A 230,686-nucleotide genomic window follows, 5' to 3' on the forward strand; every position below is an offset into this window, starting at 1 on the left:
ACCCATCCCCCCCTACCTTTTCGTGGCGCGTTGTTCCTCTTCTGCCCCCTTCTCCCCCCCCCCCCCCCCCCCCCCCCCCCCCGCGGCCCGGGCACCACACACGCAAGGGAGTCGCAGCATGAGTGCGCAGCCGGTCGAGCCGGACAGGTCGACAGTCACGTACGACGAGCTCCGTGACCTTGCTGACGCCTTCGTGGATGAGGCGGATCGGCTTGGCAATCGGGTACGGGCAGACATCGATGAGCAGGGGATCCGCGTCCACATGATGAGTCCGTCCAACCCCCACGGGATGATCGTCCTCGAGGTCGGCTTCCAGATCCGGACCCAGGACGACGGCGCTGTCGCCGCCGCCGAGAGCCGTGTGCACCATCCAGGACTCGGACTGTGCCGTACGGCGGACCTGCTCGCAGCCACCACGGAGGCGTACGAGAAGCAGGACGACGACTTCGCCTTCTTCGCCCCCGACGTTTCCGTCGCCGTAGAGGCCGTCTCCCCCTCGGACCCCGGCAACGACTACATCACCAAGCTCCGCGACTACCCCCGCATGGGCGTCCCCGAGTACGTGATCGTCGACCCCAGGGACGGCACGGTCACCGTGCACTCCGGCCCGGACACGGTCAGTGGCGAGCCCAGGTACGCCGACACCCCCCGCCGGTACAAGTTCGGCGACGCCGTCCCCATGGGCGCGTGGACCATCGAAACGGCCAAGTTTCCCCGGTACCGCGCCTGACCCCGGCGGGCTAGGACACCCCGTGCCGTGAGGAGTCCACGGCGTCGACGCCCCAGCTCGCCAGGAGGCGCAGGCCCTCCGCCGAGGGGGAGCCGGGCTCCGCGTGGTACGTCACCAAGGACTGTTCCGTGTCGTCCGTGAGGCGCATCGTCTCGAAGGAGAGGGTCAGCTCCCCGACCAGGGGATGGCGCAGGCGCTTCACGCCGTGGCCCTTCTCCCGGACGTCGTGCGTGGCCCACAGGCGCCTGAACTCCTCGCTCTTCACGGAGAGTTCGCCGACCAGGGCGGACAGGAGCGGGTCGTTCGGGTAGCAGCCCGCGTCCATGCGCAGGAAGCTGACGATGTCCGACGCCTTCTGGGCCCAGGTGTCGGAGAACAGCTCCCGCATGTGCTCGTCGAGGAAGACGAGCCGTGCCCAGTTCCGCTCCTCGGCCGGAAGGCGGCCCCAGTCGCCGAACAGCGCGGCCGCCATCCGGTTCCAGCCGAGGATGTCGGAGCGCCGCCCCACCACGTACGCGGGCACACCGTCCATCGCGTCCATCAGCTGCCCCACCGCGGGCCGCATCGCCTGCGTGCGCGGGACCCGCTTCTTCTTGTGCGCGGCGGGCTTCGCGAGGTGCATGAGGTGCGCGTGCTCGGCGTCGGTCAGGTGCAGGGCGCGCGCGATGGCGTCCAGGACCTCCGCGGACACGTTCCGCCCGTTGCCCTGTTCGAGCCGGGTGTAGTACGCCACGGACACCCCGGCGAGCTGGGCCAGCTCCTCGCGGCGCAGGCCGGGCACCCTGCGGTGCCTGCCGTAGCTGGGCAGGCCCACGTCGTGCGGCTGGAGGCGGGCCCTGCGGGTGCGCAGGAACTCGCTCAGCTCGGCACGGCGGTCCAGACCCTCCGGGGGCGGCGTGCCCTGCGGGGCGTTCTCGTCCATGCACTCCAGTATTCAGGGTCGTACGCCCCTGAGCCTGATACCAGTGGTGGTAGGACCGCCCCGCGTAGGCACAACGGAGGGCTGGGTGGTCCTTTCCGCAGGTGGCAGCGTCGAGGACATGACCGCACAGACCATGAACGTCCCCGCTTACGCAGCCCCCTCGGCCAAGGCCCCGCTGGCCCGCACCACCATCGAGCGCCGCCTCGTCGGCGCCTCGGACGTCCTGATCGACGTCAAGTACGCCGGTATCTGCCACTCCGACATCCACCAGGCCCGCGACGGCTGGGGCGAGGGCATCTTCCCGATGGTGCCCGGCCACGAGATCGCCGGTGTGGTGGCGGAGGTCGGCGCCGACGTCACCAAGTTCAAGGTCGGCGACCGCGTCGGCGTCGGCTGCATGGTCGACTCCTGCCGCGAGTGCGAGAACTGCGAGGCCGGCCTGGAGCAGTACTGCGCCAAGGGCAACATCCAGACGTACAACGCCCTCGACAAGGAGGGCCGGCCCACCTACGGCGGCTACTCCACCCGCATCGTCGTCGACGAGGCCTTCACCCTCCGCATCCCCGACGGCCTCTCCCTGGACGTGGCCGCGCCGCTGCTGTGCGCGGGCATCACCACGTACTCCCCGCTGGCCCACTGGAACGCGGGCCCCGGCAAGAAGGTCGCCGTCGTCGGCCTCGGCGGTCTCGGCCACATGGCCGTCAAGATCGCGCACGCCATGGGCGCCGAGGTGACCGTCCTCTCGCAGTCCCTGCGCAAGAAGGACGACGGGCTGCGCCTGGGCGCCGACCACTACTACGCGACCAGCGACGACGCCACCTTCGAGCAGCTCGCGGGCAGCCTCGACCTGATCGTCTCCACGGTGTCGGCGCCGCTGCCCCTGGACAAGTACCTCGGCCTCCTGAAGACGGACGGCGCGTTCGTGAACGTGGGCGCCCCCGAGGAGCCCGTGTCCCTCAACCTCTTCTCCCTGATCATGGGCCGCAAGAGCCTCGCGGGCTCCGGCATCGGCGGCATCCAGGAGACCCAGGAGATGCTGGACTTCTGCGCCGAGCACGGCCTGGGCGCGGACATCGAGCTGATCCGGGCGGAGCAGATCAACGAGGCGTACGAGCGGGTGCTCGCCAGCGATGTGCGGTACCGGTTCGTGATCGACGCCGCGACGATCTGACCTGGCCTGCGGCGACGGTCTGGCCTGGCCTGACCCGGCCGGACGGCCCGCCTGGTCCCGGGCCCGGTCTCCGTGACCGGATTTCGCCTGGGACCAGGGGCCTAGGGCGCAATGCGCAGGGTGTGCCGACCCGCTGACCGATGTCGGCCCGGACGCCCGTACGTAACGTGGTCGATGTCAGGCACACAGGTCATACACCGCAAGGCCTATGAGGAGGTCCGCACGATGACCATCGAGCTGAACCACACGATTGTCGCGGCCACGGACAAGAAGGCGTCCGCGCAGTTCCTCGCCGACATCCTGGGGCTCGAAGTCAGCCCGCAGTACGGCCCGTTCATCCCCGTGGAGATCCCCAACGGCGTCACGCTCGACTACTACGAGGGCGACGGCGGCCCGTCGGTGCCGCAGCACTACGCGTTCCTGGTCTCCGAGGACGAGTTCGACGCGATCTTCGGCCGCATCAAGGAGCGGGGCCTGACCTACTGGGCGGACCCGTACCACCAGCGGCAGAACGAGATCAACACGAACGACGGCGGCCGGGGGGTGTACTGGGACGACCCGGACGGGCACAAGCTGGAGATCATTACGCGGGCGTACGGGTCCGGGGCGTAGCTATTGGGGGGCGGCGCGCAGGGGCTTCACGCCCAGCCGTCGCCTCGCGCCCCGGGCGTCGCCTCACGCCCCGCCGTCGCGCAGGAACCCGAGGACCAGAGGCGTGGCCACCTCCGCGAACTCCTCGAAGTAGGCGTGCCGCGCGCCCGGGACGAGCCGCATCCGGGCGTCCGGCAGGCGCCCGGTGAGCAGCGGCGCGTTGGCGGTGGGGTTGAAGGTGTCGTCGTCGCCGTGCACGACGAGGGTCGGCGCCTTGATCCGGACGAGGGCGTCCCAGGCGTCGTGCCGGGCGCTGGCGCGCAGATGGCGGCGGCGGGCGTGGGCGGGCATGGTCGGATCTCCGAGGGTGCCGAACTCCCGCCGCCCGCTCGCCTCCTGGGCGGCGATCCAGCCGGGCGTGTACATCAGCTCAAGGAGCACCCGCCGTGCGGCGGCAGGGTCGCCCTGCGCGAGCGCCCGCCGCACCTCGGCCCCCCGCTCGACCCCGTGCGGCGCCCCCGGCGACGTACACCCGAGCACGAGCCGCTCCACCCGCTCCGGGAACTCCGCGGCGAACCACTGCGCGACCCGCCCGCCCATCGACGTCCCGTACACATGGGCCCGCCCGATCCCCGCGTCATCGAGCACGGCGACGACATCGTCGGCGAACCCCCGCGTGCTGTAGGAGTCGGTGTCGGGCCGGTCACTGTCCCCCGTCCCGCGCCAGTCCAGCGTGACGGTGGTGAACACGGCGGCGAAGTCCTCGACCACCGGATCCCACCAGTGCCGACTGTTCGACTGCCCGCTCAACAGCACCAACGGCTCACCGGAGCCCCGGAGTTCATAGTGCAGGGCGGTGCCGTCGGGGGCGTAGGCGTGGGGCATGGGGGTCCTTGGCGGCGGGGGCTGTCGGTTACTTGTCCGCCGCCTCGGGCGCCGGAGCGATCCCCGTCGGGCAGGACACGCCCCAGTTCGTCTCGAAGGGGTCGCCCAGCTTCACGCCCGTGCCGCCGATGCCGCAGTAGCCGTCGGGGTTCTTGTCCAGGTACTGCTGGTGGTAGGCCTCGGCGGGCCAGAAGGCGCGGTCGGCCGCAGGGAGGACCGTGGTGGTGATCTGGCCGTGGCCCGCTGCGGTGAGGACCTGCTGGTAGGCGTCGCGGGAGGCCGTGGCGGTGGTCTCCTGGGCGGGGGTGTGGGTGTAGATCGCGGAGCGGTACTGGGTGCCCACGTCGTTGCCCTGGCGGAAGCCCTGGGTGGGGTTGTGGGACTCCCAGAAGAGCTTGAGCAGCTCGGCGTAGGTGACCTTCGTGGGGTCGAAGACGACGCGCACGACCTCCGTGTGGCCGGTCAGGCCGGAGCAGACCTCTTCGTAGGACGGGTTCGGGGTGTAGCCGCCCTGGTAGCCGACGAGGGTCGTCCAGACGCCGTCGGTCTGCCAGAACTTGCGCTCCGCGCCCCAGAAGCAGCCGAGGCCGAAGTCCGCGACCTCCAGGCCCTCGGGGTAGGGGCCGAGCAGGGCGTTGCCGAGCACCGTGTGCCGGGAGGGGACCTCGAACTCGGGCGTCTCGCGGCCCTTCAGGGCCTCCTCGGGGGTGGGGAGGACGGGCGTGCGACCGAAGATCATGGGGTTTCACTCCTTGTGGCGGGCCGGGCGGCGGCAAGTCACTAGAACGCCGGGGCGGGGCCCGGCATTCCTGCCGGTCAGTGGGGCAGCGTGGCGGGGCTGCCGCCGTTGGCCTCGTAGCCCGCGACGGCCAGGGCGCGGTAGACCGCGTAGTCCGCGGCCGGGTCGGGCGACAGGGTCCAGGGGAGGGCGCCGACGTGGCCGTCGACGTGGACCAGCTGGTCCATGGCCTCGCCCCAGCGCTCGCAGCGCACCAGGAAGAAGACCAGGAGATGGCGGACGTGGGCCAGCATCGGGTCGTCCGGGCGGGCGGAGTGCACCGCGAACTTGGCGCCCTCGATCGCCTTGGTGACGACCTCGCTCTGGTAGAACCCGCGGACCAGGTTCACCTCGGGCAGGTGCTCGTACACCGCGAACAGGGGCAGCGCGGAGAGCAGGGAGCCCTTGGGGGCGCGGGCCGCCGCCGCCTCCGCGAAGGAGTACGCCTCCTCGCGGGTGCCGTGCCACTTCTCGCACCAGTAGTGCAGCGCCGCCAGATGCGCCCCCATGTGGGCCGGGGCGCGGTCCAGGATCTTCAGCCACAGCTGCTCGAAGTCCGCGCGCGGATAGGCCATGCCGCGGGCGATCGACAGCTCGACGATGTACGGGATCGGGTCGCCGGGGGACAGGAGCGCGGCCTGGCCGCAGGCCTCCTTCGCCTCCTCCAGGATGATGCGGAACTCGTCCGTCCCGGCCGTCGAGGAGCGCCAGGCCTGCTGCACCAGGAACTCCGCGTGCACGGCCGCGCCGCCCGCGTCCTTCGGGGCCTCGGCCCGCCACACCCGCAGCCACTGCCCGCCCGGGGTGTCGCTGACCCCGCCCGGCCGCTGCGCCAGCTCCAAGGAAGCCGCGCCCGCGAAGGCCTGCACACGCTGCCACCGCTGCTCACCGTGCACCTCCGTCCCGGCGAGCAGCTGCGAAGCGGCACGCCAGTCCTGCGTGCGCTGCACCAGGTCGAGGACCTCGATCAGGTCCGCGTCCGGTCCGGGCATGCGGATGTCCAGCTCCTCCTGGCGCGCGAAGCCGTAGTTCGCCGGGTCCGCCGCGTCCGGGGCGCCCGGGTGCACCTGGCGGATTCCGCCGCGCCTGCGCAGCAGGACCGGCCCGAGAACCGCCCCGATCATGACCACTGCCATCAGGACCCAGAGAATCTCCATACGTACAAGCGAACCAGACGCCTGTGACAATTGGCCAACCTGGCCGTCCCCGCCGGTCAACCTGTCCCGCGGGACCCGGGCCACCGGCCGCCCCGCCCGGCCCCGGAGCCCGCGCCGCATTACGCTCAGGCCGCATGAGTGACTCGCACAGCAGCCAGAATTTCGAGACCGTCGCCATTCACGCGGGCAACACCGCCGACCCGCTCACCGGCGCCGTCGTCCCGCCCATCTACCAGGTGTCCACGTACAAGCAGGACGGAGTCGGCGGACTCCGCGGCGGCTACGAGTACAGCCGCAGCGCCAACCCGACGCGCACCGCCCTGGAGGAGAACCTCGCCGCCCTCGAAGGCGGCCGCCGCGGCCTCGCCTTCGCCTCCGGCCTCGCCGCCGAGGACTGCCTGTTGCGTACGCTGCTCGGCCCCGGCGACCACGTCGTCATCCCCAATGACGCGTACGGCGGTACGTTCCGCCTGTTCGCCAAGGTCGTCTCGCGCTGGGGCGTGGAGTGGTCGGTCGCCGACACCTCCGACCCGGCGTCGGTGCGGGCCGCGCTCACGCCGCGCACGAAGGCCGTGTGGGTGGAGACCCCCTCCAACCCGCTGCTCGGCATCACCGACATCGAGGCCACGGCCCAGATCGCCCGGGAGGCGGGCGCGCGGCTCGTCGTCGACAACACCTTCGCGAGCCCCTACCTCCAGCAGCCGCTCGCTCTCGGCGCGGACGTCGTCGTGCACTCCATGACGAAGTACATGGGCGGGCACTCCGACGTCGTCGGCGGTGCGCTCGTCGTCAACGACGCCGAGCTGGGGGAGGAGTTGGCGTTCCACCAGAACGCGATGGGTGCCGTCGCCGGGCCCTTCGACTCCTGGCTGGTCCTGCGGGGCATCAAGACGCTGGCCGTCCGCATGGACCGGCACAGCGAGAACGCCGAGCGCGTCGTCGACATGCTCACGCGGCACGCGCGCGTGACGAAGGTGCTGTACCCGGGGCTCGCCTCGCACCCCGGCCACGAGATCGCCGCCAAGCAGATGAAGTCCTTCGGCGGGATGGTGTCCTTCCAGGTCGAGGGCGGCGAGGAGGCGGCCGTCGCCGTCTGCGACCGGGCCAAGCTGTTCACCCTCGGCGAGTCCCTCGGCGGCGTCGAGTCGCTCATCGAGCACCCCGGCCGCATGACCCACGCCTCCGTCGCGGGCTCCGCCCTGGAGGTCCCGGCCGACCTGGTCCGCCTCTCCGTAGGCATCGAGTCGGCCGACGACCTGCTGGCGGATCTGCAGCAGGCGCTGGGCTAGGCGCGCGGGCACTCAGGGGGGCGGCCGGGGGCGATCCCGGCCGCCCCGGGTCACCAGCTGGTCAGGGGCGGGGTGCGGCTCGACGGGGGCTCCACCCACGGCTGGGCCTCCGCCGCCCAGACCGCGAACGCCACGACGGCGACCAGCAGGAGCAGCCACACCAGTCGCCGCACGACCGTGCGGCGCCGCAGCATCCGGGCCCCGCGCCGCACGGCGTCCGCGTGCAGTTCCGGCGGCACCGACGCCGGCCCCCCGGCGTCGAGCATCCCCCGCACCACGGCCTCCCGCCGCTCCTGCTGGCTCATGGCGAGGCCGCCTTCCCGAGGGGCGCACCGGGCGGCATCCCCGGCGCGGCGGGCGTGGTGGGCGCGGGCCCGCGCGGCGGATGGAGCACGGTGGCGACGGCCCGGGCGGACAGCGTCCGCACCCGCTCCACGCCGAGCCCGAGCAGCGCCGCCGTCTGCTCCTCGGCCACACCCTCGTACAACCGGAGAACGAGGACGAGCCGCTCCTGCGGGGACAGCCGGGCGAGCACCCCGCCGCGCCCGCGGGAGCGCCGCCAGGCGCCCCGCGCGAAGCGGACGACGAGGACGGTGCGGGTGCGGTCGTACGGATCCTCGCCGCGCAGCCTGTCCCAGGAGGCGTACGTGGACGCGAGCGCGGCCGTGAGCAGCGCACGCGCGCGCGGGTTGGCGTCCGGCCGCTCACCGGTGAGCAGCGTGGCGGCATGCAGGAGACGCCCTGCCGCGCCCGCGACGAACGCCTGGAACTCCCGGGCACGGCGGGCCTGTTGGGCGGCCTGCCGCTCTCGCACCGTGCCTCCCGCCGTCCGGCGTAGGGGGACTCGGTTTCATCTGAGGCCAGGCACGGTGCCCAGGTCAAGAGCCCTGCGCGAGCGGACCCTGCCGCCCTGCGCCCGGCCGCGGTGGTCGGCGTACCGCGGCCGGGGGCTCAGGAGTCGGTCGGAGCGACGGAGTCCGGTACGGCCTGGGACGACTGCCGTGCCGAGAGCGCGGTGTTGAAGCGGGTGAGGAGCGCGGTGAAGCTCTCGCGTTCCGCCGGAGCCCAGTCCTGCGTGAGCTCCGCCATCAGCTCGCGCCGCGAGGAGCGCACCTCGTCGAGGCGGGCCTGCCCGCGCGGGGACAGCTGGAGGACGACGGCACGGCCGTCCTCGGGGTGGGAGGTGCGCTTGACCAGGCCGGTGTCGACCAGGGGCGCGACCTGCCGGGTCACGGTCGACGAGTCGATGCCCATGCTCGCCGCGAGCGCCTTGACGCCCATGGGACCTTCCTTGTCGAGGCGGTTGAGCAGCAGGTACGCGGCGCGGTCCATGGAGTTGCGGACCTGTCCGACGCCGCCGAGGCGGGTCTGCTCCGCACGCCGTGCGAACACCGCAACCTGGTGCTGCAGCGTATCGAGGAGGCCGGGATCGCTGGCGGTCGTCATGTCCGGAGTTGTGGGCATGGCCGGGGGCTCACTTCATGGGAAGGGTGGTGGGTTGGGGGACAGGGTACGCGGCCCGGGCGCTACCCGTACCGGCGCTGCGCAAACCCGTCTCGCCGCTTGGTCACGCAGGGAGGGGACGGGCGTGAACTGCGAGACTGCAGTCATGAGCTACCGCACGACTCGCTCCTTTCCCGCCGTCACGCTCGACGACGTACGGGGCGCCCAGAAGATGCTCGTCGGCGTCTCCAGGGTCACGCCCATGGAAGGCAGCAGGCACCTGTCGCGGTTGGTCGGCGCGCCGGTGCACCTGAAGTGCGAGAACCTCCAGCGGACCGGCTCGTTCAAGCTCCGCGGCGCCTATGTGCGCATCTCCGGGCTGCTGCCCGAGGAGCGCGCCGCCGGGGTCGTCGCGGCCAGCGCCGGGAACCACGCGCAGGGCGTGGCCCTCGCCTCGTCCCTGCTCGGCGTCCGCGCCACGGTGTTCATGCCGGTCGGGGCCCCGCTGCCGAAGGTCGCGGCGACCCGCGACTACGGAGCGGAGGTCCGTCTCCGGGGCAACGTCGTAGACGAGACGCTGGCCGCCGCGCAGGACTACGCGCGCGAGACGGGCGCGGTCTTCATCCACCCCTTCGACCACCCGGACATCGTCGCCGGTCAGGGCACGGTGGGCCTGGAGATCCTGGAGCAGTGCCCGGAGCTGCGCACGCTCGTCGTCGGCGTGGGCGGCGGCGGCCTCGCCGCGGGCATCGCGGTCGCGGTCAAGTCGCTGCGCCCCGACGTACGCCTGGTCGGGGTGCAGGCGGCGGGTGCGGCGGCGTACCCGCCCTCGCTGGCCGCGGGGCGCCCGACGTCGATCGACAACCCTGTGACCATGGCGGACGGCATCAAGGTGGGCCGCCCCGGGGACGTGCCGTTCCGGCTCGTCGAGGACCTGGTGGACGACGTCGTCACGGTCTCCGAGGACGATTTGTCGAGTGCCTTGCTGCTGTGCCTGGAGCGGGCCAAGATGGTCGTCGAACCTGCGGGCGCGAGCCCGGTGGCGGCGCTCCTGAGTGACCCGCGTGCCTTCAGGGGCCCGGTCGTCGCGCTGCTCTCCGGCGGCAACGTGGACCCGCTGCTGATGCAGCGCATCCTGCGCCACGGCATGGCGGCGGCGGGCCGCTATCTGTCGCTGCGGCTGCGTCTGACGGACCGGCCGGGCGCCCTGGCGACCCTGCTCGGGGTGCTGTCGGCGGTGGACGCCAATGTCCTCGACGTGAGCCATGTGCGGACCGACCCCCGGCTCGGGCTCACGGAGGCGGAGGTGGAGCTGCATCTGGAGACCAAGGGGCCCGAGCACTGCGCGGAGGTCGCGGTGGCGTTGCGGGACGCCGGGTACACGGTCATCGGCTGACGTCGGGGCACGCTGATCGGCCGATGCCGGGGCACGGTCATCGGCTGACGTCGGGCACGTCGATCGGCTGATGCCGGGTACGTCGCGTACGCCGTAGGGGGCGCGCGGGCGACGAGGGGGGCGCGCGAGGGATCCCGCGCCCCACTGGTTTCTGCAAGGTTCATGGAATGCGTTGAGTAACGCGATGTATCGCGTTAGTGTTTGTGATGCACGCCACTAAGCGTCGGGCGATCGGAACCCGGCGATTCTAAGCTTTTCGCTAGGAAACCACCCAAAACATGGGAGACCCCCTATGCCAGGCGCCATCTACGCCGAAGGTCTGGTGAAGACCTTCGGTGACGTAAGGGCTCTGGACGGCGTCGATCTCGATGTCCCGGAAGGCACCGTCCTCGGCCTCCTCGGGCCGAACGGCGCGGGAAAGACGACGGCGGTGCGCTGTCTGACCACGCTGCTCACCCCCGACAGCGGCAAGGCGTTCGTCGCCGGGATCGACGTCCTGAAGCATCCGAACGAAGTGCGGCGCTCGATCGGCCTCTCCGGCCAATTCGCCGCCGTGGACGAGTATCTGACGGGCCGTGAGAATCTCCAGATGGTCGGCCAGCTGTACGAGATGCGGGCCAAGGAGGCCAAGGAGCGGGCGGGCGAGCTCCTTGAGCGCTTCAACCTCGCGGACGCGGCGGACCGCCCCTCCAAGACGTACTCGGGCGGTATGCGCCGCCGCCTCGACCTCGCCGCCGCCCTGGTCGTGTCGCCGCCGGTGATGTTCATGGACGAGCCGACGACCGGTCTGGACCCGCGCAACCGCCAGGGGCTGTGGGAGGTCATCCAGGAGCTCGTCGCGGGCGGCACCACCCTCCTGCTGACCACGCAGTATCTGGAGGAGGCCGACCACCTGGCGCACGACATCTGCGTCGTCGACCACGGCCGCGTCATCGCCCGCGGCACCGCCGACCAGCTCAAGGCCCAGATCGGCGGCGAGCGCGTCGAGGTCGTGGTGCACGAGCGGGACCACATCACGACCGCCGCCGAGGTCCTCACCGGCTTCGGCAAGGGCGAGGCCGCCGTCGACCGGCACACCCGCAAGCTGACCGTCCCCGTCACCGGCGGCGCGAAGCTGCTCGCCGAGGTCATCCGTGAGCTCGACACCCGCGGCATCGAGATCGACGACATCGGCCTGCGCCGCCCCACCCTCGACGACGTGTTCATCTCCCTGACGGGCCACACGGCCGAGGTCAAGGACGAAGAGAACGGCGCGAACGGCGCGAACGGCGCGAACGGCGCGAACGGCGCGAACGGCGCGAACGGCGCGGACGGCGGCACGGACGCCAAGAGCGCGGCCGTCGCCAAGGACAAGCACAAGAAGGAGGCCGCTCCGTGAGTGCCGTCACGCGTACCGCTCCCGCCCCCAGGCCCGCCGGTGGCATCGGCAAGTCCGTCCGCGACTCCCTGGTCATCGCCCGCCGGAATCTGATCAGAATGTCCCGGATTCCCGAGATGGTGCTGTTCGGCCTGATCCAGCCGGTGATGTTCGTGGTCCTGTTCACGTACGTCTTCGGCGGCTCCATCCAGGTCGGCGGCTCGCTCTCGTCGCAGGACTACCGCGAGTTCCTGATGGCCGGAATCTTCGCCCAGACGGTCACCTTCGCCACGGCAGGCGCGGGCGCCGGTATCGCGGACGACATGCACAAGGGCCTCATCGACCGCTTCCGCTCGCTGCCCATGGCGCGCGGCGCCGTCCTCACCGGCCGCACCGTGGCGGACCTGGTGCAGACCGCGCTGACCCTGGTCGTGCTCGCCCTGGTCGCGCTGCTCATCGGCTGGCGCACCCATGAGAACTTCGGCAAGATCCTCGCGGGCTTCGCCCTGCTGCTCCTGCTCGGGTACGCCTTCTCGTGGATCGGAGCCCTGATCGGCCTGTCGGTGCGCACACCGGAGGCCGCGACGTCCGGCGGGCTCATCTGGCTCTTCCCGCTGACGTTCATCTCGAACGCCTTCGTGGACTCCAACAACCTGCCGACGTTCTTCCGGCACATCGCCGAGTGGAACCCGTTCAGCACCACCGTGCAGGCGTGCCGCGAGCTGTTCGGCAATCTGCCGCCCGGCTTCAAGACGCCGGACGCCTGGCCCATGCAGCACCCGGTCCTGGCCTCGGTGCTGTGGTCGGTGCTGATCCTGGTGGTCTTCCGCACGCTCGCGGTGCGCAAGTACCGCTCGGCGGCCGCCTGACGCCCGGCCGCGCGGCACTCCGGCCGCCCGCACCCAGGCCGACCGCGGCCGTCCGACCCTGCGGCCGCGGTCACCCGCAGGCGGCGTGCACCCGGTCGCCCGCGGGGGCCCGCCGCCCGGTGAGCCCCGCCTGCCAGGCGACGCGGGCCACCTGCAGCCGACCCCGGATGCCGAGCTTGCCGCAGATGCTGCCCACGTGGTCCTTGGCGGTGTCGGAGCTGATGGTGAGGGCCGCGGCGATCTGGGGGTTGGACAGGCCGTCGCCGACGAGTTCGAGGACTTCCAGCTCGCGCGTGGACAGGGTGGCGAGGAGGGCCCGTGCCTCGTCCCGCGCCGACGGGGCGCAGCCGGGGCACGGACAGGCTCCGGCCACCACGTCGACCAGCTCGGGGCCGAGGACCGGCCCGCCCGCGGCCGCCGCGCCGACCGCCCACGGCAGATGGGCGGCCGCCGTGGCCCGGTGCAGGACGCCCGCCGGACGGCAGGACAGGATCCGGCGCAGGCCGCCGCAGGTGAACCGGCCGGCGAGCAGCAGGACGGCCACCGGCGCGGGCGCGGCGGCGAGCCGGTGCAGGGCGGTGACCGCCGACTCCTCGTCGCCCTGGCTGACCACGAGCACCCGGGGCCGGGCGCGGCGCACGAGCGCCACCTCCCGGCCCGGCTCGTCCTCGTCGGCGACCAGATGCCGCCCCTCCGCCTCCAGGGCGGCACGCAGCTCCGCCCGTTCCGGTCCGCCGCGCGCGATGACACCGACCGAAATCACAGTTGACCCCCGTGTCTCACTGCTTCCCCGTGCCCAAGATGGTGCGACGCGGAAGGTGAACTGCGAGTGGCATGAACATGAATAGTCCGCCGGGTGTGGCGCAAAAGATCCCCTGGGCGGGGGGTACTGCCGGGGTGCGCGGGGCTGGAGGCTACAGACGCCGAGAACGTCCGGGTGGCGCGCCCCGGCCGGTCCGGCCGACCGACGTACAGCCAACGAGGGGAAGTCCATGCCGAAGGTGCGGATGAGCGCGGCCGCGGCCGTGATGGCGGCCGGAATGGTGATGGGGGCGGCGTCGCAGTCGTCGGCCGCGGCCCAGGAGCTTGAGCTGATCGCGTACACCCCGAAGGTCCAGAACGGCAAGATCTGGGGCAACGGGTTCTACGAGGGCTACAAGAAGGTCTGCGTCTCGCTGCTCGGGCAGACGCTGTCGGGCTGGGTGCAGCTCACCAACAAGTGCCAGAACGTGTCGCCCAGCTCGCTGGGCAGCATCAACACGTCCGTGAAGTGCCCCACCCGGGGCGCCTTCAAGACCTTCCTGTCGGGCACAAGGACCAACAACAAGGTGGATGTGAAGCAGTCCGGCGGCATCTACCTCGAATGCAGGTAGGACCGGGAACGTGCGAGACCCCCGGCGCGGATCGCGCCGGGGGTCTTCGGTGTCCTGGGGGGCTCAGCCCTGGTACGGCTTGGCCTCGAGGATCTTGACGGAGGCCAGCTTGCCGTTCGGCAGCTCGTACTGCGCGTTCTCGCCGACCTTCTTGCCGTTGACGCCGCTGCCGAGCGGGGACTGCGGCGAGTACGTCTCGATGTCGTCGCTGGCGTACTCCCGGGAGGCGAGCAGGAAGGTCACCGTGTCGTCCTCGTCGCCGTCGAACGCGATGGTGACGACCATGCCGGGGGCGGCGACGCCCGACTCGGCGGGCGCCTCACCGACCTTCGCGTGTTCCAGGAGCTGCGTCAGCTGGCGGACGCGGAGCTCCTGCTTGCCCTGCTCCTCCTTGGCCGCGTGGTACCCGCCGTTCTCGCGCAGGTCGCCCTCCTCACGCGCTGCCGCGATCTTGGTTGCGATCTCGGTGCGCGCAGGACCAGACAGGTACTCAAGCTCGGACCGGAGCTTGTCGTACGCCTCCTGGGTCAGCCAGGTGACGTTGTCGCTGGTCTGGGTCACAGGTGCTCCTCGTAGGTACTGGGAATACAAAGCATCGCCCTACCCAGAAGGATGTTCCCTAACGGGTGGGCGAAACCACGAGCCTAACAATTTCGGTGCCGGAGGGGGAGGACATAAGCCATCAGAAATGTGTTAGCGCAGGTGAAGGCGTGGGTGCCCGGAGCAGCGTGGCGTGTCGTGGGCGGCGTCGCGCGGGGGCGGGCGGCGGCGGGCAGTGATCAGTCGGCGTGGCAGCCGACGAGCTCCGCGCTGGTGGCGCGCCCGGTCGTGCGCAGCGTGACGGTCTTGTCGACGCGCCCCTTGTCCTGATCGAAGCGGAAGTCGGCGCGGCCCACCTCGGAGCCGTCCTCGGCCTGGGAGCGGAGCGTGCAGTAGCCGTTCGCATCCGCGTCCTTGCGCACTTCCAGGTGCACCTCGACGGCCTTGTCCGAGACCACGTCGAACTTGATCAACTCGCCGCTGAGCTTGGACCCGGCGATCGAGTCGTACCCGAACCAGCCGATCACACCGAGCAGCACCACACCGAGGACGGAACCGACGATCTTGAGCTTGCGGTCCGCACGCTCGTCCGCCGACCTGCCGTAGCGGTCCTCGGGGACCCGCGTGGCCAGGCCGCCGCTGTCGCCGCCGCTCACCGCGGTCATGATCGTCCTCCATGCGGGCAGGGAATGCCGGAATTTTCCGCCCCCCGGTTCCGTCACTATAGAAGCCCCGTACAACGCCTGATGACCGAGGGCGCCACAAGCACGCACCGGCGCCGGACACCTGAGGATCGAGTCTTGACTGAGCAGCTTCGACTGATGGCCGTTCACGCCCACCCCGACGACGAGTCGAGCAAGGGCGCGGCCACCATGGCCAAGTACGTGTCCGAAGGGGTGGACGTGCTCGTCGTGACCTGCACGGGCGGAGAGCGCGGCGACATCCTCAACCCCAAGCTCCAGGGCGACACGTACATCCAGGAGCACATCCACGAGGTGCGCAAGAAGGAGATGGACGAGGCCCGGGAGATCCTCGGCGTCAAGCAGGAGTGGCTCGGCTTCGTCGACTCGGGCCTGCCCGAGGGCGACCCGCTGCCGCCGCTGCCCGAGGGCTGCTTCGCCCTGGAGGACGTCGACAAGGCGGCCGGTGAGCTGGTGCGCCAGATCCGTTCGTTCCGCCCGCAGGTGATCACGACGTACGACGAGAACGGCGGGTATCCGCACCCGGATCACATCATGACCCACAAGATCTCGATGGTGGCCTTCGAGGGCGCGGCGGACGCGGAGAAGTACCCGGAGAGCGAGTTCGGCCCCGTCTTCACGCCGCAGAAGCTGTACTACAACCAGGGCTTCAACCGGCCGCGCACCGAGGCACTGCACCAGGCCATGCTGGACCGCGGCCTGGAGTCGCCCTACGGGGAGTGGCTGAAGCGCTGGGACGAGTTCGAGCGGGTCGAGCGCACGCTGACCACGCACGTTCCGTGCGCCGACTTCTACGAGATCCGCGACAAGGCGCTGATCGCGCACGCCACGCAGATCGACCCCGACGGCGGCTGGTTCCGGGTCCCGATGGACATCCAGCGGGAGGTCTGGCCGACCGAGGAGTACGAGCTCGCGAAGTCTCTGGTCGATACCTCCCTCCCCGAGGACGACCTCTTCGCGGGCATCCGCGACAATGCCTGACATGAGCGGAAGCGCAAGCCTGGCAGTGACGCACCTCGTCCCCCTCGCCAAGGAGGTCGACGAGAACAAGGTGACCCCCGGGGTCCTGGGGTTCATCGTGTTCGCGGTGATGGCGCTCGCGGTGTGGCGACTGATGAAGTCCATGAACCGGCACATGGGGAAGGTGGACTTCAAGGAGGCGCCTGGCCCCTCGGCCTCCTCGGACTCCTCGGGTGGCTCCGAGAGGGCTGAGCCTGCGGCCTCCGGCGCGGGGTCTGCCTCCGGCGCGGCGGGGGACAAGGGTGACAAGGGCGCCAACGGGGTCTGAGGTTTCTGGTGGGGCGCCCGGGCAGGCTTGTCCGGCGCGCCCCTCTCGGGGGCTCCGCCCCCGGACCCCCGTTGTCGGCGCTCCGCGCCTCGTCCTCAAACGCCGGACGGGCTGAAACCAGCCCCTCCGCGCCTTGTGCTCGGACGCCGGACGGGCTGAAACCAGCCCCTCCGCGCCTTGTGCTCGGACGCCGGGCGGGCTGAACCAGCCCCTCCACTGGGATGCTCACCGCGAGTGGTCCGCCAGTGACAGCAGCAGGTGTGCCGACTCCGGGCGCAGGTGGTCGGAGTGGGAGCCTGCCGGGCCACGGCCGTGGACGAAGACTTCGCCCGCGTCGACGCTGACGAAGCGGTGGTCGAGGGCGTCGTGCGGGTACGGCTCTGCGGTGCTTCGCATGCGGATGCCCGAGACGGGTGCGGGTGCCGTGCCGATCCCCGCGTACCCGATGCCCGCCCGCTTCTCGGCCCGCAGGTGCCAGAAGCCGGTGGCACGGTCGTGTTGCGAGTACGTCGCCACCACCGGCCCGCGCAGCGGCGCCCCCGCGAGCGCGGTGAACGTGGCCGCGAAGGCGTCCCGTGCCGCCGCCATCTGCAACAGCAGCATCGAGTCGACGGTGAACGGCCGCCCGGGCGGCGCGGGCGTGCTCCACCCCAGCGTCCCGCCCGGCGGCGCCGCGGCCCACTGCACCGCCTCGCACAGCAGCCGGCAGCCGAAAGAGTGCCCGACGAGGTGCAGGTACTGGCCGCCGCGGTTGGCGAGGACGGGCGCGGCGCGCGGGTCGCCCCTGTGGGCGTCCAGATAGCCCAGGAGCTGCGCGATCACGCGGGCCGCGTGGCCCTCGGTGCCCATCGCGTGGGCGCGGTCGCGGATGCGGCGGTAGCCGCCGAGCGAGGGCAGCGAGCGCGACGGCCACCGGACCAGGACCGGCCACGGGGCGAAGTCCCGGTGCCCGGGTGCGCCCCGCCGGAGCCGCGGATACAGCTCCGCCCGCTCGCCCCGCTGCCGCTCCACGAGGCCCATCAGCGTCCGCAGCGCCCCCAGCGCCGACGCCTGCGAGGTCTGCCACCCGTGGACGTACACGACGATGTCCGTCGCCCAGGACGGCGGCCTCAGCCGCTGCGCGAGGTGGGCGTCGAGGCCGGGCGGCGGCACGGGGCGCGGACCGTCACGGGTGGACCGCACCGGCCAGCCACTCGCATCGAGGTCGACAACAGCGACCTCCCCGTCCCCGTACGCCTCGTCCATCCCCGTCCCTTCGTTCATGCCGTCGTGCGTTCCAAGCGGCTGTCCATTCCGCTGTGCAGGGCGTAGGCGAAGCCCAGTGGGTTGTGGCAGGTGTCGGCGAAGTGCCGGGAGAGGGTGTGGGCGATGTCGCCCGCTGTCTCTCTGCCCGTCAGGTAGCGGGTGACGAAGGCGAGGGCGTACTCGGCGGCGAAGCGTTGGGGCATCTCGATCTGGGGGCCGAGGATGCCGCTTGCGCCCGCGTCGAACAGGGCTCTGCCGAGGTAGGCCAGGTCGGCGTTGCCGGGGAGCCCCGCGTAGCAGGCGTTGAGCAGGACGAAGGGGCGGAACGGCACGCAGGAGTGCGGGGGCGGGCGGTGGGCGCGCAGGCTGTGCGCGTCGATGGCCCGTTGGTCGGTCAACTTCAGGACGAGGTACGGGGGTTCGTCGCCGGACGCGGTGAAGTGGCCGTGGCACCAGAAGTACATCAGCTGCTCGTCGAGGAGCGTGTCGCCGAGGGCGCGTTCCAGTTCGTCGCGGGTGGTGCGTTCGACGAGGTCCCCGCCGTCGGCGAGGGCGGTGGCGACGTCGGCCGCCCGGGTCAGCCCCTCCGCGTCGACACCCGTGTCGTGGTTGAGGCTGACGGCGGGCGCCGAGCGCGGTGGCGGGTCGCGGTCGTCGGCGACGCGGGCGTAGGCGTTGCCGCCGGTGTGTTCGAGCTGGTGGCGATAGCCGAGGAAGCGCCCGAACAGGCCCTCGGGGCCCGGCTCCGGTGCCACCTCCGGGGCGGCGGGCAGGCACAGCATCGGCCACGGCAGGTACAGGTCCGAGTGGAAGCGGACGCGCAGGGGCCGGTCGCTGCCGAGGGCGTCCGTCAGGAAGCCGCGGAAGAGCTTCAGCTCCTCGGACTCGCCGCCGAGGAGGACGTCGTAGAGCAACTGGGTGCCGTCCAGGGCCAGCCGGGCGAGCGCCGCGCGCAGTTCGGCCGGGGGCCGCGCGGTCAGGTCGACGAGGGAGGCGTACGGGAGCGGGGTGCGGCCGAGGGCGGGGCGGCCGGTCGCGTCCAGCGGCTGGAGCGCCACGAACTCGTCCTTCCACACCTGCCGCAGCCGCGCCGCCACCGAACGCACCTCGCGCGGGCGGACGTTGAGCGTCACCGTGTGCTCCGCGCCGCTGAGCGAGGGGACGGCGGGCCCGTACATCCGGGCCTGCACGGGCTCGTCCTCGCGGCGCGCGTCGAGGCCGACGACGAGGTCGGGGTGGCGGATCACATGCCGGGGGAGCCGGGTGAAGCCGAGGCTGGGGTCGTGCGTGACGCGCGTCGGGAGTTCGTGGGCCATGTGTCCTAGGCCCTCCGCAGCGCTTCGGGCGACAGCGCGTCCCGCGGGCCGCTCTCGCCGTCGGTGACGTCGATGAACGTCTCGACCTGCTGGAGGACCGTCGCCGTCGCGGAGTCCTCCACCGTGAAGAGGAGCCGGTGGCGGCCCGCCCGGCGCGGCGTGAACAGGAACTCGGCGCCGTCCTGGTCGTGGGGAGAGGGCTTGAGCGTCAGGGCGTGCGCGGGTTCGACGTCGGCGGCGGTGAGCGGCGTGGCGCGGGCGGTCAGCCAGGGGAGGTCGGGTGCGGGGGCGGACCAGGGGTGCTCCGGACCGGGGTCGACGTGGAGGGTGATGCGGGACGCGGCGCCGGGGGTGGAGTCGTCGTCGAGGAGGGTGAGGCGGATGTGGGAGAGGGTGGTGGGGAAGGGGGTGGTGCCGGGGTCGGGGGCGCCCGGCTCGAGGATGAGGTGGCGGGCGGTCAGGGGGGTGTGCTCCGGGCGGTGGCTCCGGTCGAAGGCGTTGGCGCGCAGCGACATGGCCCACCTCTGACCGTGGGCGTCACCGATGGCCTCGAACCGGCGCTCGGCGTCGCGGTACAGCCCCGCCGCCGCCGACGAACTCCCCCTCTCCCGCCGCCACAGCCGCGCCAGCTCCAGGGTGTTCCAAGCCTGGCCGTGGAGGCAGCCGGACCGTTGGAAGCGCTCCATCGCCGACCGGAGCTGCGTCTCCGCCCTCGGCGAGGTCGTACGACCGGCGAACGGCAGGAGCGCGCGGCAGTGCTCTGCCCAGGCGTGGCCCAGTTGGTCGGGGACCTCGCGCAACTCCCGTTCCGCCGTGCGGACCAGGGGCGTGGCCCCCTCCCGGTCGCCGGAGGCCTCGTGGGCCAGGGCGAGATACAGATACGTCCACCCCGCGCCCCGCATGTCGCCGTTCGACAGGTGCAGGCCGAGCGCCTTGCGCAGCTGGTGGAGCGCCTCCGTGTGGCTCCCGAACAGCACCTGGTTCCTGCCGAGTTCGGTCTCCGTCCAGGCCCGGCCCTGGCGGTCGCCCAGCTCCGCGAACAGGTGCCGGGCGGCCTCCAGACGCTTCTGCGCCTCCTCCAGATCGCCCCGCACCATCCGCAGTCGCCCGTAGTGGTGAACGGCCCAGGCCTCGCCGCGTACGTCCCCCCGCACCTGGTGGGCCTCCACGGCGCTGCGCAACAGCCGGTCGGCCCCCCGGAGTTCACCCATGTCGCACCGGACGGCCGCGCGGGTGTGCAGCGCCCAGCCGTCCGGCGGTACGGCGTCGGGGAGGGCGTCGAGCGTGGCCGCGGCCTCGCGCAGCAGGCCCGCGTGGCGCTCGGCGATCGCCTTGTGGACGGCGGCGCGCGGGGAGCCGAGCTTGGCCAGGGCTTCCATGGCGGGCCGGGTTCGGCCGAGGTCCCTGGCGGAGGTGGCAGCCACGAGCTTCAGCGGCTCCCAGTGGCCCGTCGCGTGCCAGTGGGTCTGCTTGACCCGCAGCAGCCTGAACAGGCCCTGCCGTCCCATCAGTTGGGGTTCGAGCCGGTCGAGCAGGGCGGCGGCCGTCTCCGTCGACCCGGCGCGGGTGAGGCGTGCCGCGAGGTCGACGTACGCGTCCGCGCCGTCGCGCGGGTCGGCGGAGCCGTCGAGCACCGCCTTGGCGAGGTCGAGGTCCAGGCGGGGGAGGGCCCCTGGGCGAGGGGCCGGGCGCAGTCGGTACCACTCGTGCCGCGTGGCCTGGAGCAACCCCTTCGCGTACAGGTCCCGCAACGCCCTGCGGACCTGGTCGACGGGCTGTGGCCGCGCCCACCGCAGCGTGGCCGCCACCGGTGCGTTGACCTCGTCGCCCTGCCAGAGTTCGAGCGACTTCAACAGCATCCGGGTCAGTGGGCCGACTTCGGCCTCATGGCTCTCGGGGCCGTCCGTCACCTCGTAGGCGGCGGGCGGCGCCTCCGGCACCTCGTGTGCGGCCGCGGAAAGGGCCAGGACCCGGGAGTCCGTGCCCTCGACGAGCCAGTGGGCCATGCGCAGCAGCTCGGCTCCGGGCTCCCCGGCGGGCAGTCCGTCGAGCACCACCAGATGGCGCCCCTGCAGGAGCACATCGCGGCACGGCCAGGCCAGCGCCTCCTCCAGCCCGGAGGGCTCGGCAAGGACCAGGTCGTACAGGGAACGCGGCGGGCGGCCGTCGAGCAACTGCTCAAGGAGTGGCAGCAGGACGAGGTCGGGCGTGGTGCCCCCGGCGCCGAGCGGCACCCAGCAGGGCGTGAACCGCGCCCCTTCCCCCGTGTCCCGGGCCAGGTGGGCAAGCCGGACCGCCAGGGAGTACGTCCCGGCCCCCGGTGGCCCGTACAGCTCAAGGACCGCGGGGCTCTCGTCGTCGGGCTCCGGCCGCAGGAACGCGCGCAGCGCGGACGGCAGATCCGCCACCTCGCGGGGCCCGTCGTACGGCGCCAGATCGTCCGGCAGCCACCCCTCCACGTACCCCACCCCCCGCCCTTCGGCCGCTCAACTCCCCACTATGGCGGCCCGATCAAGGCGCGGTCACCGAAACCCCCATGATCTCCCTGGCGTGCCGGTCCGGCGTCATCCCGAGGCGCCACGCCTGCCACCCCGCGTCCAGCTCGGCGCCCCGCTCCAGGAGCAGCAGATACGCCTCGACGTACTGGTCGAGCTTCCCGTCGCGCGAAGGGTGGACGGCGCGGGCCAGTTGGACCAGCTCCTCCTGGGCGACGGCCGTGCCGATCTCCCAGCCGCCGGGGGAGGCATAGGGCAGGAGCGTGGCGCGCAGGAAGTGGGCCCAGTCCTCGCCGCGCCGGTCGCCGTAGGAGGCGAAGAGGGCGATGGCCTCGTCGCAGAGGGAGAGCGCGGCCTGGGTGCGGGCGTTCCCGGCGTCGACGACGGCAAGCTCCAGGCACGTCCAGGCCTCGCCGTGGGCGACCCCGATGCGCTGGAAGTCGGCGCGGGCGTCCATCAGGAGCTGGCGGGCGAAGCCGGAGTTGCGCAGCGAGCCGGTCTGCGCGGCGCGCTGGTCGCGGGTGACGCGCGCCGAGTGGTGGCGGGCGCAGGCGAGGCCGTACACGTCGCGCATGCGGGAGAACATCGTGCGGGCCCGCTCCAGGTCGCGTACGGCCTGTTCGAGGTTGCCGGTCTCCTCCAGGGCCTGGCCGAGGTAGTACAGGGACCAGGCCTCTCCGCGCGCGTCCTCGTTGTCGCGGTGGCGCGAGACGGCCTGGCGCAGGCCGTCGACGGCGGGCGCCGGGTCGCCCGCGACGAGTCGGGCGCGGGAGAGCTGGGTGAGGGCCCACGCCTCGCCGCGGGCGTCGCGCGTGCTGCCGTACAGGTCGAGGGCGCGCCGCAGCTCCTCCTCCGCGCGCGGCACATCGCCCCGGCGCAGGCACACCTGGCCGAGCTGGAAGTGGGCCCAGGCCTCGCCGTGCACGGACTCGCTCTCGCGGTGCAGGACCAGGGCGGTGCGCAGCATCTCCTCGGCCTCGCCGAGGCGGGAGCGGTCGCGTTCGACGGCGGCCAGGGCGTGCAGGGTCCAGGCGCGGTCGCCCGCGAGCTGCTCGGACACCTGGAGGTCGAGCGCCTCGCGGAGCCGGGCGGCGGCCTCGGACAGATTGCCCTGGTGGTGCAGGGTGATGCCGAGCGAGCCGAGGGCACGGGCCGCGCCCGCGTCCTGGTGGGCCTCGAAGTACAGGTCGACGACGGACGACAGGGTGGAGCGTGCCTGGTCGAGGTCGCCGATCTGGCGGGCCGCTATGCCGGTGCGCCACTGCACGCTGCGCTCCATCCGGCCCCGCCCCGCCGCCCCGGTGGCCGCCGCGCCCTGCTCCAGCTTCTCCAGGGACTGCGCGAACTCGCTGATCTCGCCGAGGCGGTAGAGGTCGCCGCGCAGCAGGCAGTAGTCGCACAGGGCGCCGAGCAGATTGAGGACGGCCTGCGGGTCGACGCCCTCGGCGTGCCGCAGCGCCGCCGTGATGAAGCTCGACTCGTCGTCGAGCCAGCGCAGCGCGGAGTCCAGGGACGTGAAGCCGTGCTGCCCGAAGTGGTCGGCGCGGGTGGACGTCTTGCCGTCGACGAGACGGATCACGGAGTCGGCCAGCTCGCCGTAGCTGACGATGAGACGTTCCTGCGCGGCGGTGCGCTCGCCGGGCTCCTCCTCGTCGGCCAGCCGGGCCTGGGCGAAGGAGCGCACGAGGTCGTGCAGCCGGTAGCGGTCGCTGCGGACGTGGTCGACGAGGCCCGCCCGGGACAGCGCGGTGAGCTGGCGGCCCGCCTCGGCCTCGTCGGTGGCGAGCAGCGCGGCGGCCGCGGCCGCGCCGAGCGAGGCGCGCCCGGCCAGCGCGAGCCGCCGCAGCAGGCGGCGTGCGGGCTCGGCCTGGTCGGCGTAGCGCAGCGACAGGGCACGCTCGACGGGGGCGAAGGCGTGCGGAGGCCCGTACGCGGAGAGGTCGTTGACCAGCTCAAGGGGGGTGCGCGGTCCGAGCGAGGACCCGGCGGTGCGCAGCGCGAGCGGGAGGCCGCCGCACAGGTCCCGCACGGTCTCCAGGGACGCCGCGTCGTAGGGCCCGGTCAGCTCCTCCGCCGAGCTGCGCAGCAACTGTTCGGCGCCCGCCGCGTCCAGCTCCTCCACCGGCAGCTGATGCACCCACGCGGGCAGGTCCTCGGGCAGGTCGAGGGGTTTGCGGGCGGTGACGAGGACGAGGCTGTCGGAGCGCTCGGGGATGAGGGTGCGCACCTGGTCCGGGTCGCAGGCGTCGTCGAGCACGACGACCACCTCAAGGCCCGTCAGATGCTGGTGGTAGATCTCGCTGAGCCGTCTGACCTGCTGTTCCTGCGTGGAGCGCTCGCGGAACAGAAGCTGTTCGCGGGGTGCGCCGAGGCGGTTGAGGAGGTGCAGGAGCGCGTCGCGGGTCGACAGGGGCGGGGTGTCGGGGCTCTCGCCGCGCAGGTCCACCAGACAGGCCCCGCGGAACTGGTCCTTCACGTCGTGCGCCGCCCGCACGGCGAGCGCGGAGCGGCCCGCCCCCGGCGACCCGTGCAGCACCACGACCGTCGGCCTGGTCTGGGTGCTGGCGCGCGCCGCGTGCACCCACTGCGCGATCCGCCCCAGCTCCGCCCGGCGTCCCGCGAACGTGCCGTGGGGCTGCGGCAGTTGGGCGAAGGACTGCTCCAGGACGGTGCGCCGCCGGGCCGCCGCGCTCTTGTCGGTGCGGCGCAGCTGCGGGGCCGCCTTCTTCTGGCCGCCGCTGCCGCCGGTCACCCCGCCGCCGCTCGCCGCGTTGAGGACCCGCTGCTGGTCGAGGAACGGCCGGATCCCGCGCACCTCCAGGGCCGTCAGCCACTGGAGCCGCAGTTGCTCGGGCCCGCCCGGCTGGCTCACCGCGCCCGCGTGCCGCTGCGCCGCAGGCACGTGCGACGCCGTCACCTTCACCACCGTCGCGGCGGCGCCCGCCACCGCGACCGCCGCGCCCGCGCCGAGCGCCGTGCCGCCGCCCGTGCCGAGCGCGAGGTCGGCGGCGGTGGCCGCGACGGCGGCGACGGCCACGACGAGCAGCGGCGTGCCCGCGCCCTCCTTCGCGTACCGCTGGGCGAAGGTGAGCTGTCCGGCCGCCGCCTCGTCCAGGGCCCGCGTGTACGCCTCGTACTCCTCGGCCGCCGTCTGCGCCATGGCGTCCAGGGCGCCGCGCGCCCGCGACAGGAGCACCCCGCCGTCCGTGCGCCCGCCGGTGCGCCGGACCTCCTCCTCGACGGCTCGTGCCAACAGCCGCTCGGCCTCGGCCCGATGGCTGTCCCGCATGTGGTCCCCCTCCGAGAGCGGCACGTGCCGTCGACACGTGTCCGTGCGTGTGCCCCGTGCAGGGGTACGTCTGCCCCGTACCTCTACATGTACGTGTCAGTGTCCTGCGTACGTGGCGTCGGCGCGAGGGAGTCGGCGGATCAGGGGCCGGTGTGCGCGAGGATGGGGCCATGCCGAACCGACTGGCCCATGAGACGTCCCCCTACCTTCTCCAGCACGCCGACAACCCCGTCGACTGGTGGCCCTGGTCGGCCGAAGCGTTCGCCGCCGCGCGGGAGCGCGGGGTGCCGGTGCTGCTCTCCGTCGGCTATTCGAGCTGCCACTGGTGTCATGTGATGGCGCACGAGTCCTTCGAGGACGGGACGACGGCGGCGCTCATGAACGAGCACTTCGTGAACATCAAGGTCGACCGCGAGGAGCGCCCCGACGTCGACGCCGTCTACATGGAGGCCGTCCAGGCCGCGACCGGGCAGGGCGGCTGGCCCATGACGGTCTTCCTCACCGCCGACGCCGAACCCTTCTACTTCGGCACCTACTTCCCGCCCGAGCCCCGCCACGGCATGCCGTCCTTCCCGCAGGTCCTCGACGGCGTGCGGCGGGCGTGGACGGACCGGCGCGACGAGGTCGGCGAGGTCGCCGCGAAGATCACCCAGGACCTGTCGGAGCGTCAACTGGCCGTCGGCGACGGCGGCCGCCCCGGCGAGGAGGTGCTGTCCCAGGCGCTGCTCGGCCTGACCCGGGACTACGACGTCCTGCACGGCGGCTTCGGCGGCGCCCCCAAGTTCCCGCCGTCCATGGTCGTGGAGTTCCTGTTGCGCACCCACGCCCGCACCGGCTCCGACGGCGCCCTGGAGATGGCCGCCGACACCTGCGAGCACATGGCCCGCGGCGGCATCTACGACCAGCTCGGCGGCGGCTTCGCCCGCTACTCCGTCGACCGCGAGTGGGTCGTGCCGCACTTCGAGAAGATGCTGTACGACAACGCGCTGCTGTGCCGTGCGTACGCCCACCTGTGGCGGGCCACGGGATCGGACCTGGCGCGCCGCGTCGCCCTGGAGACGGCCGACTTCATGGTCCGTGAACTGCGCACCGGCGAGGGCGGGTTCGCCTCCGCCCTGGACGCCGACAGCGAGGACGCCACGGGCAGGCTCGTCGAGGGCGCGTACTACGTCTGGACGCCCGCGCAGCTCCGCGAGGTCCTGGGCGAGGCCGACGGCGACCTCGCCGCCGCGTACTTCGGCGTGACCGAGGAGGGCACCTTCGAGGAGGGCGCGTCCGTGCTCCAACTCCCCCGGGGAGCGGACGGAGCGGTTGTCGACGCCGACCGGATCGCCGCCATCCGCGAACGGCTCCTCGCCGCCCGCGCCGAGCGGCCCGCGCCCGCCCGCGACGACAAGGTGGTCGCCGCCTGGAACGGCCTCGCCATCGCCGCGCTCGCCGAGACGGGCGCCCTCTTCGACCGGCCCGACCTGGTCGCGGCGGCCGTCGCGGCGGGCGACCTGCTCGTCCGCCTCCACCTCGACGACCGCGCCCGGCTCGCCCGCACCTCCAAGGACGGGCACGTCGGCGCCAACGCCGGGGTCCTTGAGGACTACGCCGACGTCGCCGAGGGCTTCCTCGCGCTTGCCTCCGTGACCGGCGAGGGCGTGTGGCTGGAGTTCGCCGGGTTCCTGCTCGACCACGTCCTCGCGCAGTTCGTCGACGCGGAGTCCGGCGCGCTGTACGACACGGCGGCGGACGGCGAGCAGCTCATCCGGCGCCCGCAGGACCCCACCGACAACGCGGCGCCCTCCGGGTGGACCGCGGCGGCGGGCGCGCTCCTGTCGTACGCGGCACAGACCGGGGCGAGCCCCCACCGGGAGGCGGCCGAGCGGGCGCTCGGCGTGGTCACGGCCCTTGCGCCGCGCGCGCCCAGGTTCATCGGGCACGGCCTCGCCGTGGCGGAGGCCGCCCTCGACGGTCCGCGCGAAGTGGCCGTCGCCGGGGCGGTCGGCGGCCCCCTGCACCGCGTCGCGCTCCTGGCGACCGCCCCCGGCGCCGTCGTCGCCGCCGGCCGGCCGGACGGCGAACTCCCGCTGCTCGCGGGGCGGCCCCTCGTGGACGGCGAGGAGACGGCGTACGTGTGCCGGGGCTTCGTCTGCGACCGCCCGACGACGGACGCGGAGGAACTGGCGCGGGCACTGGGGGTTCTCCGGTAGCGGCCTCCGGGGGGCGCGCCCCGGTCCGTCCCGGGCCGTGATCCGTCAGCGGCCCGTCAGCGGCCCCCGGCGAGGATCGACTGCCAACGGCACCCTTTGATGGAGGTTCCATGGCAGTCAGTCGGCGCAATCTGCTGCGGTCCGCCGCGGCCGTCGTACCGGTGCTCGCGGTCGGGGGCGCGCTGTCCGGCGTGGCCTCGGCGGCGGGTGCGGCGCAGGGGCGGTGGCAGGTCTTCCCGGTCGACGGGTCGAGGGGCGGCTACGCGTTCAACCGGCTCGGCTTCGCGCCGGGCGGTGGCGCCACCGCGCTCGCCACGTACGTCTCCTTCGACGGGAACAGCGTCCAGCAGGACCCGGCCGCCCTCCAGTTCGACGGCAAGGACTGGCAGCCGTCCGGGTTCCACAGCTTCCCCGACGGGACCAGACCCCTGAACGGCCTGGCGGTCCAGGCGGACGGGGCCTGGGGCGTGGGCCTGAGGTGGAACAGGCAGACGATGCGGGACGACGCCCAGATCCTGTACTGGGACGGCAGGACGTGGGCCGACCGGACGGCGGGCGCCGACATCGGCGAGCCCTTCGAGGCCGACGGGACCGGGAACGACGTCTGGGTGGTCGGCGGCGCCAGGCACCCGGCTCCCGGGGCGGTCGCGCTGCGCCGCAGCGGCTCGGGCTGGGCCTCGGTCGGCCTGCCGTCCGGGCTCGGCGCCGGTGCCCGGCTGCTGACCGTGCGGGTCGTGGCCGCCGACGACGTCTGGGTGGGGGGCTTCACGGCCACGGAGGCCTTCGGGACGCGGACGCCCCTGGTGCTGCACTGGAACGGGTCGTCGTGGAAGCGGCTGCCCAACCCGTTCGGCACGGCCAACGGGCAGGTGTCCGCGCTCCTCCCGCACGACGGCGTGCTCTGGGCCGGGGGCTACTCCGGGACCGGCATCGGCGGCGGGAGCGGCGACCGCGCCGCCGTGGCCGCCTGGAACGGCAGCGCGTGGTCGCCGCGGACCCCGGCGGGCCTGGCGGCCTCCGAGGCCACGCAGTTGGCGGTGTACGGGACGGAGGTGTGGGCCGCGGGCCGGGGCACGCCGCTGCAGCGCTGGACCGGCGGCTCCTGGTCCCCGGCGGCCGGACCCGAGCCGGAGCCGCTGACCGTGGGCGCCCTGGCCACGGCTCCGGACGGGTCGCTGTGGCTGGGCGGCAGCACGGAGCGCGGGAACTCGACCTTCTTCGCGCGGCTTCCGGCGGCTTCTTGACGGGCGGGGGCCTGGGGCCTTCGCGGGGTGCCCCAGTCCCGCCCCTTCACCGGTCCTGGGGCTCCGCCCCAGACGAGGCGCGAAGCGCCGATTCTGCGGGGCCCAGGGGCGGCAGCTCCCCGGGCCGGGGGATCGACCAGGTCACCCTGGCGGCAGCCCGACCGTGCCCTCCGACGCGGCGACGGCCTGCCGGACGATGGACTGGAGCCGTTCGTGGTGGGCGCCCCGCCAGTACACGCGGGCGCAGTCACCGCACTCCGCGAACACGTCGTACGTCCCCCGGGTGCCGCCCTCAAGGCGCTCCGCCACGTCCTCCTTGGTGGCGGCCCGCAGCGTTCCGTTGCAGGCCGTGCAGCGTGTCCACGGCCGCAGCGGCGGCGCGAACCGCTCCAGGATGTCGCTGAGCTGGTCCTCGGGCCGGTCGCTGTAGACGTACGCGCCCGCCCACAGCTCACGGCGGCGCAGCAGTCCCCGGTCCCGGCTCAGGAGCACGCGGCGCTCGGCGGCGGACCGGGCGGCGAGCGCGGGGTCGCCGATGTCCGTGCTCTCGTACGCGGTGTCGACACCGAGCAGCCGCAGGCGCCGGGCGAGGGTGCCGAGGTGTACGTCCAGGAGGAAGCGCAGCGGCTCCTCGGGGGGCTGCTCGTCGGGCCGCACCCGCTGGGGCCGCGGCACGCACCGCACTTCGACGCGCTGCCCGGCGGCGGGCACATGGCCCGCCGGGACCTCGTGGCCGTCCACGACGAGCGCGCCGACCTCGGTGAGGGGGACGCCTAGCGACTCCACGACGTGCCCCAGCGAGGACGCGCCGTCGGTGACGGCGGTGGTGGTGCGGCCGCGCCGCTCGTGCGGGACGAACAGGGCCAGGTCTGGGGCGAAGTCGATGAGGATCTCCGGACCGTTCATCCGGTCAGGATATGGCCCGCGTCACCTCAGGCGTGCTGGTACGCCACCATCGAGATCCCCACGTAGTGCACCGCGAACGCCGCCAAGGTGAACGAGTGGAAGACCTCGTGGAAGCCGAACCAGCGGGGGGAGGGGTTGGGGCGTTTGAAGCCGTAGACCACGCCGCCGACGCTGTAGAGGAGGCCGCCCACGACCACCAGGACCAGGACGGCGATGCCGCCCGTGCGCAGGAAGTCGGGGAGGAAGAAGACGGCTGCCCAGCCCATGGCCAGGTAGCAGGGGGTGTAGAGCCAGCGGGGGGCGCCGACCCAGAACACGCGGAAGACGATGCCCGCGGCGGCGGCCGCCCAGATGCCCCACATCAGCCACTGGCCCTTGGCGTCGGGCAGGAGCAGGAGGGTCAGCGGGGTGTACGTGCCCGCGATGATCAGGAAGATGTTGGCGTGGTCGAGGCGGCGCAGGACGCCGTCCGCGCGGGGGGACCAGTCGCCCCGGTGGTAGAGCGCGCTGACGCCGAACAGCAGGCAGGCCGTGAGGACGTAGATCCCGCACGCTATGCGGCCGCGGGTGGAGTCGGCGAGGGCGGTCAGGAACAGACCGGAGACCAGCACCGCGGGGAACATCCCGGCGTGCAGCCAGCCGCGCAGCTTGGGCTTCACCGGATGGACGGGCGCGGACGGGTCGGCCGTGGCCGTGTCGGGGCCGCCTGCGGGGGAGTTCACGAGCGCGTCGGGGACGGGTGAAGTCATGGGCGGCATCGTACCTACGCAACCGTAAGTTAGGTGTCAAAAGTGACGCGGGCAGAGCCTACTAGTGGTGAGGCTCACGGTCACGGGGTGCGGAGTGGCAATGCTCACGCCGCTCAGTTGTGAGGCACTCTGGACAGATGCGCATATGCGTCGGATGATCAAATGAGTGCGGTCGGCACCGGATGAGCGCCAGGAAGATCGAAGCAGTGAAGCATCCGGGTCGCAGCCCCCACGGGGCCCCAACCACAAAAACCCTCGTATAGGAGCAATCGTGGCGCGCGATATCGCGGCTCCCCCGTCAGTGACGTCCCCGGGCACCGTCCCCACCGACCACCAGGCACTCGTGTCCTGGGTGAACGAGATCGCCGAACTGACCCAGCCGGACAGCGTGGTCTGGTGTGACGGCTCCGAGGCCGAGTACGAGCGCCTGTGCGAGGAGCTCGTGGCCAAGGGCACCTTCAAGAAGCTGGACCCGATCAAGCGGCCCAACTCCTACTACGCGGCCTCCGACCCGACGGACGTCGCGCGCGTCGAGGACCGCACGTTCATCTGCTCCGAGAAGGAAGCGGACGCGGGGCCGACGAACCACTGGAAGGACCCGGCGGAGATGCGCGACATCTTCGCGGGGGAGAAGGGCGTCTTCCGGGGCTCCATGCGCGGCCGCACGATGTACGTCGTGCCGTTCTGCATGGGCCCGCTCGGCTCGCCGCTGTCCGCGATCGGCGTCGAGATCACCGACTCCGCGTACGTCGCCGTGTCCATGCGCACCATGACCCGCATGGGGCAGCCGGTCCTGGACGAGCTGGGCTCCGACGGCTTCTTCGTGAAGGCCGTGCACACCCTCGGCGCCCCGCTGGAGCCCGGCCAGGCGGACGTGCCGTGGCCCTGCAACTCCACGAAGTACATCTCGCACTTCCCGGAGTCCCGCGAGATCTGGTCGTACGGCTCCGGCTACGGCGGCAACGCCCTGCTCGGCAAGAAGTGCTACGCCCTGCGCATCGCCTCCGTCATGGCGCGCGACGAGGGCTGGCTCGCCGAGCACATGCTGATCCTCAAGCTGACGCCGCCGACCGGTGAGTCCAAGTACGTCGCCGCCGCCTTCCCGTCCGCCTGCGGCAAGACCAACCTGGCCATGCTGGAGCCCACGATCTCCGGCTGGACCGTGGAGACCATCGGCGACGACATCGCCTGGATGCGCTTCGGCGCGGACGGCCGCCTCTACGCGATCAACCCCGAGGCCGGCTTCTTCGGCGTCGCGCCCGGCACCGGCGAGCACACCAACGCCAACGCGATGAAGACGCTGTGGGGCAACTCCGTCTTCACCAACGTCGCGCTGACGGACGACGGTGACGTCTGGTGGGAGGGCATGACGGAGGAGACTCCGAAGCACCTCACCGACTGGAAGGGCAACGACTGGACCCCCGAGTCCGGCGTCCCCGCCGCGCACCCGAACGCCCGCTTCACCACGCCCGCCTCGCAGTGCCCGATCATCGCGCCCGAGTGGGAGGACCCCAAGGGCGTGCCGATCTCGGCGATCCTCTTCGGCGGCCGCCGCGCCTCCGCGGTGCCGCTGGTCACCGAGTCGCTCAGCTGGAACCACGGTGTCTTCCTGGGCGCGAACGTCGCCTCCGAGAAGACCGCCGCGGCCGAGGGCAAGGTCGGCGAGCTGCGCCGCGACCCGTTCGCCATGCTGCCGTTCTGCGGCTACAACATGGGCGACTACATGGCCCACTGGGTGGACGTGGCCAAGGACAAGGACCAGTCCAAGCTGCCGAAGATCTACTACGTGAACTGGTTCCGCAAGAACGCGGACGGCAAGTTCGTGTGGCCCGGCTTCGGTGAGAACTCCCGTGTCCTGAAGTGGATCGTCGACCGCCTCGACGGGCGCGCCGAGGGCGTGGAGACCCCCATCGGCGTCCTGCCGACGCCCGCGTCCCTGGACACCAAGGGCCTCGAACTGCCCGCCGCCGACCTGGAGTTCCTGCTCACGGTCGACAAGGAGGTCTGGCGCGAGGAGGCCGCGCTGGTCCCCGAGCACCTGAACACGTTCGGGGACCACACCCCGAAGGAGCTGTGGGACGAGTACCGCGCGCTGGTCGCCCGTCTGGGCTGACCCCGTCGGCGGATGACACCCGGGCCGCACGCCGCCGAGGCGCGCGGCCCGGGGTCGTTCAGGCGGCGCCCACGAGGTGGGCGGCGGCCGCGTGCGCGTCCATGCGCTCGGCGGCCAGGATCGCCGCGCCGGTGTCGGCGCGGGACGCTGCCACGACCAGGGCGCGGCCCGCGAGGGCGTGCGCGCGCTGGTGCAGGCCGGACACGTGCGGCTCGTGGATGGCGGCGACCACGCCCGCGCGGACCGGCGGCAGCCCGCCGCGCAGGCGGGCCACCTGGGCCGCCAGCTGCTCGGCGGCGGCGTCGAGGCCGGGGGAGGGGGCGAGCGCGCGCAGCTCGTCGGTGACGGCGAGCAGTGCGGCGAGGTGTCCGGCGAGCTGGATGTCCAGCTCCTCCTCGCGGGAGCGGTGCGGGAAGTCGCCCGGGTCGGCCATGGCGTGGACCGACTTGGTGCGGATCGGCTCGTACATGAGAGGGCCTCCAGGCGGTTGCTTGAAAGCCATCCTAGCTTAGATTCTGTCTAAAGTTGAGTCGATCCTGGAAGGCGGGACCAAGGGTGGCCGCGGGGCGGGTCAGGGCTGGCTGTAGCCGTCCAGGAAGCTGCCGATCCGGGTCACCGCGTCCGCCAGGTCCGGCGCCGTCGGCAGGGTGACCACGCGGAAGTGGTCGGGCTCGGGCCAGTTGAAGCCGGTGCCGTGGACGACCATGATCTTCTCGGCGCGGAGCAGGTCGAGGACGAGCTGACGGTCGTCCTTGACCTTGAAGACCTTCGGGTCGAGGCGCGGGAAGAGGTACAGGGAGCCCTTCGGCTTCACGCAGGTCACGCCCGGGATCTGGGTCAGCAGGTCGTACGCCGTGTCGCGCTGCTCCAGGAGGCGTCCGCCCGGGAGCACCAGGTCGTTGATCGTCTGCCGTCCGCCGAGCGCGGCGACCACGCCGTGCTGGCCCGGCATGTTCGCGCACAGGCGCATGTTCGCCAGGATCGTCAGGCCCTCGATGTACGAGGCGGCGTGGGCCTTCGGCCCGGAGACCGACATCCAGCCGACGCGGTAACCGGCCACGCGGTACGCCTTCGACATGCCGTTGAACGTGAGCGTCAGCAGGTCCGGGGCGACCGCGGCGGTCGGCGTGTGCGTGGCGCCGTCGTAGAGGATCTTGTCGTAGATCTCGTCCGAGCAGACCAGGAGGTTGTGGCGGCGCGCGATGTCGGTGAGCGCGCGGACCATCGCCTCGTCGTAGACCGCCCCGGTCGGGTTGTTCGGGTTGATGATCACGATCGCCTTGGTGCGGTCGGTGATCTTGCGCTCGATGTCGGCGAGGTCGGGCATCCAGTCCGCCTGCTCGTCGCAGCGGTAGTGCACGGCGGTGCCGCCGGAGAGGGAGACCGCGGCGGTCCACAGGGGGTAGTCGGGCGCGGGGACCAGGACCTCGTCGCCGTCGTCGAGGAGGCCCTGCATGGCCATCACGATCAGCTCGGAGACGCCGTTGCCGATGAAGACGTGCTCGACGTCGGTCTCGATGCCGAGGGTCTGGTTGTGCATCACCACGGCGCGGCGCGCCGCCAGCAGGCCCTTCGCGTCGCCGTATCCGTGGGCGTCGCCGACGTTGCGGAGGATGTCCTCCAGGATCTCCGGGGGGCACTCGAAGCCGAAGGCCGCGGGGTTGCCGGTGTTGAGCTTGAGGATGCGGTGGCCTGCGGCTTCCAGGCGCATCGCCTCATCGAGCACCGGGCCCCGGATCTCGTAACAGACGTTGGCGAGCTTGGTCGACTGGATCACCTGCATTCCCCGAGGGTATCTGGCGGGGGCGCCTTGGGCGGGGAGAGCTCGGTCACTGGGGGGCGGTGGGCGGGTGCGGGTGCGTGGGGGTTGCTCGCGCAGTTCCCCGCGCCCCTGGCCGTACATCCCTCGGGTCGGACATGGCTGTACGCGGTCTTGTGGTGGCGTCCGCGGGACCCAACAATGCGCATGACAAACCGGAGGGCTCAAGAGGCCCTCGGTCACACAGGCATCAGAGGGGACCCCCACATGAACAAGCCTCTCGTCGGAGCCGCACTCACCGCCGTACTCCTCGGCGCGGCGAGTGTGCCCGCGGCGGCCGTCAGCAATGACGCGCCGTCGTCCGACAAGCGGACGGCGGCCGCCGTCAAGGCACCGGCCGCCAAGGCCGTGAGCTTCGCCGGCACCGTGGCGCTCAGCAACTGCTCCGGCTCCGTCGTCCGCGTACCGTCGTCGCAGCCGACCGACCCCGCGCTCGTGATGTCCAACGGGCACTGTCTGGAGACCGGCTTCCCGGCCCCCGGCCAGGTCATCGTCGACCGCGCCTCGTCCCGCAGCTTCACGCTCCTGAACGCGAGCGGCGGGAACGCGGGCACCGTGCGCGCCAGCAAGATCGCGTACGGCACGATGACCGACACGGACGTCTCGCTCTACCAGCTGACCAGCACGTACAAGGACATAGAGACCCGGTACGGCATCAAGGCGCTGGAGCTGGACTCCGCGCGTCCGGCGCAGGGCAAGGCCATCACGGTCGTGTCCGGCTACTGGAAGCGGATGTACAAGTGCAACGTCGACGGCTTCGCGTACCAGCTGAAGGAGGGGCGCTGGACCTGGAAGGACTCGGTCCGTTACACCTCGGCGTGCCAGACGATCGGCGGCACGTCGGGCTCTCCGGTGGTCGACGACGCGTCCGGCAAGGTCGTCGCCGTCAACAACACCGGCAATGAGAACGGCGAGCGCTGCACGGACAACAACCCGTGCGAGGTCGACCAGAACGGCAAGGTGACCGTCCGCCAGGGCATCAACTACGGCCAGCAGACGTACACGATCGTCCCCTGCGTCGGGGCCGGTAACAAGATCGACCTGAACCGTCCGGGCTGCACGCTGCCCAAGCCCTGACCCTCCCGGGGATCAGGTTCCGGTCCGGCGCACGGCACGTCCCGCGAGGACGTCCGTGCGCCGGCCGTCCTCGATCACGAACCTGCCGTCGATGAGGACGTGCGGGATGCCCACCGGCAGGGTGCGCGGCGCCTCGAACGTCGAGCCCGCCGCGACCGTGTCCGGGTCGAAGAGGACCAGGTCGGCGCGGTAGCCCTCGCGGACCAGGCCCCGGTCGGGCAGGCGGAGGCGGGCCGCCGGGCGCGAGGTGAGGTGCGCGACGCACTCCTCCAGGGACAGCACCCCCAACTCCCTCACGTACCTGCCCAGATACTGCGGGAACGTGCCGTACGCCCGCGGGTGCGGCTTGAAGCCCTGCAGGATGCCGTCGCTGCCGCCCGTGTGCACCGGGTGGCGCATGATCGCCCGGACGTTCTCCTCGTGGCCCACGTGCTGGAGGATCGTCGAGCCCAGGCGGTCGTTGATCAGCAGCCGTCGGGCCGTCACCCACGGCTCCTCGCCGCGCATGTCGGCCGACTGCTGGATCGTTTTGCCCACGCACGAGGCGAGCCCGGGGTCGGAGACGCCCGAGATCTCGATCGTGTCCCACTCGATGGGCACGCCGTGGCAGCCGTCCGCGCCGATGACCTCCATGTGGTGGCGGATCCGCGCGGCCGTGGCGTCGTCCCGCAGCCGGGCGAGGATCGCGTCCGGGCCGCCCTCGCTCGCCCAGCTCGGCAGCATCGCCACGAGCGTCGTGCAGCCGGGCGTGTACGGGTACGTGTCCAGGGTGATGTCCGCCCCGGCCGCGAGCGCGTCGTCCAGGAGCGCGAGGAGGTCCGGGGCCCTGCCCTTGTTCACGCCGAAGTTCATGGTGGCGTGGGCGAGATGGAGGGGGCAGTCCGCGGAGCGCGTCAGCTCCACCATCTCCTGGTACGCCTCCAGGGCGCCCGCGCCGTAACTGCGGTGGTGCGGGCAGTAGTAGCCGTCGTACGCCGCCACCACCCGGCACAGCTCGGTGAGTTCGGCGTCCTTCGCGTACATACCCGGGGTGTACGTCAGGCCCGACGACATGCCGACGGCGCCCTGCTCCATGCCCTCGGCCACCAGCCGCTTCATCCGCTCCAGCTCGGCCGGGGTGGCCTCGCGGTCCTCCCAGCCCACCGCGTACATCCGGACCGTGCCCTGCGGGATCAGATACGCGGCGTTCACCGCGATGCCCCGGCCGTCGTGCGACCTGTCCAGGCGGTCCAGGTACTCGCCGACCGTGCGCCAGTCGAAGTCGATGGACGTATCCCCGGGCGCACCCCCGTTCCAGCCCGTGATCGCCTGGCGGACCTGGGTGAGGGTGCGGTCGTCCACCGGGGCGTACGACAGGCCGTCCTGGCCGATGACTTCCAGGGTGACGCCCTGGGCCGCCTTCGCGCTGTGGTCGGGGTCGCGGAGGAGGGCGAGGTCGCTGTGGGCGTGCATGTCGATGAAGCCGGGGGCCAGGGCGAGGCCGTCCGCCTCCACGGTTCTCGTGCCCGCCGTGGGTGTCGGGCGGGGGCCCGTGCCCTCCTGGCGGATCTCGGTGATGCGGCCGTCTTCTACGGCCACGTCGGCGGTGTACGAGGCGTCGCCCGTGCCGTCGATCAGGCGGGCTCCGCGGATGAGGAGGTCCATGGTGGGGTGCCTTTCTGGGTGCGGGTGGTGGTGGCCTCGCGGGGCGCCCCGGTCCCGCCCCTTCTCCGAAACCGGGGCTCCGCCCCTGGACCCCGGGGGTGGGTGTTCCATTGCCGTGGGACGGTCCGCCGCCGATCGGCGCTTCGCGCCTCGTCCTCAATCGCCGGACGGGCTGGGATGTGCCGGGCTGTTGGTCGGACGGTGCAAGTTCGGGCGGGTGGGTGGGAGAGCCCGTCCGGCGTCTGAGGACGAGCGCGGAGCGCGATTCGGGGGTGCCCCCGGACGGGCGGTCAGAAGTAGGTGCGGATGTAGTCCGTGACCGTTCCGTCCGCCTCGACCAGAGGGATCAGCTGCCACTTGTCGAAGGACGTGCAGGGGTGCGAGAGGCCAAGACCGACCCAGTCGCCGACCTCCAGCCGAGCGCCGGAGGCGGTCCGCAGCCACCCGTGCTGGTCGGAGAGCCCGGTCACGGTGACCCCGTCGGCGGCGGCCTCGGTCCCGTCGCCGCGCCGGACGACCTGCGCGGCGGGCAGGTCCAGGTCGTACGCCGCGTCCCGCTTACCGGCGTTGACGAAGGCCTGCTCGGCCGTGGGCCGCGACACGACCTGCGCCCACAGCCGGAAGGCGGGCTGGAGGGCCCCCTCCTCGGGGACGCGGTTGAAGGGGGTGAGATGCGCGTAGTGCCCGTCGTCGTGGGAGACGTACGCCCCGGACCGGAGCAGCTTGAGGACGGGCAGGGAAAGCCGCGGGACGGAGGAGAACTCGTCGGCCACCGCGTCGAACCACGCGGACCCCCCGGCGCTGACGACGATCTCGTCGAGCCCGCCGGACTTGAACCGCCCCGCCACGTCGAACTCCTCGGCGAGCGCGACGAGCCGCCGCAGCCAGGCGTGCACCCGCTCGGGCGTGGCGTCCGGCACCTCCCCCTCGTACCCGGCGACGCCGACGAGCCGCAGCGTCCCGACGGCGGCGACGGCGTCGGCGACGGCCGCGCAGTCCGCCTCGGTGCGCGCGCCGGTGCGGGCACCGTCGCCGGCGGCGAGTTCCACGACGACGTCGACGGGGCGGCGCGCGCCCGCCGAGCGGAGGGCCGCGTCCATCAGTTCCACGCCGCGTACCGAGTCGACGTAGCAGATGAAGCGGAAGCCGGGGTCGGCGTCGAGTTCGGCGGCGAGCCAGCGCAGCGCGGCCGCGTCGACGAGTTCGTTGGCGAGGAAGATCCGCTCGACGCCGAACTCGCGGGCCACGCGCACCTGGTGGGGGACGGCGAGGGTGATGCCCCAGGCGCCGTGGGCGAGTTGGCGCTCGAAGAGCTGGGGGGCCATGGACGTCTTGCCGTGCGGCGCGAAGGCGAGGGCGTGCCGGGTGGCGTACTCCTCCATGAGCGCGAGGTTGTGCTCCAGGCGCTCGGCGGAGAGCGCGAGCACGGGGGTGGTGAAGCCGCCGGTGAAGAGGTTGCGCCGCTCCGCGGCCAGCTCGCCGACGGTCAGCCCGTCGGCGTCCGGCGGCAGCGCCTTGAAGCGGTGGTCGATCCGCTCGTCGGCGAGGCGCGCGACGGCGTGCGCGCGGCGGTCGGCGGGGGCGGGCTTGTCGGCGGCCATGGGGCGCCTCCTCGGCTCTTCGGGCCCGTCAGCCTTGCGCTGCCCGAGCTCGTCGGTGTGGCTTCACAACGCCCCCATCGTGGGCGTTGCACAATATGCAACGTTCATTGCGTATGTCGCTTACTGCTGTCTAACATCCGAGCCAACGCCGGGTCAACGGATCCGGCGGGCGAGAGAAGCGAGCGAGAGGCTGACACCGACGTGACCCGAGCAGGCGCCGCCGGAGACACGAACTCCCTGGACACCGACGTGGTGGCGGTGGGCGAGTCCATGGTGACGTTCCTGCCGTCGCGCCCGGGACGGCTCGCCGACGTACCGTCGTTCGAGCGCGGCATCGGCGGCGCCGAGTCGAACGTCGCCTGCGCCCTGGCCGCCGCGGGCCACCGCACCCGCTGGGTCAGCCGCGTCGGCGCCGACGGATTCGGCGACCACCTGGTCGAGACGATCGGGCAGTACGGCGTCGACACCTCCGCCGTCGGCCGCGACCCGCACCGCCCCACCGGCATCTACTTCCGCACCGCCGACGACCGGGGCACCGACGCCCACGAGGTCGTCTACTACCGCGCGGGCTCCGCCGCCTCCGCGATGTCGCCCGCGACCGTGCCGCACGACGCCCTGTGGTCGGGCCGCGTCCTGCACCTCTCCGGCATCACCGCCGCCCTCTCCGCCGACTGCCTCGCCCTCGTCCGCGACCTGTGCGACCGCAAGCCAGGACGCCGCTCCCTGGTCTCCTTCGACGTCAACCACCGCCCCGGCCTGTGGCGCGCGCACGACGGCGCCGAGGTCCTGCTCGACCTCGCCCGCGGCGCCGACCTCGTCTTCGTCGGCGAGGACGAGGCCGCCGCGGCCTGGGACGTCACCGGCGGCCCGGCCGCGATCCGCGCCGCGCTGCCCGAGCCCGCCGTGCTCGTCGTCAAGCAGGGCGCCCGCGGCGCGACCGTCTTCGCCGCCGACCACGCCACCGGGTGCGACACCATCACCTTCGTCCCCGCCCTGCGCGTCGACGTCGTCGCACCCGTCGGCGCCGGGGACGCCTTCGCCGCCGGTTTCCTCTCCGCGACCCTGCGCGGCCTGCCCGCCGAGCGCCGCCTGCGCCACGGCCACCTGATGGCCGCCGCCGCCCTCACCGTCCCCGGCGACCTCGCGACCCCGCCGTCGCGCGGCCACGCCGACACCCTCGCCGCCCTGGACCCCGCCGACTGGGAGACTCTGCGTCTCCGCCCCGGCTGGACGGCGGCCGACCCGACCAGGGCCACCGCCGTGGCCGACGAGGAGGTACGTACGACATGAGCCAGACCGTCGACCGCGCCCTGTCCATCCTGCCGCTGCTCGCCGAGGGCCCCGCCGACCTCGGCCGGGTCGCCGACCGCCTCGGCGTGCACAAGTCCACGGCCCTGCGCCTGCTGCGCACCCTGCACGAACACGGCCTGGTCTTCCGCCAGTCCGACCAGCGCTACCGCCTCGGCGCCCGGCTCTTCGCGCTCGCCCAGGAGGCCGTGGAGAACCTCGACGTGCGCGAGATCGCGCACCCCCACCTCCTCGCCCTGAACGAGAAGTGCGGCCACACCGTCCACCTCGCCGTGTACGAGGAGCAGGAGGTCCTCTACATCGACAAGGTCGAGAGCCGCTACCCGGTCCGGATGTACTCGCGCATCGGCAAGCCCGTCGCCATCACCGTCGCCGCCGTCGCCAAGCTGCTGCTGTCCGACTTCCCCGAGGCCGAGCGCCGCGCCTTCGCGGAGAAGCTCGACTATCCCGCGTACACCTCCCGCTCGACGCCCAACGCCGCCGCCTTCCTCAAGGAGCTGGCGCAGGTGCGCGAACAGGGCTGGGCCACCGACCTCGGCGGCCACGAGGAGTCCATCAACTGCGTCGGCGCCCCCATCCGCGGCGCCGACGGCCGGGTCGTCGCCGCCATGTCGGTGTCCGCCCCGAACGTCGTCGTCACCGCCGAGGAACTCCTGCGGCTGCTGCCGCTGGTACGGCGTACGGCGGAGGCCATCAGCAGGGAGTACTCGGGGCACGCCCCGGAGAAGTAGTACTCCTGAGCAACACCTCGACGTAGCCAAGTGGCGACGCAACGAAGCAACACCCCTACGAAGAAGGCAAGTCCATGAGCGAGAAGACCGCCATCACCCCCGCCACCCACACCGCCCCGCCCGCGAAGTTCTCGCACGGCGTCAAGAAGGGCAACATCCTCCAGGTCGCAGGCCAGGTCGGCTTCCTGCCCGCCGAGGAGGGCAAGGCCCCCACCCCCGCGGGCCCCACCCTGCGCGAGCAGACCCTCCAGACCTTCGCCAACGTCAAGGCGATCCTCGAAGAGGGCGGCGCCACCTGGGACGACGTGATGATGATGCGCGTCTACCTCACGGACGTGGACCACTTCGCGGAGATGAACGAGATCTACAACCAGTACTTCGAGGAGCAGGGCCTCAAGGCCCCGGCGTCCGCCCGCACCACCGTGTACGTCGGCCTGCCCAAGGGCCTGCTCATCGAGATCGACGCGCTGGCCGTGCTCGGCTGACCGTCGCAGCGGGCGAGGGCCGCACCGGTCACCACCCCTGACCGCGGCCCGTCGCCGCACCCCCCACCCGCAAGCCGCACGTCGTCACGGCGCGGTGCTCCCTCCCCCAAGCTCTCGGCTTCGCTCGAGCAGGGAGGACCCCCATCCCGGGGCGCCGCGCCGCGATCCCCCCTGCCCAAGAAAGCCCCATGCACTTACGAGGTCAACGATGTCCCCGTCCTCCCCCCTGTCCGCGACGCTCGCGGCCACCGCCCCCGCACAAGAGACCCCACCGCACACCGGCGGCCTGATGGCCCTGATCGACGGCACGGCGGGCCTTTTGACCGTCGCGGCCCTCGGCATCCTGCTGCTCCTCTTCCTGATCATCAAGGTCAGGCTCCAGCCGTTCGTGGCCCTCCTGGCGGTCTCCATAGCCGTCGGCCTGGCAGCGGGCCTGTCGGTCACCGAACTCTTCGGCACCGTCCAGAAGTCGGACGCGGTCTCCCTCATCGAGTCCGGCATGGGCGGCATCCTCGGCCATGTCGCGATCATCATCGGCCTCGGCACCATGCTCGGCGCGATCCTCGAAGTCTCCGGCGGGGCCGAGGTGCTGTCCCGGCGCCTCCTCGACCTCTTCGGCGAGAAGCGCGCCCCCGTGGCCATGGGCCTGACCGGCCTCATCTTCGGCATCCCGGTCTTCTTCGACGTCGGCATCTTCGTCCTCGCGCCGATCGTGTACGCCGCCGCCAAGCGCAGCGGCAAGTCGATCCTCCTGTACTGCCTGCCGCTGCTCGCGGGCCTGTCCATGACGCACGCCTTCCTGCCCCCGCACCCCGGGCCCGTGGCGGCGGCCGGACTGCTGAAGGTGGACCTCGGCTGGGTCATCCTCATGGGCATCGTCTGCGGCGTCCCCGCCGTGCTGGCGGCCTGGGTGTTCTCCGCCTGGATCGGCAAGCGGATCTTCGTCCCCGTACCGCAGGACATGCTGGAGGCCTCCGAGGAGGCGAAGGCGGCCGTCGCCGACGAGCAGCGCGCGCAGGGCCTGACCCCGACGGAGGAGCCGGTCGCGCTGAGCACCGTCTTCCTGATCATCGGCACCCCGCTGCTGCTCATCCTGCTCGCGACGTTCTCCTCCATCGCCTTCGACCCGTCCACGCTCCGCAGCGTGATCGAGTTCTTCGGCCACCCCTTCGTCGCCCTGACGATCGCGCTCCTGATGGCGTACTACCTGCTTGGCATCCGCCGCGGCTGGTCCCGCAAGTCCCTGGAGACGGTGTCGACGGCGTCCCTCAAGCCCGTCGGCAACATCCTCCTCGTCGTCGGTGCGGGCGGGGTCTTCGGCGCCGTGCTCAAGGGCAGCGGTGTCGCGGGCGCCCTCGCCGACACCTTCAACGACGTGGGTCTGCCGGTCATCGTCCTCGCGTACCTCATCTCCCTGGTCCTGCGCGTGGCCCAGGGGTCGGCGACGGTCGCGATCGTCACCACGGCGGGCATCGTCGCACCGCTGCTCGCCGAGGGCGACTACTCCAACGCCTTCACGGCCCTCGTCATCATGGCCATCTCCGCGGGCTCCATCTTCGCCTCGCACGTCAACGACGGCGGCTTCTGGATCGTGGCGAAGTACTTCGGCATCTCCGAACGCGACACCCTCAAGACCTGGACCGTCCTGGAGTCGGTGCTCTCGGTGGCGGGGTTCGCGGTGGCGGCGGTGGTGAGTCTGTTCGTGTAGCCGTACGTCCGCCGTCCGGCGGCATGTGAACGGGGATGCGCGGCGATCCGGCCGCGCATCCCCGTTCCCGTACCGCCCGAGGGAAGCCCCTCGGCCTCAGTACGGCTGCTTCTTGCTGACCGCGTGGGCCACGCTGTAGGCGCCGACCATGGCCACGGCCAGGCCCGCGAGGGCGATGCCGCCGTTGAGGCGCTCCCACCAGAACTTGTGCGGAGACATGGGCTCGTGGTCGAGCATCGCCTCGAGGAGGTCGGTGCCGCCGATGTCGAGCAGGGTGAACACATAGCCGTTCGCGACGCCGAGGTACGCGCCGAGGGCGGCCAGGATCGCCGCCCAGATGTGCGGTCCGGCGGCGCGGCCGCCCGTGCGGCCGGTCACCACGCCCACGACCACCGCGAGCACCGCGGCACAGGCCAGATAGGTGGCCTGGAGCCCCACCCGCGACAGGTCCTTGTGGCTGGCGACCAGCAGGCCCGCGTAGGCAAGGCCGATGCCCAGCGAGACGAGCAGTCCGAGGAAGAAGGCCCTGCCCGGCTGCGCGCGGCCGCCGGGGGGCGGGAAGCCGGGTGCGTAGGGGTAGCCGTGCGGCGCCGGCTGCTGGGGAGGGTAGGGGGCCATGTTCTGGCCCGGGCCCGGATAGCCGTATCCCGGCTGCTGAGGCGGCTGGCCGTACTGCGGTGGCTGGCCGTACTGCGGTGGCTGCGGCTGCCAGTTGCTCATGAGTCCCCCGATGGTGGATGTCTTCCCTGCACATGGGTGCGAGCGGTCAAGGTACCAAGGGGTCCGTGCGGCCACGGAGCCCGCGACGGAGGGCGGTGCCGTACGGCCTGCGAGCCCGTCGGGGCGGGCTACAGGATGGGTACGGGTCGGCAACGGGAGTGCTACGCGTGCCGACGCCGACGGATTTCCGGGAGCGACCGGGTAGCCTGCCCGGGGCTCCACGCCTTTCAATCACCTGTTCGCACCGTCCGCTCTGTGTGAACTTCTGTGTGAACCGTCGGAAAAATTCAGTACTCGGGGGATCAGTACATGCGTGTCCGTCGCGCCGTCGGCGCCGCCGCTCTCGCTCTCACCGCCGTCGCCGTGCTCTCCGGTTGCACCGACAACCCGGAGGACAAGGCCTTCGGCGGCGGTGACGCGCCCGCGCCACCGACCATGCCGACCATGCCGAATCCCTCGCTGTCGCCGAACCCCAGCGGGCTGCCCGACACCCCGGGCACGTCGTCGGGCGGCTCCAGCGATTCCGGCGGGCTCAGCTCCGGCGGCTCCAGCGGCTCGGGCGGGCTCACCTCCGGCGGGTCCACCGGCTCGGGCGGGCTCAGCTCCGGCAGCAGCAGCCAGCCGACGTACGACTCGAACGCCATCGGCGAGGTGATCGGCCAGAACTGCAGCTACGAGCGCACCAACGGCCGGATCACCTACGACGTCGACATCCAGAACTCCTCCTCCGACCAGGCCTTCCGGTACTCCTTCTCGGTGGTGTTCAAGGTCGGCCAGTCATCCAGCTCCGCCGTCGCGAGCAGGACCCTCGCCTACCGGAGCGACACGGTGACCGTCTCCTCGGGCGGCGACCGGACCGTCGAGATGCACGCGCCGTACAGCACCAACGACCGCCTCGTCTACTCCTGCCAGGTGACCTCGGCCCGCAAGTACCCGGCGACGTAGAAACGGCCGCGCGGAACAGACCGCCGTCCGACCCGGATCCGACCCCGAACCGCCCCGCCGCGACCCGTTCCCGACCGGTGCCTCGTGTGCAATGGAAGGCCGGGGGGAGCCGGGTGGGCGGGGCTTGTGGCGGGTGTGACGCGGTGCGATCCTTGCCGCCATGCCGGTCACTCCCCGTCCACCCGATCACGGATCGGTTCTCGCGGAGGTGAGGAGAGTGCGGCGTGCCGGACTCCTCAGGCTGCGCGAGCTCGATACACCCGAACTGATCCGCATAGCCCGCGAGTTACCGTCGGCGGCGCCCTCCCCGACGGACAGCGGAGCCGTGGAACGGCTGCTGCGGACCGCCGTCTCCGCCGTCGGCGGCGGCTCGCTCCAGGAGGCCGCCGAATTCACCCTCGGGCTCGCCCAGGGCACCCGGGACTGGCCCGCCTCCTCCCGGCGCAGGCGCGCCGCACAGGTCTACGGCGTCAGCGTCGAACGCTTCCGCAAACACCATGAGCTGATGGTGCTCGGGCAGATCGCGGAGCGGATCGTGGACATCGCGGCCCCGCGGCCGCAGCCCCAGTCGCAGCCGTCCCCGGAGGCGGTGGTCGGGGCGGTGGGGGGTGTGGGGGCGCCGGAGCGTGTCCGGCCCGGTGCCGAAGCCCCCGTGGCCGCCGGACGGTTGACCCTGCCGCCCGCCCACCGCACCGTCCCCGTCCGCCTCGCTAGCCGCACCGTCCCCGTCACCGTGCACGTCCACTCCGTGGACCTCCTGCGCGACGTCGACGTCGTCCTGTCGCCGTCCAACACCTACTTCTCGCTCCCCGCCGCCTACAAGTCGTCCGTCGCGGCGACCCTGCGCCGGGCCGGGGCCCGCAGGGACGCCTCAGGGGGACTCGTCGAGGACCGCGTCCACGACGAGCTGGCGGGGTGGGCCGCCCGGCACGCGGCGCCGGGGCGCGAGGCGCTGCCCGGCACGGTCGCCGCCACCTCGGCGGGCGCGCTCGCCGAGCAGGGCATCCGGCGCATCTACCACGTGGCCGTGGCCGTGCCCCGGCCCGGCACCAACGACTACGACGTCCAGCCCGCCGACCTGACCCGCGGCGTCGCCCGCGCCCTCGCGCTCCTCGCGGCCGAGAACGCGCACGCCGAACCACCGCTCACCTCCGTCTGCCTGCCGCTCCTCGGCGCGGGCCGCGGCGGCCTTTCACCGCTGGAGAGCTTCTCCGCGCTGTGGGCGGCCGTCGAGGCGGAACTCGTCCGCGGCGCCGACCTCGACGTGCACTTCGTCGTCCGCAGACACGCCCGCGGCGACCTCGTCGAACGGCTCCTCGCCGGACTCGGCGGAGCGGACGGCCCCTGAGGCCCGGGGCGCGGCGGCATCGACGAACGCCCATGAAGGCCGGGCCCACCCGGCACCGACGAACGGGAGAAGGCCAGTGAATCCGTACGTCGTACTGGGCGCCGCCGCGGCCGCCTGGGACCGCGTCGCCGCCCGGCTCGCGGGCCCGCCCCGCGACCGGCTCGCCGAGCTGCTCGCCGTCGTACGCCGTCGGGGCGCGGCCGAGACCGAACGGCGGGAGGCGGCCGAGCGGGCCGCGGAGCTGCTGCGGCTCCGGTTCCCGGAGGAGTTCGGCGCCGGGCCGGACGCGCGCCTCGCGGGCGGCCTCCTCGACGTCGCCGCCGACACCGAGCACCCCGCCTACCAGGGCTACTCGGCCGAGGACTTCGCCGTCCTGGTGATGGACGGGCACCGCATGGTGGGGCCGGTGCTCGGGCCCGTGCGCGACCGGCTGCTCGCCGAGCCCGCGTGGGACGCCGACGCGCTGGCCCGGCGGGGCGGCGACCCGGAACTGCCCACGCTCATCAGGCTCCCCGGCGAGGGCGGCCGACGGCGACTGCCCCGCTTCCAGTTCGACGGCGACGAGGCGGCGCCCCGCCCGGTCGTCCTGGAGGTCAACGCGCACCTCGCGGCCGACCGGGACCCCTGGGGCGCCGCCGACTGGTGGCTGTCGGACAACGCCTGGCTCGGCGAGCGCCCCGCCCGGCTCCTCGGCACCGGCAGGGAGCGGCAACTGGCCGACACCGCACGGCTGTTGATGGAGGAGGGGTAGACGTGCCGAACTACCGCCCCCCGGCCGAGCCACAGGGCACGCCCGCCAAGGTGACCCTCCCGCGCGGCACCACCCTGTACCGCGTGCACTCCGGCCACCGCGACGCCGCCGCCTTCAACCCGCGCCCCTCCCACTGCCTGTACGGCGGCGGCCGGTTCGACGGCACGTCCTGCGATCCGTACGCCTACCTCTACGCGGGCATCGGCACGGCCGCCGCCGTCTGCGAGACCCTGCTGCGCTCCCTGCCCTTCGACCCGGACGGCGGGCCCCGCCTGCTGCCCCGCGTGAGCGTCGAGCACCGGCGCCTGAGCACCCTGCGGCTCGCCGCCGACACCGACGTCGTCTCCCTGACCACCGCACGCGACCTCGCCGCCGTGCACCAGGACAGCTGGCTGGTGCACACCGAGGCGAGCGAGTACGCGTACACCCGTGACTGGGCGCACTGGATCCGCGACCACACCGGCCCCTGGGCCCGGGGCCTGCTCTGGGCCTCCAAGCGGGAGCCGGGCGACCGCGCGGTGGTCCTCTTCGGCGACCGCTGCCCGCCGGGGACCGTCGAGGTCGTCGAGGACGGCGTCGTGGACTTCGGCACGGACGAGGGCCAGGAGTGGCTCAACTCCCTCCTTGAGCCGTACTTCGTCCGGATCGCGCCCTGAGCCCCGCTCCTTCCCGCCCGCCGCGGGCCCCGCCCGTCGCCGTCCGCCGCGGGCCCACCCCGCCCCTTCCCCGCCGTGCGGGCCCGCCCCGCTCCTCTCACCCCGTGGAGGCCCCCGTGACCACCGAAGACGCCACAGCCCCCGCCGGTGCCGACGGCCTCCGCGCCCAGCGCGACGAACTCCTCGACATGCTCTCCGGGCTTGCCCCCGACGACCCGGACGCGCCCGAACTGCACGCCCGCGCCGGGTTCCTCGGCTTCCTCGCGTTCATGGAGGACTGGCGCCCGGACGACCTGAACCAGGCGGCCACGGCGTTCGACGCGGCCTTCCTCGCCCCCGGCGACTCGGCCGACTGGAGCCTGTGGCGGGCCTCGTACGCCCACGTCGTCGCGTTCCGCTACGAGGCCGACCCGGGGCCCGAACTCCTCGACGAGGCACTGCGCCGCTACGAGGAGGCGGTCCGCTGCGAGGGCCTCGACGACGCCGTCGTCCTCGGCATCCGCGCCAACCAGGGCCACCTGTACCTCCAGCGCAAGCTGCGGCACGGCGGCACCGCCGCCGACGCCGAGGCGTCCGCCGCGCACTACGGGGCGGTCCTCGACGCGGGTCATCCGTCCAGCGACCTGCAGGAGGTGCGGTACGGCCTGGGGGTCGCGCTGGCGGAGCTGGCGTTCGCGTCCGGGAGCCTCGTGGCAAGGACGGTCGAGCGGGCCCGACTAGAGGAGGCCGCGGCGGAGTTGGACCGCGCGCTCAGCGAGGTGCGGCAGCGCCCGGGGGACGAACCGCCCTGGGTGCGGGACGCGGTGCTCCGCTCCGTCTACGTCCGCAGCGCGGTCTGGAGCGCCTGGCCCGATCCGCAGCAGGCCGAGGCCCTTGAGGGGAAGGTGCTCGACCTGCTCGACGACCCGGGGTACGAGGCGCTGCTCGGTCCGGGCCACTTCGACGGCTTCGGGAAGATCCTCTACGAGCGGGCGACACACCGTGGTGACGCCGCGGGCCGTGACCGGGCCATCGACCTGATCCGGCGCGCGATCGCGGTATGGCGGCCCGAGCGGGACGGCGGCGTCGCCAGGACGGCGCTGTGCCTGGCCCAGTTCCTCCAGGCGCGCTACTACGACGACAAGGACATACGCCGCGTCCAGGAAGTCGCCGAGGTCGCGGAGCTGGTCCTCGCCGAGGGCCGGGCCGAGGACCGGGTGTCCCGCGTCGTGCACGCGGGCGGGCAGATGATGGCCGGCTGGGCCCGGTTCGTCCTCCACGAACGCGGCCTCGTCCCGGACTCCGGCGACGCCATGTCCGCGGCCATCCAAGGGGTGATGGACGCGGTGGAGGAGGGGTCGCTCTACTTCGACCACAGCGGCGGCGTCGAGGGCATGCCGGGCTGGTCGTCCGGCGCCACGCCGTCGGACGAGCTCGTCCCCCGCCTCGACCGGGCGTTCGCCGCCTGGAGCAGGGAGGAGTCCGAGGAGCACCGCGCGGAGGCGGCCCTCGAAATGCTGCGGTACATGCCGCACATGCCGATGTTCTTCGACCGGGCGAAGGAGAAGGACGCGCTGGTCGCCTGCGTCCTCGCGTTCCGCCCGGACGACCCCGACTGGCAGCGGCAGGCCCACGCCGCGGTCGGCAACGTACGGCTTCGGGACTCCGTGGCAGGACTCGACAACCGGTTCGACGACATCGTCGACCACTTCATACGGGCCGGAGCCCGCCCGGCCACGGGAGCACCGGGAGCCTCCGGGGACGCGGACGAAGCCGGTGCCGTGACGGACGCGGAACAGCAGCACCAGCACGCCGCGGAGATCGGCTACCTCCAGGCCCTCGGCGCGCGCTCGGAGCACGCAGCGACCGGCGACGACCGGGACGCCGCCCGGGCGATGTGGGCGCGCCTGCGCCACAGCCCGCAGATCACCGAGCACAACCGCCGCCTCCTGGACGCCAAGTACGCCGCGGCCGACACCCTGGACGCCGTGGCGCGCGGCGACGTGGCCGAGGCCGACCGGCACATCCGCGTCGCCGCCGAGGCCCGCGACGGGCTCGCGGACGACCACCCGGCACGCGCCGAACTCGGCACGGTCCTGGAGGACCTGCTCCACGCCCGCGACCGGCTCGCCCGCACCCTCGGGCTTCCGCCCGCACCGCCCCTCGCCGACCGGCTCAGCGCGGCCCGGATGCGCGTCGAGGCCCGCCGCCTGCCGCGCGACCGCCGGGCCAGGGTCCTCGGCGACAGCGGCGCCGCGCGCCTGGGGCGCGCCGCCGACCCCTGGGACCCGGCCGCGTTGCGGGAGGCCATGGAGCTGCTGCAGGACGGGTACGACCTGGCCGAGCAGGGCAGCGACGACAGCCTGCGGTACGCCACGGGTCTCGGCGGAGGCCACTGCACCCTCGCCGAGGCGGAGCGCGACCCCGACGCCCGCGCCCGTTCCCTCGCGACCGGCATCGACCTCCTGGAGACGGCGCTGCGCGGCTGCGGCGGCCCCGAGCACCGCCTCTACGCCCACACCGGCCGCACGCTCGCCCACGCCCTGCGCCTGCGCGGCGACCTCGACACCGCACGCCGCACCGGCCTCGACGCGCTCCGCGGCCACACCTGGGCGGCGCTCCTGCAGTCCGGCACCGGCCACGCCGCGCAGGCCGCCGCCCAGGCCACCGACGCCGCGCTCGAAGTCGCCGCCTGGTGCCTGCGCGACAACGCCCTGGAGGAGGCCGTGCAGGCGCTCGACGCCTGCCGCGGCCTGGTCCTGCACGCGGCCACCACGTCGAGCACCGTGCCCGAACGCCTCGTCGCCGCCGGCCACGAGGAACTGGCCCGGGAGTGGCGGGAGTCCGGCGCGGAGGCCGCGCTCGACCCGGCCGCCGCCGCGCCGACCCTGCCCAGCTCGCTGCGCCGCCGCGTGCTCGCCGCCCTCACCGGCTCCGCCGGCGCCCAGGACCGGCTCCTCGACCCGCCCACGACGACCGAGATCGCGGCGGCCCTGCGCACCCAGGGCAAGGACGCGCTGGTCTACCTGGTGCCCGCGTCCGACGACATCGGCGGCACCGCCGCCGTCGTCACGTCGAGCGGCGACGCGACGTGCGTACCGCTGCCGCTCCTGACCCGGGACGCGGCGCCGCTGCGGGAGTACGCTCCCGCGGCCACCACCACCCCTGTAGCCGCCGCCGCCCCCGCAGCCGCCGCCCCCGCAGCAGCTGCCACCGCCGCCGCCCCCACAGCCCCTGCCGCCGCAGCCGCAGCCACCGCCGCAGTCACCGCCACCGATGCCGCAGCCACCGCCGCCCGCGACCTGGGCCCGGTGCCGGGCGCCGCGCCCGGCCGCCGCCCGCGGCTGCCCCTGCGTGCCCGGCTCGACAGGCTCTGCGGCTGGGCCTGGTCCGCCGGGGTCAAGCCGCTCCTCGACACCTTCGCCGCCCCCGCGGGGCGCGGCCCGCGCCTGGTCCTCGTACCGATGGACACCCTCGGCCAGGTGCCCTGGCACGCCGCGTGGACCGAGGGGCCCGACGGCCGCCGCCGGTACGCGCTCGCCGACGCGGAGATCTCCTACGCCGCGTCGGCGCGGCTGCTCTGCGAGGTGGCCGCCCGCCCCGCCGTCCCGCACACGGGTGCCGCCCTGGTCGTCGGCGACCCCACCGGCGACCTGCGGTACGCGGGCGAGGAGGCCGACGCCGTGCAGCGCGTCTTCTACCCGCGCGGCCAGTTCCTCGGGCGCCGCGCGGCCGGGGGCGGCGCCGGTCCGGGGACGCCGCACGAGGTGGTGTCCTGGCTGACGCGCGACGGCGGCGACGACGGCGCCGTCCTGCACCTCGCCTGCCACGCCGCCGTCACCCCCAGCGCCCGGCGCAGCTCCCACCTGAGCCTGTACGGCGGCGAGTTGTCGGCTGAGGAGCTCACCGAGGCGGTCGGCGCGGGCCGCCGGGGACGGCTCGGCCTCGTCCTCCTCGCCGCCTGCCGCAGCCATGTCTCCGGACACGGCCACAACGAGGCGTACAGTCTCGCGACCGCGTTCCTCGTGGCTGGCGCGCGGTCCGTCGTGGGCTCGCTCTGGCCGGTGCCCGACGACGCCACGTCGGTCCTGATGTTCATGGCCCACCACTACCTCAGGGCCGAGGGCGAGCCGCCCGCACGGGCCCTGCGCCGCGCCCAGCTGTGGATGGTCAACCCGGACCGGGTCCTGCCACCCACACTCCCCGCGTCACTCGCGTTCCGGGCCCGCCGCGTCGACCCGGACGACCTGAGCGCGTGGGCGGGCTTCACACACCTGGGTCAGTAGGCGTCAGCAGGCGTCCGGCGGGTCAGCAGGCGTCCGGCACGACGGTACGCAGGCTGATCGTCCGGGCGGTCCAGCGGCCGGGCGGCCCGGAGCTGACGCCGCCGAGGTCACGGCCGACCGCTTCGGGCGGGTCGAGCCGCAGCGCCCCCGTACCGAAGTCGACGACGGCGTCCCGCGCCCCCGAACGGTCCGCGTCCCACGCGGGCAGGTGGAACGGCAACGTGTTCAACTCGCCCTCGGCGACGACGAGCTTCAACCAGTCGCGCGCGAACGCCCCCGGCACGGCCGCCCGGGACGCGGGCAGCGACAACTGCACCGGCTCCCCGTCCAACGCGTGTCCCGTGCGGCCCGGCCCGATGAAGTGGCCCGGAAACAGCGCGGAATGACTCCCGAAGCTGTCGGTGAGATCGAGCAGCAGACACCACAGCGTGCGCCCGGGCGACCGGTTGTGCAGCCGGATCGACACCCACGGCTCCCGCGGCTCCGCCCCCTCAGGCCCGTACGCACAGACGATCTCACCGCTCCCGTCCGGCACCAGCACCTGTCCTGGCGGGGCGCCCCAGGGCGCGATCTCCACCTGGACCAGGTTGTCGAGCACCGAGGGCCGCGGCGCCAGATCGCGGATCTGATGCCAACGGGTGAGGTGCGACAGGCAGCTCACGAGCCGCGGTACGTCGCCGGGCCCGGCGAGGGGGAGCGGCGCGGTGAAGGGGGTGTCGTCGCGCCGGAGGATGTGGGCGAGGCCGTCTCGGGGGGATATGCGGAAGTGGAGGTCGGCGGGGGCGGAGGGGGTGGCGGTGGCGTCCGTGTCGGCGGGGGTGGGGGCGTCGGCTCCGGGGGCGGCGGAGGTCAGGCGGAGCAGGGGGGAGGGGCCGCTGTCCGGGCCGGAGGTCGCCAGGGCGTGCTGGAAGTCGGCCTCGAAGGCCGGGGGTTGAGCACCGACAGGTTCAGTCGCACATGGCCCGCCCGAAGGCGTCACGAAGCTCACCGTGGCGGGCGCCAGAGCCAAGGCCGACAGGGCCACCGCGTACACCCGCCCGGCGTCGGGCTCCCACCCCAGCGGGTCCACGAGGGTCCGGTCGGCGTACACCTCGCGCGCCCGCAGCTCCCGGACCCGGGGTTCCTGCGCCTGAGGTCCCCGGCCCTGCGCGGACCCCTCAGCCACGCCCCCGACCACCCGCTCGCCCCCGACCCCCCGTTCGGCGCCCCCGGCACCCTCGTCCCCCACAACCCGGAACTCCGTCCCCGAAGCCCCCGCCCCATCCCCAAGCCCATGCCCCGTCCCGCAGTCGACCTCCCACCCCCGCGCGCCGAACCGCAGCAGATACGGCCCCGGCACCCGGGCCACGGCCCCACCCAGGAACGGCAGATCGGCGACGCCCCCCGGAGCAGCCGGAAACAGCACCGGTTGCTGCCCGACGCCACCGCGCTGCACGCGCGCGTCCGCCGCCGCGAGAAGATTCCGGTACGTCACGTCGGGCCCCGCGTCCCGGACGGCGCCGAGGAGGGCGTACGTGAACGCGCCGTGCGGTCGACCGCCGAACTCCCCCTCGTACGAGAGCTGGTCGAGCCGACTGGCGGCGAGCAGTACGTGCTGCGCGGCGTCCTCGCGTACAGGCACGTCCCGGGCCTCGGCTGTGCGGGAGGCACGCGGGTGCGACGGCTCCGAGGCGGGCGCGGGCGCGAACCGGGCGATGAGCCCCTCCGGCTCCCGGGTCGCACCGCCGGAGAAACAGCAGTCGAGGACGGCGGCGACGTGCGCGCCGCGTGCGGCGACGGCGTCGAGCAGCGCACCGAGGCGCTTGTCGGACAGCGGCCCGTCCGCGCACAACAGGGCCTGGTTCCGGCCGGTCGCCTCGACGAGCAGATCGGCACCCGCGGCCCAGGTGTGCGTGCCGTGCCCGGAGAACCAGAACAGCGCCGTGTCACCGGGCCCCGCCGCACCGAGAAAGCGCCGGATGCCGTCCTCCACCACGTCCACGGTCGCCTCGCCGTCACACACCAAGGCGGTCCTGGCGGAACCGTTCGTACGCCGGGTAAGCAGCTCACGGGCGGCGGTGACGTCGTTGACGCAGCCGCGCAGGGGCCTGGCGAGCCGCGGATCGTAGGCGTTGACGGCAGCGAGGAAGGCGAAGATCGATCCCATGCCGGGAGTCTGACAGCAGACCGGCACCGACGAAATGCTTCAACTGGGCGTCAGCAGGCTGTATTTGGGGCCGGATCGGGTCCCTCCGGAGATCAGGAGGCATCCTCTGGAGGGGTTGGCCCGCCGTGCCCGCTTCGATGCGGCGGTGGATGAAGTCGCGGGTTGCCCCTGGCGGCAGTGCGACGCTATGGCTGGTCCGAGCTGCCCGCCGCTTCGCGGACAGCCGCGACCGAGTGGTTGCGGTGGTCGCGGATTTCCGATGGCCCAGCGGGTGGGAGTGTCGCGGAAACAGGTGGAACGGTGGGTCGGCGATGCCGAGTTGACCCCGCACGCAAGAAGTTGACCCCGCACGCAAGAAATCGTGAGGACGCCGCGCGGGCGTTGGGAGTGGATGAAGAGATGCTGTGGCCGCAGACCGTAAAGGACCGCATCAAGACCGGCGCCGACCGCGAGATCATCCACAGCTACCCGTATCGCTCGGCCTGCCCTTCGACGGTGTGGTCCGATCTCGTCGAGGGCGCCGAGTCCGAAGTCTTCCTGGCCGGATACACGAACTACTTCTTCCGGACGCAGATCCCGCGGTTCGCCGACATCGTGCGCCGCAAGGCCGAAGCGGGCGTGAAGGTGCGCTTTCTCGTCGGCGATCCGGAGGGGGAGGTGACGCGGCAACGTGAGGTCATCGAAGACGTCGCCCTGAGCGTGTCCACTCGGATCCGGATCACGCTTGAGCACCTTGAGCGACTGGGGTCCCTCCCCGGCCTGGAAGCGCGTCGCGTCAGTGCGGAAGACGCCGTGAACCATGTGTCCCTGTCGGTGTTCCGCTTCGACGACGACGCATTGGTGACGCCTCACCTGGCCCGGCTCGTGGGGCACGATTCACCGCTGCTGCATCTGCGCCGACAGGGCGACTCGGGCATGTTCGCGCGCTTCGCTGAGCATGCGGAAGAACTATGGGGCCGGGCGGTACCCCACCTCGGGGCTCCTTCCGGCTCCTGAGGCCACGGGCTCCAGCGGCCGGACTGCGAGCCGCAGGGCGGGCCCCGCTGCTACTGCCGAGACGCGCCGTCCGGGGCAACGCGCGTGCTTTGGCTGGTACGGCGCGGTCTTCGGCGCGGGGTGCTCCGCGAGCAGGGCCGGACAGGGCAAGGTGCCGTGCGACGGAGTCGGCGGGTCGGCCTCGTGGACCTCGTGATGGCTGGAACTGACGCCATGGGTGATCATCTGAATACGGACTGTCGTACCCCGTGGCTAGAGTTGCTCAGTAGTTCGCGATAGCTATGTGATCTGGCTGTGGTCGTTCGGGGGTGGACTGATGCTGTCAGGCTCGGGTGGTGCGACGCCGTCAGGGCGGTCGGGCGCCGCGTCGTGGATGCCGGACGTGCTCGGCGGCGTACGGGACGCCGCCGCTGATGTGGCCACGGAGTTCTCGTCCTTCGTCACGTTCAAGCAGCGCGTCGACGAGTTGATCCGTGACCTCAAGGGATCCCCGGCAGGCCCGGGCAAAGTGGGGCAGGAGCCGCTCGCGCGCGCCCAGTTCGGCGGCGGGGACGGGGCCTGGGCCGAGGCATCCGGCGTCTTCGGCGCGTACGAAACCGTGATCACCGAACTCGAGACCCTGTCCAAGCTCCTCTCCGACTCCATAGAGGGCATGGGCATCGCCGTCCTCGCCTCGCACAAGGGCTATCGGAACGTCGACGACGACATTCGCGATCGCATGGCGGAGATCAGCGCGGGGATCGCGGAGCGGTACGAGTCCGGTGGTGCGGGGGGCGCGGGGGGCGCCGGTGGCGGGGAGGGGCCGGGCCGGGCGGACCGGGGTCCGGCGGATCAGGGCCCGGCGGACCCCGGTCCGGCGGATCGGGCGGGCGACGCGGGAGGGACGATCTGATGGGCGGCAAGGGGAGCGGGGGCGGCGGTACGTCTTTCGAGTCCATGAGCCACGAGCAGATGCTGGCCTGGCTGGACCAGGCGAACAGCGGTCACGTCCAGGCGGCCGCCGACCGGCTCGTCGCCGCGGCCGCGGAGATCCGCAAGATCGCGGACGAGCTGAAGGTGCGGCCGCAGTGGGTGCGGTGGAAGGGCGAGGGCGCGACGGCGTTCCGTACGTGGAGCGGCGACCTGGCCAACTCCACGCACCGTCTGGGCGACTTCAGCGAGGAGTCCGCGAAGTGGCTCGCCCGGGCATCGGAGGCGATCGCCACGGCCCAGGCCTCGATCCCCCGCGACAAGGGCGCCGCGAAGGGGAACTTGGAGGCGGCCCGGGCCAACCCCAACGACCCGGACGCGCGGGCGGTCGGCGCCAAGTCGGCGGACGAGTTGGAGCGGATCGCGGCGGCCAAGGAGAAGGTCCGGCTGGAGGCTGCGGCGGAGATGCGGAAGCTGGGGCAGGCGTATCAGTTGTCGGCGTCGCAGTTGAGGGGGTTGGAGAGGCCTCGGTTTCGGCCGTTGCCGGTGGAGTTGAGGCCCGCGCCGTCGAGGAGCCTCCGCGATGTGGTTCCTGGTGGAGGTGGCGGGGTCGCGCCACCCGCCGGGGGGCCTGGGAGCGGCGCACCGGGTGTGGCGCCCGACCGTGAAGGACCTCAACCGCCACCTGCGGTCCCGGGACCCGGTGGGTCGGGACCAGGCCCTGACCATCCGCCGGGGACGGTGCCGCGACCGGTGCCCCAAGTCCCGGACCCGGTAGGCGTCCAGGTCGACGGTGCGGGCTCACTTCCTGATGCCCCGCCAGCACCGCAGTCGTCCCCTCCGGGGGCTCCGCCAGCCCCGGTCCGGCCTGATGGAACGACGCAACCCATAGGCCTGTTTCCGCCACCTTCGGGACGGCGGCCGAGTCCGCCCGTGAATCCCGTGGATCCGCCGGGTCCAGGGCCCGTGGGACCTGGCGGTCGTTCACTCCTGCCGCCTCGTGGCGGGCCGGTCGGACCTCCTCCCGGACGCCCTACGGGTGGTGGGCCGGTAGCACCTTCTCCCGGGCGTGCGGGCGGCGGGCTGGTAGGGCCGTCCCCTGGACGCACGACCGGTGGTGGACCGGTGGGACCGGCTCCTGGGCGTACGCCCAGCGGGGGACCGGCCCTGCCGCCCCCGCGGCCGACAGGCCCGGCACAGCCAGTGGTCGGTGGCACCCCCAGGGTTCCAACCGCGAGCCCACCTGCCGGACGTGAGCCGGGAGGCACGGGCATCATCGGTGGCCGTCCCACGCCGTCAGCCCCTGGCGGGCCGACTGGAGGGTTGCCCCGAGGGGCGGTCGCCGGGGGCACACCTGTCGGGGCGGGCCCGGGCGGGTCAGGCGCAGGGCGAGGGGCAGCGGCGGGGCAGCGGCCCATGGGTGCCACCAACGGCGTCGTAGGAGGGCAGCCCCGGCGACAGGGGCCGACGCGTGGCGCCATGCCGCCGAACAATGCTCAACCCTCACGTTCACGACGCGACGAGGAGCGGGACGCCAGACCGGACTACCTCACCGAGGATCCGGAGACCTGGCGTCCCGACGGTCGCCGGGTTGTACCGCCTGTCGTCGACTGAATTCCGCTGGCCCTCGGCCGCCCCCACCCACTGATCCCCCACCCAGAAACCATGAGGTCATGAGAGAGCAGATGGCTGCCAGGACACTGCACAACGGACGGAGGCGGAGCGTCGTCTCAGGTGCTGTGGGCATCCTGCTGGCAGGCGTCGTGGCCACGCCCGCTCACGCGGAGCCCGTGCGCGAGAAGCAGTGGCACCTCAGCGCCATGCAGGCCGAGAAGATCTGGCGGAGCAGCACGGGGAAGGGCGTCACCGTCGCTGTCATCGACACAGGCGTCAACTCCGACCTGCCAGATCTACGGGGACGGGTGCTATCGGGCAAAGACCTGGCGCCGACGAGGCCGGGTGACGAACGCACCGACCCGCAAGGTCATGGAACCTACATGGCACTCCTCATCGCGGGAACAGGCAAGGGTGATGGCGGAAACGGCACCTTCGGCCTCGCGCCGGGCGTCAAGCTTCTCCCTGTCCGGATCGCGGAGTACGGGCTGGATTCCAATCAGCACCTCGGCGAGGGCAACAGAGTGTTCAGCCAGGGCATCCGATACGCGGCCGACCGCGGAGCGAAGGTCATCAACATCTCGATGGGAATGACCAAGGGGTCCCCAGAGCTCACAGCGGCGGTGCGGTACGCCCTGGACAAGGGCTCGCTAGTTTTTGCGGGAGTCGGCAACGAGGGGATCTCGGAGCTTCGCTATCCGGCGGGCACACCAGGCGTGGTCGGCGTCGGAGCCGTCGGCAAGAACCTTCGTAAGACGAAGGAGTCCCAATACGGCCGACAGGTGGACCTCGCCGCACCAGGAGAAAAGATCTTCACGGCCTGCCCGAAAGGCGGAGGCGTCTGCGAAGGACACGGCACCAGCGACGCCACCGCCCTCGCCTCCGCCAGCGCCGCCCTCATCTGGTCCAAGCATCCGAACTGGACCAACAACCAGGTCCTCCGCGTCATGCTCAACACCATCGGCGCCCCCACGGACGGCGCCAAGCGCAACGACTCCATCGGGTACGGCATCGTCCGCCCCCGCGTCGCCCTGCAGAACCCCGGCGACCCAGGTCCGGCGGACGAATACCCCCTGCCGGACCTGAAGCAGTCCACGTCCACGTCACCCGCCCCCGCGCAGTCCAAGGCGGCGAAGCCTGACGACGGAGGCAGCCCCGCCGCAGCCCCCGAGACCGCCGACAGCGAAGGCGGCGGCACCGGCGCAACACCCTGGATCGTAACGGGCGTTGGGGCCACGGCGTTGATCGGTGGGGCGCTCGCCGCCCTGGCGGTCCGCAAGCGGCGGGCCGCGGGGCCGGTGCACGGGAGGCAATGAGATGGCGTGGGAAGAGTGGGAGCAGCTGAAAGCCGAGTCCGCGCGGAAACTCGCGGCGCGCACCCGCCTGAACAGCGTGGACCCCGCCACCGCTCAGCCCGTGGACGGCGACCTCGTCGTCCACGACGCCGAGCTGGGCCGTCTCGGCGGCATCGCCCACCGCCTCCGCGACCGCCTCCGCAAGGACTCCGACCACGCCCGCGAGGCAACCTTCGGCGCCGCCGTGGAACTGTGCAACGACGGACTTGGCATGGGCGCCGCCCTCACCACGCTCCACGACGCCTGGAACTCCAAGTCGAGGGCCCTCGTGGACGCGTGCGGCCACATCTCCAACCACCTCGACTTCACCCGCGCACAGCACAAGAAGGACGACGACAAGGTCGCCACGTCCGTCTCGGCATCAGTCATCAACAAGTACATGAAGTGACGGAGCCAGAGCGGGAGTTGAAGACAGAGGTAGAGGTAGAGGTAGAGACGGTGACGGGGCGAGGGGCATGCTGACCGTTCAGGACCTTCTCGGGCTGAGACTGGGCAAGCTGGCGTCCGCCGTCGACGACTGGGAGGCGATGGCGCGGCGCCTGAGCGACCTGGCCACCGGCGGAGGCGGCGCCGAAAGCGCGGTCCTGCTGAAGCACAAGGCGGAACTGGCCGACTGGAAGGGCGTCAACGCCACGGTGGGCAAGGCGTTCGTGGTGAAGACGGCATCCGAGTTCGACGACGCCGTCACCTCGGCGCAGAGCGTCCTCGCGGTCCTTCAGGGCGCGCTGAAGGCGTTCGCCCAGCACAAGGACGAGATGGAGCGCGTCGCGGACGGTGCCGCGAAGCGCAACATCCGCATCACCCCGGCGGGCGGCGCGGAGGCCCGCTCGCCGCGGGACGCCGCCAAGGACGGCACTCCCACGCAGGCGGACCTCGTCGCGGTCATGCTGGACGCGACCCGCGTCCTGCGCGAGGCGGACGAGACGGACCACATCGCCGAACGCGCCCTACGCGCACTGGCACACGGCAAGCACGACTTCTCCGACGTCCGCGTGAACAGCCTCGACCACGCGAAGGACCTCCAGGGCCGGGCGGACGCGGACCGCTGGGCGAAGGAGATCGCCAAGGGCGACGTCGCGCGGTGGAGCGACGAGAAGCTGAGGCGCTTCAACGACGACCTCGCCCGCTACCGCGACACCCCCGCCTTCGGCGAACGCTTCGCCACCGAGCTGGGCGCCGAGGACACCCTCCGCTTCTGGCGCGACCTCGCCGTCCCCGCCGGGACGATGGGCGTGGTGGGGCCCGAACGTGCGGAGATCCTCGGCGGTGTCCAGGAGAACCTGAGCCTCACGCTCGCCGGGGCCACCAAGGTCGACAGCCCGGCGATGGACGCGTGGAAGAAGGACATCATCGAGGCCGGCGGCCAGCGGCTTCCCGCCGCTCCAGGCATGAGTGGAGGCACCCCGCCGTACGGCTTCGACGTCATGTCGAGCCTGATGCAGAAGGGGAAGTTCGACACCAAGTTCCTCCAGGACTACGGCGGCAGACTCCTGGACCACGAGAAGGGTCTCCCCCTCTTCGAGTCCCGGGCCTCCGCGGACCAGCTCAACCACCTCCCTGGCGATGCCCCCAACGACGCGGTCTCCGGCTTCATGGAGTCCCTCGGCCACAACCCAGAGGCCTCCCTCCAGTTCTTCCACAGCGGCCCCGACGCCAAGAGCAACTGGGACTACCTCGTCGGCCACGGAGAGGGCTCCCGCAACAGCCTGTACGACGCCGTGAAGCCGCTGGGAATTGGCAGCGGCCCGCGCGACCAGTACGAGACGAGCCTCGGCCACGCCCTGGAATCGGCGGCCAACCAGACCCCCCACGACGCAGACGGCTCCCGAAAGCCCCACTCGGACGCAAGCGCATCCTTCGTCAACCGCCTCGTGGACTACTACGGCAACAACCCGGAAATCCTCGAGGACTCGAAGCTGCGGGGCAGCATGGGGAACATCACGGCGGAGTACATGCGGGACTTCCAGGACGGACTCAACGGCGAGAGGCCGCTGCCGACAAACGGCAGTAACGCGAGCCTCGGCGGCCTCAGCGAGACCAGCGTGGAGAATTTCCTCGGAGCGGTGGGCACAGACCCCGGAGCCTACGGTGCCATTCTCAATGCCCAGCAGTCCGTCACGACGCAACTCGTAGACGAGACTCTCCAGAACCCCCACGGTCTTTCAAGGGACACGGTCAACGACGACGTTAACAACAAGGTCGCCCCGGGCTCCGAGATCGCCGGAATCATGGCCGAAGCTCGCACACGATCCGTCTACGACGAAAGAATCGCGTCCGACGAGGAATTCAACACGGGCATCAGCACGGCGGGCAAGTGGGCGGAGCGTGCTGTCAGCCTCGGAGTGAGCGGGATCCCTTACGTCGGCGATGTCGTTGGATGGATCGCCGAGGATGCGCGTGAGAGTGTCGTTGAGCGGTACAGCAGGGATTCCAGCGAAGATGCGGAACAGGAAAGGCAGGAGTTCCTGAAGGAGCAGCGGCGGCAATCTAGCGGTAGCACATTTGACGCCGTGTACAGCGCGGCCAGGCAGCATGGGTACAGCCATGATGAGGCAGTGGTTGTAGCAGACACTGCGCAACGAAGCACGAAACTGCACTATGAGATCGCCCGCCAGGACGAAGGCAGAGCAGGTTGATGACCGGGACCGCGGCGCCGAAGCGCAAGAGGAACTTCTGGGTGGCCCTCTCGGTGGCCCTGGTTTCTGCAGTTGGTCTGGCCGTTTGGCAATTTTGGCCCGCCAGTGCACCCGCCGTCTCGGTACCGGACCAGGTGTGCGGACGTACACTACCGGGGAAGCTCGCGGCCGACCTTCTGCCGAAGAAGGGGAGCAAGTATTGGGAGAACTTCGGGCCGGGGGAAGAGTTCGGTGTTCCCTATACCGGGCAAACTCCTGATTGCACTATCGCGGCCGGTGATCGAGAAATCTCGGTGGAGTATTTCCCATACGCGGATCTGGGAAATATCAAGACCATCGACGACGCGATGGAGAAGGTTCAACGGGAAGCCGAGCAGCCAGGGGCCGCCCCGCTGCAACTCGGTGAAGCCCGAGGGTATGCCTCGAAGCGTGCCGCCGTCCTGCTCCTGAAGTGCCCGACCAAGGACTACCCACGCGTCATTGAGGCCAGCGTCTACGACATCGACCGCTCCCCGTCAGCCGGAACAAGCGCCAAGGCCTTCGCCGAACTGACCGCCGAAACCCTCCGCCTGGCCGCCCAGAAGGTCTACAAGTGCGGCACCAGCCAGCACCTCCCCTCCGGCTCACCGAGCCTCGGCCGGCCGAGGAGCGAGTGACGACTGCCGAGTACCGAGTACCGAGTGACAGCAGGAGCACGGCGAGAGGCCTCAAGGAGACACCCTCGCCGTGCCCGCGTAACCCTGACTGCCGTCCGTCGGCTGCCGTGAGCCGCCGTCAACTACCGGAGCAGTACTGCTGCTCCTTCCCAATGGACCGATACATGCAATCCGCGTTCTCCAGAAGCTGGAGCACAGCGTCCCGGTTCCGGGACGTCTCGCGTTCGATGACCTCGTCGGGCGGGTAGAAGCCCCCGCCGCCCGAGCGCGGGTACATCTCGAAGGTGTAGCTGAAGATCTTCTGGTTGCCCCACAGCCAGTCGTCGATGGAGCCGTCGGTGATGTAGAGGTCGCTGGCCTGTTCGGGGGTGTAGCCGTTGCTCGCGGCCATCTTGCGGCCGACGGCCGCGTGCGCGTCGCGGTCGTCCTGGGTGAGGCCGGGGGCCGTGTCGGCGGTGGTGTAGCCGTAGGGCCACAGGATCAGTTCGCTGTACGTGTGGAAGTCGATGCCGGCCTTGATCTGCTGCTTGCCGCCGACGACCCGGCTGCGTACGAAGTCCGCGACGACCTTGACCTCGGGGGCGGACTCGGCGCGCGGTCCGCGGTAGGTCTCGGAGCCGGTGGAGCCGGAGGAACCACCGCAGCAGCCCCACTTGAAGTTCCAGTTGCGGTTCATGTCGGTGCCGACGTTGGCCGAACCGGCGTTGGGCTGGCGGTTCTTGCGCCAACTGCGGTAGGAGCCACTGGCGATGTCGTACTCGCCGCCGTCGGGGTTGAGGTCCGGCACGATCCAGATCTCGCGGGAGTCGACGACCTTCTTGACGCGGGCGTCGGTGGAGTAGCCGGCGCCCAGTTCGCGCATCAGGTAGAGGGCCATCTCCACCGTGAGGTGCTCACGGGCGTGCTGGTGGTGGGTGAAGAGGACCTCGGGCTCGGCCTCGTCCGTGCCGACGTTGTCGCTGATCTTGATGGCGACGATGTCGCGGCCCTGGTGGGTCTTGCCGATGACGCGCTTGCTCATCAGGTTCGGGTACTGCTGGAGCCGCTGGTCGATCTCCGCGTTCATCTCGGCGTAGTTGTGGTAGCGGGAGTCGGCGGGCGGGAAGTCCCGCACCTCGACGCGCTTGCCGTCGGTGCGGGCGGGCGGCGCGGGCAGCACCTTCAGCTTGTACCCGAGGGCGCGCAGCTTCTTGGCCTGGGCGGCGTCCGCGGTGACGACGACCGCGTGGTCGTCGGCCTCGTCGATGGACACGCCGGTGGCGGCGACCGCCGTGCGCGCGGCGGGGGTCGAGGGACCCGGGATGGAGTACTGGCGGACGTCCTCGTCGGCCGCGGTGGCGGCGGCCGCCTTCTTGGCCGAGGGGGACGAGGAGTCGGACGCGTTGGCGCTGAGGGGCGCCGCGACCGCGAGGGCCAGCATGGCCGCGAGGGCCGCTGATCTCTTTCCGCGTATGCGAAGTCGCATGAATGCTCCTGTGGGGGTGGGGGGTTGTGCCGTGCGGCGTGCGGCTTGCGAGGAGGAGCGGGGTGCGCGGCGTACGCCGAGTGCGGCGCGTACGTCCGGTGGTACGGCCGTGCGGGCCCATGGTCGTGGCATGGCATGCTCCGGTCAATGGCGCCTTTGAGCCGTCCCTGCGCACCTCTTGTGCACCAGGAGTCTTTGCGCTTTCTTGATCGCATGGCTGAAATCACGGGTGGCGAGGTCGGTGAGAACGGCGGAGCGGGTGCGGGCGGGGGCAAGGTGCCGCTGCGCAAACCCAGCTGGAAGTACGTGGGCCCGGGCATCGTCGTCGCCGCGACCGGCGTCGGAGCGGGCGACCTCGTCGCCACCCTGATCGCGGGCAGCAAGTTCGGCTACACCCTCCTCTGGGCCGCGATCATCGGCTGTCTGGTCAAGATCTCCCTCGCGGAGGCCACCGGCCGCTGGCATCTGGCCACCGGCCGCACCCTCTTCGAGGGCTGGCGCAGCCTCGGCAACTGGACGACGTACTACTTCGGCGTCTACGTCGTCGTGTGGGGCTTCGTGTACGGCGCCACGGCGATGTCGTCCAGCGCGCTGCCGCTCGTCGCGCTCTTCCCGGACGGGCCCGGCCTGAAGACGTGGGCGGTCATCTGCGGGCTGCTCGGCCTCGCCTTCGTGTGGTTCAACCGGTACGCCGTCTTCGAGAAGGTCATGACGGTCGTGATCGGGATGAAGTTCCTGGTCGTCGTGTACGTCGCGATCAGGGTCGCCCCCGACCTCGGCAACGCGTTCGCGGGCCTCGCCCCGGTCCTGCCGGACGGCTCCATCCTCTACACCCTCGGCCTGATCGGCGGCGTCGGCGGCACGATCACGATGGCGGCGTACGGGTACTGGGTGAACTCCAAGGGCTGGACCGACATCACCTGGATCCGGGTGATGCGCCTGGACAACCGCGTCGCGTACATCACCACCGGCGTCTTCGTCGTCGCCATGCTCATCATCGGCGCGGAGCTCCTGCACTCCTCGCACATCGCGCTCACCTCGGGCGACAAGGGCCTGATCCAGCTCGGCGACGTCCTGGAGGACCGCTTCGGCGCGGTCACGGCGAACCTGTTCCTCATCGGCTTCTTCGCGACGTCGTTCGGCGCGCTGATGGGCGTGTGGCACGGGGTGAGCCTGATGTTCGCGGACTTCGTGGAGCGGTTCCTGCGGGAGCGGGGGGCCGGGGACGGAGCCGCGGTGTCCGAGGGCGCCGAGGGGGCGGCCGTCAGCGCCGACACGGGCTCGGACCCCGCCCCGGGGGTCGCTGCCGAGAGCGACATGGTCAAGGAGGTCGCCGCGGGCAGGCGCGAGAAGTCCCTGCCCTTCCGTGTCTACCTCCTCTGGCTCACCTTCCCGCCCATGGGCCTGCTCTTCCTCGACGAGCCCTTCGGCCTGGTCGTGGCGTACGGCGTGCTCGGCGCGTTCTTCATGCCCTTCCTCGCCCTCACCCTGCTCTGGCTCCTCAACACCTCGCGCACACCCGCCCCGTGGCGCAACAGCTGGTTGAGCAACGGCATGCTGACGATCGCGGGCCTGCTGTTCCTGGTGCTGTGCGTCAAGCAGGTCATCGACGTGGACTGGGAGCGCCTGTTCTAGTGCGTGCGGCAGCGCCGCCGGGGGAGCGGCGGCGCTGCGGACAGAGGGTGACCCCGGACGGTACGGCTACGGAAGCCCGTGTACGTGCGGACCCACGGCGTTGGACCACGCGTTGCCGTTGGCCGCGTCCCAGTTGGTCGACCAGGTCATCGCGCCCCGGATGCCGGGGTAGGTCCTGGACGGCTTGAAGGAGCCGCAGTTGGTGCCCTTGGCCAGGCAGTTGAGGGCGTTGTTGACGACGGACGGGGCGACGTAGCCCGATCCGGCGCCGCGCGTCGACGCGGGGGTGCCGATGCCGACCTGGGACGGCGCGAGCCCGCCCTCCAGCTGGATGCAGGCGAGGGCGGTCAGGAAGTCCACGGACCCCTGGCTGTACACCTTGCCGTCGCACCCGAGCATGGAACCGCTGTTGTAGTACTGCATGTTGACGACCGTGAGGAAGTCCTTCACGTTCAGAGCCGTCTTGAAGTACTCGTTGTTCTTGTTCTGCATGTCGATGGTCTGCGGCGCCATCGTCAGGACGAACCCGGGACCGGCCTTCTGCCGCAGCGACTTCAGCGCCTGCGTCATGTAGGTGGAGTTGAGCCCGTTCTCCAGGTCGATGTCGACGCCGTCGAACCCGTACTGCTGCATGAGGGAGTGGACGGAGTTGGCGAAGTTCGTCGCGGCGGCGGAACTGTTCACCGCGACCGCACCCCGCTCACCGCCCACCGAGATGACGACGGACTTGCCCGCCGCCTTCTTCGCCTTGATGTCGGCCTTGAACTGATCGACGGTGTACCCGCCGAGCCCGGCCGAGTCCAGCTTGAAGGTCACCTGCCCAGGCGTCCCGGTGGCATCGGCGAAGGCCACGGCGATGATGTCGTACTGGTCCTGCACCTGGCTGAGCTTCTGCACGGTGGCGCCGTTGTTGAAGTTCTGCCAGTAGCCGGTGAGGGCGTGCTTGGGCACGGCGTTGGCCTGCGCGGCCGCCTTGGCCTGCGCCGGCCGCCGCGTATCGGCGTCCGCCGTCGGTGCACCGGCGGTGAAGAGTCCGGTCAGGGCCAGCCCGAGTGCGGCCAGCGCGCCGGCGAGGGCACCGGCCCGGCCGCGTGGGCGTATGTGTGCGCGGTCCACTTCTGCCTCCGTGGGGGGAGTTGTGGGGGGAGCGGCCCACTGAGGGCCGGGAGGAAACGGTGGCCACCGCTGCTTACTTGGTCGTACAAGGTGGTCCAGACCAATGGGGTTGTCAAGGGTTTTGGCGGGGGTGGGGGCGTGATGGTGCGTCAGGTGGGGTGGTGGGGCGGGACTACGTGCAGTAACCGCGCCGCTTCCTTCGTGGCCGTATCTGCTCGGTCGTGACTGGCGGGCAACTGGGGCGAGGGCGTCGCTCCGGCAAACCTTGTCGGCGTTCAAACCGCCATTGCTCCACGCTCCGGCGAATGGCGTGAACGCGTCGCCCGCGCACATTGATGGCTACGCTACGTAGTAGTGGCGCGTCAGGGGCCTCAGATGGAACCTCAAGTTCCGTTCCCCTGTGGCTCATTAAGGTCGCGTCATTGCTCAATCTTGTGCCGCAATTCACCTTGACTTGGGGAACTTGCCCCGCGTTAACTCACTCCGCCTGCAAACTGTGAAGCTTTCGTGACTCTGGGGTGGGGACTGTGGGGTTGAGGTGGGGGCGTAGCCATGCCCGGGTGCGTGAGAGATCACGCCGCGCAACGGGGGGAGTGTTGGCGGCGGCCGTGCTCCTCTCCTTGCTGCCCGGGGTCGCGTTCGCCGTTCCCGATGGCGAGGCACAAGCCTCGACGTCGGGCTCCGCGCGGACGGAGCAGACGGCTTCGGAACGGGCGGCGGCGACCGGTGAGCCCGTCGAAGTCACCGCGGAGCGCACCGAGTACACGACGACCACGGCCAACCCCGACGGCAGCTTCGTGCTGACCCAGTCCACGGAGCCGCAGCGCGCCCGGGACGGGAGCGGGGCCTGGAAGGACATCGACGTCACGCTGGAGAAGCGTGCGGATGGCACCGTCGGGCCGAAGTCGGCCGTGGTGGATCTCGCCTTCTCGGGTGGTGGTAGCGGCGCGGGGCTGCTGAGCCTCGGAGCGGGTGAGCAGCGGCTCAGGCTCGGCTGGCCGACCTCCCTTCCCGAGCCGTCACTCGACGGCGCCACCGCCACGTACGCGAACGTGCCCGTCAACGGCGTGGACCTGCAACTGACCGCGACGGCCGAGGGCTACCGCGAAGTGCTCGTGGTCAAGTCCGCCGACGCCGCCGCGAGTCCGGCGTTGGAGAAGGTCAGGCTCACCGCGCGCGGCGAAGGCCTGAGCGTGACACCCGGCGAGGGTGGAGGGCTGCGTGCGGTGGACGCCGACGGGAACGCCGTCTTCCGCGGGCCATCCGGTCAGATGTGGGACTCGGCGGGTGATGCCGCGCCCGCGTCTCGCAAGGGGCTGCGGTCGGCCGCCGCGGGAGCGCGGCCGACCGAGAACGGAGCCCCTGAGGACCCGGCGCAGCCCGGAGCGGGCGACGCGACGGCCGACCTGCCCGTGTCCGTCGTGGACGGCGCGGTGTCGGTGACCCCCGACCTTGATCTGCTGCGCGGAAAGAAGACCGTCTACCCGGTCTTCATCGACCCGTCGGTGGGCCTGGGCAAATCCGAGTGGACGAAGCTGTCGTCGGACGGCGACAAGTTCTGGAAGTTCAGCGAGCCCGAGGGGGTGGGGCGCTGCGGCATCGCTGACGACTACTACTGCGACCGGAACGGCTACACCGACCGGATGTACTTCGAGTTCGGCCCGTCGAAGCTGGCAGGCAAGCACGTCCTGGACGCCACTTTCCGGGCGTACGAGACCTGGTCGTACAACTGCTCGCCGCACTGGGTCGACCTGGAGCGCACCGACAACATTTCCGAGGGCACACGGTGGCCAGGGCCGAAGCAGCTGAACCAGATGGGAGACCGTTACGTCTCGGCGGGCCGCGGCACCCTGTGCACGCCTGAACAGCCGAACTCCTGGATCGAGTTCAACGACAACCCCGCCGAGAAGGACGAGAACCTCACCTCGACGGTGCGGGCGCTCGCGGGCGGCAAGATGTCCCGGCTCACGCTGATGCTCCGCGCCAAGGACGAGGGGGAGCCGCGGGCGTGGAAGCGGTTCGACAACAACGCCGAACTCAAGGTCCGGTACGTGCACAAGCCGGGGGTGCCGACGTCGGTCGGGGCGATTCCCGGGACGGGCAACAAGGCGCAGTGCCGGCCCGCGAAGGACCCCTTGACGGTGACGGTGGACACCCCGACAGTCCAGGCTCGCGTTCAGACCAAGGTCGAGCAGCACCAGGGTGATGAAGAAGGCTCTCTGCAGGCCGAGTTCGTGATGCAGCGCTCCAGCACGGATACGACGTCTGGCTCGTGGGCGAACGTGTGGACGGACTACAAGCCCGACAAGGGATGGGTCCCGGACGGCACCACGGAGACGGCGACCACGACCAAGCGCGCCGATGGCGGGCTGTATCGCTTCAGGGCGCGGACCCAGTCGCACTGGGCCTACGGCGGCAAGGACGGCGACCTCTTCTCCCCGTACTCGAAGTGGTGCTATCTGCGGATCGACTCGACGGCACCGAAGGAGCCGACGATCGTGTCGCACATGCCGTTCACGGAGTGCGTGGCCAACGACTGCGTGGCCAATGGACGCCCCGGGACGAACGGCGCCTTCACCTTCAAGCCGAACCGGGCCGACAAGGACGTGAAGCAGTACCGGTGGCGGCTCCTGACGTCGGAGGCGGACGCCACGCAGACGAGGCCCGCTCGGCCCGACGGCACGGCCCCCGTCGCCGTCAGACCGGGACTCGCAGGCACCCAGACGCTCTCGGTGGAGGCCAGTGACCTGCAGAAGGACAAGGAGGGCCGGGTGCGCTGGGGCCCGCCCGCGGAGTTCGTCTTCAAGGTCGGCGCCGCCGAAGGATCCACGGGGCGCTGGCGGTTCGACGACGCCGGCCCGGGGTCGAGCAAGCTGACCGCCGATGACACCGGCCAGGTCGGTGCACGCCACGACGTCATCCTGCGCGAAGAGGCGGCGACCGGCTGGTCGACGATGGGCCGCCGGGGTGCCGGGGACTACTCGCTGCGCCTCAACGACAACCTCAGCGACGAGGACAAGCAGGTCGGATACGCCTCCACCGACGGCGTCCCGGTCAACTCGCAGGACTCCTTCACGGTGTCCGCGTGGACGTACCTGACCGATGCCTCCGCCAACCGCGCGGTCCTGTCCGCCCCGGGCGAGCACGGCTCGGCCTTCACGCTCTACTACTCGTCCGCTGCCAAGAAGTGGGTGTTCAACCGCACCGACCAGGACAAGAACGGTCCTGTCTACATCCGGTCCCTGGCCGACGCGGAGAACCCGCCCCTGAAGGTGTGGACGCATCTCGTCGGCGTCTTCGACACACAGGGCGACGCGGACAAGAGCAACGACACGATCCAGCTCTACGTCAACGGACGCCCGCAGGGGAAGCCGGTGGTCCTCGCGGACGAGGCCGCCACGTACACACCGTGGACGGCCGACCGGAACATGATGGTCGGGCGCTCCAAGGTCGGCGGCGGCTACGGCGAGTACTTCCTGGGGCGCCTCGACGAGATCGCCACATGGCAGCGTCCGCTGGAGCCCGACGAGATCCGCGAGGAGAGCCGTCTGGAACGCAAGGGCGCGCCCACCAACGAACTGGTGGGGCACTGGGACGCCACCATCTCCTCCGGCGGCAAGGTCACGGAGAGCCCGGAGGACCCGGACGATCCGTCCAGCACGGCCTTCCCCTACCGCAGAGGCGCGATGGACCTGTCGGACTCGGGTGCCCGCCTCACGGGCGAGGACGCGACGGCGCTCGTCCTGGACGGCAAGAGCGGGTACGCCTCGGCGGCGGGACCCGTCGTCGATGAGACCGGGTCGTTCACGGTGTCGGCACGGGTGCGGTTGACCAAGTCCGAACTCGCGGGCAAGCAGGTCGGCTACCGAGGGCTCGTGGCCGGGCAGGCCACGCCGGTGGGCAAGGAGTCGTCGTGGGCGCTGTGGGTGGAGAAGACCGGGGACGACACCTATCGGTGGAAGTTCGGGCGGACCGCGGTCAGCGCCACCGGAAAGGTCGCCGGTAGCGCGGTCGTCGAGGCGGAGGACCCGATCGGCCCCGAGGAGTGGGACACCTGGGTCGACGTCACCGGAGTCTTCGACGCGGGTCTCGACTTCACGGACGACGAGGGCGACCAGCGCTTCGGCGTGGCCCGGCTCTACGTCGGGCAGTTCGTCCAGCAGGGCGAGGACGACGCCGGATTCGCACGGCCCCAGCAGGGCGACGGCGCCCTGACAGCGGGGCGCGGGGCGATGAACGGGACGACCGGCCACTACCTGCCGGGGGACCTCGCGAAGCTGCGCGTATGGGCCGGCGCGATGAACCGGGAGCAGGTCCGCGACCAGATCGCGGAGCCCTCGACGTAGGCGCGCTGCGGTTGCGGCTCAGAACCGCCCTTCCTCTGTCCTTTCTCTGCCTTTCGAACGCGTGGGGTCGTCGTTCGGCGACCCCACGCAAGGAGACACGTCATGAAACAGCTCGGCCTCGGGCTGCCCGGAACAAGTAGCTCCGTCAGACGCCGATGGAGTCTGCGGATCGCCGCCGTCACCGGCTTCGCCCTTCTGCCCGGCCTCCTGTCGCCGGTGGCGTTCACGGACACGGCGTCCGCGGCCACCGATCCGCTGGGCCGCCCCAAGCTGGACGCGCCACGCTCGGCGAAGGTGACGCCGTTCACAGCCAGGACGAACGACAAGAACGCCGCCGTCGTGCGGAAGTCCGTCGACGAGGGCCGGAAGGCGGTCGCGCGGGCGCGGGCCGACCAGCGCCGCACCGTGACCTGGCCCAAGAGCGGCACGGCGACCCTGGAAGTAGCCGGGTCCGGAGCCGCGAAGGCGGCTCCCGGAGCGCTGCCGCTCACCCTTTCGGAGCCCAAGGCCGCGAAGGGCGCACCCCTGCGGACCGCCGAGCAGCTCAAGGTCGAGGTCCTGGACCAGAGGGAAGCGAGCAGGCTCGGCGTCAAGGGCGTCGTGCTCACGGCCACCGGGCCCAAGGACGGCGGCAAGGCACGCCTTGGCATCGACTACTCGGCGTTCGCCTCGGCGTACGGCGGTGACTGGGCCGGCCGTCTTCAGGTCCTGAGCCTGCCGGACTGCGCCCTCGACACCCCCGGCAAGGCTGACTGCCGTACCCGAGAACCGGTCGAGTTCACCAACGACCGGCGTGACGAGCGGCTGAACGCGGCGCTGTCCTTCCCCGCCGCCAAGGCCGGTGCGGACGCGGGTCGGACGATGGTCCTCGCTCTGGCCGCCGGTCCCAAGTCGGGCGCCGGCGACTACAAGGCGACCCCGCTCGCGGCCTCCTCGACCTGGGAGGCGGGCGGTTCCTCGGGCTCCTTCACCTGGTCCTACCCGCTGCGGACACCCCCGTCCGCGGCAGGCCCGAAGCCCGACCTGTCGATTTCGTACGACTCCGGCAGCGTGGACGGCCGCACCGCGTCCACGAACAACCAGGGCACGGTCATCGGCGAGGGCTTCGACCTCACCTCCTCCTACATCGAGCGCAAGTACGGCTCCTGCGAGGACGACGGCCACGACAAGAAGTACGACCTGTGCTGGAAGTACGACAACGCGTCGCTCGTCCTCAACGGCAAGGCCACCGAGCTGGTCAAGGACGACAAGAGCGGTCAGTGGCGGCTGAAGAACGACGACGCCTCGACGGTCAAGCACCACACCGGCGCCACCAACGGTGACGACAACGGCGAGTACTGGACCGTCACGACCGGCGACGGCACGACGTACACCTTCGGCCTCAACAAGCTGGAGGGCGCGGGCACGGACGACCGCACCGACTCGGTGTGGACGGTGCCGGTCTTCGGTGACGACGAGGGCGAGTTCGGCTACGAGGACGGCTCCAGCTTCTCCGACCGGGACAGGAAGCAGGCATGGCGCTGGAACCTCGACCTGGTCCAGGACACCCGCGACAACGCCATGACGTACTGGTACGAGGCCGAGCACAACAACTACGACAAGCTCGGTGACGACAACACCGGCACCGACTACACGCGCGGCGGCTACCTCAAGGAGATCCGCTACGGCCAGCGCGCCGACGCGCTGTTCTCCGCCACCCCCGCGGCCTCCCACAAGGTCACTTTCACCTACGCCGAACGCTGCCTGGCCTCCGGCACCGGCTGCGACGAGCTGACCGAGGACAATCGGGACAACTGGCCCGACGTGCCGTTCGACGCGGTCTGCAAGGACGACAAGAAGTGCACGGGCAACGTCGGCCCGGCCTTCTTCACCCGCAAGCGCATGACCGGCATCAACACGTACGCGTGGAACGCCTCTCTGTCCAAGCCCGCCTACTGGGGGATCGACGGCTGGGGGCTCAAGCACCACTACCCCGACCCGGGGGACACCGGAGACAGCTCCGACCAGGCGCTGTGGCTCCAGGAGCTTCAGCACACCGGCAAGCGCGGCGCCGACGACATCGCCCTTGAACCGGTGAAGTTCACGCATGAATTCCACCCCAACCGCGTCGACGGCGACTCCGACAACATCATCTCCCTCGACAAGCCCCGTCTGAAGACGGTCACCTCGGAGACGGGCGCGCAGACGATCGTCTCGTACAAGCCCGCCGAGTGCGTGGCCGGGCAGACCATGCCCAAGCCGGACGAGAACACCCGGCGCTGCTACCCGGTGTACTGGTCCCCCAACGGCGAGCAGACCCCGAAGCTGGACTGGTTCCAGAAGTACCCGGTCCACGCGGTCTCCACGACCGACCCGCGCGGCGGCTCGGAAGCCGTCCAGCACACGTACGAGTATTCCGGTGGCGGTGCCTGGCACTACAACGACGACCCGATGACGCCCGCCAAGGAGCGCACCTGGTCGGTCTGGCGCGGCTACGAGAAGGTCACCCACTACACCGGTGACAAGGACACCGACCGGCTGAAGACGGTCAACGTCTACATGCGCGGCATGAACGGTGACCGCGTCGCGAAGCCGGACGACGAGAAGACGCCCCACCCCGACAGACGCAGGACGGCCGAGACCGAGGGGATCAAGGCCGCCAAGATCACCGACTCCGAGCAGTACGCCGGTTTCGCCCGCGAGACGGTGACGTACGACGGCGACACCGAGGTCTCCGCGACCGTCAACGACCCCTGGTCCAAGCGGACGGCCACGCAGCACAAGTCGTACGCCGACACCGAGGCACACTACGTCCGCACCGGCGCCACCCATGGGCGCACCCGCGTGACCAGCGGTTCCGAGCCCCGCGACCGGGTCCGCTCAACCAAGACCACATACGACGACTACGGCATGGCCGAGACCGTCGAGGACCGGGGTGACGACGACGTCGCGGGCGACGAGACGTGCACCCGCACCTGGTACGCCCGCAACGACAAAAGTGGCCTCAACTCCCTTGTGTCACGCACCCGCACGGTCGCGAAGTCGTGTGGCACCTCGGACGCGGACCTCGACCTGCCCGCCGACTCCAAGAAGCCCGGTGACGTGGTCTCCGACACGGCGACCGTCTACGACGACCCCGCCGCCACGACCTGGTCGGCCTCCCAGACGCCGACCAAGGGACAGGCCACCTGGAGCGGCCGCGCGAAGTCGTACAGCACCGACAACGCCCCTGCCTGGCAGAAGACCGCGACGACGACGTACGACACGCTCGGCCGTCCCTTGGAGGTCAAGGACACCAACGGTCTGGCGACCGCCACCACGACCTACGAGCCCAAGGCGTCGGGTCCGCTCACGTCCAGCAGTGTGACCAACGCCAAGCAGCACAGGACCACCACAGAGCTGGACTTCGGCACCGGCGCTCCCGTGAAGGTCACGGACCCGAACGGCAAGATCACCGAGACGGCGTACGACGCCCTCGGCCGCACCACCCAGGTGTGGCTGCCCAACCGCCTCAGGGTCGACAAGACCCCCAACTACGTCTACGACTACAAGGTCCACAGCAAGGACATGTCCTGGGTGTCCACCAGCACCCTCAAGGGCGACGGCTCCGGCTACAACACCTCGTACGAGTTCTACGACTCCCTGCTGCGCCCGAGGCAGACCCAGACCCCGACCCCTGTCGGCGGACGCCTGATCGGCATCACCCTCTACGACGCGCGCGGGCTGGCCGTCAGCACGCAGGGCGACACCTGGGACGAGAAGGTCGCGCCGGAGGGCAAACCGGCGCAGACCGAGGGCAGCCAGGCTCCGGTGCAGACCGACACCACCTACGACGCGGCGGGCCGTCCCACGAAGGCCGTCACGAAGAACTTCGGCGTGACGCGCTGGTCGACCACCACGGCGTACACCGGTGACACGGTGACCACGACCGCTCCCGAGGGAGGCCAGGCGACCGCCGAGGTCACCGATGCCCGCGGCCAGGTCACACTGCGCCGCGAGTACGGCGGCCCGAAGCCGACCGGCACCGACTTCACGTCCACGCGGTACACGTACACGCCCGGTGGGCAGCAGGAGACGATCACGGGCCCGGACAAGGCCAAGTGGTCCTACGGCTACGACCTGTTCGGTCGGCAGGTCAGTGCCGACGACCCGGACAAGGGCGTCACGACCACCTCGTACGACAGCCTCGACCGGGCCCTGAGCACCACGGACGTCGAGAAGCGGAAGCTGCTGTACGGCTACGACGACCTCGGCCGCAGGACCGGGTTGTGGCAGACCGAGAAGACGGACGCCAACAAGCTCGCCGCCTGGACCTTCGACGGCCTCGCCAAGGGCCAGCAGGACACGGCGGTGCGGTACGAGGGCGGCCCGGCCGGGAAGGCGTACACCCAGAAGGTCACCAACTACACGAGCCTCTACGAGGTCAGGGGCAGCGAACTCACCCTGCCCGAAGACGACCCGCTGGTCGCGGCGGGTGTCCCGAAGAAGCTGTCCTTCACCACCGGATACCGCTTCGACGGCACCGTCAGCCAGTCATCCCAGCCCGCTGTGGCCGGGCTCGAATCCGAGACGGTCGGCTACGAGTACAACGCCACCGGCCAGCAGACCGGACTGGACGGCATCACCGGCTACCTGCACGGAGCCGCCTTCTCCCCACAGGGCGACCTGCGCCAGCTCACGCTCGGCATGAGCGGGATGAGCTCCGAGAAGAAGGCCTACCTCAACTATGACTACGAGGCCGGCACCCGCCGCCTCACCCGCTCCTACGTCACCGACGACGTACACGGCTACATGCCGCAGGAGCTGAAGTTCAAGCAGGACGACGCCGGGAACGTCACGTCGATCTTCGACGCGACGACGCAGGGCGGCACGAAGAAGGCCGACTTCCAGTGCTTCGACTACGACGGCTACGGCCGCCTGACCGAGGCCTGGACCCCGAAGACGGCGGACTGCGCCGCCGCGAAGCGCACGAAGTCCAACATCGACGGAGCGGCTCCGTACTGGACGTCGTACACGTACAACGAGGCGGGCCAGCGCAAGACGGAGACCCAGCACACGACGTCTGCCGACGAGACCACGGCATACGACTACGGCACGCCCGAGGGCCAGCCGCACCCGCTCACCAAGACCACGGGCGCGCGGGCGGCCACGTACGAGTACGACAAGACCGGCAACACGACGAAGCGCCCCGGGCCGAAGGCCCAGCAGTCCCTCACGTGGAACACGGAGGGCAAGCTGGCCAAGACGCTCGAAGCCTCGGCGGAGACGGGCTACTTGTACGACGCGGACGGCGAACTCCTCGTCCGCCGCGCCAAGGGGGACGGCGACACGGTCCTCTACCTCGGCGCCACGGAAGTCCGCCTGACGGCGAAGGGCACGAGGAAGACCCTCTCCGGCACCCGCTACTACACGGCCAACGACCAGACGATCGCGGTCCGCACAGCCACCGACGGCGCCACGGAATCACAGCTGAGCTTCCTCGCGGCCGACCACCACGGCACGTCGAGCGTGGCGCTGGACGCGACGACGTACGCGGTGACGAAGCGGTACACGTCGCCGTTCGGGGCGCCGCGCGGAGAGAAGAGCCCCAACTGGCCGGACGACAAGGGCTTCTTGGGGAAGCCGGTCGACAAGGGGACTGGTCTGACGCATGTCGGTGCGCGCGAGTACGACCCGGTCAGTGGCCAGTTCATCAGCGTCGATCCACTCCTTGAGCATCAAAAGCCCGGCAGCCTCAACGGCTACAGCTACGCGGAGAACAACCCCGTCACAGCATCCGACCCGTCGGGTCTGGGCAGCTCCTTCACGTGCAAGGGCAGTGGCTGTGGTGGCGGAGCGGCCGACTTCGTGGAATCCCACGCCTCACCGGACTTCTCCTCCGGCCAGACGTGGTCCGACAAGTACCCGAACTTCCCCACGAACTCCGGCTACGGCAGCGCGAGGGACTCATATCAGTGCGGGTACGTCGGTTGCGGCGGCCGGGGGCTGACGGGCTATGGGCCGCGTATCGACAGGCTGCACGCGCTCAAGAAGGGTCCGAGTGACAGCGGCAATTGGTTCACCAAAGCCGTTGGCGTCATAGTCGGCGTCATCGCGCCCGACTTCGCCGCGTGGCAGCGCTGCTCGAAGGAACTGAGTGCGGGCTGCGGCGTGCTTCTGCTGGATACCCCGGTGGGCAAGCCCTTCAAGATAGGGAAGGGCGTCCTCAAGCTGGCCAAGAGGGGCGAGAAGGGCGCGGACAAGGCGAAGAAGGGGGGAGTGCCCTCCAACTGCAAGTGCTTCCTGGCCGGAACCGATGTCCTCATGGCGGACGGCAAGACCAAGGACATCGAAGACGTCAGGCTCGGCGACAGAGTCCTTGCCACGGACCCGAAGACCGGCAGAACAGCACCGAAGAAGGTCACGCGCCTCATCGTCACGGAGAGCGACAAGCACTTCAACAAGCTCTCCATCGCGACGGACGACGGCATCGCGACCCTCACGGCGACCCATGAGCACCCCTTCTGGTCACCGTCCGAGCACCGGTGGGTAGAGGCAAAGAACCTCGAACCAGGCATGACGCTCAGGACCAACGACGGCGACACCGTCATCGTGACCCACAACCACGCCTTCTCGAAGCACGCTCGGACGTACAACCTCACTGTCGAGGACATCCACACGTACTATGTGCTGGCGGGTTCGGTGCCAGTGCTGGTTCACAATTCCAATTGTGACGGCATAGGCCGTTCGCTGATCGGTGACGAGAGGTCGGATCACATTCTTGATGGCCACCGGTACCCGGGGGCACCTGGAAAAGATGCCTTCCCGAAGGGCTGGTCCGATGATCAGATCCTTGATGCCGTGGCTGATGTGACGACGAGCCCGAGTAGTCAAAGGAGCTGGTACAAGGGGTCTGCTCGGCACGCTGAGAGAACTCTGCGGACCAGGGCGGGAGACCCCGCTGTGCAGAATGTGGTCGGAACAGTGGGAGGCGTGAGAATTCTGGTGCGCTACGAACCCCTCACCGGGAAGGTGCTCACGGCCTTTCCGAAGTGAAGCGGAAACCTGCGCAGGATGCGAACTGGAATGGAGTGACTGGTGAGGGTATGGGGAATCTTCTAGAGTTCCTGCAGCGGCTGGACAGTGCCGAGTGGCTCGAATTTCCATCCGACTACAACAGGGCAGAAGCTGCCGACGTGTTCGATCGTCTGGCTTCCCGGATCTGTTCTGAATTCTCCAGCCGTTGTGAGGTCGACCAGGAAATCCAAGACTCCGCTCAGTATGGACGTCTTGAGGTGGCTGCGGAATCAACGGTTTGCGGGACAAGGATCGTTGTCCTGGTGAGTAAATTCAAACCCTTAGCCATGATTGCCGCGGATAATCCTGGCGCTTTCCTCGGTACTGAAGATGCGACTGCGGAGGGCGAACTCGACGCCGGCGACCTTGAGAAGGTAGAGCGCGCTCTCGCGGAGCTGGGGTTCGTGGCGGTGCCGGAAGAGCTTCTCGCTAGACGCTACGACGGCGTCGCACGCCTGCGATTCCACGGTTCTGGGCCCCCTAGTTGGTGGGACCGATTCTTCGGCTCCTTCTAAGCGCGTGGAACGTCCCACCCCTTCAGAGTGCTCCGGGGCCTCTGTGTGGAGCGTTCTCGCCGGTGGCTTGAATTGTGCGGCGAGGTGCAGCATTCCTGGCTTTCTGTCCGGTTCGCGCTCCACCTCCTCGCTGGAGAACCGCCTCGCCGAGCGTGCTGCCCGGCCAGCACCCATCGAGAGGTTCGTTTCGTGCAGAGGGTTCTCTGGACCGAACCCATAGGTGAACAGTGGGAAGTTGGGTGTTGAGGTGGCCCCTGCCTGGATATGGTGCTCAGACAGTAGGTCTAGTACGGCAGGACGACAGCAGGCCCAGGACGACAAGGTGGGCGTGAGGACCGGGACCGGGGGTGTGCGCATGCCGACCGCGATAGCCGTCACCAGCCCCGGGCTGGTGCTGCCCTCGCCCGACCGGCACACCCCGACCGCCGCCGTCCTGCAGAGCGCCGTGCAGGCCGCGTGGGTGCACGCGGGCAAGGGGCACGCCGCCAAGTCGGCGGTCGCCAAGGCCTCCGCCGGGAGGGCGAACGCGCAGGCGTCCCAGGCGCAGTCCCTGGACCAGGCGCTCACCGAGATGCACACCCTCATCGAGCACCACGGCTACGTGATCGTGCTCTGCCCGTCCTCCGCCCCGCCCGCCGTACTGCATCGGCTGCACGCCATCCGGTCGGTCCTCGAGAGCGACCGGATCGCCCTCGTGCGCAGTGACCTGCCGCCGCTCGGGCTCTCCGTCCTCGCCCTCCAGCTGCGGCAGTTGTCGATATGCGACTTCAGCCCGGGCGTGCTCGCCTGCGCCGCCCGGCTGCTCAGCCACTACATCTACGCGGGCGCCCTCCTCGGCTCCGTCGCCAAGCTCGACCGCGTGCCGGTGACGCTGCGGTCGCACACCAAGTCATGGGTTCCGGGAGCGCAGTTCGCGGTACTCGCCGCGCCGCGGCCCGAGCTGGTGAAGGTGGGCGGCGACGGGCTCCCGGCCGGGCCCGGGTTCAGTACGAAGCTGCTGTACGCGGCCGGACAGCTCGCCCCCGAGTGGGTCGTGGACACGCTCGCGCCCGCGTGGAACGTCCAGGGCTGCGCCGACGCGGAGCTGCCCGCGGAATCGCCCCGCTGGTGGGCCACCGGCAAGCTCGTCGAGTTCGCCGCCGCCATCCCGGACATCTCCGTGCTCTACCAACTGGTGTCGTCCGTGCGGAGGGAGGACTGCCACTGGTGCGGCCTCGAACTCATCGGTGACCGCTGCGCCTTCTGCGCCGCCCCGATGCCGTCCGCAGCGCCCGATCCGGCCGTGCACGCCCTGCCCCGCGGCGGGACCTAACGCCGAACCCGCCCGCGTACCCACGCGTCCGACACCCACGCACCACCCCGCTCACTGTCCGTAGCCACACGCACTCGCTGCACGAACGAGGTAGGTAGTCCGGTCCATGAACTCACGCCAGCGCCGAGGTGTCATCCTGCTGGTCCTGTCGGTCCTGTGCGCGCTCGGCGCGTTCGCCGGGGTGCTCTCGGTGATCCGCGACGTGAACTCCAAGGTCGGGCCCGAGGTCGAGGCGTACGAGCTGAAGAGGGACATCGCGCCGTACAAGGAACTGGCGCCGGACCAGTTCAAGAAGGTCGAGATGCCCGAGCGGTGGCTGTCCGACAACGCCGTGACCAACCTGCGGGAGATCCGCGGGAAGATCGCCGTCACGCAGCTGCGGAAGGGCTCGCTGCTTCAGACCGACATGATCGTGAAGCGGCCCCAACTGGAGCCGGGACAGCAGGAGATCGCGATCATGATCGACGCTGCCACGGGCGTGGCGGGCAAGATCACACCCGGTTCCACCGTCAACATCTACGCCACCTTCAAGGCCGAGACCGACCGCGGCAAGGACCAGTCGAAGGTCATCGTGGAGGGCGCCAAGGTCATCGACGTCGGGAAGCTGACCGCCCTCGACAGCGACCGTGACGACCGCAGCCGCCGCCGCGACGACGAAGCCGTGCCCATCACGTTCGCCCTCGACACACGGGACGCCCAACGCGTCGCGTACGCCGAGTCGTTCGCCTCCCATGTGCGGCTCGCCCTGGTCGGGCAGGGGGGCGAGGCCGATGTGCCGCGCGGGGACCGTACGTACACCCTGGACGAGGACAAGTAAGGGGAGCAGGCCTATGTACGTGCCCTCTCGTCGCACCCGCCGGGTCAGGACCCGGGGAGGCCGCGCGTGACCACCCGCATCCTGCCCGCCGTCGGTGACGTGGACGCCGCCCGCGCCCTCACCGGCCTCGCCGCGCAGCTCCCCGACGCCGAACCCGCCGCGCCCGTCACCGACTCCACGGCGCTCCTCGACACCCTGGCCCGGCTCGCCGCGGCCTCCCTCGACGAGCTGCCCGAGGTCGTCCTCGTCCACGAACGCATCGCGCCCGTGCCCGCGCTCGACCTGATCCGCGACCTGGTCCTGCGCTTCCCGGCGGTGGGCGTCGTGCTGGTCACGGCCGACACCAGCCCGGCGCTGCTCACCGCCGCGATGGACAGCGGTGCCCGGGGCATCGTCACGTTCCCGCTCGCCTACGACGCCCTCGCCGAGCGGGTGCAGGCAGCCGCGGCCTGGTCGAGCGGGATGCGGCGGCATCTGGGCAGCACCGCCGTGGAGTTGTACGGCGGCGGCCCGGGCGCGGCCGTCCCCGGCGGCGGCCAGGTAGTGGCCGTCACCGGCGCGAAGGGCGGCGTCGGCACCACCCTCGCCGCCGTCCAGCTCGCCCTCGCCGCGCAGGCCTCCGGCCGCAGCACCGCGCTGCTCGACCTGGACCTCCAGTCCGGCGACGTCGCCTCGTACCTCGACGTGCAGTTCCGCCGCTCCGTCGCCGACCTCGCCGCCATCAGCGACATCTCGCCGCGCGTGGTCCAGGACGCGGTGTACGCCCACGAGTCCGGCGTCGGCCTGCTCCTCGCCCCGGCCGACGGCGAGCGCGGCGAGGAGATCACCGACCGGGTCGCCCGGCAGACGGTCAACGCGCTGCGCGGGCGGTACGACGTCGTGGTCGTCGACTGCGGTACGTACGTCACGACCGCCACCGCCACCGCCGTGGAGATGGCCGACCAGGCCGTCCTCCTGGTGACCCCCGACGTGGTCGCCGTGCGCGCCGCCAAGCGCATGGTGCGGCTCTGGGACCGGCTCCAGATCCGCAAGGCCGAGGAGACGGTCACGGTCGTCAACCGCGCCGCCCGCGGTGCGGAGATCCAGCCGTCCCTCGTCTCCCGCGTCACCGGCACCCGCGCCGCCCGCGCCACCGTCCCCGACGCCCCCAAGGAACTCCAGGCCCCCGTCGACGCCGGCCGCCTCCAGGACCTCGACAGCAAGTCGACGGTCAAGCAGGCACTGTGGGGGCTCGCGGGCGAACTCGGCCTGGTGGAGCCGGAGTCCGCTGGACACGGGCGCAAGGGCGGGCGCGGGACGCGGCGGCTCGGGAAGTCGGAGCGGGGGCGGGGGGACGGGGCCGGGAGCGGTGCCGGGGGCGGGGGTGGGGGTGGCGGCGGCGTCGGCAAGGACGGGCTGCGGTCCGACCGGGGTGCCGTCACGCTCGAATTCGCCGGGATGTTCCCGCTCCTGCTCACCGTGATCGGGCTGCTCTGGCAGTGCGCCCTGTACGGCTACTCGTACTCGCTCGCCGGGAACGCCGCCGACGAGGCGGCCCGGGCCGCGACGGCCGCGGCGGCGGTGCACGGTGACGCCGAGGGCGCCTGCCAGGCCGCGGGCAAGAAGCACCTGCCCGGCGCCTGGCAGGACGCCGACATCGGCTGCGCGCCGGAGGGCGACGTGTGGAAGGCCCACGTGGACGTGGAGGTCCCGCTGTTCTTCCCGGGCGTCGACGCCGGGTGGACCGTGAACGCGGAGGCGGGGGCGGCTCGCGAGGGGGACTCGCCGTGAGGCGCGGGGTGCGGTGGCCGGGGGCGGTCCTCGGCGTGCGCCGGGCCCGGGTCGCCCGCCGCCGGAACCGCCCCCGCCGCCCCTACGACGACGCGGGCGTCTCCATCCTCGAATTCGCCGGCTTCCTCCCCATCCTCCTCGTCGTCGGCCTCGCCGCGATCCAGCTCGGCCTGGTCGGCTACGCCGCGAACCAGGCGGGTTCCGGCGCGCGGGCCGCTGCCCGGGTGGCCTCGCAGGGGGAGGGCGGCGGGCAGGCGGCCGGGTACGCCGCCATGCACGACGGACTCGGCGCCGAGGTGAACGTCGAGGAGGGCGGCGACACGTCGACGGCGACCGTCACCGTCGAGGTCCCCACGCTCCTCCCCTTCGTGGACACCGACTGGACCGTCGAGAAGTCCGTGACGATGCCCAACGACGACCCCGAGGCCGGAGGCTGACCCGGATGAGCCTGAGAGCCCGTATCGCCTCGCCCGCCGACGCGGTCACGCCCGACCGCGACGAGGGCCTCGTGGCGACGTACCGCGCGAAGCTCCTCGAAGAGATAGACCTGGCCGAGATGTCGTCGCTCGCGGCGGCCGACCGGCGGCTGCGCCTGGAGCGCGTGCTCAACCACATCATCAGCCGCGAGGGCCCGGTCCTCTCCTCCTCCGAACGCGCCCACCTGGTCCGCCGCGTCGTCGACGAGGCCCTGGGCCTCGGCGTGCTCGAACCGCTCCTCGCGGACGCCTCCATCACGGAGATCATGGTCAACGGCCCCGACTCGATCTTCGTGGAGCGCGCGGGCCGCGTCGAACAGCTCCCGCTGCGCTTCGCGTCGAACGACCAGCTCATGCAGACCATCGAACGCATCGTGTCGACCGTCAACCGCCGCGTCGACGAGTCGAACCCGATGGTCGACGCCCGCCTGCCCACCGGCGAACGCGTCAACGTCATCATCCCGCCACTGGCCCTGACCGGCGCGACCCTCACCATCCGCCGCTTCCCGCGCGCGTACACGCTCCCCGAACTCATCGGCCTCGGCTCGCTCGACGAGCAGATGCTGATGCTGCTCGCCGCGTTCGTACGGGCCCGCTTCAACATCATCGTCAGCGGTGGCACGGGCTCCGGCAAGACGACTCTCCTGAACGCCCTCTCCGGCCTGCTGCCCGCCCACGAACGCATCATCACCATCGAGGACTCCGCGGAGCTCCAGCTCCAGCAGGACCACGTCATCCGCCTGGAGTCGAGGCCCCCCAACGTCGAGGGCAAGGGCCAGATCACCATCCGCGACCTCGTACGCAACTCCCTGCGCATGCGCCCCGACCGCATCATCGTCGGCGAGGTCCGCGGCGGCGAGACCCTGGACATGCTCCAGGCGATGTCCACGGGCCACGACGGCTCCCTGGCGACCGTCCACGCGAACACCGCGGAGGACGCCCTGATGCGGCTGCAGACCCTCGGCTCCATGTCCGAGGTGCAGATCCCCTTCGAGGCGCTGAAGGACCAGATCAACTCGGCCGTCGACGTCGTCGTCCAGCTCGCCCGGCACGCCGACGGCTCCCGCAAGGTCGCCGAGATCGTCCTCCTCGTCTCGCACGGCCGCGAGCACTTCCGCATCGCCCCCGTCACCCGCTTCGTGGCCCACCCGGTCGGCCCGGACCGCATCGTCCACGGCTACTTCGAGCATCTGCCGCTGCCGCGTCCCGTGGCGGAGAAGCTGTACGTGGCGGGCGAGCCGGTGCCGCCCGCGTACGGCGTGGCCGAGGCCATCGACGTACTGAACACCCGGGAGGCGATCGGCTGATGGACACGAACACGAGAGAAGCGATCGGCTGATGAACAACCCCACGCTGCTGGCCCTCGGCGCCACGCTCCTCACCGGCACGCTCGCCGTCGCCGGACTCCAGACGTACGCGTCCGGGCGCGCCCAGCGCCAGGCCCTGGAGGACCGTCTGGCGGGCGAGGGCTCGCGTCCTGCCCTGGAGGGCGGCGGCCGCGTCCGCCGCTTCACGGCCGTGGACCGCCGCCTGCGGCGCACCCGCGTCGGCCGCGAACTCCAACTCCGCCTGTCCGCCACGGGCCTGGACCTGACCCCCGGCGAGTTCTTCACGTACGTCATGGCGGTCGTCGCCGCCCTCTGGCTGATAGCGGCCGCGTCCCTGGCCCCCTTCTTCGGCCCCATCGCCGGGATCGTGGCCGTCTGGAGCGCGGTCATCTTCCTCAACTGGCAACGCCAGAAACGCATCGAGGCCTTCATCAACCAGCTCCCCGACGTGGCCCGCATCCTCGCCAACGCGACGGCGGCGGGCCTGGCCCTGCGCACGTCCCTGGCGATGGCCGCGGAGGAGCTTGAGGCCCCCGCGGGCGAGGAACTCTCCCACGTGGCGCACCAGCTCACCCTCGGCCGCTCGATCGACGACACCCTGGAGGAACTGGCCCAACGCCTCCCCTCCCGCGAACTGATAGTCCTCGTCACCACCCTGGTCCTCTCCAACAAGGCGGGCGGGTCAGTGGTGAACTCGTTGCGGAATCTGACCCAGACCCTGGAGGACCGCAAGGAGACCCGGCGCGAGGTCCGCACGATGCTCTCGGAGGTCCACGCGACGGCGTTCACGGTCCCACTCCTGGGCCTGGGATCGTTGTTGCTGATCAACTCGTCGAACGAGGGCGCCCTTGAGCGCGTGACCGGCTCCCCCCTCGGCCAGACCCTGATCCTGATCTCCCTCGGCCTCTACGCCGTCGGCTTCTTCGTGATCAGGCGCCTCGGAAAGATCGAGGTGTGAGGGTGGACGCCACACGCGTACGAGGGGAGCTGGGGCCCCGATGACCGCACTGCTCCTCGCCGCCCTCATGGGCCTGGCCGTGGCCGGCGCCGCCCAGGGCATCCGCATGTACCGCGCGGAGGCCAAACTCCCGGCCGACCTCGCCGTCGCCCTGGAGGTGGGCGCGTCCCGCGTCTCGGTGGCAGGCGGCGCGGTCGACCGCCTGGGCATGCGTTTCGCGCCACTCGTCCTCCGCCTCATGGGCCCGAAGCGCGTCACCGCCAAACGCCGCCGCATCGACATGGCGGGCAACCCCGGCGGCCTCACGATCGACCGCTATGCGGCGCGGAGGGCGGTGTATGGGGTGTTCGGGGCGGTGCTCGGCCTTGTGTTCCTCACCAACGGCCAGCCCCTCTTCGCGGCCCTGACCTTCGTCTTCGGCGCGGTGGCCGCGGACGCCCTGATCTGGCAGGCCGTACGCGAACGCCGCGAGGTCATCGACCGCACGCTCCCCGACTTCCTGGACGTCCTCGCGGTGGTCGTCTCCGCGGGCCTCGGCTTCCGCCAGGCCCTGGACCGCGTAGCCGAGAAATACGAGGGCCCCTGGGCGGACGAACTCCGCATCACCCTCCGCCAGATGGACATGGGCGTGAGCCGCCGCCAGGCCTTCGACGAACTACGCAAACGCAACTCCTCCGAACAGGTCGCCCAGTTCGTCTCCGCCCTCCAACAGGGCGAGGAACTCGGCTCCCCCATCGCCGAAACCCTCATCCAACTAGCCACCGACATGCGCCGCACCGACGCTCAGAACTCCCGCCGCCGCGCCGCGAAGACGATCCCGAAGGCGACGATGGTGACGCTCGTCTTCATGCTTCCGGCGACGATGATCCTGATCGCGGCGGGAATGTTTCTGGGGTCGGGGTCGGACTTCGGGTCGATTTTGGGACGGTGAGAGTGGTCAATGTCTTCCCTGAAGCAACGCGTGAAGGGCGTGGCGGAGAAGTGTGCGCGCCGCCTCACCGCACATCGGCGAATACGCCAACCTGCTGTGTGCGGGGGCGCAAGCCGGTTGCGCGGACGGCCTCTTGGGGCAGTTGTTGTGTCGTACGGTGCGCGCGAGCATGTGCGCGTGATCGGCCAGTTCGGCCGGTTCGGTCAAGTTGTCGGTATCGGGTGGGAAAGAAGGGTCGTCCGTCATGCTGAAGGATCGCGTGCTGGGAGCGTGGATGACGTGGACGCTGACGGTGGCTTCCCGGGTTCGGGGGATGCGGGGGAGCGAGCGGGATCGGGGGGCGGGGTTCGTGGAATACGCGGGGTTGATGATTCTGATCGCCGGGATCTTCGTCCTCATCGACGGCCTCGGCCTGGACGGACAGATCTCCGGAGCCATTCAGGACGCCGTGTCCGACGTCATCGGCGGCTGAGGCGGGCCCGACTCCGCAGTGACGCGGGCTCGACTCTGCCCCTCTACATCTGGCTGACGGGAGTCATCCTTTTCGTCGCACTCGCGTTCTTCGCCTTCGCCCAGGCCGCTTCGGCGCGCAATGGAGCCCAATCCGCAGCGGACGCGGCGGCGTTGGCGGCCGCGCAGGACACCCGCGACGAACTGGTCGAGGGACTGGGCGAGGCGATTGCCGCGGGGGAAGAGGACGAATGGCTGGACTGGCTCGGGGGCGACATGGCCGCCGGTGAGGGTGCGCAGGGAGCGGCGGACGCCCTGGCTGCGGAAAACGACGCGTACGTGAGCGATTTCGGAGGGACCGAGGTCGAGGGCTACCCGGGCTACGACGTGGAGGTGACCACCAACTACACCGTCGGGGACTCGATCATTCCGGGGACGGAGAGCCAGAACGCGAAGGCCGACGCGACCGCCGTAATCAAGCCCCGTTGCGATGTGGCCGAGTCAGCCGATCCGGAGAAGGCTGTGGAGTTCGTCTGCGACGGTGATGATGTCCCCATCGAGATCGACCCGGACGACTTCGACCCGGACGACCTCCCGGACGCCTCGACGCTCTTCTCCGTACATCTGGCCAACTGACAAGCGAGCAGAGAGAAAAGGAAGCCGTAGCGATGAAACTTCGGCGCACCATGAAGACCCGCAGGGCAATGACCGCGGTGGCGATCACGACTGGGCTGGTCCTCGCGGTGGCCGGCTGCGGCGGAGGTGACGGCGGGGACGACGACTCGAAGAACCCGTCGTCCGAGGCCCCCAAGAACGACCAGAACGGTGACGAGACACCGAAGGAGGAGCAGCCGCAGTCCTCCGACGAGGTGCTGGCCGAGGTCAAGGGCGAGGAGAGCATCACGCTGACGGTCAAGTCGGCGGTGCGGGACGAGGGCGGCTTCGTCACGGTCTCCGGCACCGTCACGAACAACGGCAGCCGCTTCTTCGCGGCGGCCAACTGGCGTGGCGAGGAGCGCGAGCTGAACAAGAACGGCTCGTCCGTGGCCGGCGCGAACCTCGTCGACGGCAAGGGCAAGAAGCGGTATCTCGTGCTGCGTGACACCTCGGGCCGCTGCCTGTGCACGAAGTTCACCGGCGGCGTCAAGCCCGGGCAGACCAGCGACTGGTACGCACAGTTCCCCGCCCCGCCGGAGGGGACCAGCGACATGACCTTCCAGGTCGGCGCGATGCCCCCCGCCCCCATCGAAATCTCCGAGGGCGAGTAGCCATGACCCGCTCCCGATCCCTGGCCACCGCCACCACCCTCACCGCCTTCCTCCTCCTAGCCCCCGCCCCCGCCGCCTGGGCCGACGACGAGGACCCCAGCGCGCCCCCCGGCAGCTCCAGCACCTCGCCACCCCCCAAGGTCGACTCGAACAGCCCCGGCCTGAAGCTCGCCGACGGCGCCACCCTCGCCCCCGCCAAAGTCCTCGACATCAAGTCCGTCGTGGAGGACATGGGCGGGGAGGAGCGCCGCGAGGACACCAACACGGACGTGAAGTTCGCGCTTCAGGCGGAGGTGCTCTTCCCGAAGGACAGCCCCAAGCTGAACCCGGAAGCGGCGGCGCGCATCAAGGCGATCGCCGAGGAAGCCAAGGCTCAGAAGGCCACGGACGTCCGCGTCTTCGGGTTCACGGACAACCTCGGCTCCTACGGCCACGGCAAGAAGCTCTCCAAGGACCGCGCCGAGGCGGTCCACGACGAGCTGGCGACCCACCTGGGCCCGGAGGTCACGTACGCCGTGCGCGGCTACAGCGAGGACTATCCGATCGCGGACAACGGGTCGGAGGAGGGGCGCAAGAAGAACCGGCGGGTGGAGGTGTCGTTCCCGCGGGGCGCCGCGAGCGGTCCCTCGGCGGAGGGCGGCAGCTGATGCAGGGACCCCCGGTCGGAGCTTCCACCCTCTCGGGTGGCGGGCATTCGTCGGGCGTCTCGCCGTACACGGCGCAACCTGGCCAGCTCCTCCGGGGGCACCCGCGGAGCATGGAGCCCGTGCCTCCCGGACGGGCGCTCAGCGCCTCGTCTCGTACCTGGTCAGGATCACGCCCCCGGGAAGCGTCCGCGTCTCCACCAGGTTCAGGTTCACCCAGCTGTCCAGCGCGGTGAAGAACGGCGTGCCGCCGCCCACCAGGACCGGCGCGGTGGCCAGCACGTACTCGTCGATCAGCCCGGCCCGCATGGCCGCCCCGGCGAGCGTCGCGCCGCCGATGTCCATCGGGCCGCCGTCCTCGGCCTTGAGCCGGGTGATCTCGGCGACCGCGTCACCGGTGACCAGGCGGGTGTTCCAGTCGACCTTGTCGACCGTCGAGGAGAACACCACCTTCGACATGTCCCGCCAGCGGCGCGCGAACTCGATCTCCGCCGGGGTGGCGCCCGGCTGCTGGTCGCCGGTCGGCCAGTAGGAGCTCATCGTCTGCCACAGCTTGCGCCCGTACAGCGTCAGTTCGGTCGCCTGCAACTGGTCCGACCAGAACTGGAACATCTCGTCGCTCGGCACGCCCCAGCCGATGTCGTCGCCGGGCGCGGCGATGTAGCCGTCCAGGGACAGGTTCATGCCGTAGCTCAATCTCCGCATGGCGCCAGCTTTCCGTGAGTCAGTCCCACGCGTACAGACCGACGCGGCGCGGGAAGCTCATCGGTGCGCGATCTGAGCTCGCATGCATTCCTCGCGCTCGGTGCCTCAGCCGCGGACTCATCGCTCCGCCGAGGAAATGGCATCGATCCAGGCCGATGGCTTCCGCGTCGTAGGGAGCCTCTTCTTCCTCGGACGTGTGCGCCGTGATGCCGCGCCATGCGGTGGCGGAATCAAGCCCCTTCTCTCCCAGCCGCGTTGCGTCTGCAATGTGGTGTGGGAGAGTATGTTCGATGCGCTACGTGGCGTGAGTGTCGGGTGGGCGTGGAGTGACGTTGCTGGGCTGGTCAACTGCTTGTTGGTCGGTGAGGGTTCGAGTGGGGGCGGCTTGTGAAGTTCGATGTGGGTGGGATGGACGAGGCGTTCGGTACGGGTGTGCAGGAGCAGTCGGACAACGCGCACAAGAACATGGGTGCGGCGAACTTCCAGGCGGCGCGCTTCTCCGGCTGACCGGCACGGTTCGGCAGCGCCGTTGTTCAGCGGGGCCCGGTGCTGGCCTTGCCCATTAACGTGCAACGTCACTTCGGCACGCTTCAACACGGGGAGTTCTTCGTCATGGCTGGGAATCAGGATCGGCGTTCGTACGACACGGGTGCGTCTGCGGATGTGCAGGGGGGTTTGCACATCATTATCGGGCAGTTGGAGCGGGTGCTCGGTGATCGTGACCGGGCGGTGAAGGCGGCGATGGCCGACTATCAGGCCGATGGTGTGTCGGATGAGTACCACGGCAAGGAAGTGCGCTGGAACAGGGCGGCGAACGAGGTGCGGGAGATCATCCGGCTGGTGCGGTCGACGTTGGAGGAGAACGACGGGACGGCGCAGACCACGTTGTCGCGGGCTCGGGCAGCGGTCAACAACATCGGCTGAACGCCCGGCCGCGGAGGGCGTGGGTGCGTTTACGGGGAATCACAGGGGGGTTGAGGCATGCCGAAGTGGGACGTCACTCCGGCCGGAGTGGGGCTGGTCGCTTCACAGATGGGCGAGGTGCTGGGCGCCTTGAGCAAGGCCGTCACCGCGTACGGGGAGGACATGGGGGGCGCGGCGATCTCGTCCGGCACCGTTGCCGAGGGCGGGTCGGGCGGCAAGGGCGGGTCGGGCGGTGGCGGGCTGGTCGCGGCGGCGCTGGCGCAGTTCGCGCAGGGGACCACGGCCGAGGTGCGGTTCATTTCGGCGCGGGCGATCAAGTCGGTGGACGGGGCGCTGCTGGCGACGGCGGCCTACGAGGCGGGGGACGTACAGATGGCGACGGAGGCGCAGCGCAACGCGGCCGCCGTGGACGAACCGGACATGCCGCACGGGTGGAGGCGGGGCAGCCTGTGATCAAGCCGGAGGACATACCCCAGTTCACCGGCGACCTGGACGCGCTGCAGCGGCACATCACCGGGCTGCGCCGGGACGCGGACGGCATCCGGCAGGCCGGGGGCGCCGCGCACACGCAGTTCCAGGCCATGTCGGCGTTCTACAAAGCTCCGGAGGCCGAGGACCTGTTCGCGTCCACCATGCCCGTGCGCGACAAGGCGGACGCGTTCGCGGAGAAGGTGGAGACGGTCGCGGGTGCGCTGGATGACTACGCCCAGGCGGTCGGGCCGATCGCGGAGCGGCTCAAGCACCTGAAGAGCAAGGCGACCACGTTCATCGCGGGCCTGGACACCGACGGGGGCGCGTTCGGCACGGACTGGACCAAGGACCAGGACAAGGTCGATCAGCATGAGGCGCTGTGGGCCGAACTCGCCCAGGCCAGGGCTGATTTCTATGCCGCGGAGATCGCCGCCGCCAACAAGATCACGGCGTTGGTGGACGGCGGTACTCAGTACGTGGCGGACACCGGCGGGAACATGTTCATCCCGCGTGGCGTGACCACGTACGGCTTCACCGCTGATGCGCTGGAGAACGCCGAGAAGCTTCCCTGGGGTACTCCTGCGGAGCGGACGCACCACGCGTGGGACCTCGGCTACCACGGCAAGCAGTTGCTGTGGGACGGCCTTGTCATCGACGGAATCGTCGGCTCGCTCAAGGGCGCCGCCGCGCTGGTGGGGCTGCGGGGCCCCGGTGAGGCGCGTGCTGCCTGGGAGGGGCTGACCCGCTCGCTGGTCGGAACGTCCGTGTACGCCACGGAGATGGGCGGGAGCAAGCCTGGCGGCAGCTTCTGGAACAGCGACTTCGTGCAGGGCAGCAAGCCGTACGCGAAGGGGTTGGCCAAGGGGCTCGTGGCCTGGGACCAGTGGAAGGAGAACCCCGGCCGCGCCGCGGGCACGACGATCTTCAACTTCGGCACCCTGGCCGCCGGCCCGGTGAAGGCGGGCACGGCGGGGCGGACAGGGGCGATGGCCAAGGCGGCCAACGCGGCGGCGAAGGCGGGCGAGGCGATCGACCCGGTCGTGGCTGCGGCCAGGACTGCCGGGACGGTCCCCAGGGTGGGGGACATCGCCGCCGGAATGCGCGCTGGGGCGCGCGGAGCGTCGGAGGTGCCGCGTCGCACGTACACGGAGCTGGAATTTGCCGGGGGATACGGAGTCCGGGTCGAGGACGGCGAGTTCATCGTCAGGGACGGGAGCGGAAATCCCAGTACTGCCCCAGTCCCCCGAGAGCCTGCTGTGCACGAACGAACGGCTGCGAAGGAGCACGCCCGGCAGTACGAACTCGTCGGTGCAGGCGCGCGGGCGCCCGAAGGGGGCGTCGACGGCAGTGAGAGTCTGGCACCGCATGCCAGTGCCAGGCAGGATCTGTCGGCCGGCCACGGTGCAGCCCACTCCCCGCACGGTCAGGGGCATGACCAGACTGGTGGCGCGGCCGGAGCCCGGAACGCCGACGGTTCCAGTCAGAACGGATCCGTCGACTCCTCTCCCGGCAGTGGGCGTCCCGGCGGTGGCGCGGGCACCGGCGCCGGCGACGGTGCCGGAACAGGCCCCGACGCTTCAACTGGCTCGGGTGGTGACACTCCAGGTCGGCCCGGCGGAGCTGGGCGCCCCAGTTTCATGCGCGAGGGCGACAACCCTTACGGAGACCGTGGCTCACTCACCCGTGAGCAGATCGAGGAGATCCAGGTCTACCGCGCCAACCATGAACCCGGGTACTTCAACAAGTACTACAAGGGCGGTGAGCACCTCGGCGACCGCAAGAGCCTGGAACTCACAGACGAGAGCGGATTCACTCCGCCTCAGCTGACCCGGCTTTCGGATGACGGCCCGCTGATCCGCGCCAAGGATTCTCCTGAGCCCCCCAAACCTCATTTCATTGACGCTGATTACATCAGCGTCAGAGCGGACAGCGTCACGAGCGCTCCCAGGCTCAAGATTTTGAACGAGGCCGCACAGAAGCGTCACTTCGCCATCCAGTGGGACCATCTCGTCGATAAATTGAAGACGGAGACAGGAAAGGCCCACAAAGCTCAGGGTACCCTCGAATCAGGTGGGCTCTGGGGAGAGGCCAAGGGAGCCTACAAGGAATCCCACACCGTGATGGGCGACGCGGCCGAGGAATTCGGCGAGGCGGCAGCCAGGCACCATTATGTCGCCGAGCGGTACCCGGACTTTGAAGAGCAGACGCTTCTTGGCCCGAAGAATGGCAACGATCAGTTCGATCAGGTGTGGAAGCACGAGGACGGGCGAGTGGTCGTCGTCGAAGCCAAGAGTAGCCCTGGCACCCGTCTCGGGAGGCGTACCCTCCCCGGTGGTAAGCAAGTTTCCCAGGGAAGCAGAGAGTACTTCTTCGATATAGTAGATGCCATGAAGAAACGCGGTGAATTTGGCCGAGTGCGGGATCTCCAGAAGGCGCTCAAAGAGGGCAAGTTGGAATACGTCGTGGTCAAGGGCGAGAAGAATGCTGGCGCGTACACTGGCTACCAGTATCGCCGGTTCGACATCAGCAAGGGGACTCTTCCGTGACCGAACATATCGCCCGGCATGGACTGTCGGCAGGACCCGAGGCCCAGCAGTTCGCGGAGCAGGTGACCCAACACCTGACCGAGGAGATCGACGATCTCGAGGAGTCGACAGCCGTCATCGACTCGACATTCGGCACCGCGGTCATGGCGCTGCGAGCCCAGTGTGTCATCGATCCACGTGCCGCAGCGGTAGAGACGTGGTACGCCGCGGTCAATGCGATGCAGCTGGGCTCGGCGTTGTTTGCCGTGACCGGGGTGAGTGAAGGGGTCGTCGAGTGTCGTATCAATCGGAAGGTGCGGGCCCTTCCTGCCGTCGGTCCGTTGCCGACTGCCGATGCGGGGACTTGGCTGAACGCGTTCTGGCTGGCCGTCATCTGCCGTGAGCAGCAGCGGATGACGGACCTGTGTGAGATCCCGCTGGAGCGGCTGCGGGCCCCGGAGGGGCAGTACGACGAGTACATCTACCACTGGGTGGACACGCTGCAGACGTTCTGGCTGCGGCGCCCGGGACTGGTGGAAAAGCTCAGCGACGCGTTGCGGATGTCCGATCCCGCGGTGGCGCAGGTCGCGCCGCTGGACCTGTTGCAGTGTGTGCTCTATCCGCCGATCAACCTCTTCTACCACTTCGTGACCAGGGACGAGGCAGGCTTCGGCCCGGCGCTGGAGGAGGCCCTGAAGCTGCACAAGGTGTACTGGACCCTGAACGAGGACCGGGAAGCCGACATTGACGGCAGCATTGCCCTGGGCCCGTTGGCCATAGCCTGCCTGGCCTACGACGGGGAGTTTCCGATCGAGGTCGAGTCGGACTACCTCCCCAAGCATCTCCTCCAGCACGGCTGGCTCGGCGAGTTCCCCACCTGAGCCGCCAGGAGCACACAACGGCACGCTCCGACGTCTCGACGGCGCGAGGCCTCCTCGGATACCTAGGAAATCGACTTTCGCGTGACCAAAGACGTCATAGCCCTCACCCCCACCATGCCCGACACCAAGACCGTGCTGGCCGGGCTGTTCGCAGGCGGCCCCGACCTGGAGGTCCGGACGTCGGCCGACGGCGCGGTCGTGCAGTTGTGCGCGCCGGACGGGCGGGTACTGGTGTCGGTCGAGGCACCGTTCCTCGTACACACTTCGGGCGAGGCCCAGCGGCTGCTCGGCCCTGATGCCGCGGCCCCCGACGCCCCGTTCTGGTGGACCGAGGCGCGTGCCGCCACCGACGTGGAGGAGGCCGACCGGCTCGCCGGTTCCTTCGCGGGGCGGCTGGCCGCCGTGCTGGGCGGCAGCGTCTGGCCCCCGCAGGCCGCGCACACCGACGTCGTACCCGTGGCCCCGGACGAATCCGGAGGAGCCCCGGCGACCACACCCCCGGCGATCGATGCCCTCACCGACAAAGCGGCCGTCGTCATCCAGGACCGCCCCGTCGTCCCCATGACGACCTGGCTCTCCGACGCCCTGCGCGAGGCCACCGCCACCGACCGCGCCCTGCAGATCGTCACACCGCCCCACACCACGCTCACGCTCCCCACCCGCATCGCCCTGCACGGCCACCCCAACCGCTGGGTCGTCCAACTCCCCGGCTCCGGCTACTACGACGGCCTCTCCGGCGCCGAACTCCACTGGGAGGGCGGCGCCTTCGCACCCGTCCGTGACGCGGACGGCGCCACCCGCGTCGCCGAGTCCTTCCGGCCCGCCCCGGACACGGGCGAGCGCCAGCTCATCCTCAACATCCGCACCACACACGAACCCGACGAACGTCTCGTTCTCGGCGGCGCCCTGGAAACCGCCTTCCGCCACCTCACCGGCGCACCCCCGGCCGGCTGGAGCACCGCCGAACCGGTCAGCCTCCCGTGGTCCACCCGCCAGCTGACCGCCCTCGCCCGCAGCCGCGCGCCGCAGCCCACCTGGCTCGTCACCGTCGGCCCGCCCGGCCGTCCGGCCATGGCGACCGTCCACGTCACCCGCACCACCGCCGGGGTCGAGGAGGACATCACCCTCACCCTGGGCTACGGCCCGGACGAGGCCGCCCCTCTCGACGCCATCGCAACCCTGGCCGAGGCCCTGGCCGCCGAGCACCGCCTGACGTCGATGCTCACCTCGCTCCGCGCCGCCCGGCGCGACCTCACCGTGCCCCCGCGCTTCGAAGCCCCGCCCGCCCCGGTCGCCTTCACCCTCGGCCCGGACGCGGTACGCGGCATCGGCCTCGCACACGCCGCGCACCCGCCGCTCGACACCGCCCCCGTGCGCCTCGGGGCCGTCGCCGGGCCCTCCCTGCACTATCCGCTGGGGGACGGCGGCGACTCCTCCGCATGGGAGCGCCTGCAGCGACTCATGGACCACCTCAAGGCGGCGTGAGCGGGGGACGGTGGCTCACAGCAGGTGGTCGGCCTTGCCTGCCTTGATGTCCCGGATGAGGGTGGCCAGGGCTTCACGCGTGTCCGTGAGGTACGTGTGCTCTGCGCCGGCGAGGGCTATGTAGGCGTTGCCTTCGTCGTCGGTGCCGAGCCGGAAGCAGTTGTTGCCTTCGGCGCAGAACGGTGCTTCCCAGGTGATCTCGGGCATGATGTCGTCCCTCAGAGCTCGTGGGCGATGGTGCGGATCAGATCCCGCGATTCCGGTTGCCCGAGTGTTTTCTCGTGCCACCAGTCCATATGGGCACGGTACTTGGCGAGCTGCGCCTCGGCGTGAGTGAACTCTCCGCCGTGTGCGGAGTCCAACTGGACGGTGTCCAATTGCGGGACAGCACCGTCCGCGTACAGGACCGCGTGACCGGCACCAGGGAACGCGCCTGTCTCGGCGGTGAGGACGCGTACCGTCACGTTCTCGCGCTCGGAAACCTCGCACAGGTACTGCAGCTGCTCCCGCATCGTGCGCCGTCCACCGAAGTGCATGCGCAACGCCAGCTCGTGTACGTACGCCACGTACTCCACGGGCTCGTCGAGTTCCAGGACTTGCTGACGCCGCATGCGCTGTGCCACCCGCAGTTCGACCTCCGACTTCGGTAGCGGAGGCAGCGCGGAGTCGAAGATGGCGCGTGCGTACCCGCTCAGCTGGAGAAGTCCCGGTACGTGCACGGTTTGCAGCGTGCGCAGCCGCTTGGCGAACCACTCCAACTCGGCTACGTCCAGCAGGCCTTGAGGGAGGTTTCCTCGGTACTGCTCCCACCAGCCGCGCTTGCGGAACTCGGCCATGTCCACCAGCGCTTCCACGTAAGCGGCATCGCCGCACTCGTAGTTGCTGGCCAGTATCTGCACACGCTCGGCAGAGGTGGCGCGGACCCCTGACTCCATGTTGGAGAGCTTTGTGCGGTCGAGCCCGAGCAGCCCTGCCGCGTATTCCGTGGTCCGGCCCGCCGCCAGGCGCATCCTGCGCAGCTCCGCTCCCAGGCGCTTCTGGCGCTCCGTCGGTGTGGTTCGTGTGGGCACTGGCACCTTCCTCCCCGCGTGCTGCGCGCCAGTCTGCCCTCTGCCCCGGAGGTCGGTCCAACTCGGTGGGGGCAATGCTGGCGAATTTGTGGCACATGTGCCCCCTCATGCCCTACGGTGAGTGACGCATCGCTTACTGATTGCCGCAGCCGGAAGCGCATCGCGCGAGCCTGCCCGGAAGCCTCCTCCCCTGGGAGGGGCGGGCCCGCGCCAGGGAGACAGGCCACCGGCGGCGCGACGCCCAACGCACCGACCCTCACCGGAGATTGACCATGCCGATGGTCGTAGCGACCACGTGCCCCGACAGCCGCACGCTGGACGACGTACACGCGCACGGAGCGGGTCACCCGCGAACGCCGACCCCCGACGACCTCACGTACAGCCTCACGCTGCCCGCGTCCGCGACCAGTCCGGCGGTCGCGCGCCGCGCGGTGGCGGCCATCCTCCGGGCGCACGGTCTGGGTTACGTGACGGAGGCGGCGCTCCAGGTCACGGCCGAACTGACGACCTGCGCGTGCCGGTTCACGCCCGCCGAGGAGGTGTACCTGCGCCTACGGCACCGCGACGGAGCCCTCCGGGTGATCGCGTACGACGGTCACCCGCGCCACACGAACCCGCGCCTCGCCGCGATCTGCGACGAGCGCCGCCGTGCGTCCCTGAACCTGATGGCGTGCGTGGTGCGGGCGTGCGCAGGGGACTGGGGTTTTGGTGACGCGCGGGAGCCGGGCGGCGGGACGCGGATGTGGGCGGTGCTGCCGGGGGAGGGGGCGCGGGCGTACGGCATGGTGTGAACGGTCGGATGGGCAAGTGGAAACCTCGGTGCGGCGTCGTCCCAATCGCACAGTTCTGGCCAGAGTGGCATCCGGTGGCGGGAAGTGGGGGATGCGCGTTTCTGCGCGCTAGCGCTGCCTCACTATTCCGCGCCATGGCCGGATGGGCATGCTGACCAAGTGGGATGCGCCAAGGGTGAGGGGTTCCGGGGGCCGTGGCTGGACTGGGCGGACTCTCCCGACCTGTGGCGAGATCGTGTGGCCTCACTCTCAACTGCGTTGCGCCTGCAATGCAGTGTGGGACATTATGTTCGATGCGCTACGTGGCGTGAGTGCCTGGTGCGCATGGAGTGATGTCGTTGCGCCGGTCAACTACCGGTTGGTCGGTGGGGGTTCGAGCGGGGGTGGCTTGTGAAGTTCGATATGGGTGAGACGACGCTTGCTGTGTTGGGGAGGCAGACGTCGGGGTCGAGTGATGATCTGGGGTCGTTGATCCGGGCGTTGGTGTCGGCTGCGGAGCCGTTGGAGGGGAAGTTCAACGGTGCGGGTAAGGCGACGTTTGATTCGTTCAAGTTGCGGGCGGATGAGATCACGGCTGCGCTGAACGGGTCGTTGTCGTCGATTCTGGGTGGTCAGGCGGGGATGGACGAGGCGTTCGGTACGGGTGTGCAGGAGCAGTCGGACAACGCGCACAAGAACATGGGCGCGGCCAATTTCCAGGCGGCGCGCTTCTCCGGCTGAGTTTGCGTTCAGCGGGGCCCGGGGGTGGCTCCGTCCATCAACTTCGCTTCAATCCATTGCGCTTCGCTCCGACATGGGGAGTTTTGTTATGGCTGGGAATCAGGATCGGCGTTCGTACGACACGGGTGCGTCCGCGGATGTGCAGGGGGGTTTGCACATCATCATCGGGCAGTTGGAGCGGGTGCTCGGTGACCGTGATCGGGCGGTGAAGGCGGCGATGGCCGACTATCAGGCCGACGGGGTCTCGGATGAGTACCACGGCAAGGAAGTGCGCTGGAACAAGGCGGCGAACGAGGTGCGGGAGATCATCCGGCTGGTGCGTTCCACGCTGGAGGAGAACGACGGGACGGCGCAGACCACGCTCTCCCGCGCGCGGGCCGCGGTCAACAACATCGGCTGAACGCGCACCATGTCCTATCCGGCCCCTCCCACCCCGCCTGGCGGAGACGCTGGTTTCGGTCCCGGCCAGGGACTGCCCACCTACCCGCAGGCAACGTCTCCTCAGCCGTATCCCGGGCAGGCGCATCAGTATGGAGGGCAGGCACCTCCATGCGGTCTGCCCCAGTATGCCGCGCAGGCCCAGCCCGTTCTGCCGCCGTCCTATCCCTACGCCTCGTACCACGGCCCTGTGGGCCCTGCGCTCGCGGACCGGGGTTCCCGCTTCGGGGCACGCCTGCTCGACCTGGTCTTCTGGTTCCTGGGCTACTTCACGCTGGGTGCTCCGATCATGGTGTGGATCGACGAGTCCGGCGGTGGACTGTCGCAGCTGTTGCTGATCGGTTGGCTGGTCACTTCGCTCGTTCTGTACTTCCCGGCGTGCATCGCCCGATTCGGCTCGACGCTGGGCAAGCGGATCTGTGGAGTGCGGATCGTGCGGTGTTCGACCGGAGGGCCGGTCGGCTTCTGGCGTGCTGCGGGACGGGAGGCCTTCTCGTTGCTCGGGATGGCCGTACCGATCCTGAGCCTGCTGGACCCGCTGTGGTGCTGCTGGGACAAGCCGCTGCAGCAGTGCCTGCACGACAAGACGGCGGACACCGTCGCCGTGGAGCGCTGAGTGAGGGTCAGGGAGTCCGGGGCTCTTGTTGCCGCCCCAGTGTGCGGGGGGTTGGCATTGCTTGATCGAGACTCGAACGGAACCAGAGTTATGGGGGGCGTGTGATGACGGCGTGGGACATCGAACCCGGTGGCGTCCGGGGAGTACTCCAGCGGGCCGGTACAGCCGCCGAGACCATGGCGACCGCCGGCAAGCAGATGCAGAAGACGCTGCCGCAGGCGGCGAAGCACGCGGGGACCATCACAGAGGGCGGGCACGAGGGGCAGGGCACTCAGGGGCCGGTGGGATCCGCCCTTGGTGTGTTCTTCAACCAGTGGTCGAAGAGCCTCACATACATCGCGAAGAGGACCGGCAGTTCGCTGAACGGCGCCAACCTGGCCACCCAGGAGTACATCAAGGGTGACTTGGACATGGCTGCGACGAAGCAGGGCAAGGCGCTCGCCGAGATGCCGGTGCCCGACATGCCCGGTGTCGGTGGTGGTGCGCGGGGTGGTGGCAGATGAGCAGCGAGCTCATTGACCCCAATGGCATACCGCAGTTCACGGGCGACCTGGAGCAGCTTGAGCGGGACGCCACGGACCTCAGCATGGAGGCATCGCTGTTCCGCCTCAGCGGCGGCCAGGTGCATTCCACTTTCCAAGGCCTCTCGGCGTTCTACGAGGCTCCTGAGGCGGAGGATCTGTTTGCGACGACCAAGCCGGTGGCCACGCGATCGGATGCCTTCGCGGGCCAATTGGAGAAGGTCGCCCAGGCCTTGAGCGACTACGCGTCCGAAGTGCGGCCGCTGGCGAAGAAGCTCAAGCAACTGCAGATCGAGGCCAGTGCCTTCGTCATCGACGACGTCTCGACCGACGACGAATGGCGCAAGGACCAGGACAAGGTCGACCACAACAACCGGCTGGTGGACGACGTCAAGGCCGCCGCGCAGGCCTTCCGTGCGGCCGAGACCGCCTGCCACAACACGATCACCAAGCTGGTCGACGGCATTCAGCTGAAGCCCAGCAGCGACGGCAGCACCAGCTGCGGAACGTATGGCTACACCGATGAGGTTCTCGACCAGGCCGAGGAACTTCCCTGGGGCGCCAAGGCGGAGCGGGACTACGACGGTGTCGACTGGTTCGTCCACCAGGCGAAGGAGGTCGGCAAGGGCTTCTTCGTGGATGGTGTGGTCGGCACGGCCAAGGCACTCGGCACGCTGGCGGGCAAGGACGGCTGGGGCGCAGCCGGCGAGGCGTGGACCAACCTGGCCAAGCTGAGCACCGGTCTGACGCTGACCATGACCCCCCTCGGCGGAGCTTTCTGGATGGCCAAGGACGACCAACTGCCCGGCTGGCTTCGGGATTCCCGCCAGGCCGTGGTCGCCACGGGCAAAGGGCTGATCGCCTACGACCAGTGGAGCAGGAACCCGGCGCGGGCCGGAGGACTGGTCGGCTTCAACGCGGTCACCATCGTGGCGACGCGCGGCGCGGGGGCGGCGGCCAAGGGCGGGGCCATGGCGAAGGTGGTCTCGGCGACCGGCAGAGTGGGCCGGGCGGTCGATCCGTTCACGTACGCCGCGAAGGGCGTGAAGTTCGCGACGGTCAAGGTCGGGGACTTGGTGGCGCCGCTGAAGAACTCCCGCCCGGGTGCGTACGCGGACATGGCCGAGAACGGTTTTCGGCTGCCGGAACGCGGCGCGGATGTACCCGTGCGTCCTGCGGCTGTGCCGGACAATGCGCTGCGGTACGTCGACGGCAAGGGCAGATCGGTCTACCTCACCAAGGAGGGGGCTGTCCTCGACGGGAACGGCAAGGTGCTGCAGAAGGCGGAGGACGCCCGGCCGGAGCCGTCCGCTGCGGACCGTGCTGCCCCGGTGGCGAAGGAGGAGGCTCCGCCTGCCCTTCGTGCGCCGGATCGTCAGCCTGTGCTCGCTGGTGGGCATGCGGGTGAGGGTGTGGCTGGTGCCGCGGGCCGGGTCGGTGATGATCTGCAGGCCGGCGGGCGCCCACCGGGTGGCAGGGCCCATGAGGCGGGTCACGGCCCGTCCGCTCATCACGAGCCTCCTGCAGGGCCGCCACGCGACGGTTCCTCGTCTGGTGCGGGCCACGGGTCCAGCGGCGGGCACCACGGTCCTGACGGGGCTCATCACAGCGGCGAATCGCCACCCAACGGCCACCCTGGGAATGGCCATACAGCAGACTCATCCAGTACCGGGCACGACATTCCGGGCCACGCGGATGCTCCCCATAGCTCTGGTAACTCCGTAGGCCACTCGCCTGGTTCTGGTCCGTCAGGGCCGTTGCAGTTGGGCGGGGATGCCGAACATCGGCTGCGGGAAGCGATCAAGGGCATCCCCAAGAACACCATGAAACCCAAGGTTCTCGAGCGAGCGATCAGCCGCCTGGCGGAACATCCGTACGGCCGCGAAGTCGCGGAGGTCATCAGCTCTGGAAAGTTCTCCCATGCGACCGGATTTCGGGACCTCGTTTCCCAGTTGGGCTCGGGAGTGGCCGGGCAGCACATCCGCGCCATCGACCAGATCAGGTTTGGCGATCAATTGCACGCGAGTGGCCTGCGGAACATTGAGTTCGAGATCAAGAACTCGGCGCACAAGGCGGATCTTGATGTCAAGGTGACGGACGATGCCGGGAACTCCTACGGCTATCAGATGAAGCGGCTCAACAACCCCAAGGACCCATTTGAGCAGATCGCACGGGCCGACTATCTGGGGCAGCTGTCCAAGTCGCAGGCGGACGTCAGAGTCATGCTGGTGGACGGTCAAGGGACCGTGGCGGACTGGACGAGCAGGGGCATTCCAGACGAGTTGCTGCGAGTACATCGCGGCGAGCACGCGCTCAAGAGTGAAAAAGGTCGTGGCATTCTGTTCGTGCTCCGACTCGATGACGGGACGATCGTGATCCCGCCGGGCGCCAAGGTCGATCCGCGAGGTGTTTTGTGATTACGACGATTCCCGTCGGTAGCTGGTACTGGGAGACCAAGACACAGGGTGGCGGTGACGATCTCGCCGGTCGCAGTGTCCGGGACCTCCTCGGAGTGTGGGGCGCCATGACCGATGTCGGTCTCGCCCGGGGGGACGCTCGGGCGGACATCAGTGTGCAGGATGGCGTCGATGACGCCGTCGTGTTCATCAAGCGGGATGTGCGGGTGGCGGCCGGGACCGAGGCCGCCGAATCGGATCTGCTCCTGACGTTGAGGTCTGTAGCCCAGAAGCAGAGTGCGGGGCTTGTGACGATCGACCTTTCCGTCCCGGGTGTCTGCCTGCGGGGAGGTGAGAGTGTCCAGGTCCAGAAGCTCTTCCTGATCTCGGTCGACGCCTGGCCCAGCGGGGCGGGGACCGTGGCGCTGCACGCCTACTCCGATGTGTGGATGACCCATGACCTGCGAGGGCGAAAGCACCCTGATGTTCAGAGGGAGAATGCCCCTCTGCTGGCGGCTGCTCTGGCTGGGATCGCCAGGTTCTTGGGAGCTGAGGTCATCCCTGGGGATGCCACCTCATACGGAGTGCCGTCGGCGACCGGGTTCGAAGACCTCCCGGACGAGGATCCGGACCTGCTGGATTCCTGGTACATGTTTGAAGTTCCCCGAAGGGCTGAAGCGCTTCAGGCTCGACTGCCCTCGGAGGCGCCGCAGTTCGCGACGGACACCGAATTGCCCGTCAGCTTTGTGGAGATTGCGATGGAAGGCAGAACCATCGGCTACTTGTGGGTGGCCGACGGCGACAGCGCTGCTGGGTACGAGCCGTACACCCCTGCTGGCGACATTTCGGTCGAAGCCGGTGTGCGTTGGCTGGAGCGGTTGAGCGATGCTAAAGCGCGGGGTGCGGCTCCGTCTTACGCGCTGCGCTTGCTGGCGTCGGAAGCCGACGAATCGACGTCTGGGATGATCGTTCCGGGATCCCAGGGAGTAGCCGAATCGCTGGAGGATCTGCAGGAACTATCCGGGCGCGAGGACTGTTCTTCCCGCGGCATCTAGTGACGAATGGGTACCTGTGGCGGCTCAGGACTATGACAGTCAGTTGTTGGAATCAGTGGCCGTTCGGCGGCGGCGGCTGCGTGATGCCGTTGTGTTCGGTGGGGAGCGGCAGCGGCGGGGTTGGGACGAGCGGTTGGGGAAGTTGGTCGGGGGGATTGTGATCGGGGCTGTGTTGTGTGCGGGGTGTGTGGGGTGGTCATTCGTTTCGCATCGGGTGATGAAGGACAAGCCCGGGGGAGTTTCCTCCGTGCCCGGTTCCGGTTCCTCGGTTTCGCCTTCGAGTGGTGTGTCTAAAACGCCCTCTGTGTCCGCTTCTTCTCGGTGATAGGTTCGAACTTGTGATATCTGCGGGGGCAATGAGCCGTAGCCAGGGGCGAGTGGCGTTGAGCCGGGTGACCTTGGTGGGGGAGCGGCGGCGAGTCGATCTCGTACTGCCTTCTCAGGAGCCGGTCGGGCTGTTGCTGCCCGAGGTGATGCGGCTGCTTGACGATCGGGCGGGAGTTCGGCCCGAGTTGCGGTATCTCGTGGCTGCTGATGGGTCCGCGCTGGCGCAGGACAGCACCTTGGAGTCGGCCGGTGTCGCCGATGGGGCCGTGTTGCGGCTCGTGCGCGCCGAGGACGCGCCCTCCGCGCCCGTCGTGCATGACGTCACCGATGAGGCCGCCGGTGATCTGGATGTGCGGGCCTGGCGGTGGGGCGCGGGTTCCCGGCGTGTGGTGTGCGGTGTTGCTGTGGGGGCGTGGGCTCTCGTAGCCGCGGTGCTGGCCCGGGGGGAGTTCGACGACTCCCGGGTGGGGGCCGGGCTGCTCGGGGTCAGTGCGGTGGCCGCCGTGTGCGGTGCGCTGCTCGGGCGGGCGCGGCGGCGCGGTCTTGCTGCCACGCTCATCGGGGCCGCGGGTGCGCTCGGGCCTTTTGGGGCTTGGACGCTGGGGGGCGCGAGCGGCTGGTCCGGGGGCGCGCTGTTGGCGAGTGTCGTCTGCGTGCTGGTTGTTGCGCTGTTGCTGCTCGGGTGGTTCACGCCGTTGGGGCGTGGTGGGCTCGTCGGCGGTGGCGCGGTCGCCGGGTGCGCCGTGGTGTGGGAGGGCGTACTCGGGATTCAGGGCGGTGGGCACGTCGACCGCGTGGGCGCCGTGCTCGCCGTGGTGTCGGTCGTCGCCCTCGGCGTGCTGCCGCGGCTCGCCCTGATGGCCTCGGGGCTCTCCGGGCTCGACGACCGGCGGTCGGGCGGGGCCTCCGTCAGTCGGTACGACGTGGGGAGCGCCCTTGCCGCCACCCACCGCGGGCTCGCGCTCGCCACGGTGGCGTTCGCCGTGTCCGCGGGGGCTGCCGGAGTGCTCGCCCTGCGTGACGTGTCCGTGTGGTCGGTGCTCCTCGCGGGGGCGGTCGCCCTGGTTCTTGCCCTGCGCGCACGGGCGTTTCCGCTCATCGTCGAGGTGGTCGCCCTGCTCGCGGCCGCGGCGGCCGTCGTGGGGCGGCTCGCGTGGGTGTGGCTCGGCGAGTCCGGGGCCGCGGGCGGGCCGTTGACGCTGCTCGTCGTGCTCGCGCTGGCCCCGCTCCTCGTACTCGCCGTGCGGCCCGCCGAGCATGTGCGGGTGCGGCTGCGCCGGGTCGGGGACGCGCTGGAGTCGCTGGGCGTCATCGCCCTGATTCCGCTGGCGCTCGGGGTGTTCGGTGTGTACGGGCGACTGCTCGACACCTTCGCGTGAGAGTCCGGGACGACATGGCTGAGGCGAGGGACTGGCAGCGGGATTTGCTGCGGGAGCTGGGTGCGGGTGCGGGTGCGGCTACCGGTGGCGGCGGGAGGTCGACCCCGACGTCCGCGCCCGCCGTTGCGCCGACGCCCGCACCCACCACGGTTACGCCCGCGCCTGACATGCCCGCACCCGCCGCCGTCACCACCGCGAGTGCGCCGACCACACCCGGACCCACGGCTCCCGCGCCCCCAAGCAGCCCCGCCCCCCGACGCGGAGCGCCCCCCACCCCCGAATCCATCCCCACAGCCGACCCCCGCCTGGCCCTCGCCCTGGGGCGCCCCCAGCACGGCGACTCCCTGCCCCGGCGCACCAGCCGCTCCCTGCGCAAGCTCGTCAGCTCCGCTTCGCAGGACGTGGCGGAGGAGAGCCGGATGGCCCGCGAGGTGCAGCAGCCGGTCACCACCGGCCGGGTCGTCGCGGTGACGTCGATCCGGGGCGGCGTCGGCAAGACCACCGTCTCGGCGCTGCTGAGCCGGACGTTCCAGCACTACCGGCACGACCCGGTCCTCGCTCTGGAGGCCGATGCCGCGCTCGGCACCCTGCCGGTGCGGCTCGGCGCCGATTCGGTGCGCTGGTCCTGCGCGGACCTCGCGCGGATCCTGACGCCGGCCATGCAGCTGACGGACATCACCGGCTACTTGGTGCCCGTGCCGGACGGCGGCTGGCTGCTGCCCGCCAGCCAGGGCCGCGTCGGCGCCCCCCTCGACGTACCCACGTACCGCACCGTGACCCTCGCCCTGCGCCGCTACTTCGCGGTGACCGTCGTCGACTGCGAGACGCTGCCCGGCGAGGTGGCCCGCACCGCCATGGACACCGCCCACGCCCGCGTCGTGGTCGCCCCCATGACCGTGGAGGGCGTGCACGGCACCCGGCTGGTCCTGGACTGGCTGGCCCAGCTGCCGCACTCCGCCCTCGCTACCACCGTCGTCGCTCTCACCGCCAACTCGCCCGACATGACCCTCGACCTGAAGACCGCCGCCGCACACCTGCGGGAGACCGGCGTGGCCGTGGTGCCCGTCCCGTACGACCGCCATCTCGCCCAGGGCGGCCCCATCCGCGGTCCCCAGCTCGGCCAGGCCGCTCGCGACGCCGCCGTCCAACTCGCCGCCGAGGCGATGCGGCGCGCGGTACGCGTGCGATGAGCGGCACGACCACCACCGCCGGGACGACCACCGGCGAGGCGACCACCGCCCAGGCAGTAGAGGCCGTCCAGGTGACCGAGGCCGACACCACACACATGAGGACGCGATGACCCACCGCCTCGTACACCGCCCGGCCCGCTCCACCCGCCCCCCGTCCGCCACCGCCCAACGCACCATCGAACCGCCCCCGAACCTCCCCGAGGGCAAGATGGGCAACGCCGCGACCGCGCTGCTGCCGATGGCCGGTGTCATGGGCTCCGTCGTGATGATGACCGTCATCCGCAACAGCCAGTTCGCCGCCCTCGGGGCCATCGTGCTGGTCTTCGCGCTGCTCGGCGGTGTCGCCCTGTTCTGGTCGCAGCGCGGCAAGGCGCAGCGCACCCGGCGTACGCAGCGGGAGCGGTATCTGGAGTACGTGGAGGAGCAGCGCGACGAACTCGGCGCCGGGGAGAGGGAGTTGCGGCAGCGGGCGCGGCTGCTGAACCCGCCGCCGCAGGCGCTCTACGACCTCGTATGGGACCCGGCCCGGCTGTGGGAGCGGCGCCGCGCCGACGCGGACTTCCTCGCCGTGCGGGTGGGCTGTGGCGACGTACCCGTACAGGAAGTGGTGATCGGGCAGCACGGCGGCAGCGGGGTGCTCACGCCGCCGGACCCGTTCATGCTCAACGAGGCACGCGCCCTGCAGGCGCGGTTCGCCGTCGCGCCGGACTTCCCGCTGGCCGTGCCGCTCGACCGGGCGGGGAACGTAAGTGTCGTCGGCGACCGCGAGGGGGTGCTACGCGTCGCCCGTGCCCTGCTGGTCCAGGCCGCCGTGACGCACGCGCCGGACGATCTGGCGATCGCGCTCGGCGTGCCGGGGGAGTGCCTCGCGGAGTGGGAGTGGGCGAAGTGGCTGCCGCACGTGCAGGACGCGACGGCCGACCCGGAGGCGTACGACGGGCCGGTCGCCGCCCGGCGCATCGCACCGGACGTGGCGCAGCTCGCTCGGCTGTGCGGCGCCGACCTGCGCCGCCGCTCCTCGTACGCGGCCGAGGTGCGGCGCGGCCTGTCCGGCAGGAACGCGCTGCGGCTCACCGATCGGCTCCTCGTGGTCAGTGACACCCACGGCGGGACCGCCGCGGAACTGCCCCGCCCGGACACGGCGGTCGGGCTCGCCGACATGGGCGTGACCGTGCTGCACCTCCTCGAGCGGCAGATCCACGAGCCGGACGAGGTGAGCGTGCGGATCACCGTCGAGGGCGATCAGGTCGTCGTCGAGGATCTGCGTGCGCCGGGGGCGGGCGGCGCCCAGCCGGGCGGCGCGCAGCCGACCACCGGGCAGCCCGCCGTCGCCCACGGCCTCGCTGACGACCTCAGCCTCGCCGGCGCCGAAGGACTCGCCCGCATGCTGGCATCGCTGCGCCTGTCCGCCGAGTCCGCCGCCGAGGGCACCCCGGTGTCCGGCCCCGTCGACTTCCCCGCGCTGCTCGGCATCGACGACCCGGCCGCGGTGGACCTGGACCGGCTGTGGGCGCCGCGCACCGAGCGGGACTTCCTGCGCGTGCCGATCGGGCTCGACGACCGGCACGAGCCGGTGTTGCTCGACCTGAAGGAGTCCGCCGAGCTGGGCATGGGCCCGCACGGGCTGTGCGTGGGCGCGACCGGCTCGGGCAAGAGCGAGCTGCTGCGGACCCTCGTCCTGGCGCTCACCGCCACGCACTCGCCCGAGGACCTCGCGATGGTCCTCGTCGACTACAAGGGCGGCGCGACGTTCGCCCCGTTCACGGGCCTGCCGCATGTGGCCGGTGTCATCACGAACCTGGAGAACCAGGCCGACCTCGTCGAGCGCGTCCACACCAGCCTCGCGGGCGAGATCAAGCGCCGCCAGCAGGTCCTGAAGGACGCCGGGAACATCGCCGACATCGGGCACTACGCCGCCCTGCGGGCGAAGGAGCCGGGCCGGGGTCTCGAGCCACTGCCGCACCTGTTCGTCGTCATCGACGAGTTCGGCGAACTCATCACCACCAAGCCGGACTTCATCGACCTGTTCCTGTCCATCGGCCGCATCGGCCGGTCCATCGGCGTACATCTGCTGCTGTCCAGCCAGCGCATCGAGAGCGGCAAGCTGAAGGGTCTGGAGACGTATCTGTCCTACCGGCTCGGGCTTCGCACGTTCTCCGCCGACGAATCCAGGACAGTGCTTGACCGGGTCGATGCCTTCGAGCTGCCACCACTGCCCGGCTTCGGCTATCTGAAGGTGGACACGTCCACGTACACGCGCTTCAAGGCGGGGTACGTCTCCGGGGCCCATCACGGCCCCACGGCGGGCGAGCCCGCGGACGAGGCGCCGCGGGCCTGGACGTACCCGGCGTTCAACGCACCCGCACGGGGCGCGGACGGACCGTCGGAGGAGACCGCTGCACGTGAGCGCGAGACCGGGCCGACCGTGATGTCCACGATGGTCGGCCAACTCGCCGTCGCCGCCGCCCCGGTCCGTCGTATCTGGCTGCCGCCGCTGCCCGACGCCGTCACCCTGGACGCGGTGGCGGGCCCCCTCCACGTCTCCGAGCATGGCCTGCGGCTGTCCCGCGGTGATGGCCACCTGCGCGTTCCCCTCGGTGTGCTCGACGACCCGGCCCGGCAGTGGCAAGGGCAGTGGCTGCTCGACCTGAACGTCGCGGGCGGCCATGCGGCGGTCATCGGAGGCCCTCAGTCGGGCAAGACCACCCTGCTGCGCACCCTCGCCCTCTCCCTGGCTCTGACCCACACGCCCGCCGAAGTCGCCGTCTACGGCCTGGACCTGGTGGGCGGCGGGCTCACCGCGCTGGCCGGGCTGCCCCACGTGGGCGGCATCGCCACCCGCGCCGACCCCGAGCGCGCCGCCCGCACCGTCGCCGAGGTGGGAGCCCAACTGGCCCTGCGCGAGGAACTGTTCCGCGAGCACGGCATCGACTCCCTCGACCAGCTGCGCCGCATACGCGCCAAGGGCGGGCTTCCCGAGCTCGGCTCCACCGACATCGTGCTGCTCGTCGACGGCTTCGGCGCGCTGCGCGAGGAGTTCGACGAGCTGGACGACCGCATCGCCGAACTCCTCAAGCGCGGCGGCGGCTACGGCATCCACGTCGTCGCCGGAATGCTGCGCTGGAACGACGTGCGCATCGCCACCCAGTCCATGTTCGGCACGCGGGTCGAGCTGCGCCTGAACGACCCGTCCGACTCCACGGTCGACCGCAAGCTCGCCGAGACGTTCACCGCGGGCACCCCGGGACGCGTCCTCACCGACGGAAAGCTCTTCGCGCAGACCGCGCTGCCGCGTACCGACGGCCTGCCGAACGCCGAAGACCTGGGCGCCGCCCTCGACGACGCGGCGCGCACCATCGCCGCCACCTGGCACGGCGAACTCGCCCCACCCGTACGCGTCCTGCCGACCCGGCTGCCCGCCACCGGCCTGCCCTCCGCCCACGCCGAACCGCACCGGGTGCCGCTCGGCGTCGACCAGGACACCCTCGGCCCGGTGCTGCTCGACCTGTTCGGCCAGGACCAGCACCTGCTGATCCTCGGCGACAACGAGTGCGGCAAGACCAACCTGCTGACCCTGATCGCCGACCAGCTCATCGCCCGCCACGGCGACGACGCACTCGTCTTCGCCGTCTTCGACCCGCGCCGCGGCCTGCGCGGCGTCGTCCCCGAGCCCTACCGCGGCGGCTACGCCCACAACGCCAAGCTCGCCGCGGCCCTCGCCACCGGCATCGCGGGCGAGCTCGACAAACGCCTCCCGGAGACCGCCGACCCCGACGCGACCGGCCTCGAACCCGCCTTCACCGGCCCGCGCATCGTCATCCTCGTCGACGACTACGACATCCTCACCACCGCGGGCCAGCAGCCCCTGGCCGCCTTCCTGCCCTACATCTCCTCCGCCCAGGACATCGGCCTGCACTTCGTTGTCGCCCGCCGCACAGCGGGATCCGCCCGCGCCCTGTACGAGCCGTTCCTCACCACCCTCCGCGAGACCGGCACCACCACCCTCCTCATGAGCGGCGACCGCGCCGAGGGACAGCTCTTCCCCGGCCTGTACGCCTCCTCGCAACCCCCCGGCCGAGGCACCCTCGTCCGCCGCGGGCACCCCCACCGGCTGATCCAGACGGCCCTCGCCCACGAGACCGAAGCCCCTGACGACGAACCGGAAGCGACGAAGCACCTGTGACCAAGGACGTCATCGCCCTCACGCCCACGATGCCCGACGCCATGGCCCTGCTGGCCGGTCTGCACGCGGGCGGGCCCGACCTCGGCGTCCACTCCCTGGCCGACGGGGCCGTCGTCCAGTTGCGTACGCGGGACGGTCGGCCCCTGGTCTCCGTCGAGGCACCCGTCCTCGTCCAGACGCCCGGGGAGGCCCAGCGTCTGCTCGGCTCCCACGTCGCGGCGCCCGACGTGCCGTACTGGTGGACGGAGGTCCGCGCGTCCACCGCCGTCGCCGAGGCGGTAGACCTCGCCGGATCGTTCTGCGGCCGCCTCACGCTGCTGCTCGGCGGCACCACGTGGCCGCCGGAGGCCGCGACCGTCGGTGTCGTCCACGTGCCCGACGGCCCGACCGGCGAGGAGGCCGTTCCCGAGCCCGACGGCGCCCTGCCCGCCGTCGACGTCCTCACCGACTCCACCGCCGTCGTCCTCGCCGACCGCCCGGTCGTCGCCCTGACGGCCTGGCTCTCCGAAGTCCTGCGTGCCACGGCGGACTCGGGCAGAGCACTGCACATCGTCACCCCGTCCCACTCCCGCCTGAGCCTGTCCCTGCGCACCGCCCTGACCGGCCCGCCGAACCGATGGGTGGTGCAGGCTCCCGAAGGCGGCTACTACGACGGCCTGTCCGGCGCCGTACTGCGGTGGCGGGACGGCACCTTCACTCCTGCTCTCGACAACGACGGCGAGACCGTGGCGGCCAAGGGCTTCACGCCGCCCGAGCAACCGTCCGAACAGCAGCTCACCGTCTCCGTGCGCTCCCACCACACCCCCGACGCCGACCTCGTCCTCGGCCGCGCCCTCGAAACCGCCTGGCACCACCTCACCGGCGCGGCCCCGGCGGGCTGGGGCACCGCCGAACCCGTCAACCTGCCCTGGTCGCCCCGCCGGCTGACCGCACTGGCCCGCGACCGAGCCCCGGCCCCGAGCCACCTCCTGGCCGTCGGCCATCCAGACCGCCCCGCGATCGGGAGCCTCCGGGTGACCCGCACGAAGTCCGGAGTCGCGGAGGAGGCCGCGCTCACGCTCGGATACACGGCCGACGAGCCCCCGCCCCTGGACGCCCTGGAGACGCTGGCCGAAGCCCTCGCGGCCGAGCCCGGCCTGAGCGCCGTGCTCACCACCCTGCGCCGGGCCCGCCACGACCTCACGGTCCCGGCCCGCCTCGAAGGCCCGCCCATCCCCGTCTCGCTCACGCTGGGCCCCACGGACGTACAAGCCGTCGGCCTCGACCACGCCCGCCGCCCACCCCTGCCCCGACACCCCACCCCGCTCGGCCCCACCACTGCCCCGGCCCTGCACTACCGCCTGAGCGACGGCACGAGCCCGGACGCCTGGACCGACCTCGACGCGCTCACCCGACACCTCAGAAACACATAGCCCGCCCGGCACCCCCGTGCCTACGATCACCCCCATGCCCGCATCGCCCGCATCACCCGCACCGCCCACCTTCGACCAGCTCGTTGCCGAAGCCGAATCCGCGCCCACCGAAGGCTGGGACTTCTCCTGGTTCGAGGGGCGGGCCACCGAGGCGCGGCCGTCGTGGGGGTATGCGCGGGCCATGGGGGAGCGGCTCGGGCGGGTCGGGGCCGCGCTCGATATTCAGACCGGTGGTGGGGAGGTCCTCGCCGCCGTGCCCGCGCTGCCCCCGCTCGCCGTCGCCACGGAGGGGTGGCCGCCCAACGTCGCCAAGGCCGCCGCGCTGCTGCACCCGCGCGGTGTGGTGGTCGTGGCCTCGCCCGAGGACGCGCCGCTGCCGTTCGCGGACGGGGTGTTCGACCTCGTCACCAGCCGGCACCCGGTGACCCCGCACTTCGACGAGATCGCTCGCGTGCTGCGGCCCGGCGGGACGTACTTCGCCCAGCACGTGGGGCCGAGCAGCGTGTTCGAGCTGGTGGAGTACTTCCTGGGGGAGCAGCCCGCGGAGGTCAGGGGCGCGCGGGACCCGGAGGGGGAGCGGCGGGAGGCCGAGGCCGCCGGGCTCGACGTCGGCACGCTGCGCGCCGAGCGGTTGCGGATGGAGTTCCACGACATCGGGGCCGTCGTCCACTTCCTGCGCAAGGTCGTGTGGATGGTGCCCGGGTTCACCGTCGAGGCCTACCGGCCGCGCCTGCGCGAACTGCACGAGCGGATCCGCGAGGAGGGGCCCTTCGTCGCCCACAGCACCCGTCATCTGTTCGACGCGGTCAAGCGATAGTCGGCGGTATCCGGCGATAGTCAGCGGCTCGGCGGCAGTCGGCGGCAGTCGGCGGTAGCCAGCGGCTCGGCGGCAGTCAGCGGCAGTCGTCCCGACGCGGTCCAGCAGCAGTCACCCGTTCGGCGGTACTGTCGCTTCAGTAAGTGACTCGGCGGAGCCGTTACGTGGACGAGGAGTTGGCATGGCGCATCGCAAGGGACCGTACCTCTGCGGCCTGGACGCGGCCGTCGATGTCGTCGGCGGCAAGTGGAAGCCCCTGATCCTGTGGGCGCTGTACGCGGGCCGGACGCTCCGCTTCGGTGAGCTGCGGCGGCACGTGCCCGGCGTCAGCGAGAAGATGCTGATCCAGCAGCTCCGCGAGATGGAGGCCGACGGCATCGTGCACCGCGAGGTCTACCGCGAGGTGCCGCCCAAGGTCGAGTACTCCCTCACCGAGCTGGGCCAGACCCTGAACACGGCCCTCGCGCCCCTCGGCGCCTGGGGCGACCAGCACATGGAGCGGCTGGTGGAGCGGCACGCCGAGAAGACCGGCGGTGAGAGTGTTGCAAATTAGGGCAAATCGGCAACGTCCCGGCAGCGCCCCGCCAGTTGATTCCGCATCGTTATGTGAACTGGCTCGATTCCGCCCCGCCCCTACCGTAAGTTCAGACCAACGCTAATTCGCGTGAGCAAAGCTGCGCGAGCGGTGCCGCGCAGTGGAGGGGGCTGCGCGGCACCGCGCACTCCTCGAAGCCCGGCTTCTCCCCGGCTTCTCCCCGGTTCCTTCCGGGCCTCCGGCCACCCGGCTCCGCCGTCGCCCCGGCCCCCGCCCCGCCGCCGTCAAGCCCGCGCCCCTCGCCCGCGTCACCCTTCGGGAGTACCCGCGCCCGGCGACCGGATCCCGCCGGGAGGGCCGAAATCCGGTGGGAGAACAGGCTCAGCCAGTTGTCGGGCGATTTCGGAGCGTAGTTGTGGCACGCCGATGCACCCCGAACCACTTACGAAGGGTTATGGTGGAAACCCCCCCTCGGGCCGGTCCGTCTCCCCCCCCACGGACCGGCCCGTTTTTTGTGCCCGCGCCACGCCTCCCGGCGCCGGGGCAAGCGTGCCTCGTAGGAGCGCCGAGGGAAGCGTGCCCCGTAGGGGCGGGCCCGGGCCTCAGCCCCGGCCGGCCCAGATGTTCGTCCCCGGCGTGGACACCGCGAACGTGTCGATCTCCGCGAGCTCCGCATCCGTCAGCTTCGGGCCCGAGAGCGCCGCCACGTTCTCCTCCAGCTGCTTCACGCTGGAGGCCCCGATGAGCGCGGACGTCATGCGCTCGTCGCGCAGGACCCAGTTCAGCGCCAGTTGCGCGAGCGACTGGCCGCGCCGGGAGGCGATGTCGTTCAGGCCATTGAGGCGGCGTACGACCTCGTCGTTGAGCAGCTCCGGGTCCAGGGACTTGCCCTGGGTGGCGCGGGAGCCCTCGGGGATGCCCTTCAGGTACTTGTTCGTGAGCAGGCCCTGGGCGAGCGGCACGAAGGAGATGCAGCCCATGCCGGCCGCCTCCAGGGTGTCGAGCAGCCCGTCGTCCTCGGTCCAGCGGTTGATCATCGAGTACGACGGCTGGTGGATGAGGGGACGTACGCCCATCTCGCGCAGCAGCCGCGCCGCCTCCGCGGTCTGCTCGCTGTTGTACGAGGAGACACCGACGTACAGCGCCTTGCCCTGCTGGACGGCCGAGGCCAGCGCGCCCATCGTCTCTTCCAGCGGGGTGTCCGGGTCGAAGCGGTGCGAGTAGAAGATGTCGACGTAGTCGAGGCCCATGCGCTCCAGCGAGGCGTCGAGCGAGGACAGCAGGTACTTGCGGGAACCCCACTCGCCGTACGGGCCGGGGTTCATGAGGTAGCCCGCCTTGGTCGAGACGATCAGCTCGTCCCGGTAGGGGGCGAAGTCCTGGGCGAAGAGCTTGCCGAAGTTCAGCTCCGCGCTGCCGGGCGGCGGGCCGTAGTTGTTCGCCAGGTCGAAGTGGGTGACGCCCAGGTCGAAGGCGCGGCGCAGGATCGCGCGCTGGGAGTCCAGGGCGCGGTCGTCGCCGAAGTTGTGCCAGAGGCCGAGGGAGACGGCGGGCAGCTTCAGGCCGCTGCGACCGCTGCGCCGGTACTCCATGGAGTCGTAACGGTCCGCTGCCGCGCGGTATTCGGAGGTGTCGTTCATGAGGACGAAGCTACTTCAGGGAACCGGGACGTGGCCCGCATGCGTGTACTCACAAGGCCCGGGCCGGAAACGGAAGGCGGGCCGCACCCCGGATCGGGAGGCGTCCGCGCAGCGGTACGCTTTCGCCTTCGGGGACTGCCGTCTGTATGGAGGGGCTGACAAAGGTGAAGCTGCGCGACCTGGTGTACGGACTCTACGCACGCCGGGTGGAAGGCCGCCTCGACCACGACCAGGTGCCCAAGCACATCGGCGTCATCCTCGACGGCAACCGCCGCTGGGCGAAGGCCTCCGGCGGCACCACCGCCCAGGGCCACCAGGCGGGCGCGTACAAGATCGAGGAGTTCCTCGGCTGGTGCGCCGAGACGGACGTCGAGGTCGTCACGCTGTGGATGCTCTCCACGGACAACTTCGACCGCCCCGAGGAGGAGCTGGGCCCGCTCCTCGGCATCATCGAGGACACCGTCCGGAGCCTCGTCGACGACGGCCGCTGGCGCGTGCACCACGTCGGCGCCCTCGACCTGCTCCCGGCCCGCACCCAGGGCGTCCTGAAGGAGGCCGAGCAGGCCACCCACACCCGAAGCGGAATACTCGTCAACGTCGCCGTGGGCTACGGCGGCCGCCAGGAGATCGCCGACGCCGTCCGCTCCCTGCTGCTCGACCACGCCGAGCGCGGCACCTCCATCGAGGACATCGCCGAGAGCGTCGACGTCGAACAGATCTCCAAGCACCTCTACACGAGCGGCCAGCCCGACCCCGATCTGGTGATCCGGACGAGTGGAGAACAGCGTCTGTCGGGCTTCATGCTCTGGCAGTCCGCTCACTCCGAGTACTACTTCTGCGAAGTCTTCTGGCCGGCGTTCCGGAAGGTCGACTTCCTGCGTGCGCTGCGCGATTACGCCGCGCGCCACCGTCGTTACGGCGGATGACGCAAGCACCCCGATGAGGTCTCGGTAACCAGGAGTTAACCAACGCGCCGTCATATGCCATGGCATGGCTGCGCTTGTTCGAGGGAATACCACTTGCAGGTCGGCGTCCGATTCACGGACGCCGGATCTCAGCGGACGGCACGGGGCCGTCCGCCCGGGAGGCCCTTTGCACCAGGACGACCGCGCGCCGAGCGCGGACGACAGGGAGGGCCGGTGCTCGGCCCGCGCAGGGTGGCCAGTCACCGGCCCAGTTCCCTCCGTCGCTCCCCGACCTCATCCGAGGGGGTACGTCCTTCCGTGGTGACCAGCACAAAGCGCCAGCAAGGCCGGCGCACCTATGTTCTTGACACCAGCGTTCTGCTCGCCGACCCGAACGCCCTGTCCCGCTTCGACGAGCACGAAGTAGTGCTGCCGATCGTCGTCGTGACGGAGCTGGAGGCCAAGCGGCACCATCCCGAGCTCGGCTACTTCGCCCGGCAGGCGCTGCGCCTGCTCGACGACTGCCGGATCCGCTTCGGGCGCCTGGACGCGCCGATCCCGATCGGCGACCTGGGCGGCACGCTGCGCGTCGAGCTCAACCACTCCGACCCCGGCGTGCTCCCGGCGGGCTACCGCCTGGGCGACAACGACTCACGGATCCTCGCGGTGGCACGCAACCTCCAGGCGGAGGGGTACGAGGTCACGGTCGTCTCCAAGGACCTGCCGCTCAGAATCAAGGCATCGTCCGTCGGCCTCCTCGCCGAGGAGTACCGCGCGGAGCTCGCCATCACGGACGCCTCCGGCTGGACCGGGATGTCCGAGCTGACCCTCTCGGGGGAGCAGGTCGACCTTCTCTTCGAGACGGAGAGCCTGTACGTCCCCGAGGCCGCCGACCTGCCCGTGCACACGGGCCTGACCATCCAGTCCGAGCGGGGCAAGGCACTCGGCCGGGTCTCGCCCGAGGGCAACGTCCGTCTCGTACGCGGCGATCGCGAGGCCTTCGGCATCAAGGGCCGCAGCGCGGAGCAGCGCATCGCGCTCGACCTCCTGCTCGATCAGGACATCGGCATCATGTCGATGGGCGGCCGCGCGGGCACCGGCAAGTCGGCGCTCGCCCTCTGCGCGGGCCTGGAGGCCGTCCTGGAGCGCCGCCAGCACCAGAAGGTGATGGTGTTCCGGCCGCTGTACGCGGTGGGCGGGCAGGAGCTCGGCTATCTGCCGGGCACCGAGGCCGAGAAGATGGGGCCCTGGGCGCAGGCCGTCTTCGACACCCTCGGGTCCGTCGCGGGCAAGGAGGTCATCGAGGAGGTCTCGGCGCGCGGCATGCTGGAGGTGCTGCCGCTGACCCACATCCGGGGCCGCTCGCTGCACGACGCCTTCGTCATCGTGGACGAGGCCCAATCCCTGGAGCGGAACGTCCTCTTGACCGTTCTGTCCAGGATCGGGGCGAATTCACGTGTCGTACTGACCCATGACGTCGCCCAGCGCGACAACCTCCGGGTCGGCCGGTACGACGGAGTCGTGGCCGTCATCGAGAAACTGAAGGGGCATCCGCTCTTCGCGCATGTCACCCTCACCCGGTCCGAGAGGTCGCAGATCGCGGCACTTGTGACCGAAATGCTGGAGGATGTTCAGATCTGACACCGCCTGACGCATGCGGACCGAGAGGTCCGCTGGATCTGGGGCATCTGTCCAAGTTCGGTTCCCCTATGGGGTAGTTGGCGCCGCCCGGCGAAGCGAGTGAGCCTAGCCGGGCGGCGTCTTGATGTGCGGGTGTTTCCGCAAAACTCCTGGGGCAAACGGGGTGTGAGCTTTCACACGCAACGCGGAATTGCCTCGCGGCGTCTCGCTACGGCAGAGTCTGGGTCCTGTCAGGCCCCGCATACGGCACTCCTGTACCCCCAGCGGTACGGAACAACAGAACTTCATAGTGGTAGCCGTATGCCGCCCGAGCACCAAGCGGCGCTCCTGTCCCAGGAGTTGTCCACCGGGCCCGCGCCTCCCGTGACCGATGTACCCAGCGGAGGCCAGCGCCAGGGGCACGATTGCGTCCGCGGGGTCACCTATGCGGGCGATGCTGGAAGGAAACCGTGTGAGCCGGATCTCGGTCCGGGGATTCGCGGTGGCTTCGGCCACTGCGGTCACCACCGTCGGCGCCGTCGTGGGAGTCGCCTCGGGCGACACCCAGTCCTCGAAGTCCAACGACCTCGAGACGACGGCAAGCGACGCGACTCTCCTCGCAGACATACCCGCGGGTCAGCACGCCCAGGTGCAGACCACCTCCGTGGCGCAGCAGGCCGACGCCCAGGCGATGGCCGCCGACACGGCCGCGAAGAAGTCCGCCGCCGAAGCCGCGCGCAAGCAGGCCGCCAAGGACGCCGTGGCCAAGCAGCAGGCGGCCGAGAAGGCGGAGAAGGCCGAGAAGGAAGCCGCCGCGAAGAAGGCCGCGGAGAAGAAGGAGCGTGAGAAGGCCGCCGAGTCCAAGGCGAGCCGCTCCTCCGGACGCGACGCCTCCAGCTTCGCGCCGCAGGGCTCCTACTCCGTCGCGCAGGTCCAGGCGATGGCCCGGCAGATGGTCCCGGCCGGTCAGTTCCAGTGCTTCAGCAACATCGTGAACCACGAGTCGACCTGGAACTACAAGGCCACCAACGCCTCCTCCGGCGCGTACGGCCTGGTCCAGGCGCTCCCCGGCTCCAAGATGTCCTCCGCGGGAGCCGACTGGCGCACCAACCCGGCCACCCAGATCAAGTGGGGCCTCAACTACATGAACGACCGCTACGGCAGCCCGTGCGGTGCCTGGGACTTCTGGCAGAACAACAACTGGTACTGAGGTGTGCGACCGGCGCTGACCAGCAGTGAACAGCGCCGAGATCGCTCTCAACCTTCAGGGACCCCTCACCGTCCTACGGTGAGGGGTCCCGCCCGTGTACGGTCGGTCCGGCAGTCCCCCGAGAGAAACCCGGGGGACTTGGTACGTGGTGGGGCAAGACGGGGGTAGAGGACGGATCATGGCGCGAGTTCCAGGGTGGCGCGGCCGCGTGGGCGGCGCGCTGACCAGGATGGGAGAACGCCTGGGCGGCTCCAAGGAGCAGTCGGCGGCGGGCGCGGGCGCGGCGGCGGATGAGTCCGGCGCCGGGGCGCGGGACGTACCGGCCGACGCGACGCCGGTCGGCGTGGCCGCGGGTGTCGGTTCTTCCTCCGGCGCGGGTGCCGACTCCGCCTCCGGCGCGGGTGCCGCCGCCGTGCGCGCCTCCGGCAGCGCACCGGCCAACGGTGTCACCGCCGACGGCGCCCACGGGAAGCTGTCGCTGCGCAAGCGGTACGCGGACCGGGTGCGGGCCGCCGCTGCCGCCGAGGACGAGCTGGACCGCCTCGACGGGCTGTCCGACGACGACACGTCGGGTGAGACCGGCGCGGGCGGGTCCGGCTCCGCCGAGCAGGTCCCCGCGCCGCCCGCCTACGCGCCCGACATAGGGGCGCGGCCCGACCCCGTCGCCGCCGTGCCCTGGGGCGTGCGGGTCGCCGCCGAGGCCGGCTGGCGGCTGCTCGTCCTCGCCGGGACCGTCTGGGTCCTGATGAAGGTCATCAGCGCCGTCCAGCTCGTCGTGTTCGCGTTCGTCGCCGCGCTGCTCATCACCGCGCTGCTCCAGCCCACCGTGGCCCGCCTCAAGCGGCTCGGGCTGCCGCGGGGGCTCGCCACCGTGTGCACCGCCGTGCTCGGCTTCGTGGTCATGGGGCTCGTCGGCTGGTTCGTGGTCTGGCAGGTCATGGAGAACGTGGACACGCTCTCCAGCCAAGTCCAGGACGGCATCGAGGACTTGCGGAAGTGGCTGCTCAACAGCCCCTTCCATGTCACCGAGGACCAGATCAACGACATCGCCAAGTCCCTGCGCGAGGCGGTCGGGGCCAACTCCGAGGAGATCACCTCCGCCGGGCTCGAGGGCGTCACCGTCATCGTCGAGGCGATGACCGGGATCCTCCTCGCCATGTTCTCCACGCTCTTCCTGCTGTACGACGGGCCGCGCATCTGGAAGTGGTTCCTGAAGCTGGTGCCCGCCGCTGCCCGGCCGGGGGTCGCGGGCGCGGGGCCGCGGGCGTGGCGGACGCTCACCGCGTATGTGCGGGGCACGGTGATAGTGGCTCTCATCGACGCCGTGTTCATCGGCGTCGGCATCTACTTCCTCGGCGTGCCCATGGCCGTGCCGCTGGCCGTCTTCATCTTCCTGTTCGCGTTCATCCCGCTCGTGGGCGCTGTGGTGTCCGGGGCGCTCGCCGTGGTCGTCGCGCTTGTCACGCAGGGCGTGTTCACGGCGGTGATGGCGCTGATCGTGGTGCTCGCCGTGCAGCAGATCGAGGGCCACATTCTGCAGCCGTTCATCCTGGGGCGTGCTGTGGCCGTGCATCCGCTGGCCGTGGTGCTCTCCGTGGCCGCCGGGGGGATGGTCGCCGGGATCGGTGGGGCTGTGGTGGCGGTGCCGTTGGTCGCTGTGACGAATACGGTCGTCGGCTACCTCCGTGCGTACGCTCGCGAGGCCGCGCTCAAGCAGGCCCCCCAGCCCCGTGGCGCCACAGCCTCCGAACTGGCCCCCACCCCCACGAAACCGGACGCTTGAGCGGTCGGGCCGGGGGCCTTGTGCGGGGCCGGGGGCCTTGTGTGGGGTCGGGTGCCTTGTGCGGGGCGGGGTGCCCTGTGTGTGCGGGCGGTGGTCCCGTGCGGGTGGGACGGGCCTCCGCCGATCGCGCTGCGCGCTCGTCCTCAAGCGCCGGACGGGCTGATTTCCCCGCCCGCCCACCCCAACTCGCCCGGAGGGCGCATCGCCGGACGGCCCGGGTTTACTGGGTGTCCCGTGCGGGTGGGACGGGCCTCCGCCGATCGGCGCTCCGCGCCTCGTCCTCAAGCGCCGGACGGGCTGGTGGTGCCCGTCGGAGAACAGTCCCCGCTCGCAGAGCGAAACCCACTCGTCGCCCCTCTCGCCCGGAGGGCCAACCGCCGCCCGCCCAGGCCCCCGCCCGGAGGGCGAACCATTGCCCACCCCCCGGCCCGGAGGGCTAACCGCTTCCCACCCACCCCCGCCCGGTAATGACGCCCCACCCACCCCCCGCCCGGAGGGCGAGAAGGGTGGGTGGGTGGGGGAAAGCCTGTCCGGCGATTGAGGACGAGGTGTGGGGCGCCGGTTGGGGGTGAGGGACGCGTAGGGCCCCGCTCGATGTGAGCGGGGCCCTACGTGTGTGTACGGGAGGTGGTGGCGGGTCAGCCGGCCAGGTGGGTCTCGGAGTCCAGGGTGACGCCGACCGCCTGGAGGACGGCGGCGATCTTGACGGCTTCCTGGATGGTCTCGCGGTCGACGCCGGCCTTGCGGAGCACCTGCTCGTGCGAGTCGAGGCACTGCCCACAGCCGTTGATCGCGGACACCGCGAGGGACCAGAGCTCGAAGTCGACCTTCTCCACGCCCGGGTTGCCGATGACGTTCATCCGCAGACCGGCGCGCAGCGTGCCGTACTCCGGGTCGGAGAGCAGGTGCCGCGTGCGGTAGAAGACGTTGTTCATCGCCATGACGGCGGCAGCCGACTTGGCGGCGGTGTACGCCTCGGGGGAGAGGTTCGCCTTCGCCTCGGGCTCCAGCTCACGCAGCACGCGCGGCGAGCGCGAGGCGATCGCGCAGGCGAGCACGGTGCCCCAGAGCTGCTGCTGCGGCAGGTCGCTGTTGCCGATGACCGAGCCCAGGTTCAGGCGCAGGTCCTTGGCGTAGTCCGGTACGGCGGACTTGAGTTCGTCGAGAGCCATGAGATCAGCGCTCCGTCACTCGCCGGAGAGCAGCGCGACCGGGTCCAGGGTCTCGTCGCCCTTGCTCCAGTTGCACGGGCAGAGCTCGTCCGTCTGGAGGGCGTCGAGGACCCGCAGGACCTCCTTGGGGTTACGGCCGACGGAACCGGCGGTCACCATCGTGAACTGGATCTCGTTGTTCTGGTCCACGATGAAGACGGCGCGCTGCGCGAAGCCGTCCTCGCCCTCGATGCCGAGGTCGCGCATGAGCTCGTGCTTGGAGTCGGCCAGCATCGGGAAGGGCAGGTCGGTCAGGTCCGGGTGGTCCTTGCGCCAGGCGTGGTGCACGAACTCGGAGTCGCCGGAGAAGCCGAGGACCTGGGCGTCACGGTCGGCGAACTCGTCGTTCAGCTTGCCGAAGGCGGCGATCTCGGTCGGGCACACGAAGGTGAAGTCCTTGGGCCACGCGAAGACGATCTTCCACTTGCCTTCGTAGGTCTTGTGGTTGATCTGCTCGAACTCCTTGCCCGCCTCCAGCGAGACACAGGCAGTCAGGTCGAACTCGGGGAACTTGTCACCGACAGTGAGCACGCGCTCTCCTTGCAGCGTAGGAGCCCGGTAAGGGGCTCCAGGGGGTTGGACTGCTGTCGATCGTGGCACAGAGTGCATTGATTAGGGAAATAGCTACACTCGGTCGTGTTGATCGGAGGTAGTTATCAGTGCGAGCCATAAATAGGGGCAAGCAACCCAGCCTGGCGCAGCTGCGCGCGTTCGCGGCCGTGGCCGAGCATCTGCACTTCAGGGACGCGGCGGCAGCAATCGGGATGAGTCAGCCCGCGCTGTCCGGCGCGGTGTCCGCCCTGGAGGAGGCACTGGGTGTCCAGCTCCTGGAGCGCACCACCCGCAAGGTGCTGCTGTCCCCGGCGGGGGAGCGGCTCGCGGTGCGCGCCAAGGCGGTGCTCGACGAGGTCGAGGCGCTGATGGAGGAGGCGGACGCGGTGAAGGCGCCGTTCACCGGCGCGCTGCGGCTCGGGGTGATCCCGACGGTGGCGCCGTACCTGCTGCCGACGGTGCTCGCCCTCGTCCACGAGAAGTACCCGGACCTGGACCTCCAGGTCCACGAGGAGCAGACGTCCTCGTTGCTGGAGGGCCTCGCGGCGGGCCGCCTCGACCTGCTCCTGCTCGCCGTACCCCTCGGCGTACCGGGCATCACCGAACTCCCCCTCTTCGACGAGGACTTCGTCCTGGTCACACCGCTGGACCACTGGCTGGGCGGCCGCGAGGGCATTCCGCGCGAGGCGCTGCGCGAGCTGAACCTGCTGCTGCTCGACGAGGGCCACTGCCTTCGGGACCAGGCCCTGGACATCTGCCGCGAGGCGGGCCGTGGCGACGCCCCCGTCACCACGACCGCCGCCGGGCTCTCCACGCTCGTCCAACTCGTCGCGGGCGGCCTCGGCGTGACCCTGCTGCCGCGCACGGCGGTCCGCGTGGAGACGAGCCGCAGCAGCCAACTCCTGACGGGCTACTTCGCCGACCCGGCCCCGACGCGAAGGGTGGCCCTCGCGATGCGCACGGGCGCGGCGCGATCGGCGGAGTACGAGGAGCTGGCGGACGCCTTGAGGGAGGCACTGCGGCCGCTGCCGGTACGGCTGTTGTGAAGAGCGCCCCCGGGGGGCGCTCTTCACGGGCGGGCCGACAGCCGGGGGCACTCCGGGGACAAGGTTCACGGGCGGGCGGGTGCGAGCAGCCGCCGCGCCGCGGCCATCACTCCGTGCGGAGCCCATCCGGCCGCATCATCCGCCACAGCGCCGGCAGACTCAGCAGCGTCACCACCGCGACCAGCGCCGCACCCGCCGCGCACAGCGGCAGGAACACCAGCCAGTCGGTGACGGACTTGTCCACCATCCGGCACATCACGGCCCCGAGGGCCAGGCCGCCGGTGATGGCGAGGCCGAGGCCGAGCACCACCGGGATGGCCGTCTGCCACAGCACCGACCAGGCCATCGACGAGCGCCGGGTGCCGAAGGCGGTCAGGGCCGCCAGGAGCCGCTTGCGCTCGCGCAGTTGCTCGAGGGTGGAGACGAGCATGGACGCGGCGATCAGCAGCATGGTGGCGATCGCGCCCGCCTGGAGCCCCTTCTGCACCGAGGCGTACTGCTTGTCGCGCTCGATCATGCGGATCGTGTACACGCGGATCAGCGGATCGATCTGCGTGGCCGCGTTGCGTACGTACTCCTCGGCGTCCGTGACCTTGGGGTCGATCTGCACCAGGGCCTGGGTGCTCGCGCCCGACAGCTTCGCCACGTCGATCGCGCCGGGCGTCACGAAGATGCCGTTGTAGCGGTCGCCCACCGGGTCGGGGCGCGAGGTGATCGTGCGGGTCGACTTCGGCAGCGTCCAGGGGACGTGCTTCCCGCGCGGTTCGCTCGCGTAGTCGCCCCAGCTCTCGCTGTTGAGGTCCAGCTTCTTGCCGGGCCGTGCCGTCTGGTCCACCCACTGGTCGAGTTCGCGGTCCCCGTTGTGCACGACGAAGGTGTCGCCGTCCTTGCAGGAGCTGACCCGCGCAAGCTCGCGCAGGGTCGCGCAGGTGCCGACGGACAGCTCCGTGGTGGGCCGCATGTCGTCGGCGTTCTTCAGCTTGCCCGGCTTGACCACGTACGACGAGACCTGGCCGATGACGCCCTTGACGCCCTTCGCGGCGCGGAAGTCGTCGATCATCCGCTGGGCGAGGGGACCGCTGGCCTCCGGCGAGCTGACGTTGAGCTGGGCGCGCCGCGGGTCCTGGTCGGTGGTGGTGTTGAAGTCGTCGTGCATGGACGCGAACAGCATCTGCAGGGCGACCGCGCCCGCCACCGCGACCGTGATGCCGCTGACCGCGCGGGCCGCCGTGCCGCTGCTCAACTGCAGCCGCCGGGTGGCGAGCTGCCAGGGCACGGGCCCGCCGCGCAGCCGGGCCACGGCCGCCTCGACCAGCCAGGGCATCAGCGTCGCGAGGCCCACCAGGACGAGGGTGGCGCCCAGGGCGATGGAGTACACCTGCACGTCCTCGCCGGCGCTGCGGGTCACCTGGTCCTGGTTGAGCAGGATCACCAGCCCGGCGACGGGCAGCAGCAGCCGCCACCACAGCCTCCGCTTGCGTGCCGTCGTGCTGCGTACGACACCGAGGGGCTCGATGGCGACGGCGCGCAGCGAGACCAGCGTGACGAGCACGGACGAGACCGGCACGGCCACCGCGATCAGCGCGGCGAGCCCGGGCAGCGGCACCATGTCGGAGGGGAACGCGCTGACCTTCCAGATGTCGACGACGCCCACCAACTGCCGTACGCCAAGGAAGAACACGGCACCGAGCGCGAGACCGAGCAGCGCCCCGAAGAGCGCCTCGCCCGCCGCGATCCGGCGCACCGCGCGCCGGTCCGCGCCGACCAGCCGCAGCGCCGCGAGGCGCTGGTCGCGCCGCTCGCCGCCGAAGCGCACCGCGGTGCCGATGAAGATGAGCACCGGGGTGAGAAGGACGACGCAGATCAGGACGACGAGCACGACCAGGAGCGGGTCGAGCGGCTCGGCCGGGTTCTTGTAGCCGAACTCCTTGACCCGGTGGGCGCCCTGCGCCTTGGTGAGGGTGTCGGAACCCGTGTAGTAGTACAGCTCCTTGGGGCTCATCAGGCCCGCTTCACCGATGGTGCCCGTGACGCGGTAGTCCTTGAAGCGCTCCTTGAGGAGCTTGCCCTCGGAGCTGTTCATCAGGTCGCGCAGGGCGGGCGAGACCAGCATCTCGCCGCCCTTCGGCAGCTCGCTCACGCCGGGCGGGAGCACCGGGTCGCGGCCGTCGGCGCGCACCGAGCGGCCGCCGATCTCGGAGTCGCGGAAGTCGGTGCCCGCGTCGACGATCAGGATCGTCGACTCGGTGCGTTCGATCGTCTTGGCGGCCATGGTGTCGGCGGGATGGCGTGCCGTCGCGCGGGCGTCGCGGTTGGCGAGCAGGTCCGGCACGGAGGCGGCGCCGAGCAGCAGCGCGACACCCAGGCCCACGCCGACGGCGGTGAGTACGGTGCGCACCCAGCCCTCCCGGCCGCCGCCGACCGCGAAGCGGATGCCCATGACGAGGTCGCGGAGCCAGGCGCGGGCGCCGGTGGGTCCGGTGGGCCGGTCCGTGGCGACGGGCGGCGCCACCGGCTTCGTACGGGTCGTGCTCATACCAGGCGCTCCATGTCCCGGGACTTGCCGTCGCGCACGACGACCTCGCGGTCGGAGTAGGCGGCGACCCGGGTCTCGTGGGTGACGAGGACGACGGCCGCGTTGGTGGAGCGGGCGGCGTCGGTGAGCAGTTCCATCACGCGCTCGCCGTTGAGGGAGTCGAGTGCGCCGGTGGGCTCGTCGGCGAACAGCACGCGCGGGTTGGTGACGAGGGAGCGGGCCACGGCGACGCGCTGGCCCTGGCCGCCGGAGGCCTGACCGGGACGCTTGTCGCGTACGTCGTCGACCTCCAGGCGCTCCATCCAGGACAGGGCGGTCCGCTCGGCGTCGCGGCGCTTGGCGCCGTTGAGCCGGAGCGGCAGCGCCACGTTCTCCAGGCACGTCAGCTCCGGGACGAGCTGTCCGAACTGGAACACGAACCCGAACTCGCTGCGGCGCAGCGCGCTGAGCGCGGTGTCGCTCATCCCGGCCAGGCTCTGGCCGTTGTACGTGATCTGGCCCGCGTCCGGCCGCACGATCCCCGCGAGGCAGTGCAGCAGCGTGGACTTGCCGGAGCCGGAGGGGCCCATCACGGCGACGATCTCGCCGGGGTGGATGGAGAATTCGGCGCCGTCGAGCGCGGTCGTCGGACCGTACGTCTTGCGCAGTCCGTCGGCGGTGAGCAGGGAACCCGCGGGAGTCATCCGGGGAGCACCTCCTTGGCGAGCTTGCCCAGTCGGGCGGAGGTGAGCTCCAGCCAGCGCAGGTCGGCTTCGAGATGGAACAGGGCGTGGTCGCAGATGAGCTGATCGGCGAGATCGCCCTTCCGCTTGCGGTCGGTGAGGATCCGCATCAGGCGCAGATGCTCCGCGCGCTGGGTGTCGAGGATGTCGGCGGCGTCGCGGTGGGTGAGCAGCGCGAGGACGACCTTGGTGTAGAGCGTCGACTGGAGGTACGGCTCGGGCTTCTCCGGCGTCGCGAGCCACCGCTGGACATCGGTGATGCCAGCCTCGGTGATGGCGTACCGCTTCCGCTCGGGACCGCCGCCCGCCTCCACCCCGTCGACCTCGACGAGGCCGTTCTTCAGGAGCCGGGACATGGTCGAGTAGACCTGGCCGTAGTGCAGCGGCTTGTCGTGCCCGAACTTCTCGTCGAAGGCGCGCTTGAGGTCGTAGCCGTGGCGGGGCCCTGATTCGAGGAGCCCGAGGAGGGTGTGACCGATGGACATGCGGAGCACTATACACAGCACGTATACGTGGTGTGTATACGCGCAGTGTCTAGGTCGGCGGGCGACTGTGTGTTCGGCTCGCGGGCAACCGTCGGTGGCCCTGGTGAGTCGATTTGGGTGGGACAGCACTGGTTCCCCTGTGCCGGGTGCTGATTGTCACGTCCGGAAAAGGCCGGATCGTGGGGCGTTTGTCCACTGGCGCGGTGTTAGCTTCATGAGCTGACCTGAGGTGTCGGTGGAACCCGGCGCCAGGAACCCGAGCACGACGCAGACACGCAGTACGCGGTACGAAGACGACGAGACGAAGCGGAGCGCCACAGTCATGGGCCGAGCGGAAGAGCGAAAAGCGCGGCAGCGCGGTGCGCGCCGAGCAGCGCGCCCCCGCCCGTCCGGCGGCGCCCCCGCCACCGGCAGTCCCTCCGTCGGCGGCCCCGCCGGGAACGGACCGGCCGGCGCCGACCCCGTCGGCGAGGACACCTCCCGCGAGGGCATATCCGGCCCGGACGAGTCCGGTGAGGGCGGCGGCCGCCGCGCCGCCCGCCGCGCCCGCCCGGCCAAGCCCAAGAAGACCGGCATCCGCCGCTTCTTCACCTGGAAGAAGCTCCTCGGCGCGTTCTTCTCCTTCATCCTGCTGCTGATGCTCGGCTTCGTCGTGCTGTACCTGGTCGTGGACATCCCCAAGGGCAACGCCGCCGCGCGGCTGCAGAGCAACGTCTACAAGTACAGCGACGGCTCGCTCCTCGCCCGCGACGGCGACGGGGACGTGAACCGCGAGATCATCGACCTGGACAAGATCCCGAAGCCGGTGCAGCGCACGTTCGTCGCCGCCGAGAACAAGTCCTTCTACAAGGACTCGGGCGTCGACCTGAAGGGCACCGCCCGAGGTGTCCTGAACACGCTGGCCGGCAAGGGCAAGCAGGGCGGCTCGACGATCACCCAGCAGTACGTGAAGAACTACTACCTCACGCAGGACCAGACCGTCTCGCGCAAGCTCAAGGAACTGGTCATCTCGCTGAAGGTCGACCGCGAGAAGAGCAAGGACGACATCCTCGCGGGCTATCTCAACACCGTGTACTACGGCCGCGGCGCCTACGGCATCCAGGCCGCCGCCCAGGCCTACTACGGCGTCGACGCCGAGAAGCTGAACGTCGCCCAGGGCGCCTACCTCGCCGCGCTCCTGCAGGCCCCCAGCTCCTACGACTGGGCGACGGCCACGCCCACCGGCAAGAAGCTGGTCAGGGAGCGCTGGGACTACGTACTGAACAACATGGTCGAGCAGGGCTGGCTCGACTCCGCCGAGCGCGACCGCCTGACGTTCCCCAAGCCGCACGAGCCGAAGCCCGACCCCGAGATGAAGGGGCAGACCGGCTATCTGGTCCGGGCCGCCAACGAGGCCATCGAGGCGCAGCTCGTCAAGGAGGGCTACACCAAGTCCGAGGCGGAGGCGCAGCTCAAGGCGGGCGGCTACACCATCACGCTCAACATCGACCCCAAGAAGCAGCGCCAGCTGGAGAAGGCGGTCGACAACAAGCTCAACGACCATCTGGAGCCGGGCAAGAGCAAGGCCGACGCGCGCGTGCAGGCCGGTGCGGTGTCCGTCGACCCGAAGACCGGCGGGATCGTCGCGATGTACGGCGGCCGGGACTATCTGAAGCACTTCACGAACAACGCCACCCGCGCCGACTACCAGCCCGCCTCCACCTTCAAGCCGCTGATCCTCGCCGCCGCCCTGGAGCAGGGCGCCCAGACGCAGGACGGCAAGCCGATCACGGCGGACACCATCTACAGCGGCCGCAGCAAGCGCCCCGTCAAGGGCAGCGACATCGGCTTCGCGCCGCCCAACGAGGACGGCCGCTCCTACGGCCCCGTCACGGTCCAGACGGCGATGAACAAGTCCGTCAACTCCGTGTTCGCGCAGATGGGCGTGGACGTGGACATGGACAAGGTCCTGGAGACCGCGGGCAAGCTCGGCATGGACGTCAAGGGCCTGCCCGCCGTGCCCGCGCAGACCCTCGGCTCGATGGGCGCGAGCCCGCTGGAGATGGCGGGCGTGTACGCGACGCTCGACAACCACGGCAAGAAGGTCACGCCGCAGCTCGTGAAGTCGGTCGAGCACAAGGACCGCTCCGTCGACCTGCCGGACGCGATCGGCGACGAGGTCATCAGCCGCGGCGCCGCGGACTCCGTCACGTCCGTCCTGACCGGCGTGGTCGACGACGGCACGGCGCGGGCCTCGGTGCGCGACGCGAGCAACCGCAAGGGCCAGTCGGTCGCGGGCAAGACCGGTACGTCCGACGACAACAAGTCGGCCTGGTTCGTGGGCTACACGCCGAAGCTGGTCACCTCCGTCGGCCTGTTCGGCGAGCAGCCCAAGGACGACGGCAAGTTCAAGCGCGGCCAGCAGGTGTCCATGCGGGGCGCGGGCGGCAAGCCCCGCGTCGACGGCGGCAGCTTCCCCGCCGAGGTCTGGGCGGCGTACACGTTCAACGCGACGGGCTCGCGCACCAAGTTCAACCTGAAGACGGACATGGGCTCCGGCGTCGAGGCGCCGCCCGAGCCGACGACGCAGGCCCCGCGCACCCCGACGGCGCCGCCCACCGAGACGGACGACGAGGACAAGGACAAGCCGACGACCCAGCCGCCGTCGACGAAGCCCCCGTCGACCAAGCCGCCGACGACCCCGTCGACGAAGCCGCCCACGACCCCGACGACGCCGACGAACCCGCCGACGACTCCGACGACGCCACCACCGACGTGGGGCATCCCGGACGACCCGGACGACAGGGCGGACCGCTCGGACCGGGCCGACTGACCGCGCGGACCGCCCGGGCAGGGGTGCCTGCCCGGGCGGTACCGGGGTGACCGGACGGGCGGTTACGCCCCGCCGCCGTTGACCTTCGCCGCGACCTTGTCGCCCAGCTCCTTGTCCACGTTGCGCCAGTACGCGAACGCCCGGTCGAGGACGGGCCGGGAGACGCCGTCGAGGAGGTGGCCGCTGATGTTCGACACGAGCCGCTCGCGCTGCGCGTCGTCGAGCACCTGCCGCACCTGCGTGCCCGCCTGACCGAAGTCGTCGTCCTCGCGGTGCGCCTTGTACGCCTCGCGGACCATCTCGCCCGCCGTCCGCCAGCCCGCCGGGTCCACGGACTCCTGGACGGGGGCGGCAGGGCCGCCGTAGGAGTTGGGCGCGTACGGCCGTGCCACGTCGGCCGCCTCGTACCGCATCGGGCCGTCCTTCGCGTACGAGGCGACGGCCGTGTGCGGGCGGTTCGGCGGCAGCTGGGCGTAGTTGGGGCCGATGCGGTAGCGGTGTGTGTCGGGGTACGAGAACAGCCGTCCGAGCAGCATCTTGTCCGGGGACGGGCCGATGCCGGGCACCATGCTCGAGGGCTCGAACGCGGCCTGCTCGATGTGGATGTGGAAGTCCTCGGGGTTCTTGTCGAGGCGCATCCGGCCGACCTCGATCAGCGGGTAGTCGCCGTGCGGCCACACCTTCGTCAGGTCGAACGGGTTGAAGCGGTAGTCCGGGGCGTCCTCGAACGGCATGATCTGGACCTTGAGCGTCCAGCTCGGGTGCTCGCCCCGCGCGATCGACTCGAACAGGTCCCGCCGGTGCGCGTCCCCGTCCGTCCCGGCGAGTTCGTCGGCCTCGGCCTGGGTGAGGAAGTCGATGCCCTGGTCGGTCTTGAAGTGGTACTTCACCCAGAACTTCTCGCCGCCGCCGTTGATCCACATATACGTGTGCGAGGAGTAGCCGTTCATGTGGCGGTACGTCTTCGGGATGCCGCGGTCGCCCATCAGCCACGTCACCATGTGCGCGGACTCGGGGGACAGCGTCCAGAAGTCCCACTGCATGTCGTGGTCGCGCAGACCGCTGGCGGGGGTGCGCTTCTGGGAGCGGATGAAGTCCTGGAACTTGATCGGGTCCCGGACGAAGAAGATCGGCGTGTTGTTGCCCACCAGGTCGTAATTGCCGTGCTCGGTGTAGAACTTCAGCGCGAAGCCGCGGGGGTCGCGCCAGGTGTCGGGCGAACCCTGCTCACCCGCGACGGTCGAGAAGCGCGCCAGCATCTCGGTGCGCCTGCCGGGCTGGAAGAGATCGGCCTTGGTGAACTGGCTGACGTCATTGGTGACCTCGAAGGTCCCGTACGCCCCTGATCCCTTGGCGTGCACCACCCGCTCGGGGACCCGTTCCCGGTTGAACTGGGCCATCTTCTCGATGAGGTAGTGGTCCTGGAGCAGGATCGGTCCTTCGGACCCCACGGTCAGCGAGTGTTCGTCGCTCTCCACCGGGATCCCGGCGTTGTTCGTCGTGTACGTCATGAGCGTCCTCCCATCGGACGAGGCTCGGGCACACAGGCCAGTGAACTCCGCCGACTGGGTGTCGGCAACATTTGGACGGGGTCCAATTCCGGTCCGGCTCCGGTTCAAGTCCGGCCGGGGGTCGGCCAGGGGTCGTCCGCGCCCCCGGACGACCCCCTCAGCCGTTCTGGTTCAGCTCGAACCAGACCACCTTTCCCGTGCTCAGCCGCGTGGCACCCCAGCGCCGCGCCAGCCTGTTGACCAGGTAGAGCCCGCGTCCGCCCTCGTCCGTCGCACGGGCCTGGCGCAGCCGCGGGAGCTGCGGCACGTCGTCGCCGACCTCGCAGCGCAGCACGTCCGTGCGAAGGAGACGCAGCGTGATCGGCCGCGTGGCGTACCGCACGGCGTTCGTGACGACCTCGCTGACGAGCAGTTCCACGGCGTCGTTCAGCTCGGTCAGACCCCAGCGCTCCAGGGCGCTGCGGGCCAGCCTGCGGGCGCGCGACGGGGTGGCGTCCTCCGGTTCCAGGAACCAGTACGCCACGTCGCTCGGCGCGATCCCGTCGAAGCGGGCGGCGAGCAGGGCGATGTCGTCGTCGCGGTCGCCGGGGCCGAGCATGTCGAGGACCTCGTCGCACAGGGCTTCCAGCGGCGGCGGGTGGTCCGGGCCGGTGAGCTGGGCGGTCGCGGCGAGCCGCTCGCGCAGCTGCTCTATGCCCGTCCAGACGTCACGGAGGCGGGACTCGACCAGACCGTCCGTGTACAGGAGCAGCGTGGCGCCCGCGGGCGCGTCCAGCTCGACGGCCTCGAAGTCGACGCCGCCCACGCCGATGGGCGCGCCCGGCGGTACGCGCAGGACCTCGGCGCGGCCGCCCAGGTGCAGCAGGACGGGCGGCGGGTGGCCCGCGTTGGCGATGGTGATGCGGTGCGATACGGGGTCGTACACCGCGTACAGGCAGGTCGCCATGCGGTCGGAGCCGAGGCGCTGGGCCTGCTCGTCGAGGTGGTGCAGGACCTCCTGGGGCGGCAGGTCGAGACCGGCGAGGGTCTGCGCGGTCGTCCGGAGCTGGCCCATGATCGCGGCGGACGTCATGGAGTGCCCCATCACGTCACCGACGACCAGGGCGACGCGGCTGCCGGGCAGCGGGATCGCGTCGTACCAGTCGCCGCCGACGCGGGCGGTCTCGGCGGCCGGGAGGTAGCGCGAGGCCAGGCGCACGCCGGTGGCGCGCGGCAGGGTCTCGGGGAGCATCGTGCGCTGCAGCTCGTCGGCGATGTACGCCTCGCGGCCGTACAGGACGGCCTTGTCGATGCCGAGGGCGCTGTGCGTGGCGAGCTGGGCGGCGACCAGGAGGTCGTCGGCCTCGAACGGGTGCCGGTCCGGGCGGCGCAGGAAGACCGCCGCGCCGATGACCCGACGCCGCCCCCGCAGCGGCGCCAGGATCGCGCGCTGTCCGCCGGGCACCGTGCGCCCCTCGCCGAGCAGCTCGGGCAGCGCGCCGAACGCCGTCGCGGCGTCCGCGAACACCGGCCGCACCCCGCGCAGGACCTCGGCGAGCGCGCTGCCCACGCGGACCTCGCACAGCTCGGCGGCCGACGACAGGTCGGACTGGACCTGGAGGGCGGGCAGCGTGCCGCCGTCGGTGTCCTGGTCCTCCGGGATCCGGTCGGTGCGGCGCAGCCGGAGCAGCAGCGGTCCCGTGGGGCGCTCGTCGCCCACCGGCAGCGGATCGCGCAGATAGACGAGGATCGCGTCCGAGAACGTCGGCACCGTGGCCCGGCACAGGCCCATCACGATCTCGTCGAGGTCGATGCCGCGGGCGATGCGCCGGGTGGCGGCGCCCACGAACCGCAGCCGGTCCCCGTCGCGCCGCATCGCAGCCGGACCCGGCGGGCGCGGGCGACCAGAGCGGCGCTCGGCGCCACCGGGGGCGCCCGGCACGTCACTCACGCCGGGGAGGACCGCCGGGCCCTCGGTGCCCGGCCTGGCCGCGTCGGGGCCTGGGTGCGGCTGGGTCGGTACGCCCTCGGGGGCCGGGCGCGGGCGGTGGCTGCCGGGGCCTTCCGTGGCGGGCGTGGACGACTGGGCGTGCTCGCTGCCCGTGCCCGCGTCCTGTTCACCCGTGCGTGCCTGCGCGGGCAGGGCGTTCACGCCCCCGGAGCCGAACGTTTCCGTCTCCGGGGCACGCAGCAGCGCCCCGCGGGGATCCGCGGGGGCGGTCGGCCGGGCAACTGGTGCCTTGCGGCCCTCGTAGGGGCTGAGGTGCTCCGTCACGCGTTTCGAATCCGTCCGTCCGGGGCTGCGCGCCGCGCGCGCCGTCCAAGCGTTGCTCAGCCGCGTCGGCAGTGCAGGAATAACTGGTGCTCGGGTGGTGCATCGATCCTCGCCGGGGCGTACGAGTACGACTCCTCGTGGGCGATGTCGAAGCCGGCGTCCCGCACGACCTGCCGCAGTTCGTCCCGCAGGTAACCGGATACCCGGATTGTGTGCCCCAGGAACGGAATTGCCGCGTCGTCAAGGTCGGCCTCGACCATGGACAGTCCCAGCAGACCGCCGGGCCTGAGCAGGGACCGCAGCAGTCGAAGAGCCGACGGTATCTCCTTCCGGGGCAGCATCAACAGCGCGAAGAAACAGGCAATTCCGTCGAACTGCCCCACAGTGCCCGGCCCTTCACCCGAGGGGCGCAGATCCGCCAGATCCACCCGTCGGAACTCGGCCATCGGCGGCGGCACGTTCGCCCGGGCCAGCTCCAGCATGCCCGCCGACAGGTCGACGCCGAGCACCGAGTGGCCCGCCTCGGCCAGTTGCCGGGTCGTCGGCAGGCCCGTGCCGCAGCCCACATCCAGGATCCGGGAGCCCGCGGGCAGTTCCTCGGCGAGGCGGCGGCCCGCCGCGAGTTGCCCCGCCTTGTGCGGGAACGCGACGTCGTAGGCCGAGCCGATGGCGTCGAACGCCTCGGCCTGGCCCGTGCGGTCGTGGCCGCCAGGCGCGCGGTATGCCTCGCTCACGTTCAGCCGCTCCTTGATGACATCCTGTCAGGCGCTCTGGGGGCACGAGGAGTTGTTGCTGTGCGCCCTTGCGGAGGACGATCCTACGTTTGAACCACGGGGGCGCATCAAGGGTCTCATGAGGACACGTGCGCGGGCGTACGGTCCCAGTCCTGGGGGAGGGCGGGAATCCGCCAGGACGGGTCCGGGCGCCAGCTCGGCCAGTCGTCCCCGAAAGGGGGTCCCCAGGCGCGGATGACGTCCACGGCCGCGTGACCCGCCTCCCGTACGGCCGCCGCCTTCCGCTCCGTCATCAGGCCCGCCCGCTGGGCCTGGGCGAACTCGTCCTCGTCGTGCCAGCGCCAACTTCCGTCCGGGTGTACGGAGATGTCCAGGAAGTGGTCCTCGGAGTCCACGCCACCGTGCCAGCGGGTCCGTGGCTCCTCCAGGTTCACGTACCAGTTCTTGAACCGCCAGCCCGGCTCCCAGAACAGCCACACCGACCACGGCTCGTCCGGCCGCGCCAGCTTCAGCACGCCCGTCCCCGACCAGTGGTCCCTGCGGGTCGTCCTCGGCTTCGTGTACCGCGTGGCCAGCGGTTCCCTGTGCACCGGCGTCCCGTCCTCCAGCACCGGCTTCACGCACTCCGTGCCCGGGGCCATCCAGACGGCCAGCAGGTCGTCCTCGTCCCGCACGACGGTGACGGGCCGACAGATGTGGAACCCCTCACCGGCGTTCTCCCGATACCGCCACAGAACCTGCGCCCCCGGCTCCCACCGAGCCGCCCTCACCGCGCCGTCGTCGTCTGTCATGAACAGATATTAGGGTCTGCGGCCCTGTTCCCTGCCGGGGGCTCCCCAACCCCGCCCCTTCCCGAACCCGGGGCTCCGCCCCGGACCCCGTATCGGCGCTTCGCGCCTCGTCCTCAAACGCCGGACGGGCTAGATCAGGTGCTGCTGTTGTATTTCAGCCCCTCCGGCGTTTGAGGAGCTGGGTCCGGGGCGGAGCCCCGGGTTCGGGAAAGGGGTGGGACTGGGGCGCCCCGCGCAGGCCTACGGCCGCGTCATCCGCAGGACGTCCAGTGCGGCGTCGAGCTGTGCGAGCGTCAGGTCGCCCCGGTCGACGTACCCCGCGTCGAGGACGACCTCGCGGATGGTCCGGCGCTCCGCCAGGGCCCGCTTGGCGACCTTCGCCGCCTCCTCGTACCCGATGTACTTGTTGAGCGGCGTCACGACGGAGGGCGAGGACTCGGCGTACTCACGGGCCCGCTCGCGATGGGCGACGATCCCGTCGACCGTCCGGTCGGCGAGCAGCCGCGCCGCGTTGGCGAGCAACCGCACGGATTCCAGGACGTTCTTGGCGATGACGGGCAGCATGACGTTGAGCTCGAAGTTCCCGGACGCCCCGGCGACGGCGACGGTGGTGTCGTTGCCGGTGACCTGCGCGGCGACCATGAGGACGGCCTCGGGAATGACGGGGTTCACCTTGCCGGGCATGATCGAGGACCCGGGCTGCAGATCGGGGAGGCTGATCTCGGCGAGCCCGGTCCGCGGCCCGGAGGCCATCCACCGCAGATCGTTGGAGATCTTGGTGAGGCCGACGGCGATGGTCCGCAGCTGCCCGGAGGTCTCGACGACCCCGTCGCGCGCCCCCTGCGCCTCGAAGTGATCGCGCGCCTCGGTCAGCGGCAGCCCGGTGGCCCGGGCGACCTCGGCGATGACGGCGGCGGAGAACCCGGGCGGGGTGTTGATGCCGGTGCCCACGGCGGTCCCGCCGAGCGGCAGTTCGGCGAGCCGCGGCAGCGAGGCCCGCAGCCGCTCGACCCCGTACCGCACCTGCGCCGCATACCCCCCGAACTCCTGCCCGAGGGTGACGGGCGTGGCGTCCATCAGATGCGTACGCCCGGACTTGACGACGTCGGCGAACTCCTCGGCCTTGCGCGACAGGGCGGCGGCGAGGTGGTCGAGGGCGGGGACCAGATCGCCGGTGACGGCGGCGGTGGCCGCGATGTGGAGGGAGGAGGGGAAGACGTCGTTGGAGGACTGCGAGGCGTTGACGTGGTCGTTGGGGTGGACGTCCCGGCCGAGCCGCTCGGTGGCGAGGGTGGCGATGACCTCGTTGGTGTTCATGTTGGACGAGGTACCGGAGCCGGTCTGGAACACGTCGACGGGGAAGTGCGCGTCCCAGCGTCCCTCGGCGACCTCACGCGCGGCGGACACGATGGCGTCGGCGATGTCCTGGTCGAGCACGCCGAGCTCGGCGTTGACCTTCGCGGCGGCCGCCTTGATCTCGGCGAGGGCCGCGATGTGGGCGCGCTCCAGGCGCTGCCCGGAGATGGGGAAGTTCTCCACGGCGCGCTGGGTCTGGGCCCGCCACTTGGCGTCGGCCGGCACCCGCACCTCGCCCATGGAGTCGTGTTCGACGCGGTATCCGCCCTGGTCAACGCCATTGTCTCGGCCCTGCTCGCCGCTGTCGCCGCCGCTCATGTCCGCTGGTCCTTCCGTGCTGCCGGGTACGCAACTGCCTCAAAAAGTTGAGCACTTGTCTTGTTCGGAGTATTCCCAAGCCCCCTACCCACCAGTAAAAACCGTGGGTAACACCAAACCGGGGAGGCGCAATGAAGCGCGTTCAACGCGTCAGACGTGCCGGCGCGAGCCGACTGCGCGGCACACTCACGGCGGCCGCTGCCGTCACGGTCCTGATCGGCGGGGCCGCCACGGCCGTCCCGGCCCGGGCGGCGGACCCGAAGGGCCCCGCCACCGCGGCGACGCCCCTGCCGCCGGAGCTGGAGAAGATCCGCGCCGCCGAGGCCACCAAGCTGTACGGCGACCCCGCCGAGCGCCCGCTCGCCGACCGCAAGACCGGCCTGATCTCCCTCGGCGACAGCGAGATCAGCGGCGAGGGCGTCGGGACGTACGAGCCGGGCACCAACGGCCCCGACAACTGGTGCCACCGCTCGCCGGACGCCGCCATCCACCGCACCGGCATCCCCGCCGACGTCACGTACAACGTGGCCTGCTCGGGCGCGCAGACCGCCAACATCAGGATCGGCGGCCAGAAGCAGTACGCGGACGAGCTGGTGCAGAGCGACAACCTCGCCGTCAAGGCCCGCAACACCCGGATCAAGACGATCCTGCTCGTCATCGGCGCCAACGACGACCTGCAGTTCTCGCCGGTCATGACCGACTGCGTGACCCGCTATCTCACCCTCCAGGGCCCGTGCGCGCCCAAGTACAAGGACGGCTGGCAGGCCCGCGTCGACGCGCTGGTGCCCAAGGTCGAGCAGTCCGTACGCGATCTGCGCACCGTCATGGACCAGGCGGGCTACGCGGGCGACGACTACAAGCTCGTCGTCATGGGCTACCCGAGCCCGATCGGCCCCGACTTCCGCGACAACCCGAAGTTCCCCGGCAAGCTGGCCTGCGGCGGCCTCGGGTACGACTCCGACACCGAGTGGGGCCGCAACGAGGCCGTGCCCGCCTTCGAACGCGGCATGCGCAGGGCAGCGAAGAACTCCGGCGCCCTCTACCTCGACAACTCCCGGCTCTTCCACGGCCACGAGGTCTGCATGGAGGACACCTGGGCCCGCGGCCTGTACGTGGACCTGACCAACCCGTTCCCGCCGGACTCCAACTCGGTGCGCCAGTCCTTCCACCCCAACGCCCGCGGCCACGGCGCCTTCGCCTCCTGCCTCACCCAGCTCCACAACTCCGGCTGGCGCGAGGGCAGCTGCGCCGACCCGGCGTCCACGGGCAGCCCGAAGCTGTACGAGGGCGGCTGGGACGACGCGTACAAGCCCCTCACGAACGAGGCCACGAAGACCTGCGTGGACGCGGACGCCTCAAGCAGCCGCAACGGCACCAAGGTCCAGGGCTGGGACTGCACCGGCAACCGCAACCAGACCTGGTGGTACGACTCCGGCCAGCGCTCCCTGCACACCGGGCTGACGCAGGACCGCTGCCTGGACGTCCCCGAGGGTGCCTACAAGGAGGGCACAGCCGTCACCCTGTGGAACTGCCACGGAGGCAGCAACCAGAAGTTCATCCGTGACGCAGGCACCCTGCGCCCCACCGCGAACACCACCCTGTGCCTGACCCTCGCGGGCCCCAAGGAGCCCCTGCGCCTCCAGAAGTGCACAGGCACACCGAACCAGAAGTTCGCGTAGCGAACAAAGCCCGTCCGGTGTTTGAGGACGAGGCGCGAAGCGCCAAAAAAAGGGGGGCCAGGGGGCGAAGCCCCCGTACGGGACGGGTAGGGGCGGCGGGGGCGAAATCAACCCCCCCCCCCCCCCACCGGCACTACGCCAGCCCGGGCCCCCGCACCGGAATGGACGTGAACGTCGGTTCAGGAGCCGGATTCTGGAAGAAGTCGTTGCCCTTGTCGTCGACGACGACAAACGCGGGAAAGTCCTCGACCTCGATCTTCCAGACGGCCTCCATCCCGAGCTCCTCGTACTCGACGACCTCGACCTTCTTGATGCAGTCCTGCGCGAGCCGCGCGGCAGGCCCACCGATCGACCCCAGGTAGAAGCCGCCGTGCGCGCCACACGCGTCAGTGACCTGCTGAGAACGGTTGCCCTTGGCCAGCATCACCTTGGAGCCACCGGCGGCCTGGAACTGCTCCACGTAGGAGTCCATGCGCCCGGCCGTCGTCGGCCCGAAGGACCCGGAGGCGTACCCCTCGGGGGTCTTGGCCGGACCGGCGTAGTACACCGGGTGGTCCTTCAGGTACTGCGGCATCTCCTCGCCCGCGTCGAGCCGCTCCTTGATCTTGGCGTGCGCGATGTCGCGCGCCACGACCAGCGGCCCCGTCAGCGAGAGCCGGGTCTTCACCGGGTGCTTGGTCAGCTCGGCGAGGATGTCGTCCATCGGCTGGTTGAGGTCGATGCGGACGACGTCACCGGACTCCTCCAGGTGGGAGTCCTCGGTCTCCGGCAGGAACCGCGCCGGGTCGGTCTCCAGCTGCTCCAGGAACACGCCCTCGGCGGTGATCTTCGCGGTGGCCTGGCGGTCGGCCGAGCAGGAGACGGCGATGGCGACGGGCAGCGAGGCGCCGTGCCGCGGCAGACGCACCACGCGCACGTCGTGGCAGAAGTACTTGCCGCCGAACTGCGCGCCGATGCCGATCTTCTGCGTCAGCTCGAAGACCTTCTCCTCAAGCTCCTTGTCGCGGAAGCCGTGGCCGGTCGCGGAGCCCTCGGCGGGCAGCTCGTCCAGGTAGTGCGCGGAGGCGTACTTCGCGGTCTTCAGGGCGAACTCGGCGGAGGTGCCGCCGACGACGATCGCCAGGTGGTACGGCGGGCAGGCCGCCGTGCCGAGCGAACGGATCTTCTCCTCCAGGAACTTCATCATGGAGGCCTCGTTCAGGACCGCCTTGGTCTCCTGGTAGAGGAACGACTTGTTGGCGGAGCCGCCGCCCTTGGCCATGAAGAGGAACTTGTAGGCGCCGCCGTCGGTCGCGTACAGCTCGATCTGCGCCGGGAGGTTGGAGCCGGTGTTCTTCTCCTCCCACATGGTCAGCGGGGCCATCTGCGAGTAGCGCAGGTTCAGCTTCGTGTACGCGTCGTAGATGCCGCGCGACAGGGCTTCCTCGTCGCCGCCCTCGGTGAGGACGTTCTGGCCGCGCTTGCCCATGACGATGGCCGTGCCGGTGTCCTGGCACATCGGGAGCACGCCCGCGGCGGCGATGTTCGCGTTCTTCAGCAGGTCCAGGGCGACGAACTTGTCGTTGCCCGAGGCCTCCGGGTCGTCCACGATGCGTCGCAGCTGCGCCAGGTGGGCCGGGCGCAGATAGTGCTGGATGTCGTGGATCGCCTCGGCGGCGAGCTTGCGCAGCGCCTCCGGCTCGACCTTGAGGAACGTGCGCCCGTCGGCCTCGAAGGTGGACACACCCTCGGAGGTCACCAGCCGGTACGGGGTGGTGTCCTCTCCCAGCGGGAGCAGATCGGAGTACGCAAACTCTGGCATGACGCCCAATTCCTCACTCGGCAGACAGCGGCGCGACCTCCATTGGTGGCGCCCGACCAGCGTAGAGCGCCCGGGGAGCGCCGGTCTGGTGAGGTAAGGCTCACTTGACGGCGGCGGCCGGGTCGGGCGGACCCGCGCGCCGGTCGCCGCGCCGCGCGCGACCGGACCGCCCCTCGTGGGGTCTAGTCGCGATCTATCGCGTTTGGGTACGCTGACGGGCGTGGACCTAGAGAAGCGTTCCCAGACCCCTGCCGCCAAGGCGCCCGCGCGGCTGCGCGCTTCGGACGCCGACCGAGACCGCGCCGCCGACATCCTCGCCGAGGCGCTCGCCACGGGCCGGATCGACCCGGAGGAGCACGGCGAGCGGATCGACGGGGTCTACAACGCCAAGACCGTCGCCGAGCTCGAACCCTTCGTCGAGGACCTGCCCGCCCCCGGCGACAAGGGCCCCTCGTTCGAGAAGGCGCCCGCCCGGCCCTCGCCCGGCGAGGTCCCCGAGTCCGCCGACGAGACCCTGCACGCGGTCTTCGGCGACGCCGTCCGCAAGGGGCGCTGGCGCGTCGGCCGCCGCACGCACGCGTACGCCGTGTTCAGCGACGTCGTGATCGACCTCAGCGAGGCCGTCTTCGAGCACCGGCAGATCGTGATCAAGGGTTTCGCGCTGTTCGGCGACGTGAAGATCCGTGTTCCGGAGAACATCTCGCTGCGCGGCCGGGGCACGGGCGTCTTCGGCACCGTCGAAGTGGACACCCTGGACGCCGAGGAGAAGGACGCGCCGGTCGTCTTCGTCGAGGGCTTCGCCGTCTTCGGCGACGTCAAGGCCCGCCCCAAGCGCGGCAAGCTCATCCGTGACCTGCGCGGATATCTGCGCAAGCGGCTGGAGGGCTGAGCGCGCCGCCCGCCGCCGCGGCGCCCCGGCACCCGCTCGACGACGACACGTTCCGGCCACCCGCGCCGCACGGCAGGAACCGGAGCTTCCGTACACCGGAACCCAGTGCATAGGCCCGCACACAGCGGGTAGAGCTTCGGGCATCGTCTCTCGCTCGCGAAGCCGTCGTCAGGAGTAGACCGTGCTGCAACCGACGCATCAGTCCCTGCAGGTCGCCGTACCGGCGGAGGGGGCCTCCCCTGCACGAGCGCAGTCGAGCGCTTGGGGAAGGGTGCCAGCGCGCGAGCGGGACCAGGACAACCCATGGCACTCCGACGCGGTGTGCCGCCGGGACGAGGCCGGTCTCTTCTTCGCCCCGTCCAAGGAGCCCACCGCGGCCCGGCTCTCCCGCGAGGAGGCCGCGAAGCGCGTCTGCGCCCGCTGTCCCGTGATGGTGGAGTGCCGCGAGCACGCCCTGCTCCAGCCCGAGCCGTACGGCGTCTGGGGCGGCCTGACCGCCGCCGAGCGCCGCGTGGTCCTCGCCCGGCGCCGCCGCCGCGACCTGGAGCTCCAGAAGGCCACCCGCACCGCCGCGGGCCCCATCGCCGCCGCGGGCTGAGCCGCCGCGAACTCCGGGGCGGACTCCGGGGCCGCTGCGATCCCCGGGGGCCGGTGAGGGGCGGCGCGCGCGAGGGCTCGTCCTCGTACGACGACGGGGGCGCTCCCCGCACGGAGCGCCCCCGTCGTCGTATGCCGCGGGCCCGCGGCCCCGCCTACTTGGCGCGGTCGAAGTCGATGGCGCTGTACGCGCGCAGCTTCGAGAGCCGGTGGTCGGAGTCGATCTTCCGGATGGTGCCGGACTTGGAGCGCATCACGAGCGAGGACGTCGAGGCGTTCTCGGCGCGGTAGCGCACGCCGCGGAGCAGCTCGCCGTCGGTGATGCCGGTCGCGACGAAGAACACATTCTCGCCGCTGACCAGGTCGTTCGTGGAGAGCGTGCGGTCCAGGTCGTGCCCGGCGTCGATCGCGCGCTGCTTCTCCTCGTCGTCCTTCGGCCACAGCTTGCCCTGGATGACACCGCCCAGGCACTTGATCGCGCAGGCGCTGATGATGCCCTCGGGGGTGCCGCCGACGCCCATGAGCAGGTCGACGCCGGTGCCCTCGCGGACCGCCATCACCGAACCGGCCACGTCGCCGTCCGAGATGAACTTGATGCGGGCGCCGGTCTCGCGGATCTCCTTGACGATGCCCTCGTGCCGGGGCCGGTCCAGGATCATCACGGTGACGTCCTCGGGCGAGGACTTCTTGGCCTTCGCGACGCGGCGGATGTTGACCGCCGCGGGCGCGTTGATGTCCACGTAGTCGGCGGCCTCGGGGCCGGTGACCAGCTTGTCCATGTAGAACACCGCGGACGGGTCGAACATGGTGCCGCGGTCGGCGGCGGCCAGGACGGCGATGGCGTTCGGCATGCCCTTGGCGGTCAGGGTGGTGCCGTCGATCGGGTCGACGGCGATGTCGACCTCGGCGCCGGTGCCGTCGCCGATGCGCTCACCGTTGAAGAGCATCGGCGCCTCGTCCTTCTCGCCCTCCCCGATGACGACGACGCCGTTCATCGAGACGGTGTGGACGAGGGTCCGCATGGCCCTGACGGCGGCACCGTCCGCGCCGTTCTTGTCGCCGCGGCCGACCCAGCGGCCCGCGGCCATGGCGGCGGCTTCGGTGACCCGGACGAGCTCCAGGGCGAGGTTGCGGTCGGGAGCCTCCGGGGAGACCACGAGTTCGGACGGCAGCGAATGATGCTCGGTCATCGAGGCGCACCTTTCTGATACGGAACAAAAACTGCGCCCGGAGGGTGTCCCTGCAAGGGCGGGGGCGGGAGACGGGCGGGCGGCCGGATGAGGGATATGCCTTGACTCTATCCGCAGGTCGAAAGAATGAGCAGAGGGCCCTACACCTGAGCGCGGGTGGGGGTGCGGCCCGGGGTGCCGACGGGACCTGCGACGATGGAGGGCGTGGCAGGCAGAAATGGCAAGCAGACCGTGCGGAACATGCTGCTCTCGATGGCCGTCATCGGCATCGTGGTCGCGGTGATCTACGTCTTCGTCCCGCACGACGATTCCGAAGAACCGGTCGAGCGGGTCGACTACCGCGTCGAACTCCTGACCGCACGGCGGGCCGCGGCCTACCCGGTGGCGGCGCCCCAGGGCCTCCCCAAGTCGTGGAAGCCGACGTCGGTGCGGTTCAACGGCGCCGACCACGACAGCTGGCACCTGGGCTTCCTCGACCCGGCCGGGGAGTACGTGACGGTCAAGCAGTCCACGGCCAAGCCGTCCCAGTTCATCGACTCGGCCACGCAGAAGGCCCGCAAGACGGACCGGACCCAGAAGATCGCGGGCAAGACCTGGCACCGCTACAAGGGCTCGCGCTACGACGCGCTCGTCCTCCAGGACAAGGGCGCCACGACGGTGGTCGCGGGGACGGCCTCGTTCGGTCAGCTGACGGCGATGGCGGAGTCCCTGGAGATGAAGCGGACGCCGGTCGAGACCAGCGTGTAGCGGTTCGCGCGCGGCGGTTAGCGGTACGAGGAGAGGCCCCCGGCGGTTGCCGGGGGCCTCTCCTCGTACGGGGTGGGACTCAGACGGTCGTGATGACGTCCTCGTACTCCAGGCGCGGGGAGCGCGGGAACCAGGCGTCGTCGCCCGGCTTGCCGATGTTGACGACCATCAGCGGGGTGTGGTCGTCGTCCAGGAACTCCTTCTGGACGCCGGCGAAGTCGAAGCCGGTCATCGGGCCCGCGGCGAGGCCGGCGGCACGGATGCCGACGATGAAGTACGCGGCCTGCAGCGCGGCGTTCAGACCGGCGGCCTGCTCACGGACCGGGCGCTCGGAGAAGAACGCGTCCTTGGCCTGCGGGAAGTGCGGGAAGAGGGCCGGGAGCTCCTCGTGGAACTCGTTGTCCGCGGCCAGGATCGCGACGAGCGGCGCCGTGGCGGTCTTCGGGCGGTTGCCCTCGGCCATGTGCTGGACCAGGCGCTCGCGGGCCTCGGGGGAGCGGACCAGGGTCACCCGCAGGGGGGACTGGTTGAACGCGGTGGGGCCGTACTTGACCAGGTCGTAGATGGCCTGGACCTGCTCCTCGGTGACGGGCTCGTCGGTGAAGGTGTTCGCGGTGCGGGCCTCGCGGAAGAGCAGGTCCTGGGCGGCGGGGTCAAGAACGAGGGACATCTTTACAACCTTCTCGATGCGTGGCTGAGGGCTCAGGCGGCGGCTCTCGCGCACTTGGGAGGTGCTGGAGTGCCTGCCGGTGAGATCGACAGTACGACAGCGAGGTTCAATGTTCAACTAAAACCGGGGCGTGGTGATCCGCTTCACAGGGACGGGCCCCGCGCTTCCTGGGCGTCCGGCGTGTCCTGCGTGTTCTGCGTGCCCTAGTCGTCCTCGGCGTCCGAGTCGTCCTCGGCGTCCGGGGCCGCGAGAGCCGCGTCGAGCCGGGCGCGGGCCCCGTCCAGCCAGCGGCGGCACGCGGCGGCCAGCTCCTCGCCGCGCTCCCACAGGGCGAGCGACTCCTCCAGGGTCGTGCCCCCGGCCTCCAGGCGGCGCACCACCTCGATCAGCTCGTCCCTGGCCTGCTCGTAGCCGAGCGACGCCGCTTCCGTATCCGTCCTGCTGGTCATGCGCCCACCCTAGATGTCGACTCGTACCGTGAATTCGCCGTCGGCGACCCGGGCCCGCAGCTCCTCGCCGGAGGCCACCTCGTCGGCCGCCCGGACCACCGCGCCGCCGCCCCCGTCCGCCGTCCTCTTCTGCAGCACCGCGTACCCCCGCTGGAGGGTGGCGGCGGGGGAGAGGGCGACCACGCGCGCGTGCGTGTGGGTCAGCTCCGACTCCGCGCGGTCCAGGAGGTGGCCGAGCGTGCGGCGTGCCCGGTCCGCGTACGCCGTGATCTGCTCCTCGCGGTCCTCGACCATGCGGTGCGGGTGCTCCATGCAGGGGCGGGCCAGGGCGTGCGCCAGGCCGCGCTCCTCGCGGTCGAGGAACGCCTCGACGCTGCGGCGCGCGCGGTCCCGCAGGAACGCCACGCGCTCGTACTCCTCGCCGACGTCCGGCACGACCTTCTTCGCCGCGTCCGTGGGGGTCGAGGCGCGCAGGTCGGCCACGTAGTCGAGGAGGGGGGTGTCGGGTTCGTGACCGATCGCGGACACCACGGGCGTACGGCACGAGGCCACCGTGCGCACCAGCTGCTCGTCGGAGAACGGCAGCAGGTCCTCCACGCTGCCGCCGCCGCGCGCGACGACGATCACGTCGACCTCGTCGAGCGCGTCCAGCTCCTTCACCGCCTGCACCACCTGGGGGACGGCGTGCACGCCCTGCACCGGGACGTTGCGCACCTCGAAGCGGACGGCCGGCCAGCGGTGCCGGGCGTTCTCCAGGACGTCCCGCTCCGCGGCCGAGGCGCGGCCGCAGACCAGGCCGATGAGCTGCGGCAGGAACGGCAGCGGCTTCTTGCGGTCCGGCGCGAACAGGCCCTCGGCGGCGAGCGACTTCTTCAGCTGCTCCAGGCGGGCGAGCAGCTCCCCGACGCCGACCGGCTTGATCTCGGCCGCCCGCAGGGACAGCTGGCCCCGCGGCGCGTACCACTCCGGCTTGGCGTGCACCACGACGCGGGCGCCCTCCGACACGACGTCCGCGATCGCGTCGAACACCTGGCGGTAGCACGTGACGCTCACGGAGATGTCGTGCGACGGGTCGCGCAGCGTCATGAACACCACGCCCGCCCCCGGGCGCCGCGACAACTGCGTGATCTGCCCCTCGACCCAGATCGCTCCGAGCCGGTCGATCCAGCCCCCGATGAGCCGGGACACCTCACCCACGGGCAGCGGCGCGTCAGCGGACGTATTGAGACCCATGAGCCGAGCGTATCGGCCCCCACCGACAGCGCCCCCTACGGAACCGGCGGCTTGCCCCGAGCCCCCTGGGCAGCCAGCACCACCAGGCCCACCCCCAGCCAGATCGCGCCCACCACCTGCGCCGAGCCGGACGCCTCCACGATGACGGCGACGACGATCGCCGCACCGAGCACGGGCACGAGGATGTGCCGCCACCAGCTCACCTCGCCGCCCCGCCGCCGTACCGCGAACCACCCGACCACGCTCGCGTGCAGCAGGAAGAAGGCCGTCAGCGCCCCGATGTCGACCACCGACACCAGATGGTCCATGCCGTCGTCCCGCCGGGCCGCCCACACGGCGGCCACGAGCGTGACGACGGCGGCGCACAGGAGCGCGACCCGCGGCGTACCCGACTCCGTCTTCGACAGCAGCCGCGGCAACCGCCGTTCCCGCGCCATCGCGAACAGCAGCCGCCCCGCGGCCGCCTGCCCGGCGAGCGCCGCGAACGCCGCCCCGATCGCCTTGCTGACGGCCACCAGGTCGTGCAGCCAGTCCCCGACGGCCGCGTCCACGGAGGAGTAGAAGGCGGACCCCTGGTCACCGGGGTTGGCGGCGAGGTCGGCCGAGGAGACCGGGGACAGCAGCGCCACCAGATACGTCTGCAGGACGAACAGCACGCCCGTGAGGGCCAGGCAGAACAGCACGGCCCGCGCCACCTTCGCCGAGCCGCCCGTCACCTCCTCCGCGAACGAGGCGATCGCGTCGAAGCCGAGATAGGACAGGACGGCCACGGACACGGCCCCGACCACCGCCGACAACGCGAACGCCCCTTGCGTGCCGTCACCCGTCAGCGGCGAGAGCCACCCCCGCTCCGCCCCGTCCCGCGCGAGCACCACGACGGCCGACACCACGAACACCAGCAGGACGACGATCTCCAGGGCGAGCACCGCGAACCCGACCCGCGCCGCGGGCCGCACGCCCCACAGGTTCAGGGCCGTCGTCAGGGCCACCGCGATCGCCGTCCACACCCACCGGGACACCGACGGCACCAGCTCGTGCATGGCGATCCCGGAGAAGAGATACGCGACGGCCGGGATCAGCAGGTAGTCCAGCATCGCCATCCAGCCCGCGATGAACCCGGGGCCGTTGCCGAGCCCCACGCGCGCGTAGGCGAACACGGAACCCGCCTGGGGGACCACCTTCACCATCTGGGCGTAGCTGAAGGCGGTGAACGCCATGGCGATCGTCGCGATGACGTACACCAGTGCCACCGCGCCGTGCGACTTCGCGTCGAGCGTCCCGAAGACGCCGACCGGGGCCATCGGGGCGATGAACAGCAGACCGTAGACGACCAGGTCCCGGAAGCCGAGGCTCCGTCTCAGGCCCTCGCCGTCGGCCGGGGGTTCCCCGTCGGGCGGCAGGGGCGCATTCGTCGTATGGGCGGACATCGAGCCTCCGGGTGCCTCCGCTGGTCACGCAGTGGCTCCCAGTCTCCCCACTGAGGCGATCTTTGACCTGTCGTACGCGGCCTTACGATGGTCCGTATGACTGCAACGCCTGGCTCCCGCCGTGTCCTGCTCGCCGCTCCCCGTGGCTACTGCGCGGGTGTGGACCGTGCCGTGATCGCCGTCGAGAAGGCCCTGGAGCAGTACGGGGCCCCGATCTACGTCCGCCACGAGATCGTCCACAACAAGTACGTCGTGCAGACCCTGGAGAAGAAGGGCGCCATCTTCGTCGACCAGGTGGAGGAGGTGCCGGAGGGCTCCATCGTGATGTTCTCCGCGCACGGCGTGGCGCCGACCGTCCACACGGAGGCCGCCGAGCGCAGCCTCGCCACGATCGACGCGACCTGCCCGCTGGTCACCAAGGTCCACAAGGAAGCGGTGCGGTTCGCCAAGGAGGACTTCGACATCCTCCTGATCGGCCACGAGGGGCACGAGGAGGTCATCGGCACGTCCGGTGAGGCCCCCGACCACATCACGCTCGTCGACGGCCCCGAGGACGTCGCCAACGTCGAGGTCCGCGACCCGGACAAGGTCGTCTGGCTCTCCCAGACCACGCTCTCCGTGGACGAGACGATGGAGACGGTCGACGCCCTGAAGGGCAAGTTCCCGAACCTCCTCTCGCCGCCGAGCGACGACATCTGCTACGCCACGCAGAATCGCCAGACCGCGGTGAAGAAGCTCGCGGAGGACGCCGAGCTGGTCATCGTCGTCGGCTCCAAGAACTCCTCGAACTCCATCCGCATGGTCGAGGTCGCCCTGGAGGCGGGCGTGCCCGCGTCGCACCTGGTGGACAACGCCGCGGAGATCGACGAGGCCTGGCTCGACGGCGTCACCACGGTCGGCCTGACCTCGGGCGCGTCCGTCCCGGACGTGCTGGTGGACGGCGTCCTGGAGTGGCTGGCCGAGCGGGGGTACGCGGACGTGGAGACGGTGAAGACGGCCGACGAGTCGATCACCTTCTCGCTGCCCAAGGAGCTGCGCCGCGATCTGCGCGCCGAGGCTGCGGAGCTGTCCGCGAAGAAGTAGCCCGTGGGGCGACCGGTCCAACCGGGGCGTGACTGTCGGTCCGGCATCGTAACGTGGGGTCCATGCAGATCTTCGGTGTGGACATCGGCGGATCCGGGATCAAGGGGGCACCCGTCGACCTGGAGCGCGGGGACCTGGCCCAGGAGCGGCACAAGGTGCTGACGCCGCAGCCCGCCACGCCCGAGGGCGTGGTCGAGGGCGTGCGCGAGGTCGTCGAGCACTTCGGCTGGACCGGCCCGGTCGGCGCCACGTTCCCGGGCGTGATCATGGACGGCATGGCGCGCACGGCGGCGAACGTCGACAAGAGCTGGATCGGCACGGACATCCGGAGCCTGATCTCCGGGCGCGTCGGCGGCTCCCCGGTGACCGTCCTGAACGACGCGGACGCGGCGGGCGTAGCCGAGATGCACTTCGGCGCGGGCCGCGGCCGCACGGGCACGGTCATCACGCTCACCCTCGGCACGGGCATCGGCAGCGCCGTCTTCACCGGCGGCCACCTCGTGCCGAACACCGAGCTGGGCCACCTGGAGCTGCACGGCCACGACGCGGAGAAGAAGGCCTCCTCCAAGGCCCGCGAGGACGAGGACCTGACCTGGGAGCACTGGGCGCACCGCGTCCAGAAGTATCTGGCGCACGTCGAGATGCTGTTCTCGCCCGAGCTGTTCATCATCGGCGGCGGCGTGAGCCGCAAGGCCCACAAGTTCCTGCCCCTGATCGAGGGCATCGAGGCCGAGATCGTCCCGGCGGAGCTGCAGAACAACGCGGGCATCGTGGGCGCGGCGATGGCGGCGCGGGCGGACGGGCAGGGGGCGTAGCCCGCGGGCCCGCACCCCGCGCGGCCGACCAGGCCTCCTAGGAGGCGGGCACCCGCCGCTGCGGCGGCCGCACCTGCCCGCCCCGGCGCTGCTGCTGTTCCTTCCACTGCCGCTGCTGGCGCCGCCGGTTCATGAGCTTGACCTTGCGCACGGTCACGATGACACCGGCGACCAGCGTCCCGCCGTACAGCCAGCCCGCGTGCAGCGCGAGCGATGTCAGCAGCCCCATGAACTGACCGCCGAAGCCGTCGGTGCCGCCGGAGATCGGCAGCACCCCGGCCGCGAACGCGATCGGCACCGCGACGGGCGCGGTGACCAGGTCGGCGGGCCGCACCCACAGCGCGGTCAGGGCGCTCACGGGCAGGAACAGCACGCCGTACGCGACGAGCGAGCTGCCGAAGAGCAGCCGGAGCAGGCACGCGAGCACGAACATCATGGCCGCGGCGAAGAGCCCGCTGCCGAGCCCGGTCAGCCGCGGATTGGGCATCCGGCGCAGCTTCCGGTACAGCGGCATCCGGCTGACCCTGCGGTACACCGGCGTTCTGCGCAGGACGCGGACGAGCGGCGATGCGGGCCTGCGGGGGCCCGGCGGGGTACGGGGAACGGGGGGCTCCGCGGGGCTGCCTTGTTCGGGCAGCGGCGCGGTGCGGCGCGGCCTTGCGCCCGGGGGACGGGTCCTGTGTTGCTCCACCGGTCCAACCTAGGTCGGCCCGGGTGGTCATACCGTATTGGGACACGCGTTTTGGCCGAGCTTGGCGATGCGTTCGACAGGGCGGCGGTACGGGGCGGGGGTGCGGGTGCCCCGGAGCGGGGCCCGACGGCGGCTCCGGGCGGGTACGGGGGCGGGGCGCGACACGCCGTAGACTGGTGGATCGCCAGACTGGTGGATCGCCCCGGACGACGAGGACAGCGCGCAGCACCGCCGACCCTCCCGGGAGGCCAGCCAGCCCCTGTCACCCCAGCCAGTCCCTGACAGAGCCCTCTGCCAGTCCTCCAGTCCTCACGTACGGGAAGTCGCAACGTGTCGCTCACGATCGGAATCGTCGGTCTGCCCAACGTCGGCAAGTCGACCCTGTTCAACGCCCTGACCAAGAACGACGTCCTTGCGGCCAACTACCCGTTCGCGACGATCGAGCCGAACGTGGGCGTCGTCGGCGTCCCCGACCCGCGCCTCACCAAGCTCGCCGAGATCTTCAGCTCCCAGAAGATCCTCCCCGCGACCGTCGACTTCGTCGACATCGCGGGCATCGTGCGCGGCGCGAGCGAGGGCGAGGGCCTGGGCAACAAGTTCCTCGCGAACATCCGCGAGTCCGACGCGATCTGCCAGGTCATCCGCGCCTTCAAGGACGAGAACGTCGTGCACGTCGACGGCAAGGTCTCGCCCAAGGACGACATCGAGACGATCAACACCGAGCTGATCCTCGCGGACCTCCAGACCATCGAGAAGGTCCTGCCGCGCCTCCAGAAGGAGTCGCGCATCAAGAAGGACATCGCCCCGAAGGTGGCGGCGGTCGAGGCGGCCAAGGAGATCCTGGAGAAGGGCGACACCCTCTTCTCGCAGGGCATCGTCCAGGGCTCGGAGCGCGCGGAGCTCCTGCACGACCTGCACCTCCTCACCACCAAGCCCTTCCTCTACGTCTTCAACGTCGACGAGGACGAGCTGACCGACGACGACTTCAAGGCCGAGCAGCGCGCCCTGGTCGCCCCGGCCGAGGCGATCTTCCTCAACGCCAAGCTGGAGGCGGACCTCGCCGAGCTGGACGACGAGGAGGCCCTCGAACTCCTCCAGTCCGTCGGCCAGGAGGAGCCCGGCCTCGCCACCCTCGCCCACGTCGGCTTCCGCACCCTCGGCCTCCAGACCTACCTCACGGCAGGCCCCAAGGAGTCCCGCGCCTGGACCATCAAGCAGGGCGCGACGGCCCCCGAGGCAGCCGGCGTCATCCACACCGACTTCCAGAAGGGCTTCATCAAGGCCGAGGTCATCTCCTTCGCCGACCTGGTGGAAACCGGCTCGGTCGCCGACGCCCGCTCGGCGGGCAAGGCGCGCATGGAGGGCAAGGAGTATGTGATGCAGGACGGGGATGTGGTGGAGTTCCGCTTCAACGTGTGATCGGCACATCACTGCGAGCTGGGCGCTTCGTCAAGTTCGCAGGCGGCAAGGGGTCGGCTTCCCGGGGAGCCGACCCCTTGCTGTTTCCCGTGCCGAGATTCCCGATCTTGCGTCAGGCATCCACTCTGCCCAGGAGCGGATGCAGTGGTACGTTATTCGGTACCGCTAGTGGGAAGGGTCTGGTCATGTCCATAACTGCGAGCGAAGCCCGCAAGGCTCTCTTTCCGCTGATCAAGAAGGTCAACGACAACCACGAGGCCATCGAGATCGTCTCCAAGCACGGCAACGCGGTGCTCGTCTCGGCCGAGGACTATGCGGCGCTACGCGAAGGCTCATACCTTCTGCGCTCTCCGGCGAACGCTCGCCGTTTGCTCAAGGCGTACGAGAATGCCCTGGCCAACATCAATGTGTCCGAGCGGGAGCTGATCGATCCTGACTCGCCGGATGCGGCACGTGAGGGTGCCGCGTGAGGCTCGTCTTCGAGGATCAGGGCTGGGAGGACTACACCTCTTGGCTCAAGAACGACCGGAAGATGCTCGCTCGGATCAACAAGCTCATCGAGGACGTCAAGCGCGACCCCTTCGCGGGGATCGGCAAGCCCGAGCCACTGAAGTACCACTTGCCCGGGGCATGGTCGCGGCGGATCGACGATGAGCACCGCCTTGTCTACCTGGTCACGGACAAGGAAATCGTCATTCTTGCGGCTCGCTATCACTACTGATCTCCGGAACGTTCTCTTGTGGGGCGTGGCCCATGCGATACACGTTGGCAACGGAAGGTGCTACTAGGGGCGCAGCCAGAGAGTTGTGTCGCCTATGACTTGCTGCGGTCGGGCGTCGAATCTTGAGTGGGCTGGGGTGCCCGGAAGCGAGTCAACCCGCCGGGTACCACCGGTCAGTCGGAACTCAACTTGGCCTCGACCTGGGTGACCAGGTCGCGGCACTTCGTGGTGTTCTTGAAGAGCGGCGCGAGATAGTTGTTCGAGTAGGTGCTCTCGATGGCTTCGGTCAGGTGGTCGAGAGCGATGCCGGTCACCTTGTGGACCCGCTTGATCTCCTTGTTCCAGTCATATTTCGCATCGTTGACCTTGTCCAGTTTGAGTTGGTTGAAGACCAGCTGCAGCACGAGCCGGTTCCCGTGCGCGGCCACGGCGAACTCCCTGTCGACGAGGCTCCTCCGGCGATCGGCCAAGTCTGCCTCGACCGCACGCATCACCTGAACGCAACGCCACACCCGGTGCGCGCTGGTCCCGTTGTTGAATAGGTTTGTGTACGGCGCTCGTTCGGTGTTTTCGGACAGCCGGCCAACCGCGCTCTTCGCCAGAACCGTGTAGTACGGATTGTTGTGGGCGCAGGCGAGGGCAACAATTGCGTCTTCGACTGTGCACCCGTCACTCTCGGCGGGCACGTTTTCTCCGCGCTTGACGGAGTACTGCTTGTGCAGTGACAGAAGCATATCCCGGCGAATACGTTCCTGCTGTTGATCAAGTGCGACGAAGTCCCGGCTCTCGACGCTGTTCTGTGTGTTCGTCGCCCGGGTCACATCCGTGGCAAAATCGGGGGGGCACCCCTCGAGCGAGATGAATCGAACCCATACGCGAGCCTCTTCGAGAGATTTCTCCTCCTTCTTTGCGGCCCGGTGGATGCTTGCCACGGTCTGCGCCCCGTTGACCACGCTCACGCCCTCGATCGTGAAGTCGCCGTACGCGTGAGTAGAGCCACCGCGAGGTGTCTTCTTGATAGACTCGCAGAGTGCGGTGATTCCGTTGTTGAAGTACCAGAAGTTCTCACCTTGAGTGAGTAGCGTGTGGGTCAAGCCCTCGTTTACCTCGGTATTTCCGAGCGACTTACGCAGATTCTGCGAGAAGAGTCGATCGCCGTGCTGTTCGAACCATGAGGCGATTTCTGTCGCCTGAACAAGTCCGTAGTATGCCTGATAAGGAAGGTCGACCTTGCCCCACTGCTCGATGGGCACGGTCAACTCTATCCGTGGTCCTGCTGTTCCCTCGACCACCATGGAATGGAATTCTCGTAGACCAAGTACTTCCAGGGTGACCACTGGGTCATTTTCGTTGGCTTCTGCCAGGAAGTCGTCGAACACGTACTGGGCCTCCGCTGGCAGGGTGCTTCGGCCCGTGGTGGCGACAACCACGATGAAGGTGACCGCGGCATCACTCAAAGCTGCAGTGATTTCTGTGCGACGCGCTTGGAGTGAGACGGAGAAGCGGTCGAACTTCATGTTGAAGAGGTCGCTGCAGCCGCTCCGAATCTTGAGGGCATCGGCTTGGGAGAGCCCAGAGTCCCCTGAACTGTCTAGTTTCGACTGGACGATGACGATCCGGCGGGTTTCATCATCGATGGCCAGAGCGTCGATCCCGTTGTCGTGGAACCCGTCGGTCACGGCGGCTGCGGCCTCGCCTAGGGTGCAGCCCGTGTAACGCTGTACGGCGCGAGCTGCCAATGCCCTGCTGAGGAAGATTGTGTCGGATTGGGCGCGCTGGCTGCCCGTCAGATCGCTCAAGTCGATCAGGCCGGTGAAGTCCCGGCTGAGAGAGTCCTTGACGTGGTGAACATGCAGCGTGCGCACGGAGGTCCCGCCCCTCGTCGTCCTGCGAACCAAGAAAATTCAGCTTAGTCCTTGGTAGTGGTCCGGCCTCGGCCTTTTCGGCGGGGGTGGCGCAGCTACCAGGTTCTCGATCGGATCGGGATGTGGACTGCGGCAGCGGTGGCGGCGCCGAGGACGACAGGCCCGTGCTGCGCATGCACCTGGGCAGTCGATGTCGGGGTCCGAGTTGACACTCCATCGGCGTTGGCCAGGACCTCGACGTGCTGGAGCAGCTGGGATGGAGCCCCGTGCTGGGACCGTGCCGGGGCGACGTCCGCCCTATCTTCGCAGGTGAGGGCTCTGCAGCACACGTTCCGCTTCAACGTGTACCGCTGTAGGGGGTCAGGTGGGGCCGGGTACGGAAGCGCCCGGCCTCGTTGCGTTTCCGGTTCCGCTTTCCTTGCTGGCGGGGGCAGTTGAGGGGGTGGGGTTGGTTCTTGATTGACTTGCGGGGATTTTCGGGGGGCGGTGTTCTGCTGTGTCCCCGCACGGTGAGCCTGGGGGAAGAATGACTCGTTCTGAGGAGCCTGTTCTGCGTCGGCGTGCGCTGCTTGGTGGGAGCGCGGCCGTCGGGGCCGGGGTGGTGTTGTCGGCCGGTGTCGCCTCGGCCGACGCCGGTAGCGGTGCTGGTGTCGGTGTCGGACGGTGGCATGGGGGTGTCGGTCAGGCCGCCGTTGATGCCGTCGTCGCTCGGCTCGGCGAGAATCTGGTCGCGTTGCGGCGGGACTTCCACCGGTATCCCGAGGTGGCCGGGGCGGAGGAGGGCACCTCCCGGATCGTGGCCCATCTGCTGCGCGCCGCCGGGCTGAAGGTGACGACCGACGTCGGGGGGTTCGGGGTCGTCGCCGTGCTGAAGGGGGCGCGGCCCGGGCGTACCGTGGCCTATCGCGCTGACATGGATGCCGTACCGGAGAACGGGATCATCCCCAAGGGTGCCAAGCCCGCCCATGCCTGTGGGCATGACATCCACACCGCCGTCGGCGTGGGCGTCGCGCAGACCCTCGCCCAGCTGCGGGACCGGCTCAGCGGCACCGTGGTCTTCCTCTTCCAGCCGGGGGAGGAGGCGCTGAAGGGCGCCAAGGCGATGATCGCGGCCGGTGTGCTCGACGACCACCGGCCCGAGGAGATTCACGCGCTGCACTGCGGGCCCTTCCCGGTGGGGCAGTTCGCCGTGACGCCCGGGAGCGGCCTTCCGGGGCAGGACGGGGCCCTGGTCGAGATGAGCGGTCCGGACGCGTTCGCTTCGGCGGAGCGGCTCGCCGCCGAGATCAAGAAGCTCTCCACGATGGCCTTTCCGGAGACGCCCGCCGACCTGGAGAAGATGGTCGCCGACGTGCAGACGGCTGAGGGGCCGCTGGCCAGGTTCGTCGTCGTCAGGGCGGGGGCTGTGCGGGACCCGGGGACGCGGAAGGTCACCGTCCCCGTCTCGTACCGCTGCTGGCCCGAGGAGCGGTACACCGAGGTGCGTGCGGCGATCCGGCGCCTCGCGAAGGCGTACGAGGGTGCCGTCGTGACGTTCGACAAGGACCCGTTCCCCGCCATGGTCTGTCCGGAGCGGGACGCCCGGGAGCTGGGGCGGCACCTGCGGCGCAGGCTCGGGTCGGACGCGGTGACCGTGATGCACGCCGCGTTCCCCTTCAACGGCGAGGACTTCGCGCTCTTCCTGGACAGGATCCCCGGTACGTACACCTTCCTCGGCGTACGGCCTCCGGGAGCCGTCATCACGAAGGGCTACCCGCACTACGGCGCCTTCGACCCCGATGAGCGGGCCATCGGGATGGGTGTGCGTGCGATGGCCGGGTGGCTCGCGGAGCGTGCCAAGGGGTGACGGGAGCTTTCGGCCGCGGCCCCCGCCCTGGTGGGCGGGGGCCGCGGTGTTTCCGGTGGGCGGGGTGTCAGCTGAGGATCAGCAGCGTCGTGATGCCCGGGCCGAAGGCGCCGCCCAGTTGGTAGCTGAGGGCGAAGAGGCCTATCGCTGTGGGGCGTTGGGCGGGGGTGGTGGCGGAGGCCGCGTGGACCGAGAGGGTGGCGTTGGCGCCGGTCGCGGTGAAGGCCGCTGCGCCTGCCGCCAGCAGGAGCAGGGGGCCCGAGCTGGTGAAGGTCGCTGTCACCACGGCCGTCGCGCCGACGGTGACGAGGATCGTGCGCACCGCTGTCCGGCCCAGGCGCGCCGAGCTCGCCGCAAGGAGCCAGGACAGGGCCGACGCGGTCAGCAGGGTGATCAGCTGGCCCGTTCCGATCGCGCCCTTCGACCAGCCCGCCCGGTCCTGGAGCAGGCTCGGCACCGTGAACAGGAGCGTGAAGTACGTGGTGGAGAGGGTGACGCCGAGGGCCGCTGAGATGAGGAAGAGGGGGGAGCGCAGGAGCGTCGCGGGGACGAAGCCCTCCGGGCGGCGGCGGACGTGCAGGGCCAGGAGTACGGCGGTCAGCAGGGCCGCCGCCACGGCCGGGAGCGGAGTCGTCGGCAGCAGGATCAGGGACGTCGCGAGGGCGATGAGCAGCGCCGCCCCGCGTGCGTCGAAGCGGCCCTCGCCGGGCGGCGTGCTGCGGGCGTAGCGCGCCACCGCGGGCACGGCGAGCAGCGCGATCGCCGACACCGCGAACGCCAGACGCCACGACACCGCGTCCGTGAGCGTCGCCCCCAGGAGCGGTCCCGCCGCTCCCATGACGCCGAAGCCGGAGCTGATCACGCCCATCCGGCGCGCGCTGCCCGCCAGGTTCATCGCCGCCGCCACCAGGCCCGCCCCGCCGAGCGACTGGCCGACACGGCCCGCGAGGGCCACCGGCAGCCAGGGCGCGACCGCGACCAGGGCGGTGCCGCCGAGCACCAGGGCCGTGCTCAGGCGCAGCAGGGGCTTGAGGCCGCGGCGGCGCAGCAGCGCCGCCAGCAGCGGGGTGCCCGCCGCCATCGCCCAGGCGAACGCCGTCACCATCCACGTCGCCGTCGCGGTCGCGACGCCCAGGGAGCGCGCCATGTCCGGCAGGATCAGGACGGGGGCGTTGGCCCCGGCGGCCACGGGGGCGGCCAGCAACGCCAGCCAGAAGGCGGGGACTTGGCGGGGGGTGGGGCTGGTGGAGGGTTTGGTGCCAGTGCCAGTGCCAGTGCCGGTGCCGGTGCCAGTGCTGGTGCTGGTGCTGGTGTCTGGGCGGGTGCGTGATCTCCGGGTACGAGACGCGTGGGGCGCGGGCGCTGTGACGGTGGCGGTGGATGCGGTGGCGGACACGCTGGTGCTGGACACGGAGACCCCCTGGAGCGGAACGGAACGGAACGATTAGGAACGGAATGATTCGGAACGGAACGATTTGGGACGGATCAGACCGTCGTTACGACGTCCTCGTACGCCAGCCGCGGGGAGCGCGGGAACCAGGCGTCGTCGCCCGGCTTGCCGATGTTGACCACCATCAGCGGCTCGTGGTCGTCGTCCAGGAACTCCGCCCGGAGCCCCTCGGCGTCGTAGCCCGTCATGGGCCCCGCGGCGAGGCCCGCCGCGCGGACGCCGACGATGAAGTACGCGGCCTGGAGCGTGCCGTTGACGAGGGCGGACTGTTCGCGGACGGAGCGCTCGGAGAAGTACACGTCGCCGATCCCCGGGGCGTGCGGCACCAGCTGGGGCAGCTCCTCGTGGAACTCGTGGTCCGTGGCGAGGATCGCGACCAGCGGGGCCGTCTCGGTCTTGGCGCGGTTGCCCTCGGCCATGTGCTTGACCAGGCGCTCGCGGCCCTCGGGGGTGCGGACGAGTATGACGCGCAGGGGGGACTGGTTGAAGGCGGTGGGGCCGTACTTGACCAGGTCGTAGATGGCCTGGATCTGCGCCTCGGTGACGGGCTCGGCGGTGAAGGTGTTGGCCGTGCGGGCCTCGCGGAAGAGCAGGTCCTGGGCGGCGGGGGCGAGGGCGAGCTCGGACATGATGGGGCTCCTTCGTTGTCTCTGTGTTCGTCTTCTCAAGACTGAAAGTTTCAACGTTGAGATAAAAGCACGGGGATTCTTTCAGCGTCAAGTGTCTTAACATTGAGAAGATGCTCGTTGAGGGAAGACGGGCGCAGCCGAAGGAGAGGGGACGTCATGGGTGACGCCGTGGACGCGATCGTCGGGCAGTGGCAGCGGGAGCGGCCCGACCTGGGGGACGACCTCTGGCCGGTGCAGCTGATCGCGAGGGTCCAGCGGATGAACCGCGTCCTGGACCGCGGGGCCAAGGAGTTCTGCGCCAAGCACGGCGTGGAGTGGGGCGAGTTCGACGTCCTGACGACGCTGCGCCGCTCCGGGCCGCCGTACGCCCTGACCGCGGGCGCCTTCCTCAAGGCGGCCATGGTGACCTCGGGCGCGATCACCAACCGGATCGACAAGATGGAGGCCAAGGGCCTGGTCGAGCGGGTCAGGGACGGCGCCGACCGCCGCACCGTACGGATCAGGCTCACCGAGCACGGCAAGCAGCTCACGGACGTCCTGATGGCCGACCACCTGAGCCGCTACACCCGCCTCCTCGGCGACCTCGACCGCGCGGAGGTCGACGCCGCCGCCGCGCTCCTCCGCAAGTTCCTGGAGGCGCAGGGCGACACGTCGATCACGTAGCCGCGGCCGGGCGGGTGGCGCATTGAAGCCCCTCCGGCGGCGCCGCGGCCGAGGCGACCCCCTGTGTCACCCCCGCCCACCCCGTCCCGGGGAAATCGATGGTGGCTGAAATCCCGCCAACAGCGCGCCCCCGCCCCCTCCGCCTCGCGGAAGTCGCAGTCCGGCAGTGCCACCCCGTCCCACGTGCCACTCCACTGTTACGGGGGGAATGCACGGATTATTGCTGCCATGTCATGGCCGGGGCGTGGCAGTCGTGTTACGTCCGAACACCGCCCTTGTGGGTTTCCTATGGATCCGCCAATCTTTCGTCGGCGACAGAGAGTTGAACATTGATCAACTCGGCGTGAACATGTCGGCCAAACATTGTCATGCCCTTGTCGCATCCCCCACCAGCGCACCACCGATTGAGGAGGACCCCTCAGATGGCAGTGATGCGTCACCCCCGCCGAAGACTGGCCGGTACGGGCACCCTCGCCCTGACCGCCGCCACCGCCGTCGCCCTCGGTGTCGTCGCCGCGCTCCCCGCGAGCGCGCAGCCGAAGGCAGCGGAAGGCCGGATCCAGTACGCGGACGCCCCCGGCTCGATCGCGAACAGCTACATCGTCACCCTCGACGCGGATGCCCCGAAGGCGGACTCGCCCGCCGGCAAGGCGCTCGCGAAGAAGCACGGCGCCGAGATCGAGCGGACGTACAAGAAGGTCCTGAACGGCTACGAGGTGCAGGCGTCCGAGGCCGAGGCGAAGAAGTTCGCCGCCGACCCGGCCGTCGCCTCCGTCGTGCAGAACCGCACGTACACGGTCGCCGCGACCCAGCCCAACCCGCCGTCGTGGGGTTTGGACCGCATCGACCAGCGCAACCTCCCGCTGGACCAGAAGTACACCTACCCGGACAAGGCCGGTGAGGGCGCCACCGTCTACATCATCGACACCGGTGTCCGTAAGACGCACCAGGACTTCGGTGGCCGCGCGGTCGACGGCTACGACGCCATCGACAACGACAACACCGCGCAGGACGGCCACGGCCACGGCACGCACGTCGCCGGAACCGTCGGCGGCATCGCGCACGGCGTCGCCAAGAAGGCCAAGATCGTCGGCGTCCGCGTGCTCAACAACTCGGGCTCCGGCACCACCGCCCAGGTCGTCGCGGGCATCGACTGGGTGACGCGCAACGCCACCAAGCCGGCCGTCGCCAACATGAGCCTCGGCGGCCCGGCCGACAGCGCGCTCGACACCGCCGTCCGCAACTCCATAGCCGCCGGCATCACCTACGCCGTCGCCGCGGGCAACGAGACCACCAACGCCAACACGCGCTCGCCCGCACGCGTCACCGAGGCCATCACCGTCGGCGCCACCACCAACACCGACGCCAAGGCGAGCTACTCCAACTTCGGCACGGTCCTCGACCTGTTCGCCCCCGGCTCCAGCATCACGTCGACGTGGAACACCAACGACACGGCGACCAACACGATCTCCGGTACGTCGATGGCGTCCCCGCACGTCGCGGGCGCCGCCGCCCTGTACGTCGCCGAGAACCCGTCGGCCACCCCGGCGCAGGTCTCCACGGCCCTGACGACCGCCGCCACGCCGAACGTCGTCGGCAGCCCCGGCACCGGCTCGCCCAACCGCCTGCTGTACGTGGGCACGGGCGGCACCAACCCGCCCGGACCGAAGTTCGAGAACGGCGCGGACTTCGCGATCACCGACAACTCCACCGTCGAGTCGCCGGTGACCGTCACCGGTGTCCCCGGCAACGCCCCCTCGGCGCTCAGCGTCCCGGTGGCCATCAAGCACACCTACGTCGGTGACCTGAAGGTCGAACTCGTCGCCCCCGACGGCTCCGCCTACGTCCTCAAGGACTTCGGCGCGGGCGGCAGCTCGGACGACATCAACACCTCGTACACCGTCAACGCCTCCTCGGAGACGGCCAACGGCACCTGGAAGCTCCGGGTCAGCGACAACGCCGCCCAGGACATCGGCACCCTCGACTCCTGGGGCCTGCAGTTCTGACGCCGGTCCTCTGACGCCCTCAGGGCAGGCGATTCCGGCGCCGGCCCCCTGATGACCGTCGGAACCGGGTGATCAACTCGCTTCACCGCTTCACCGCTTCACCGCTTCACCGCTTCACCGCTTCACCGCTCCACCTCTTCGTCCTCGTCCTCGCGGAACGGCTCCGGGTCCCTGACCCAGCCGGCCGCGAGGACGAGGCGCGTCCGGCGGTGCACGGCCAGGAACCCGAAGGGCCGGTCGAAGGTGGCGTCGATCTCCGTGACGGAGTAGCGCAGCCTCGGGACCCCGCCGCCGACCGCGGTGACGAGGGTGGCGGCCGCCGCCCGGAAGCCCAGCTCCCCGAAGGTCGCGGTGGCCGCCTGGGCGGCCTTGGCCACCGCGATCGGCTCGACGGCGACCCCGGGGAAGTGGCCGGAGCCGTCATCCGTGGCGGTGGTCAGGCCGAACAGGTCGCTCCGCGCGAGCAGGTCGTGCTCGGCGGTGACGGTGAACGGCACGGTCGTGAGGTGCAGTTGCGGGGGCAGCGGGCTCCAGTGGCGCTCCCTGCGGACGGTCAGGCCGGGTCCCGGTTCGCCGTACGGCAGGTGGGTGCCCGGCACGCGCGGCCAGTCGCGGCCGAGAATGCCCACGCCTCCGGCGAGCACCTGCCCCGGGGTCATCGACTCCTCACTGAGCAGCAGATGTACGTCGACGCCGGTGTCGCCGAGGACGCGCGCCTCGGTGACCGCCCCCGCGGGCGTGACGGCGACGCCCACGCGGTCGGGCAGGCTGCTGACCCGGCGCAGCGCGGCCAGGTCACGGCCGTACCAGGGGCCGGAGCCGACCTCCATGCCGCCCCTGACGAAGGGGCGCAGCCACGTCGTGCGCAGGGCGAGGGCACCCGCCAGGGCCAGCTCGGAGTTCTTGGCCACGCCGTCCGGCATCCGCTCGATCTGGCCGTCGGTGTGCTTCGCGATCCAGGCGTCGAGCGCGGCCTGGTCGTGGGCGACGTTCCCGGTCAGCACGCCCCGGGCGCCCGGGGGCAGGCCATCGGCCCACCTCTCGCGCAGTGTCAGGGTCCGAGTGGTCCAGAGCCCGACGGCGGCGCCGACACCGGGGATCGCGTCGAGGGCGGCCAGCAACTCCCGCGCCGCCTCCGCCGCCTGCTCCGGCGGCAGGCCGATCGCCTCGCCGAGCTCCGCGCGCGCGGGGCCGCCCGCCCCGTCCGCCAGGAACGCGAGGAGCGGCCAGACCCCGGCCGCGGAGAACACCGTGTCGCCCCGCACGTCCTGCGCCCACCGCGAGGTGAGCCTGTTGACCGCCCGCACCGTCGTCTCTGTCACGCGCATCCGGGGAACGTAGCGCCGGGGTCCGTCAGCCTCCCGCGCGGGTTCCCCTTTCGTGCGCCGGAGCGGCAGCCGGCGTGAGCGGGGTGGCGACCGGCGTGCGCCGGTGGCTCAAGCGCCGTATGTGATCAGTTAGTTGATTGCTATAACGCTCGAAAGGCCCTGCGTAAAGACCTGCGGGCCAGGAAATCATCACTTCGAGTGATTCGTTGGCCTAGGGTTGCGGCCAACAACCGACGGTTGCCAGGCTGTTGCTGTCTGTCAACCTGATGGGAGTGGCCAGTGACATTCGGTGAGCAGCCGGCCTATCTGCGCGTCGCGGGTGATCTCCGTAAGAAGATCACCGATGGTTCGCTGCCCCCGCACACCCGGCTCCCCTCGCAGGCCAGAATCCGCGAGGAGTACGGGGTATCGGACACGGTCGCTCTCGAGGCCCGCAAGGTGCTCATGGCCGAGGGCCTGGTCGAGGGGCGCTCGGGCTCAGGCACCTATGTGCGCGAGCGCCCCGACCCGCGCCGCGTCGCGCGCACCGGCTTCCGCGGCCCCGGCACCTCCACCCCCTTCCGCCAGGAGCAGGCCGCCGAGAACGCCCGCGGCACCTGGGAGTCCCGCAGCGAGCAGACCGACGCGACCGAAGCGGTCGCCGAGCGCCTCGCCATCCGCCCCGGGGACCGGGTGATGTGCACGCGCTATGTCTTCCGGGACGCGGGCGAGGCGATGATGATCTCCACGTCCTGGGAGCCTCTCGCCGTCACGGGCCGCACCCCCGTGATGCTCCCGGAGGAGGGCCCCCTCGGCGGCTGCGGCGTCGTGGACCGCATGGCCGCCATCGACGTGATCGTGGACAACGTCGCGGAGGAGGTCGGCGCCCGCCCGGGCCTCGCCGAGGAGCTGCTCGCCCTCGGCGGTGTCCCCGGCCACGTGGTGCTCTCCATCCAGCGGACGTACTACGCCTCGGGACGCCCCGTCGAGACGGCCGACATCGTCGTGCCCGCCGACCGCTATCGCATCGCATACCACCTGCCGGTGCGCTGACCGGGCGCCCGCCGGCCCGGGCCGATCGCCGCCCCGGCCGCCCGGAATGCGAACGGCCCCGTCCGTCCCGCGTGATCGCGAGTTAACGCCCGCCCGGGTTCCGTAACCCCCGGGCAACGACGCCCTGCGGTGGATCGTCACGCACGGCTCCTAACTTCCCCCTCCGTACCCGCAGTCCGGTCGGAAGTCAGGAGCCCTCATGACGGAAACGGTCACGCGCGACGACGCGAGCCCGGTGGGCGGGGCGGCCCCGGCCGACGGGCCCCCGGCGGGCGGCCCGCCGGGGCGCAGCTACGCCAGGCTCGCCGCCGACGAGAGCCGCGAGGACTACTCGCTGCGCTACGCCCCGCACTCCTTCCGCCGCTGGTCGCCGACCATGGTCGCGTCCACGGCGCTCGGCGGCATCGCCTACCTCGCGGACTTCGCGATCGGCGCGTCCATCGTCTTCACCTACGGCTTCACCAGCGGCTTCGCGTCCATCCTGTGCGCGGCGACGATCATCTTCGTCACGGGCGTGCCGATCGCCCGGGCCTGCGCGAAGTACGGCCTGGACATGGACCTGGTCACACGCGGCGCGGGCTTCGGCTACTTCGGCTCCACCCTCACGTCGCTCATCTACGCCTCGTTCACCTTCATCTTCTTCGCCCTCGAAGGCTCGATCATGGCCCAGGCCATGCACCAGGCGGTCGGGCTCCCGGTGGAGATCGGCTACTTGGTGACGACGCTGATCGTCATCCCGATCGTCTTCCGCGGCATGGGCGCGCTCGCCAAGGTGCAGGCGTGGACCCAGCCGATCTGGCTCATCGGCATGGTCCTGCCGTTCCTGGTGCTCGCCTTCGAGGCGCCGGACGCCTGGGGCGCCTTCGGTTCGTTCGAGGGCACCGAGGGCGCGGGCCAGGGCTTCTCCTGGATCGGCTTCGGGCTCGGCACCGGCGTCGCGCTCTCCCTCATCGCCCAGATCGGTGAACAGGCCGACTACTTGCGCTTCATGCCGGCCAAGACCGAGGCGAACAGGAGGCGATGGAATCTGGCCGTTCTCGCGGCCGGACCCGGCTGGGTGATCATCGGCGCCGCCAAGCAGCTCGGTGGCGCGTTCCTGGCGTTCGTGGCCCTGGAGGCGGTCGGCAAGACGCATGCCCTGGAGCCGATCGCCCCGCAGATCGAGGCGCTGCGCCCCTGGCTCGGCTCCTTCGCGCTGCCCGCCGCCGCGGTCTTCGTGATCGTCTCCCAGATCAAGATCAACGTGACCAACGCCTACAGTGGTTCGCTGTCCTGGTCGAACTTCTTCTCCCGCGTCACCCACCGGCACCCGGGCCGGGTCTGGTACATCTTCCTCAACCTCGCCATCGCGCTGACGCTGATGGAGATGAACATGTTCGCGGCCCTCAACAAGCTCCTCGGCTTCTACGCCAACGTGGGCATCGCCTGGATCGTGGCCGTCGCGGCCGACCTGGTCATCAACAAGCGGGTCGGCTGGAGTCCGCCGTACATCGAGTTCAAGCGGGCCTATCTGTACGCGGTGAACCCGGCCGGATTCGGTGCGATGGTGATCGCCTCGACGGTCTCCATCCTCGCGTTCTTCGGCATGTTCGGCCGGTACGCCGAGGCCTTCTCGACCTTCATCGCCGCCGGACTCGCCCTGCTCCTGTGCCCGTTGATCGCCTGGGCCACCCGCGGCAAGTACTACCTGGCGCGGCCGAACCCGGTGAACGGCCCGCACGTCGAGGTCCCCGACATCACGGCCACCCACACCTGCGCGGTGTGCGAGACGGCGTACGAACTCCCCGACATCGCCGACTGTCCCGTCCAGTCGGGGCCGATCTGCTCGCTGTGCTGCTCCCTCGACGCCGCGTGCGGGGACGTCTGCCGTACGTCGCCCGCGAGCGGCCCGGTGCTGATGCCGGTGCCGACCGTGCCGACTGTGCCCGCGGCTTCCGCGCCCGCGCCGACCCGAGCCCCCTAGGTCGGGGCGCACGCGGGCGCGTCATTCGTCAACGAACCGTAAAGGGGGCCGAGTTCGGGCTTGCCGCGCCCGTCGGCGGCCCGCACAGGGGGCGCGTCCGCCCGGACGCGCCCCCTCCATGCTGGCCGATTGCGTATCTCTTTGTGCAAAGTCGTATCCGCTGCGTAAAGGTCGGGCGTAAGCTCGGGCATATGCGGATTGCGGTTTCCTTACTGATCGAGGCGTGGGGTGCGCCGGGGGCGGGGAGCGGAGGGACGGCATGAACGACGGGACGGTCATACTGCCCTGGCTCGTGATACGTCAGGACGACAACGGCAACCGCTACCGCGTCGGAAGGTATGCGACCAAGGCCGAGGCGCAGAAGATCGTGGACAGCCTCGACGACCGCGGCAAGGAGCAGCTCTACTGGGTGGAGCGGCTGAACCAGAACGGCGCCAGGTGAAGGTCGTAAGCTCCCGCGCATGACCGATCGGATCGTGGTGGTGGGTGCCGCCCTGTACGACGACGGACGGCTGCTCGCCGCCCGGCGCAGCGCGCCCGAGGAACTCGCCGGGCGCTGGGAGCTGCCCGGGGGAAAGGTCGAGCCCGGCGAGCGCGGCGAGGACGCGCTGGTGCGCGAGCTGCGCGAGGAGCTGGGGGTCGAGGCGGAGCCGCTCGCGCGGGTGCCCGGGGAGTTCGACCTCGGGCGCGGCTATGTGATGCGGGTGTGGCGGGCCCGGCTGCTCGCGGGGGAGCCGAAGCCGCTTCAGGACCACGACGAGCTGCGCTGGCTCGGCCCCGGCGAGCTGTGGACCGTGGACTGGCTCCCCGGCGATGTCCCGGCGATCCACGCCCTGACGGAATCCTGACGGGCGGCCCCCGGACTTTCCCGGCGGCCCGCTCGCGCGCCGCGCTACCGTCGACGCCTCGGTACACCCCGTCTGACGGACCCTCCGTCACCCCCTCCGACCTGCCGGAACACCCCACCGGGGCCGAGAGGGCCGACCGCCCGTGCGACCCTGCGGCGGTCGGGACACAGGGGCGCGCGAGGTGAGGGCGGGACAGGCCGTACGCCCCTCTACGCCGTTCGTGCCACAACGACACCTTGAACGCGGTACTTCCGCCTGGATATCGGGTATGTGCCCATTAACCCCATGAAACCGGACATAGGTCCGCCGCTGGGCCGGGAAGTGATCGGCGTGATCGACACCGAAGGCGAGTGCGCCGAGTGGGACTTTCCCGCGGACCCGGGCGCCGTCCGCACGGCCCGCGCCGTCGTCCGCGCGCAGCTCGGCGCGTGGGGGCTCGGCGCCCTCGGCGATGTCACCGTGCTGCTCGTCAGCGAGCTGGTGACCAATTCCCTGCGGTACGCCTCGGGCCCCATCGGCGTCCGCCTGGTGCGCCCCGCCGATCCCTTTGGCACGCTGCTCGTCGAGGTCTCCGACCCGCTGCCGGACCCGCCCCGGGAGCGGGCCGCCGCACCCGACGACGAGGGCGGCCGCGGCATTCAGCTGGTTGCCCGGTCGTCCCGGCGCTGGGGCACCCGTCCGGGGCGTACGGGCACGGCGGGGAAGACGGTGTGGTTCGAGCTGGCGTTGCCCGGATAGAAGACAGAGGGCGCCGGTACGTACAAGTGCACGGGACGAGCACAAGGCGGACACGGGCCAAAAAGCGTTTAGTCCGTGCTGTGATCGTGAACGGCGTGTGGCTCGGCACCGTAGTGCTGGATACTGCGGGCAGCCACATCCGGTGACCGGTACCGGACGCGGTGAGCTGGAGGGGACGGTTCGCGTGAGCGAGATACCAGCGAAGGCGACGGGTTCTGCGCGGCCTGTGGCGCGGTCGGGCGGGGCGCTCCCCGCACGTCCGGTGCCGGGAGCCGGGGGCGGACCCCTCTCGTCGGCGCCGACGGGGACCACGGACGTCGTGACGGGTGCGCCGGGTGCGGCGGACGCGGCCGCGGGCGGCACGCGAGCCACCGCCGGTGACGGCACCGGCCCCGGACCGGCCGACCCCGCGGGCGAGGACGCGCCCGGACCCGCGGACAACGGCCCCGGCGACGACCGCGCCGCGGCCGACGGCCCGGCGGCCGGGGGCCCCGCGCGTGACGTAGTCTCCGGCGCGCCCGAAACCGTAGGCCCCCGTGGGCCGCATGGCGTAGCCGGGGCTTTCGGGGACGCCGACGCGCGTCACCGCGGCGCCGGCCGGGGGCCCGGCCGCGTCGACGGCCCGCCCCTCACGACGGACGACGTCATCTGGCAGAGCAGCCCGCCCGGGTCCATCTACGACTACATCAAGGTGGCCTCCTTCTCGATCGGCCCCGACGGCCTGGTCGACCAGTGGAGCGCCCGCGCCGAGCGGCTGTTCGGCGTGGCCGCGCGGGACGCCGTCGGCAAGGACCCCATCGACGCGTTCATCGCGCCCGAGCTGCGCCCCGCGGGGCGGCGCAAGATGGCCGAGATCCTCGACGGGCGGGAGTGGACCGGGTCCGTCCCGTTCCGGGTGCCGGAGTCCGACGTCCGGGTGCCGGAGTCCGGACCGGGCGCCCCGGTCGCCGGACCGGGCGCCGGGCCCGCCCCGGCCGCCGCCGGGCTCGAAGGCATCGCCGAGGTCTATGTGATGCCCGCCCGGACGCCGGAGGGCGAGCGCTCCGCCGTCTGTATCGTCGTGGACGTCCGCGCGCTCCGCCGGATCGAGACCGACCTCGCCGCCTCGCAGGCCATTTTCGGCCAATCTCCCTTCGGCTTCCTGCTGTTCGGCACCGACCTGAAGGTGCAGCGCGCCAACCGCCGGTTCGCCGCCGTCTTCGGCGGCGCCGTCGACGACCACCGCGGCCGCACGGTCCACGACTATCTGCCCCGCCACGAGGCCGACCGCATGCAGGACGCCATGCGCCGCGTCCTGGAGACCGGCGAGGCCGTCACGGACATGCAGATCGTCGGCCCCGCCCCGGGCAGCAACGAACGCCGCCACTGGTCGATCAACCTCTACCGCGTGCACAGCGGTTCGGGCCGCCCCATCGGCGTCGCGGGCCTCGGCAACGACGTCACCAACCGGCACGCCGCCGCCCGCGAGGCCGCCCACGCCCGCCGCAACCTCGCCCTCCTCAACGAGGCCGGCGCCCGCATCGGCAACTCCCTGGACCTGGAGACCACCGCCCGCGAACTCCTCGACGTCAGCGTCCCCGGCTTCTGCGACCTCGCCTCCGTCGACCTCTACCAAGGCCTCCTGGACGGGGACGAGGCCGCCCACATCCGCCAGAGCCTCGCCGAGGGCAGCGCCGAGCTGCGCCGCGTCGCCTTCGCAAGCGCCGTCGCCGACGCGCCCTTCCCCGACGGCACCGGCCCCGTCGACGTCGGCTCCGTGCACCGCTTCGCCTTCAACTCGCCCTGCGCGGAGGCCCTGCGCACCGCCCGCCCGCGCCTGGTCGCCGCCGACGACGACTGCGGGCCCGCCCGCCGCCTCACCAGCGGACTCATCCAGTCCACCCTCGCCGTGCCGATGGTCGCGCACGACACCGTCGTGGGCCTCGCGCAGTTCTCCCGTACGAAGGGCAGCGAACCCTTCGGCGAACGCGACCGGGCGCTCGCCGTCGAACTCGCCTCGCGCGCCGCCGTCTGCATCGACAACGCCCGCCTCTACCGCCGCGAGCACGAGCGCGCGCTGATACTGCAACGGTCCCTGCTCCCGCCCGGCGACCCCGAGGCAGCCGGACTCGACATCGCCTGCCGCTATCTGCCCGGCAACGCCGCCACCGAGGTCGGCGGCGACTGGTTCGACGTCATCGAACTGCCGGGCCACCGCACCGCCCTGGTCGTCGGCGACGTCATGGGCCGCGGCCTGCGCGCCGCCGTCGCCATGGGCGAACTGCGCTCCGCCGTACGCACCCTCGCGCTGCTCGACCTGGAGCCCGCCGAGGTCCTCTCCGCGCTCGACGAGATCGCCCGCGGCCTCGGCAACCCGCAGGGCAAGGAGCACGCCCGCCGCGGCACCCCCGCCCGGACCCGCGACCGCGACACCGACGACCTCGCCGAGGTCTACCTGGCGACCTGCGTGTACGCGGTGTACGACGCCGTCACCCGCCGCGTCACCTTCGCCAACGCCGGACATCTGCCGCCGGTCCTCGTCGAGCCCGGCGAGTCCGCGCTCATGCTCGACGTGCCCCCGGGCATGCCGCTCGGCGTCGGCGGCGAACCCTTCGAGGAGGTCGACGTCGACCTGCCCGAGGGCGCGCTGCTCGCCCTCTACACCGACGGCCTCGTCGAGTCCCGCGACCACCCCCTGGACGAGGGCCTGAACGCCTTCGTGGGTGCCCTCGACGACCCCGCGCAGGCCCTGGAGGACATCTGCGACCACGTCCTGAACACGCTCGACACCCACCACGGCGAGGACGACATCGCGCTCCTGATGGCGCGGGTGCAGGGCCTGCCCGCCGAGCACGTCGGCGACTGGACGCTGCCGCGCGAGCCGCAGTCCGTGGGCCGCGCCCGCGAGCTGGCCTGCCAGCGGCTGCGCGAATGGGACCTCGAAGCGCTCGTCGACACCGCCGAACTCCTCGTCAGCGAGCTGGTCACCAACGCCCTGCGCTACGGCGAGGGCGAGATCCGGCTGCGCCTGCTGCTCGACCGCACCCTGGTCTGCGAGGTCTGGGACGCCGGGCTCGTCCAGCCGCGCCGCCGCCGCGCCCGCGACACCGACGAGGGCGGGCGCGGCCTGCAACTGGTCGGCCTCCTGAGCGCGGCCTGGGGCTCACGCCGGACCCCGCGCGGCAAGACGGTCTGGTTCGAACTGGCGCTGCCGGACGGGGACTCGCAGCCGATGGACGCGGCCGAGGCGTTGATGAGTTTGTTCTGAGGGTGTGACAGGGGGCGCCGGGGCGGGTGGGTGGGAAAAGCGCCGTCCTGCTCAAGGCGCCGCCGCCAGCCCAAGGCGCCCCGCCAGCTCACGTCGTCGCTTTGAGCGCCGCGAGCCGTGCCTCCACCTCCGCCGTGTCGCTCAAGCTGTCCAACTGCTCGAACTGCGCGTCCAGCGAGGAGGCGGCCAGCTCCTCCTTGCCGAGGGCCCGCGCCTCCTCGCGGCGCACCTTCTCCTCGAACCGGCTCAGCTCGCTCGTCGGATCGAGGACGTCGATGCTGTGGGCCGCGTCCAGCATCTGGTTCTGGGCCTGCGCGGACTTCGCGCGGGCCACCAACTGGTCCCGCTTCGACTGCAGCTCGGTCAGCTTGATCTTCATCGAGTCCAGGCCGTCCTTCAGCCTGCCGACGACCTCGGACTGCGAGGCGATCGTCGGCTCGGCGTCCTTCGCCTCCTTCTCGGAGCGCAGCTGCCGCCCGAGCGCCACCTTGGCGAGCCCGTCGAACCGGTCGGCCTCGTCGGCGTTCCCCGCCATCCGCAGCGCGTCCGCCTTCCTGCTGGCCGCCAGCGCCTTGGCACCCCACTCGTCGGCGGCCGCCACGTCCTCCTTGTGGTCCGCCTCCAACAGCCGCAGATTCCCGATCGTGGCGGCGACGGCCTGCTCGGCCTCCCGGATGTTCTCCGCGTAGTCGCGGATCAGCTGGTCCAGCATCTTCTGCGGGTCCTCGGCCTGGTCGAGGAGGGCGTTGACGTTGGCCTTCGCCAACTGCGCCACGCGCCCGAGGATCGTCTGCTTGGCCATGGGGGCTGTCTCCTTGCGTACGGGGTGTGGGTCGCGGTGTGTCCATGGGATGCGCGTACGAGTCTCAGAACCGTCCGCCTCCGCCCCTGCGGCCCCGGGTCCCGCCCCCGCCGAAGCTCCCGGGCCCGCCCCCGCCGAAGCCGCCCCCGCCCGTCCCCCCGAAGCCGCCCCCGCGCCCGAGGCCGCCGAGGACCTGCCCGAGGACGATCCCACCGAGGACGGCACCGCCCGTCCCGCCCGCGCCACGGCCCCCGCCGCCGTACGGATTGCCGTAGGCCCGGACGTCCCGCTCGGCGAGCGCCTGGGCCTCACGGGCGAGGGAGTCGGCACGCCGGGCCTCGGCGAGCGCGACGGAAGCCTGACCGCCACCTCCGGCTTCGCCGCCGCCCCCACGCCAGGCCACAGCAGCCGTACCGCCAACCCCCACCCCACCCCCCATCCCCTCAGCCCTCTCCAAATGCCTCTGCGCCTCCGCCAGCCGCGTCCGGGACGCGCTGCCCACCGCGCCGCGGTGTGTCGTGACGTAGTCCGCGGCGGCGGCGACGGCGCTGCGGGCGGTGAGGAGGGCCTGGTCGAGGAGGGCGCGGGCGCGGGTTTCGGCGTGGTCGCGGGTGCGGGCGTCGGAGAGGGCGGTGTCGAGTGCGGCGTCGGCCTCCTCCACCCGGCGCAGGGCGTCGATCGGGTCGTGGGGCCCGGAGGCGAGGGCCCGCCGGACCTCGCCGGTGACGGCCTCGACGCGGGCGACGCGTCCGCGCAGGTCGGCGTCGGGCGCCCCACCCGCGCCGGTGAGCCGCCCGCGTGCCTCCGCGAGGTCGGCCTCCGCCTCGCTCAGGGCGCCCGGCAACCGGCCCGTGGCCCGGGCGAGTTCACCGGCGAGCCGCTCGACGGCCGTGAGGAACGTGTCGGCCTGGTCGACGGCGCCCTCGGCCGCGCGGAGATGGACGGCGGCCGTGCCGTTGTCGGCGCCGTCGACGGCCGTCCGGGCCTGGTGCAGCTGGGTGGTGGCGAACACGAGCCGGTCCTTGGCCTGTTCGACGTTGCCGACAACCGCTTCGCTCGCGCCGGGGGAGTAGCGGGCGCGCAGGTCCTTCAGGGTGCTCTCGGCGTCGAGGGTGCGGGCGCTGACCTGCTGGAACACCGTCTCGGCGTGGTCGAGGGCGGCGGGCGCGGCGCGTTCGAGGGCGCGCAGCTGGTCGAAGGCCGCGGCCTCGGCGTCCAGGCGGCGGCCCGCCTCGGCGCAGCGGGCGACGATCTCGTCGAGCATGCGGCGCCGGGTCGCGTCGTCCTCCGGGTAGGCGTCGTCGAGCTCCTGTCGCAACCGGAAGGCGGCCGTCAGCTCGTCGCGCGCGGCGGCCACGGCGGCCGTGAAGGGCCGCGCGGCCTCCTCCCCGAACTGGGCGGTGGCGAAGCCGAGTTCCTCGGCGCTGGTGCGCACCGCGTCGTCGGTCCCGACGAGCAGGGCCCTGGCGCGGGCGTCGAGGGCGGGCAGCGGCTCGGGTCCGGCGCCGGTGCCCCCGCCGGGTGTCGTACGGGAGGTGAGGCGCCGCCGCCGACGCCGGTACGCGACCAGGGCGAAGCCGCCCGCCGCGCAGGCCGCGACCACCGGAAGCACCAGGTCACCCGCCACCCCGTCGTCCTCGCCGCCCACGGCGCCCCCGCCCGGGTCCGCCTCGCCCGGGGTGATCGTCGGCGCCACCACCCGCTGCCCGTCGAGCACCGCCGCGTACCCGTTCGCCGCGCCGACGGCGGCTCCCGCCCAGTCGTGGCGCCGCAGGGCGGGCTCGACGGCGGTGGCGGCGACGTCCCGCAGCGGGCCGTCGGTGAGCCGGGCGGCCGCGTCGACGGAGTAGGCGTACTGCCGGTCGTGGGTGGCGACGGCGAGCAGCACGTCGTCGGCGCCGAGCCCGTTGCGGTCGGCGGTGGTGTCGGCCCAGCTCTGCGCGGACCGCCCGGAGAAGTCGCGTACGTACACGACGAACAGCTGGATCCGCTGCTCCTCGTAGAGCCGGTCGAGCGCGGTGGCCACGGCCGCGCGGCGGTCGCCGAGCGCGTCGGTGCGGTCGGTGATCTGGCCGTCGCGGTCGAGGCGGACCGGGTCGTCGGCGGGTGCGGCGGGCGCATGGAGTGCGACGGGCACGCGGGGCGCGGCGGGCTGGGCGGGCGCCGCGCCCGCCGGGGGCGCCGACAGCACGAGCCAGCACCAGAGCAGCAGCACGGCGGCCGCCGCCCGCGCGGATATGTGCGACGGGGCGCGGGAGGACGGCGTCACATGTGGCAGCGTATGACCGCCCATGGGGTCACGCGACCGGGGCGGGGCGGCACCCCCGTCGCCGCCCCGCCCCGCACGCCCCGACCCCGCGAGCCCCCTACGGCTCCACGAACCGGACCTCCGGGTGGCGCGGCGAAGGCCCGTCAAGGAGGTGGTCGTCGCGCCCGCCGAGCCAGCGGTCGAAGAACGAGGCCACGTACGCGCGCTGGGCGGCCGTGGCGCGCGCCGGATCGACGGTGCCGATGTTCGCCTCGACCACGGCGCGCCCCACTCCGGCCTGCGGCAGGACCGACGCGAGGTCGGTGTACGTCTGGTGCTTGGAGCCGCGCAGGTTCAGGTCCCGCTTCCAGCCGGTGCCGTGCTTCCAGAAGGAGCCCCAGGACGGCTCGGTGGTGTGGTCGCTGCCGTCGCGGCCCATCAGCAGGAACGGCCGGTGGTCCAGGCCGTGCCGGGCGACGGGCGTGAGGTTGGTCCCCTTGGGTTCCGCGTTGTGCTCCAGGGTGCCGTCCAGATCGACGCCCGCCTTGACGCGCTTGTCCTCGTACATCGTCTCGGCGGCGGCCATCCCGCCCGCGGAGTGCCCGAACATGCCGACGCGGTCCCGGTCGATCGCCGTGCCCACGCCGTGCGGCAGCGCGCCGAGCCGGTCGAGCACGAACTTGTCGTCGGCGACGCGGGCGTCGAGCACCTTCTTCATGAGCTGGGGCAGCTTCTCCTGCGGGGTCTGCGCGAGCGCGTCCCGCAGCGGCTTGTCGGTCTTCACCGAGCCGTCGGGGAAGGCGACGCCCGGGGACTCGTAGGTGTGGTCGACGGTCACCACGACGTAGCCGCGGCTCGCCATCTCCTCGACGAGGGCGGTGCCCCAGGTGCGGGGGTCGTTGGCACCGGCGCTGTACACGAGCACGGGCAACCGCCGGTCGCCCGTGGCCGGGCGCTTCAGGGGCGCGCCCTCCCGTGCGTGCGTCCGCATGCCCGCCCAGTCCACGGCGTCCTTCGGTATCCCGTGCGGCGCGGCCGCGTTCCAGCGCGCGGCGGCGCCCTTCGCCATGTACGGCGCGATGCGGTGCCCGCCGGTGGCCCGCGCCGGGTACCAGACGCTCACCATCAGCTCCCGGTACGGCTGCGAGGCGACCCACGGGTCGTGCCGCGAGCGGTCGACCAGGCGGGTCGAGAACGTACCGACGGCGTGCGGACCGGTGGGCGCGGGCAGCTCGGCCCGTACGCCGTGCGCCGCCGGGGCCTTGCCCGGGCCCAGTGCCGACACCGGCGCGGCCGCCCCGGCGGCGAGCACGGTGGCCACGGCGAGCCCCAGGGCGAGCGCGCCCCTGCGGGTACGGGAACGGGACGGGCGAAGATCGCGAAAGTTCATGCCTCCATGCTGGTCCCGCCCCGCGCCCGCCACCATGGAGGAAACCGGAGAATCCGAGCTGGGGGATTACCCCCACCTCGGATTCCTCGGTCGCGCCGGTGCCGGGGGATCGATCCGGCGGTCCCTACGCCGTCGGCCGCCGCCGGATCTTGTTGCCGAGCCAGACCAGCGGGTCGTACTTGCGGTCGACGGCCCGCTCCTTCAGCGGGATCAGCGCGTTGTCGGTGATGTGGATGCCCTCGGGGCACACCTCCGTGCAGCACTTGGTGATGTTGCAGTAGCCGAGGCCGTGCTCCTCCTGGGCGGTCGCCTTGCGGTCGAGGCCGGTGGCGGCGGCCGCGTCCAGGGGGTGCATGTCGAGTTCGGCGACGCGCATGAGGAAGCGGGGCCCGGCGAAGGCCGCCTTGTTCTCCTCGTGGTCACGCACCACATGGCAGGTGTCCTGGCACAGGAAGCACTCGATGCACTTGCGGAACTCCTGGGAGCGGTCCACGTCCTCCTGCATCATGCGGTACTCGCCCGGGCCGAGCTCCTTCGGCGGTACGAACGCCGGGACCTCCCTGGCCTTCGTGTAGTTGAAGCCCACGTCCGTCACCAGGTCCCGCACCACAGGGAAGGCGCGCAGCGGCGTCACCGTGATGACCTCGTCGCGCTCGAAGACCGACATGCGGGTCATGCACATCAGGCGCGGCCTGCCGTTGATCTCCGCCGAGCACGAACCGCACTTGCCCGCCTTGCAGTTCCACCGCACGGCGAGGTCGGGGGCCTGGGTGGCCTGGAGCCGGTGGATGATGTCGAGGACCACCTCGCCGTCGTTGACCTGGACGGTGAAGTCCTTCAGGTCACCGCCGTCGACGTCACCGCGCCACACCCGGAAGCGCGCGTCGTACGCCCCCGAGCCCTCGCCGCCGCCCCCGTCCGCGGCCGCGCCGGAACCCGTGCCGGAAGTCGTCCTCGTACTCACTCGTAGAGCTCCTCTTCGGCGAGGTACTTGACCAGCTCCTCCTTGTCGAAGAGGGCGAGCAGGTCGGGGCGGATGGGGTCGGTCGTGACCCGGGTGAGGTCGATCTGGCCGCGGGCCGGGTCGCTCACCGCGAGGACGCCCGTCGGGTCGGCGAGGGCGCACAGCAGGTTCACGCGGCGCCAGTCGCGGCTCATGCCCGGGTGGTCCTCGCGGGTGTGCCCGCCGCGGCTCTCCGTGCGCTCCAGGGCCGCCCGCGCCACGCACTCGCTGACCAGGAGCATGTTGCGCAGGTCGAGCGCCAGGTGCCAGCCCGGGTTGAACTGGCGGTGCCCCTCGACCCCGGCCCTGCGGGCGCGCTGGCGCAGCTCCGCGAGCTTCTCCAGGGCCTGTGCCATCTCGCCCTCGCGGCGGATGATGCCGACCAGGTCGTTCATCGTCTGCTGGAGCTCCTGGTGCAGGGTGTACGGGTTCTCGGGCGCCGTGCCCGCCTCCGGGCCCTCGGCGCTGAACGGGCGCAGCGCCTCGGCGGCCGCCGCGTCCACCTGGGCGTCGTCCACGACCGGGGCGGTGGCGAGGCCGTCCGCGTACCGCGCCGCGTACAGACCCGCCCGGCGCCCGAACACCAGCAGGTCGGAAAGGGAGTTGCCGCCGAGCCGGTTGGAGCCGTGCATGCCGCCCGCGACCTCACCGGCCGCGAACAGGCCGGGCACACCGCGCGCCGCCGCCGTGTCCGACTCGACCGCGATGCCGCCCATCACGTAGTGACAGGTCGGCCCGACCTCCATCGCCTCGGCCGTGATGTCGACGTCCGCCAGCTCCTTGAACTGGTGGTACATGGACGGCAGTCGGCGCCGGATGACCTCGGCGGGCATGCGCGTCGACACGTCCAGGAACACCCCGCCGTGCGGGGAGCCGCGGCCCGCCTTCACCTCGGAGTTGATGGCGCGGGCCACCTCGTCGCGGGGGAGCAGCTCGGGCGGGCGGCGGTTGTGGTCCGGGTCGTCGTACCAGCGGTCGCCCTCCTCCTCGGACTCCGCGTACTTCTCCTTGAAGACGTCCGGGATGTAGTCGAACATGAAGCGCTTGCCGTCGGAATTGCGCAGCACACCGCCGTCGCCGCGCACGGACTCGGTGACGAGGATGCCCTTCACCGACGGCGGCCAGACCATTCCGGTCGGATGGAACTGCACGAATTCCATGTTCAGGAGCGGAGCCCCGGCGAGCAGCGCGAGGGCGTGCCCGTCACCGGTGTACTCCCACGAATTCGACGTCACCTTGAAGGACTTGCCGATACCGCCGGTGGCGAGCACCACGCTCGGCGCCTCGACGACGAAGAAACGCCCGCTCTCGCGCTCGTAGCAGAAAGCGCCCGAAACCCGCTCGCCGCCCTTCAGGCCTTGTTCTTTCAAGATGCGGGTGACCGTGCACTCCTGGAAGACCTTCAACCGGGCCTCGTAGTCGCCGAATTCGCGCTCGTCCTCCTGTTGCAGGGCGACGATCTTCTGCTGGAGCGTGCGGATGAGTTCGAGGCCCGTGCGGTCGCCGACGTGTGCGAGCCGCGGATACTCGTGCCCGCCGAAGTTCCGCTGCGAGATCCGGCCGTCCTTCGTACGGTCGAAGAGCGCGCCCCACGTCTCCAGCTCCCACACCCGGTCGGGCGCCTCGCGGGCGTGCAGCTCCGCCATCCGCCACTGGTTGAGGAACTTCCCGCCGCGCAGGGTGTCGCGGAAGTGCACCTGCCAGTTGTCGCCGGAGTTCACATTGCCCATGGACGCCGCGATGCCGCCCTCGGCCATCACCGTATGGGCCTTGCCGAACAGCGACTTGCAGATCACGGCCGTACGGGCGCCCTGCTCCCGCGCCTCGATGGCGGCCCGCAGCCCGGCGCCGCCCGCGCCCACGACGACGACATCCCACTGCTGCCGCTCTACTTGAGACATCTAGAAGAACCTCGGATCGTCGAAAGCGCCGGAAGCGATCAGATACACATAGAAATCGGCGAGCGCGACGCTGATCAACGACGCCCAGGCGAGCAGCATGTGACGGCCGTTCAGCCAGCCGACCCAGCGCCACATCCGATAGCGCACCGGATGCTTGGAGAAGTGCTTGAGCTTGCCGCCGACGATGTGCCGGCAGGAATGGCAGGAGAGCGTGTACGCCCAGATGAGGCTGATGTTCACGAGAAAGACGAGGGTGCCGAGCCCGGCGTGCCCCCACTCGTAGTCCTCGTCGCGGAACGAGAGGACGGTGTCGTACGTGAGAATGCCCGCGACCGGCACCGCCGCGTAGAAGAAGTACCGGTGGATGTTCTGCAGGATCAGCGGGAAACGCGTCTCACCCGTGTACTTCGCGTGCGGTTCCGCCACCGCGCAGGCGGGCGGTGACGCCCAGAAGCCGCGGTAGTAGGCCTTGCGGTAGTAGTAGCAGGTGAGGCGGAAACCCAGCGGGAAGATGAGAATGAGCAGCGCCGGGGAGAGCCCCCACCAGCTGCCGAAGATCTCCCAGTTGGGCCCGTTCCGCATCGGTTCGCAGTTCTCCGCTATGCACGGAGAGTAGAACGGCGAGACGTAGGGCGCCTCGTAGTAGTCGGCGTTCGCGAACGCCCGCCACGTCGAGTACACGACGAAGGCGAACAGTCCGGCGGCGGTCGCGGCGGGCTGGAGCCACCAGCGGTCCGTCCGCAAATGGGCAGCGGTGATGGCGGCGCGCGTGCCGTGCCGTACGCCGCCGGGGCCCGTGCCCTTCTTCAGATGGGGTTCCGTGCCAGTGGCCAACGAGGCTCCACTCCTTCGTCGACAGGTCCGGTCGCTAGGGCGCGCGGCGGTCGCGGGCGCCCAGGCCCTCGTCGTCCGAGTCCGTCCACAGGGACCGGTCGTACGGCGTGTCCGGGATGGTGACCAGCTCGGGGCGGGCCTTCGGGGATGTGGGTGGGACTTGTGGTGCCGCGGCGGAGGTGGCGGCCGCGCGCAACAGGGCGACGCTCTCGCGCAGGTGCTCGGTGTCCATGCGGACGCGGCGGAAGTCGACGCCCGCGAGCTGGGCGTCCGCGTGCTGCTCGACCTTGCCCACGGTGCGGACCAGGTCGTCGACGCAGCGCTGAATGGCCGTCAGATCGTCGTGCAGAGCCATGACTTGCCCTCACTTCACAGGTGCGGTGGCAACGCTCATGCGCCTGAGAGTGTCGCTCCTCACATCCCGTGTTGGGAACCCACGTGCGTGGATTCGACCCCTCCGTGTCAGATCTCTGGCGTGGGCGCCGGGTCGGGGTGCTCTCGCCGTGCGCCGGGGGCAACCCCGGCCCAGGGTCGGAGACACGTCGGGCCGGGCCGGTGGGACAGCCGCGGCCGCAGGCATGTTGCGCCGCATGGGTGGCTTCCCCGGCCCGCCCCGCCGTGTCGGCGCCCCCGCCAGAACTCCGTCCCCTTCAGTGGATGCCATACGTGTGATCAACTCCATATTTCCCCCGCGATACCGCCAAACGTGCACCCCGCACGGGCAACCCCCGGAGGTACCCGTCATGCCCCTCGACCGCTCCAGGCGATCCGCCGTCTTCCTCGCCGCCGGAGTCCTCGCGCTGCCCGCCCTCACCGGGTGCGGCTCGGGCGAGGAGTCGAGCGCCCCGACGGCCGGGCAGGACATCGCCCCCGCGGCCCGGGACCAGGTCGCCGACGGGGGTTCGGTGAAGTGGGCCGTCGACGCCCTCCCCGAGACCTTCAACTCCTTCCAGTCCGACGCGGACGAGGCCACCGCCCGTGTCGCGGGCGCCGTGCTCCCCTCCATGTACCGCCTCGACTCCCGCGGCAGACCCCAGCCCAACGCCGACTTCCTGGAGTCCGCGAAGGTCGTCGAGCGCGAGCCCCAGCAGGTCGTGCTCTACAAGCTGAACCAGCAGGCGGTGTGGAGCGACGGCCGCGAGATCGGCGCCGACGACTTCGCCGCCCAGTGGCGCGCCCTCTCCGGCAAGGACAGCGCGTACTGGACCGCCCGCAACGCCGGCTACGACCGCATCGGCAAGATCGAACGCGGCGCCAACAACCTGGAGGTGCGCGTCACCTTCGACAAGCCCTACGCGGACTGGCGCTCCCTGTTCTCGCCGCTGTACCCGAAGGACGTCATGGGCACCCCGGACTCCTTCAACGACGGCGCCCGCGCCAAGCTCAAGGTCACCGCGGGCCCCTTCGCCCTGAAGGACGTCGACCGCGCCGCGGGCGAGCTCACCCTGCGCCGCAGCCCCCGCTGGTGGGGCAGCCCCGCCAAGCTCGACAAGCTGGTCCTGCGCGCCGTCCCCCGCGACAAGCGCGCCGCCGCCCTCGCCGAGGGCAGGGTCGACCTCGCCGAGATCGACGCCGACGAGGCCAGCCGCATCGCCCTCGCCGCCCGCGACAAGGGCGCCGGGGGCCCGCTCGCCCACGGCCCCGGCGCCGCCCTCACCCCGGCCGCGGCACTGCGCTCCTGGGCCCGCGCCCACGGCTCCGACGAGGAGGCCGCGGACACCGAGCAGGAGGCCCGCAAGAAGACCCGCAAGGCCGTCGAGCGGTACGCCGAGGAACAGTCGGGCCTGCGCGGCTACGTGGTCCGCAAGTCCCTCGAACCCGCCTACACCCAGCTCGCCCTCAACGGCTCCGAGGGCCCCCTCGCCGACGACCGGGTCCGGCGCGCCGTCGCCCGCGCCCTGAACCGCGACGAACTCGCGGAAACGGTTCTGAAGCCCCTCGGCCTGCCCGCCGAGCCCGTCGGCAGCCACCTCGCCCTCGCCGGACAGGACGCGTACGCCGACAACAGCGGCGCCCTCGGCGACCAGGACACGGCGGAGGCCTCCGCCCTCCTCGCCGACGCGGGCTGGACCCCCGGCGGCCCCCTGAAGGAGAAGGGCAAGGAGAAGGGGGAGGGCAAGAAGAAGGACGGCGACGGGGGTGACGCCGGGTCGGAGGCCTCCGAGAACGACACGGACTCCGGCTCGGGCTCCGGCTCGGGCTCCGGCTCCGAGTCCGACGACGGCACCTACATCGTCGGCGAGGACGACCAGAAGCCCGGCGACCCCCGCACCGCCCTCCTCAGCCCCGCCCGCGCCGCCGCCTACCAGCAGTCCGTCCTGATGCGCCAGGCCGACGCCCTCACCGCGCGCCGCGAGGCCGACAAGGAGCAGAAGAAGGACCCCGGCGGCCACGCCAAGCAGCACGCGAAGAAGCAGGCCCAGGGTGGCGCCCCGGGAGCGTACGCCCCCAAGGGCACCGCCGCCCCCAAGGCCGCCAAGGGCGCCGCCGCGGGGCCGCTGGCCAAGGACGGCAAGGCGCTCACGCTGCGCTTCGTGCTCCCCTCCGGGGCGGGCTCGGAGTCGCTGCGCGGGGTGGCCGACCGGATCTCGCGGATGCTGCAGCGCATCGGGGTGCGCACGGAGATCGCCAAGGTCGCCGACGACAGCTACTTCAAGGACCACATCGCGTCCGGCCAGTACGACCTGGCGCTGTACTCCTGGCCCGCCTCCGCGTTCCCCGCGACCGACGCCCGCCCGATCTTCGCCAAGCCGGTGCCCGCCGCGGACGGCTCCCTGAACGTCGAGCAGAACTACACCCGCGTCGGCACCGACCACATCGACCAGCTCTTCGACCAGGCGGTGAGCGAGCTGGACGAGTCCGAGAACCGCTCCCTGGTGAAGAAGGCCGACGCCCGCATCTGGGCGGCGGCGGGCTCCGTCCCCCTCTACCAGCGCCCCCAGCTGGTGGCGGCCCGCACCAATCTGGCCAACGCGGGTGCCTTCGGCTTCGAGACCCCGACGTACCAGGACATGGGCTTCCTGAAGCCGGGAGCGAAGGCGGTCAAGAAGCCGTAGCGGGAGCCCGACAAGCCGCTCCCGGCGAGGCCACGTAGGATGGGGTAAGGCCGTGGCACGTCTGCCCGGCAGGGCACGCGTACGAAATGGACGTACGCGCCGCCGTCCAAGCCTCCCGGGAGAAGCGCACCTCGCATGCCCACGCGCCACGACATTCGTAACGTCGCCATCGTCGCCCACGTCGACCACGGCAAGACGACCATCGTCGACGCCATGCTCAAGCAGGCGGGCGCCTTCGCCGCGCACGCCGCTGAGTCCCTCGACGACCGCATGATGGACAGCAACGACCTGGAGCGTGAGAAGGGCATCACGATCCTGGCCAAGAACACGGCCGTCAAGTACCACCCGAAGGATGGCGGCGACGTCATCACCATCAACATCATCGACACCCCCGGCCACGCCGACTTCGGCGGCGAGGTCGAGCGCGGTCTGTCGATGGTGGACGCGGTCGTCCTCCTCGTCGACGCCTCCGAGGGCCCGCTGCCGCAGACCCGCTTCGTGCTCCGCAAGGCGCTCCAGCAGCGGCTGCCGGTCATCCTCTGCATCAACAAGACGGACCGTCCGGACTCGCGCATCGACGAGGTCGTGAACGAGACGTACGACCTCTTCCTCGACCTGGACGCCGACGAGGACCAGATCGAGTTCCCGATCGTCTACGCCTGCGGCCGTGACGGCGTGGCCTCGCTGACCAAGCCGGAGGACGGCACCGTCCCGGCGGACAGCACCAACCTGGAGCCGTTCTTCACCACGCTGCTCCAGCACGTCCCGGCCCCCGAGTACGACGAGACCGCGCCGCTCCAGGCCCACGTCACCAACCTGGACGCCGACAACTTCCTCGGCCGTATCGCGCTGCTCCGCGTCGAGCAGGGCGAGCTGCGCAAGGGCCAGACCGTGGCCTGGATCAAGCGCGACGGCACGATCGCCAACGTCCGCATCACCGAGCTGATGATGACCGAGGCGCTCACCCGCAAGCCCGCGGAGGTCGCGGGCCCCGGCGACATCTGCGCCGTCGCCGGCATCCCGGACATCATGATCGGCGAGACCCTCGCCGACCCCGAGAACCCGATCGCGCTCCCGCTGATCACGGTCGACGAGCCCGCGATCTCCATGACCATCGGTACGAACACCTCGCCGCTGGTCGGCCGCGGCGGCACCGGCAAGGGCGCGGACGCCAAGGCGGCCGTCAAGGACCGCAAGGTGACCGCCCGCCAGGTCAAGGACCGTCTGGACCGCGAGCTCATCGGCAACGTCTCGCTGCGTGTCCTCGACACCGCGCGCCCCGACGCCTGGGAGGTGCAGGGCCGCGGCGAGCTGGCGCTCGCCATCCTGGTCGAGCAGATGCGCCGCGAGGGCTTCGAGATGACCATCGGCAAGCCGCAGGTGGTCACCAAGCAGGTCGAGGGCAAGACGTACGAGCCCGTCGAGCGCATGACCATCGACGTGCCCGAGGAGCACATGGGCGCGGTCACGCAGCTCATGGGCGTCCGCAAGGGCCGCATGGACAACATGTCGAACCACGGCTCCGGCTGGGTCCGCCTGGAGTTCGTCGTCCCGTCCCGCGGCCTCATCGGCTTCCGTACGGAGTTCCTGACCCAGACCCGCGGCACGGGCATCGCGCACTCCATCCACGAGGGCCACGAGCCGTGGTTCGGCGAGCTGAAGACCCGTAACAACGGCTCCCTGGTCGCCGACCGCGCCGGCGCCGTCACCGCGTTCGCGATGACGAACCTCCAGGAGCGCGGCGTGCTGTTCACCGACCCCGGCACCGAGGTGTACGAGGGCATGATCGTCGGCGAGAACTCGCGCTCCGACGACATGGACGTGAACATCACCAAGGAGAAGAAGCTCACCAACATGCGCTCCTCCTCGGCCGACTCCTTCGAGGCGATCGTCCCGCCGCGCAAGCTCTCCCTGGAGCAGTCCCTGGAGTTCTGCCGCGACGACGAGTGCGTCGAGGTGACCCCGGAGGCCGTGCGCATCCGCAAGGTCGTCCTGGACCAGAAGGAGCGCGGCCGCACGGCCTCGCGCGCCAAGCACGGCTGACGCGACCCGCTGAGACCGTCCTGAGGCCGGTTTCGCGCACTCCCCGGAGTGCGCGAAACCGGCCTCTCGCGTTGCGGCGGGCGATACGGTGACGATGTGACGCGCGTCGACCCCGGGGGCCGTCGACGGCCCGCCTGGCAACCGGTTTTCGCTCGCGATCTGTCCGGTATGCGGACCCACTTGACCGTTAGATGTGTAACACGTCCGTTTCGCAACCATCTATCTGGGATCGGTTTGTCCGGATTTTGGAAGTTGTACGTGCCAGGTGTGATTGAACCGAGACCAAAAGGGTGTGGTCGGGCCGTACCTCATGGCTAATAGTTGACCGCGTATAGCTCGGGTCAATGGGTCACGCGCTGTGGGGAGCGCCGACTCACGAGCACACTGGGGTACTCGATCTTCGCCGTCAGGGGTGTCGGCGTTGCTCTGCGTACCCCCTCTTGTAGTGAACAAGTGGACTCATGAGGAGGAACCCCATGCGTGGTGCCAAGAGCGCCAAGTGGGTCGCCATAGCCGGCGTTGTGGCGCTTACCGCTACTGCCTGTGGTGGAGGCGACGACAAGAAGAGCAGCGGCAAGGTCGACCCCAAGGGGATCGTCAGCTACGCCAACGGTGAGCCGCAGAACCCCCTGCAGCCTTCCAACACCATGGAGGCGTACGGCAGCGTCGTCATCGACGCGCTCTTCACGGGTCTTGTCCACTACGACAAGCAGGGCAACATCACCTACGAGAACGCCGAGTCGGTCACGCCCGACAAGGCGAACAAGGTGTGGACCGTCAAGCTGAAGCCGGGCTGGAAGTTCCACGACAACACGCCGGTCACGGCCAAGTCGTACGTGGACGCCTGGAACTGGGCCGCCGACCCGGCCAATGGCCAGCAGAACAGCTCCTGGTACCGCGACATCGTGGGCTACGACAAGGTGCACCCCGAGAAGGGGAAGGCCAAGGCGAAGACCATGTCCGGCCTGAAGGTCGTCGATGAGAACACCTTCACCATCACGCTGAACTCGGGCATCCCGTACTACGCCTACAAGCTGGTCTACAAGCCCTTCTTCCCGCTGCCCGCGGCCGCGCTGAAGGACCCGAAGAAGTACGGCGAGGCGCCGGTCGGCAACGGCCCGTACAAGTTCAAGAGCTGGCAGCACAAGAAGTCGATCCAGGTCACGGCCTGGTCCGGCTACAAGGGCGAGGACAAGCCCAAGAACGGCGGCATCAACTTCAAGGCGTACACGACGCCGACCGCGGCCTACCAGGACCTGCGCTCGGACAACGTGGACACCATGCCGCTGATCCCGGACAGTGAGCTCTCCAACTACAAGAACGACTTCGGTGACCGCGCGATCACCTCGGACTTCTCGGCGATCAACACGATCAACCCCGCCTTCTACACCAAGCAGTGGAAGGACATCGACGTCAAGGTCATCCAGGGCCTGTCGATGGCGATCGACCGCGAAACCATCGCCAAGACCACGTTCTACGGCACCCGCAAGTCGGCCTCCGGCTGGGTCGCCAGGGGCGTGAAGGGCTACAAGGCCGGCGCCTGTGGCGAGTTCTGCAAGTTCGACCCGAAGAAGGCCAAGCAGTCCATCAAGGACGGTGGCGGCGTTCCGGGCAACAAGATCTCGATCCAGTACAACGCCGACCAGCCGCACAAGGGCTGGGTCACCGCGGTGTGCAACGACATCCAGAAGAACACCGGCGTCAAGTGCGTCGGTGACCCGGTGACCGACTTCCAGGCCGACACGGAGATCCGCGACCAGAAGAAGGTCAAGTCGATCTACCGCTCCGGCTGGGTGCTCGACTACCCGTTCAACGGCAACTTCCTCGGCGACCTCTACGGCACCGGCGTCGACGGCAACAAGGGCGGCTTCTCGGACCCGAAGTTCGACAAGCTGGTCAAGAAGGCCGACGCCGCCAAGACCATCGAAGAGTCGGCCGACCTGTACAACCAGGCCGAGGCCGAGCTGAAGAACAGCTTCCCGGGCATCCCGCTCTGGTACAACACGACGAACTCCGCGTACTCCAACAACGTGAAGAACGTCGAGTTCGACCAGGCCGGTGACCCGATCCTCTCCGAGGTTCAGGTCTTCGAGAAGTAGCAGTCGCCGGAGTTCCGTTCACGTGAAGCGACGCCCGGTGATCCCGGGCGTCGCTTGCGAACGGCTCCGCAATGGACGGAGGCACCACCATGGGGCGCTACGTCGCGAGGCGACTGCTCCAGATGATCCCGGTCTTCATCGGGACAACCCTGCTGATCTTCCTGATGGTCAACGTCCTCCCCGGCGACCCCGTACGGGCGCTGTGGGGAGACAAGCCGCCGGACCCGGCGCAGGTGGCGCAGATCAAGCACGACCGCGGCCTGGACCTGCCGCTGTGGGAGCAGTATCTGCACTACATGAAGGGCCTGCTCCAAGGGGACTTCGGCAACACCATCGCGGGCAACAGGCCCATTCTTGACGAGATCACGCAGGCATTCCCGGTCTCGGCGCGCCTCGCCGCCATGGCGTGGACGTTCGAGCTCGTCGTCGGCATCACCCTGGGCGTGTTCGCCGGTATCCGCCGCGGCCGCATCGTGGACAACACGGTGACGCTGTTCACGCTCCTTGTGATCTCCGTGCCGATCTTCGTGGTCGGTCTGCTCTTCCAGCTCTACCTGGGCAACGAGTGGGAATGGATCACACCGACGGTGCAGGACTCCGAGGACATGGGGCAGTTGCTGGTCCCGGCACTCGTGCTCGGCATGGTCGGTCTCGCCTATGTCGCCCGACTGACCAGAACCTCCATCGCGGAGAACCGCTCGGCGGACTACATGCGCACCGCGGTGGCCAAGGGCCTGCCCAAGCAGCGCATCGTCACCCGGCACCTGCTGCGCAACTCGCTGATCCCGGTGGTCACCTACCTGGGCACCGACATCGGCACCCTCATGGGCGGCGCGGTCATCACCGAGGGCATCTTCAACGTCACGGGCGTCGGCAACCTGCTCTTCACCTCGCTGGCCCGCCGTGAGGGCGCGGTCATCGTCGGCATCGTGACCGTCCTGGTGCTCGTGTACCTCCTCGCCAGCCTGCTCGTCGACCTGCTTTACGCGGTCCTGGACCCGAGGATCCGTTATGCCTGACCTGACCAAGACCTCGACCGCGGACCGGGCGGCAGCGGCACAGGACGAGGTGGTGGCCGGGGCCGTGGTCTCCGCGACCCCCGCGCCGGGCAAGCCCCGCAGCCTCTGGGGCGACGCCTGGCGGGATCTGCGCCGCAACCCGCTGTTCGTGATCTCGGCTCTCCTGATCGTGCTCCTCGTCGTGGTGTCGCTCTTCCCGGGCATGTTCACCGACGCGAACCCGGAGACCGGTGACCAGGCCAAGCACTTCCTGGGCAAGCCCGAGCTGAGCCACTTCTTCCAGGCCGACTGGTTCGGTTACGACGGCACGGGGCGCAGCATCTACGCACGTGTCCTGTTCGGCGCCCGGAACTCCATCGTGGTCGGCGTCGGCGTGACCCTCCTGGTCACCTTCTTCGGCGGCCTGGTCGGCATGCTCGCCGGATACTTCGGCGGCTTCTGGGACAGCCTGCTCTCCCGCGTCACCGACGTGTTCTTCGGCATCCCGTTCCTGCTCGGCTCCATGGTCGTGCTCAACGGCTTCACCAGCCGCACCGTCTGGGTGGTGATGGGTGCCCTGGCCTTCCTGGGCTGGACGCAGATCGCCCGCGTGATGCGCGGTGCGGTCATCACGACCAAGCACGCGGACTACGTGGTGGCGGCACGAGCGCTCGGCGCCGGGACCAAGCGGATCCTGTTCCGGCACATCCTGCCCAATGCCATCGCTCCGGTGATCGTCGTGGCGACCATCGCGCTCGGCACGTACATCGTCGCCGAGTCGACGCTCTCCTACCTGGGCCTCGGTCTCGGAGAGGGCGCCATCTCCTGGGGCGGTGACATCTCCGACGGCACCCAGTTCATCCGGAACAACCCGCATGTGCTGCTGTTCCCCGCCGGAATGCTCAGCATGACCGTGCTGGCGTTCATCATGATGGGTGACGCCGTACGCGAAGCCCTCGACCCGAAGCTGCGCTGAGGGAGGCGTACGTGACGATCACAGAGAAAACCGCGGACGTCCCCGCCCCCCGCTCGGGCGAGGAGAAGAGCGGCCGACTGCTCGACGTGAAGGACCTGCACGTCGAGTTCCACACCCGCGACGGCGTGGTCAAGGCCGTCAACGGCGTCAACTACAGCGTGGACGCGGGCGAGACGCTCGCCGTGCTCGGCGAGTCCGGCTCGGGCAAGTCGGTCACCGCGCAGGCGATCATGGGCATCCTCGACATGCCGCCCGGAAAGATCCCGCAGGGCGAGATCCTCTTCCGCGGCCAGGACATGCTGAAGATGTCCAACGAGGAGCGCCGGAAGATCCGCGGCCGCAAGATCGCGATGATCTTCCAGGACGCGCTGTCGTCCCTGAACCCGGTGCTCTCCGTCGGCTACCAGCTCGGCGAGATGTTCCGGGTGCACGACGGCCTGTCCCGCAAGGAGGCCAAGGCCAAGTCCGTCGAGCTGATGGACCGGGTGAAGATCCCGGCCGCCAAGGAGCGGGTGAACGACTACCCGCACCAGTTCTCCGGCGGTATGCGCCAGCGCATCATGATCGCGATGGCGCTCGCCCTGGAGCCGGACCTGATCATCGCCGACGAGCCGACCACGGCCCTCGACGTCACCGTCCAGGCCCAGGTCATGGACCTGCTCGCGGAGCTCCAGAGCGAGTACAACATGGGCCTGATCCTCATCACCCACGACCTCGGTGTGGTCGCGGACGTGGCGGACAAGATCGCCGTCATGTACGCGGGCCGGATCGTGGAGACGGCCCCGGTGCACGAGCTGTACAAGCGGCCCGCGCACCCGTACACGCGCGGTCTGCTGGACTCGATCCCGCGCCTCGACCAGAAGGGCTCCGAGCTCTACGCGATCAAGGGCCTGCCGCCCAACCTGCTCAAGATTCCGGGCGGCTGTGCGTTCAACCCGCGCTGCCCGAAGGCGCAGGACATCTGCCGCACGGAGATCCCGTCGCTGGTTCCGGTGACGGAGCAGGACGGCGCGGAGCTCGTGGGCCGCGGCAGCGCGTGCCACTTCTGGAAGGAGACGATCCATGGCTGAGCTCAACAAAGGCGCCGAGGGCGCCGAGCCGACGGACGCCACTCCGAACGTCACCGAGGTCGAGACGGTCGACGCGGCGACGCCGGAAGAGGCCGTGGCCGTGATCGAGGCCCCGGCCGAGCGCGGGGAGCCGATCCTCCAGGTCCGCAATCTGGTCAAGCACTTCCCGCTCACGCAGGGCATCATCGTCAAGCGCCAGATCGGCGCGGTGAAGGCGGTCGACGGCATCTCGTTCGACCTCTACCAGGGCGAGACGCTCGGCATCGTGGGCGAGTCGGGCTGCGGCAAGTCCACGGTCGCCAAGCTCCTGATGACCCTGGAGCGGGCCACGGCGGGCGAGGTCTTCTACAAGGGCCAGGACATCACCAAGCTGTCCGGCCGGGCGCTCAAGGCCGTCCGCCGGAACATCCAGATGGTGTTCCAGGACCCGTACACCTCGCTCAACCCCCGTATGACGGTGGGCGACATCATCGGGGAGCCGTTCGAGATCCACCCCGAGGTGGCTCCGAAGGGTTCGCGCCGGCAGAAGGTCCAGGAGCTCCTGGACGTCGTCGGACTCAACCCCGAGTACATCAACCGCTACCCGCACCAGTTCTCGGGCGGTCAGCGCCAGCGCATCGGCATCGCGCGCGGCCTGGCGCTCAACCCTGAGATCATCATCTGCGACGAGCCGGTCTCGGCCCTGGACGTGTCCGTCCAGGCCCAGGTCATCAACCTGATGGAGAAGCTCCAGGACGAGTTCAACCTGTCCTACCTCTTCATCGCGCACGACCTGTCGATCGTCCGGCACATCTCGGACCGCGTGGGTGTGATGTACCTCGGCAAGATGGCCGAGATCGGCTCCGACGAGCAGATCTACGATCACCCGACGCACCCGTACACGCAGGCGCTGCTCTCCGCGGTGCCCGTCCCGGACCCGGAGGCCCGTGAGGGCCGCGAGCGCATCATCCTCACCGGTGACGTGCCCTCCCCGGCGAACCCGCCGTCCGGCTGCCGCTTCCGCACCCGCTGCTGGAAGGCACAGGACAAGTGCGCGGAGGAGGTCCCGCTGCTCGCGATCCCGGAGCGCTTCGTCGGCAAGGACACGCCCGCCGCCCACGAGTCGGCGTGCCACTTCGCGGAGGAGAAGGACGTGGTGCACGCGGCGTGAGCCGGCGTGTGCCCGAGGGTGCCCTGTCCCGTGTTTCGGCACGGCAGGGCACCCTCGGGCATGTCCACACACGTCAATCCATTTCGAGGGGAGCCGTCTACCTGTTGGGCTTCAGGTAGAAATAGAGCTTCACCTTGGGCGCGCACCACACCGGCTCATTGGCGCCCTTGAGCTGCACGTGCAGCATGAAGTTGAGCGGCTTGTTCTTGGCGAACTTGGTCGTCTTGTTGATCTTATAGGTGCGCCATACCTCGCCCTTGGGGATCCGCCATCCCCATGCCTTGCGCCACTTCTCGTGGTTGTTCCCGTCATTCAGGTAGGCCGAGCCGACATTCAACTTGCGCTCGTTGTAGTAGCGCACTTTCACGGACTTGACCCGCGCGGACTTGCGCGTCACCTTCCCGAGGTTCCAGACCACCTTCTCCATCGTGACGGAGGTGGGCTGGCAGTGCTCTTCCCCGCGGCTGTTGAGGCCGATGTTGGCCGAGTAGACCTTCTGGCCGCCGTTCTTCACCTTGGCGACGGAGACCGTCCCCGTCGGCATGCCTCGAGCGGCGGGCGGCGACATGGCGGGCGCCTGCGCCGTGGTCTTCGTGCCGCTTTCGGCCCCGGTCGCGGGGCCGGCGGCGGTGAGGGTGCCCACCGCCAGAGCGGCGGTGATGGTCAGTGATGCGGTCTTACGTATACGCACTTTTCTCCTACCATCGTTTACCTTCAGTCGCTCCCCGACTGCATTGCGTGCTCAGGCTATGGGTGGGACATGCATGAATCCAGTGACTTGAGGTAAAATTGAGGCTACTCGCTGTGATTATTGGCTATTTCGCGACATGAAATCGGTCCTGCGAGCTCGGGTCTATTCGGCCTGCGAGTCGAGCTCGGATTGCCAAGACCGTCCCTCCCGCGCCGCGGCGCAGTGGCTCATGGCCGAGGGCGGTAGCCCGTACTGCATCCGGATGGCGTCCCCCTCATACGGCCGGGCTAAATGTGCGGTTCGTCCGCTCTGCCGCGATATTTGCGGTAACGCGCGCACAGTCGGCGCGCAGAGCGATCGAGGAGGCACTCCATGCGTGGAGCCACGCACGCCAAGTGGGCCGCTGGTGCGGTGGCCGTCGCACTCGCGGCGACGGCCTGTGGGGGTGGGAGCGGCGGTGGTGGCGGCGACGGCTCCGGGGTGGTGGGGTCCTCCTGGGGGGATCCGCAGAATCCGCTGGAGCCCGCGAACACGAATGAGGTGCAGGGCGGCAAGGTCCTGGACATGGTCTTCCGGGGGCTGAAGCGGTACGACCCGAAGACCGGCGAGGCCAAGGACATGATCGCCGAGTCCATCGAGAGCAAGGACTCGCAGAACTTCACCGTCAAGCTCAAGGACGGGTGGAAGTTCAGCAATGGCGAGGCGGTCACCGCCAAGTCGTTCGTCGACGCGTGGAACTACGGGGCGCACCTCAAGAACAACCAGAAGAACGCCTACTTCTTCGGGTACATCGAGGGGTACGGCGAGGTGCACCCGGAGAAGGGGGACGCGAAGGCCGAGACCCTGTCCGGGCTCAAGGTCGTCGACCCCAGGACCTTCACCGTGAAGCTCACGCAGAAGTTCTCCACCTGGCCCGAGACCCTCGGCTACCCCTCCTTCGCGCCGCTGCCCAAGGCGTTCTTCGACGACCACGCGGCCTGGCTGTCCAAGCCCGTCGGCAACGGCCCGTACACCGTGAAGTCGTACCAGAAGGGCTCCAAGATGGAGCTCAGGAAGTGGGACGGGTACAAGGGGGACGACAAGGCGCAGAACGGGGGCGTGGACCTCAAGGTCTACACGGACAACAACACCGCCTACACGGACTTGATGGCGGGGAACCTCGACCTGGTCGACGACGTCCCGGCCTCGCAGCTGAAGAACGTGAAGAGCGACCTCGGGGACCGGTACATCAACACCCCCGCGGGGATCATCCAGACCCTCGCCTTCCCCTTCTACGACAAGAAGTGGGACAAGGCGGGCGCGGAGAAGGTCCGGCAGGGGCTCTCCCGGGCGATCAACCGTGAGCAGATCACCGACACGATCTTCCAGAAGACCCGCACGCCCGCCAAGGACTGGACCTCGCCGGTGCTCGGCGAGGACGGCGGCTACAGCGACAGCGCCTGCGGCGACTGGTGCGAGTACGACGCGGCCGAGGCGAAGAAGCTGGTCGAGGAGGGCGGCGGCATCCCCGGCGGCACCCTGAAGATCTCGTACAACGCGGACACCGGCTCGCACAAGGAGTGGGTGGACGCCGTCTGCAACTCCATCAACCGGGCCCTCGGCAACGACAAGGCCTGCGTCGGCAACCCCATCGGCACCTTCGCCGACTTCCGCAGCCAGGCGTCCCAGCAGAAGCTCGACGGGGCCTGGCGCGCGGGCTGGCAGATGGACTACCCGCTGATCCAGAACTTCCTTGAGCCGAACTACTACACGGACGCCTCCTCCAACGACGGCAAGTACTCCAACAAGGACTTCGACAAGCTCATCAACGAGGCCAACGGGGAGACGGACGCGGCCAAGGCCGTCACCAAGTTCCAGGACGCCGAGAAGATCCTCGCCAAGGACATGCCCGCCATCCCGCTCTGGTACCAGAACGGCAGCGCCGGCTACTCGGACCGGGTCTCCGACGTCGCGCTGAACCAGTTCAGCGTGCCGGTCTACTCGGAGATCAAGGTCAACTGACGTCGGTGGAGCGGCCGTTCGGCGCCTTCGCCGGGCGGCCGCTCCCACTACTCCTGGAGCGAGCCCCATGGGCCGTTATGTGATCCGGCGTCTGCTGCAGATGATCCCGGTCTTCTTCGGCGCCACACTGCTGATCTTCCTGATGGTCAACGTGATGGGCGACCCCATCGCGGGCCTCTGCGGCGACCGCAAGTGCGACCCCGCGACGGCCGCGCAGCTGAAGAAGGAGTTCGGCCTCGACAAGCCCGTGTGGCAGCAATACGCGACGTACATGGGCAACGTCTTCACGGGCGACTTCGGCACCGCCTTCAACGGCCAGAAGGTCACCGAGCTGATGTCGTCGGCGTTCCCCGTGACCCTCCGGCTCACCCTCGTCGCCATCGTCTTCGAGATCGTCATCGGCATCTCGCTCGGCGTCCTCACCGGCCTGCGGCGCGGCAAGCCCGTCGACACGGTCGTGCTGCTCCTGACGCTCGTGGTCATCTCCATCCCCACGTTCGTGACCGGCCTGCTGCTCCAGCTGCTGCTCGGCGTCGAGTGGGGCGTCATCAAACCGTCCGTGTCGACGGAGGCGACCGTCGACGAACTGATCGTGCCGGGACTCGTGCTCGCGTCCGTCTCCCTGGCGTACGTCACCCGCCTCACCCGGACCTCCATCGCCGAGAACCGCCGCGCCGACTACGTCCGCACGGCCGTGGCGAAGGGCCTGCCGCGGCGCCGCGTCATCACCAAGCACCTGCTGCGCAACTCACTGATCCCGGTCGTCACCTTCATCGGCACGGACGTGGGCGCGCTCATGGGCGGCGCCATCGTCACCGAGCGGATCTTCAACATCCACGGCGTCGGCTTCCAGCTCTACCAGGGGATCCTGCGGCAGAGCACCCAGACCGTCGTCGGGTTCGTGACGGTCCTCGTCCTCGTCTTCCTGCTGGCGAACCTGATCGTCGACCTGTTGTACGCCGTACTCGACCCGAGGATCCGCTATGCCTGAACCCCATGAGCCCGCCGAGGGCGCCATCGCAGGGACCGGCGCGGGCGGCGCGATGGACCTCGCGGCGAGTGAGGCGACGACGCTCGCCCCGGGCGGCCCCGAAGGCGGCCCCGGCGGCAGCGGCGCCGCCACCCCCGCCCGCAGCCTGTGGTCGGATGCCTGGCGCGACCTGCGCCGCAACCCGGTCTTCATCATCTCGGGCCTGATCATCCTGTTCCTGGTCTTCATCTCGCTGTGGCCCTCCGCGATCGCCTCCGGCGACCCGCTGGACTGCGACCTCGCCAACGCCCAGAAGGGCTCGTCGCCCGGCCACCCCTTCGGCTTCAACGGCCAGGGCTGCGACGTCTACACGCGCACCGTGTACGGCGCCCGCGCCTCCGTCACCGTCGGCGTCTGCGCCACCCTCGGCGTCGCGGTCCTCGGCAGCGTGCTCGGCGGGCTCGCCGGGTTCTTCGGCGGCGTGTGGGACGCGATCCTCTCCCGCATCACCGACATCTTCTTCGCGATCCCCGTCGTCCTCGGCGGCCTGGTGCTCCTCTCCGTCGTCACCAGCAACACCGTCTGGCCCGTGATCGGCTTCATGGTGCTGCTCGGCTGGCCGCAGATCTCCCGCATCGCCCGCGGCTCCGTCATCACCGCCAAACAGAACGACTACGTCCAGGCCGCCCGCGCCCTCGGCGCCTCCAACTCGCGGATGCTGCTGCGGCACATCACGCCCAACGCCGTCGCCCCGGTCATCGTCGTCGCGACCATCGCCCTCGGCACGTACATCGCCCTGGAGGCCACCCTGTCCTACCTGGGCGTCGGCCTGAAGCCCCCCACGGTGAGCTGGGGCATCGACATCTCCGCCGCGTCCCAGTACATCCGCAACGCCCCGCACATGCTGCTCTGGCCCGCGGGCGCCCTCGCGGTCACCGTGCTCGCGTTCATCATGCTCGGCGACGCGGTGCGCGACGCCCTCGACCCGAAGCTGAGGTAGCGCCCATGGCGAACACGGCATCCAAGCTGCTCGAAGTCCGCGATCTGCACGTGGAGTTCAGGACCCGCGACGGCGTCGCCAAGGCCGTCAACGGTGTCGACTACGCCGTGGCCGCGGGCGAGACCCTCGCCGTGCTCGGCGAGTCCGGCTCCGGCAAGTCCGTCACCGCCCAGGCCATCATGGGCATCCTCGACATCCCGCCCGGCCGCATCACCTCCGGCGAGATCCTCTTCCAGGGCAAGGACCTGCTGAAGCTCAAGGAGGAGGAGCGGCGCAGGATCCGCGGCGCGGGCATGGCCATGATCTTCCAGGACGCCCTCAGCTCCCTGAACCCCGTGCTCAGCGTCGGCGACCAGCTCGGCGAGATGTTCGTCGTGCACCGCGGGATGTCCCGCAAGGACGCCCGCGCCAAGGCCGTCGAGCTGATGGACCGGGTCCGCATCCCCGCCGCCAAGGAACGCGTCACCCAGTACCCGCACCAGTTCAGCGGCGGCATGCGCCAGCGCATCATGATCGCCATGGCGATGGCGCTCGAACCCTCCCTGATCATCGCCGACGAGCCGACCACCGCCCTCGACGTCACCGTCCAGGCCCAGGTCATGGACCTCCTCGCCGAGCTCCAGCGCGAGCTGAACATGGGCCTCATCCTGATCACCCACGACCTCGGCGTGGTCGCCGACGTCGCCGACACCATCGCCGTCATGTACGCGGGCCGCATCGTCGAGAAGGCTCCCGTCCACGAGATCTACAAGGCCCCCGCGCACCCGTACACCAAGGGCCTGCTCGAATCCATCCCGCGCCTCGACCAGAAGGGCCAGGACCTCTTCGCCATCAAGGGCCTGCCGCCCAACCTCATGAACATCCCGCCCGGCTGCGCCTTCAACCCGCGCTGCCCGATGGTCCAGGACGTGTGTCGCACCGACGTCCCGCCGCTCGCCCAGGTCACGTACGAGGGACTCACCGCGGAGCGGCGCAGTGCCTGCCACTTCTGGAAGGAGACCCTCCGTGGCTGACATGGCCAAGACGGCGGACGTGGCCGAGAAACCGGTCACGACCGAGCCGCTCCTCAGGGTCCGCGGGCTCGTCAAGCACTACCCGCTCACGCAGGGCATCCTCATCAAACGGCAGATCGGCGCCGTCAAGGCCGTCGACGGCGTCGACTTCGACCTCGGCAGCGGCGAGACCCTCGGCATCGTCGGGGAGTCCGGCTGTGGGAAGTCCACCGTCGCCAAGATGCTCGTCAACCTGGAGCGGCCCACCGCCGGGGAGATCCAGTACAAGGGCGAGGACATCACCAAGCTGTCCGGGCGCGCCCTGAAGGCGGTCCGCCGGAACATCCAGATGGTCTTCCAGGACCCCTACACCTCCCTGAACCCCCGCATGACCGTCGGCGACATCATCGGGGAGCCGTACGAGATCCACCCCGAAGTCGCCCCCAAGGGGTCGCGCCGCGCCAAGGTCCAGGAACTCCTCGACGTCGTCGGGCTCAACCCCGAGTACATCAACCGCTATCCCCACCAGTTCTCCGGCGGTCAGCGGCAGCGCATCGGCATCGCCCGCGGGCTCGCCCTGCGGCCCGAGATCATCGTCGCCGACGAGCCCGTCTCCGCGCTCGACGTCTCCGTCCAGGCGCAGGTCGTCAACCTGCTTGACCGGCTCCGGCGCGAATTCCATCTCTCGTACGTGTTCATCGCGCACGATCTGTCCATCGTGCGGCACATCTCCGACCGGGTCGGGGTCATGTACCTCGGGCGGATCGTCGAGACCGGGAGCGACGCCGAGATCTACGAGCATCCGACGCATCCCTACACGCAGGCGTTGCTGTCCGCCGTGCCCGTGCCCGATCCGGACGCCCGGGAGCATCGTGAGCGGATCATTCTGAGCGGGGACGTGCCGTCGCCCGCCAATCCCCCTTCCGGGTGTCGGTTTCGGACTCGGTGCTGGAAGGCGCAGGAGCGGTGCGCTCTGGAGGTACCGGCGCTTGCCGTTCCGGCGGAGTTCCGGGGGGTGGAGGGGCCTGCGGCGCATGACTCGGCTTGTCACTTCGCGGAGGAGAAGCACGTGGTGCCGTGAGCGGCGGCTTGCGGTGAGGCCCCGTGCGGGTGGGCCTGGGGCACCCCCGAGTCGGCGCTCCGTCCCACGGCAACGGGACACCCACCCCCGGGGTCCAGGGGCGGAGCAGGAAACATTCGGGCAACCCCGTTGACCCGTGGGGGAGACATGGGGCGGGCAGGGTGTGGGGGTACGGCCGTGCGGGTGCCGTTGGACCGGTCGGGGCGCGCCATGTCGCCCCGACCGGTCGCCCGTTGAGGGGGGGACGGTCAGCGGGACGGTTAGGGCAGGGACAGGGAGCGCTTCAGGAAGTCGACCTGGAGCAGGAGAAGATTTTCGGCCACCTGCTCCTGGGGGGTCATATGGGTGACCCCGGAGAGGGGCAGGACCTCGTGCGGCCGCCCGGCGGCGAGCAACGCCGAGGACAGCCGCAGGGCGTGCGCGACGACCACGTTGTCGTCGGCGAGCCCGTGGATGATCTGCATCGGACGGTGCGGCTCACCGGGGTCGACGAGCCCGTCGTCCGAGACGAGGGAGCTGTTGCGGTAGGCCTCGGGTGAGGTCCGGGGGTCGTCGAGGTACCGCTCCTGGTAGTGGGTGTCGTACAGGCGGAGATCGGTGACGGGCGCCCCCACGACGGCCGCGTGGAAGACGTCGGGCCGCCGCAGGACGGCCATGGCGGAGAGATAGCCGCCGAAGGACCAGCCGCGCATGGCGACCCGCCCGAGGTCGAGGGGAAAGCGCTCGGCGAGCGCGTGCAGCGCCTCGACCTGGTCGTCGAGGGTACGGGTGAGATCCCCCTTGACGGACTTCTCCCAGGCGGGCGAGCGCCCGGGCGTCCCGCGCCCGTCGGCGACGACGACGGCGAAGCCCTGGTCGGCGAACCACTGCGAGGTGAGGTAGACGTTGTGGGCCTTCATCACACGCTGCCCGTGCGGACCGCCGTACGGATCCATGAGTACGGGAAGCGGCCCGTCCGCCGGGTCGTACCCGGTGGGGAGCAACACGGCGCACGGAATCCGCCGCGCGCCCCCTTCGAGAAGCGTCACGCGCGGGGTGAGCCCCGGCCGCTGGGCGTGCGAGGCGACGGTCGCCACCTGCTTGCCGTCGCGCAGCACGGACACCCGTGAGCCGGGACGGTCGAGAGTGGCCGAAACCAGCACGGTGACATCGCCCGCGCGGACCGCCGAGTGCACTCCGGGCTCCTGCGAGACCCGCTCCACGCCGAGTTCGTTGACGCGGTAGACATGCACCTCGCCGATCTCCGGATCGGCGGCGCCCGGCCCCGCGGACGCCGAGATCAGCGCGGAGTCCTCGGTCACGTCGAGGACGGCGCGCACATGCAGCTGAGGACCGGTCAGGGGCCGCTCGCCCCAGGCGAGCACGCGCGCACCCCCCTCGTCGGCGATGCGCACGAGCCGCCCGCTGGGCGACCAGGAGGGCGAACCGGGGAAGAGTTCAAGCCAGTCGGCGTCCTCGTCGGCGTGCACCATCCGCGTCGACCCGTTGTCGGGGTCCACCGCGAGATACAGGGCGCTGCGCTGATCCCGGGCCTGCACCAGGAGCAGCGGCGCCCCGTCCGCCGACCAGTGCACCCGCGCCAGGTACGGATAGCGGTCCCGGTCCCACGCGACCTCGGTGCGCACCCCGTCCAGGCCGACCACGAACAGCCGCACGTCCGCGTTGTCGGTGCCCGCCGCCGGGTAGGCGACCGGCGTCGGCTCCCGGTCCGGGTGCGCGGGGTCGGCGATCCACCAGCGCTGTACGGGCGCGTCGTCGACCCGCGCGACAAGCAGCCGGTCGGACTCGGGCGACCACCAGAAGCCGCGGAAGCGGTCCATCTCCTCGGCCGCGATGAACTCCGCGAGCCCGTACGTCACCGTGTCCGCCTCGACCGCGTCCGGCGCCGCGAGCGCCCTGTCGCCCTCGCCGTCGGCACCCGTGACGCGCAGGGCGCCCCCGGACACGTACGCGATGTGACGGCCGTCCGGCGCGGGCCGCGGGTCGATCACCGGGGCGGGGGCGGACAGTTCGCGGGCGGTGCCCGCGCGCAGCTCCGCGACGAAGAGGCGGCCCGACAGGGCGAAGGCGGCGAGCTCCACGGCCGCGTCGGTGGCGTACCCGACGATGCCGGAGCCGCCCTCGCGGCTGCGCTCGCGCCGTGCCCGCTCCGCCGCCGAGAGCCGCTCCGCCGAGCCGTCGAGCAGCGCCCGCGGATCGGCGGCGACCCGCTCGGCGCCGTCGTCGGCGAGGTCGAGGACCCAGAGCGCGCCCGTCCGGTCCGTGCCGGAGCCGGAGCGGACGAAGACGACGCGGGAGCCGTCGGGAGCCACGGTGAAGGCGCGCGGCGCGCCCAGGGAGAAGCGCTGCGTGCGGGCGTGCTGGCGCGGGAAGGAAAGCCGCTGCGCGGCACCGTCCTGGGGCCCGTCGGTTTCCGGGGTCTCGATGGTCATTCCCCGAGCCTATGGCTCATGCGCCCCTTGTGCTGCGGTGCTCCGACTCATGTGGCTCGACACATAGTTATGATCCGTAGCGCTTGGTGGGTATGACCTTGCTGGCACGGCGAGTTGGGTCCTGTCGGCCGGACGCAGGGGGCGGTCCCGAGGCGGCTCGGGGCAGTCGGTCGGAACGTTGTCGCGTGATGGGAATGGGAGGTGAACCGCCGTGGCACTCTCGGTATCGGTGGTGCTGCTGCTGGCGATCATCGTGGTCATGCTGGTGCGGAAACAGGGGCTCAAGACGATCCACGCGATCGTCTGCGCGCTGCTCGGCTTCTATCTGGCCAGTTCGTCGCTCGCGCCGACCATCGATGAGCTGTCGACGAACCTCGCGGGGGTCATCGAGGACATCAAGTTCTGACGGCACCCGCTGTACGGGCCGCCGCGGCCGGACTCGGCCGGGCGAGGGGAGCGGGGGACCAGGGGCCCGGAGGGCCAGGGGGCGACAAAGGGGGCGAACCGGGCCGGGCGGGCCCGAGGACGGGGGAAGGGAGAGGCGAGCGGGCGCGGGCGGCTCGCGGGCCCGCGGCGGGCGTGCTCCGGGCTCGTAGGCTGTTCCCATGACGGAACAGCCCGCCCGGCGCCTGCTGCTCGTGCACGCGCACCCCGACGACGAGTCGATCAACAATGGCGCGACCATGGCCAAGTACGCGGCCGGGGGCGCCCGAGTCACGGTGGTGACCTGCACGCTCGGCGAGGAGGGCGAGGTCATCCCGCCCGCGCTCGCCCATCTGGCCGCCGACCGCGAGGACACGCTCGGCGCCCACCGCATCGGTGAGGTAGCCGCCGCGATGAAGGAGGTCGGCGTCGCCGACCACCGCTTCCTCGGCGGCACCGGCCGCTACCGCGACTCCGGGATGATGGGCACCGAGCAGAACCACCGCCCCGGCGCCTTCTGGTCCGCCGACGTCGACGAGGCGGCGGCCCATCTCGTCGAGGTGATCCGCGAACTGCGCCCGCAGGTGCTCGTCACCTACGACCCGGACGGCGGCTACGGCCACCCCGACCACATCCAGGCCCACCGCGTCGCCATGCGTGCCGTCGACCTCGCGGCCGAGCCCGCCTTCCGCCACGACCTCGGCGAGGCGCACACCGTCGCCAAGGTCTACTGGAACCGGGCGCCCCGCACCACCGTCGAGGAGCGCTTCCTGCGGCTCCCCGACGAGCTGCCCGCCTCGCCGTTCACCGGCATGGCCACGGTGGCCGACGTGCCCGGCGTGACCGACGACGAGCGCGTCACGACGGAGATCGACGGGCGGGCCTTCGGGGCGGCCAAGGCGGCGGCGATGCGCGCCCACACGACCCAGATCGAGGTCCACGAGCCGCTGTTCGCCCTGTCCAACGGCCTGGCGCAGCCGATCTTCGACGTGGAGTACTACGAACTGGTGAGAGGCGAGGCGGGCACGGTGGACGGCGGACGCGAGACGGATCTGTTCGCGGGGCTCGGCGTGGCGGGGGGAGAGAAGTGAGCGCGCGGTCGAGGGCTTCGTCCTCTTCACCGTCTTCTTCGTCTTCTTCGTCTTCGTCTTCGGCCAAGGGAGCCGGAGCCGCGGGCAAGGGAAGTGGAAACGGTGCATCCGGGTCCGGAGGCAAGGCGGGCGGAAGCGGCAAGGGTGCCGCCACCTCCGCGCGCCCGGCCGCCGGTTCCGGTTCCGGCCGGGCCGGTGCCTCCGCGGCGCCCGGAAGCTTCCTCGCGCAGCCGCTGAACGTCGTGCGCCTGGTGGCGTACGCCGGGCTCTTCCTGCTCGGCGCGGTCGTCGGGGTGGCCGGTGCGCTCGCCCAACAGGGGTGGTTCCCCGGCGGGTTGCTGCTCGCGCTCGCCGGCAGTGCCGGTGCCTTCTACGGCGGCTCGCGCGCCACCGGCACCCGGGGCGGGGCCGTCGCGCCCGCCGCGGGCTGGCTCGTCGCCGTCATGCTGCTCACCGCGACGCGGCCGGAGGGCGACTTCGTGTTCGGTGCCGGCCTCGGGTCGTACGTCTTCCTGCTGGGCGGTATGGGGGTGGCTGTGATGTGTGCCACCCTCGGGCAGTCACCGCAACCGGGCGCGTCCGACGCCCGACTTGGCAAGTGACGTACCACTTGAGCCCGTGTCCCGCACGGGTTTGACGCCGGTCACGGGATGACCGTGGGCGGCGGCCAGTATGGTGGTGCGCGCCGCCGAGCCGCCCGAGTGGTCGAAACGGGCGGTGGAGCCAACCAGGAGAACCTGCCTTGAGTCGTGAAACTGACAGTTCGTCCTCCGGTCCCCAGGGACGCACGGGGGCCGCGTACCCGTCGGGCACGCCGCCGTACGGCTCGCCCGCACAGGGCGCCGCGCCCGAGGGCGGTCCGGACGGCGTCGGCCAGGGGGCCGACGAGCGGAACGAACCCAAGACCGAGACCACGCTGACCACCCGCATCCGGATCAACATCCCCGGTTCGCGGCCGATCCCCCCGGTCGTCATGCGCACGCCCGTCGGTGACGCCGACGGTGACAGAGGCGCGGACGACCGGCGCGCGGACGGCGCCGGGGGCGCGGGGTCGGGCACGAGCGCCCTCAGTGGCGCGGGCACGACGGGTCTGTCGGGTCCCTCCGCCATCGGGGCATCCTCCGCTTCCGCCTCCTCAGCCGCCTCCCAGGCCGCCGGTACCGCCCCTTCCGGGGGCGCGGCCGCGCCGCAGGGAGCCGCGGGCGCCGAGGACGGCGACGAGAAGGCCAGCGACTGGTTCGCGCCGCGCAAGGCCGCCCCGAAGGGCGCCCCGGGTCCGGCGGCGTCCACAGGGACCCCTTCCTCCGGCTCTTCCGGCGCCTCCGGGTCCGGTTCCGGTTCCGGCGCTGGTTCGTCCGGTCCTTCCGGCTCCGGCGGTCCGGGTTCCGGTACGGGTGCGTACGACGTGTCCGGCGCCGTCGCGGCCGGGCCGCTGGGGACGGGCGGGCCGCGCGGCGGTGAGTCGCAGCGCGGTGACCTGCCGTACTTCTCCGGCGGCGAGGGCGAGTACGGGAACTCCGGCCAGGGTCCGGTCGGGCCGACCGGGGGACCGGTGACCGGCGACGGCCCGATGCTGCCGCCCGGCCCCGGGCCCGAACTCGGCGGCTATCCGAACGGCACCGACCTCTACGGCAGCGCGGGCTACGGCTCGGGCTCGGACGCCTTCCCCGACGGCGGCCCCCTGGGTGACGGCTCGGGCGGCGGCCCCGGTGGTCCGGGCGGACCCGGCGGCCAGGGTGGTCCCGGCGGTCAGGGTGGTCCTGCCGGACCCGGCGGCCCGGGTGGTCCCGGCGGACCCGGTGCCCCCGGCGGCCCCAACGGCCCCACCGCCCCCAACGGCCCCGGCGCTCCCGTCACCCCCCGCCTCAGCGACGACACCGCCATCCTCACGCCGCAGAAGCCCGCCTCCGGCGGCCAGCGCCCGCCCGCGCCCGGTGCGGGCGTGCCCGGCGGCCCCGGCGGCAACGTCTCCGGCGACACCCTGAACAGCGGCATCCCCGTCGTCCCTCCCGCGCAGAACTCGCCGTTCGCGCCCGGCGCGCACCTCGACGAGCCGGGGCCGCACACCCCGCCGAAGCTGCCCGAGCCGGTGCAGCCGAACGTGCCGGCGGCGCCTGCGGCCAAGAAGAAGAAAAAGGGCCGCAGCAAGCTGGTCCTGCTCGGCGGAGTGGTCGTCGTCCTCGGCTGCGGCGCGTACGGCGCCGGGCTCCTGATGAACCACGCCGACGTGCCGAAGGGCACCACAGTCCTCGGCGTCGACGTCGGCGGCGGCACCCGCGACGAGGCCGTGAAGAAGCTCGACGCGGCGCTCGGCGAGCGCGTCAACAAGCCCCTGAAGCTGACGGTGGGCGGCGACCAGGTCACCCTCAAGCCGGACCAGGCGGGCCTCACCCTCGACAGCCAGGCCACCGTGCGCGCCGCCGCGGGCAGCGACTACAACCCGGTGTCGGTGATTGGCGGCCTCTTCGGCGGCGAGCGCGTCGTCGAGCCCGAGATGCCCGTCGACGAGGAGAAGCTCACGGCCGCCCTGGAGCGCGCCGCGGGCGGCTCGGGATCGGCCAAGGAGGGCACGGTCAAGTTCGTGCCCGGCAAGGCCGTCGCTGTCTACGGCAAGGCGGGCAAGGGCATCGACGCCGCCAAGGCGTCCGAGGCCGTCGCCGCCGCGTACAAGAAGCAGGTCGAGACGGGCAGCGCGGGCACGGTCGCGGTGCCGGTCACCAACCGCAAGCCGACGGTGTCGGACGCCGAGGTCGACGCGTTCATGACGCGGTTCGCGAAGCCCGCCATGTCCGCCAACGTCACCATCAGCGTCAAGGGGACCAGCGCGTCGATCCCGCTCGGCCCGGCCAAGTCGCTGCCGCAGATCCTGGGCGCGAAGCCCGCGAGCAGCGGCAGGCTCACGGAGACGTACGACCTCAAGGCGCTCAAGCAGCTCTACGGCAACACGTTCGACGGCATCCTGATCCAGCGCGGCAACGGCAAGAAGACGCCGGTGCAGCCGACGGACGTCGCCGTGGCCATGGGCAAGGCGCTCCGGGGCAAGACGCCCGCGGAGCGGAACGGCGTGATCGAGACGAACCCGAACTAGCCGAGGCCCGACGGAAACGGGCGGGGTGCCGGAAGGCGCCCCGCCCGTTCGCGTTCCCCCGCTGCTTCCCTCGGCCGGTCGGCCGGTCGCCGCGCCGCTCCGTCCACCCGCCGCCCTGTCACCCGTACGACATGACAACTGTCATCCCGGTCCGGTCACACACGACACTGCCGGGACACCGCTGTGACCAGCAACGATGGTGGACATGACGACGACAGAGACAACGGCGGGCACGGCCCGGGACACGGCTGCGCGGGCCGCCGCGAGCGCCGTGAGCTTCGACCGGGTGACCAAGGCCTACGGCGACGTGGTGGCGGTGGACGGGCTCAGCCTCGACCTGCACCCGGGCGAGACCGTGGCGCTGCTCGGGCCGAACGGCGCGGGCAAGTCGTCCACGCTCGACCTGCTCCTCGGCCTGCGGCGCCCGGACAGCGGCACGGTGAGCGTGTTCGGCACCGGCCCGCGCGAGGCGATCACGGCGGGGCGGGTCGGCGCGATGCTGCAGTCCGGCGGGCTCATGGACGAGGTCACCGTGGGCGAACTGGTGCGGCTCGCCTGCGACCTGCACCCGCGGCCGTACCGCGTGCACGACGTCCTCGCCGCCGCCGGGGTCGCCCAGATCGCGGACCGCAGGGTCAACAAGCTCTCCGGCGGCCAGGAGCAGCGCGTCCGCTTCGCCCTCGCCACCGCCGGGGCCAACGACCTGATCGTCCTCGACGAGCCGACGACCGGCATGGACGTCACGGCCCGCCAGGCCTTCTGGGCGACCATGCGCGAGCAGGCCGACCAGGGCCGCGCCGTCCTGTTCGCCACGCACTACCTGGAGGAGGCCGACGCGATCGCCGACCGCGTCCTCGTGCTGCACCGCGGCAGGCTCCTCGCCGACGGCACCGCCGCCGAGATCAAGGCAAGGGCGGGCGCCCGGAAGGTCAGCTTCGACCTGGACGAGCTGCGCGCGGACGGGGCGGCCGCCCTCGAACAGCGGCTGCGGGAGCTGCCGTTCCTGTCGGCGCTCGACCTCTCGGGCCACACGGTCCGGCTCCAGTCGACCGACGCCGACGCCACCGTGTACGCGCTCTACGGCCTCGGCGTCCACCCGCGCAACCTGGAGGTCGCGGGCCTCGGCCTGGAGCAGGCCTTCGTCGCGATCACCGCGGCCGAGGAGGCGCGGACGGCATGAACGCGACGAGCGGAGCAATCGACGAAGCGGCCCGCACCCGCGGCCCGGCGAAGGAGAGCCACGTGACCACGCACGCCCCATCGAACGCCCCTACCGCGGGCGGCCCGCGCTTCACCTCGGGCGCCCTGGTCACCCTGGAGGTCAGGCGCGCCCTGCGGAACAAGAAGTTCCTGTTCTTCTCCGTGATCTACCCGGCACTGCTTTTCGTGATCATCGCGGGCGGCGCCGACAGCACCACCGAGGTCGACGGGACCGGCCTCGCGCTGCCCGCGTTCATGATGGTGTCCATGGCGTCGTTCGGCGCGCTCACGGCCGTCCTGATGGGCAACAGCGAGCGCATCGCCAAGGAGCGGCAGAGCGGCTGGGTGCGCCAGCTCAGGCTGACCAGCCTGCCGGGGCGCGGCTACGTCCTCGCGAAGACGGCGAGCGCGGCCGTGGTCAGCCTGCCGTCGATCGTCGTGGTGTTCGTGACCGCCGCCGCGGTCAAGGACGTACGCCTGGACGCCTGGCAGTGGCTCGCCCTGACCGGCGCGATCTGGGCGGGCAGCCTGTGCTTCGCCGCGCTCGGCGTGGCCATCGGCTACAGCGCCACGGGCGACGCGGTGCGGCCCGTCACGATGATCCTGTACTTCGCCCTGTCCCTGCTCGGCGGCCTGTGGATGCCGACCACCACGTTCCCGCACTGGCTCCAGACGCTCGCGGACTGGACGCCGACGCACGCGTACGCGGCCCTCGGCAGGTCCATCGAGCTGGGCGGCGCGCCCCACGCCGGGGACGTCGTACTGCTCCTCGCGTACTTCCTGCTGTTCGCGGGCGTCGCGGCCTGGCTGTACCGGAAGGACACACTGAAGGCGTGAACGAACCACTCGACCACGACCGGCACCCCCTGCACTCCTTCGGACAGCCGGTCCTCGACCGCCGCCAGGCCCGCGTGAAGCTGGCCTGGATCGGCATCTGGCTGGTCTTCCTGGCCGGGCCCGTGAAGGACCTGATCGACGGCGGCCACGGCGGCACGGCCACCGTGCTCGGCTCGCTGGGCCTGACGGCGTTCGTCGGCTGCTACCTCACGCTGGTCTTCCGGTACACGACGAAGATCCGGGAATGGCCCGTGGTGTACGTGACGCTCACGGCCCTCGCCGTCCTCGCGGTGGTCCTCGCCGTCGGCATGGGGACGGCCTGGCTCGGCCTCTTCGTGTACGTGGCGGTGGCGGCGGGCGCGGTCCTCCCGATGCGGCGGGCGGTGTGGGCCATCCCGGCGGTCACGCTCCTGATGATGGCGATCGGTACGCGGGACACCGACGCGGCCGACCTGTTCCCCGGCCTCGGCGTGACGACGTTCCTCGTCGGGTTCGCGATGACGGGCGTGCGGCAGCTGATCCGCACCACCGTCGAACTGCGCCAGGCGCGCGCCACGGTCGCCCAACTGGCCGCCAACGAGGAGCGCCTGCGCCTCTCCCGGGACCTGCACGACCTGCTTGGCCACTCCCTGTCCCTGATCACCCTGAAGAGCGAGCTGGCCGGGCGGATGCTCCCCGACCACCCCGACAAGGCCGCCCAGCAGGTGGCCGACATCGAACAGGTCAGCCGCCAGGCCCTGGTGGACGTGCGCGAGGCCGTCACCGGCTACCGGCGGCTCACCCTGGCCGGACAGCTCGCCGGGGCCCGCACGGCCCTCACCGCCGCGGGCATCGACGCCGACGTCCCCCTGGAGACCCCCGGCGGCGACGCGGCCCCGGACGAGGAGCGTGAGGCCGCGCTCGCCTGGGCGCTGCGCGAGGCGGTCACCAACGTCGTACGGCACAGCGGCGCCCGGCGCTGCATGGTCACGCTGACCCGCCGCCAGACCCTCGCGGGGCCCGTCCTGGAACTCGCCGTCGAGGACGACGGGGTGGGGCCCGCGGAGGGCGGCGTGGGCCTCTCGTCCGGCGGCGGGCCCGGCAAGCACGGCAACGGGCTCACGGGGCTCGTGGAGCGGCTTGAGGCGGTCGGTGGGGTGCTGGATGTGTCGTCGGGGAGCGGGAGCGCCCGGGCTGGTGGGGTGGGCGGTGGTGGGGCTGGTGGTTCTGGTGGGGCCGGGGGCGCTGCCGGGGCGGGTTCGGCGTTCGGCGGGCGGTGGCGGCACGGGGGTGACCGGCCCGGGTTCCGGCTCGCGGCGCGCGTTCCGCTGGTGCCGGGCCCGGCGGAGGGCGCCGCGCCGACCGCCCTAGGATCGTCCGCATGAGCGGCACGCACGGGCCCGCGGGGGCCATGGGGGCAGAGGGTACGACCGGGGCGGACGGTGGCACGGGGCCCGCGCCCGGTACCGCGCACGCCGCCACCGGCCACCCCATCCGCGTACTCCTCGCCGAGGACCAGTCGATGGTCCGCGAGGCGCTCGCCGCGCTGCTCGGCCTCGAACCGGACATCGAGGTCGTCGCGCAGGCGGCCCGGGGCGACGAGGTCCTGGCCGCCGCCCGGGCCACCGCCGTGGATGTGGCGCTCCTGGACATCGAGATGCCGGGGCGCACCGGCATCGAGGCGGCGGCGGAGCTGAGGGCCGCACTCCCGGAGCTGAAGGTCGTCGTGCTCACCACCTTCGGGCGGCCCGGCTATCTGCGCAGCGCCATGGAGGCCGGAGCCGTCGCCTTCCTGGTCAAGGACGCGCCCGCGTCCCAACTCGCCGACGCCGTGCGCAGGGTCCTCGCGGGGGAGCGCGTCATCGACCCCACGCTGGCCGCCGCCGCCCTGGCCGAGGGCGCCAACCCGCTGACGGACCGCGAGCGCGAGATCCTGCGCGCCGCGGCCGACGGCGCCACGAACGCCGAGCTCGCCGCCGCCCTGCACCTCTCCCAGGGCACGGTCCGCAACTACCTCTCGACGGCCATCCAGAAGCTGGCGGCCCGCAACCGCGCGGAGGCGGTCGGCATCGCCCGCGAGAAGGGCTGGCTCTGAGCGGTCGGCCGGGGAGCGGCCGGTCGAGCGACGGTCAGTTGAGCCGCGCCCGCGCCGCGCGCGCCTGCCCCCGCACCCGGTCCGCCGCCTCCTCGTCGTCGGCGGCCAGCGCCTCGGCGTAGCTGTCGAGCTCGGCGGCGCCGGTGCGGAAGTCGCCGAGCCGGACGAGGAGCTGGGCCCGGTCGTAGCGCAGCCGGTTCTCGTGCGCGGGCAGGAGCAGGGCGAGATCGACGGCCCACAGGGCGACGTCGGCGCGCTCGGGGCGGGCGGCGGCCCAGGCGCGGATGTTGTTGAGGACGCGCCGCACGATGTCCAGGGCACCGGCGGGCCGCAGCATCGCGGGGTCGAGCGGCGCCCCGGTGGCCCCGGCGACCATCAGCTGCACGTCCAGGGGGCTCAGGACCCGTCCGCCGTCGAAGGGATTGGCCAGTACGCATCTCTCGTACGCGTCGTGCGGGCCGAAGCCGACGACGAAGTGGCCGGGCAGGGCCACGCCGTACACCGGTGCCCCGGCGCGCCGGGCGACCTCGATCCAGACGACGGAGAGCAGGATCGGCAGGCCGCGCCCGCGCCGCAGGACCTGGTGGAGCAGTGACGACTCCAGGCGCTGGTAGTCGCCGGGGCGGCCGCCGAACCCGCAGCGCACGCCGAGGAGTTCGGCGACGGCGTTCGCCCACGCGCGCGGGCAGCCCGGCCCCGCGGGCAGCAGGGCCGCGAGCCGGTCCAGACGCCGCCGTGCCGCCGCCATGCCCGGGGCGTCGAGGGCGGGGTCCGCCTCCGTGCCGATCAGCAGGCACAGCCGCGCGAGGTCGGGCCGCTCGGCCCTCGCCTCGGCCGCGAAGGCCCGGCGCCACGGTGTGGTCCGTGCGGGTCGGGGGTGCATACGTCCGTGGTGCCCGTCCGGACCGATCGCTACCGGTCGATGCGCGGGCCAAGCACTTCGCCCACGGACACCGCCTACGCACATCGCATACGAACACCGCGCGCACCCCGAGCTCCCACCGCGCCCCTCAGGTCGGCTCAGATCGGTTCAGTCCAGCTCAGTTCAGCTTCGCCCGCGCCGCCCGCGCCTCCATGCGCACCCGCTCCGCCGTCGTCGGCTCGATCGACGCCACCACGTCGGCGTACTCGTCCAGGCCCCGCGCCCCCGCCAGGAAGTCGCCGCGCTCGACCAGCAGATGGGCGCGTTCGTAGCGCAGCCGGGCCGGGTGCGAGGGCAGAAGCAGGGACAGCTCAAGGGCCCACAGCGCCACGTGGGAGCGCTCGGAGCGGGCCGCCGCCCAGGCGCGGATGTTGTTGAGGATGCGCAGCATGATGTTCAGGGGGTCGGCCGCCGACAGGAGCGAGGGGTTCAGCCTGCCGCCCGACGCCTGCGCCACCAACTGCTCGGCGTCCTCGGTGGACAGCAGCCGCCCGCCGTTGAACGGGTCGGCGAGCACCTGCTCCGGTTTGCCGTACGCGTCGGGGGAGCCGAAGCCGACGACGAAATGGCCGGGCAGCGCCACGCCGTACACCGGCGCCCCGGCGCGCCGGGCGACCTCGATCCAGACGACGGAGAGCAGGATCGGCAGGCCCCGCCTGCGCCGCAGGACCTGGTGGAGCAGCGACGACTCCAGGCGCTGGTAGTCCGGCGGGGTGCCGTGGAACCCGTGCTGCCCGCCGAGGAGTTCGGCGGCGGCCGCCGCCCATTCGCGTGGCCCGCCGGGACGAAAGGGCAGCTGTCCGGCGAGCTTGTCCAGCTCGATCTGCGCCGCGTCGATGCCCGCCTCGTCCAGCTCCGGGTCCGCCTCCCCGCTCAGCAGCAGGCACAACAGGGACAGGTCGGGCCGCTCGGACCTGGCCTCGTCGGCGAACCTGCGCCGCCATTCACTGGACTTCGCGGGCTGTGCGCGCATCCGTGCCTCTGTCGTTTCTGTCTGGCACCGGTGGGATTCTCCGGTCGGGTTCATCCGTGGTGCGGTTGCCGGTGGTGCGGTCGCCGGGGCGCCGAGGTCGGGCGGCGCCCCTGGGGCCTGTGGTCGAACGGTCGTGCGGTGTCCCCCGTCGTCTTGCCGGTGAGGCAAATTCCCGGGGGACCTTAGCCGTAAGCGTCGGCCCCACCGGTGACTGGCCATATCGCACCGCTCATGCCCGCGCCCGCTGTCCGCACTCTCCGTCGCCCGGACCGACCGCGTCTTGGTCGTTTCCGTCACTCAGGAGAGATCACGCGCGCACCACCCGTCACGGCACGGACGGTTCCCCCGGCTCTTCGCCCCCGGTCACCCCTCCGGGGGCCTCCGATGGCTCACTGTCCTACGCCACCGCCCGGAACGTCCCCCTCCGGCGCCCGGTAGTGGTGATAGTGATGATGGGTCGCGAAGCCCATCCCGTCGTACAGCGCCCGCGCGCCGCCGTTGTCCTCCTCCACCTGGAGCCACGCGGCCGACGCCCCCTCCGTGAGGGCCCGCCGCGCCAGGGCCGCCATCACGGCCGTCGCCAGGCCCTCGCGCCGCCGCGCCGGATCCACCTCGACCGCCATGAACCCGGCCCACCGCCCGTCGACCACGCACCGCCCGATCGCCGCGGGCGGCCCCTCGCCGCCGGGCACGGTCGCGAACCACACCGAGGGGCCGCTGCCGAGCACCCGCAGGACCTGCGGCCCGACCTCCCCGGACCGCTGGTAGCGGCCGAGCCAGTCCGCGCCCACGGACCGCGAGAGCGCCACCTGCCCGGTGTCCACGTCGAGGTCGCCGACCGGCGCGAGCGCGCCCACCCGCAGCTCGGCGCTCACCTCGCGCTCCCAGCCCCGCTCGACGAGATCGGCGCACAACTGCTCCTGCGTGCCCGCGCCCCCGGTCGCGGTCTGCACGTACGCGGGCAGCCCCCGGTCGGCGTACCAGCGCCGCACGAAGGCGAGGGCCTCATCGAGCGGGCGCCCCGGATCCCCCAGCGGGAGCACGGAGTTGGCGCGCCGCGTGAAGCCCGCCCGGCGCCCCGCCGGGGCCCCCGCGGAGCGCACCTCCTGGACCGCGGCCCGCAGCTCCCAGTCGCCGAGCCGCTCGCTCTCCACCGGCTGCCAGGCCCGCGCCGTGACCCGCGCCAGCTCCTCGTACGTGGCCGCGGGGCCGCGCCGACGGGCGGGCGCGGCGGGCACGGTCTTGCCCGCGACCAGCGTCCGCTGCGCGATCCGGACAATTTCCCCGTCCCTGCGTGTGATCACCAGCACACCGTCATTCCACGATGTGAGAACACCCACCGTGTCGGTGAACTCCTGTGACGGTGCCCCATCTTCGACCAGGCGTCGGACAGAGACACGTTTGCCCACGTCAGATGGGGTGATTCGGACCTCGAGTCGTCCGCCGGCGGTGAATTCCACAGCTCTGTACGCCCCTCCTGTTCGGATCATGCCCGGGAACGGAGATACTAGGTGCGGGCATCGACGACGCCGCGCTCCCGCGCGCCAGGCGAGCGGAGCCTGAGGACGGCCCGCCAACGCCCGTATCGAGGAGGAACGACAGCGTGACCTACGTCATCGCGCAGCCTTGTGTCGACGTCAAGGACAAGGCGTGCATCGAGGAGTGCCCGGTCGACTGCATTTACGAGGGCAAGCGGTCCTTGTACATCCACCCGGACGAATGCGTCGACTGTGGAGCCTGCGAACCGGTCTGCCCGGTCGAGGCGATCTTCTACGAAGACGACACTCCTGAAGAGTGGCAGGACTACTACAAGGCGAACGTCGAGTTCTTCGACGACCTCGGCTCGCCCGGTGGTGCCAGCAAGCTCGGCCTGATCGAGCGCGACCACGCCTTCATCGCCGCGCTGCCGCCGCAGAACCAGTAAGCGGCCGCCGAAGCGCCGCCCCGGTCCCGTACGGCTTTTTCCGCTGTACGGGACCGGGGCGTTTGTCGAACCATCAACCCCTGGAGCCCGTCCGTGTCTGGAGCCACCGACCGCCCGTCCGGCACCGCCCGTGGAGCGTCGCTGCGCGACCGCCTCCCCGACTTCCCCTGGGACAAGCTGGAGCCCTACAAGGCGACGGCGGCCGCCCACCCCGACGGCATCGTCGACCTGTCCGTGGGTACCCCGGTCGACCCCGTGCCCGAGCTGATCCAGAAGGCGCTGATCGACGCCGCCGACTCGCCGGGCTACCCCACGGTGTGGGGCACGGCGGAGCTGCGCGACGCCATCGCGGGCTGGTGCGCCCGCCGCCTCGGCGCGCGCGACGTCACGCACCGGAACGTGCTCCCGATCGTCGGCTCCAAGGAGCTGGTGGCCTGGCTCCCGACCCAGCTCGGCCTCGGCCCGGGCGACAAGGTCGCCTACCCGCGGCTCGCCTACCCCACGTACGAGGTCGGCGCGCGCCTGGCCCGCGCGGAGTACGTCACGTACGACGACCCGACGGAACTGGACCCCACGGGCCTGAAGCTGCTCTGGCTCAACTCGCCCTCGAACCCCACCGGTCGTGTCCTGTCAAAGGACGAACTGACGCGTGTCGTGGCCTGGGCGCGCGGCCACGGAGTGCTGGTGGCGAGCGACGAGTGCTACCTGGAGCTGGGCTGGGAGGCGGAGCCGACGTCGGTCCTGCACCCGGACGTGTGCGGCGGCTCCTACGAGGGCCTCGTCGCGGTGCACTCGCTGTCCAAGCGCTCGAACCTCGCCGGGTACCGGGCGGCGTTCCTGGCCGGTGACGCCGACGTGCTCGGCGACCTCCTGCAGATCCGCAAGCACGGCGGGATGATGACGTCCGCCCCGACGCAGGCGGCGGCGGTGGCCGCGCTCGGCGACGACGCGCACGTCCAGGAGCAGCGCGAGCGGTACGCCGCCCGCCGCACGGCCCTGCGCGAGGCCCTCCTCGGCCACGGCTTCCGCATCGAGCACAGCGAGGCGAGCCTGTACCTGTGGGCCACCCGCGACGAGTCGTGCTGGGACACGGTCGCCCACCTCGCCTCCCTCGGCATCCTGGTGGCCCCCGGCGACTTCTACGGCGAGGCCGGACGCGACTTCGTCCGGGTCGCCATGACGGCGACGGACGAGCGGGTGGCGGCGGCGGTGGCGCGCCTGCGGTGAGCCCCTGCGCTGGGGCTGCCGGGCGCGGGAACGCGAAGAACGCGAAGAACGCGAAGAAGGGGTGCGGGAAGCTGAGTGCTTCCCGCACCCCTTCGGCGTACGCGGGTGAGGCGCGCGTACGCGGTGGGGTGTGCGTACGCGAGGGGGGATCAGGCGTGCGTACGCGGATGGACTAGCCGAGCGGCGTGCCCTGGAGCGGCAGCTGGCCGACCGGGGAGCCCTTGCCGAGCGCGTCGGTGGGCAGGCCGCCCTTGGTGGCCGTGCCCGTGGTGTCGCCGACGACGTCACCGGCGGATCCGGCGAGGTCACCGCCGACCTGCTGGGCGGCGGGGGCGGTGGTCCGCGCGCTCTTGCCGAGGGCCTGGCCCGCGGCGGGAACGGCCTTCTTGGCGGCCTTGCTTCCGGTCTGCCCCGCGAGCTCGGTGACGTTCTGCGCCGCGTCGTCGACGGCGTCACCCAGGTTCGCGCCGTCCAGGGCGGTGATCCCGCCGAGGGCGGGGGCGGCCGGGAGCTCGGCGGCGCTGGCGGAGCCGGCCGCACCGACCACGGGTGCCGCTCCTGCCGCAACGAGCAGCGCGGCACGGGCGATCCGGCGGGTCAGGGGGAGGGACATGATGCTCCTTCAGAACGGAGGGAACGTGTGAGGTGTCCGGCCGATCCGTACTGCGGGGCGCGGTGCGGACTGCGACGCTCGGACGCAGTGACTACCGCTCGAAGGTCCCGAAGGTTGCGGTGCGCCAACGTAAAGAGTTGGCAATGCGTCGCATAATCCGCTACGGATAAAATCGGGCAAACAGTGTTCGCGTACCGGGTCTCGACCCCCGTAAAGCCCTTTGTTCCCAAGGGCTTTGCGAGATGCGCGAAGGGTCACGCGAACATCCGCCGGAGGGGTCACCGCGCGACGATCGCCATGCCCCCTTCGGGTGATCGGCCGCACTACTGCCCGGTGACGATTCGGACCTCGTCCGCGGGCCCGGAGCCCGCGCCGGACGGCTCGGAGCGGCCTGCGGCGGCCCGGCCGTCGCTGTCCACGCCCCCGGAATGGCCAATTCCGGAACCGTCGTCGACGTCGCCGGATTCACCGCCGGAGCCATTCACCTCACCGCCGGACCCGGTATTTTGGCTCACTTCGGACTTCTGCGGACCGGCCTCCGCCTTTCGCCATCCATGACCGGAATCCGGAGAATCCCCGGAATCCCAGGAACGCGAAGAGGAATCCGCGGAATCCCCGGTGGACGGGGTGAACGTGCCAAATCCGTCGCTCCGGGCCCGCCACTCACGGCCCGCGTACGAGACCCGTTCGACGCCCAGCACGGAGGCGTGGGCCACGGCCCAGTGGACCAACTCCCAGCCCCGCCGCGGCGCGCCGCCGTCCGGCGCGACCGCGTCCGGCCCCGCCTCCTCCGGCACCGGTACGCGGACCACGCGGCCGCCCGCCGCGCCGCCCTTAGGCAGAGCGCCCTTCGGAAGAGCACCCCTCGGCAGCACGTCCGCCCCGAAGTCCCGCACCAGCGCCCGGCGCACCCGGTCCGGGCCGCCGGGGCCCGCGCCGGGCCGCCCCTCGCAGGTGAGGGTCGCGGGCGCCCGGCCCGTGAGCGCGGCGGCGAGCAGGGCGGCGTCCGGCTCGTGCTTGGCGTACGCCTGCGGGAAGCCGCTGCGCTGGACGCGCTGCGCGGCCACCGTCAGGGGCAGCCGCGAATAGCCGGGGACCTTGTCCAGGCGGGCGTAGAACCGCCCGGCCGCGTACACCGGGTCCATGATCTGGCGCCGGGTGCCCCAGCCCTGCGAGGGCCGCTGCTGGAACAGGCCCAGCGAATCGCGGTCGCCGTGGCGGATGTTGTGCAGCCCGGACTCCTGCAGCGCGGTCGCGAGGGCGATCGTCACGGCGCGCTCCGGCATCCCGCGCCGGGTGCCGACGACCGCGACCGTCGAGGCGTTCACGGCCTGCTCCGCGCTCAGTTCGTACGCGGCTCCGTCGCCGTCGCCCGACACCACCGCGCACCGGGGCTCCGGCTCCCCGGACACGTACTGCATCACCCCGTAGCCCACGACCGCGAGCAGGACGGCCACGGCCACCCCGATGCGCGGGAGGCGGCCGCGCCGTGCGGAGGCGGCGGTTCCGGACACGGGACACAAGGTACTGGAGCGGGACGGCGGCACAGGCGTGACGGGCGGGGGTGCACGGGGGCGCGCGGGGCCGGGACGGACCGGCGGCGCACGGGTTCGCCCAGGTGCGCCCCGCGCGCGGAGTTCGCGGAGAGTTAGGGTCGAAGGCATGGACCGGACGCCAGCTCACACCGCCGCTCAGCCCGCCACGGCAGGCGCGGCCCCGCTCGACCTCACCCTCGACGCCGCCGCGCTGACCGCCACGCTCGTCGACATCCCGTCGCCGAGCGGCGAGGAGAAGGCGCTCGCCGACGCCATCGAGACCGCCCTGCGCGCCCTGCCGCACCTGACGGTCGACCGGTTCGGCAACAACGTGGTGGCCCGCACCCACCTGGGCCACGCCGAGCGCGTGGTCCTCGCGGGCCACATCGACACCGTTCCGATCGCCGACAACGTCCCCTCGCGCCTGGACGAGGACGGCGTGCTGTGGGGCTGCGGCACCTGCGACATGAAGGCGGGCGTCGCGGTGCAGCTGCGCATCGCCCAGACGGTCACCGAGCCCAACCGCGACCTCACCTTCGTCTTCTACGACAACGAAGAGGTCGCCGCACACCTGAACGGCCTGGGGAAGGTCGCCGAGGCCCGCCCCGACTGGCTGGAGGGCGACTTCGCGGTCCTCCTGGAGCCCACCGACGGCCAGGTCGAGGGCGGCTGCCAGGGCACCCTGCGCGTCTTCCTGAAGACGAAGGGCGAGCGGGCGCACTCCGCGCGCGCGTGGATGGGCTCCAACGCGATCCACGCCGCCACCCCGATCCTGCAGAAGCTGGCCGCGTACGAGCCCCGCAAGCCCGTCGTCGACGGACTCCAGTACCACGAGGGCCTCAACGCGGTCCGCATCGAGGGCGGCGTCGCCACCAACGTCATCCCCGACGAGTGCACCGTCGTCGTCAACTTCCGCTACGCGCCCGACCGCACGCCCGAAGAGGCCGAGGCCTTCGTGCGCGCGTACTTCGCCGACTGCGGGATCGACGAGTTCATCGTCGACGACCACTCCCCGGGCGCCCGGCCCGGCCTCACGCACCCCGTGGCGGCGGCCTTCATGGAGGCGGTCGGCGGCGAGGCCCGGCCCAAGTACGGCTGGACGGACGTCGCCCGCTTCAGCGCGTTCGGCGTGCCCGCGGTCAACTACAGCCCGGGCAACCCGCTTCTCGCCCACAAGGTCGACGAGCGCGTCCAGACGTCCCAGATCCCGGAGGCCGAGGCCCGGCTGCGCGCCTGGCTGACCGCCTGACTTCTGGAGTTACGCCCCGCGTAACGCCCGTAGACCTACGCTGAAGTGGCACAACGAGCGAGTTGAGCGCGGCCGTGCTGGCGGGCCGGGGTCGACCGGCAGTGGAAGGGGATGTTCATGGGCAGTCCGGAAACACAGGGTCCGCCGGAGGAGCAGCACCTGGGTCCGGTGGTGCGGCGGCGCGATCAGATCACGCCCGGTACCACTGACCAGCGCCTCCTCGACACCGAGGGCGACACCGAGTGGGTGCACACCGACCCCTGGCGGGTCATGCGCATCCAGTCCGAGTTCGTCGAGGGCTTCGGCGCGCTCGCCGAACTCCCCAGTGCCATCAGCGTCTTCGGCTCCGCGAGGACCAAGCCGGGCTCCGCCGAGTACGAGGCCGGGGTGCGGATCGGCAAGGCGCTCGTCGACGCGGGCTTCGCCGTCATCACCGGGGGTGGGCCCGGTGCCATGGAGGCCGCCAACAAGGGGGCCCGTGAGGCCGACGGGATCTCCGTCGGGCTCGGCATCGAGCTGCCCTTCGAGCAGGGGCTGAACCCGCACGTCGACATCGGCGTCAACTTCCGCTACTTCTTCGTCCGCAAGACCATGTTCGTGAAGTACGCCCAGGGGTTCGTCGTCCTGCCCGGCGGGCTCGGCACCCTCGACGAGCTCTTCGAGGCCCTCACCCTCGTCCAGACCCGCAAGGTCACCCGCTTCCCGATCGTCCTCTTCGGCACCGCCTACTGGGGCGGGCTCGTCGACTGGCTCCGCGACACCGTGGTCGCCCAGGGCAAGGCCTCCGAGAAGGACCTCCTCCTCTTCCACGTCACGGACGAGGTGGAGGAGGCGGTGGCCTTGGTGACGAAGGAAGTGGGCCGCTGAGCCCCGGCCCTCGCGGGGGGCGCCCCGGTCCCGCCCCTTCTCCGAAACCGGGGGCTGCGCCCCCTGGCCCCCGCTGATCGGCGCTTCGCGCCTCGTCCTCAAACGCCGGACGGGCTATCTATAGCCCGTCCGGCGTTTGAGGAGCGGGGGTCTGGGGGCGGAGCCCCCAGGTTCGGGAAGGGGTGGGATTGGGGAGCCCCCGGCAAGGCCCTACGCCAGCCCCCTCCTGGCCACCGCCGGAGGCCTGTGGCCGGCGATCGTGGCGACCATGTCGACGACCTGACGGGTCTCGGCGACCTCGTGGACGCGATACACCTGCGCCCCCAGCCACGCGGACACAGCGGTCGTGGCCAACGTCCCCACCACCCGCTCCTTGAGCGGAGTGTCCAACGTCTCCCCGACGAAGTCCTTGTTGGAGAGGGAGACGAGCACGGGCCACCCCGTGCCGACGAGCTCCCCGAGCCGCCGCGTGGCCTCCAGGGAGTGCCGGGTGTTCTTCCCGAAGTCGTGCCCGGGATCGATGAGCACGGACTCCCGGGGCACACCGAGCTCGACGGCCCGCTCGGCGAGCCCGACGGTCACACGGAGGATGTCGGCGACGACGTCGTCGTACTCGACGCGATGGGGCCGCGTACGCGGCTCGGCGCCCCCCGCGTGGGTGCACACGAGCCCCACCCCGTACCGCGCGGCGACCTCGGCGAGCTTGGGATCGACCCCGCCCCACGCGTCGTTGAGCAGATCGGCCCCGACGTCGCAGACGGCCTCGCCGACCTCGTGCCGCCAGGTGTCGACGCTGATGACGACGTCGGGGAAGCGCCGCCGCACCTCGGCGACGAAGCCGACGGTCCGCCGCGCCTCCTCCTCGGCGGTGACCTCCTCGCCGGGCCCGGCCTTGACCCCGCCGATGTCGATGATCGCGGCGCCTTCGGCGACGGCCTGTTCCACGCGCGCGAGGGCGGGTTCGTCGTGGAACGTGGCCCCCTGGTCGTAGAAGGAGTCCGGGGTCCGGTTCACGATCGCCATGATCACCGGCTCGTGCGCGTCGAACTCGCGCCTGCCCAGCTTGAGCATCCCCTTGGAGCCTCCTTGTCGTTCCTCTGTCCGGCCTCGCGGTCCGGCCGCCTGCGACCTTAACTGTCACACCCGCATGGCACGATCGGAGCCAGACAGTTTCCGTGTCGGCCGCGGTGCGGCCGGCATCCGAGCGTGGGGACCGCAGAGATGGTCATGTTCCTGTTCCTGGTCATCGCCCTCGTCGTCGTGGTGGGCGCGGTGACCCTGGCGGTCCTCGGCGGCGGTGAGAGCGGCGCGCTGCCCGAGGCGCCGCCGGAGCGGCTGACCGACCCGCTGCCGCCGGACCGCCCGCTGCGTCGCGCGGACGTGGAGGCGGTGCGCTTCCCGATGACGGTCCGCGGCTATCGCATGGTGGACGTGGACGAGTGCCTCGACCGCATCGCCGCCGAGCTGGCGGAGCGGGACGCCCGCATCGCCGAGCTGGAGTCGGCGCTCGCGGGCGCCCAGGCGACGGCGGTCGGCGGACCCGGTCTTTTCAAGAAGTACGACGCGGCGGAGCGCGGGCAGGGACAGCACGGCGCCCCGGCGCCGACGGACGAGCGACCGGAGGACGGCAGATGAGCGGCGGGGCGATCCCGGGCCCGGACGGCGGCCTGCGCTGCCCGTGGGGCCTGTCCACCGAGGACTACGTGGCGTACCACGACACGGAGTGGGGCCGTCCGGTGCACGGCGACGACGCGCTGTTCGAGCGCGTGTCCCTGGAGGCGTTCCAGTCGGGCCTGTCGTGGATCACGATCCTGCGCCGCCGCGAGGGCTTCCGCGCCGCGTTCTCCGGCTTCAAGATCGCCGCGGTCGCGGAGTTCGGCGACGCGGACCGGGAGCGGCTGCTCGCCGACGCGGGCATCATCCGCAACCGCGCGAAGGTGGACGCGACGATCGCCAACGCGCGCGTGCTCGCCGACTGGCCCGCCGGTGAACTGGACGAGCTGATCTGGTCGTTCGCCCCGGACGCGGCGACGCGCCCGGTGCCGCGGACCCTCGCGGACGTGCCCGCGGTCACGGACGCGTCGACCGCCCTGTCCAAGGCGCTGAAGAAGCGCGGCCTCCGCTTCGTCGGACCCACGACGGCGTATGCCCTGATGCAGGCCTGCGGCCTGGTGAACGACCACCTCGCGGACTGTGTGGCCCGCGAGGCGGGTGGCGCCTGAGGCCCCGGGTCGCTCAGCGGCCGAGGTACTTCGGCCTGGCCTTGTCCAGGAACGCCTTCACCGCGATCGTGTGGTCCTCGGAGGCGCCCGCCCGGGTCTGCAGCTCGTCCTCCTTGTCGAGCGCCTCGTCCAGAGTGTGCCCGGCGGCGTAGGCGAGCGACTCCTTGATCGCCGCGTACGCCAGGGTCGGGCCCTCGGCAAGGGCGCGGGCCGTCTTCAGGGCCGTCTCCGCGAGCTCGGCGGCGGGCACGACCTGGTTGGCGATCCCCAGGTCGTACGCCTCCTGCGCCTTGATGCCGCGCGGGAAGAGCAGCAGGTCGGCGGCGCGGCCCGGGCCGATGAGGCGCGAGAGGGTCCAGGAGACCCCGGAGTCGGCGGTCAGCGCGACGCCCGCGAAGGACGTGTTGAACGACGCCGTGTCCGCGACGATCCGGTAGTCCGCGGCGAGGGCGAAGCCGAAGCCCGCGCCGGCCGCCACGCCGTTGACCCCGGCGACGACCGGCTTGGGCATCCCGGTCAGGGCCCGCACGATCGGGTTGTAGTGCTCGCGCACCGTGCTCATGGTCTGCCCGGAGCCGGTCTCGCGGTCCTGCTGCAACAGGCCCACGTGCTCCTTGAGGTCCTGGCCCACGCAGAAGGCGCGTCCGGTGGCGGTGAGCAGCACCGCGCGCACGGCCGGGTCCGCCGCGGCCGAGCGGGCCGCCTCCCGGAGGGCGACCTTGGCCTCGACGTTCATCGCGTTCATCGCGTCGGGGCGGTTCAGCGTGATCGTCGCGAGTCCGTCGCTCACCTCGTAGAGCACGGTGTCGGCCATGGTGGGTCCCCTCCGCTGTCCTGTGGTCCGCTGGGTGTGGTCCGCTGCCCGGTGGGCTTCGGGCCCAGCATGACCTAGATCATCGGCCCTCGGTACGCCGTCGCGGATGTGACCTGCGTCAAAGTGTGCGGGGCGGGAGAAGCGTGTGGGGCGGCGAAGTATTGCAGTCACATCGCCGAATTGAGTGGTTTTGCGGACGCGCGTTGCGCAAGCGATGCCGACTGATGTTGGTCATCGGGTCCCGCGATGCGGGATAATGACCTGGAAGCAATGTGTTCGATGCCGCTGACACCTGGGTTGTCGGCTGCGACAAGCTGGTTTCAGGAAGGGGAACGAGCATGGCGGCCATGAAGCCGCGGACGGGCGACGGCCCGCTCGAGGTGACCAAGGAGGGGCGGGGCATCGTCATGCGCGTTCCGCTCGAAGGCGGCGGTCGACTTGTCGTCGAACTGACCCCCGACGAGGCCGACGCCCTCGGCGACGCCCTGAAGAAGGTTGTCGGCTGACGCGAAAGCGCCCACACTGTTCACCGTTTTTTGCACTGCCCCGGCATCGTACGACGAGCCGGGGCAGCGCTGTGTACGGGGGCCGAAGGCATACGTGGGCTTGACGGGGGAGGGGCTCCCGGGGGGCCCGCGGCCTGCGTGAACGTCCGGATTCCGCCGGGGTGAAAGGCCTGAATCACCGGGTCGGCGGGGAGCGCGGGCGCGGGACGCCGGGTGTCCGGCGGTCAGCGCTCGACGGCTAGCGCTCGACGGCTAGCGCTTGACGGCGCAGAGGAGGCCGTCGCCCACCGGGAGCAGCGACGGCACCAGGTCCTGGCTCTCGCGGACGGCCCGCAGCAGCTCACGCAGCCGCAGTACCTCCACGGGCTGCGGTCCGGAGTCCACGGTCCTGCCGTCCGCGAAGACGCCCTCGAAGCAGACCAGGCCCCCCGGACGGAGCAGGCGCAACGATTCAGCGAGGTAGTCGAGGCACTCCGTGCGGTCGCCGTCGCAGAAGACCAGGTCGTAGCCGCCGTCCGCGAGGCGGGGCAGGACGTCGAGGGCGCGGCCGGGGATGAAGCGGGCGCGGTTGCCCGCGAAACCGGCGGCGCGGAAGGCCGTACGGGCGAACTGCTGACGCTCCGGCTCCGGATCGACCGTGGTCAGGACGCCGTCGGGGCGCATTCCGTGCAGCAGGTGGATGCCCGACACTCCCGTGCCCGTACCGATCTCGGCGACCGCCTTGGCGTCCACGGTGGCGGCCAGCATGCCCAGCGCGGCGCCGGTGCCGGGGGACACCGAGCGCAGCCCGGCCTCCCGGGCCCGGTCCCGGGCCCAGCGCAGTGCCTCGTCCTCGGCGACAAAGGCGTCGGCGAACGCCCAGCTCGTCTGCCGGTTGCCGGTAATGGCCCTCTCCTGTCCCCGTGGTTGCCTGGCCGTGACTGTATCCGTTGGGGCCGGGAACCCGCAGATGGGACCGTGCGTTTAGAAGGGGTGTGAGGACAGCGGGGGCATAGACATGGATCTGGAACTCAAGTCGGCTCGCGGAGTTTGCGTGACGCAGACCCGACGGGCCGGGTACGGCAAGAGCCAAGTACCAAATTCACGTAAAAACGCTTATCCGGAGCTAACGGGCGAGGTGGTTATGGTAGGGGCTCCACTGGACACCACCAGAGCCGACAGGGGAGGTGCGGCTGCGCGCGCAGATCGGGGAAGGCCGCTGAGGCGCTTTCTCGGATTGGCGGGCAAGCCGAAATCCGTGACCGACACCGCTGACCGTTCCCGCGCCACCGACTCCGCTCAGACCGCGACCTTTGCCGCTGATGCGGAATCGCAGGCGTGGACTCCTCCCACCTGGGAAGAGATCGTCAGCACGCACAGCGGCCGCGTCTACCGCCTCGCCTACCGCCTGACGGGCAACCAGCACGACGCCGAGGACCTCACGCAGGAAGTCTTCGTCCGCGTCTTCCGCTCGCTGTCGACGTACACCCCCGGCACGTTCGAGGGCTGGCTGCACCGCATCACCACGAACCTCTTCCTGGACATGGTCCGGCGCAAGCAGCGCATCCGCTTCGACGCCCTCGGGGACGACGCGGCCGAGCGGCTGCCCAGCCGTGAGCCCTCGCCCCAGCAGGTGTTCAACGACACCCACTTCGACGCGGACGTCCAGCAGGCGCTCGACACCCTCGCGCCCGAGTTCCGTGCCGCCGTCGTCCTGTGCGACATCGAAGGCCTTTCGTACGAGGAGATCGCCGCCACCCTGGGCGTCAAGCTCGGTACGGTCCGCAGCCGTATCCACCGCGGCCGCTCCCAGCTCCGCAAGGCCCTCCAGCACCGTTCGCCCGAGGCCCGCGCCGAGCGCCGCTCGCTGGCCGTGAGCGGAGCCGTGGCGCTGGGAGGAGGGGGCGCGACCGCGTGAGTGGATCACGGTCCAATCCTGCCGAGCGGCATCTCGCCGAGCAGCACCTGGGGGACCGGCTCGCCGCGCTGGTCGACGGTGAGCTCGGTCATGACGCGCGCGAGCGAGTGCTCGCGCATCTCGCGACCTGTCCGAAGTGCAAGGCCGAGGCCGACGCGCAGCGCCGCCTCAAGAACGTCTTCGCGCAGACCGCGGCGCCGCCTCCCAGCGAGAGCTTCCTCGCCCGCCTTCAGAGCCTTCCCGCCGCCGACATCGACGACATCGGCCGGTCCGGGGGCCCGCGCACGCCCGTCGACGACGGCTTCGCCACCGGGTCGTCGGAGGCCACCGGCCTGCCCCAGGGCGGTGTCTTCAGCATCCGCGGGGGAAGACCCGAGCCCTTCGTCGGGTACGTCCCTTCGGGCGCCCACGCCGCGGTGCTGCCCAGTGAGCAGCGCGGCTTCCGCATCCATGACGTCGGCCGGCCCGAGGCCGAGCGGTCCGTCTGGCTCGGCCGGCGGTTCGCGTTCGCCGCGGCCGGGGCGGTGTCGCTGGCCGCGATAGCGCTCGGCGGGGTCACGATGGGCACCCCCCTGACCGCGGGCGAGCAGCGCGCGAGCGGCGGCGCCGCCGCCAACAGCAACGCATCGCCCCTGCGGTCCCCGAGCGCGGCCAACACCGCCGTGCCCGACTCCGTGCGGCGTCGCGGCGCCAACCCGCTCTCCGTGCAGGGGCCGCGGTCCCCGGCACTCGCGCCCACCACGGCCGCCGCGCCCCTGCTGGCCGGCGCCCGCCTGCGCCCCGGGCACGGCCCCGACACCCCGCAGGTCACGGCCCCGCTGCTTGCCGGGGCGGGCGTCATGTCCCCGCTGGTGCGGGCCGTCGCCGACGAGTCCCGCGGCGGCGCACCCCAAGGCCTCACCCTGAACGCCACGGTGGACTCCACCCCCAAGGCCACCCCCAGGCCCGACCCGCTCTACGGCAGGCAGTACCACTGACGGCCCACCACCCCCTTCGCCGACGTGAGCTGCACGTCGGCGAAGCAGACCTGGTTGAATCCTCGGTGGGCCGTGCCCGCCGGGGACTCGGCGGACCCGGCGACAAGCACGTAATCGGCGTCCGCCGCGGGCCAGTTGTGGGGAGAGCATGGACGAGGGACAGCCGAACGTTGGCACTGGGCCTGAGCACGGGGAACCCCTGACGGGGGTGTCCGGCGAGGTGGCGCCCTTGGCCGAGGGGGCGGCTGGTCGTGAGGGGTCTCGGGGTGGGGTTGCCCCTGGCGGGGAGCTTCGGGACGGGGCTGTCCCTGACGGGGGGCCTCGGGATGCGACTGTTCCTGACGGGGGGCCTCGGGATGCGGCGCCGCATGATGCCCGGCCGCAGGGCTCGGCGCCCCACGGTGAGATGCCTCAGGGTGCGGTTTCCGGGGACATCGAGAGCGGGCGGACGGTTCGTGTGGGGGGTCGCGCTGTCGGTGCCCGTGAAGCCGCTGGTGACGGTGGTGCGGGTCCGGCCGGGGATTCCCGGGCGGTGGCCGACGCGCCGCCGACCGCTGTGGACGCTGCTCGGCCCGCGGGTGATGTGCTTCCGGCTGCCCCCGCAGGGGATGTGCCTCCGGCCGTAGCGGATGTATCCGCGCCTGGAGCTGATGTGCCTCCGGCCGTAGCGGATGTACCCGCGCCGGGAGCTGACGTGCCCTCGGCCGCAGTCGGCGTACCTCACCCCGCCGACCAGGCGTCCGTGCCGACAGCCGACGTGTCCCCGGGCGGCGTGACGGACGCCGCCCCCACCGACCGCCCCCGCCCCCTGCACGACCCCGACCCGTACAGCACCCCGCCCTACGGCGAGCCCGGGCCCTGGGCCCCCGCCCCGCCCGTGCAGCACCCCGTGGCGACCCCGGCCCAAGGCACCCCCGTCTACGGGACCCAGGGCCACGGCGCACCCCTGGGTGCCCCGGCCCTCGGCGCCCCCACACACGGCACGCCACCCCCCGGAGCCCCGTACCCCGGACCCCAGGGCCACAGCCCGCAAGCTCCCGGCACGCCCAGCCACGGCACCCCCACCCACGAGGTCCCCCCGCCCGGCACCCCGACGCCCAGCCCCCTGCACCAGGGCATGCCCGCGCCCGGCACGCCGGCCTCCGGCACGCCTCAGCAGCCGGGTGCTCAAGGGCACGCGCCCCACGCCCACAGCACCCCCGCCCAAGGCATGCCCCCGACCCAAGGCACCCCCGCCCCCGGCACCCCGCAGCAGGCCACCCCGGCCCACGGCACGCCCCCGTCCGGCGTCCCCGCCCAGGGCGCGCCGCCGCACGGCACCACCCACCCCGGCCCTCCGCACCCGGTGGCCGCAGCCCATGGGACGACGCCCCACGAACCCCTGCCTCACGGCGACCCCGGGGTCGACCTGACCGCCAAGACCACCCCCGCACCGGAGGCCCCCGGCCTGGGAGCCCCCGGACCGGGAGGCGCCGGGCCCGGTGCCCCTTGGCAGCGCTACGACCCCTGGAGTGCCCCGCTGCAGCAGACCGGTGCCGCCGTTCGGACCGAGGAGCAGCGGCGTCGGCGGGGGCGGCGGGTGCTGGTGCTCGGGGCTGTGGTGATCGCGTTGGTCGCGGGTGGGGTCGGTGGCGTGGTCGGGGCCCAGCTGGAGCGGGACGGCGGGTTCGGGGGCGACGTGGAGTTGCCGCAGGCCGAGTCCGGGTCCCAGAAGCGGTCCAAGGACAGCGTCGCCGGGATCGCGGCCAGCGCCCTGCCCGGTGTCGTGACCCTGCACGTCCGGGGCGACGACGGCGCGGGCACCGGGACCGGCTTCGTCCTCGACGCCAAGGGCCACATCCTCACCAACAACCACGTGGTGGAGCCCGGCGGCTCCGGCGGCGACATATCGGTCACCTTCAGCGGCGGCGAGACCGCCAGCGCCAAGGTCGTCGGCCGCGACGCGGGCTACGACCTGGCCGTCGTCAAGGTCTCCGGCGTCCGCGGACTCAAGCCCCTGCCCCTCGGCAACTCCGAGAACGTCCAGGTGGGCGACCCCGTCGTGGCCATCGGCGCGCCCTTCGACCTCGCCAACACCGTCACCTCCGGCATCATCAGTGCCAAGGAGCGCCCCATCACGGCGGGCGGCGAGAAGGGCGACGGCAGCGACGTCTCGTACGTCAACGCCCTGCAGACGGACGCGCCGATAAACCCGGGGAACTCCGGCGGGCCCCTCGTCGACTCCCGGGCCCGTGTCATCGGCATCAACAGCGCCATCCGCTCCGCGGGCAACGACTCCGGGCCCGACGGCGGCCAGTCCGGCTCCATCGGCCTCGGCTTCGCCATACCCATCAACCAGGGCAAGCGCGTCGCCGAGGAACTCATCAACACCGGCCGGGCCACGCACCCCGTCATCGGCGTCACCATCGACAAGCAGTACACCGGCGACGGCGCCCGCATCGCGCGCGAGAGCCGGGACGGCGGCCCGGCCGTCAACCGCGGCGGGCCCGGCGCCAAGGCGGGCCTGAAGCCGGGCGACGTGATCACGGCCGTGGACGGCCAGCGCGTGCACTCCGGCGACGAGCTCATCGTCAAGATCCGCGCCCACCGCCCGAAGGACCGCCTGGAGCTGACCGTCGAGCGCGGCGGCGACGAGCGGAAGGTGACCCTGGTCCTCGGCACGGCGAGCGGGGAGTAGTAGGGGAGGAGGGGAGAGGAGGGGAGTAGCGGGGTGCCCCGCCCGGTCCGGCGCCCCTCCCGGCCTGCCGCCCCGCAGCCCCGTCCCCGCCCGCCCAGCAGCCCCGTCCCGCCCGGCCCGCCGCCCCGGCGCCCCCCACCCGCGTTGTCCGCGTTGTCGCCGTGCGGCTACCGGACGGACAGCCGCGGCGGGTACCGTAGACCCGGTCCGGACGGCAAGGAGCTTTCAAGGTGTTCAACGACATTGGCGCACTCGAGATAGTGACGCTGGTCATCCTCGCCGTGCTCATCTTCGGCCCGGACAAGCTGCCGAAGCTCATTCAGGACGTGTCGCGGACCATTCGCAAGATCCGCCAATTCTCCGACAGCGCGAAGCAGGACATACGGAATGAACTGGGCCCGGAATTCAAGGACTTCGAGTTCGAAGACCTGAACCCGAAGAAGTTCATCCGGAAGCAGATGGAGAACGACGATCTCGGTCTGAAGGAAATCCGCAACGGCTTCGACCTGAAGAAGGAAATGGCCGAAGTCGCGGACGCCGTGCACGGGCGCGACAGCGATTCCGGCGACGACTCGGGCAGCCGGAACACGGGTTCGGCGGGCTCCTCGACCGCGTCGGCGAACGGCTCCGGCGGCGGCCGCCTCGACATGGAGAAGCGCCCCGAGCCCGGAAAACCGGCGGCAGACGACCCGCCGCCGTTCGACGCGGACGCCACCTGACGCGACCCGCCACCGCCCGCCACCACCCGACGGCCCCCCGTCGGCGTCCGGCGGCACCGCACGGCGTTCCGGCGAAATCCCGCGCCACCCCCGGCGCCCGCGTGCGCCGGTGCGTGTCCGAGATGCGCCGCCCGGCGCCCGGTACGGCCTGGTCGGGGCCCTCGCGAACACCCCTTCCGCCGACCGGTTCACCGGCATCCGGAATGGGTGTGGCTATCCTGCCTTGTTGTCCGGCGTGAGGACGCCCGAGGGGGGCGGGCCGCTCCGGACCGACGAGAGCGAGGAGGCGGCCGGGTACATGGAGACGACAAGTCGGGTGGGCGCGCAGGCGCCAGCCGCGGATGGTGCCGCGCAAGCGGTGCCCTCCGCCCGGCGCACGGTCGACGGCTACCTGCTGGCGCCCTTCCCCTGGTACGGCCTGGACGAGGCCTTCACGGGACCGCGCTGGCTGATGCAGGTCGGCACCGCCGCGGACGGGGCCGTCGAGCACGGCTCCATCGGGCACGGTGACGAGCCGTCGGTCAGGGCGGAGGGTTCCTTCGGGAACGGCGACAAGGAGCGGTTCGCGGTCGTGGTGACCATCGCCGCCAACCCGGTGCGGCGCAGCGCCGACGGCACCGGCGTCCTGGAGGCGACCTCGGTGTCCTCCGCGGCCTGGCTCGCCGGGGTGGGGCTGCTGTCCTTCACCTGGCCCGGCCAGATGGACCACAGCCTGCGCGACGACTGGCTCGACCAGCAGACGGAGACCGCCTGGGTCCTCGCGGACGACCTGCACGGGTCCGACTGGTCGACGCTCTCCCTGCCCGTGGACGGGGTCCCGACCTCGTTCCACTACCGGGAGTCCGAGTACGGCTGGGTGCTCGCCGGGTCCACGAAGGAGGGGGTGCATCTGGGGGCGTACGGACGCGGCATGAGCGCGTACGGCCTCGGGTTCTCCGTCGTACAGGACATCGGCTCTTACGCGGAGTAGTCCCGCCGACGGGCCGACCGCACGCCGGGCGGGCTGGGAATCAGCCCGCCCGGCGCTTGAGGACGAGCGCGGAGCGCGATGCGGGGCGCGCGGCGCGAACGGTTCAGAACTTGTTCCGGGGCGTGATGCCCAAGGAGAGACCCGAAAGACCCCGCTGGCGGCCACCCAGCTTCCCCGCGATCGTGCGCAGCGCGCTCCCCGCCGGGGACTCGGGGTCGGACAGGACCACAGGACGACCCTCGTCGCCGCCCTCGCGCAGGCGCACGTCGATCGGGATGGAGCCGAGCACCGGCACGGTCGCGCCCGTGGTCTTCGTCAGGCCCTCCGCGACCTTCTGGCCGCCGCCGGTGCCGAACACGTCGACCATCTCGCCGCAGTGCGGGCAGGGAAGGCCGGACATGTTCTCGACCACGCCGACGATCTTCTGGTGGGTCTGCACGGCGATGGAGCCCGCGCGCTCGGCGACCTCGGCGGCGGCCTGCTGCGGGGTGGTGACGACGAGGATCTCCGCGTTCGGGACGAGCTGCGCCACGGAGATCGCGATGTCGCCCGTGCCCGGCGGCAGGTCCAGGAGCAGCACGTCCAGGTCGCCCCAGAAGACATCCGCGAGGAACTGCTGGAGCGCGCGGTGCAGCATCGGGCCGCGCCACACGACGGGTGCGTTGCCGGGGGTGAACATGCCGATGGAGATGACCTTCACGCCGTTCGCCGACGGCGGCATGATCATGTTCTCGACCTGGGTGGGGCGCCCCTCGGCGCCCAGCATGCGCGGCACGCTGTGGCCGTAGATGTCCGCGTCCACGACGCCGACCTTCAGGCCGTCGGCGGCCATCGCCGCCGCCAGGTTCACCGTCACGGACGACTTGCCGACGCCGCCCTTGCCGGAGGCGACCGCGTACACCCGGGTCAGCGAGCCCGGCTTGGCGAACGGCACCTCGCGCTCGGCGGTGCCGCCGCGCAGCGCCGTGGCCAGCTCCTTGCGCTGCTCGTCGCTCATCACGTCCAGGGTCACGTCGACGCGTGTGACGCCCTCGACGGCGGCCACCGCGTCCGTCACGTTCTTCGTGATCGTCTCGCGCATGGGGCAGCCGGAGACCGTCAGATACACGGTGACGGCGACCGCGCCGTCCGCGCCGATCTCCACCGATTTGACCATCCCCAGCTCGGTGATGGGTCGCTGGATCTCGGGGTCGTTCACCGTCGCCAGTGCTTCACGCACCGCGTCTTCCGTAGCCATACGACCGATAGTACGGCGCGGTAACCGGTGGCAGGAAAGGGCCGTCAGCGGTCGCCTACATCACGTGACCCAGCACTCTCGGACGGGAATACGTCGCGCTGCTCCTCCAGCTCCTTGACCAGGTCCTGGAGTTCGGAGCGGATCCAGTCGCGGGTGGCGACCTCGCCGAGGCCCAGGCGCAGCGAGGCGATCTCGCGGGTGAGGTACTCGGTGTCCGCGATGGACCGCTCGTTGCTCTTGCGGTCCTGCTCGTGGGTGACGCGGTCGCGGTCGTCCTGGCGGTTCTGCGCGAGCAGGATCAGCGGGGCGGCGTACGACGCCTGGAGCGAGAGCATCAGGGTCAGGAAGATGAACGGGTACTGGTCGAAGCGCAGGCCGGCCGGGGCGGAGACGTTCCAGACGACCCACATGATGATGACGACCGTCATCCAGACGATGAACCGGCCCGTCCCGAGGAACCGCGCGATCCGCTCCGACAGCCGCCCGAAGGCCTCCGGGTCGTAGTCCGGAAGCAGCTTGCGGCGCGGCGCCCGCGGCTGGTCGAGCCGGAACCGCGCCCGGCCACGCGCCTCCCGGTCCCGGTCCCGGTCCTTGTCCCGCTCCCGCTCAGCCGCCGCCATGACCGGCCCCCTCCTGGAGGTGGTACTCCGTCTCCCGCCAGTCCTCGGGCAGCATGTGGTCGAGTACGTCGTCGACGGTGACCGCGCCGAGCAGCGAACCGCTCTCGTCGACGACCGGCGCCGACACCATGTCGTACGCGGCGAAGAAGCCCGCCACGACCGGCAGCTCGGCCTCCGGGCGCAGCGGCCGCAGGTCGTCGTCGAGGATCGACCCGACGAGCGTGTACGGCGGGTCGCGCAGGAGACGCTGGAAGTGCACGGCGCCCAGGTACTTGCCGGTCGGGGTCTCGTCCGGCGGGCGGCACACGTACACCTGCGCGGCGAGCGCGGGGGAGAGGTCCTGCTGCCGCACCCGCGCGAGGGCGTCGGCGACCGTGGCGTCCGGCCGCAGCACGATCGGCTCGGTCGTCATCAGACCGCCCGCCGTGCGCTCCTCGTACGCCATCAGGCGGCGCACGTCGGCCGCGTCGTCCGGCTGCATCAGGGTGAGCAGGCGCTCCTTGTCGTCCTCCGGGAGCTCGGCGAGGAGGTCGGCGGCGTCGTCCGGGTCCATCGCCTCCAGGACGTCGGCGGCGCGCTCCTCCTTGAGGGCGCCGAGGATCTCGATCTGGTCGTCCTCCGGCAGCTCCTCAAGGACGTCCGCGAGCCGGTCGTCGTCGAGCGCGGCGGCGACCTCCGCACGGCGCTTCGGCGACAGGTGGTGCAGCACGTTGGCGAGATCGGCGGGGCGCAGCTGCTCGAACGTGGCGAGCAGGCTCTCAGCGCCCTGCCCGTGCTCCTCCAGAGAGAACCCGTCCACGGCCGACCAGTCGACGGTCAGCGTCTCGCCCTTGCGCCGGAAGGCCCCTCCCTTGCCTTTTCTTACGAAGACCCGGTCCGCCTCCCAGTCACGGCGGGCCGGAAGCCGCTGCACGGAGATGTCGAGGACCGTCACCTCCTCGCCGCTCTCCACCAGGCGCACCCGGCGGTCCAGCATCTCGCCGAGGATCAGGCGCTCCGTCGGCCGCTGCTCGAAGCGCCGCACGTTCAGCACCCCGGTGGTGATGACCTGGCCCGACTCGATGCCGGTCACACGGGTGATGGGCAGGAAGATATGGCGGCGCGTGGCGAGTTCCACGACCAGGCCGAGCAGCCGCGGCGGCCTGTGGCCCACCCTGAGCATGACGACGAGGTCCCGCACCCGGCCCACCTCGTCGCCGTTCGGGTCGAAGACGGCGGTGCCCGCCAGGTGCGAGACGAAGATCCGGGGCGCGCTTGCCGCCATGCGCGGCGCCTCCCTGTTGCTCACTACCGCTGGTCGTATCGATCGATGCCGCTTTCAGGCGCATTTATACGATCTTTCGTACGCGCCCCAGGCTAGCTCCTGCCGGGCGCATCCGCCCTGGTGAGACGTCCGTCCGGACTGGCTCGGAGGTGGGTCCGCAGCACCGGTACGCTGCGGTACGCCAGGCCGTAGCCGCGCTATGGCCGCCGCCGTAGAGGACGTCCGCACGAGAGGCAGCGCCACCTGTGACTGCGATGCGACAGGCCCGCCGTACCCGAAGGCCGGCGCTGGTGAGCGCGGTGTGCGCGGGGCTCGTGGTGGGCTGCGCCGGGCTGACGGGCTGCGGGGGCGGCGGCGAGGACCCGGACGCGGGCACCAACGGCGTGGGCAAGCTGTCCGCGGCGAAGATCCAGAGCAAGGCGCGGCAGGCGGCCAAGGGCGCCGACGCGGTCCGCCTGTCCGGCACGGTCGTCAGCAAGGGCCAGACGTACAAGCTCGACATGCGCCTCAAGGGCTCGGGCGGCGAGGGCTCGGTGACGTTCAAGGGCGGGACGTTTCAGCTCCTCCGCGTCGGCGAGCACCTGTATCTGAAGGCCGACTCGGGCTTCTGGAAGCACCAGAACGAGACCGGGGGGGCCGGGGGCACCGAGGGGAAGGCGGGCGGCTCGGCGGGCGACCGGTCCGCGGCGGCGAAGCTCAACGGCAAGTTCGTGAAGGTCCCCGCGGGCGATCCCTCGTACCAGCAGCTGAGCGGCTTCACCGACAAGGACCTGATGCTCGACGGCACGCTCGCGCTGCACGGCAAGCTGTCGAAGGGGGAGCGGTCCGACTCGGGCACGCGGCACATCATCAAGATCGCCGGGGACGAGGGCGCGGGCGGCACGCTGGACGTGTCCCTGGAGGGCAAGCCGTACCCGCTGCGGCTCCAGCGCGCGGGCGGCGCGGGCGCGCTGCGGCTCACCGAGTGGGGCAAGGAGTTCGTCCTGGAGGAGCCCGGCAAGGACGAGACGGTGGACTACGGCAAGCAGCTGCCCACGCAGTGAGGGCGCGTCAGCGCTTCTTCTTGCGCCGCAGGAGCAGCCGCGGCAGCGCCGCCGGTACGGGCTTGCGGGTCGTCGCGTCCGTCGGCAGCGGGGCCGCCGCGAGGGAGCCGTCCGGCAGGTCCGTGCTCGCCGCGCCCGGCGTCAGCCGCAGCACCCGGCACTCCGCTGCCCAGCGCTCCACCATCCGCTCCCCGTCGGGGGCGTTCAGGCGCTTGCCCTTGAGTTCGGCGACGGCCGCCTCCCAGGCCTCGGAGCGCGGCGCCAGCTCCGTCACCGCGGCCGTCCAGGCGATCACGCGGCCGCCCTTGTCCTTGCTGCGCACGGTCACTTCGGCGCCCGCCCCGTCGACGAGGTCCGGCAGCGGCTGCTCGCCGGGGCCGTCCCCGACGAGGTGGGCCGCGCCGTCGACCCAGACGTGCCACAGGGCCCGGACGGGGCCGTCGGGCGCGGCGCCGCGCACCCAGATCAGCCCCGACTTCTTCGTGGCCTCCTCGACGAGGGCGCGGTCGAACAGCGCGTCAGCAGTCATGCCGGAAGCTTAGCGAG

At 71.2% G+C, this 230,686-nt stretch carries 189 protein-coding genes and 1 pseudogene; 119 read left to right on the forward strand and 71 right to left on the reverse strand.

From position 1 onward, the window contains the following. The first annotated feature begins 118 nt into the window (after positions 1–118). Positions 119–730, forward strand: coding sequence for a Uma2 family endonuclease (locus ACZ6AA_RS02810; RefSeq protein WP_471455904.1), 612 nt, complete (start codon positions 119–121; stop codon positions 728–730). A 10-nt stretch (positions 731–740) separates the two neighbouring features. Here the strand turns inward: ACZ6AA_RS02810 and ACZ6AA_RS02815 are convergent, their stop codons facing one another. After that, the gene (locus ACZ6AA_RS02815; protein ID WP_468451170.1) at positions 741–1,652 is read right to left on the reverse strand and encodes a helix-turn-helix domain-containing protein; all 912 of its coding nucleotides are present in this window, start codon (positions 1,650–1,652) and stop codon (positions 741–743) included. A 118-nt stretch (positions 1,653–1,770) separates the two neighbouring features. Here ACZ6AA_RS02815 and ACZ6AA_RS02820 point away from each other — a divergent pair, with 118 nt between their 5' ends. Then, positions 1,771–2,823: an NAD(P)-dependent alcohol dehydrogenase gene (locus ACZ6AA_RS02820; protein WP_471455908.1), complete on the forward strand. Its 1,053-nt coding sequence runs from the start codon at positions 1,771–1,773 to the stop codon at positions 2,821–2,823. 225 nt (positions 2,824–3,048) lie between these two features. Beyond that, entirely contained in the window at positions 3,049–3,435 is a 387-nt protein-coding gene (locus ACZ6AA_RS02825; protein WP_468451174.1) for a VOC family protein, read from the forward strand. A 63-nt stretch (positions 3,436–3,498) separates the two neighbouring features. Here ACZ6AA_RS02825 and ACZ6AA_RS02830 read toward each other — a convergent pair whose 3' ends face one another. From ACZ6AA_RS02830 to ACZ6AA_RS02840, 3 genes are all read right to left on the reverse strand, one after another. Next, positions 3,499–4,299: an alpha/beta fold hydrolase gene (locus ACZ6AA_RS02830; protein ID WP_468451176.1), complete on the reverse strand. Its 801-nt coding sequence runs from the start codon at positions 4,297–4,299 to the stop codon at positions 3,499–3,501. A gap of 28 nt (positions 4,300–4,327) precedes the next feature. Continuing rightward, positions 4,328–5,038, reverse strand: coding sequence for a peptide-methionine (S)-S-oxide reductase MsrA (msrA, locus tag ACZ6AA_RS02835; RefSeq protein WP_468480479.1), 711 nt, complete (start codon positions 5,036–5,038; stop codon positions 4,328–4,330). A 77-nt stretch (positions 5,039–5,115) separates the two neighbouring features. After that, positions 5,116–6,234 (reverse strand): hypothetical protein, encoded by a 1,119-nt coding sequence (locus ACZ6AA_RS02840; RefSeq protein ID WP_468451180.1) that lies wholly within the window; start codon positions 6,232–6,234, stop codon positions 5,116–5,118. 134 nt (positions 6,235–6,368) lie between these two features. Here ACZ6AA_RS02840 and ACZ6AA_RS02845 point away from each other — a divergent pair, with 134 nt between their 5' ends. Next, positions 6,369–7,523 (forward strand): cystathionine gamma-synthase, encoded by a 1,155-nt coding sequence (locus ACZ6AA_RS02845; protein WP_468451182.1) that lies wholly within the window; start codon positions 6,369–6,371, stop codon positions 7,521–7,523. Between the two features lie 50 nt (positions 7,524–7,573). Here ACZ6AA_RS02845 and ACZ6AA_RS02850 read toward each other — a convergent pair whose 3' ends face one another. The 3 genes from ACZ6AA_RS02850 to ACZ6AA_RS02860 all read right to left on the reverse strand — a co-directional run bounded on the left by ACZ6AA_RS02850 (position 7,574) and on the right by ACZ6AA_RS02860 (position 8,987). Then, on the reverse strand, positions 7,574–7,828 hold the full coding sequence (locus ACZ6AA_RS02850) for a hypothetical protein (RefSeq protein WP_468451184.1): 255 nt from the start codon (positions 7,826–7,828) through the stop codon (positions 7,574–7,576). Further along, entirely contained in the window at positions 7,825–8,337 is a 513-nt protein-coding gene (locus tag ACZ6AA_RS02855) for a sigma factor-like helix-turn-helix DNA-binding protein (RefSeq protein WP_468451186.1), read from the reverse strand. Before ACZ6AA_RS02855 ends, ACZ6AA_RS02850 begins: the two co-directional genes overlap by 4 nt. Before the next feature lie 137 nt (positions 8,338–8,474). Then, complete coding sequence (locus tag ACZ6AA_RS02860; protein ID WP_468451188.1) at positions 8,475–8,987, reverse strand: MarR family winged helix-turn-helix transcriptional regulator; 513 nt, start codon at positions 8,985–8,987, stop codon at positions 8,475–8,477. 145 nt (positions 8,988–9,132) lie between these two features. On the opposite strand from ACZ6AA_RS02860, the gene ilvA reads away from it, so the two are divergent. From ilvA to ACZ6AA_RS02875, 3 genes are all read left to right on the forward strand, one after another. Beyond that, positions 9,133–10,362 carry a threonine ammonia-lyase gene (gene ilvA, locus ACZ6AA_RS02865; protein WP_468451190.1) on the forward strand — a complete coding sequence of 410 codons (1,230 nt, stop codon included), beginning with the start codon at positions 9,133–9,135 and terminating at the stop codon, positions 10,360–10,362. A 292-nt stretch (positions 10,363–10,654) separates the two neighbouring features. Next, on the forward strand, positions 10,655–11,740 hold the full coding sequence (locus tag ACZ6AA_RS02870; RefSeq protein WP_471455916.1) for an ATP-binding cassette domain-containing protein: 1,086 nt from the start codon (positions 10,655–10,657) through the stop codon (positions 11,738–11,740). Next, positions 11,737–12,588, forward strand: a complete 852-nt coding sequence (locus ACZ6AA_RS02875; protein WP_468451194.1) for an ABC transporter permease — start codon at positions 11,737–11,739, stop codon at positions 12,586–12,588. The genes ACZ6AA_RS02870 and ACZ6AA_RS02875 overlap by 4 nt, the downstream gene beginning before the upstream one ends. Positions 12,589–12,658: 70 nt before the next feature. Here ACZ6AA_RS02875 and ACZ6AA_RS02880 read toward each other — a convergent pair whose 3' ends face one another. Then, positions 12,659–13,351: a helix-turn-helix transcriptional regulator gene (locus tag ACZ6AA_RS02880; protein WP_468451196.1), complete on the reverse strand. Its 693-nt coding sequence runs from the start codon at positions 13,349–13,351 to the stop codon at positions 12,659–12,661. Positions 13,352–13,580: 229 nt separating this feature from the next. Between ACZ6AA_RS02880 and ACZ6AA_RS02885 the strand changes: the two genes are divergently transcribed. Beyond that, complete coding sequence (locus ACZ6AA_RS02885) at positions 13,581–13,961, forward strand: hypothetical protein (protein ID WP_468451198.1); 381 nt, start codon at positions 13,581–13,583, stop codon at positions 13,959–13,961. 63 nt (positions 13,962–14,024) lie between these two features. Here the strand turns inward: ACZ6AA_RS02885 and greA are convergent, their stop codons facing one another. Together greA and ACZ6AA_RS02895 are read right to left on the reverse strand one after the other, a co-directional pair. Continuing rightward, positions 14,025–14,522: a transcription elongation factor GreA gene (gene greA / locus ACZ6AA_RS02890; protein WP_468451200.1), complete on the reverse strand. Its 498-nt coding sequence runs from the start codon at positions 14,520–14,522 to the stop codon at positions 14,025–14,027. A gap of 218 nt (positions 14,523–14,740) precedes the next feature. Further along, complete coding sequence (locus ACZ6AA_RS02895) at positions 14,741–15,166, reverse strand: DUF4307 domain-containing protein (RefSeq protein ID WP_468451202.1); 426 nt, start codon at positions 15,164–15,166, stop codon at positions 14,741–14,743. A 135-nt stretch (positions 15,167–15,301) separates the two neighbouring features. On the opposite strand from ACZ6AA_RS02895, the gene mca reads away from it, so the two are divergent. Next, a complete protein-coding gene (gene mca, locus ACZ6AA_RS02900; RefSeq protein WP_468451204.1) occupies positions 15,302–16,183 on the forward strand; it encodes a mycothiol conjugate amidase Mca in 882 nt (293 codons plus the stop codon). Next, positions 16,176–16,490, forward strand: coding sequence for a hypothetical protein (locus ACZ6AA_RS02905; RefSeq protein ID WP_471455924.1), 315 nt, complete (start codon positions 16,176–16,178; stop codon positions 16,488–16,490). Before mca ends, ACZ6AA_RS02905 begins: the two co-directional genes overlap by 8 nt. 225 nt (positions 16,491–16,715) lie before the next feature. On the opposite strand, the gene ACZ6AA_RS02910 is transcribed toward ACZ6AA_RS02905, so the two are convergent. Genes ACZ6AA_RS02910 through ACZ6AA_RS02925 form a run of 4 tightly spaced genes read right to left on the reverse strand, consistent with a single transcriptional unit; the run spans position 16,716 to position 24,835 of the window. Beyond that, positions 16,716–17,753 (reverse strand): hypothetical protein, encoded by a 1,038-nt coding sequence (locus ACZ6AA_RS02910; RefSeq protein ID WP_468451208.1) that lies wholly within the window; start codon positions 17,751–17,753, stop codon positions 16,716–16,718. Next, complete coding sequence (locus ACZ6AA_RS02915; RefSeq protein WP_468480484.1) at positions 17,750–19,051, reverse strand: CHAT domain-containing protein; 1,302 nt, start codon at positions 19,049–19,051, stop codon at positions 17,750–17,752. Before ACZ6AA_RS02915 ends, ACZ6AA_RS02910 begins: the two co-directional genes overlap by 4 nt. Positions 19,052–19,056: 5 nt before the next feature. Beyond that, positions 19,057–21,519: a hypothetical protein gene (locus ACZ6AA_RS02920; protein ID WP_471455926.1), complete on the reverse strand. Its 2,463-nt coding sequence runs from the start codon at positions 21,517–21,519 to the stop codon at positions 19,057–19,059. 43 nt (positions 21,520–21,562) lie between these two features. Continuing rightward, on the reverse strand, positions 21,563–24,835 hold the full coding sequence (locus ACZ6AA_RS02925; RefSeq protein WP_468451214.1) for a tetratricopeptide repeat protein: 3,273 nt from the start codon (positions 24,833–24,835) through the stop codon (positions 21,563–21,565). 170 nt (positions 24,836–25,005) lie between these two features. Between ACZ6AA_RS02925 and ACZ6AA_RS02930 the strand changes: the two genes are divergently transcribed. After that, complete coding sequence (locus ACZ6AA_RS02930; protein WP_468480486.1) at positions 25,006–27,033, forward strand: thioredoxin domain-containing protein; 2,028 nt, start codon at positions 25,006–25,008, stop codon at positions 27,031–27,033. A 110-nt stretch (positions 27,034–27,143) separates the two neighbouring features. Beyond that, positions 27,144–28,277 (forward strand): hypothetical protein, encoded by a 1,134-nt coding sequence (locus ACZ6AA_RS02935; RefSeq protein WP_471455929.1) that lies wholly within the window; start codon positions 27,144–27,146, stop codon positions 28,275–28,277. 141 nt (positions 28,278–28,418) lie between these two features. Here the strand turns inward: ACZ6AA_RS02935 and ACZ6AA_RS02940 are convergent, their stop codons facing one another. Together ACZ6AA_RS02940 and trhA are read right to left on the reverse strand one after the other, a co-directional pair. After that, the gene (locus tag ACZ6AA_RS02940) at positions 28,419–29,183 is read right to left on the reverse strand and encodes a Mut7-C RNAse domain-containing protein (RefSeq protein ID WP_468480488.1); all 765 of its coding nucleotides are present in this window, start codon (positions 29,181–29,183) and stop codon (positions 28,419–28,421) included. Between the two features lie 26 nt (positions 29,184–29,209). Continuing rightward, positions 29,210–29,932: a PAQR family membrane homeostasis protein TrhA gene (gene trhA, locus ACZ6AA_RS02945; RefSeq protein WP_468451222.1), complete on the reverse strand. Its 723-nt coding sequence runs from the start codon at positions 29,930–29,932 to the stop codon at positions 29,210–29,212. Between the two features lie 271 nt (positions 29,933–30,203). On the opposite strand from trhA, the gene ACZ6AA_RS02950 reads away from it, so the two are divergent. Then, on the forward strand, positions 30,204–32,045 hold the full coding sequence (locus ACZ6AA_RS02950; protein ID WP_468451224.1) for a phosphoenolpyruvate carboxykinase (GTP): 1,842 nt from the start codon (positions 30,204–30,206) through the stop codon (positions 32,043–32,045). 58 nt (positions 32,046–32,103) lie between these two features. Here ACZ6AA_RS02950 and ACZ6AA_RS02955 read toward each other — a convergent pair whose 3' ends face one another. Beyond that, entirely contained in the window at positions 32,104–32,514 is a 411-nt protein-coding gene (locus ACZ6AA_RS02955; RefSeq protein WP_468451226.1) for an SCO4983 family protein, read from the reverse strand. A gap of 102 nt (positions 32,515–32,616) precedes the next feature. Beyond that, positions 32,617–33,828 carry a pyridoxal phosphate-dependent aminotransferase gene (locus ACZ6AA_RS02960; protein WP_468451228.1) on the reverse strand — a complete coding sequence of 404 codons (1,212 nt, stop codon included), beginning with the start codon at positions 33,826–33,828 and terminating at the stop codon, positions 32,617–32,619. Positions 33,829–34,071: 243 nt separating this feature from the next. On the opposite strand from ACZ6AA_RS02960, the gene ACZ6AA_RS02965 reads away from it, so the two are divergent. Continuing rightward, positions 34,072–34,941: a S1 family peptidase gene (locus ACZ6AA_RS02965; protein WP_468451230.1), complete on the forward strand. Its 870-nt coding sequence runs from the start codon at positions 34,072–34,074 to the stop codon at positions 34,939–34,941. Between the two features lie 12 nt (positions 34,942–34,953). Here the strand turns inward: ACZ6AA_RS02965 and ACZ6AA_RS02970 are convergent, their stop codons facing one another. Next, positions 34,954–36,585, reverse strand: coding sequence for an N-acyl-D-amino-acid deacylase family protein (locus ACZ6AA_RS02970; RefSeq protein ID WP_471455935.1), 1,632 nt, complete (start codon positions 36,583–36,585; stop codon positions 34,954–34,956). 290 nt (positions 36,586–36,875) lie between these two features. Beyond that, the gene (locus ACZ6AA_RS02975; protein ID WP_468480490.1) at positions 36,876–38,186 is read right to left on the reverse strand and encodes an alanine racemase; all 1,311 of its coding nucleotides are present in this window, start codon (positions 38,184–38,186) and stop codon (positions 36,876–36,878) included. 201 nt (positions 38,187–38,387) lie between these two features. Between ACZ6AA_RS02975 and ACZ6AA_RS02980 the strand changes: the two genes are divergently transcribed. The 4 genes from ACZ6AA_RS02980 (at position 38,388) to ACZ6AA_RS02995 (ending at position 42,418) form a co-directional block, all read left to right on the forward strand. After that, positions 38,388–39,476, forward strand: coding sequence for a sugar kinase (locus ACZ6AA_RS02980; RefSeq protein ID WP_468451236.1), 1,089 nt, complete (start codon positions 38,388–38,390; stop codon positions 39,474–39,476). Continuing rightward, positions 39,473–40,225, forward strand: a complete 753-nt coding sequence (locus ACZ6AA_RS02985; protein WP_468451238.1) for an IclR family transcriptional regulator — start codon at positions 39,473–39,475, stop codon at positions 40,223–40,225. The genes ACZ6AA_RS02980 and ACZ6AA_RS02985 overlap by 4 nt, the downstream gene beginning before the upstream one ends. A gap of 74 nt (positions 40,226–40,299) precedes the next feature. Next, on the forward strand, positions 40,300–40,710 hold the full coding sequence (locus ACZ6AA_RS02990; RefSeq protein ID WP_030357976.1) for a RidA family protein: 411 nt from the start codon (positions 40,300–40,302) through the stop codon (positions 40,708–40,710). 208 nt (positions 40,711–40,918) lie between these two features. Beyond that, on the forward strand, positions 40,919–42,418 hold the full coding sequence (locus ACZ6AA_RS02995) for a GntP family permease (RefSeq protein WP_468480491.1): 1,500 nt from the start codon (positions 40,919–40,921) through the stop codon (positions 42,416–42,418). A 96-nt stretch (positions 42,419–42,514) separates the two neighbouring features. Here ACZ6AA_RS02995 and ACZ6AA_RS03000 read toward each other — a convergent pair whose 3' ends face one another. Next, the gene (locus ACZ6AA_RS03000; RefSeq protein ID WP_471455940.1) at positions 42,515–43,138 is read right to left on the reverse strand and encodes a hypothetical protein; all 624 of its coding nucleotides are present in this window, start codon (positions 43,136–43,138) and stop codon (positions 42,515–42,517) included. 309 nt (positions 43,139–43,447) lie between these two features. On the opposite strand from ACZ6AA_RS03000, the gene ACZ6AA_RS03005 reads away from it, so the two are divergent. From ACZ6AA_RS03005 to ACZ6AA_RS03025, 5 genes are all read left to right on the forward strand, one after another. Next, complete coding sequence (locus ACZ6AA_RS03005; RefSeq protein WP_468999610.1) at positions 43,448–44,083, forward strand: hypothetical protein; 636 nt, start codon at positions 43,448–43,450, stop codon at positions 44,081–44,083. 160 nt (positions 44,084–44,243) lie between these two features. Then, entirely contained in the window at positions 44,244–45,431 is a 1,188-nt protein-coding gene (locus ACZ6AA_RS03010; protein ID WP_468480494.1) for a macro domain-containing protein, read from the forward strand. Between the two features lie 76 nt (positions 45,432–45,507). Then, the gene (locus ACZ6AA_RS03015; protein ID WP_471455943.1) at positions 45,508–46,182 is read left to right on the forward strand and encodes a hypothetical protein; all 675 of its coding nucleotides are present in this window, start codon (positions 45,508–45,510) and stop codon (positions 46,180–46,182) included. Between the two features lie 2 nt (positions 46,183–46,184). Further along, complete coding sequence (locus ACZ6AA_RS03020) at positions 46,185–46,838, forward strand: RES family NAD+ phosphorylase (protein ID WP_468451250.1); 654 nt, start codon at positions 46,185–46,187, stop codon at positions 46,836–46,838. 116 nt (positions 46,839–46,954) lie between these two features. Next, positions 46,955–51,103 (forward strand): CHAT domain-containing protein, encoded by a 4,149-nt coding sequence (locus tag ACZ6AA_RS03025; RefSeq protein ID WP_471455947.1) that lies wholly within the window; start codon positions 46,955–46,957, stop codon positions 51,101–51,103. A gap of 22 nt (positions 51,104–51,125) precedes the next feature. On the opposite strand, the gene ACZ6AA_RS03030 is transcribed toward ACZ6AA_RS03025, so the two are convergent. Further along, positions 51,126–53,249 carry a caspase family protein gene (locus ACZ6AA_RS03030; RefSeq protein WP_471455949.1) on the reverse strand — a complete coding sequence of 708 codons (2,124 nt, stop codon included), beginning with the start codon at positions 53,247–53,249 and terminating at the stop codon, positions 51,126–51,128. A gap of 399 nt (positions 53,250–53,648) precedes the next feature. On the opposite strand from ACZ6AA_RS03030, the gene ACZ6AA_RS03035 reads away from it, so the two are divergent. Both ACZ6AA_RS03035 and ACZ6AA_RS03040 read left to right on the forward strand, forming a co-directional pair. Then, the gene (locus ACZ6AA_RS03035; protein ID WP_471456605.1) at positions 53,649–54,245 is read left to right on the forward strand and encodes an XRE family transcriptional regulator; all 597 of its coding nucleotides are present in this window, start codon (positions 53,649–53,651) and stop codon (positions 54,243–54,245) included. Positions 54,246–54,561: 316 nt separating this feature from the next. Continuing rightward, positions 54,562–55,137, forward strand: coding sequence for a hypothetical protein (locus ACZ6AA_RS03040; RefSeq protein ID WP_468480499.1), 576 nt, complete (start codon positions 54,562–54,564; stop codon positions 55,135–55,137). Between the two features lie 91 nt (positions 55,138–55,228). On the opposite strand, the gene ACZ6AA_RS03045 is transcribed toward ACZ6AA_RS03040, so the two are convergent. Next, positions 55,229–55,588 (reverse strand): hypothetical protein, encoded by a 360-nt coding sequence (locus ACZ6AA_RS03045; protein WP_471455951.1) that lies wholly within the window; start codon positions 55,586–55,588, stop codon positions 55,229–55,231. A gap of 1,305 nt (positions 55,589–56,893) precedes the next feature. On the opposite strand from ACZ6AA_RS03045, the gene mycP reads away from it, so the two are divergent. From mycP to ACZ6AA_RS03065, 4 genes are all read left to right on the forward strand, one after another. After that, positions 56,894–58,084, forward strand: coding sequence for a type VII secretion-associated serine protease mycosin (gene mycP, locus ACZ6AA_RS03050; protein WP_471455953.1), 1,191 nt, complete (start codon positions 56,894–56,896; stop codon positions 58,082–58,084). 1 nt (position 58,085) lies between these two features. Beyond that, positions 58,086–58,511, forward strand: a complete 426-nt coding sequence (locus ACZ6AA_RS03055) for a hypothetical protein (protein WP_471455955.1) — start codon at positions 58,086–58,088, stop codon at positions 58,509–58,511. A 67-nt stretch (positions 58,512–58,578) separates the two neighbouring features. Then, the gene (locus ACZ6AA_RS03060; RefSeq protein WP_471455957.1) at positions 58,579–60,759 is read left to right on the forward strand and encodes a hypothetical protein; all 2,181 of its coding nucleotides are present in this window, start codon (positions 58,579–58,581) and stop codon (positions 60,757–60,759) included. Continuing rightward, positions 60,759–61,415 carry a hypothetical protein gene (locus ACZ6AA_RS03065; RefSeq protein ID WP_468451266.1) on the forward strand — a complete coding sequence of 219 codons (657 nt, stop codon included), beginning with the start codon at positions 60,759–60,761 and terminating at the stop codon, positions 61,413–61,415. The genes ACZ6AA_RS03060 and ACZ6AA_RS03065 overlap by 1 nt, the downstream gene beginning before the upstream one ends. A 118-nt stretch (positions 61,416–61,533) precedes the next feature. Here the strand turns inward: ACZ6AA_RS03065 and ACZ6AA_RS03070 are convergent, their stop codons facing one another. Beyond that, positions 61,534–62,880, reverse strand: a complete 1,347-nt coding sequence (locus tag ACZ6AA_RS03070; protein WP_468451268.1) for a M14 family metallopeptidase — start codon at positions 62,878–62,880, stop codon at positions 61,534–61,536. A gap of 213 nt (positions 62,881–63,093) precedes the next feature. Here ACZ6AA_RS03070 and ACZ6AA_RS03075 point away from each other — a divergent pair, with 213 nt between their 5' ends. Beyond that, entirely contained in the window at positions 63,094–64,515 is a 1,422-nt protein-coding gene (locus ACZ6AA_RS03075; protein WP_468451270.1) for an Nramp family divalent metal transporter, read from the forward strand. Positions 64,516–64,581: 66 nt separating this feature from the next. Here the strand turns inward: ACZ6AA_RS03075 and ACZ6AA_RS03080 are convergent, their stop codons facing one another. Beyond that, entirely contained in the window at positions 64,582–65,631 is a 1,050-nt protein-coding gene (locus ACZ6AA_RS03080) for a chitinase (RefSeq protein WP_471455960.1), read from the reverse strand. 1,643 nt (positions 65,632–67,274) lie between these two features. Here ACZ6AA_RS03080 and ACZ6AA_RS03085 point away from each other — a divergent pair. The 14 genes from ACZ6AA_RS03085 to ACZ6AA_RS03150 all read left to right on the forward strand — a co-directional run bounded on the left by ACZ6AA_RS03085 (position 67,275) and on the right by ACZ6AA_RS03150 (position 87,484). Then, positions 67,275–69,977 (forward strand): LamG-like jellyroll fold domain-containing protein, encoded by a 2,703-nt coding sequence (locus ACZ6AA_RS03085; protein WP_471456607.1) that lies wholly within the window; start codon positions 67,275–67,277, stop codon positions 69,975–69,977. Between the two features lie 102 nt (positions 69,978–70,079). Then, positions 70,080–76,991, forward strand: coding sequence for a polymorphic toxin-type HINT domain-containing protein (locus tag ACZ6AA_RS03090; protein ID WP_471455962.1), 6,912 nt, complete (start codon positions 70,080–70,082; stop codon positions 76,989–76,991). Positions 76,992–77,041: 50 nt separating this feature from the next. Continuing rightward, positions 77,042–77,527 (forward strand): hypothetical protein, encoded by a 486-nt coding sequence (locus ACZ6AA_RS03095; RefSeq protein WP_471455964.1) that lies wholly within the window; start codon positions 77,042–77,044, stop codon positions 77,525–77,527. 355 nt (positions 77,528–77,882) lie between these two features. Continuing rightward, a complete protein-coding gene (locus ACZ6AA_RS03100; RefSeq protein WP_471455966.1) occupies positions 77,883–78,839 on the forward strand; it encodes a hypothetical protein in 957 nt (318 codons plus the stop codon). A gap of 106 nt (positions 78,840–78,945) precedes the next feature. Next, positions 78,946–79,656, forward strand: coding sequence for a Flp pilus assembly protein CpaB (gene cpaB / locus ACZ6AA_RS03105; RefSeq protein WP_468451276.1), 711 nt, complete (start codon positions 78,946–78,948; stop codon positions 79,654–79,656). A 66-nt stretch (positions 79,657–79,722) separates the two neighbouring features. Then, on the forward strand, positions 79,723–81,426 hold the full coding sequence (locus ACZ6AA_RS03110) for an AAA family ATPase (protein ID WP_471455968.1): 1,704 nt from the start codon (positions 79,723–79,725) through the stop codon (positions 81,424–81,426). Further along, positions 81,423–81,863 carry a TadE family protein gene (locus ACZ6AA_RS03115; protein WP_468451280.1) on the forward strand — a complete coding sequence of 147 codons (441 nt, stop codon included), beginning with the start codon at positions 81,423–81,425 and terminating at the stop codon, positions 81,861–81,863. Before ACZ6AA_RS03110 ends, ACZ6AA_RS03115 begins: the two co-directional genes overlap by 4 nt. A gap of 5 nt (positions 81,864–81,868) precedes the next feature. Further along, positions 81,869–83,209 (forward strand): CpaF family protein, encoded by a 1,341-nt coding sequence (locus ACZ6AA_RS03120; protein ID WP_468451282.1) that lies wholly within the window; start codon positions 81,869–81,871, stop codon positions 83,207–83,209. Positions 83,210–83,240: 31 nt separating this feature from the next. Continuing rightward, complete coding sequence (locus tag ACZ6AA_RS03125) at positions 83,241–84,188, forward strand: type II secretion system F family protein (protein WP_468451284.1); 948 nt, start codon at positions 83,241–83,243, stop codon at positions 84,186–84,188. Positions 84,189–84,228: 40 nt separating this feature from the next. Further along, on the forward strand, positions 84,229–85,119 hold the full coding sequence (locus ACZ6AA_RS03130) for a DUF5936 domain-containing protein (protein WP_468451286.1): 891 nt from the start codon (positions 84,229–84,231) through the stop codon (positions 85,117–85,119). Between the two features lie 274 nt (positions 85,120–85,393). Then, positions 85,394–85,591, forward strand: a complete 198-nt coding sequence (locus ACZ6AA_RS03135; RefSeq protein ID WP_380845098.1) for a hypothetical protein — start codon at positions 85,394–85,396, stop codon at positions 85,589–85,591. A gap of 35 nt (positions 85,592–85,626) precedes the next feature. Continuing rightward, on the forward strand, positions 85,627–86,205 hold the full coding sequence (locus ACZ6AA_RS03140) for a pilus assembly protein TadG-related protein (protein ID WP_468451730.1): 579 nt from the start codon (positions 85,627–85,629) through the stop codon (positions 86,203–86,205). Positions 86,206–86,237: 32 nt separating this feature from the next. Then, positions 86,238–86,837: a hypothetical protein gene (locus tag ACZ6AA_RS03145; RefSeq protein ID WP_468451288.1), complete on the forward strand. Its 600-nt coding sequence runs from the start codon at positions 86,238–86,240 to the stop codon at positions 86,835–86,837. 2 nt (positions 86,838–86,839) lie between these two features. Continuing rightward, the gene (locus ACZ6AA_RS03150) at positions 86,840–87,484 is read left to right on the forward strand and encodes an OmpA family protein (protein ID WP_468451290.1); all 645 of its coding nucleotides are present in this window, start codon (positions 86,840–86,842) and stop codon (positions 87,482–87,484) included. Between the two features lie 138 nt (positions 87,485–87,622). On the opposite strand, the gene ACZ6AA_RS03155 is transcribed toward ACZ6AA_RS03150, so the two are convergent. Continuing rightward, positions 87,623–88,186, reverse strand: a complete 564-nt coding sequence (locus tag ACZ6AA_RS03155) for a dihydrofolate reductase family protein (protein ID WP_471455972.1) — start codon at positions 88,184–88,186, stop codon at positions 87,623–87,625. A 612-nt stretch (positions 88,187–88,798) separates the two neighbouring features. Between ACZ6AA_RS03155 and ACZ6AA_RS03160 the strand changes: the two genes are divergently transcribed. The 5 genes from ACZ6AA_RS03160 to ACZ6AA_RS03180 all read left to right on the forward strand — a co-directional run bounded on the left by ACZ6AA_RS03160 (position 88,799) and on the right by ACZ6AA_RS03180 (position 94,472). Next, positions 88,799–89,110 (forward strand): pore-forming ESAT-6 family protein, encoded by a 312-nt coding sequence (locus ACZ6AA_RS03160; protein ID WP_471456609.1) that lies wholly within the window; start codon positions 88,799–88,801, stop codon positions 89,108–89,110. 57 nt (positions 89,111–89,167) lie between these two features. Next, a complete protein-coding gene (locus ACZ6AA_RS03165) occupies positions 89,168–89,563 on the forward strand; it encodes a DUF6507 family protein (RefSeq protein WP_471455974.1) in 396 nt (131 codons plus the stop codon). Next, on the forward strand, positions 89,560–92,127 hold the full coding sequence (locus tag ACZ6AA_RS03170) for a hypothetical protein (RefSeq protein WP_471455976.1): 2,568 nt from the start codon (positions 89,560–89,562) through the stop codon (positions 92,125–92,127). Before ACZ6AA_RS03165 ends, ACZ6AA_RS03170 begins: the two co-directional genes overlap by 4 nt. After that, entirely contained in the window at positions 92,124–92,987 is an 864-nt protein-coding gene (locus ACZ6AA_RS03175) for an immunity 49 family protein (protein ID WP_471455978.1), read from the forward strand. Before ACZ6AA_RS03170 ends, ACZ6AA_RS03175 begins: the two co-directional genes overlap by 4 nt. Positions 92,988–93,068: 81 nt before the next feature. After that, positions 93,069–94,472 (forward strand): DUF6177 family protein, encoded by a 1,404-nt coding sequence (locus tag ACZ6AA_RS03180; protein ID WP_471455980.1) that lies wholly within the window; start codon positions 93,069–93,071, stop codon positions 94,470–94,472. Between the two features lie 15 nt (positions 94,473–94,487). On the opposite strand, the gene ACZ6AA_RS03185 is transcribed toward ACZ6AA_RS03180, so the two are convergent. Further along, positions 94,488–94,679, reverse strand: a complete 192-nt coding sequence (locus tag ACZ6AA_RS03185; protein ID WP_471455983.1) for a hypothetical protein — start codon at positions 94,677–94,679, stop codon at positions 94,488–94,490. A gap of 11 nt (positions 94,680–94,690) precedes the next feature. Continuing rightward, positions 94,691–95,542 (reverse strand): helix-turn-helix domain-containing protein, encoded by an 852-nt coding sequence (locus ACZ6AA_RS03190; RefSeq protein ID WP_471455985.1) that lies wholly within the window; start codon positions 95,540–95,542, stop codon positions 94,691–94,693. 272 nt (positions 95,543–95,814) lie between these two features. On the opposite strand from ACZ6AA_RS03190, the gene ACZ6AA_RS03195 reads away from it, so the two are divergent. From ACZ6AA_RS03195 to ACZ6AA_RS03255, 13 genes are all read left to right on the forward strand, one after another. Beyond that, on the forward strand, positions 95,815–96,333 hold the full coding sequence (locus tag ACZ6AA_RS03195) for an ATP-binding protein (protein WP_471455987.1): 519 nt from the start codon (positions 95,815–95,817) through the stop codon (positions 96,331–96,333). 390 nt (positions 96,334–96,723) lie between these two features. Further along, positions 96,724–97,053 carry a hypothetical protein gene (locus tag ACZ6AA_RS03200; protein ID WP_469000205.1) on the forward strand — a complete coding sequence of 110 codons (330 nt, stop codon included), beginning with the start codon at positions 96,724–96,726 and terminating at the stop codon, positions 97,051–97,053. 88 nt (positions 97,054–97,141) lie between these two features. Further along, on the forward strand, positions 97,142–97,453 hold the full coding sequence (locus ACZ6AA_RS03205) for a pore-forming ESAT-6 family protein (RefSeq protein ID WP_030668329.1): 312 nt from the start codon (positions 97,142–97,144) through the stop codon (positions 97,451–97,453). A gap of 228 nt (positions 97,454–97,681) precedes the next feature. Continuing rightward, positions 97,682–98,107 (forward strand): RDD family protein, encoded by a 426-nt coding sequence (locus ACZ6AA_RS03210; protein ID WP_471455989.1) that lies wholly within the window; start codon positions 97,682–97,684, stop codon positions 98,105–98,107. A 104-nt stretch (positions 98,108–98,211) separates the two neighbouring features. After that, positions 98,212–98,610, forward strand: a complete 399-nt coding sequence (locus ACZ6AA_RS03215) for a DUF6507 family protein (protein ID WP_471455991.1) — start codon at positions 98,212–98,214, stop codon at positions 98,608–98,610. After that, a complete protein-coding gene (locus ACZ6AA_RS03220) occupies positions 98,607–101,045 on the forward strand; it encodes a hypothetical protein (protein WP_471455993.1) in 2,439 nt (812 codons plus the stop codon). Before ACZ6AA_RS03215 ends, ACZ6AA_RS03220 begins: the two co-directional genes overlap by 4 nt. Positions 101,046–101,152: 107 nt before the next feature. Beyond that, positions 101,153–102,079: a hypothetical protein gene (locus ACZ6AA_RS03225; RefSeq protein ID WP_471455995.1), complete on the forward strand. Its 927-nt coding sequence runs from the start codon at positions 101,153–101,155 to the stop codon at positions 102,077–102,079. Between the two features lie 356 nt (positions 102,080–102,435). Beyond that, positions 102,436–103,785, forward strand: coding sequence for a type VII secretion integral membrane protein EccD (gene eccD / locus ACZ6AA_RS03230; RefSeq protein WP_471455997.1), 1,350 nt, complete (start codon positions 102,436–102,438; stop codon positions 103,783–103,785). Positions 103,786–103,799: 14 nt separating this feature from the next. Continuing rightward, on the forward strand, positions 103,800–104,975 hold the full coding sequence (locus tag ACZ6AA_RS03235) for a hypothetical protein (RefSeq protein ID WP_471455999.1): 1,176 nt from the start codon (positions 103,800–103,802) through the stop codon (positions 104,973–104,975). Between the two features lie 106 nt (positions 104,976–105,081). Next, a complete protein-coding gene (gene eccCb, locus ACZ6AA_RS03240; protein ID WP_471456001.1) occupies positions 105,082–109,158 on the forward strand; it encodes a type VII secretion protein EccCb in 4,077 nt (1,358 codons plus the stop codon). Next, on the forward strand, positions 109,155–110,570 hold the full coding sequence (locus ACZ6AA_RS03245) for a DUF6177 family protein (RefSeq protein ID WP_471456003.1): 1,416 nt from the start codon (positions 109,155–109,157) through the stop codon (positions 110,568–110,570). The genes eccCb and ACZ6AA_RS03245 overlap by 4 nt, the downstream gene beginning before the upstream one ends. Positions 110,571–110,604: 34 nt before the next feature. Next, positions 110,605–111,387, forward strand: a complete 783-nt coding sequence (locus ACZ6AA_RS03250; RefSeq protein WP_471456005.1) for a class I SAM-dependent methyltransferase — start codon at positions 110,605–110,607, stop codon at positions 111,385–111,387. A gap of 181 nt (positions 111,388–111,568) precedes the next feature. Continuing rightward, complete coding sequence (locus ACZ6AA_RS03255; RefSeq protein WP_471456007.1) at positions 111,569–111,940, forward strand: winged helix-turn-helix transcriptional regulator; 372 nt, start codon at positions 111,569–111,571, stop codon at positions 111,938–111,940. Positions 111,941–112,524: 584 nt separating this feature from the next. Here ACZ6AA_RS03255 and mgrA read toward each other — a convergent pair. Continuing rightward, a complete protein-coding gene (gene mgrA / locus ACZ6AA_RS03260) occupies positions 112,525–113,562 on the reverse strand; it encodes an L-glyceraldehyde 3-phosphate reductase (RefSeq protein ID WP_468451314.1) in 1,038 nt (345 codons plus the stop codon). A 164-nt stretch (positions 113,563–113,726) separates the two neighbouring features. On the opposite strand from mgrA, the gene ACZ6AA_RS03265 reads away from it, so the two are divergent. The 4 genes from ACZ6AA_RS03265 (at position 113,727) to ACZ6AA_RS03280 (ending at position 119,080) form a co-directional block, all read left to right on the forward strand. Further along, positions 113,727–114,488: an isoprenyl transferase gene (locus ACZ6AA_RS03265; protein ID WP_468451732.1), complete on the forward strand. Its 762-nt coding sequence runs from the start codon at positions 113,727–113,729 to the stop codon at positions 114,486–114,488. Positions 114,489–114,785: 297 nt separating this feature from the next. Beyond that, on the forward strand, positions 114,786–116,108 hold the full coding sequence (locus ACZ6AA_RS03270; RefSeq protein WP_468451316.1) for a PhoH family protein: 1,323 nt from the start codon (positions 114,786–114,788) through the stop codon (positions 116,106–116,108). A gap of 451 nt (positions 116,109–116,559) precedes the next feature. Beyond that, a complete protein-coding gene (locus tag ACZ6AA_RS03275; protein WP_468451318.1) occupies positions 116,560–117,297 on the forward strand; it encodes an aggregation-promoting factor C-terminal-like domain-containing protein in 738 nt (245 codons plus the stop codon). Between the two features lie 178 nt (positions 117,298–117,475). Beyond that, a complete protein-coding gene (locus ACZ6AA_RS03280; protein WP_471456010.1) occupies positions 117,476–119,080 on the forward strand; it encodes an AI-2E family transporter in 1,605 nt (534 codons plus the stop codon). A gap of 638 nt (positions 119,081–119,718) precedes the next feature. Here ACZ6AA_RS03280 and ACZ6AA_RS03285 read toward each other — a convergent pair. Together ACZ6AA_RS03285 and ACZ6AA_RS03290 are read right to left on the reverse strand one after the other, a co-directional pair. Continuing rightward, on the reverse strand, positions 119,719–120,252 hold the full coding sequence (locus ACZ6AA_RS03285) for an alkyl hydroperoxide reductase (protein WP_468451322.1): 534 nt from the start codon (positions 120,250–120,252) through the stop codon (positions 119,719–119,721). A gap of 15 nt (positions 120,253–120,267) precedes the next feature. Further along, the gene (locus ACZ6AA_RS03290; protein ID WP_030358042.1) at positions 120,268–120,822 is read right to left on the reverse strand and encodes a peroxiredoxin; all 555 of its coding nucleotides are present in this window, start codon (positions 120,820–120,822) and stop codon (positions 120,268–120,270) included. Between the two features lie 128 nt (positions 120,823–120,950). Here ACZ6AA_RS03290 and ACZ6AA_RS03295 point away from each other — a divergent pair, with 128 nt between their 5' ends. Then, positions 120,951–121,889 (forward strand): LysR substrate-binding domain-containing protein, encoded by a 939-nt coding sequence (locus ACZ6AA_RS03295; RefSeq protein ID WP_468451324.1) that lies wholly within the window; start codon positions 120,951–120,953, stop codon positions 121,887–121,889. Positions 121,890–121,995: 106 nt separating this feature from the next. Here the strand turns inward: ACZ6AA_RS03295 and ACZ6AA_RS03300 are convergent, their stop codons facing one another. The 3 genes from ACZ6AA_RS03300 to ACZ6AA_RS03310 are packed head-to-tail and all read right to left on the reverse strand — an operon-like array spanning position 121,996 to position 125,632. Further along, positions 121,996–124,425 carry an ABC transporter permease gene (locus tag ACZ6AA_RS03300; RefSeq protein ID WP_468451326.1) on the reverse strand — a complete coding sequence of 810 codons (2,430 nt, stop codon included), beginning with the start codon at positions 124,423–124,425 and terminating at the stop codon, positions 121,996–121,998. Next, positions 124,422–125,108: an ABC transporter ATP-binding protein gene (locus ACZ6AA_RS03305; protein ID WP_471456012.1), complete on the reverse strand. Its 687-nt coding sequence runs from the start codon at positions 125,106–125,108 to the stop codon at positions 124,422–124,424. Before ACZ6AA_RS03305 ends, ACZ6AA_RS03300 begins: the two co-directional genes overlap by 4 nt. Further along, complete coding sequence (locus tag ACZ6AA_RS03310; protein ID WP_381483542.1) at positions 125,105–125,632, reverse strand: PadR family transcriptional regulator; 528 nt, start codon at positions 125,630–125,632, stop codon at positions 125,105–125,107. The genes ACZ6AA_RS03305 and ACZ6AA_RS03310 overlap by 4 nt, the downstream gene beginning before the upstream one ends. Positions 125,633–125,954: 322 nt before the next feature. Between ACZ6AA_RS03310 and ACZ6AA_RS03315 the strand changes: the two genes are divergently transcribed. Then, positions 125,955–128,444, forward strand: a complete 2,490-nt coding sequence (locus ACZ6AA_RS03315; protein ID WP_468451331.1) for a transglycosylase domain-containing protein — start codon at positions 125,955–125,957, stop codon at positions 128,442–128,444. 62 nt (positions 128,445–128,506) lie between these two features. On the opposite strand, the gene ACZ6AA_RS03320 is transcribed toward ACZ6AA_RS03315, so the two are convergent. From ACZ6AA_RS03320 to ACZ6AA_RS03340, 5 genes are all read right to left on the reverse strand, one after another. Continuing rightward, positions 128,507–129,955 carry a catalase gene (locus ACZ6AA_RS03320; protein WP_468451333.1) on the reverse strand — a complete coding sequence of 483 codons (1,449 nt, stop codon included), beginning with the start codon at positions 129,953–129,955 and terminating at the stop codon, positions 128,507–128,509. 157 nt (positions 129,956–130,112) lie between these two features. After that, positions 130,113–132,209: an ATP-binding SpoIIE family protein phosphatase gene (locus ACZ6AA_RS03325; protein ID WP_468451335.1), complete on the reverse strand. Its 2,097-nt coding sequence runs from the start codon at positions 132,207–132,209 to the stop codon at positions 130,113–130,115. Positions 132,210–132,265: 56 nt separating this feature from the next. After that, a complete protein-coding gene (locus ACZ6AA_RS03330) occupies positions 132,266–132,943 on the reverse strand; it encodes a class I SAM-dependent methyltransferase (RefSeq protein ID WP_468451337.1) in 678 nt (225 codons plus the stop codon). 116 nt (positions 132,944–133,059) lie between these two features. Continuing rightward, a complete protein-coding gene (fomD, locus tag ACZ6AA_RS03335) occupies positions 133,060–133,734 on the reverse strand; it encodes a cytidylyl-2-hydroxypropylphosphonate hydrolase (protein WP_468451339.1) in 675 nt (224 codons plus the stop codon). A gap of 240 nt (positions 133,735–133,974) precedes the next feature. Further along, on the reverse strand, positions 133,975–135,408 hold the full coding sequence (locus tag ACZ6AA_RS03340) for a class II fumarate hydratase (protein WP_468451341.1): 1,434 nt from the start codon (positions 135,406–135,408) through the stop codon (positions 133,975–133,977). Positions 135,409–135,539: 131 nt separating this feature from the next. Here ACZ6AA_RS03340 and ACZ6AA_RS03345 point away from each other — a divergent pair, with 131 nt between their 5' ends. Then, entirely contained in the window at positions 135,540–137,087 is a 1,548-nt protein-coding gene (locus ACZ6AA_RS03345) for a ricin-type beta-trefoil lectin domain protein (RefSeq protein ID WP_471456015.1), read from the forward strand. Between the two features lie 133 nt (positions 137,088–137,220). On the opposite strand, the gene ACZ6AA_RS03350 is transcribed toward ACZ6AA_RS03345, so the two are convergent. Beyond that, on the reverse strand, positions 137,221–138,888 hold the full coding sequence (locus ACZ6AA_RS03350; RefSeq protein ID WP_468451345.1) for a fumarate hydratase: 1,668 nt from the start codon (positions 138,886–138,888) through the stop codon (positions 137,221–137,223). Positions 138,889–139,108: 220 nt separating this feature from the next. Here ACZ6AA_RS03350 and ACZ6AA_RS03355 point away from each other — a divergent pair, with 220 nt between their 5' ends. Together ACZ6AA_RS03355 and ACZ6AA_RS03360 are read left to right on the forward strand one after the other, a co-directional pair. Continuing rightward, positions 139,109–139,777 carry a DUF1707 SHOCT-like domain-containing protein gene (locus ACZ6AA_RS03355; RefSeq protein ID WP_468451347.1) on the forward strand — a complete coding sequence of 223 codons (669 nt, stop codon included), beginning with the start codon at positions 139,109–139,111 and terminating at the stop codon, positions 139,775–139,777. Positions 139,778–139,958: 181 nt separating this feature from the next. Then, positions 139,959–140,375 (forward strand): WhiB family transcriptional regulator, encoded by a 417-nt coding sequence (locus ACZ6AA_RS03360; protein ID WP_468451349.1) that lies wholly within the window; start codon positions 139,959–139,961, stop codon positions 140,373–140,375. A 154-nt stretch (positions 140,376–140,529) separates the two neighbouring features. On the opposite strand, the gene glpX is transcribed toward ACZ6AA_RS03360, so the two are convergent. Next, the gene (glpX, locus tag ACZ6AA_RS03365; RefSeq protein ID WP_468451351.1) at positions 140,530–141,564 is read right to left on the reverse strand and encodes a class II fructose-bisphosphatase; all 1,035 of its coding nucleotides are present in this window, start codon (positions 141,562–141,564) and stop codon (positions 140,530–140,532) included. 204 nt (positions 141,565–141,768) lie between these two features. Between glpX and ACZ6AA_RS03370 the strand changes: the two genes are divergently transcribed. Further along, on the forward strand, positions 141,769–142,311 hold the full coding sequence (locus ACZ6AA_RS03370) for a DUF4245 domain-containing protein (RefSeq protein ID WP_468451353.1): 543 nt from the start codon (positions 141,769–141,771) through the stop codon (positions 142,309–142,311). Positions 142,312–142,390: 79 nt separating this feature from the next. On the opposite strand, the gene ACZ6AA_RS03375 is transcribed toward ACZ6AA_RS03370, so the two are convergent. From ACZ6AA_RS03375 to ACZ6AA_RS03390, 4 genes are all read right to left on the reverse strand, one after another. Then, positions 142,391–142,981: a malonic semialdehyde reductase gene (locus tag ACZ6AA_RS03375; protein ID WP_471456017.1), complete on the reverse strand. Its 591-nt coding sequence runs from the start codon at positions 142,979–142,981 to the stop codon at positions 142,391–142,393. Between the two features lie 203 nt (positions 142,982–143,184). Continuing rightward, positions 143,185–143,430 (reverse strand): exodeoxyribonuclease VII small subunit, encoded by a 246-nt coding sequence (locus ACZ6AA_RS03380; RefSeq protein ID WP_468451356.1) that lies wholly within the window; start codon positions 143,428–143,430, stop codon positions 143,185–143,187. A gap of 9 nt (positions 143,431–143,439) precedes the next feature. Then, the gene (xseA, locus tag ACZ6AA_RS03385; protein ID WP_468451358.1) at positions 143,440–144,663 is read right to left on the reverse strand and encodes an exodeoxyribonuclease VII large subunit; all 1,224 of its coding nucleotides are present in this window, start codon (positions 144,661–144,663) and stop codon (positions 143,440–143,442) included. A gap of 35 nt (positions 144,664–144,698) precedes the next feature. After that, positions 144,699–146,090: an APC family permease gene (locus ACZ6AA_RS03390; RefSeq protein ID WP_468451360.1), complete on the reverse strand. Its 1,392-nt coding sequence runs from the start codon at positions 146,088–146,090 to the stop codon at positions 144,699–144,701. An 87-nt stretch (positions 146,091–146,177) separates the two neighbouring features. On the opposite strand from ACZ6AA_RS03390, the gene ACZ6AA_RS03395 reads away from it, so the two are divergent. Next, on the forward strand, positions 146,178–147,173 hold the full coding sequence (locus ACZ6AA_RS03395; protein WP_468451362.1) for a 4-hydroxy-3-methylbut-2-enyl diphosphate reductase: 996 nt from the start codon (positions 146,178–146,180) through the stop codon (positions 147,171–147,173). Positions 147,174–147,235: 62 nt separating this feature from the next. Then, complete coding sequence (ppgK, locus tag ACZ6AA_RS03400; RefSeq protein WP_468451364.1) at positions 147,236–147,988, forward strand: polyphosphate--glucose phosphotransferase; 753 nt, start codon at positions 147,236–147,238, stop codon at positions 147,986–147,988. A 37-nt stretch (positions 147,989–148,025) separates the two neighbouring features. Here the strand turns inward: ppgK and ACZ6AA_RS03405 are convergent, their stop codons facing one another. Beyond that, a complete protein-coding gene (locus ACZ6AA_RS03405) occupies positions 148,026–148,502 on the reverse strand; it encodes a DUF6542 domain-containing protein (RefSeq protein ID WP_471456019.1) in 477 nt (158 codons plus the stop codon). A gap of 507 nt (positions 148,503–149,009) precedes the next feature. Here ACZ6AA_RS03405 and ychF point away from each other — a divergent pair. From ychF to ACZ6AA_RS03420, 3 genes are all read left to right on the forward strand, one after another. Next, positions 149,010–150,098: a redox-regulated ATPase YchF gene (gene ychF, locus ACZ6AA_RS03410; RefSeq protein ID WP_468451368.1), complete on the forward strand. Its 1,089-nt coding sequence runs from the start codon at positions 149,010–149,012 to the stop codon at positions 150,096–150,098. A 185-nt stretch (positions 150,099–150,283) separates the two neighbouring features. Beyond that, positions 150,284–150,568 (forward strand): type II toxin-antitoxin system Phd/YefM family antitoxin, encoded by a 285-nt coding sequence (locus tag ACZ6AA_RS03415; protein ID WP_356575293.1) that lies wholly within the window; start codon positions 150,284–150,286, stop codon positions 150,566–150,568. Next, positions 150,565–150,819: a Txe/YoeB family addiction module toxin gene (locus ACZ6AA_RS03420; protein ID WP_380963382.1), complete on the forward strand. Its 255-nt coding sequence runs from the start codon at positions 150,565–150,567 to the stop codon at positions 150,817–150,819. The genes ACZ6AA_RS03415 and ACZ6AA_RS03420 overlap by 4 nt, the downstream gene beginning before the upstream one ends. 173 nt (positions 150,820–150,992) lie before the next feature. Here ACZ6AA_RS03420 and ACZ6AA_RS03425 read toward each other — a convergent pair whose 3' ends face one another. Continuing rightward, positions 150,993–152,684, reverse strand: coding sequence for an AIPR family protein (locus tag ACZ6AA_RS03425; RefSeq protein ID WP_471456022.1), 1,692 nt, complete (start codon positions 152,682–152,684; stop codon positions 150,993–150,995). A 526-nt stretch (positions 152,685–153,210) separates the two neighbouring features. Here ACZ6AA_RS03425 and ACZ6AA_RS03430 point away from each other — a divergent pair. Next, a complete protein-coding gene (locus ACZ6AA_RS03430; RefSeq protein WP_471456024.1) occupies positions 153,211–154,530 on the forward strand; it encodes a M20 metallopeptidase family protein in 1,320 nt (439 codons plus the stop codon). A 67-nt stretch (positions 154,531–154,597) separates the two neighbouring features. Here ACZ6AA_RS03430 and ACZ6AA_RS03435 read toward each other — a convergent pair whose 3' ends face one another. Both ACZ6AA_RS03435 and ACZ6AA_RS03440 read right to left on the reverse strand, forming a co-directional pair. Then, positions 154,598–155,941: an MFS transporter gene (locus ACZ6AA_RS03435; RefSeq protein WP_471456026.1), complete on the reverse strand. Its 1,344-nt coding sequence runs from the start codon at positions 155,939–155,941 to the stop codon at positions 154,598–154,600. A 74-nt stretch (positions 155,942–156,015) separates the two neighbouring features. After that, positions 156,016–156,609 carry a malonic semialdehyde reductase gene (locus tag ACZ6AA_RS03440; protein WP_468480522.1) on the reverse strand — a complete coding sequence of 198 codons (594 nt, stop codon included), beginning with the start codon at positions 156,607–156,609 and terminating at the stop codon, positions 156,016–156,018. Between the two features lie 156 nt (positions 156,610–156,765). Between ACZ6AA_RS03440 and ACZ6AA_RS03445 the strand changes: the two genes are divergently transcribed. Both ACZ6AA_RS03445 and ACZ6AA_RS03450 read left to right on the forward strand, forming a co-directional pair. Next, positions 156,766–157,272 carry a MarR family winged helix-turn-helix transcriptional regulator gene (locus ACZ6AA_RS03445; protein WP_468451378.1) on the forward strand — a complete coding sequence of 169 codons (507 nt, stop codon included), beginning with the start codon at positions 156,766–156,768 and terminating at the stop codon, positions 157,270–157,272. 422 nt (positions 157,273–157,694) lie between these two features. After that, positions 157,695–159,278 (forward strand): S8 family peptidase, encoded by a 1,584-nt coding sequence (locus ACZ6AA_RS03450; protein ID WP_468451380.1) that lies wholly within the window; start codon positions 157,695–157,697, stop codon positions 159,276–159,278. 122 nt (positions 159,279–159,400) lie between these two features. Here the strand turns inward: ACZ6AA_RS03450 and ACZ6AA_RS03455 are convergent, their stop codons facing one another. Then, the gene (locus ACZ6AA_RS03455) at positions 159,401–160,606 is read right to left on the reverse strand and encodes a serpin family protein (RefSeq protein ID WP_471456029.1); all 1,206 of its coding nucleotides are present in this window, start codon (positions 160,604–160,606) and stop codon (positions 159,401–159,403) included. Between the two features lie 279 nt (positions 160,607–160,885). Between ACZ6AA_RS03455 and ACZ6AA_RS03460 the strand changes: the two genes are divergently transcribed. The 6 genes from ACZ6AA_RS03460 to ACZ6AA_RS03485 all read left to right on the forward strand — a co-directional run bounded on the left by ACZ6AA_RS03460 (position 160,886) and on the right by ACZ6AA_RS03485 (position 168,434). Continuing rightward, positions 160,886–161,638: a GntR family transcriptional regulator gene (locus ACZ6AA_RS03460; RefSeq protein WP_468451384.1), complete on the forward strand. Its 753-nt coding sequence runs from the start codon at positions 160,886–160,888 to the stop codon at positions 161,636–161,638. Positions 161,639–161,837: 199 nt separating this feature from the next. Beyond that, positions 161,838–163,601: a purine-cytosine permease family protein gene (locus ACZ6AA_RS03465; protein ID WP_471456031.1), complete on the forward strand. Its 1,764-nt coding sequence runs from the start codon at positions 161,838–161,840 to the stop codon at positions 163,599–163,601. A gap of 259 nt (positions 163,602–163,860) precedes the next feature. Next, the gene (locus ACZ6AA_RS03470; RefSeq protein WP_468451388.1) at positions 163,861–164,043 is read left to right on the forward strand and encodes an SPOR domain-containing protein; all 183 of its coding nucleotides are present in this window, start codon (positions 163,861–163,863) and stop codon (positions 164,041–164,043) included. A 19-nt stretch (positions 164,044–164,062) separates the two neighbouring features. Beyond that, positions 164,063–164,449, forward strand: coding sequence for a (deoxy)nucleoside triphosphate pyrophosphohydrolase (locus ACZ6AA_RS03475; RefSeq protein ID WP_468451390.1), 387 nt, complete (start codon positions 164,063–164,065; stop codon positions 164,447–164,449). A 285-nt stretch (positions 164,450–164,734) separates the two neighbouring features. Continuing rightward, positions 164,735–165,187, forward strand: coding sequence for an ATP-binding protein (locus ACZ6AA_RS03480; RefSeq protein WP_468451392.1), 453 nt, complete (start codon positions 164,735–164,737; stop codon positions 165,185–165,187). Between the two features lie 142 nt (positions 165,188–165,329). Next, complete coding sequence (locus ACZ6AA_RS03485; RefSeq protein WP_471456033.1) at positions 165,330–168,434, forward strand: SpoIIE family protein phosphatase; 3,105 nt, start codon at positions 165,330–165,332, stop codon at positions 168,432–168,434. An 88-nt stretch (positions 168,435–168,522) separates the two neighbouring features. On the opposite strand, the gene ACZ6AA_RS03490 is transcribed toward ACZ6AA_RS03485, so the two are convergent. The 7 genes from ACZ6AA_RS03490 to ACZ6AA_RS03520 form a co-directional block, all read right to left on the reverse strand. Next, entirely contained in the window at positions 168,523–169,236 is a 714-nt protein-coding gene (locus ACZ6AA_RS03490; RefSeq protein WP_471456035.1) for a PspA/IM30 family protein, read from the reverse strand. A gap of 64 nt (positions 169,237–169,300) precedes the next feature. Further along, complete coding sequence (locus tag ACZ6AA_RS03495; RefSeq protein WP_471456037.1) at positions 169,301–171,505, reverse strand: TPM domain-containing protein; 2,205 nt, start codon at positions 171,503–171,505, stop codon at positions 169,301–169,303. A gap of 97 nt (positions 171,506–171,602) precedes the next feature. Further along, complete coding sequence (locus ACZ6AA_RS03500; RefSeq protein WP_468451400.1) at positions 171,603–172,874, reverse strand: alpha/beta hydrolase family protein; 1,272 nt, start codon at positions 172,872–172,874, stop codon at positions 171,603–171,605. A 124-nt stretch (positions 172,875–172,998) separates the two neighbouring features. Next, a complete protein-coding gene (locus ACZ6AA_RS03505) occupies positions 172,999–173,838 on the reverse strand; it encodes a succinate dehydrogenase/fumarate reductase iron-sulfur subunit (RefSeq protein WP_471456041.1) in 840 nt (279 codons plus the stop codon). After that, positions 173,835–175,778, reverse strand: a complete 1,944-nt coding sequence (locus ACZ6AA_RS03510; RefSeq protein WP_468451404.1) for a fumarate reductase/succinate dehydrogenase flavoprotein subunit — start codon at positions 175,776–175,778, stop codon at positions 173,835–173,837. The genes ACZ6AA_RS03505 and ACZ6AA_RS03510 overlap by 4 nt, the downstream gene beginning before the upstream one ends. Beyond that, on the reverse strand, positions 175,779–176,612 hold the full coding sequence (locus ACZ6AA_RS03515) for a hypothetical protein (protein WP_468480529.1): 834 nt from the start codon (positions 176,610–176,612) through the stop codon (positions 175,779–175,781). A gap of 34 nt (positions 176,613–176,646) precedes the next feature. After that, positions 176,647–176,967 (reverse strand): hypothetical protein, encoded by a 321-nt coding sequence (locus tag ACZ6AA_RS03520; RefSeq protein ID WP_468451408.1) that lies wholly within the window; start codon positions 176,965–176,967, stop codon positions 176,647–176,649. A gap of 388 nt (positions 176,968–177,355) precedes the next feature. On the opposite strand from ACZ6AA_RS03520, the gene ACZ6AA_RS03525 reads away from it, so the two are divergent. From ACZ6AA_RS03525 to ACZ6AA_RS03555, 7 genes are all read left to right on the forward strand, one after another. Further along, complete coding sequence (locus ACZ6AA_RS03525; protein ID WP_471456044.1) at positions 177,356–179,668, forward strand: ABC transporter family substrate-binding protein; 2,313 nt, start codon at positions 177,356–177,358, stop codon at positions 179,666–179,668. Between the two features lie 135 nt (positions 179,669–179,803). After that, positions 179,804–181,711 (forward strand): translational GTPase TypA, encoded by a 1,908-nt coding sequence (gene typA / locus ACZ6AA_RS03530; RefSeq protein ID WP_468451412.1) that lies wholly within the window; start codon positions 179,804–179,806, stop codon positions 181,709–181,711. Positions 181,712–182,187: 476 nt separating this feature from the next. After that, positions 182,188–183,810 (forward strand): peptide ABC transporter substrate-binding protein, encoded by a 1,623-nt coding sequence (locus ACZ6AA_RS03535; protein ID WP_471456047.1) that lies wholly within the window; start codon positions 182,188–182,190, stop codon positions 183,808–183,810. 89 nt (positions 183,811–183,899) lie between these two features. Then, positions 183,900–184,829, forward strand: a complete 930-nt coding sequence (locus ACZ6AA_RS03540; RefSeq protein WP_471456049.1) for an ABC transporter permease — start codon at positions 183,900–183,902, stop codon at positions 184,827–184,829. Beyond that, positions 184,822–185,784: an ABC transporter permease gene (locus ACZ6AA_RS03545; protein WP_471456051.1), complete on the forward strand. Its 963-nt coding sequence runs from the start codon at positions 184,822–184,824 to the stop codon at positions 185,782–185,784. The genes ACZ6AA_RS03540 and ACZ6AA_RS03545 overlap by 8 nt, the downstream gene beginning before the upstream one ends. 11 nt (positions 185,785–185,795) lie before the next feature. Then, the gene (locus tag ACZ6AA_RS03550; RefSeq protein WP_468451420.1) at positions 185,796–186,854 is read left to right on the forward strand and encodes an ABC transporter ATP-binding protein; all 1,059 of its coding nucleotides are present in this window, start codon (positions 185,796–185,798) and stop codon (positions 186,852–186,854) included. Beyond that, positions 186,847–188,004 carry an ABC transporter ATP-binding protein gene (locus ACZ6AA_RS03555; protein WP_468451422.1) on the forward strand — a complete coding sequence of 386 codons (1,158 nt, stop codon included), beginning with the start codon at positions 186,847–186,849 and terminating at the stop codon, positions 188,002–188,004. The genes ACZ6AA_RS03550 and ACZ6AA_RS03555 overlap by 8 nt, the downstream gene beginning before the upstream one ends. A gap of 97 nt (positions 188,005–188,101) precedes the next feature. Here ACZ6AA_RS03555 and ACZ6AA_RS03560 read toward each other — a convergent pair whose 3' ends face one another. Beyond that, positions 188,102–188,695, reverse strand: a complete 594-nt coding sequence (locus ACZ6AA_RS03560; protein WP_471456053.1) for a hypothetical protein — start codon at positions 188,693–188,695, stop codon at positions 188,102–188,104. Between the two features lie 372 nt (positions 188,696–189,067). On the opposite strand from ACZ6AA_RS03560, the gene ACZ6AA_RS03565 reads away from it, so the two are divergent. From ACZ6AA_RS03565 to ACZ6AA_RS03585, 5 genes are all read left to right on the forward strand, one after another. Further along, positions 189,068–190,696 (forward strand): peptide ABC transporter substrate-binding protein, encoded by a 1,629-nt coding sequence (locus tag ACZ6AA_RS03565; protein WP_468480535.1) that lies wholly within the window; start codon positions 189,068–189,070, stop codon positions 190,694–190,696. A gap of 67 nt (positions 190,697–190,763) precedes the next feature. Beyond that, the gene (locus ACZ6AA_RS03570; protein ID WP_405660756.1) at positions 190,764–191,687 is read left to right on the forward strand and encodes an ABC transporter permease; all 924 of its coding nucleotides are present in this window, start codon (positions 190,764–190,766) and stop codon (positions 191,685–191,687) included. Continuing rightward, positions 191,680–192,666 (forward strand): ABC transporter permease, encoded by a 987-nt coding sequence (locus tag ACZ6AA_RS03575; protein ID WP_468451432.1) that lies wholly within the window; start codon positions 191,680–191,682, stop codon positions 192,664–192,666. Before ACZ6AA_RS03570 ends, ACZ6AA_RS03575 begins: the two co-directional genes overlap by 8 nt. 5 nt (positions 192,667–192,671) lie before the next feature. Further along, on the forward strand, positions 192,672–193,679 hold the full coding sequence (locus ACZ6AA_RS03580; RefSeq protein WP_468451434.1) for an ABC transporter ATP-binding protein: 1,008 nt from the start codon (positions 192,672–192,674) through the stop codon (positions 193,677–193,679). A 1-nt stretch (position 193,680) separates the two neighbouring features. Further along, positions 193,681–194,739: an ABC transporter ATP-binding protein gene (locus ACZ6AA_RS03585; RefSeq protein ID WP_468451734.1), complete on the forward strand. Its 1,059-nt coding sequence runs from the start codon at positions 193,681–193,683 to the stop codon at positions 194,737–194,739. Between the two features lie 260 nt (positions 194,740–194,999). Here the strand turns inward: ACZ6AA_RS03585 and ACZ6AA_RS03590 are convergent, their stop codons facing one another. Then, on the reverse strand, positions 195,000–197,171 hold the full coding sequence (locus ACZ6AA_RS03590; protein ID WP_468451436.1) for a prolyl oligopeptidase family serine peptidase: 2,172 nt from the start codon (positions 197,169–197,171) through the stop codon (positions 195,000–195,002). A gap of 211 nt (positions 197,172–197,382) precedes the next feature. Between ACZ6AA_RS03590 and ACZ6AA_RS03595 the strand changes: the two genes are divergently transcribed. The 8 genes from ACZ6AA_RS03595 (at position 197,383) to ACZ6AA_RS03630 (ending at position 205,884) form a co-directional block, all read left to right on the forward strand. Then, positions 197,383–197,577, forward strand: coding sequence for a hypothetical protein (locus ACZ6AA_RS03595; RefSeq protein ID WP_030359751.1), 195 nt, complete (start codon positions 197,383–197,385; stop codon positions 197,575–197,577). A 199-nt stretch (positions 197,578–197,776) separates the two neighbouring features. Then, positions 197,777–198,685 (forward strand): N-acetyl-1-D-myo-inositol-2-amino-2-deoxy-alpha-D-glucopyranoside deacetylase, encoded by a 909-nt coding sequence (mshB, locus tag ACZ6AA_RS03600; protein ID WP_468480537.1) that lies wholly within the window; start codon positions 197,777–197,779, stop codon positions 198,683–198,685. Positions 198,686–198,918: 233 nt separating this feature from the next. After that, positions 198,919–199,287, forward strand: a complete 369-nt coding sequence (locus ACZ6AA_RS03605; protein WP_468451736.1) for a DUF6113 family protein — start codon at positions 198,919–198,921, stop codon at positions 199,285–199,287. Positions 199,288–199,427: 140 nt separating this feature from the next. After that, on the forward strand, positions 199,428–201,773 hold the full coding sequence (locus ACZ6AA_RS03610; RefSeq protein ID WP_471456056.1) for a hypothetical protein: 2,346 nt from the start codon (positions 199,428–199,430) through the stop codon (positions 201,771–201,773). A gap of 205 nt (positions 201,774–201,978) precedes the next feature. After that, positions 201,979–202,953, forward strand: a complete 975-nt coding sequence (locus ACZ6AA_RS03615; RefSeq protein WP_468451442.1) for an ABC transporter ATP-binding protein — start codon at positions 201,979–201,981, stop codon at positions 202,951–202,953. Continuing rightward, positions 202,950–203,810: an ABC transporter permease gene (locus ACZ6AA_RS03620; protein WP_471456059.1), complete on the forward strand. Its 861-nt coding sequence runs from the start codon at positions 202,950–202,952 to the stop codon at positions 203,808–203,810. Before ACZ6AA_RS03615 ends, ACZ6AA_RS03620 begins: the two co-directional genes overlap by 4 nt. Beyond that, positions 203,807–205,174: a sensor histidine kinase gene (locus tag ACZ6AA_RS03625; protein ID WP_471456061.1), complete on the forward strand. Its 1,368-nt coding sequence runs from the start codon at positions 203,807–203,809 to the stop codon at positions 205,172–205,174. Before ACZ6AA_RS03620 ends, ACZ6AA_RS03625 begins: the two co-directional genes overlap by 4 nt. Beyond that, the gene (locus ACZ6AA_RS03630; protein WP_471456063.1) at positions 205,171–205,884 is read left to right on the forward strand and encodes a response regulator transcription factor; all 714 of its coding nucleotides are present in this window, start codon (positions 205,171–205,173) and stop codon (positions 205,882–205,884) included. The genes ACZ6AA_RS03625 and ACZ6AA_RS03630 overlap by 4 nt, the downstream gene beginning before the upstream one ends. A 34-nt stretch (positions 205,885–205,918) precedes the next feature. On the opposite strand, the gene ACZ6AA_RS03635 is transcribed toward ACZ6AA_RS03630, so the two are convergent. The 3 genes from ACZ6AA_RS03635 to ACZ6AA_RS03645 all read right to left on the reverse strand — a co-directional run bounded on the left by ACZ6AA_RS03635 (position 205,919) and on the right by ACZ6AA_RS03645 (position 209,239). After that, positions 205,919–206,767: a transglutaminase family protein gene (locus tag ACZ6AA_RS03635; RefSeq protein ID WP_468451450.1), complete on the reverse strand. Its 849-nt coding sequence runs from the start codon at positions 206,765–206,767 to the stop codon at positions 205,919–205,921. 157 nt (positions 206,768–206,924) lie between these two features. Then, complete coding sequence (locus ACZ6AA_RS03640; RefSeq protein WP_468451452.1) at positions 206,925–207,779, reverse strand: transglutaminase-like domain-containing protein; 855 nt, start codon at positions 207,777–207,779, stop codon at positions 206,925–206,927. Between the two features lie 389 nt (positions 207,780–208,168). Then, positions 208,169–209,239: a GNAT family N-acetyltransferase gene (locus tag ACZ6AA_RS03645; RefSeq protein ID WP_468451454.1), complete on the reverse strand. Its 1,071-nt coding sequence runs from the start codon at positions 209,237–209,239 to the stop codon at positions 208,169–208,171. A 143-nt stretch (positions 209,240–209,382) separates the two neighbouring features. On the opposite strand from ACZ6AA_RS03645, the gene fdxA reads away from it, so the two are divergent. Continuing rightward, on the forward strand, positions 209,383–209,703 hold the full coding sequence (fdxA, locus tag ACZ6AA_RS03650) for a ferredoxin (protein ID WP_030359762.1): 321 nt from the start codon (positions 209,383–209,385) through the stop codon (positions 209,701–209,703). Positions 209,704–209,796: 93 nt separating this feature from the next. Further along, positions 209,797–210,930 (forward strand): bifunctional succinyldiaminopimelate transaminase/glutamate-prephenate aminotransferase, encoded by a 1,134-nt coding sequence (locus ACZ6AA_RS03655; RefSeq protein ID WP_468451456.1) that lies wholly within the window; start codon positions 209,797–209,799, stop codon positions 210,928–210,930. Positions 210,931–211,102: 172 nt separating this feature from the next. Here ACZ6AA_RS03655 and ACZ6AA_RS03660 read toward each other — a convergent pair whose 3' ends face one another. Together ACZ6AA_RS03660 and ACZ6AA_RS03665 are read right to left on the reverse strand one after the other, a co-directional pair. Further along, positions 211,103–211,543, reverse strand: a complete 441-nt coding sequence (locus ACZ6AA_RS03660) for an ATP-binding protein (RefSeq protein ID WP_468451458.1) — start codon at positions 211,541–211,543, stop codon at positions 211,103–211,105. Positions 211,544–212,184: 641 nt separating this feature from the next. Beyond that, a pseudogene (locus tag ACZ6AA_RS03665) lies at positions 212,185–213,057 on the reverse strand (heavy metal transporter); the annotation flags it as partial. A gap of 148 nt (positions 213,058–213,205) precedes the next feature. Here ACZ6AA_RS03665 and dapE point away from each other — a divergent pair. Next, positions 213,206–214,327, forward strand: coding sequence for a succinyl-diaminopimelate desuccinylase (gene dapE, locus ACZ6AA_RS03670; protein ID WP_471456067.1), 1,122 nt, complete (start codon positions 213,206–213,208; stop codon positions 214,325–214,327). Between the two features lie 117 nt (positions 214,328–214,444). After that, complete coding sequence (locus ACZ6AA_RS03675; protein WP_468451462.1) at positions 214,445–215,194, forward strand: LOG family protein; 750 nt, start codon at positions 214,445–214,447, stop codon at positions 215,192–215,194. 210 nt (positions 215,195–215,404) lie between these two features. On the opposite strand, the gene folP is transcribed toward ACZ6AA_RS03675, so the two are convergent. After that, positions 215,405–216,265, reverse strand: a complete 861-nt coding sequence (gene folP, locus ACZ6AA_RS03680; protein WP_468451464.1) for a dihydropteroate synthase — start codon at positions 216,263–216,265, stop codon at positions 215,405–215,407. Between the two features lie 150 nt (positions 216,266–216,415). Here folP and ACZ6AA_RS03685 point away from each other — a divergent pair, with 150 nt between their 5' ends. Both ACZ6AA_RS03685 and ACZ6AA_RS03690 read left to right on the forward strand, forming a co-directional pair. Further along, positions 216,416–216,829 (forward strand): DivIVA domain-containing protein, encoded by a 414-nt coding sequence (locus ACZ6AA_RS03685; RefSeq protein ID WP_468451737.1) that lies wholly within the window; start codon positions 216,416–216,418, stop codon positions 216,827–216,829. After that, positions 216,826–217,416 (forward strand): DNA-3-methyladenine glycosylase I, encoded by a 591-nt coding sequence (locus tag ACZ6AA_RS03690; RefSeq protein ID WP_471456070.1) that lies wholly within the window; start codon positions 216,826–216,828, stop codon positions 217,414–217,416. Before ACZ6AA_RS03685 ends, ACZ6AA_RS03690 begins: the two co-directional genes overlap by 4 nt. Before the next feature lie 13 nt (positions 217,417–217,429). On the opposite strand, the gene chcB is transcribed toward ACZ6AA_RS03690, so the two are convergent. Then, positions 217,430–218,230 (reverse strand): 2-cyclohexenylcarbonyl CoA isomerase, encoded by an 801-nt coding sequence (gene chcB, locus ACZ6AA_RS03695; RefSeq protein WP_471456072.1) that lies wholly within the window; start codon positions 218,228–218,230, stop codon positions 217,430–217,432. Between the two features lie 338 nt (positions 218,231–218,568). On the opposite strand from chcB, the gene ACZ6AA_RS03700 reads away from it, so the two are divergent. Then, positions 218,569–218,736 carry a DUF3117 domain-containing protein gene (locus ACZ6AA_RS03700; protein WP_003966491.1) on the forward strand — a complete coding sequence of 56 codons (168 nt, stop codon included), beginning with the start codon at positions 218,569–218,571 and terminating at the stop codon, positions 218,734–218,736. A gap of 252 nt (positions 218,737–218,988) precedes the next feature. Here the strand turns inward: ACZ6AA_RS03700 and ACZ6AA_RS03705 are convergent, their stop codons facing one another. Beyond that, positions 218,989–219,687 carry an O-methyltransferase gene (locus tag ACZ6AA_RS03705; protein WP_380857996.1) on the reverse strand — a complete coding sequence of 233 codons (699 nt, stop codon included), beginning with the start codon at positions 219,685–219,687 and terminating at the stop codon, positions 218,989–218,991. 172 nt (positions 219,688–219,859) lie between these two features. Here ACZ6AA_RS03705 and sigE point away from each other — a divergent pair, with 172 nt between their 5' ends. The 5 genes from sigE to ACZ6AA_RS03730 all read left to right on the forward strand — a co-directional run bounded on the left by sigE (position 219,860) and on the right by ACZ6AA_RS03730 (position 225,976). Further along, a complete protein-coding gene (sigE, locus tag ACZ6AA_RS03710; RefSeq protein WP_468451470.1) occupies positions 219,860–220,633 on the forward strand; it encodes an RNA polymerase sigma factor SigE in 774 nt (257 codons plus the stop codon). Further along, the gene (locus ACZ6AA_RS03715) at positions 220,630–221,610 is read left to right on the forward strand and encodes an anti-sigma factor family protein (RefSeq protein ID WP_468451472.1); all 981 of its coding nucleotides are present in this window, start codon (positions 220,630–220,632) and stop codon (positions 221,608–221,610) included. The genes sigE and ACZ6AA_RS03715 overlap by 4 nt, the downstream gene beginning before the upstream one ends. 694 nt (positions 221,611–222,304) lie before the next feature. Beyond that, positions 222,305–224,287: a S1C family serine protease gene (locus ACZ6AA_RS03720; protein ID WP_471456076.1), complete on the forward strand. Its 1,983-nt coding sequence runs from the start codon at positions 222,305–222,307 to the stop codon at positions 224,285–224,287. Positions 224,288–224,517: 230 nt separating this feature from the next. Further along, a complete protein-coding gene (locus ACZ6AA_RS03725; protein ID WP_468480543.1) occupies positions 224,518–225,006 on the forward strand; it encodes a sec-independent translocase in 489 nt (162 codons plus the stop codon). A 298-nt stretch (positions 225,007–225,304) separates the two neighbouring features. After that, entirely contained in the window at positions 225,305–225,976 is a 672-nt protein-coding gene (locus ACZ6AA_RS03730; RefSeq protein ID WP_030359777.1) for a hypothetical protein, read from the forward strand. Positions 225,977–226,079: 103 nt separating this feature from the next. Here ACZ6AA_RS03730 and ACZ6AA_RS03735 read toward each other — a convergent pair whose 3' ends face one another. The 3 genes from ACZ6AA_RS03735 to ACZ6AA_RS03745 are packed head-to-tail and all read right to left on the reverse strand — an operon-like array spanning position 226,080 to position 229,097. After that, positions 226,080–227,213 carry an Mrp/NBP35 family ATP-binding protein gene (locus tag ACZ6AA_RS03735; RefSeq protein ID WP_087885752.1) on the reverse strand — a complete coding sequence of 378 codons (1,134 nt, stop codon included), beginning with the start codon at positions 227,211–227,213 and terminating at the stop codon, positions 226,080–226,082. Positions 227,214–227,257: 44 nt separating this feature from the next. Continuing rightward, a complete protein-coding gene (locus tag ACZ6AA_RS03740) occupies positions 227,258–227,833 on the reverse strand; it encodes a DUF1003 domain-containing protein (RefSeq protein ID WP_471456082.1) in 576 nt (191 codons plus the stop codon). Continuing rightward, positions 227,820–229,097: a magnesium transporter MgtE N-terminal domain-containing protein gene (locus ACZ6AA_RS03745; protein WP_468451480.1), complete on the reverse strand. Its 1,278-nt coding sequence runs from the start codon at positions 229,095–229,097 to the stop codon at positions 227,820–227,822. The genes ACZ6AA_RS03740 and ACZ6AA_RS03745 overlap by 14 nt, the downstream gene beginning before the upstream one ends. 254 nt (positions 229,098–229,351) lie before the next feature. Here ACZ6AA_RS03745 and ACZ6AA_RS03750 point away from each other — a divergent pair, with 254 nt between their 5' ends. After that, positions 229,352–230,140, forward strand: a complete 789-nt coding sequence (locus ACZ6AA_RS03750; protein ID WP_468451739.1) for a hypothetical protein — start codon at positions 229,352–229,354, stop codon at positions 230,138–230,140. 7 nt (positions 230,141–230,147) lie between these two features. Here the strand turns inward: ACZ6AA_RS03750 and ACZ6AA_RS03755 are convergent, their stop codons facing one another. Continuing rightward, positions 230,148–230,669: a hypothetical protein gene (locus tag ACZ6AA_RS03755; RefSeq protein WP_468451482.1), complete on the reverse strand. Its 522-nt coding sequence runs from the start codon at positions 230,667–230,669 to the stop codon at positions 230,148–230,150. Positions 230,670–230,686 lie beyond the last annotated feature (17 nt).

The organism is Streptomyces sp. NPDC040610 (assembly GCF_055594065.1).

Excerpts from the sequence above, each read along its gene's own strand:
- ACZ6AA_RS03480 (WP_468451392.1), top strand. The coding sequence starts at position 164,735 with ATGAAACCGGACATAGGTCCGCCGCTGGGCCGGGAAGTGATCGGCGTG.
- ACZ6AA_RS03120 (WP_468451282.1), top strand. The coding sequence starts at position 81,869 with ATGAGCCTGAGAGCCCGTATCGCCTCGCCCGCCGACGCGGTCACGCCC.
- ACZ6AA_RS03130 (WP_468451286.1), top strand. The coding sequence starts at position 84,229 with ATGACCGCACTGCTCCTCGCCGCCCTCATGGGCCTGGCCGTGGCCGGC.
- fomD (WP_468451339.1), bottom strand. The coding sequence starts at position 133,734 with ATGACAGACGACGACGGCGCGGTGAGGGCGGCTCGGTGGGAGCCGGGG.
- ACZ6AA_RS03740 (WP_471456082.1), bottom strand. The coding sequence starts at position 227,833 with ATGGCGGCGGCTGAGCGGGAGCGGGACAAGGACCGGGACCGGGACCGG.
- folP (WP_468451464.1), bottom strand. The coding sequence starts at position 216,265 with ATGCTCAAGCTGGGCAGGCGCGAGTTCGACGCGCACGAGCCGGTGATC.
- ilvA (WP_468451190.1), top strand. The coding sequence starts at position 9,133 with ATGAGCTACCGCACGACTCGCTCCTTTCCCGCCGTCACGCTCGACGAC.
- ACZ6AA_RS03205 (WP_030668329.1), top strand. The coding sequence starts at position 97,142 with ATGGCTGGGAATCAGGATCGGCGTTCGTACGACACGGGTGCGTCCGCG.
- ACZ6AA_RS03310 (WP_381483542.1), bottom strand. The coding sequence starts at position 125,632 with ATGTCCATCGGTCACACCCTCCTCGGGCTCCTCGAATCAGGGCCCCGC.
- ACZ6AA_RS02925 (WP_468451214.1), bottom strand. The coding sequence starts at position 24,835 with ATGCGGGACAGCCATCGGGCCGAGGCCGAGCGGCTGTTGGCACGAGCC.
- ACZ6AA_RS03185 (WP_471455983.1), bottom strand. The coding sequence starts at position 94,679 with ATGCCCGAGATCACCTGGGAAGCACCGTTCTGCGCCGAAGGCAACAAC.
- ACZ6AA_RS03640 (WP_468451452.1), bottom strand. The coding sequence starts at position 207,779 with ATGCGCGCACAGCCCGCGAAGTCCAGTGAATGGCGGCGCAGGTTCGCC.
- ACZ6AA_RS03165 (WP_471455974.1), top strand. The coding sequence starts at position 89,168 with ATGCCGAAGTGGGACGTCACTCCGGCCGGAGTGGGGCTGGTCGCTTCA.
- ACZ6AA_RS02905 (WP_471455924.1), top strand. The coding sequence starts at position 16,176 with ATGCCTGACATGAGCGGAAGCGCAAGCCTGGCAGTGACGCACCTCGTC.
- ACZ6AA_RS02850 (WP_468451184.1), bottom strand. The coding sequence starts at position 7,828 with ATGAGCCAGCAGGAGCGGCGGGAGGCCGTGGTGCGGGGGATGCTCGAC.
- ACZ6AA_RS03035 (WP_471456605.1), top strand. The coding sequence starts at position 53,649 with ATGCTGTGGCCGCAGACCGTAAAGGACCGCATCAAGACCGGCGCCGAC.
- cpaB (WP_468451276.1), top strand. The coding sequence starts at position 78,946 with ATGAACTCACGCCAGCGCCGAGGTGTCATCCTGCTGGTCCTGTCGGTC.
- ACZ6AA_RS03285 (WP_468451322.1), bottom strand. The coding sequence starts at position 120,252 with ATGGCTCTCGACGAACTCAAGTCCGCCGTACCGGACTACGCCAAGGAC.
- ACZ6AA_RS03150 (WP_468451290.1), top strand. The coding sequence starts at position 86,840 with ATGACCCGCTCCCGATCCCTGGCCACCGCCACCACCCTCACCGCCTTC.
- ACZ6AA_RS03525 (WP_471456044.1), top strand. The coding sequence starts at position 177,356 with ATGCCCCTCGACCGCTCCAGGCGATCCGCCGTCTTCCTCGCCGCCGGA.
- ACZ6AA_RS03490 (WP_471456035.1), bottom strand. The coding sequence starts at position 169,236 with ATGGCCAAGCAGACGATCCTCGGGCGCGTGGCGCAGTTGGCGAAGGCC.
- ACZ6AA_RS02840 (WP_468451180.1), bottom strand. The coding sequence starts at position 6,234 with ATGGAGATTCTCTGGGTCCTGATGGCAGTGGTCATGATCGGGGCGGTT.
- ACZ6AA_RS03570 (WP_405660756.1), top strand. The coding sequence starts at position 190,764 with ATGGGCCGTTATGTGATCCGGCGTCTGCTGCAGATGATCCCGGTCTTC.
- ACZ6AA_RS03755 (WP_468451482.1), bottom strand. The coding sequence starts at position 230,669 with ATGACTGCTGACGCGCTGTTCGACCGCGCCCTCGTCGAGGAGGCCACG.
- ACZ6AA_RS03620 (WP_471456059.1), top strand. The coding sequence starts at position 202,950 with ATGAACGCGACGAGCGGAGCAATCGACGAAGCGGCCCGCACCCGCGGC.
- ACZ6AA_RS03250 (WP_471456005.1), top strand. The coding sequence starts at position 110,605 with ATGCCCGCATCGCCCGCATCACCCGCACCGCCCACCTTCGACCAGCTC.
- ACZ6AA_RS03395 (WP_468451362.1), top strand. The coding sequence starts at position 146,178 with ATGGTCCGTATGACTGCAACGCCTGGCTCCCGCCGTGTCCTGCTCGCC.
- ACZ6AA_RS02895 (WP_468451202.1), bottom strand. The coding sequence starts at position 15,166 with ATGACCGCGGTGAGCGGCGGCGACAGCGGCGGCCTGGCCACGCGGGTC.
- ACZ6AA_RS03675 (WP_468451462.1), top strand. The coding sequence starts at position 214,445 with ATGGGCAGTCCGGAAACACAGGGTCCGCCGGAGGAGCAGCACCTGGGT.
- ACZ6AA_RS03440 (WP_468480522.1), bottom strand. The coding sequence starts at position 156,609 with ATGTCCGAGCTCGCCCTCGCCCCCGCCGCCCAGGACCTGCTCTTCCGC.
- ACZ6AA_RS03690 (WP_471456070.1), top strand. The coding sequence starts at position 216,826 with ATGAGCGGCGGGGCGATCCCGGGCCCGGACGGCGGCCTGCGCTGCCCG.
- trhA (WP_468451222.1), bottom strand. The coding sequence starts at position 29,932 with ATGACTTCACCCGTCCCCGACGCGCTCGTGAACTCCCCCGCAGGCGGC.
- ACZ6AA_RS03565 (WP_468480535.1), top strand. The coding sequence starts at position 189,068 with ATGCGTGGAGCCACGCACGCCAAGTGGGCCGCTGGTGCGGTGGCCGTC.
- ACZ6AA_RS02915 (WP_468480484.1), bottom strand. The coding sequence starts at position 19,051 with ATGGCCCACGAACTCCCGACGCGCGTCACGCACGACCCCAGCCTCGGC.
- ACZ6AA_RS02885 (WP_468451198.1), top strand. The coding sequence starts at position 13,581 with ATGCCGAAGGTGCGGATGAGCGCGGCCGCGGCCGTGATGGCGGCCGGA.
- ACZ6AA_RS03195 (WP_471455987.1), top strand. The coding sequence starts at position 95,815 with ATGCCGATGGTCGTAGCGACCACGTGCCCCGACAGCCGCACGCTGGAC.
- ACZ6AA_RS03500 (WP_468451400.1), bottom strand. The coding sequence starts at position 172,874 with ATGAACTTTCGCGATCTTCGCCCGTCCCGTTCCCGTACCCGCAGGGGC.
- ACZ6AA_RS03575 (WP_468451432.1), top strand. The coding sequence starts at position 191,680 with ATGCCTGAACCCCATGAGCCCGCCGAGGGCGCCATCGCAGGGACCGGC.
- ACZ6AA_RS03340 (WP_468451341.1), bottom strand. The coding sequence starts at position 135,408 with ATGAGCGGCGGCGACAGCGGCGAGCAGGGCCGAGACAATGGCGTTGAC.
- ACZ6AA_RS02830 (WP_468451176.1), bottom strand. The coding sequence starts at position 4,299 with ATGCCCCACGCCTACGCCCCCGACGGCACCGCCCTGCACTATGAACTC.
- ACZ6AA_RS02860 (WP_468451188.1), bottom strand. The coding sequence starts at position 8,987 with ATGCCCACAACTCCGGACATGACGACCGCCAGCGATCCCGGCCTCCTC.
- ACZ6AA_RS03615 (WP_468451442.1), top strand. The coding sequence starts at position 201,979 with ATGACGACGACAGAGACAACGGCGGGCACGGCCCGGGACACGGCTGCG.
- sigE (WP_468451470.1), top strand. The coding sequence starts at position 219,860 with ATGGTAGGGGCTCCACTGGACACCACCAGAGCCGACAGGGGAGGTGCG.
- ACZ6AA_RS03685 (WP_468451737.1), top strand. The coding sequence starts at position 216,416 with ATGGTCATGTTCCTGTTCCTGGTCATCGCCCTCGTCGTCGTGGTGGGC.
- ACZ6AA_RS03235 (WP_471455999.1), top strand. The coding sequence starts at position 103,800 with ATGGCTGAGGCGAGGGACTGGCAGCGGGATTTGCTGCGGGAGCTGGGT.
- eccCb (WP_471456001.1), top strand. The coding sequence starts at position 105,082 with ATGACCCACCGCCTCGTACACCGCCCGGCCCGCTCCACCCGCCCCCCG.
- ACZ6AA_RS03005 (WP_468999610.1), top strand. The coding sequence starts at position 43,448 with ATGCGTGTCCGTCGCGCCGTCGGCGCCGCCGCTCTCGCTCTCACCGCC.
- ACZ6AA_RS03060 (WP_471455957.1), top strand. The coding sequence starts at position 58,579 with ATGCTGACCGTTCAGGACCTTCTCGGGCTGAGACTGGGCAAGCTGGCG.
- ACZ6AA_RS03155 (WP_471455972.1), bottom strand. The coding sequence starts at position 88,186 with ATGCGGAGATTGAGCTACGGCATGAACCTGTCCCTGGACGGCTACATC.
- ACZ6AA_RS03320 (WP_468451333.1), bottom strand. The coding sequence starts at position 129,955 with ATGACGTACACGACGAACAACGCCGGGATCCCGGTGGAGAGCGACGAA.
- ACZ6AA_RS02955 (WP_468451226.1), bottom strand. The coding sequence starts at position 32,514 with ATGTACGAGCCGATCCGCACCAAGTCGGTCCACGCCATGGCCGACCCG.
- mgrA (WP_468451314.1), bottom strand. The coding sequence starts at position 113,562 with ATGAACGACACCTCCGAATACCGCGCGGCAGCGGACCGTTACGACTCC.
- ACZ6AA_RS03520 (WP_468451408.1), bottom strand. The coding sequence starts at position 176,967 with ATGGCTCTGCACGACGATCTGACGGCCATTCAGCGCTGCGTCGACGAC.
- ACZ6AA_RS03000 (WP_471455940.1), bottom strand. The coding sequence starts at position 43,138 with ATGAGCAACTGGCAGCCGCAGCCACCGCAGTACGGCCAGCCACCGCAG.
- ACZ6AA_RS03315 (WP_468451331.1), top strand. The coding sequence starts at position 125,955 with ATGGGCCGAGCGGAAGAGCGAAAAGCGCGGCAGCGCGGTGCGCGCCGA.
- ACZ6AA_RS03255 (WP_471456007.1), top strand. The coding sequence starts at position 111,569 with ATGGCGCATCGCAAGGGACCGTACCTCTGCGGCCTGGACGCGGCCGTC.
- ACZ6AA_RS02960 (WP_468451228.1), bottom strand. The coding sequence starts at position 33,828 with ATGCAGGTGATCCAGTCGACCAAGCTCGCCAACGTCTGTTACGAGATC.
- ACZ6AA_RS03055 (WP_471455955.1), top strand. The coding sequence starts at position 58,086 with ATGGCGTGGGAAGAGTGGGAGCAGCTGAAAGCCGAGTCCGCGCGGAAA.
- ACZ6AA_RS03070 (WP_468451268.1), bottom strand. The coding sequence starts at position 62,880 with ATGCGACTTCGCATACGCGGAAAGAGATCAGCGGCCCTCGCGGCCATG.
- ACZ6AA_RS02975 (WP_468480490.1), bottom strand. The coding sequence starts at position 38,186 with ATGGCCGCCGACAAGCCCGCCCCCGCCGACCGCCGCGCGCACGCCGTC.
- ACZ6AA_RS03095 (WP_471455964.1), top strand. The coding sequence starts at position 77,042 with ATGGGGAATCTTCTAGAGTTCCTGCAGCGGCTGGACAGTGCCGAGTGG.
- ACZ6AA_RS03700 (WP_003966491.1), top strand. The coding sequence starts at position 218,569 with ATGGCGGCCATGAAGCCGCGGACGGGCGACGGCCCGCTCGAGGTGACC.
- ACZ6AA_RS03455 (WP_471456029.1), bottom strand. The coding sequence starts at position 160,606 with ATGCGCGTGACAGAGACGACGGTGCGGGCGGTCAACAGGCTCACCTCG.
- ACZ6AA_RS03010 (WP_468480494.1), top strand. The coding sequence starts at position 44,244 with ATGCCGGTCACTCCCCGTCCACCCGATCACGGATCGGTTCTCGCGGAG.
- msrA (WP_468480479.1), bottom strand. The coding sequence starts at position 5,038 with ATGATCTTCGGTCGCACGCCCGTCCTCCCCACCCCCGAGGAGGCCCTG.
- ACZ6AA_RS03065 (WP_468451266.1), top strand. The coding sequence starts at position 60,759 with ATGACCGGGACCGCGGCGCCGAAGCGCAAGAGGAACTTCTGGGTGGCC.
- ACZ6AA_RS03555 (WP_468451422.1), top strand. The coding sequence starts at position 186,847 with ATGGCTGAGCTCAACAAAGGCGCCGAGGGCGCCGAGCCGACGGACGCC.
- ACZ6AA_RS03220 (WP_471455993.1), top strand. The coding sequence starts at position 98,607 with ATGAGCAGCGAGCTCATTGACCCCAATGGCATACCGCAGTTCACGGGC.
- ACZ6AA_RS03135 (WP_380845098.1), top strand. The coding sequence starts at position 85,394 with ATGACGTGGACGCTGACGGTGGCTTCCCGGGTTCGGGGGATGCGGGGG.
- ACZ6AA_RS03125 (WP_468451284.1), top strand. The coding sequence starts at position 83,241 with ATGAACAACCCCACGCTGCTGGCCCTCGGCGCCACGCTCCTCACCGGC.
- xseA (WP_468451358.1), bottom strand. The coding sequence starts at position 144,663 with ATGGGTCTCAATACGTCCGCTGACGCGCCGCTGCCCGTGGGTGAGGTG.
- ACZ6AA_RS03545 (WP_471456051.1), top strand. The coding sequence starts at position 184,822 with ATGCCTGACCTGACCAAGACCTCGACCGCGGACCGGGCGGCAGCGGCA.
- ACZ6AA_RS02970 (WP_471455935.1), bottom strand. The coding sequence starts at position 36,585 with ATGGACCTCCTCATCCGCGGAGCCCGCCTGATCGACGGCACGGGCGAC.
- ACZ6AA_RS02995 (WP_468480491.1), top strand. The coding sequence starts at position 40,919 with ATGTCCCCGTCCTCCCCCCTGTCCGCGACGCTCGCGGCCACCGCCCCC.
- ACZ6AA_RS03390 (WP_468451360.1), bottom strand. The coding sequence starts at position 146,090 with ATGTCCGCCCATACGACGAATGCGCCCCTGCCGCCCGACGGGGAACCC.
- ACZ6AA_RS03040 (WP_468480499.1), top strand. The coding sequence starts at position 54,562 with ATGCTGTCAGGCTCGGGTGGTGCGACGCCGTCAGGGCGGTCGGGCGCC.
- ACZ6AA_RS02985 (WP_468451238.1), top strand. The coding sequence starts at position 39,473 with ATGAGCCAGACCGTCGACCGCGCCCTGTCCATCCTGCCGCTGCTCGCC.
- ACZ6AA_RS02820 (WP_471455908.1), top strand. The coding sequence starts at position 1,771 with ATGACCGCACAGACCATGAACGTCCCCGCTTACGCAGCCCCCTCGGCC.
- ACZ6AA_RS03540 (WP_471456049.1), top strand. The coding sequence starts at position 183,900 with ATGGGGCGCTACGTCGCGAGGCGACTGCTCCAGATGATCCCGGTCTTC.
- ACZ6AA_RS03445 (WP_468451378.1), top strand. The coding sequence starts at position 156,766 with ATGGGTGACGCCGTGGACGCGATCGTCGGGCAGTGGCAGCGGGAGCGG.
- ACZ6AA_RS03300 (WP_468451326.1), bottom strand. The coding sequence starts at position 124,425 with ATGAGCACGACCCGTACGAAGCCGGTGGCGCCGCCCGTCGCCACGGAC.
- ACZ6AA_RS03145 (WP_468451288.1), top strand. The coding sequence starts at position 86,238 with ATGAAACTTCGGCGCACCATGAAGACCCGCAGGGCAATGACCGCGGTG.
- ACZ6AA_RS03750 (WP_468451739.1), top strand. The coding sequence starts at position 229,352 with ATGCGACAGGCCCGCCGTACCCGAAGGCCGGCGCTGGTGAGCGCGGTG.
- ACZ6AA_RS03380 (WP_468451356.1), bottom strand. The coding sequence starts at position 143,430 with ATGACCAGCAGGACGGATACGGAAGCGGCGTCGCTCGGCTACGAGCAG.
- ACZ6AA_RS03635 (WP_468451450.1), bottom strand. The coding sequence starts at position 206,767 with ATGCACCCCCGACCCGCACGGACCACACCGTGGCGCCGGGCCTTCGCG.
- ACZ6AA_RS02965 (WP_468451230.1), top strand. The coding sequence starts at position 34,072 with ATGAACAAGCCTCTCGTCGGAGCCGCACTCACCGCCGTACTCCTCGGC.
- ACZ6AA_RS02940 (WP_468480488.1), bottom strand. The coding sequence starts at position 29,183 with ATGAACGGTCCGGAGATCCTCATCGACTTCGCCCCAGACCTGGCCCTG.
- ACZ6AA_RS03075 (WP_468451270.1), top strand. The coding sequence starts at position 63,094 with ATGGCTGAAATCACGGGTGGCGAGGTCGGTGAGAACGGCGGAGCGGGT.
- ACZ6AA_RS03415 (WP_356575293.1), top strand. The coding sequence starts at position 150,284 with ATGTCCATAACTGCGAGCGAAGCCCGCAAGGCTCTCTTTCCGCTGATC.
- ACZ6AA_RS03465 (WP_471456031.1), top strand. The coding sequence starts at position 161,838 with ATGACGGAAACGGTCACGCGCGACGACGCGAGCCCGGTGGGCGGGGCG.
- eccD (WP_471455997.1), top strand. The coding sequence starts at position 102,436 with ATGAGCCGTAGCCAGGGGCGAGTGGCGTTGAGCCGGGTGACCTTGGTG.
- ACZ6AA_RS03100 (WP_471455966.1), top strand. The coding sequence starts at position 77,883 with ATGCCGACCGCGATAGCCGTCACCAGCCCCGGGCTGGTGCTGCCCTCG.
- dapE (WP_471456067.1), top strand. The coding sequence starts at position 213,206 with ATGGACCGGACGCCAGCTCACACCGCCGCTCAGCCCGCCACGGCAGGC.
- ACZ6AA_RS02845 (WP_468451182.1), top strand. The coding sequence starts at position 6,369 with ATGAGTGACTCGCACAGCAGCCAGAATTTCGAGACCGTCGCCATTCAC.
- chcB (WP_471456072.1), bottom strand. The coding sequence starts at position 218,230 with ATGGCCGACACCGTGCTCTACGAGGTGAGCGACGGACTCGCGACGATC.
- mshB (WP_468480537.1), top strand. The coding sequence starts at position 197,777 with ATGACGGAACAGCCCGCCCGGCGCCTGCTGCTCGTGCACGCGCACCCC.
- ACZ6AA_RS03085 (WP_471456607.1), top strand. The coding sequence starts at position 67,275 with ATGTACTTCGAGTTCGGCCCGTCGAAGCTGGCAGGCAAGCACGTCCTG.
- ACZ6AA_RS02910 (WP_468451208.1), bottom strand. The coding sequence starts at position 17,753 with ATGAACGAAGGGACGGGGATGGACGAGGCGTACGGGGACGGGGAGGTC.
- ACZ6AA_RS03345 (WP_471456015.1), top strand. The coding sequence starts at position 135,540 with ATGAAGCGCGTTCAACGCGTCAGACGTGCCGGCGCGAGCCGACTGCGC.
- ACZ6AA_RS03350 (WP_468451345.1), bottom strand. The coding sequence starts at position 138,888 with ATGCCAGAGTTTGCGTACTCCGATCTGCTCCCGCTGGGAGAGGACACC.
- ACZ6AA_RS03630 (WP_471456063.1), top strand. The coding sequence starts at position 205,171 with ATGAGCGGCACGCACGGGCCCGCGGGGGCCATGGGGGCAGAGGGTACG.
- ACZ6AA_RS03735 (WP_087885752.1), bottom strand. The coding sequence starts at position 227,213 with ATGGCTACGGAAGACGCGGTGCGTGAAGCACTGGCGACGGTGAACGAC.
- ppgK (WP_468451364.1), top strand. The coding sequence starts at position 147,236 with ATGCAGATCTTCGGTGTGGACATCGGCGGATCCGGGATCAAGGGGGCA.
- ACZ6AA_RS03225 (WP_471455995.1), top strand. The coding sequence starts at position 101,153 with ATGACCGATGTCGGTCTCGCCCGGGGGGACGCTCGGGCGGACATCAGT.
- ACZ6AA_RS03430 (WP_471456024.1), top strand. The coding sequence starts at position 153,211 with ATGACTCGTTCTGAGGAGCCTGTTCTGCGTCGGCGTGCGCTGCTTGGT.
- ACZ6AA_RS03730 (WP_030359777.1), top strand. The coding sequence starts at position 225,305 with ATGGAGACGACAAGTCGGGTGGGCGCGCAGGCGCCAGCCGCGGATGGT.
- ACZ6AA_RS03305 (WP_471456012.1), bottom strand. The coding sequence starts at position 125,108 with ATGACTCCCGCGGGTTCCCTGCTCACCGCCGACGGACTGCGCAAGACG.
- ACZ6AA_RS03470 (WP_468451388.1), top strand. The coding sequence starts at position 163,861 with ATGAACGACGGGACGGTCATACTGCCCTGGCTCGTGATACGTCAGGAC.
- ACZ6AA_RS02870 (WP_471455916.1), top strand. The coding sequence starts at position 10,655 with ATGCCAGGCGCCATCTACGCCGAAGGTCTGGTGAAGACCTTCGGTGAC.
- ACZ6AA_RS02825 (WP_468451174.1), top strand. The coding sequence starts at position 3,049 with ATGACCATCGAGCTGAACCACACGATTGTCGCGGCCACGGACAAGAAG.
- ACZ6AA_RS03375 (WP_471456017.1), bottom strand. The coding sequence starts at position 142,981 with ATGTCCCTCGTTCTTGACCCCGCCGCCCAGGACCTGCTCTTCCGCGAG.
- ACZ6AA_RS02990 (WP_030357976.1), top strand. The coding sequence starts at position 40,300 with ATGAGCGAGAAGACCGCCATCACCCCCGCCACCCACACCGCCCCGCCC.
- ACZ6AA_RS03585 (WP_468451734.1), top strand. The coding sequence starts at position 193,681 with ATGGCCAAGACGGCGGACGTGGCCGAGAAACCGGTCACGACCGAGCCG.
- ACZ6AA_RS03510 (WP_468451404.1), bottom strand. The coding sequence starts at position 175,778 with ATGTCTCAAGTAGAGCGGCAGCAGTGGGATGTCGTCGTCGTGGGCGCG.
- ACZ6AA_RS03215 (WP_471455991.1), top strand. The coding sequence starts at position 98,212 with ATGACGGCGTGGGACATCGAACCCGGTGGCGTCCGGGGAGTACTCCAG.
- typA (WP_468451412.1), top strand. The coding sequence starts at position 179,804 with ATGCCCACGCGCCACGACATTCGTAACGTCGCCATCGTCGCCCACGTC.
- ACZ6AA_RS03090 (WP_471455962.1), top strand. The coding sequence starts at position 70,080 with ATGAAACAGCTCGGCCTCGGGCTGCCCGGAACAAGTAGCTCCGTCAGA.
- ACZ6AA_RS03580 (WP_468451434.1), top strand. The coding sequence starts at position 192,672 with ATGGCGAACACGGCATCCAAGCTGCTCGAAGTCCGCGATCTGCACGTG.
- ACZ6AA_RS03590 (WP_468451436.1), bottom strand. The coding sequence starts at position 197,171 with ATGACCATCGAGACCCCGGAAACCGACGGGCCCCAGGACGGTGCCGCG.
- ACZ6AA_RS02815 (WP_468451170.1), bottom strand. The coding sequence starts at position 1,652 with ATGGACGAGAACGCCCCGCAGGGCACGCCGCCCCCGGAGGGTCTGGAC.
- ACZ6AA_RS03475 (WP_468451390.1), top strand. The coding sequence starts at position 164,063 with ATGACCGATCGGATCGTGGTGGTGGGTGCCGCCCTGTACGACGACGGA.
- ACZ6AA_RS03660 (WP_468451458.1), bottom strand. The coding sequence starts at position 211,543 with ATGTCCCTCCCCCTGACCCGCCGGATCGCCCGTGCCGCGCTGCTCGTT.
- ACZ6AA_RS02935 (WP_471455929.1), top strand. The coding sequence starts at position 27,144 with ATGGCAGTCAGTCGGCGCAATCTGCTGCGGTCCGCCGCGGCCGTCGTA.
- ACZ6AA_RS03280 (WP_471456010.1), top strand. The coding sequence starts at position 117,476 with ATGGCGCGAGTTCCAGGGTGGCGCGGCCGCGTGGGCGGCGCGCTGACC.
- ACZ6AA_RS03405 (WP_471456019.1), bottom strand. The coding sequence starts at position 148,502 with ATGCCGCTGTACCGGAAGCTGCGCCGGATGCCCAATCCGCGGCTGACC.
- ACZ6AA_RS03535 (WP_471456047.1), top strand. The coding sequence starts at position 182,188 with ATGCGTGGTGCCAAGAGCGCCAAGTGGGTCGCCATAGCCGGCGTTGTG.
- ACZ6AA_RS02930 (WP_468480486.1), top strand. The coding sequence starts at position 25,006 with ATGCCGAACCGACTGGCCCATGAGACGTCCCCCTACCTTCTCCAGCAC.
- glpX (WP_468451351.1), bottom strand. The coding sequence starts at position 141,564 with ATGACCGAGCATCATTCGCTGCCGTCCGAACTCGTGGTCTCCCCGGAG.
- ACZ6AA_RS02810 (WP_471455904.1), top strand. The coding sequence starts at position 119 with ATGAGTGCGCAGCCGGTCGAGCCGGACAGGTCGACAGTCACGTACGAC.
- ACZ6AA_RS03160 (WP_471456609.1), top strand. The coding sequence starts at position 88,799 with ATGGCTGGGAATCAGGATCGGCGTTCGTACGACACGGGTGCGTCTGCG.
- ACZ6AA_RS03745 (WP_468451480.1), bottom strand. The coding sequence starts at position 229,097 with ATGGCGGCAAGCGCGCCCCGGATCTTCGTCTCGCACCTGGCGGGCACC.
- ACZ6AA_RS03450 (WP_468451380.1), top strand. The coding sequence starts at position 157,695 with ATGGCAGTGATGCGTCACCCCCGCCGAAGACTGGCCGGTACGGGCACC.
- ACZ6AA_RS03030 (WP_471455949.1), bottom strand. The coding sequence starts at position 53,249 with ATGGGATCGATCTTCGCCTTCCTCGCTGCCGTCAACGCCTACGATCCG.